Here is a 230,686-nt window from a genome sequence, read left to right on the forward strand (position 1 = left end):
AACAAGGTGAAATATTTTGTAGTAATACACTGCAAGGCGAGGTTGAGTACTTAACACATACTCAACATCAATATTGTGTGTCTCTCAAGCACACAGTCCGGCGTCCGGGCCAGTTTTTGACTGAGTCTGGATGTTCAAATCGTTAGTAGTCGTTTGTGTTGTATGGTCAAGCGACTAAGCGTATACGGTGGATGCCTTGGCAGCTGGAGGCGATGAAGGACGTAGGAGCCTGCGATAAGCCCTGGGGAGTCGGCACACAGACTTTGATCCAGGGATTTCCGAATGGGGAAACCCACCTGTTTACAGGTATCCCTAACTGAATACATAGGTTAGGGAGGCGAACCCGGGGAACTGAAACATCTAAGTACCCGGAGGAAAAGAAATCAACCGAGATTCCCTGAGTAGCGGCGAGCGAAAGGGGATTAGCCCTTAAGCTCTTTATGTCTTAGTGGAAGGATCTGGAAAGTTCCGCGATACAGGGTGATAGCCCCGTACACGAAAAGGCACATTGAGTGAAATCGAGTAGGTCGGGACACGTGATATCTTGACTGAACATGGGGGGACCATCCTCCAAGGCTAAATACTCCCAGCTGACCGATAGTGAACCAGTACCGTGAGGGAAAGGCGAAAAGAACCCCGGAGAGGGGAGTGAAATAGAACCTGAAACCGTATACGTACAAGCAGTAGGAGCCCTTCGGGGTGACTGCGTACCTTTTGTATAATGGGTCAGCGACTTATTGTCTGTAGCAAGGTTAACCGTTTAGGGGAGCCGTAGAGAAATCGAGTCTTAATAGGGCGTTCAGTTGCAGGCAATAGACCCGAAACCCGGCGATCTATCCATGGGCAGGTTGAAGATTGAGTAACATCAATTGGAGGACCGAACTCACTAATGTTGAAAAATTAGGAGATGACCTGTGGATCGGAGTGAAAGGCTAATCAAGCCGGGAGATAGCTGGTTCTCCTCGAAAGCTATTTAGGTAGCGCCTCGCGTCTCACCCTCGGGGGTAGAGCACTGTTTGGGCTAGGGGGTCATCCCGACTTACCAACCCCATGCAAACTCCGAATACCGAGGAGTGCAATCGCGGGAGACACACGGCGGGTGCTAACGTCCGTCGTGGAAAGGGAAACAACCCAGACCGCCAGCTAAGGTCCCAAATACCAGTTAAGTGGGAAACGATGTGGGAAGGCCCAGACAGCTAGGAGGTTGGCTTAGAAGCAGCCATCCTTTAAAGAAAGCGTAATAGCTCACTAGTCGAGTCGGCCCGCGCGGAAGATATACCGGGGCTCAAACTGGTAACCGAAGCTGCGGATGCACTATGTGCATGGTAGAGGAGCGTTGTGTAAGCCGTTGAAGGTGAACCGGGAGGTTTGCTGGAGGTATCACAAGTGCGAATGCTGACATGAGTAACGATAAGGGAGGTGAAAAACCTCCCCGCCGGAAGACCAAGGGTTCCTGTCCAACGCTAATCGGGACAGGGTTAGTCGGCCCCTAAGGCGAGGGCGAAAGCCGTAGTCGATGGGAAACAGGTTAACATTCCTGTACTTGCAATTGCTGCGATGGAGTGACGGAGAAGGCTAGGCCAGCATGGCGATTGGTTGTCCATGTTTAAGGCTGTAGGCTGGGGGTTTAGGCAAATCCGGACCCCTAAGGCTGAGAGCTGACGACGAAGCCTACTTAGGTAGGTGAAGTGGTTGATGCCCTGCTTCCAGGAAAAACTTCTAAGCTTCAGGCAATTGCGAACCGTACTCTAAACCGACACAGGTGGTCAGGTAGAGAATACCAAGGCGCTTGAGAGAACTCTGGTGAAGGAACTAGGCAAAATGGTACCGTAACTTCGGGAGAAGGTACGCCGGCTTTGGTGATGGGACTTGCTCCCTAAGCTGAGGTCGGTCGAAGTGACCAGGTGGCTGCGACTGTTTATTAAAAACATAGCACTCTGCAAACACGTAAGTGGACGTATAGGGTGTGACGCCTGCCCGGTGCCGGAAGGTTAATTGATGGGGTTAGCTTCGGCGAAGCCCTTGATCGAAGCCCCGGTAAACGGCGGCCGTAACTATAACGGTCCTAAGGTAGCGAAATTCCTTGTCGGGTAAGTTCCGACCTGCACGAATGGCGTAACGATGGCCACGCTGTCTCCACCAGAGACTCAGTGAAATTGAAATCGCTGTTAAGATGCAGTGTACCCGCGGCTAGACGGAAAGACCCCGTGAACCTTTACTACAGCTTTGCACTGAACTTTGAGCCTACTTGTGTAGGATAGGTGGGAGGCTTTGAAACTGTGACGCTAGTTGCAGTGGAGCCGTCCTTGAAATACCACCCTGGTATGTTTGAGGTTCTAACCCAGGTCCATTATCTGGATCGGGGACAGTGTATGGTGGGTAGTTTGACTGGGGCGGTCTCCTCCCAAAGAGTAACGGAGGAGTACGAAGGTGCACTCAGCATGGTCGGAAATCATGCAATGAGCATAATGGTATAAGTGCGCTTGACTGCGAGACAGACATGTCGAGCAGGTACGAAAGTAGGTCATAGTGATCCGGCGATTCTGTATGGAAGGGTCGTCGCTCAACGGATAAAAGGTACTCCGGGGATAACAGGCTGATACCGCCCAAGAGTTCACATCGACGGCGGTGTTTGGCACCTCGATGTCGGCTCATCACATCCTGGGGCTGAAGCCGGTCCCAAGGGTATGGCTGTTCGCCATTTAAAGTGGTACGCGAGCTGGGTTTAGAACGTCGTGAGACAGTTCGGTCCCTATCTGCCGTGGGCGTTGGAGATTTGAGAAGAGTTGCTCCTAGTACGAGAGGACCGGAGTGAACGAACCTCTGGTGTTCGGGTTGTCACGCCAGTGGCATTGCCCGGTAGCTATGTTCGGACGGGATAACCGCTGAAAGCATCTAAGCGGGAAGCCTCCTTCAAGATGAGATCTCCCTGGGACTTCGAGTCCCCTAAAGGGCCCTGGAAGACTACCAGGTTGATAGGCTGGGTGTGGAAGCGTTGTGAGGCGTTGAGCTAACCAGTACTAATTGCCCGTGAGGCTTGACCATACAACAGAGATGGTTACTGACGATTGGCGCAAGCCGATGGACTGTGAGCAAGAGACATACGACTTGCGGTGTATTACTACAGAATGTTTCACCGACTTATTTGGGGTTACCGTTGATCGGAAGATCATGCAAACGGCGGTAACAGGTAGCGCAGGGCACAGAAACAGCCCGTAAGACCGACACCAACCCAAGCCAGTTTGCCTGACGACCATAGAGTTGTGGAACCACCTGATCCCTTGCCGAACTCAGAAGTGAAACGCAACATCGCCGATGGTAGTGTGGTGATTCGCCATGTGAGAGTAGGTCATCGTCAGGCTTCTAAATAAAAGAAAAGGCCACCCAATTGGGTGGCCTTTTTTTTATTTAAAAACTCCGACGGTGAATTAGTGCCGAGCATCTATGAGAGTAGGGCTAAACCGCGCGCAGACGAAGCACAGCTTCGTGCACGGTTTAGCGACCGGCCATGGATGGCCGGGCCGGGGCCAGATCGAACAATCTGCAGCTGCGCCAGGGATGGCGACTCAACAGCCCATCGCCCCTGCATGCAGGCTTCAATTGCAAAAGCCCTGATCGCTAACGCGGTCAGGGCTTTTTTTATGCCTTCAGATGACCGGTTCCTGTTTCGCAGAAAGCTGATGATGACTCGGGCCTGTCCGAACAAACAGCTGCCGCGCCATGGACGGCGACCAAGAGGCCCTGCGCCTCTGCATGAAGGCTTCTATCCCAAAAGCCCTGATTGCTTAGGCGGTCAGGGCTTTTTTATTGCCGGCGTCTACTTACCGCCCCTTCCGGAAACCGGCGCATTTTTACCCTATTAGCCCAGGCGGACGGGATAGGGCGTGTCGGGATCCATACCCATAGGTTATTCACAGGTCTATCCAAACCTTCTGTTGGTAACCTGGACCGGGGTAATTTTGCGGTGAATCCCGGCGGGGGCTGTGGACTAATTCAGCCCGCCTGGGTTTGTTCAGGGTTTACATGTAAAAGTGCAGGCTAACCGGGGCTGGCGCGCCGGACGTAACAGCTAGCAGCCCTAAATCGTGTTCGACGTGAGGACCGGGTGGGTAGAGGCTGGCTGGGACGAAGTGCTCAAACGGCCTCGCACTGGAACTCAATCATGCCAGCACTGATATTGTCCTTCCCGCCCATCCTGTTGGCTTCATCGATAAACCGGCGCGTGCATGTCAGTGCCGGGCGATGCGAGTTCAGGATTCTTTCCAGGCTGTTGTCATCCAGGTAGTCCGTCAGGCCGTCGCTGCAGAGCAGCAACAGGTTGTAGCCGGTCAACCGACGACTGTTAATGGATGGAGTGACTTCTGGGGTTACTCCCAGCGCGCGGGTAATCTGGTTGCGCAGTGTGGAGCGTCGCCCTTCCTCTTCGGTCAACTGGCCGCGGTCGATCAGCTCCTGCACATAACTATCATCCCGGGTCAGGCGTTGTATGCCCTGCTCAGACCAGAGGTAGGCACGGGAGTCCCCGACATGGGCGACCACCAGGAAGTCGCGCCAGATTGCCGCTGCGACAATGGTCGTGCCCATCTGGGCATGATCGGGTGTTGCCTGTTTCGCGTCGAGGATAAGCTGGTTGGCGGAGCATACGGCGGTAAGGAGGTTGCTGCGAATGGCCTCTTCCTGCTGGCGCGTTGGGGTAGCGAGGAAGTCACCGCTTATCAGCCGGGCAAGGCATTTCCTGATAGTTTCGGTGGCGATGGCACTTGCCCGCGCGCCGCCGCGGTGCCCGCCCATGCCATCAGCCAGAATCACAAAAGCAAAAGGGTGATCAGGGTCTTCCCAGTGGCATATGCAGTCTTCGTTCTCTTCCCTGAATAATCCAATATCAGTCTGTCCATCGACAGCCAACCGTACAGACGCCATCGCAGCGCGGCTCCTTTATACCTGGTTGTTACTTCTCCATTAGCAGTCGCGGGATCACTACCTGGCCGAAAGCGGCCGAAAGCCCCAACTCACTGCAAGATACGTTATTTGGGGCACGAGCTTAACCGGGTGTAAGAGCATGTAATAACTGTGCTGAATAATGGTGCAGATCCCTGGTAACAGGCGGACACGGGCTGCTTCGCCGTCCGTTATTGACGGGTTTTACAGGAGAGAGCAGCGTCCCCCGGCTGTATTTCCCCAACCGGTTTTTCCCGCGCACCGATCCCGCGCACCGTCAGGTGACGAGTCCTGGCGACCGCCGTGGGGAGACCAGGGTGGCAATACAACAGCTGCCCGGATGCCGCATTCTTGAAAATTCAGTTGTAAGCAATTAGATTGTGCACAATTGAATGCGGTAAATTGCCGTATCGAGTACAAAAGCAGCCAAATCAGGAGGTGATGCAATGAGCGATCTGTTCAGTATTCCGGTGAAGGCCCAGGACGGCAGCGAAACCTCGCTGGCCGAGCACAAGGGCAAAGTGCTGCTTGTGGTCAACACGGCCAGCAAGTGTGGATTTACTCCGCAGTACAAGGGCCTGCAGTCCCTGTATGAAAAGTACCGTGATCGCGGGCTGGAGGTGCTGGGTTTCCCCTGCAACCAGTTCGGTGGCCAGGAGCCGGGTGGGGATGATGAGATCCAGGAGTTCTGCGAACTTAACTTCGGTGTTTCCTTCCCGCTGTACTCCAAGCTGGAGGTGAATGGCCCGGGGGCGCACCCGCTCTTCAGCGAACTCAAGCAGCAGGCACCTGGCATCCTGGGTACCGAGCGGATCAAGTGGAACTTCACCAAGTTCCTGGTAAACCGCGAAGGACAGGTGGTGAAGCGCTTTGCGCCCAAGGACAAGCCGGAAGCGCTGGAGGACGAAATCGAGGCGCTGCTGTGAGCGACGCCGGCAGGCCGGCGTTTCCCTGCGATAGCGGGGATCCGCTGGCGCTGGACGGCCAGTTGTGTTTTGCCCTTTATGCCGCCTCCCGGGCAATGACCCGTGCCTACCAGCCGATGTTGCGGGACCTGGAGCTGACCTACCCCCAGTACCTGGTTCTACTGGTCCTCTGGGAGTGGGATGCCGCTGCGGCGCGCGGTGAATCGCCGGATGTCGGGGTCGGGGCCCTGGGCCGACGCCTGATGCTGGATTCCGGCACCATCACGCCCCTGCTCAAGCGCATGGAACAGCGCGGCCTGGTGAGCCGGTGGCGGGCTTCCCGCGACGAGAGGGTCACCCTGGTCGCCGTCACCGATAGCGGCCGTGCCCTGAAGCCGCGTGCCCAGGAGTGGGTTGAGCGACAGCTCGCTTCCTCGGCAGTCACCCGTGAGGAAGTGGAGTCGTTGCGGGGCCAGCTGTGGCAGTTCCTGGAAAAACTGGGGAGCTCCGGTTGAGTCTCCCCACCTCTCGCCCCAGGCGTCTCCCGAGTCTGTGAGTCGTACCCTTTCGCCTAATATTCCTGAAAAAATAGGACTGGCATCCTTTAAATTGCTCTTCACCTTTCATTATTAGGATGAGTGTTGACGCCTGATTGAGGGGCGGCGCATAATGCGGGCAGTTAACACAACGTCCAGATGGTCATGTTTACCAATCACTTCAAATCCTGGCATCTCTACCGCGCCCTAGCTTTCTCGCTACGACTGCCCGGCGGCGGCAGATAATTTTATTCCTTCCCCGTCACACAGAATTCCACACTTATTGTTGGTCAATGCGTAGACAGCCTGTGAGCGGCTGTTTAGCCTCGAGCCATAGCTTGGAGAGAGCCAGATGAACACTAAAAAAGATAAATTAGTCATTTTCGATACCACCCTGCGTGACGGCGAGCAGAGCCCCGGCGCGTCCATGACCAAAGACGAGAAAATCCGCATTGCCAAGATGCTGGAGCGGATGCGGGTCGACGTTATCGAGGCCGGATTCGCCATCGCCAGTCAGGGTGACTTCGATGCCGTGCAGGCGGTTGCGGAAGCCGTCAAGGACTCCCGCGTGTGCAGCCTGGCACGTGCGGTGGGGCCGGATATCATCCGCGCCGGCGAGGCCCTGAAGAAAGCCAACGCCTCGCGTATCCATACGTTTATCGCCACCTCGCCAATCCACATGAAATACAAGCTCCAGATGGAGCCGGAAAAAGTGCTGGAGCAGGCGGTGGCAGCGGTGAAGCACGCGCGCCAGTTTACCGATGATGTGGAGTTTTCCCTCGAGGACGGCAGCCGTTCCGAGCCGGATTTCATGTACCGCATCATCGAGGCGGTGATTGCCGCCGGTGCCGGCACCATCAATATCCCCGATACCGTGGGTTACGGTGAGCCCGGTGAGTACGGTGCCATGTTCCGGCGCGTGATCGAGAACGTGCCCAATTCCGACCAGGCTATTTTCTCCACCCACTGCCACAACGACCTGGGCCTGGCCGTGGCCAACTCCCTGTCCGCGGTGATGAACGGCGTGCGCCAGGTGGAGTGCACCATCAACGGCCTGGGCGAGCGGGCCGGTAACGCCTCGCTGGAGGAAATCGTAATGGCGGTGCAGACCCGCCATGACCTCTACCCGGTGGAAACCCGTATCGATCCCAGCCATATCGTGCCCACCTCGCGCATGGTTTCCTCCATCACCGGTTTCCCGGTGCAGCCCAACAAGGCAATTGTGGGGGCCAATGCTTTTGCCCATGAGTCCGGTATCCACCAGGACGGCGTGCTCAAGCACCGCGAGACCTACGAGATCATGCGGGCCGAGGACGTTGGCTGGGGTAATAACCGCCTGGTGCTGGGCAAGCATTCCGGCCGCGCCGCGGTAAAGGCCCGCTACGAGGAGCTGGGCCACAGCTTTGACGACCCGGCCGAGTTCCAGCTGGTGTTCCAGCGTTTCAAGGACCTGGCTGACAAGAAACACGAGATCTTCGATGAGGACCTGCAGTCCATCATGGCCGGGGCCCAGGAGCCGGTGGAGCGCTACCGTCTCGGGTCCATCGATGTGCACAGTCGCAGCGGCAACCGCCCGCGGGCGCAAATGCAGATCCTGATCGATGGCGCCGAGGTGAATGCGGAAGCGGACGGCAGCGGCCCGGTGGATGCCACCTTCAAGGCCATCGAGTCAGTGGTGAAGAGCGCCGCCGACCTGAAACTGTACTCGGTCAATGCCGTTACCCAGGGTACCGACTCCCAGGGCAGTGTGACCGTGCGGCTGGAACGCGACGGCCGGCTGGTCAACGGTGTCGGTGCCGATACCGATATCCTGGTTGCCTCTGCACAGGCCTACCTGGATGCCTTAAACTTGCTCGCCAGTGGAGAAAGCAAGAGAAAGGGCGTCTGATGCACGAACGACATCGCGCGGAATACCTGCAGGCGCTGGGCGTCACCAGCTATATGCCGCGCTTTGTAATGCCGCTGGCACCGGAGCCGCGCCAGGCGCAGCTGCCGCCAGCGGAGCCGGAAGAGGGCGCGGGGCAGGCCGGCAGCCCGCTGCCACGCTCGGCCGCCCAGCTGGTTGAGGCGCCCCCCGAGCCGGTGCCCACCCCGGTTGCGGATGCCGGCACCGCTCCCCCGCCGCCATCGCCATCCGCGCCACAGCCGGAAGTGCTGCGTGAGGTAGGCGCTATCACGCGCGAGACCCGGGCTGAGCCCGCACCCGCGCGCCCCACCGAGCTGGCGCCTCCGCGCCAGGAAGTGGAGCCCTTTGTCCTCAGCTGCTGGTGGCTCGGCGATGAGCTGCTGGCAGTGGACAGCCGCGAGCCCGGTGCAGCGCTGCCGGTGGACGCGCTGTTCAACAATATGGTTCGGGCCCTGGGCTGGCATGAACTGCCGCGGGAGCAGGATCGCCTGCGCTGGCCGCTGGCGGAAAACCGCTTTGCCGGCCCGGCCGCTGCCAGCGACGCCCGCGATACCTGTTCCAGCTGGCTGGAGGCCGCCAGCGCGCGCCGCCCGGTCAAGTCCATCTGGCTGATGGGGTCCCAGGCACACCAGTTCTGTTCCCCGATCCCCCTCGATGGCACCGGGCAGCAGACCAGTGACTGGAATGGCATCCGCCTGCTGGCCATGCCCAGTCTCAGTGAACTGCTGCGTGAGCCCGGTGGCAAGCGCGACGTCTGGCAACTGCTGCGGCAGAGCTATCCCGAGCAGACCCGCAGCCGGTGATCCCCCCCGCCAATTCTACCGCCGCCGATTTCCCGGTCGCCGGTGCGCGACTGCGCGCGGCGGGCGCCGCCGACAGTGTTGCGCTGGCGCAACTGGCACATAGTGCTCACAGCCATCCCTGGAGCGAGCGCCAATACCTCGACAGCCTGGAAGCCGGCCATGCAACCTGGTTGCTGGAGAGCGCGGCGGGCGAGCTGATAGCCTGTTGTGTGGTTTCACAACTTTTTGATGAGGCCGAGATCCTGGATGTGGCGGTCGCCCCCCGCTGGCGCCGGCGTGGCATTGCACGGGCCCTGCTGCAACAGGTTATCGACCGGCTTCCGGAGGGCACCAGCCGCCTGCTGCTGGACGTACGTGCCTCCAACGAGGCCGCCCGCGGCCTCTATGCGGGACTGGGCTTCGTCGAGGACGGGGTGCGCCGCAACTACTATCCCGCTACCGGCGGCGGTCGCGAGGATGCCATCCTGATGAGTTGTGCGCTCTAGCCTCAGGGCCTGGCAGTAATCTCTCCGTCGGGGCATCTCGCCGAGAGTCGCCGGACCCCGCTGGCAAGACACTGGTAGAATACCGGCATTCATCGCAAACCAATGTAGCCGCGGCGGCCTGCCCGCTGCGCCCAGGGTATTTCATGGCGTTATCCGGCAAAAATCCCTCACTGCTCGAAGGCCCCGTTGCGGGACACCTGCAACGCCTGGCGCTCCCCATGGTGTGGGGCATCCTCGCCACCATGTCCTTCAATGTGGTGGATACCTATTTCGTGGCACAGCTGGGCAACGCCCAGCTGGCGGCGATGAGTTTCACCTTCCCGGTGGTGATGGTGATCAACGCCTTTGCCATCGGCCTGGGGGCGGGGACCTCCTCGGCGGTGGCACGGGCCTACGGTGCCGGTGACCTGGAACGGGTGCGCCGCCTGGTAACCGACGCCGCCATGCTGGCATTCCTGGTGGCGCTGGCGATCAGTGTGGTGGGGCTCGCCACCATCAAGCCGCTGTTCCGGCTGCTGGGGGCGGAAGAGGCGATGCTGCCGCTGATCGCCGACTATATGGTGCCCTGGTACCTGGGCGCGACCTTCGCGGTCGTGCCCATGGTGTGCCTGTCGGCCCTGCGCGCCATCGGCAACAGCTGGGTCACCGGGCGGATCATGGTGGCGGTTGCCCTGTTCAACCTGGTACTGGACCCGCTGTTGATCTTCGGGCTGCTGGGCTTCCCCCGACTCGAATTGCAGGGCGCCGCCCTGTCCACTGTGATCGCCCGCGGTGTCAGCTTTGTCGCCGCCCTCTATTTCCTGATCCGCAAGGAGCACCTGCTGGCCGCACCGCAGCTGCGCCCGGCGGCCCTGCTGCAGTCCTGGCGCACGGTCCTCAAGGTGGGGCTGCCGGCCATTGCGACCAATGTGATTATCCCCATGGCCGGCGGTGTGGTGGTGGCGCTGGTAGCCGTGCACGGCGCAGAGGCGGTGGCCGGCCTCGGTGTGGCCCTGCGGATCGAGCCGCTGGCGCTGATCGTGTTCTACGCCCTGTCGTCCGTGGTCGGGCCATTTATGGGGCAGAACGCCGGTGCCGGCAAGGTGGACCGCATGCGGGAGACCGTGAGTGTGCTGGCCCGTTTCTGCGTGGGCTTCGGCCTGCTGCTGGCGGCGGTGCTGTATGTTGCCGGGGAACCCCTGGTGCGCCTGTTCAGTGACTCGGGCGAGGTGATCGCGGTGGCGGTGGCCTACCTCACACTGGTGCCGTTCAGTTATGCCGGGTATGGTTTCGTGATGTCCGCCAACGCGTCCTTCAATGGCCTGGGCCGGCCGCTGCCGGCGACCCTGATTTCCTTCCTGCGGGTACTGGGTATCTACTTGCCGCTGGCGTGGGTCGGCAACCAGGTGTGGGGAATCACCGGCCTGTTCGCAGCCACGGCGGCTTCCAACCTGCTGTTGGGGGTTCTGGCCTGGTGGTGGTTGCGTCGTACCGTGAGCGGACATGAATACAGTGAGGCACACTTGCAGGCCCAGTGACGGTAGCCACCGCTGCCGCCGCAGAAACAATAACAAGAATGCGGAGTTGCACCATGCACAAGTTGAACCTTTTCCTCGGCGCGCTGTTGCTCAGTGTCGCCGCTGGCGCTGCCCCGGCTGACCCTGGCAAGGGTGCTGCCGCAAAAAGCGCCCCCAATCCCTTCGACAGCCACCCGATCCACTTTGCGGCCGTGAATGAGGTGTCCATTGCCTACCAGGATATGGGCCCCCGTGATGCCGAGCCGGTATTGCTGGTGATGGGGCTGGGCGCGCAGATGCTGCACTGGGGCGACACCCTGGTGCAGGGATTGCTGGATGCCGGGTTCCGGGTGGTGCTATTTGATAACCGCGATGCCGGCCTGTCACAGAAGTTCTACGACCTCTCTGCACCTCCGGTGTGGTGGACCATGGTCAAGGACAAGGTCGGCCTGGACCCCGACCCGGCTTATACACTGGAAGACATGGCCGCGGATGCCATCGGCCTACAGGACGTGCTGGGTATCGAGCGCGCCCATGTAGTGGGCGCTTCCATGGGTGGCATGATTGCCCAGGTGATCGCAGCCCGGTACCCGCAGCGCCTGCGCAGCCTGACTTCCATTATGTCCAGCTCCGGTGCGGCGGGATTGCCGGAGGCGCAGCCGCAGGCCCTCGAGGCCCTGGCCAGCGCCGCGGAGCGCGCGCCCAACCGGGCGGAGGGTATCGAAAAGGGAGTGGCTATCTCCCGGGCACTGGGGTCCCCGGAATACTTCGATGAGGCCGATGCCCGGCAGCGGGTCGAGCGTGTCGCCAACCGCGGTGGCTTTGGCCCGGGCATGGTGCGGCAGTTCGAGGCGATTGTCGCCAGCGGTGATCGCTCGGCGCTCCTACAGGAAATTGACGTCCCCACACTGGTGATCCACGGCGCGGCGGACCCGCTGCTGCCGGTGGCCCACGGCCGTGACACGGCGGAGAAAATTCCCGGTGCAGACTTTGTCGCCATCCCCGGCATGGGCCACACCTTTGGGCCGGTCGCCAGTGAGCGTGTGCTCGGAAAACTGGTGCCCTTCCTGGAGAACCACTGAGAAAAGGCTGTAAAACAACCTGGTTCAGGGCAGGGAGCATAACGATGAAGATGGAACTCGGCGCATTCTCGATCAGCCTCGCGGTAAAGGACCTGGAGAAGTCCAGGGCCTTTTATGAAAAGCTGGGGTTCGAGTCTCTGGGCGGAGACCCCGCGCAGAAATGGCTGATCCTGAAGAATGGCGATCACGTGATCGGGCTTTTTGAGGGGATGTTTGAGAAAAACATCCTGACCTTCAACCCGGGCTGGGACCAGGGCGCGAACAGGTTGCCCGCGTTTACGGACGTGCGGCAGTTGCAGAAAGCGCTCAGGGGGCAGGGCGCGACGTTCAGCGAGGAAGCTGATGAGTCATCTTCCGGGCCAGCGTATTTCGTGATGGAAGACCCGGACGGCAACCCGATACTGGTAGACCAGCATGTATAGGTATTGTTCGCCTCGCCCTTCCCGGGAGGGACGGGCCAACGGTTGATCAGGAGCCAGTTCCGGCCAGTCCACCGTGACCGGAAGAAAATCCACACAAGGCCAGCGAAGGGTAGAAATAGTATGAGGGCGAAAACGGCAACATTCTGCTGTATCGGGGTGTCGGTACTCTTTGCCCTGTCAATTGTCCTTTGCGCCCACTTTCTCCAGGGGAGCGACAATACAGGCCTGGTGACCTATTTCCTGGTGGCGGCCTGGTTTGTGCCTTTCTCTTATTTCAGTCGCCTAGCGGCAAGGGCCATAAATAGCTGAACCGCCACACTGGCCAGCCATTGGTGCGGCCGGTGTGAGGTTTTTCGCTGTCAGTGGAGCGGCTGTGTGGCCTCTTTCAGCCAGGCCCGGGTCTTCTTGTTGACCAGCGGCAGCAACGTCTCGCACACACGCTGGTGATAGTTGTTCAACCAGGCCAGCTCCTGCTCGGTGAGCAGCTCGCGTTTGACCAGGCGCTGGTCGATCGGCGCCAGGGTCAGTTCGCTGAATTCAAGGAAGCCGGGGTGCTGCTCGCTCTCCTTCACATAGACCAGGTTCTCGATACGGATACCGTACTGGCCGGTGAGGTAGAAGCCGGGCTCGTTGGACAGGATCATGCCCGCCCGCAGCGCCACACCGCTGCTCGCCTTGCCGATCCGCTGTGGCCCCTCATGTACGCTCAGGAAGCTGCCGACCCCATGGCCGGTGCCGTGGGCGTAATCCAGCCCGGCGTCCCACAGTGACTTGCGCGCAAAGGCATCGATCTGCTCGCCACAGGTTCCGGCAGGGAAGCGCAGGGCAGCGATGGCGATGTGGCCCTTGAGTACGCGGGTGAAATGCTCGCGGGCGTGTTCGGGAAAGTCGCCGAGCGCCACCGTGCGGGTGACATCGGTGGTGCCGTCCGGGTACTGGCCGCCGGAGTCGATCAGGTAGAGGCCCTCGGGCTTCATGGTGAGGCTCGACTCGGGGCTGACCCGGTAGTGCACGATGGCGCCGTTGGGGCCATAGCCGGAGATGGAGTCGAAGCTGTCGTCGGTAAAGCCCTCGCGCTGCTCCCGTTTCTCCCGCAGCAGCCGTACCGCCTCCAGCTCACCAAAACTCCCGGCAGCCACTTTTTCTGGCAGCTCTGCCAGGAATTCGCACAGGGCGGCGCCGTCGCGCTCGTGGGCGGCCTGCGAGCCCGCCAACTCGGCCGGGTTCTTGAGCGCCTTGGCGGCGGTAATGGGGTCGCGTTCCAGCAGCAGTTCCATCTCCCGGGCGCGCAGCTGCTGCAGGGTCCAGCGGTTGGCCAGCCCCGGGTCCACCCAGATCTTTGCCACATGCTGGCGCCGGGCGGCGTCGAACAGTGATTCCTTGTCGTGCACCAGGCTCACATCGTTGCCCAGGTGCCGGCGCAGTGCCTCGCCGGTGGCGGCCTCCGCCAGGTAAAGGGTGGCGCTGCCATCGCGGTAGAGAATGGCGCAGGACAGGGCGACTGGAAGATGCGGGATGTCGTCACCGCGAATATTGAACAGCCAGGCGCACACCTCCGGGTTTGCCAGCCACAGGGCGTCGGCGGGCTTGTCCGCCAGCAGCTCGGCGATGCGTTTGCGCTTGCTGGCCGAGTCCTCGCCGGTGAAGGTCTCGGGGTGGGGACGCGCGGCGCCACTGGGGCTGGTTGGCCGGTCGGCCCAGATCGCATCGATGGGGTTGGTCTCCAGCGGGCGCAGCTCGATCCCCCGTTCAGTCAGGCGTTTGGCCAGTGGCGCCAGGCCCGGTTCGGTGTGCAGGCGCGGGTCGTAGCCCAGCGCATCGCCGGCCCTGAGGTTGTCACACAGCCAGCGGGCAATAGCCTCGGCGTTCAGGTCCTGCTGCTCGATGGGCTGGTCGCCGATCTGCTGCTGGGCCTGGATGGTATAGCGCCCATCCACAAACAGGGCGGCCCGGTCGCCTGCCAGCGCTGCCAGGCCGGCGGAACCGTCAAAGCCGGTCAGCCAGGCCAGTCGCTCGTCGGAGGCGGGCACATACTCGTTCTGGTACTCGTCACCGCGGGGGACCAGGAACCCCTGCACCTGCTGACCCGCCAGTTCCTCGCGCAGCGCCTGTAAGCGTTCACTACTCATGCAGCCTCCGAAACCTCTTGCCTTTAGTGGACCGAACGGCTCGCGCGGTCGCTAATCTCTGGAAACGCGCAGTGTAGCGGACTGGTCTCTTTCATGCCCGCTGCCGTGTATAATGCGCGCCTTCTTTTTGTACAGACGTCGAGTCGATTTTCTAGATTATGGGCCAGAGTTCCTCCCTGGCGGGCATTGGCGGCCGCCGTACCTTCGCCATCATTTCTCACCCGGACGCCGGTAAGACGACCGTGACCGAAAAGCTGCTGCTGTTCGGGAACGCCATCCAGCTGGCGGGCTCGGTCAAGGGCAAGAAGGGCCCGCACGCCCGCTCGGACTGGATGACCATGGAGCAGGAGCGGGGCATTTCCGTGACCTCGTCGGTCATGCAGTTCCCGTACCGGGACCGCACGGTCAACCTGCTGGATACCCCGGGCCACGAAGATTTCTCGGAGGATACCTACCGGGTACTGACCGCCGTGGACTCGGCGCTGATGGTGATCGATGGCGCCAAGGGCGTCGAGGACCGCACCATCAAACTGATGAACGTGTGCCGCCTGCGCACCACGCCGATCCTGTCGTTTATCAACAAACTCGACCGCGATATCCGCGACCCAATCGAGGTGATGGACGAGATCGAGGAAGTGCTGGATATCCAGGCCGCACCCATCAACTGGCCGCTGGGCTCCGGCCAGCACTTCAAGGGTGTGTACAACCTCTATACCGACACCATCCATGTGTTCAAGCAGGGCCAGGGCCACACCATTCCCGAGGATATCCAGATCCAGGGGCTGGACAGTGACGAGGCCACCGAGCTGCTGGGCGAGTACGCCGACGAGATCCGCGAGGAGATCGAGCTGGTCCGGGGCGCCACCCACGAATTCGACCTGGAGGCCTACCTGGCGGGCAAGCTGACCCCGGTATTCTTCGGTACTGCACTGGGCAACTTCGGCGTGCGCGAGATGCTCGATGGCTTTGTCGAGTGGGCCCCGGGCCCCCAGCCGCGCGAGACCAACGAGCGCACTGTGACCCCGGATGAGAAAAAGTTCTCCGGTTTCGTGTTCAAGATCCAGGCAAACATGGACCCCAAGCACCGGGACCGCATTGCCTTTATGCGCGTCTGTTCCGGCACCTATCATCGCGGCATGAAGATGAAGCATGTACGCATCGGCAAGGATGTGAAGATCGCCGATGCGGTGACCTTCATGGCCGGCGACCGTACCCACGTGGAAGAGGCCATTGCCGGCGATATCATCGGCCTGCACAACCACGGCACCATCCAGATTGGCGATACCTTTACCGAGGGCGAGCAGCTCAAGTTTACCGGTATCCCCAACTTTGCCCCGGAGCTGTTCCGCCGCATCCGCCTGAAGGACCCGCTGAAGCTCAAGCAGCTGCAGAAGGGCCTGCAGCAGCTGTCCGAGGAGGGTTCCACCCAGGTATTCTTCCCGCTGGACACCAATGACATCATCGTTGGCGCCGTGGGGGTGCTGCAGTTCGAGGTGGTGGCCTACCGCCTGAAGGACGAGTACAAGGTGGAAGCCATTTACGAAAACGTGAATGTACACACGGCCCGCTGGGTGGACAGCGAGAGCGGCAAGGAGCTGGATAACTTCAAACGCAAGGCCAGCACCAACCTGGCGCTGGACGGGTCTGGCCACCTGACCTACCTGGCGCCCACACGGGTGAATCTGCAGCTGGCGGAAGAGCGCTACCCGGAGATCCGCTTCTACGCCACCCGCGAGCACTGATTATTCCCGCTCCCCTTGTCCCGGGGGGCGGAGAAACAAACTTGTAGCAGCCTGCCCGCAGGCGAGAGCAGTCACGAGAGAACAATAAAGTGAGCACGATTCCAGAAAATATACCCGAAGAGGTGCCGCGCATTGGTAACGGGTTCACCAGCGGCGTGGGCCTGTTGTTTATCAAGATGCTGGGCTGGCGCTTCGAGGGCAACCTGCCCGCGGAAAAGAAGGTGATGGTGGCCCTGGCCCCGCACACTTCCAACTGGGATTTTGTGGTGGCCATGCCGATGATCCTGGCGCTGAGGGTGAAGATCTCTTTCATGATGAAGAAAGAGGCCTTCTTCTTCCCGTTCAAGCGACTGTTCATGTGGCTGGGCGGCCTGCCCACCGACCGCAGCTCTCCCCGTGGCCTGGCCCAGCAGATGTCCAGGGCCTACCGCAGCAACGACAAGATGTGGATGGCAATCACTCCCGAGGGAACGCGCAAAAGGGTGAGCAAGTGGAAAACGGGCTTCCTGCGCATCGCCTACGCGGCGGACGTCCCGATCCTGTTGATCGCCTGGGACTTCCCCAACAAGCGGATCTGCGTGGACTCCCTGTACCAGCCTACCGGCAACCTGGATGAGGACATGGCCGAGATCCAGCGCCGCTTCGCCAGCTACCGCGGGCGCAAGCCGGAAAACCAGACCCCGGTCACCGGGGATAACTGATCCCGGAGCACTGTGGAAGCGATCGCCGGCGAGCTGTCACTGTTTACCTACCTGATACTGTCCGCAGTGGCCTTTGCCGCGGGCTTTATCAGTGCAATCGCCGGCGCCGGCGGCATGATTACCCTGCCGGCACTGCTGTGGGCGGGCATCCCGCCGCTGGACGCCCTGGGCACCAACAAGTTCCAGAGCGTGTTCGGCACCCTGTCTTCGGCGATCAACTACTTCCAGAAGGGCCACCTGGACCTGCGGCCGCTGTGGCCGGGCCTGTTCGCCGCCATCGGCGGCGCGGCGCTGGGTACCTGGAGCGTTACCCGGCTGGGTGGTGAACAACTGCAGGTACTGCTGCCGATCCTGCTGATTGCCATCGCGGTGTATTTCGCCTTCTCACCGCGTATTGCCGACGTGGATTCCCAGCCGCGGATGCGCAACGGCACCTTCAACCTGTTTGTGGGTGGGGGCATCGGCTTTTACGGCGGCTTTTTCGGGCCCGGCATGGGCTCGTTCTACGCGCTGGCCTTCGCCGCGCTGCTGGGATACAACATGCGCAGGGCAACCGCCCACACCAAGCCGCTGGTGCTGGCCACCAATGCCACCTCCATGGTGATCTTTATGGCCGGCGGGCACCTGTTCCTGTGGCTGGCACTGTGCATGTCCGCCGCCCAGGCGGTGGGGGCCCGGCTGGGCTCCAACCTGGTGGTGGCCCGCGGCGCGCAGCTGGTGCGCCCGGTGATCATCCTGGCCACCATCGCGGTGGCGGCGCGGCTACTGGTCGATAACCTGGGATAAGCGGAGAGAGCGCCATATGACGGTGGTACTGACCCTGCTGATTTCATTTGCAACCTTTGCCCTGATAGTCTGGGCACTGATGCATATGCGCACCCCGCGTTTCCGCATGGAAAGGGAACAGTTTGTGCAGGGGCTGGAGGACGTGATTACCGGGCAGGCGGATGACAACGAGTGGCGGGTGCTGACCGGCTACCCGATGCGCCACGACCCGGAACTGGAAGAGGTCCGCCTGCAATGCCTCGAGATCGAGGAAAAGGAATATACCGGGCAGATGCCCTACCTGTTTACGGAGGCCGGCCTGGATCGCCTGCGCGAAGTACGTGAGCAGTTACTGACAACCGAACCTGACAAGAACCTGAAGAAGTAATCAAGGATAACCACATGCTGAAACCATTGCTGTCCCTGACCGGGGGCCTGGTCGCGGCCCTCGCGGTCAGCGCACTGCACGCCAAGCCGCTCTCTGATGAAGACCTGTCGGTGGCCGAGGTCCTGCGTGACCGTGCCCTGGAAACCTCCGATGCCTACAGCATTGTCGAGTCCCTGACCGTGGAAGTGGGTCCGCGCCCCGCCGGTTCCGCCGGCGACCGCCGCGCCGTGGCCTGGGCCCAGGAAAAAATGAAGGAACTGGGCTTTGACCGCGTCTACACCGAGCAGATCGAGGTCCCGCGCTGGAACCGTGGCCACGCCCACGCGCGCGTCACCGCGCCTTTCCCGCAACCGCTGGTAGTGACCTCCCTGGGTTACTCCGTGGGTACCCCGGAAGGCGGCATCACCGCCGAGATCGTGGAACTCCCGGACGTCGAGGCCCTGATGAAGGCCCCGGCCAGCAAAGTGAAGGGCAAGATCGTATTTATCAACAAGCGCATGGAGCGCACCCGCACCGGTGAGGGCTACGGCCCGGTCGTGGGTGGCCGCAGCCAGGGGATGCGCAACGCCGCCGAGAAAGGCGCCGCTGCCCTGATGATCCGTTCCGTGGGCACCGATTCCGACCGCTTCGCCCACACCGGCATGATGTCTGTCGAGGGCGTCGACAACCCGGTGCCGGCGCTGGCCCTGTCCGCCCCGGACGCCAACCTGCTGGAGGCCATGCTGGAGCGCGGCAAGCCGGTGGAAGTAAAACTGGATGTACACAACCAGCGCCTGGAAGACGGCCCATCGTTCAATGTGATCGGCGAAATCACCGGCCGTGAGAACCCGGAAGAGGTGATGGTCATCGGTGCCCACCTGGACTCCTGGGATGAAGGCACCGGCGCCCTGGATGATGGCGCCGGCGTGGCCGTGGTAATGGAAACCGCGCGCCTGATCGCCGAGCTGCCGCAGCGCCCGCGCCGTACCCTGCGGGTGATCCTGTACGGTGCCGAGGAGATCGGCCTGGTGGGTTCCAAGCAGTACGTCGAGGCCCACCAGGACGAGCTGGACAACATCATTGCCGTGTCCGAATCTGATTTCGGTGCCGGCAAGATCTGGCGCTTCGACACCCGCCTGCCGGAGACCAAGTTCGACATCGCCGACCAGATGATGCAGCTGCTGGCCCCGCTGGGCATCGAGCGCGGCAACAACAAGTCCTACGGCGGTCCGGACAGCAGCGTCTTCGTGGCCCAGGGCGTACCGGCCTTCGGCCTGTACCAGGACGGTACAGACTACTTCGACTACCACCACACGCCCAACGACACACTGGACAAGGTGGACCCGGAGAACCTGAAGCAGAACGTAGCGGCCTGGGTGGTAATGTCCTTCCTGGCCACAGAAATGGAAGGCGACCTGGGACGCGTGCCGACCGAGCACTGATTCCCCATGTCTGGACATCAGTACCAGTTGCGCCAAAACCCCGCCCTGTGCGGGGTTTTTTGTGCCCGTTTGCCTGAATAAGTGCCGTGTTCAGAAGCCACAGGCTTATGAACAAGGTGTCGGGCCACCTAACTCGCTGATTTAAAGGGACTTTCCAGAAAAGACTTCGTGTTCAAGAGCCAGCCCGGCTGCAGTTCTAACAGGTTGGGGGCTCATTAATGCAAGTGGAATATATTTGAAGAAAGTCTATCAGATTGATTTTATAGGGGATTTGGATTTGCCATTGTGCTCCACCTGCGAGATAAAGAGCCAAATGGATATAGAGCCACTGGCTTCTGAATAAAACTGTTATATATCATGAATAGCCAAGCAGAAAAAACGCGTAAATTTGTAAGTTCACTGACTAGCATACTGTTCGCAGTATCGGCGTTAGGTGCTCCTCTGTTAATTGTATTCGCGATATTCAATGGCTATTTTGAAGAAGTCATCCTCTTTCTTTTATTGCTCTTGTTTGTTGTTTCAACTTTCGCGTTGTTTATGATATTTCGGCTAAGAACGAAGGCAGTTACGGCATCGCCTGTAAAGAAGTTCGGATACATCATCCTTGGTGTGTTTGCTCTAGCTATCGCAAGTTACTCCGCATTGGTTTCATTTAGTGCGGCGTATAGGCTGGTGGTAGGGTGATATATAACAAACGCAAGCAGGATGCTCCGGCCCTTCGGGCCTACGCGGGGCGTTATGACTCAAGGAGACCCATGGCACATTTAAATAAATCGCTAATTCTGTTACTTCTAACTATCTTCATGGCTGGATGTAATTTTCAAGCCAAGGATATGCAATTAATAGAAATAAAGGCCTTGCCTGATGACGAGCAAAATGATCAAGTTGCTCAGGCACTAATGTACTATTCCCCAGCCTATTTTATGCACCACATTCCAAGTATTACCAAAGAAAACGGCTCTGCGGTTCAACCTGGTTATGTTCGACCTTCAGACGAAAATATATCTTATTTTAGAGTGTTCTATGTTTTATCTAACAGCAATTTGAAGTTATCCGCAGTTAACTCAATTAAAAAAGAATTTGAAAGCCACATTCCTATAATGGCTAAAAACCATGCCTCGGTATGGGAGTTACAAGAAAAGGAATCTGCTAAAAAAGCAGAATGGCTCAAAAAATTTTTGAATAGTAGTGACACTGAAGTTTTCAGAGAGGATCTTTCTCAACAGCTCCCAATCGATTACCAAGATCACTTTTTGAAAACCCCGAAAAACACTCAAGAGAAGCTGGGGCTTATAGAGACCACTACCTATCTAAGGTATCAATATTATAAACCTTTTGGTGAATTCAAAGAGCAACTAGTTCTAAATTACAAAGTAACCTTTGATAAAGGGCGTAGCGCTTTGGTAAATGTTTCTCTTGATAAAGAGAAAAAGGTTTCGCTAATTGAAATTGTGCCACTAAAGGCATAACAAAGCCGTTAAGAAAGGACGCAAAAAGCTTGGCTTGCACTCATTCTTCGCTAATTATAGCCAAGCATTTTCCGCCTCTTGCGGCGGCGTTATATAAAAGACTTACCCACGATTAGTAGACACCCTGTATAGTTAGGTTTCGGCCTAACACGGAGGTGTACCATGGGTAAGAAGAGAGCTCAGGCGTATACGGAAGAGTTTCGCAGGGAGGCAGTAAAGCGGGCGGAGAGGCCCGGGGCGCCCACGGCTTCAGTGGCGAGGGAGCTCGGTGTCAGCGCGCAGCAGATTTATAACTGGCGAAGGCAGTTCAATCGGCTGTCAGAGAAGCAATTCAATAGCCGGGATGGCGTAGATTATTCGAAGCAAGAGAGCGCCGAGGTGCGCCGCCTTGGGAAGGAGCTGCATGAAGCGCGCCAGGAGGTCGAGTTTCTAAAAAAGGCAGCTGCGTACTTTGCGAACCACCAAGAGTAAAGTACGCACTGATACGCGAGCATGCAGGGTTGTACCCGATCCGCTTGATGTGTCGGTGCCTGGAAGTGTCGGCTTCGGGCTATTACCGTTGGATCGGCCGAGAGGAAAGCCCTCAGGCGATCCGCAGGAAGTGGATTACCGAGCGAGTGAAGGGCACGTTTGAGACCTTAAAGGCTCGTTATGGTGCTCCCAGAATCGCCCGTGAGCTTCTCGAGGCAGGGATCGCTTGCTCTACCAACTATATCGCTGGAATCATGCATAAAGAGCATATCCGGGCGAGGAACGGGAAAGGATTTCCCTGCAGCAGGCCCGTCGAAGGTAGAGTCAACGTTGCTGCCAACTTGCTGAAGCGATGCTTCCAGGTGGATAGCCCTAATTGTCGCTGGACTAGCGACATCACCTACATCTGGGTGAAGGACCGATGGCTGTATCTCGCTGTGGTGATGGACCTGTATTCGCGTCGCATCGTCGGATGGGCACTGGATACCCAGATGACCGAAGAGCTTACGCAGCGAGCATTGAAGATGGCCCTGCAGCAAAGGAATTCAAAGCCGGGCTTGATCGTGCATTCAGACCGGGGCATTCAGTATCGAGCGCAGGGGTAGCAGGACCTGCTGATGAAGAATGGCTGCCGATCCAGCATGAGCCGCCAGGGAAACTGCTGGGACAATGCAGCGATGGAGTCATTCTTCAGTCGCCTAAAAGTGGAGCTGGTTTACGCAGCGAACTTTGGAAGTATCAATGATGCGAAATCTGGGGGGTTTGAATACATCGAGATTTTCTACAACAGGGTACGTAGACACTTTACACTAGGTTAAATAAGTCCAGCTAAGTATGAGCGCAAATTCGCGGAGTTATAGTGTCTACTTTTTGTGGGTAAGACCAGTTTCTAAACTAGAATGGTGCAATTAAATGTTTCATAAAGTTTTTCCAGTATTCTTTACTGTAATTTTTATTTCTTTTGGGGCTAGCGCATCAACTGATGGCAATAAAGAGCTTGTGACGAATTTTTACAACGAAGTTATTCTCCGTGCTGGGCATGAGGCAATTGACAAATATATTGGGGATCAATATATCCAGCATAACCCTAATCTTTCTGATGGCAAGGAAGCGTTAAGAAGCTTCATAAAGAGTGTCAACCCGGGTTCAACTCAAACAGAACCATCTGGTGAAATTGTACGAGCCATAGCAGAAGGCGACTTGGTCGTACTTCATGTTAAACACTATCGCTGGCCAGGAAAAAACGGTGGCGCAATAGTAGATATTTTTAGAGTGGCCGATGGTAAGATTGTTGAGCACTGGGATGTAATTCAAGCTGTTCCAGAAAAATCAGCCAATGAAAATACAATGTTCTGATGTTTATTGCTTATCACTAAAAACATAACAATCCACTGTATCCGACATCTCACACTCTGATCTGTAACCACTTTTGTGGACGTTATGTGTGAAAAGTAGAACGGAGAAACAGATGAAATCCATTAAGACCTCACTCATGTTTGTAGGGGAGCAGGCTGGAAAAGCCGAGGAGGCGATCAAGTTTTATACCTCTCTATTTCCTGGTTCAGAGATCATTGATCTTCAGCGCTACGAAGCTGGCGAGAATGAACCAGAAGGTTCTACCAAGATGGCTAGGTTTACGATAAACGGCACTGAGTTTATGGCGTTGGACAGCCATCTTGACCACCAATTTACCTTTACACCCTCGATGTCATTGTACGTTGAGTGTGAATCAATGAGCGAAATAAAGAAGGTATTTCGGGCCCTCGCCGAAGGTGGCTCAGAGCTAATGCCTTTGGATGACTACGGTTTTAGCCAAATGTTTGGATGGTTGAATGATAGGTTTGGCGTTTCCTGGCAGCTCAATCTGTCGAGCTAGGTTGATGACAGCATCAACACATAACCATGCGCAGCCTCCGGTTGCCGGACGCTCGCAAGTTCGCGCCAGTGTGCGCGGCGTTATGAGCAGCAATCGGTACAAGAAATGAGAAAAGCAATATCATTTGTGACGATCCTATCGCTAAGCTTCGTAAGTCATGCAAATAGCGGAATAGAAGGAAGTTGGGAGTTGGAAGGGAACAGTGATAGATATTTTTTTGGAATAAATATTGCAAAAAGTGGCGATCACTTTACAGGCACTTATTGTGCAGTAGCACAGGGAGGCCTAAAAATGGATTGTGGAATTGATGAAGAAAAGGAATTTCTGATAAAGGAAGTATCATGCGCTAAGTATGAGCTTGAGTTTGAATCTCATTTCTCCGAAAGTAAAGGGAGAGCTTCCCTATCATTGCAAGAAGGAATTCTAACCTGGAGCTTGCTATCCGCACCTAAAGGCGAGCATTACGTCCCTACGGAGGCAAGGCTACATGCCAGTAGCGGCACATAACAAGCGCCTGTTGCCGTCCCTGCGGGGCTGGGACGTCCTATCCAATACTTCTCAGCTCCAAGTCCGCCCCAAAGCCGGGCGTTAACTGTAAGTATGAGAAAAGTACTTCTATTTATTTTGGTTCCTTTGACATTTTTGGCCTACCTTACAGCTTTTGGAGTGTTCGAAAGCTATGGTGGAATAGAGAAATTAAGCAAGAAAACTGGGTGGTTGTCACGAATAGTATTTTATCCACTGACATATGATGTTCCTGAAGGCTGGACACAAGATATTTCACGAGTTCTCGTCATCCCCGCAGCTATTCTATTCTTTGCAATGTCTATTGTTAGATACGCTCAAATGCTTTGTTCTAATACAGTATCAAAGGCTGTATCAACATTATTTGCCATGATGTGTAGCGGATGCATTTATTTGGCATTAGCTCAGTGAATTTATTGCAGTTAACAAGGCTGGCAAGGAGACATACGCTCCGGTGTTTAAATTTATGCCGATTGCCACGCTGGCATAAATTTAAATACCTACCCTGCGAACACTTCTAATGGAGTAGCAGGTAGGTCATGGCAAGGAAAGGTGTTACTGCAGCTGATTTTATGAAGCAGCTGGAGGCGGACACTCAATGTACCGCGCGCCGCCAAGAAAAAGAGGCATAAATTGAAAAGCTGGCGGCGGAATGCAAAGCTGATGAAAAAGGGATCTTGGCTGAATTAGACGAAATTGGTACAAACGTCAATTATGTTTGGGATCTGGTGAACAATGGGCCTAATCCGCCGTTGAAAACCAGTTTCATAGGGAGTTACGAAATCGCGTATCCGATTCTGGCTCGGCACCAGGGTATCTCGCACCACAAGCGCATTCGTGAGGGCCTCATAAGAGCCCTATCTGAACCTGATGCTTGTGAAGTGGCTGCACAACCGCTCATTGAGCAGCGTTGGGTTGAATCAAAGAAATCACTCCGTTGGGTCATAGTGAAAGGGCTTGAGGTGATGCTACCCCGAGTGGAGTTGCAGCGTTGCCCTGAAATTCAAGAGGCGTTTGATGTTGGGTATCTTTAACCAGTTGGTGAAGCCTACCGGTAATTCGCTGCGTCCCGACGGCTTAACCAAGGCATTATTTGCAGCATGAAAAGGAAGATAAGATGAATAAAGTATTTTTGTTTATAGTTGCGGTACTGTTGTCAGCTGTGTCTTCGGCAAAAGAGCCAGAATTTGACGCTGAAAAATTTGCAAATGAATACTTTCAGGCTTTTGTAGCCACTCAAGCGCCAGATGCTAAACCAGAAGATATTGAAAACTATCTATCTTTGCTAAAGGATGATGTAGGGAGCCAACATATACCTTTTGATACTGATGACTCTCGAAAGCCAGATGGAAAAGTTAGGATGCGCAAAGGCATGACGTACTATTTAGGCTCCCATGACAAGTATAAAGCTGAGCTTCTTGATGTAGTCACATTTGGCAAGAATGGTATGGCAATCCGCTACACGCAGGAGGCCAGCGGTGTGCATCCCGATAACGGTAAATACAACAGTTACAGCAATCAGTTGTTAGTCGTCCTGGAGGTAGAGGAGGGCAAAGTTGGTGTCATACGTATTTACAATGTCCAGTAGACCGCACATAACAGGTGCAGGCAGTCTGCTTCGGCCCTTCAGCCCTCCGTGGGGTGGCCTACGCTACGCTTCGGCCGCCTCTTTTGCGAACGTTAGGTGTAAGGAGCAAGAATGAACGCTGATGAAATGTTCCCTGTCTTCTTTGGTATATGGGGTGTCTTGGGTCTTATTGGCTTCGTCATATTCTTTTTGGGAAAGGATGCTCAGCTCAAGCGTAAGTTGTGGAAGCCCTTTGTAATAGCTACTGGTGCTCTGTTTATCGGTTTTGTTTGCTTTATGGGCTTCGGAGGTGAAACTCTATATATAATGGTGCCAGCCACGGTATTGATTACCTTCCTTAATATTAGGTCAACAAAGTTCTGTGATGCATGCGGCAAAACTATTATCAACCAAAATTTTTTAGTCGAACCGGAGTTTTGCTCAAAGTGTGGAGAAAAATTGCAGTGAGACATTGGGAAAGCGCCAGTACGGTTGCGTACTGGTCTCGTTGCGCACGCAACAATTTTCCCGCCTAGGCTGGTTCTCAAGTGATGGAGAGTCGGAGATGGGTATTGCTATTTTGGGGTGCCTGGTTTTGGTTGTTAGCGTTCTACAGATACGATTTCCGGGGTTGGCCAGGACATTGAAAAATTCGGAGCCTGAAATATGGGAGAAATTGGGTTCACCTTCTGGCTATTCCTTCTCGGACCTGGGAAATACTTTTTCTCTATATGCCTGGGTCCTTTCAAAAAAATTCCTGGATTCCGAAAAGTCAATAATTATTGAGGAAGGCGAGAGGGCTCTTAAAAAGGCGCGTCTAGTAAGATGTGGAATTATTGTCGGCGTTGCACTAATTGTTTCAGGTTTCGCTCTAGTCCTGGTGCAGTCTATTGCTTAGCAAAGGCTGGTGGTTAGGCTTGAAGTCTTAGGTCCTCTGCGGGATAGTTTGCATTGCGCAGCTTTTTGCGCTACCCATGCGCTTCCAGCATCACGTATAAAGTGCACAAAATAAGCTGCCCCTGCAGGTGGCGTAATGCGAGAATCAATTTGAGAAAATTAACAGTTTTCCTGGTTTTCAACTTCCCGCTTTCTGGATTGGCGGTTGATGTGACTTCAGTCGAGGTTAATCTTTTCTATAACGAAAGTGGTTCTTTCCCGGAGAATATACTGGAGGCTGAGAACTTCTTCCTGTGGAATACTGTTATCGGGGAGGGGAGTGCTTCGGAGCCAGTGACCGGTTCTTGGTTAAAGTGCAATTCGAAGCCCGAGTGAAAAGTATGTAACAGATAGTGTTGATCTGAAAGTGCTGGCAAAGGATTCTGTGAAATCCTGTACCCTGAAGTTTACTCTGGAGTTCTATTCAATGAGGCCGGCTCAGCTTATCGAGCTTCAATCGTCGCTGGCCATAATTGCCAGCCGCTTGTAATTGAGGTTGGCAGTGTTGAAAAGGTTGTTGAGTTCTCTTGTGGTGAGTAAGCGCAGAATCAGGGAAAACAGACGAGGGCTAACTATGTACACATTACGCGCTATCCCTGTGCTCCATTATCGCGATCGCGGGTACCGTGCACATACCTGGTTGTAATTTAAGCATTGGTCACTTTAGTGATCTCAAAATGCATAACAAGGAAAGAAGGATTTTAACAGTATGAAGGAATATCTTTTCATGGCCCTGCTGGCTATGTCATCCACGGCCAGCGCTATTATCATCAGAGACGACATTGACGATGAGAGGTATCAAATCCCTGCCTCTGCACTACCAGCATTGGCCGATTTCCCGGGTGAAGGGCATGGTGCCCTGATATCCCCTGAATGGGTTGTTACCGCCGCGCATGTGGTTTGCATGCAGGATATCGAAGAGATCACCATTAACGACCTGCCGCGTAAAGTTGAATCCGTAGTCGTTCACTCTGGACACAAGATGCCACCTGACACACTGGTCAAAGAGGCGTTGGCCTCTGGTGACGGCACTGAGCTGCGGGCATTTCTCGCGTCATCCGACGACATTGCACTTGTTAAGTTGAGGGCAGCTGTGACCGATGTGAAGCCAATTTCTCTCTATCGTGGCAGCGAGGAAATGGGCAGGCGTGTCCAGCTAATCGGCAAGGGCGCCACGGGCAATGGCAAAGAAGGTTCGGAGCCCGACGCCGCACATCGCACCACTTTGCGCAGGGCCTTTAACGTGATCTCCAGTGTTGATACACGCTGGATTTCCTACACGTTTGATTCGCCAAATTCTGGCGTTCCACTCGAGGGGATGGCGGGTAATGGCGATAGCGGAGGGCCGGTCCTTGTCAAGGAAGGGGGCCAATGGCAACTTGCCGGGCTTGTCTCCTGGGACTCCAGTCAAAGGGACTTACGTACGTATCGTGGCGCGCGCTACGGTGATGGCGGAAACAATGTTCGCATCTCTCATTACATAGCTTGGATAGAAAGCAAAATATCTCCGGACAACCAAGTGCAGAGGCCGGATCGGTAAGAGGCTAACTATTGGCTGCAGGCGGATAATCCAAGCCATGGTTGGGCGCGGCATAGATTGCAATCTTAATGTTCAGGGCGCTCAAGGAGGAGTTATGAAAAAGGACCTGTTCATTGCGGATTCACTTGTCACTCTATTCTGCTTTTACCATCTGGCCAGAGTTTTTGGCGCAATTGTGGCTGGCGAGAATTTGAGCGTAAATTCCTACATTTATATGCTGCTCGGGTTGTTTAGCTTATCGGTTTTGAAGCTATATGCCGCATTCAAGGAAACCGGAGCGCTGGAGAACGGAAATCTCATCGCGCTTTATCTGCAGAGAAAGGCTTTAGAAGAGCAAAAGAAGATCGATGATCTCAGGCGTGGAAGCTCTTTAAGTTGGATAAACCATCCCGCCATAGGTAACCCGGTATGAGAGCAATAGGCACGGGCCAAATAAACGCCGGCAGCAATGCTCACGGCCTTTGTGCCCCTGCGGCCCAGCTTAGCATTTGAGTGCTCTGCGGGGACTATTTACTGCTATTTTGCCTATCGAGGGGCCAAAGTGGGCCGTCACTGTTCATGCCTCTGAGCTCACACTCAAGTCAGTTGTGTTTGGGGAGGGGAAGACATGCCAGAGAAAACCGTTAGTCGAGGGGCAGCTAAAGCTGCAACCGCTCGCCAGTGGATCAGGTTGGTTGCGGTATATCTCCTTATCCCGCTGATTTTGTTGATATCTGGTGGCGACCTTGGTTGGTGGCAGGCATGGCTCTATTCCCTGTTGCTCATAGCGGCCGGTTTGGGCGGGCGCATGTGGGCTGAAATGCGGCACCCTGGACTGATGGCCGAACGGCAGAATATTGAAAACTTCCAGAACGCAAAAGCCTGGGACAAGGTGCTTGCTCCACTGATGGCAGTGAGTATCGGGCTACCTATGGTCATCGTCGCAGGGCTGGACCATCGGTATCACTGGTCTCCAGGCTTCCCCCTATGGCTTAACCTGACGGGCTTCGTGCTGGTCTGCCTCGGATATGCCTTCGCTGCCTGGGCATTGGTGGAGAATCGCTTTTTCTTTAGCGTGGTGTGTATTCGGGCCGATCTTGGGCATATGGTCTGTGACAGTGGCCCCTACCGGCTTGTCCGGCACCCGGGCTATGCGGGAAATATTCTTGCACTGTTCGGTATTGCTGCTGCCCTGGGCTCGGTATGGACGCTGATTCCTGCGGCGGTGGCTTCAATCATCGCGGTGATTAGAACCGTGCTTGAAGACCGGGCCCTACAGAAAGAGTTGCCGGGCTATCGGGACTATGCGTGGCGCGTGCGTTATCGATTGCTTCCGGGGATATACTGAGAGTTCTGTGTGCTGATCCCCCCGGCCAGGGGTTGCGGACACTCAAGTGAGTTAGCCAACTGATGCCGGACGCCGAGCAGCTGCGCTGGTTAGTGCGGGGCTGTATGTAAATTGTACGGCATGTCGCCTGGTTATGCATACTGTTGGGGCGATTAATAGCTGTATAGATGAACAGTGTTTGTGTAGAGTGGTGGACTATAATCCCAATGCCCAGTACACAAAGGTGATTTATGATCAAGGGAAGCTGTTGTTGTGGGGTGGTCCAGTTCGAGTTAGCCGAGCAGCCAGTTATGATGGGGACATGTCATTGCAGCCGATGCCGGAAAGTGGGTGCAAGCAACCTGGTGTTTGTAAAATCGGAATATTTTCGGCTTGTGAGTGGGCGAGACCAGATATCAGTCTTTAAGGCCATACCTCCCTATAAATATGACCGTTGCTTTTGCTCGGCCTGCGGCACTGCGCTTGGTGAGATTTTATCGGAGGAAGAGTCATTTCCCCTGGCGGCTAACTGTATAGACGGGGATATTGGGCTTGAGAATCAATTCCATGAGTTTGTCTCGGAAAAGCCGGCCTGGCTGGAAATCGGCGATACAGCAAGGCAGTTTGATGAGCACCCCATCGAGCCATAGGCGAAGGCCTGGCCGGGAACTGAAAATCGGTTACCGGTGTGTGGGCGTAATGGCTTTGGCCTGGATATTTAGATGCTCAGGGTTTTAGGATATGTCGAGCTGCTATTGTCAATCCTGGCCTTATCATTAGCCTTATGGCCTGTATCCGGGCTTTGTGTGGACCGGGTTTACGGTTTTGATTGTGAGAGTTGGTTCATATTTGGCGTGAATATATTTGCGCCTGTTGGGCTGATACTGCTTCTCTGTTCTCTCTTGACATTAAAGCTGAACTCGCTGGCTCCCCAATACGCACTGGCTTCAGGTTCTTTGATTGTTATGGGGTATTGGCTTGCGCATGCTGTATAGAAAAATGCTTAACAGGTGCAGGGACCGTGCCGCCAGGAGCGCTGGAGGCTGTCCTGTACGACGAGTGTTGAATGCCAGGATGAGGCGCTATTGAAAATGAAGCGAGCTGTTCACCTGCCTCTGCTGGTTGCCGGTTTGTCGACCGCAGCTGGAGGTATCGCATTTGTATATAACTGGCAGTGCTACGACGGCGGCTGGCCTTACTTCGGCATTGTTCTTTTGCCCGGTAACCTTGTGCTGTCGTTGTTTACCGAGGAGATCGACTTCTGGCCCAAGCTGGCCCTGCAGATGAGTGGGCAGTTCCTGGTTACGTTCACTGTTGCCGTCTGTGGCGTCAGGATGATCGGGTGGCTGAAGGGATGCCTGGGTGGCAGTCGGCCGTAGATTATCAGGCCGCCCGACCGGTGCCATCCGGCAGGCATCCGGAATGCTCGTCATAGCAAGCGTTATACGATTGACTTGATCAGCCCGCCTTCTGCCTTGATGCTGGCGCCATTGATGGCTGAGCTCAGGGGGGAGGCAATAAAGGCAACGATACTGGCGATTTCTTCCGGCTTGATAAAGCGCTGAATCAGCGAGTCGGGCTCGGTCTCGCGGAAGAACTCGGACACAAACTGTTCTTCGGACTTACCCTGTACCCTGGCGCTCTCTGTCAGCCAGCTGCTGACGCCTTCGGTCAGGGTAGGCCCTGGCAGGACTGAGTTTACGGTGATGTCGGCGCCGCATCCCTGGGTCAGGTTGGCCAGGCCGCGGCCGATTACGATCTGCGCGCCCTTGGTCATGGAATAGTGCACCATGCTCTCCAGGCCCCGCATACCCGCCTCGCTGGCAATATTGATCACCCTGCCAAAATCCCTCTTCAGCATCCCGGGGAAATAGTGACGGGACAGGCGCACGGTGCTCATCACGTTTGCGCTGAAGAAGGCCTGCCATTCATCGTCGTTGATTTCCTCGAAGGGCTTCGGATTGAAGATGCCCATGTTGTTGATGAGGATATCGATCCCGCCGGTGGCATCAATTTCTCTGCAGATGTTGTCGCAGTCGTCAGTGTCAGCCAGGTCGCCTTCCACTGCCAGTACGTCACCGTGGGAAGAAAGTTCGCTTACTACCTTTCCTGTATCACTGCGGCCGTTGATGATGACGCGTGCGCCCTCATCTAGCAGGGCAGTGGCTATGGCCCTGCCAATCCCCTTGGTGGAGCCGCTGACAAAGGCCGTCTTTCCCTTGAGTTGTAAATCCATTTTCCGGGGCTCCCCTGGCTTCCATCTCTTTGTGCGGATATCCGCGGTCGCCCGATCAATCGATAAGCCTACGCGGTTCAGAACCAGAGTATAGGCGGCCCGTATGCGACCGCGCCCCAGGCAATGATGAGCCCGATCTGTGGATCTCGCGCAGAAGCTGCCCTACGCATTGTGGGGGCGCAAAACACACACCTGGTCGCCGTAGTAGTTGTCCTCATAGTTGCACTCGGTCTCTTGGGACTGTGTGCGGATACCCGTTCCGGTCAATCTACTTAAGATGGTCATCTGTCGCTCCTTTCCTGCTTCAGGGGTGGGGGGGGAATTACCCCCTGGTGTTTCAGTGTGGCCAGATTAGCTTCCGCGGCCTTGCGCGTGAAATGGCTTTTCTCACTCAGCTTGATAAGTGGAGGCTATTAGTTGGCGCTCTTTCATTGTTGGCCACTGGACTCCGTCGACGCCAGCGGGGAGGTTCAGCACAGGTTAAGTCCGGGCCCGGCAGGGTATTGGCAGGGAGCCCCGGCAAGCGGGCTCATCTGTCCGGGAGTAGAGCCTATGTTCAGGCAAGTTGTTGTAGCACTGCTGTTGTCCGCTTTGGCTGCACAGGCCAGCGCCCTGCGCTGCGGCAACCGAGTGGTGCAGGAGGGGGATCTCAAGATCGGGGTGCTGGAGAAATGCGGCGAGCCCATCCTGCACGAGCAGATCGGTTACGTGGATGCGCTCAAGACCGAGCGGCGGGTGACGGTGCTGAAGATCGACGAGTTGGTCTACCGGATCAATGGCGATCTGCTGAGCCTGGTCTTTGAGGGCAACCGGCTGGTGAAGATCCGCAGGGGGGAATAGACCGGGTCCGGCTGTCAGGCCGGCGCTGGTTCGGGGGCCGGCTCGCGGTAATCGGCAACCCGGTTGCGACCCTCCTGTTTGGCCTGGTAGAGCGCCCTGTCGGCCTCGACCAGCAGGGTTTCCAGGTTGTTGCAATTGTCCTTGTGGGCGAGACCGATACTTGTGGTGAACGTCAGTATCCCGGCGGGAGACGGGACCGTGATGGTGGTAACGGCAGCGCGGAGCCTTTCGGCGGTCTGCTGTGCATTCTGCCTGCTGCCGGTGACCAGCAGCCCGAATTCCTCACCACCAAGGCGTCCGAAGACGTCGGTTTCGCGAATATTGTCCAGCATGCAGCGGGTGAACCGGCGCAGGGCCTCGTCCCCGACGGCGTGGCCGTGGCTGTCGTTGATTGCCTTGAAGTGATCCAGGTCAAACATCAGCAGGCTGCAGCCCCGTCCGTTGTGTCTCGCCAGGTGGATTTGCCGCTGTGCTTCATCAATAAAGCTGCGCCGGTTGCAGATGCCGGTCAGGGGGTCGGTGCGTGCTTCCAGCTCGGCGCGCTGTCGGGCCGCCTCCAGTTCGTGGGTTCGTTCGCACACCATGGCTTCCAGTTCTGCCTTGGAGCGCTCCAGCTGCTGCCGGTACTGCTGTTCTGCGGTCCGCTTTTCCTGGCCCAGGCTGCGCACCCGGATTCCCATGGCCGCCATGATGGTGAGCATTTCTGTAAACGAGGCAATGGGCGGCCAGTAGTAGTTGAACAGGTTGTGCCCTACAACACCCAGATCCCGCAGGGCCTGCGTAAACAGGCCGGTAACCAGCAGGCCCCAGGCCAGTGCAAACACAGCCGCCGCCCCCGAGCCCTGTCGCCAGCGGGCGATTGCCACCAGCGTTACCACCGGGTAGAGCAACAGGGCCACAGTAATCGTGACCAGGGCCACTACTTTTAATTGCAGTGTGGCGCCGATCAGGAGCAGGGCGGCATTGGCCATCATCAGCACCAGCACCCGGTCGAGTCGCGGTGTATACCGGCGGCTCTGCAGGAACAGGCGTGCGAATGCGAGCCCGCACAGGATGCTGACTGCCCCAGTAATGGACATGTAGTGCCACTGGAACTGTTCGCGAAGCAGGTACTGGTGTGTGAATCCCAGAATGGTGCCCCAGGCCGCGACCTTGGACAGGGCATAAACCGAATAGAAATAGAAAGTACGCTCGCCGGTGGAAACACCGCATACCAGCGAGAAGACCGCCATCAGGAAGAAACCACCAAACAGGAACGCGATAACACTGTTCTCGAGTAGCTGGGTCTTGCGCAGATTATCGGGAGTCCAGATGCGCATCGACGGGAAGACAAACCCGGCTTCCGCGGAGCTGAACCGCACCAGTAGCTCCCTGTGCTGGCCCGGCTGCAATTCCAGCGGCAGGATGAAACGGTGATGGTCAATCGGCCGCTGGTCGAAGGGAGCCTGCATCGACAGCCGGGCCAGCCCGTGATACTGGCCGGTTCCCGGTGTCGGGCGCTGGTAGGCGGCCAGCTCGATCAGCTGGTGATCGACATATTCCAGGTTGAGGGTTACGGGGCGGGGCGAGGGGTTGTGCAGGACAAAGTGCGACCAGAAAGCCCCCCTCTTCAAGCCCGTGGAGCCGGCCGACTTTAGTGGCTTGAATGCACCTTCCGCATGGGCCCGGGCGGCCTCCTCGACACCACTGCTGTCGGTGTGGTCGTGCCAGGTCTCCAACTGGCCCGTGCGCCTGCTGCCGTTTTCTTCCCCTGTCACCACGATCAACTCGCTGGCGAGCAGGGGCGCTGGCAGGGCACCCAGTAATACGGCCAGGAGGAAAAACAGCCCCCGCGAGAACGGATAGGCTGTAAAAATGCGCTTTTTGTCGTTCATTATTGTGTTTATTTTGCAGTGGGGCATGTGAACACGGGCGGTCGAAATCACAAAGGTTGCGGACCTGCTTCACACTTTTGGTAGATTACTACAGTCTGCCGCTGAGGATAAGGTGGTTCGCTGTGGATAAAGTACCGGCATAAAACCGGTCTTGTGGCTCGTTAAAAAAACAGGAAATATCGTTCAGTCAGCCAGCCTGATCCCCGGATGCTCAATCAGTCGAATCCTGGCGCCGGGTGCGGATAATTGATGCTGAAGTGGTTATTGTTGAAGCGAACGTTCGGTAAGTTTTCCGCAGAGGATTATGGAAGGAAACAGGAATGATACTGAGCCATGTCTCCCTAGGCGTGGACGATGTCACCGCGTCTGTACAGTTCTACGATGCGGTGCTCGCGCCCCTCTCGACCGTCGCTCACACTATGAAGCGGGCGTGGCTGCGTCCTATGGTGATGGCCTGGAGTTCTGGGTGGGCATCCCTTGTGAGGGGCGGCCCAGCGCCGGCAATGGTGTCCATGTCGCATTCAACGCGCCCAACCGCGACTCGGTCGATGCTTTTTACCGGATCGGACTCGAGCAGGGTGGGCGGTGTGCCGGCAGGCCGGGACTGCGCCCGGAATACAGCGACTCGTATTATGCTGCTTTTATACTCGACCTGGACGGCAATAAAATCGAGGCAGTAGCAACCTGAGGCCCAACCTGGGGCAGTAACGGCCGCTACCGCCCCGTCGTTCAGCGCTGCTCGCCCCTCAGCCCCAGAACTACCTCCTGTAGATTTTCTGCCCGCGCAGAGGCCGCATCCAGCGGCTTACCGGCCACCACGCTGACCCGCGACCAGAATCGCTTTGGCAGCCTGGTAAAGGCGTTGCCGCCCTTGTGACTGAAAAAGCTGCCCCAGAGGCCGCGCAGGGCCATGGGAATCACCGGTACCGGATTCTTCTGCAGTATTTTCTCAATGCCTGCCCGGAAGGGAGCCAGCTCGCCATCTTTGGTCAGCTGGCCCTCGGGGAAGATGCACAGCAGGTCGCCGTTCTCAAGGGCCTGCTCAATTTCCACAAAAGCCTGTTCGTAGCCTTCCGGGTCTTTCTGCCGGGAGCAGATGGGAATCGCGCGGCCGGTGCGGAAAATAAAGTGCAGCACCGGGATCTCGTAGATGGGCTTGTACATGATAAAGCGGATGGGGCGGCGCACCGCGCCGGCCAGCAGCAGCGCATCCACGTAGCTCACATGGTTGCAAGCGATGATGGCCGGCCCTTCGGCGGGGATCTGCTCCAGCCCCTCGTGCTTCACCCGGTACATGGTGTGGGACAGCAGCCATACCAGCAGGCGCATGGCGAATTCCGGAACCCGGTTGAACACGAATACTGCAACCGCCGCGTTCATCAGCGCCATTACCATAAAGAACTGCGGAATGGTGAAGTCCAGTACGCTCAGGAAGACAATCCCCAGTATCGCGGAAATCACCATAAACAGGGCGTTCATGATGTTGGTCACCGCAATAACGCGGGCCCGCACGGCTTTGTCTGTACGGTCCTGGATCATGGCGTACAGCGGCACGATATAGAGCCCGCCGAACACGCCGATCAGCGCCAGGTGTAGTAGGAAGCCCTTGGCGCCCGCGCTGGCCCAGAAGGCTGCCAGGGAGGTCTCGGCCAGCGGTGACAGGCCGCCGCCGATCACCGACAGCATGATGCCACCATAAGTCAGGCCGGCGGCCCCCAGGGGCACCAGGCCCAGTTCAATACGGCCGCCGGAAAGGCGCGAGCAGAGCAGGGAGCCGATGGCCACACCCACGGTGAAACTGCACAGCAGCAGGGCCACCAGCGGTTCGTCACCACCAAGCACGTTTTTGCCGAAGCTGGGGATCTGGGTCAGGTAGGCGGCGCCCAGCAGCCAGAACCAGGAGATGCCGATAATCGAGTAGAAGATGGCCGGTGTTTTGGTGATTTCCCGCAGCAGGCGCGCGGTCTGGGTGACCGGGTTGAGCTCGATCTTCAGGTCCGGTACCGGTGCCGGGGCGCTGGGGATGGCGCGGCACACCAGGTAGCCGGCCACCGCGATGCTGATAATCAGCACGCCGATCCACTGGCTGCTGCTGCCCGCATCGCTGGCGCCACTCAGCACCGTACCGACAATGGTGCCGCCGAGGATGGCGACGAAGGTCGCCATCTCCACAAACGCGTTGCCGCCCACCAGCTCCGAGCGGCGCAGGTGCTGGGGCAGGATGGCGTACTTGATGGGCCCGAAAAATGCCGACTGTACGCCCAGCAGGAACAGTACCAGAAGGCACAACGCGTTGTTGCCCAGTACCAGCGCAGTGACGCCCAGGATACTGATGCCGATTTCCGCCAGCTTGATACGCCGGATCAGCAGGCGCTTGTCGTACTTGTCCGCCAGTTGGCCGGCGGTGGCGGAGAACAGGAAGAACGGCAGGATAAACAGGCCCGCGGCCAGGTTGTTGAGCGCGTTGGCCTGGTCCGCCGCCAGCCGGAAGGCAATCATCACCATCAGCGCGCTCTTGAACACATTGTCATTGAAGGCGCCGAGGAACTGGGTGAGGAAGAAGGGCAGGAAGCGCCGGGTACCCAGCAGGCGGAATTGACCGGGGTTAGCCATGGGCGGGTCTCTTGTTTCCATTTTTCCCTATGGTACGCAAATTCAGGCGCAATGAAATCTGCGCGGGGAAGATGCATTCACCAATGTAAAGCCTCCTTGACATAAGTCGGTGGTGCCCCTAGGGTAGGTAAAGCACGCTTTACATACAGGGGAAGGCATAATCACAACAACATGGAGAAGAAGATTGATGCGTCACGATAAACTGCCCTCTGAAACCCGGAGTCACCATATTTTACGCAGCAATGGGAGGCTCGCTCTCTGGACCGGCGCCTGGTTGCTGACCACTGCCCTGATGACGTTTGGCGCCCGCCTGTTCTGGGCCGGTAACGGGATCCTTACCCTGCTGGCGATTGCGCTGAACCTGCTGGCCGGGGCATCTATGATCCTGGCCACGATCCGGCACCTGCAGGTCCAGGATGAACTGGAACGCAAACTGTTCCTGGATTCGGCCGCCATCACCCTGGGTGTGGGGCTGGTGGGTGGGATCGCGTGGGAATTCTACGGTAACCAGCCCGGCTCGCCCTTTGCCCCGCAGATTTCGCACCTGGTCCTGTTGATGGGAGTCACCTTCCTGGTGAGCCTGGTGACAGCCTCCCGGAGGCTGCGGTGAAAAATCATCTCAAGTCCCTGCGGGCCGAGCGCGGATGGACCCAGGCCCACCTGGCGGAGAAGCTGGGGGTGTCACGGCAGACAGTGGTGGCGATCGAGAAGGGCAAGTATGACCCCAGCCTGCCGCTGGCTTTCAGCATTGCGCGGGTTTTCGGCCTCGCGATTGAGCAGGTCTTTATCGACGAATCCCGGCAATAGCACTGTCGGCCCCGGTCTGTCCGGGACTCAGCCGATTCCCTGGGCGTAAACGGCGCTGGCCACACGCCGGAATGCGGCCAGGTTGGCCCCGCGATGGTAGTTGATGTAGCCGTCATCACCCTCGACGTCGGCAATACACTGGCGGTGGATATCCTGCATGATTTCCAGTAGTTGCTGGTTCAGTCGTTCCTGGTCCCAGCGGGTGAAAGAGGCATTCTGCGCCATTTCCAGCCCGGACAGCGCCACGCCCCCGGCGTTGGAGGCCTTGCCTGGCGCATGGGGAACACAGGCCTTGTGAAAGGCCTCCACGGCTTCTGCGGTACAGGGCATATTGGCGCCCTCTGCCACCAGCGTGACACCGTTTTCAATCAGCGCCCGCGCATCGTCGCCATCCAGTTCATTCTGGGTGGCGCAGGGCAGCGCGATATCGCAGGGAAAGTGCCAGGGCCTTGCGCCCTGGTGCCACTCGCCGCCGCCGGCATCCGCCATCCGGGTAAGTAATTTTGTCGAACCGGCCCGGTGGTCCATGGCCTCCTCTATGAGCTCCTGGGGAATACCATTCTTGCAGTAGAGAGCACCCTTGCTGGAGCTGAGCGACACCACTGTGGCACCCAGGTGCCCCGCCTTCAGTGCGGCGTGCAGGGCCACATTGCCGGCACCGGATATCGCGATTACCTGCCCGTCCACCTCCTCGTCCCGCTTCGCCAGCATGCAGCGCAGGAAATAGACCAGACCGTAGCCGGTGGCTTCCATGCGAACATGACTGCCGCCGAACTCGATGTCCTTGCCGGTCAGGGCGCCGCTAAAGGTATTTGCCAGCCGGCGGTACTGGCCGAACATATAGCCGATCTCACGCCGTCCCACGTTGATATCGCCGGCCGGCACGTCGGTGTTTTCGCCGATATGGCGATAAAGCTCGTCCATAAACGCCTGGCAGAAACGCATGATCTCCCGGTCTGAGCGTCCGCGCGGTTCGAAATCGGCGCCACCCTTGCCGCCACCAATGGGCAGGCCGGTCAATGCATTCTTGAAGGTCTGTTCGAAAGCCAGGAACTTGAGGATCGATTCATTGACTGTCGGATGGAAGCGGATGCCGCCCTTATAGGGACCGATGGCGCCACAATACTGCACGCGCCAGCCGCGATTTACATGTATATCGCCGTTGTCATCTTCCCAGCAAACACGGAATGAGATGATCCGGTCGGCCTCGCACAGGCGGGGCAGGACACAGGCGTCATACCATTCACTTTTCTCCCGGTAGAGGGAAAATACATCCCCGGCCACATCGTCGATGGCCTGCAGGAACTCCTCCTCGCCCGGATTGCGTTGCTTTACCCACTGCCTGAACTGCTCCAGGCTTTCGTCGTTTTTCACAGGTGCTCCCCATCAACAGGTGAGTTTTCCGGATGTGGCTATCCCAGCCAATTATGGTCCCCAGGGTCGGTTACTTTACGAAAGCAGTTTAATCCCACGACAGTATCCATTCCATCGTAAGCAGACCTACGATAGGGTGGTGGCAGAGGTTCACATTATTCATGGTGACACCTGCGGTCCGGGCTGTTGTGCCGCTGCACGGTTTTGCTGCAAAACCCGCGAGATGGAGACCGACATGGGAAATTTCGACAGGAATAAAGGTTACGTGGCCATTCTGGGCTGGAGCCTGAATGCAATTGACGCAATCGACCGGTTCGACCGGCGTTACGTGATTGTTGCACCGTCCTGGGCCGAAGAGTACGCCAATAAGCACGATATTCCGTTTATTTCCTGGAACTTCGAGCGGCTCAATGAACGTTCGATGGAAATCGCCAAGAGACTGAAAGACGAGGGGGTGGATGTAGCCATCCCGCTGTTTGAAGAGACGGTGGAGTGGGCCGGGGCGATCAACGCTGTGTTGCTGGATAACCCGCGCCTGATGGGGCAGTCATTGCTGTTCCGCGACAAGGCACTGATGAAACGCAGGGCACAGCTGGGCGGTATTCGCGTGGGTATTTTCGAGGAGGCCCAGGACAAGGGGGATGTTATCCGCTTCCTGACGCGCGTGAACCAGGCACTGCTCAAGCTGGACGGCGACCCCAACGACCCGATCCACCTGAAGGCTTTCGATAAGGCCGGTTGCCTGGGCCACAGGGTGGTCCGCACTGCCGAGGATGTCGACAATATTCCCGACGAGGAATTCCCTTTCCTGATGGAGAGCCACCTGGATGGCTGGGAATTTGCGGTGGAGGCCTTTATCAAGAATGGCAAAATCCATTTCATGAACATTTCCGAGTATGTGACCCTCGGCTACTCGGTGTTTGTTCCGGCGACACCGGACCTGGAGAAATGGCGCCCGCGGGTGGAGGAGGAAATCCAGAAGCTGATCGATACCTTCGAGATCGATTTCGGCTTTATCCACCCGGAGTATTTTGTCACCAGCGACGGCAAGATGTATTTCGGCGAGGTGGCCTATCGCCCGCCGGGTTTCAATGCGTTTGAGCTGATTGAGCGGGCCTACGGTTTTAATGCCTACCAGGCCATGGTGATGATGTTCGACCCGAAAACCACCGATGAGGAAATCGAGGCATTCTTCCCGAAGGAGGTGGTGGATGCTAAAGGCCATGCGGGCTGTTTCGGGGTCTATCCGCGCCGGCGGGTAGTCAATGAACTGAAGATCCCCGATGCCACTGAGAACCATGCCTATTTTGAGTTTCACGAACTCCAGTCACCGATGCAAAACAAGGTGCCCAAGCGCAGTGCCTTCGGCACCCACTGGGGCCTGGTGTATTTCTTTGGTGACGATCCCTACCAGCTGCGCGACCTGCTCAAGGCCCAGGAAGAACTGGATTACTACCTCTAGAGCCTTGGGCGGTCACGGGAGCAGGGCGCCGGCAATGCCCGGCCCTGTCCGGGCGCGGCACAGGTCCGGGTACCGCGCCCGGTGCGCTGTGCCCGGTAATTTACAGGCAGGTGGGCTAAACTCGCCTGTCTGATGAAGCTGAGCAGGTTGGTGAAGTGGAAAGCCGGCAACTGATCGACAAACTGGAATATGCCATTGAGCAGCTGGAGCAGGCGCGCCCGTTCAACAAGGTGCGCTTTCGCTCTGCGGTACTGGACGTGGGCGGGCGCCTCGCCGGCGAGCCGGGTGGCGTCGACGCGCTGTACCAGCTGGCGGCGCGGTGTGACCGGGCGGGGATTTTTGCCGATACCCCCTGGGACCAGCCCGCGACCCTGCTGCCTGGGCTGGTGCGCAATACCCTGGAGCAGGGTGACCGGCAGACAGTGCTGATAGAACTTCTCAGCCAGTTGCGGCTGCTGGCCGTCAGCAATGGGGTTTACACCCATGCGGGAATTCCCGCGGAACAGGCACGTCATTTCCTTGCCCAGGTGATGGCCCTCAACCTGGATCACCTGCTAGCCGGCCCCGGTGAGGCGATGCGCGCGCGACTGGGGCGTACCAGTACCGCAGTTTCCGGGGTGTTCCGCTACCTGCTCGAAAACATCGGTTTTGCGGATATCCTTGGCAGCCTCGTGCACGAGGTACGCCGCATCATGTCGCAGCGCCCATTGCAGGTGGACAGTGTCAAGTCGATGATTACCCAGATCGCCCTGGCCCGTAGCCGCGGGGAGGGCGGCAATGGCGCTGCGGCGGCGGATGCTGATCGCCTGGTCAGCAACCTGTTTGGCCCCACGGCAACCTGCGCCGATGATCCGGGCGTCCAGCTTTACCTGGAACGGGTTGTCCGGCTGTCCGCCGGGGAACTGGAGTCGGAGGCAAGCGCATTCGCCCGGGCCATGCATGAGAACGGACTGGTCTCGGACTACCATGCGGTCTTCCTGCGTTGGCTGGCACTTGCTGATGTGGACCTTCCGATAGCGCGCGAATCACTGCAGGCCCTGGCCCTGGGGCTCAGCAGCACCGGTCTCGATGCGCTGCGGACCTTTCATGACCTGGTGGGGCGCTTGATCGAGGGGGCAGTGCACATAGGCACCGCCCAGAGTGTTTATGGCCTGGCCCTGATACTCGAGAGCGGCATGCTCTACTCGGCGCCGGTGGCACCGGCCCTCTGGCGCCAGATTGACCTGCGATTATCGCCAGTGTGCGCAGAGATACAGTCGACAGTGTTCGGCACCCAGGTCACACCGGCAACGCGCCTGCTGGCCGGTACTATCCAGGTACTGGGGCAGCCGCTGGGTATCGGCCAGGGGAATAACCCTACCTGCCAGGCGGCGCGGGCCATTTCCATGTGGGCCTCCAATGACCCGGACTACCTGCTGCACCTGATTTCCCGTGCCGCGCATTTTGATGAGATCGTGCTGCATTTCGAGGGGGAGCCGATTTCCTCGGCCGGGGCCGCAGGGGCAATGATCCCGTTGGATACCGACCCGGTTTCGGTATTGCTGGTGCCGCACCTGGACCTTATCTACCGCCTTATGGGAGAGTTGTGTGCGGGCCGCGGTGATGACCCGCACCGCTGGATCAATCCCGAACTGCACGGCTGGTGGGTGGGGCGCGAGTGTTTTCTCGCCGTGGACATCCAGACCGGTGGCCTGCGTGACTATGATGCATTCCTGCACCGGTTCTATTGCAGTTATCACCCATTTTACAACGGCAACCAGCCTATCATTCATCCACAGCCCGCCGGACTGGCGGTGACCGACAGCACCGGCATCTTTGTCGGCTGGCATGCGATCACATTAATCCGTGTGGCGCTCGACGGCGACAACGTCATGCGGCTGTATTTCTTCAATCCCAACAATGACAGCGGCCAGGACTGGGGCGCCGGGGTCAAGGTGTCGACACATGGGAACGGCGAGCGCCATGGCGAGGCGTCGCTGCCGTTTGCCGAGCTTGCCTCCCGTCTCTACCTGTTCCACGACGACACCGAGGCCCTGGTGCCCACCACCGCGCCGGACGCGGCGGAACTGCAGGAAGTAAAGCAGATGGCCCTGTCCAGCTGGGCTGCAGGCCGCGATGCCACCGCGCAAGCCCCTACGGTTGCCGGCAGTAGCGCGCAGGGTTAGTGCCGGGCCAGCCCCTGGATATACCGCTTAGAAAGGGTTCAGTGTGTAGCCCTGTTGTTGCAGGAGCGCATGGGCCGTCATGGCGGAGAGGGCCATTTCCACACCAGGTAACAGCTGGGCTTTGCCGATTCCCAGATGGGCGGCGGACTGGCCGCAGATCATCACCCGGACTCCCTGCTCCTGCAGTGCCGCCAGCAGTTTTGCATTGGGGTTGGCTTGTCCGTACTTTTCCCGGTGGGCACTGTCATTGAGCAGGTCAAATCCGGCCTTGCCATGGACCACCAGCGCCAACTGGATGTTATCCGGGTCTACACCTGCCCGGGCATGCATATTCAGGAAACGGGCCAGGCTGTTGAATTTCCTGTTTAGCTCTCCTTTACCTGACTTGTCCACTGCATCGAAGGCCACCTTGAATTGCTGGTTTGGCTGCAGTGGGTGGTCCTGAATCACCGGCGCAGTTTTACCGTATTCCTTTATCACTGGACCGGGTGTGAATTCAGCGGCAGCTATGGTGGGAATCCACATTGATGCAGAAACGGCAACAAGGTACTGACGGATTTTCATTGAAATTTCTCGCTGTTATTGTTGTTGCGTCTTTTTCAGTAAACCGGCCTTTTCAGAAGCTGCCGGGGCTCTCCCACCCGGTGAGCCAGTTGCATCAAGGAAGGCGCGCACCTGGTCCGGGTGGTCGGTAAAGAGCCCGTCGATGCCGATATCCTCGATAAACAGGGCGAGTAACCTGTCAAACTCCCCCAGCACTGGCGGGACTTCCTCGCTGTCGGCACGGAAAGTATAGGGGTGCACCCGCAGACCGAGGGCCTGGGCTCTCCGGGATATGCCGTTGTCGTTGATGGCGTTTTCCGCTGGAGTCACCAGCATCATTGCCCAGGGGCCGATACCGTCGGCATACCCGGCGATCTTTTCCAGCCCTTTGGGGGTCAACATCCAGTCGTAGCTGTAGTTGACCCAGTGACCTCCCTGCTGGACCTTTTTCTCGCCCCAGCTGGTGGCGGCAACCAGTTGTACCAGCGGCAGGTCCATGTCCATTGCCGGCATCAGTTCCCCGTCGATGCGCTGTAGCTCCTCGGCATCGAAACTCTGCAGGAAGATTTTACTGGTTTTGTCGGTATACCCGTACTGCTTCAGTGTCTCAAGGGTGCGCCGTGCAATGTCGCGGCCCTCCCGGTGGTGGAACCAGGGTTGCTTGATCTCCGGGTATATGCCGACCTCGTATCCAAGGCTCTTGTTCAGGCCCTGGATCAGCTCTATCTCTTCTTCAAGGGTGGAAAGCTGGAAGCTGGATTTCCAGAGCGGGAATCGCCCGGGATATTTTGGCTTTCGCTCCTCGATATCACCTTCGAAAGTCTCGGTTACCCGTAAACGCTTCAGTTCGGGGAGAGTGAAGTCGATGGTGTAAAAGTGGCCATCTTCGCGGGCGCGACCCGGGAATACACGGGCAACGTCCGTTACCTGGTCGAGGTGGATGTCATGCATCACGATCAGGTGCCCATCCCGGCTCAGGACCAGGTCCTGTTCGATATAGTCCGGGCGCATTCCGTAGGCCAGGGCCTTGGATTCAAGTGTGTGTTCGGGGAGGTAGCCGGACGCCCCCCGGTGGGCGATCACCAGTGGGTCATCCCGGTCGGAGGCGGTAGCGGTATTGGCATATGGCACCAGCAGCTGGGTGCAGAGAGCAATGGCGGTGAAAAAGCTTGCGGTAACTGGTGTTATTTTCATGAATGATACCTGCCGGGGCTATACGGTCAGAATCAGTTTGCCATAGTCATTGTCACATTGTTGTGACGGTTGCTGGTGGGGAAGCGATGCGGGCGGTGGGGAAACAGCGCGGCCCGGTATCAAGCCGCGCTGTTCCGGTGGATGGTGGGCGTATCAGGCTGGCTGTTCTTCCGGCCAGCGATAGTTGGCGAACTGTTCCCGCAGGTCTTTCTTGCTGATCTTGCCGGTGGCTGTATGGGGCAGTTCTTCCGCAACGACACAATCGTCGGGAATCCACCACTTGGCCACATTGCCCTCAAAGGCGGCGAGTACCTTCTGTGGGTCCGGCTCGGCCCCGGGCGCGGGCACAATCACCAGCAGCGGCCTTTCGGCCCACTTCTCGTGGGAGATGCCGATTACGGCGGCCTCGGCCACCTCGTCCAGTGCCATGGCACAGTTCTCCAGCTCGATGGAGGAGATCCACTCACCGCCGGACTTGATCACATCCTTGGTGCGGTCGGTGATGCCCAGGTAACCCTGGGGATCGATGGTGGCCACGTCGCCGGTATCGAACCAGCCGTCGTCAGTGAGTGCTGACTCCGCCGCGCGGTAATAGCGCTCGCAGATCCAGGGGCCGCGAACCTGCAGGGCACCGAAGGCGATACCGTCGTGGGGTTGCGGCTGGCCCTGCTCGTCCACGATACGCATCTCCACGCCGAAGGCGGCGGGGCCCTGCTTCAGGCGCAGTGCTTTGGCCTGGTCCCCTGGCAAATCTTCCGGTACCCGCGGGTTGTAAGTGCCCAGCGGGCTCATTTCGGTCATGCCCCAGGCGTGGTGGGTGTAGACCCCGTGCTGTTGCTCGAACTCCTCCATAATGCTCCAGGGGCAGGCGGAGCCGCCCACCACCACACGGTTGAGGCTCGGCAGGGTGCTGTCGGTTTCCCGCAGGTATTTGAGCAGCGCCAGCCACACGGTGGGGACGCCAGCGGCGATGGTTACGCCCTCTTCGCGGATCAGCCGGCTCAGGGTTTCACCGCAGGCCATCTTGGGCCCGGGGAATACCAGCTTGGCCCCCACGGCGGGCACCGCGTAGGGAATCGACCAGGCGTTGACGTGGAACATGGGGACAACCGGCAATACTGCCTCACTGCCCTTCAGGGCAAACACATCCGGCATCAGCACGCCGTAGGTATGCAGCACCATGGCGCGGTGGGAATAGAGTACGCCCTTCGGGTTGCCCGTGGTGCCGGAGGTATAGCAGAGGGCGGCCGCAGTATTCTCGTCCAGTGACGGCCAGTCGAATCCTGTCGGCTGTGATTCAAGCAGCTCCTCGTAGCAGACCAGGTTGGGCAGCGTGCTGTCGGGCATATGGGCACGGTCGGTCAGGACCACGAAGCCCTCAACCGACGAGAGTTTCGGGGCCAGCGCCTCCAGTAGGGGGACAAACATCGGGTCGATAAACAGCCAGCGGTCCTCGGCGTGCCCGACAATATAGGCGATCTGTTCCGGGAACAGGCGCGGGTTAATGGTGTGGCAGACCAGGCCGCTGCAGGAGGTGCCATAGTAGAGTTCGAAGTGCCTGTAGTCATTCCAGGCCAGGGTGCCGACCCGGTCGCCGGGCCTGGCACCCAGGGCCTGGAGAGCATTGGCCAGCTGTGCACTGCGCGCAAAGGCGTCGGCATAGGTATAGCGGTGGGTGGGGTTGTCGGCAGTAAAGGAAACAATCTCACTGCCGGGGAAGTTAGCCTGCGCGTGGCGCATGACGGCGGTCAGGGTGAGTTGGGACGGCATCATCAAACCGTTCATTGTTGGCTCCTCATTATCGTTATTGTCTGCTTGTCGCTGTCGTTATTAAGGTAACGGCTCCGGTCAGTGTGGGAAAGGGATTTCGGCCCACACAATCCGTCTGGTGGGTCACATTCCGGGCAGTGCCTGGGGCGGTGCCCGGGCCGGATTACTGGACTATCTTGATCCACTCGCCCGGCTGGGGTTCGCCGCGGGGATAGTAGCCGTTCAACAGTCGCAGTTGCTCCTCGGCGTACTCGCCGATATCCATGTGCCGTGCCAGTGAAGCAAAGGTGGTTTTGTCGTTGGCCTGCACATAGCGCAAACGCCTGATGTTGGGCTGGATGATGTCGCTTTTACGCAGGGGACGGAAGCTGCGAATGCTGGTGAGGAACAGGTTGTCGTACTTGTTGCGGTTGTCTGCATCCCGCAGCGAAGGGTCGTTAATCTTGCCCTCGAGGATATACTGGCGGCTGCCGTAAAAGACCACCGCTACCCGTTCGGGGCTGTCGGGTGAAGACACCGGGAGCTTGCCGGTGTGCCCAACCAGGCGATACTGGTTGAGTTTCTCATCCTGCTCCAGGTTACGCACGTCGTAGACTTCACGCAGCGCCATATCGGCGGGCTGGTTGCCATTGCGGTTGTCCACCTTGATAGTGATGGTGGCCTTGCCCTCGGGATGGGTGCCGACAATGGACGAACGCTCGTTTTTTACTTCCCAGCCATCGGGGAACAGCAGTGAGAAGCCAAGACGGCGGTGATTGTAGCGATTGCGATCTGACTGCTGCGCATTCTGTCCGTAGACGATGCCCTCGGTTTTCTCTCGGAAGTTCTCCACTTTCACTTCCTTCTTGTCCTTGGGCAACTCACCGGCGGCGGCCACCACTTCCTGCAGGCGGATATCATTGCGCGGGTGGGTGGAGAACACACCGTGGTAAGTCTGGGGCTTCTTGCCTTCGACCCGCGCCTTGCGGCGGGCAAAGGTCTCCTGGTCTTTCAGCAGCCCAATCACGTTGATCATGGCCTGGGGGTCGTAGCCGGCATTGAACATATACTGGGCCCCAAAACGGTCGGCCTCCAGCTCCATATCCCGCCCGTAACCCTTCACCGCGGCAGTGGTCCACAGGTTGGCGACATCGCCCACCACGCCGCTGCCGGTAACCAGTACCGACAGCACCGAGGCGACCCCGGCGCCGGTGGCGGCGGTTTTCTGCCGAACTGCGTGCCGGGCGGTGATATGCCCGACCTCATGCGCGAGCACTGCCGCCATCTCTGCCTCGGAGTGCAGGTAGGTGAGCAGGCCGCGATTGATGTAGATATAGCCGCCGGGCAGGGCGAATGCGTTGATGTCCTGGCTGTCGATGATGGTGAAATTGTATTTCAGGTCAGGGCGATCACTGGCCTTGACGATCTTCTGCCCTACGTAGTCGACATAGGCGGTCAGCACCGGATCCCGGTAAATGGGGGTGCTCTCCACCAGCTTCGCATGCATTTCCTGCCCGATACTGATTTCCTTTTCCTCGGACATCAGCACCAGGTCGGGCCGGTTGGTGGCCGGATTGAAAGCACAGCCGGCGATGGCCGCCAACACTGCGCCGATCAGGATCTTATTAGTATGTTGCATCGCTCCGTCTCCCTCCCTCAGTTAACTTTTGGTAGCCTGGCTCGGCACCAGGAACTGCTGCAGTTGGGCTGCCATGCCCTTACAGGCATTGTTCTGCACCCGCGCGATTAATGGAATGGGAATAACAATGGCGGGCATATAGGAGGTGCCCTTGGCATCGGCGTTCAACTTTCCCGAGAGCTCCTGGTCGCGAAAATCCCATACTGAAGCTTCGTAATCCGACTCCTTGTCCCAGGTGCCGAAGCCAAAGCAGCCGGCACCGCCGGTGCCGATAGAGCAGCCGATGGATCCGGCGCTGGCCGTGGTCTCGGTTGAACCGTCTATCCAGACGATATACTTCACCCCGAAAGCCTCAAGCCGCTTACGCACCTCACTATTTTCCATCAGGCGGTCCAGGGATTTCAGGTGAAGCGGTGCGGTACGTGGCTCGAACCAGGGGTACATGGCGTCGACAAAATGCTGTTCCGAAATTACCGTGACGCCGCCGTCGGGGTTGTGTAGCGTACGGCCCACGCAGTCAATCAGGTCCGGCTCTGTCTCGTAGTCGCTGGAATGTCGCCGACCGAGAATAACCACCGAATCACCGTCGGCCAGCTCGCCATCGCTGCGCCGGTACTCATCAATGACAACCGTGGTACAACCGGTGACCGCGGCCACCAGAATTACAAAAAATACCTTGACCACAACAACCTCCTGTTAGTCCGTGGTTTCCGCTTCCCCGTCAGGCTGGTCTTTCATAGAGAGGGCCCGTTGCTTACTGGCTACCAGTGCCTGCAGTTCCGGCACCCGCTCAAAACCGGTATACAGCGTAGCGCCGGCATCCCGCAGGGCCACATTGATAGCCTGGCCCAGTGCTGCCTCCCGGGATTTCAGGAAGGCAGTCGGGGTTTTGCCGTACGCGGTGATAACCCAGTTGGCAACCTGTTCGCCATTTTTGTCGTAGGCATACATGTCGTACTTGATCCACACCTCGAAAATATTTACCCGGGTTTCCCGCGGCATGGTGAACTGGAGCTCCCGTACCTCCGGTACGATTACCAGCTCGATGTTGTCAGGGAGCTCCTGTGGATAGCTCGACAGTGGAATGGACTCGGTGAACATGGCGCCCAGTACTGTCTGGAACAGGTTCTGCTGTGCACGGCCGGTATTTATGTTCCACTCATCGCGGTCTTCGCTGTCTTCGTGGTAAGTGAATTCCCGGAAACCCTCGCTCAGGTAGTAGCCGACATTAAGTGGGTACTGTTCCCCCACCGGTTCCGGGTATTCCCCGTCCACCTGTACAGTGTGTGCACAGGCTGTAACCAGCAGGACTGTTGCAGTTAGCGCCAATCTGGCTGCAGCGGAAAATCCATTTCTCTTCAAGGCCATGGGTCGCTCCTGTCAGTGCGCGATTGCGCTACCGAAAATCGTTGAGTCCAACAAAAGTTCCCCCGTTGCGATAGGTCAGCTCGCGCATCAGCGCCGCAAATCTCAGGCCGGTTGTCTGCAGGTGGGGTGGCCGGGAGAACTGGATGGGGAAGCCAATGGCGTGAATGCGTACATTGCGCTTGCCCTCGCCATGCTGGGCGTTGACCCGGTCGACCGCCAGCATCACCCGCCGGATTGACTTGCCGGTGAATTCGTCGCCAAGAACGTAAATGCTGATTTTCTTGTCAGCATCGTAGAAGCTGCGTACGGCCTTCTGGATGCCCTCCACCGGGCTCGAATTACTGAACGGGTTCCAGGATCGCAGGCGCTTGAGGATTGCCTGCCGGCGTCCGGGTGTATCGGGGATCCATTTATTGCGGTAGTTGGAGAACATGTAGTCCCCCATATCATTCATTACCTGGATGCCCTTGACGTTGGGGTACAGGTCAAGCGTATTGACCATTTCATTCATCATGCGGTCCCAGCCGTAATTGAACATACTGCCGGACGTGTCGATGATGAACAGGATGTACTCGCTGTCGACCGGGATACCGCCAATGACGTTGTTCTTGCGCTGGTAGTTTTCCCCCAGCAGGCGCCGCATTTCATCCGTCATGCTCTGCAGGGCGATGGTGAGTTCGCCCTTGAGCTTGCCTTCCTCGGTTTCACCCTCGGTCTTGCTTGCATACTGTGCCTGCAGGACCGACAGGCGGCCGCGCAGGTTGGCAATTTTCTCACGCTCGATATCCAGTTGCTCGCGCTTGGCATTCAGGTCCCGGTTGAGCACCGTGGTTTCGCCGCGGATTTGTGCCAGTTGCTCCTGCAGTTGCCTGACCTGGCCATCCAGGTCGAGCTCTGCCTCTTCCAGAACAATGGGCTCGACGGTCTTGGCGATCATTAACAACAGTACAATGGCGCCGAACCCGCAGCAGATGACATCCAGGAAGGAAATGCTGAACTCTTCCTGCTGGCGCTTCAGGCGGTTGCGTCTCATGGCCAGTCCCTCGACGGTGCCAGGAAGGAGCCATCGGTCTCCATGGCCAACTTCCAGAATTCACTGGCGGCAAACGGATCGCCGTCCATCGGCGCCAGGATTACATTCACCGGGATGCCCCCGGGGAGGGCTTTTACCGCCCGGTCAAATAGTTTGCGGCGCTCCTTGCCGGTGACGACATTGCGTCGTGGTCTCTTCATGCCCTGGGTGGGGAGCCCGTCGGTAATCAGGATAATATTATCCGGCAGCGGGGACATGGCGCTGACTGCATTAAACACCCGCTCAAGGCTGGTGCCGCCATCGGGCACCACTTCATCCAGGGCCTTGAAGGCGTCGTCAAGCTGGTCGCGGTCGTCAACGTTCAGCCAGCGGTCCTCGGTACCGGCAATAGCGGCCTGGAACCCGGTGTTGAAAGTGTAGATCTGGTACTGGCTGTCCTGGGGGAACTGCGCGGTGAGCCACGACACGGTATTGATCGCACGGCGCCATTTTCCCGCTTCACGCTTGGTGCGGGATGACATGTTGCGGGTGCGGATCACCTTGATCAGTTCGTCCCCCAGCATACTGGCCGAGGAATCCAGCAGGATCAGGATGCGATTGCCACCCAGGCGCAGGCCTGTGAGGTACTGTCGATCGCCATCGCCGACGAACTTGCGCACATTGTCGCCAAGCTTCTTGTTTTCCGCCTCGAGTTGTTTCTTGGCGTCCTGAAGCTTCTTGAGCTTGTCCTGCAGACGCTTGATGTCGTCTTCTTCGGTGTTGCTGTCGATTTCGGCGATATTGCCCTTTACTTCCTCGATCTGTTCGATAATACGGCGCGCCAGGCCCTGCGCGTCGGCCAGTTCATCGCTGGTGGCATCGAGTGTGTTGCGGGCGAGCACCAGGTGTTCACGCCCGAACTGGACTTCCTCCTTCAGCAGCTCAACCTCGGCCGAGAGATCCTGGTTTTTCACCTCGATATCGTGATCGGAACCGTGTTTAATGATCAGGAAGATCAATGCCACAGCACCGAATCCACAGGACATGATGTCGAGGAACGACAGGCTGAAAGTGGTAAACCGCCGATTCTTACGCGCCATATTGCTCCACACTGATTGCGGTAATGACTTCGTCAAAATCTGCCGCGCCGATCCTGTCACCGGCCGTGAGGTTTACCGGCGCCGCGATCTCCTCACCATTCAGCATCAACTGCGCGCCGGCGTCGACTCGCAGTGCCAGGCGACCGGCGTGGTTGGTGATAGTGGCAGCGGGGTGTTCGGGTGGGGTGGGCGTGATTTTGAGTGCGCCTTCCTGCCAGCTGACAAAAAGTGGTTGCTGCGCCGCCAGGGCACGGTGCCCGAACAGCAGGTGGGTGGCAGCCGCCTCGGCGGCCGCATTGACCTGTACGGCGACTTCGTTGGCGGGTGCCGCGGACATGGCGGTGACAAGGCGCAGTGCAGCGGTCTCGCTGTGTACTTCATGCCAGCGCTTTTCCACCGCCTGCGCAATGCTGTTGTGTGGCAGGAGGTGGATTCGCTCTGCCAGTTGCGCGCCGGCGGGTACATCGGCCCAGCGGTGCGATACGAATACCACGCTGGAGGGGTCGGCGAGGTTGTCGAGCAGTGCACGGATGCGGGACAGGATCGGTGTGCTGGCATCCTGCAGCTGGCGCAGGCTGACTTTGGCCGTGCGATCCTCGAGTTCCGCCATGACTTCACCCTGGCGCATGGCGCGGCCGACCCATTGCGGCATCAGGTCGTACAGTTGCTGCTCCGCCTCGGCGGAGTGCTGTGGGTCGAAACGGCATTGCATGACAAAGGCATCGGTAAATACCCTTGCCCAGGAATCCTGGAAGTGTTGCAGGCCCGCGTCGCTGACAGTTTCGACATGGTCGAGCTGGGCCTGTTCATGTACGGCCACGCGGCTTACCAGTGTCTGGTGACGCTGTAATTCAACGTGCAGGTGTACCCCGCGGGGTGCGCAGTTGCCGACACAGGCAGTGGCCGCATCCACCAGGCCCACGGCGTTGACCGGACTCTCATTGACAATACCGAGTAGCAGGGCCAGTTGTTCACGGGTGAAATTGCCCGGTACAGCGAGAATCAACTCGTCGGGCATGTCGCAGTGTTCCGCCATGTCCTGCAGCTGACTGTAGGCCAGGTCCGCGTGGTGGCGGCAGCGAGCGTTGTCGGAGTTGAGTGACTCAAGGCTCAGCCGGCGCCAGAATTGGGTGTTGACCCGCGTCGGGTTGCTGCGGGCACGCATCAGTGCCGCGGTGCCCAGCAGAATCTTGTGGCTGTCCACCACTGCCACGCCAGGGCTGTCGAGTATTTCGTCGGTGCCACTGAAGACCCGCAGGCCGCAGTCGTTGATTTCCAGTACGCCTTGTTGCGCCATTGGCTAGCTCCTTCTTCCCGTGCCCCGTCCCGGTGGGGCGGTGGCAGGCGGCTTACCTGTTATCGGCGGTCACTCGCCACAGTTTTGTGCATGCATCTTTGGCCGTGTTTCCAGGTCAGCTGACCTTGAGGAATCGCAGCAGGTTGTTGTCACAGTAATTCTGGGTATCCAGTACCAGTCGCTCCTGCATCAATTGCAGCTGGTGGGTGAAGAACATGATCACGATACTGATCACCAGGGCGATGAAGGTGGAGTTGAAAGCCACGCCCAGGCTGACGGTGACGCCGGCAATGTCTCCCTCCACGGCCCGGTGTGCCTGGGATAGTGCTTCACCGATACCGCGGACCGTACCGATAAAGCCAATCGAGGGGATGGCCCAGGTGATATAACGCACCATGGCCAGCTCGGAGTCGAGCCGGTCGCCCTCGGTATCGCAGACCTCCTTTACCGAGTTGGAGACGGCGGCCACATTCCTGGTGGAACTGAATCGCTGCAAGGCTGTGAGCAGGGCGCGCGGCAACAGGTAGTTGCGTTCTTCCTCGGGCAGGGCCTGGATCGGTCGCGACAGGTCCCGCGCATCCTCGGGCAGGATCGGGGTGCCCTCACGTACGTTGAGGAGGGCGCGGTCAAGCAGTTTGCGCTCGCGCATGCTGCGTTGTGCCTTGAGTCCCATGATGGCCATGGCCCATAGCATCAGTACAAAGCAGGCTTCCTGTTCATAGTCGCGCATGACGATATAAAGCGACCGCTGCTGGATGTAGGTTTCACCGGCGGCTTCCCGTGCGAGCTGTTCCTCAATAAGGGCATCCGCATTGGGACGGATCACCGATACGTAAATAGCGTGCACCAGGATGATTGCGCCCAGCAGCGCAAACAGCTGGAATATAAAATCGGAGGATTTGAATTTCATAATGGTTCTCGCTCTGCTCCGCAACCTTTTCCCGGCAGTTTGATGGTTTCTCAGATATCAATCGGGTAGGAGACTGACAGGTCCTCGGAAATTTCTTCCGATGCCTCGTAATTGTCGACGCCACCTTCGTTGTCGTTACTCTCAGGAGCCCGCGCCTGCACATTGCCGGCATCCTGCTCCTGGCTTACCTCCTCTTTCTCCTCTTCACCCTGTGTTTCCTGTTGCTGGGCGAGCGCTGCCAGTGGCAACAGGGCAAGAGTCAGGACCAGGCATAAACTTTTCATTGCTTCTCTCCGTTTGCCAGCACCGATTGCCAGCTCCAGGGGTATCGTCAGTCAATCCAGCGGGCTACACGGAAGCCCACGTCACTGCGCGGTTCTGCGCCATAATCCCGGAATGAAAGGCGCAATTCGGTGAGTCCAGCGTGGCGCCAGCTGGAGCCGCGGATTACGTGATAATCACCATCCTGGGGGCCCACGGGGTTTTCTTCCCGCCGCATGGAGAGCCCGGTGCCGATGGTGTACAGGTCATGAATCCATTCGGATACGTTGCCGCCCAGGTCATACAGCCCGTGCGGGTTGGCGCTATAGCTGGCAACCGGTGCGGTGGCAGCGTAACGGTCGGTATAGGAGCGGAGCACTGCGGGTACGAGCTGTGCCGCATTGTTGTCGGCAAAGTTGCCGGAGTTCTTTCCTACCGGTAATTCATTACCCCAGGGGAACTTCAGCATGCCACCGTTGCGGAAGCGGGCGGCCCAGGCCCACTCGGCCTCTGTAGGCAGGCGATAGCCATTGGCACTGGCATCGAAACCTGTGACACGACTGCCCTCGGTGCGGTAAACCTGTTTAAGCCCGTCCCGCTGGCTGAGCCAGTTGCAGAACAGGGCGGCATCGCTCCAGCTGACATTCACCACCGGCAGGTTGTCGTTGTCCAGGCTGACCCCGTTCACATGGCTGGAACTGTGCATACGCTTGAAGCGCCGGAACTGGCGATTGGTGACCTCGGTGGCACCGAGGTAAAAGGGGCGCGTCAGGGCAATCTTGCGCATAACCTCATTGGCGCGGCGGCCCTGTTCACGGCGTGAAGAGCCCATGGTGAATTCTGCGTTGGGACGCATCAGTAGCATGCGGCCGCCGGCACCGTGGGTTATCTCGGCGGGGATATTGCTCCAGCGTGCCTGTTCCTGGGTGAGTAGCACGGCGCGAACTGTCTGTTCCAGTTTGGCACTGGGCGTGACGCTCGTCTGGTAATCCTCATAGCCTTCCTTGCGCACCAGGATGCTGTGGCTGCGGGCGGGCAGGGTGAAAATCTCGCCGGTATTGCCGGCCAGCTCACCGTCGATAAAGACTCGCGCGTTTTCCGGGCTGCTGGTGACTTTGACCCGTCCGAACACCGCGGACAAATCCACCTTGATTTCCCGCTCACTGCCAGACGCGATTTCCACGCGCCGCTCCACCGAGCCGAAGCCATCCTTGAAGAAGCGGATCTGGTGCACGCTGTCGGGCGCCAGGTCCAGCTCCAGCGGTGTCTGCCCTCGAAACTCCCCATTGACGGTTACGCTGGCACCGGACGGGCTGCTGGCAAGGCGCAGCAGGCCATCGGCTGCGGCCAGTTCCACCGGAGCCAGGGCCTGGTCGACACCGGCGGTGACAGCCACGGGGACTTCCGCGGTCTTGTGGTCGGGGAGGGATATCTCGACTATGCGGTCCCCCTGGATCAGCTGCGCCGTGAGGGGCGTAGTCCCGATTACCTCGCCCTCGACTGTTACCGTGGCGCCGGGCGGGTGGCTGCTGATCTGCACATCGGCCCATGCGGGGCGCAGGCGGGCCTGCAGCTGCTGGGTATTGTCCAGGCCCTCGATATCGATTTCACGGGTAAAGGGCAGGTAGCGCTCGGTCTCGATGGTGATGCGCTTGGTGCCTGCCGGGATATTCCTGGCCAGGCCCTCCTCGCTCGCCACTTCCTCTCCGTTGACCAGGATTCGCACCGGCACGGGGGGATCGGTGACTACCTGCAGGTGGCCGGGCAGGCGCTCGAGCTTGATTGCGCGGCGGCTGTTCTGGTCACTACTGACGTCTACTGAGCCACTCTGGGGCAGGTACCCGGTGGCGGTAATTTCGTAGCGATAGGTGCCCGGCAGTACCAGGTGACCATCGCCCAGGGGCAGGGCAAGCCCGCTGACACTGACATTGGCATCGGCGGGCTGGGTTTCAAAAATCAATGAGCGCGCCACCAGCAGGTAGACCAGTACCAGCATTCCCAGCAGCAGGGCAAAGGCAACGATCAGGGCGCGAGGGGAAAACAACAGTTTGCGGCTGCCAGCCTCCTCTGCCACCGGGGTAAACCCGGCGGGCTGGATGATTGAGAAGTCTTCATCTGCGCGATCGTTATCGCGAACGGGTACCGCTTCCTTCGCTGTCATTAGTGAATCCCTGTTACTGCGTAATTATCGCTTTATCGCAATTGGGCAGCGGCCGTTGCCCGTGCACCGAGGGGAATTGGTCGATTCCCGCGCTTCTCGCTGCCTGTTTTCTCCGGTGACATAAAGCTTAGCTTGCCCGCGCTTGCGCCATGTCCCTCGTGCCACTGTTTGTCGCGATATTCCTTTTATCGCCAGCACCCGGCAGGCGATCCTGTCCGGCTTTTTCAAGCCGGAGCCGTAACGTATTGGATCGGCAGAGCGAGGGGCGGTTCAGCCGTTGGTAGCTGTCTCAGCTATTATTGGCACCGTTTATTTTTTCTGCGCACTGGATGACAACTGTCGGTGTTTCGGCGCCGGGCTCGACGGTAAATTCTCGGCGGACATCGCGATAGCCATCCCGCCGGCCCACCGCCGTGTAGCGGCCGGGTTTCAGTGTGATCTGGCGCTCGGTAAAGTTGCCCAGGGTGCCTACCCGGTATATCGATACCCGTGTGCTGCTGTCCGACTGGAATCGCACCGGTACGGGGATCAGCGCCTGGGTCAGGGCAGTTTCCAGTTCCTCGATCTGCGACTGCAGTCGTGGTCCGTCTGCATCTATCTGGCGTGCATCCGCGAGTACTCTGCGGGCGTGTGTATTGCGTTTACTGCCACCCAGGGACAGCGGGTCCTCCAGTAACTCCTGTAACTGGTCGTCAAGCGTAGCGCGTGCCTGGGCGCGGGCTTTGCCGGTGATTGCGGACACCAGGCTGCTATCTGTTTTCAACAGTGCACTGTAGCTCTCTACGGCCGCATGCCACTGCTCGGATGCTTCCTGCTGGTGTGCCTGGCTGAACAGCCGCTCGACGCGTGTTTGCTCGAGCCCGTTGGCAGCCTGCTGCAGGCCCACCGCCGGGTCGCGGGCTTCCGGTTTGAGCTTTTGTGCCCGCTCGAAAGCTGACCTGGCAGTGGCGTAGTCGTTTGCGGCGATGGCGGCATAGCCAGCCGACATGGCCTCGCTATAGTCGCGCTCGGTAATTGCCGTGACCACTTCCGGCAGTAACTCCTGCGCGGGCCGGGTCTCGCTGTCGAGCGCCAGGGCCTGCTGCAGGGCCGCTTTTGCAGTGTCCAGGTCGTTGGCGGTAAATGCGTCGCGGCCCCGGGTCACCTCTTCCCAGACCTCGGGCAGTTTTTCCGCCCGGGCCTTGCCGCGTGTGCCTCGCGGATGCTCTTCGGAAATGGTCAGCACCAGGTCAAAGGCGCTGTGGGCGGCCTCGGCATCACCGCGATTCAGTGCGTCATTACCCTCGGCGAGGTGCTGTTCGATACGCTCAGGTACACTGTCCCGGATCGACTGCATCGCAGCCAGGGCCTGCTCATACTGATCGAGCGCCTGCTTGAACTGGCGCTGGCGATATATCGCATCCGCTTCCTCGGCCAGGCCGCGTGCTGCGGAAAAATCCTCGGGCGCCCAGATTTCGACCCGGCGTTCCTGCAATTCTTCCTGTAAAACGAAGATTTCCTGGAGGATCTCCTGGACACGACGGCGCTGGCGCGCGATTTCGGCGTCGGTATAGGGGGATGCCTGGACTTTCGCGGGCCGTTGCATCGCACTGTCTTTGGCGGAGGCAGGGCCCTGGCCTGCAGCGATTTTGACTTCCGGCCTTTCCACGGTTTGCGGCAGGATCCAGAAGACCCCGATAACGCCTATCACCAGTGCCGAGCCCACCAGGATGGCGGGCAGGTTGCCGCGGCGGGGGGGATTTTCACCCTGCGGTACTTCACGGGTGGCAGCCCCGTCATCCGGCTGCGGGGAGTCAGCGCCGAAGCGAAAATCAGCGGGTTCGATATAGCCGTTATCTTCCGGGGACTGGTCGCGGTGTTGCATAGTCATTCCGCATAGCTGGGATTATTTTCCGGCGCCCGCCATGCTCGGTACATGCGGGCGCGCCGTTATCAGATATTGGTTTCCAGGGCGCCGGTTTCCGCCTCGTAAATCTCCTTGAGGATTTCACGCCACTGGCGGTACTGGTTTTCCACGCTGCCGGAGAGGGTGACGGTACGGTCTTCCAGCTCCACAATCTGCGGCTCTACCTCTGCCTGCATGGAGTCGCCCAGTTCCTGCAATGCCTCGATATGCATTTTCGCTTCGCTGCGGCGGTCGAACCCGCTTTTCACCAGGTAGCCCCCGCCGGCAACGGCAACGTGGCCCGCCTGTCGCGCGGCACCACCGCCGGCGCCGGCGGCGGCAATGCCGCCGATAATCGCAGCCGCACCCATGATTGTGTGGTTGCGCGCCTTGCGTTTGAGTTCACGCATCTGCTGCACTTCCTCAAAGCTGAGGGAGCGCCACTCCTGGTAGGGGGTTTCCATGGATTTGACGAAAGTGCCGTAGTAACCCTGCAGGGTGTCAACAAACAGATAATCACGCTCGCGGATACGTCTTACCCGCTGGAGCATTGGATCGTCCTGCGCCGGCAGTGCCTTCAGTTCGTAAATTCCGTCCTCATTCTGGGCCAGGTAGCGGGAAAAGGCGTCAGGTGAAAAGCTGCGGGCGAAGCGCATTTCGGAAATCGTGCGAAGTTCCGCGATATATTCATCAGACAGGCCCTGGCGGTATTTGAGCATGTCGTTGGCGATCTGGTTATAAATGCCCTGGAATGCATCGCCACTGGTGGGGTGCTTACGGTCGTAGGCATACTGCGAGGCGCGCTCGGAATATTCCCTGGTGAACCACTGTTGGCCACGCGAGTCGGTAACCCACACTTCCACTGTAAGCGTTTCGCCATCTGACTGGACTATCCGTCCCTGCACGGTTACATCGATATTGGTGCGCGTGCTGGGGATTACCCGCACCGGGCCCCAGCCCTGGCTCTGCTGGAGTGACTCTGCCAGGGTCACGGCAATGTAGCGGGATTCCGCCTGGCGCAATTCGGGGAACACCAGTTCCTCTTCGTCCACTTCCGCCGTGGCGAGGCCGGGGTCAAACTGCACTACACCCACATCCAGCAGGCGATCCTCAGGAATGGTGGCGTCCTCCACTGTCAGCGGGGTAAACGCGGTAGTGCGCACCTCGGTGGTGGCACAGGCACCCAGTAGCAACAGGCTGCCAAGCAGCAGGCCACGGCCGATAACAGGTGTGGCGGACAACAGTCTGGGCAAATGCATGGTAATTCCCTCCGCTGTTACTTCTTCGCGTTTTTATATTTCCGGTATTCTTCCCAAAGCCGCTCGCGCAGCTCGGGATCCTTTTCGCGCGTGGCGGCCTCACGAATCTGGCGGGCCACCACGTCGTCGTCATCCCCTTCGGGGATATCGGCAGGTACCACGCTGCCGCTGCCGCTGTGGTCATATTCCCCTTTGCGACCGGCGGTGGGCATGCCGGGGCCGGTAGCCTGTCCACTGGAGTTGTTCTGCTCCGGGCCACTGCCTTCCTCGCTGCCGGCACCACCGCCCCCGGGGGGAGCGGGTATTTCGGCCTCTGCGGACTCGATCAGGTCCTCGAGGGACTCACCGGGCGGTGGTTCGTCCATGGACTCCTCACTCTCATCCTCGGAGGCAGGGCGATTGCGCACGTAATCCCGCTCGCGCAGGATCATGCCGTCATAGCTCGCCATGGTGGAGTCGAACTCTCCCTCCAGTTCCGATACCCGCTCGGCTGCGGTGGCGGGTGCCTCGTTCGGTGCACTGCTACCGCTGGACGGGCTTCCGGCACTTGCCGAGGCACTGGGGCTGCTGGACGATGCGCTGCTGGACTGGTTGCTCGCCGATGCTTCGCTCGCAGAGCTGCTGGCGCTCGCGGCACTGCTACTGGAAGAGCTGGAGGATGATGAACTGCTGCTGGACGACGATGCGCTCTGTTCCTCTTCGGAAAAATCGATTTCCTCAGGGGGCTGGCCCTCGCTGTTACTTGAGGGATCGGGGGGCATGCGCCGTTCTTCCGGTTGCGCTTCGGATTCGCTGTATACCGGGCTGGAGGGTGAGTCCCGTCGCGCGGTCGGATCTGGCATGCTGTCCCCGGCGGAACTGCGTCGCCGGGCTTCCTCGCTGCCCGAATCAGAGGCGGTACTGGCCTGCTGGCTGGACCGCTCACCCGACTCGATGCTTGGCATCGAAGTGTTGGGCTGGGCAGAGCTGCTACTGGGCATAGAGGAGGAGCTGCTACGACTGCTCGGCGGGCTGCTCTGGGGCATGTTGCTGGCTGTCTGCGGGCTCGACTGGCTCTGGGAGCGGCTCGATGAGCTGCTTGACGACTGCGATGATGAGCTGCTGGATGACGGTTGGGACTGGGATTGCGACTGTGAGGGCTGTGCCGGGGGTTGCTGCTGGGTCTGTTGGCTCTTGCAGCCGGCAATAACCGCACTCAGCACCACAATCGAGGCGAGGGTGTGCCAGCCAGGGGGGTTGCTCTGCTGTGAAAATACCGCTTTCCGTAGTGTCATTTTCTCTCTCCTGGTACGCCGATCGGCGCCTTTCGGACTCGAGCGATCTGTGCGGTGAAAGCCGGGTCATCCAGCTTTCCATTGCGGCTCCGGTGTAATTCCACACCCGGAACTCTGGTTTTTGTCGTTGATTTTTCCTTTACTGCCCGCCTGTCGCGATGGTCTGCTGCATTGGACCCCTGGCGACGCCCCGGGTTTGGTTGTCTGTGTTCCCGGGGCGGGACTCTCTGCCTGAATTAACCTGGCCGTCGTGTAAAGCTTTTTGCAGATTAGTCAAAGACAAACCGCTGCACGATGCCCACAGTATCCACTGGTTCTCCATTTTCGAACCGGGGACGGAATTTGGCGCGTTTGAGAACATTGCGCACCCGGGAGCGAATAACGACGCTGTCATCCGCGCTGGAGTTCAGGATCTCTATATTGCGCGCCTTGCCGTAGGCGGTGACATCGTAGGAAACGGTGACATAAGACTGGGCCAGGCCGCCGCGGTCCTCGTCCAGCATCGGCAGGTCGGGCAGGGCGGCCGGGCGCCCGAAGATATCGTCTATCTCCCGGTTGGTGGCGCCGTTGTCCCAGAGCGCATGATAAGCCTCACCATAGGTTTCCCTGGCCGAATGCCATTTGTTGAACATCATGTACCAGTCTCCCAGCTCTACCTTGGCCTTGGCCGAGGCGGCGGGGGGGGATTGGGGGTTTTTCTGGTAGACATCGACAATCCGCGCGATCGCTTTCTTGCCGGTGCTGAAGCTGTTCATGCGAAAATGATCAAGCTGCGCCTGGCGATGATTGTTGTCGAACCCCCCGCCGGCGAAATTGGTGTTCACCACCACAGCCTGCTGCGGTTCCCCGGCATAAGTGGCGAGGTAGTAATTGGTGGCCTTCAGGCCACGCAACGCCTCGACCAGGCGCAGGTCATTGGCACCAAAGTTTTGCGTGATGATATCGACAGCCAACTGGTAGAGGTTGGTGGCACTGATCAGGTGCTCGAACAGGGTTTCGCCTTTTTCCTCGACGTAGGCCCGCAGGTGCCAGCTGCTCAGGCGCTCTATAACGGGCAACATGCGCGGGTCGCTGTTGCCGTAATTCTGCTCGTGTAACCAGTAGAGATACTCCTGGTTGTCGTTCGCCTCGTCCCACTGGTTGAGCGCAATCTGGCTGTCGATCATGCGCTCGATCATCGGTATCTGGTTCAGAGAATAGAGACCCTCGTTGACACGGTTGATCAGCATTGCCCGGCGAAACTCCTTGATTGCCTCCTCGTGGGCACCGGAATTTTGCAGGGCGGTTGCCAGGCCAACCAGCTGTTCATCGATGCCAGTGCCGTAGGCTCCGTATTCAGCCTCCATTTCCTCGATGCGGTGGCGATAACGCCGCGCAGCCTCGGAAGGGCGCAATTGCCGGCGGGTAGGCTCGGCCTCAAGTGGCTGGGAAGCCGCCTCGATAAAAGCGGGCGGTGGGGCGCCGGTATCCTCCGGCACGGGCTCAACTTCCGCCCACGCGTTGCTGCACAGCAGAGCTGTGGCTGTAAACATCAAGCCGGTAGCAAACGAACTGCTGAAATCTGTCTGTGTCACGGTTGAACCACTTCTATTCCATGTTTTGCCTCACCCGGCCGCAAGCCGGGGCTCGCGATTGGTCGGGCACGATTTCCGCGCGGTACATGCCGGCGGAATTTCTCTCCCTGAAGTGTGGTTCGATTCTCAGTCCCTGACTGTGCCCGGAGGTTTTCAGTTCCGGTCGGCGCGATTTTTTGGCGGTGCAGTAAACCACAGCGCTGTTCGCGCAAGGCCCCTGCCACCTGTTGGCCGGTGTCACCGGGGCGTACTGATGAGTATAGTCAAGCGTCTCAAATCACCCGGTGAGGATGGTAGAAGAAACTGCCGAGTCCTTTTACAGGCTATTACGCACAGTAGCACCGGGCCGGTTCAGTCGTCGTCGTATGGGATTTGCTGTGCGCCACAATTTCAAGTTGATACCGGCGTCACTTCTGCAGCGAAGTGACCGCGGTTCTCAGCGTGGTCAGCTTGCGATGGTCGATCCTTTCCGGAAGACAGCTCTCCTATTAAATGACCGTTAACGCTCAAAGTTTTGCGCAGGTTGCTTGTTGGCAGCAAAGAGGGTTTGGATTCAATCTCGGCAGGGGCCATAATCGGCACAGCATTGATACAGGAGGTCTCCCAGTGAGCATTTATATTGACCCGGCAGTGGCCAGCAGTCTGCGGGGGTTTGAAATGCCCGAGCGGCTCGGGTTTGGCACGGTGATGGCGCCGGTAATGTTTCGTGCCGTCTGCCAGGACGGGTGCTGGAGCAGCGGTGAGCTGGTGCCCTATGCGCCGCTGGCGCTGGATCCGGCGGCCAAGGTGCTGCACTACGCCCAGTCCTGTTTTGAAGGGATGAAAGCCTATCGCACCGGCAACGGCGGGGTGAGCCTCTTCCGCCCCGGGCGCAATGCTGAGCGGATGGCGCACTCAGCGGAACGACTGTGCATGCCGCCGGTACCGGAGGCCCTTTTCATGGATGGTGTCCGTACTGTTGCCGCCTACTGCGCGAACCTGGTGCCGGCCAATAGCGGCGAGTCGCTGTACCTGCGCCCCTTCCTGATCGGTACGCAGCCCGACCTGAGCGTGTCGGCGAGCACCTCCTATGAATTTTATGTGATTGCCAGTCCCTCGGCGGCCTATCATGCCGGCCATATGCGCCTGTGGGTTGAGCGGGAGGATTCCCGCGCTGCCGTGGGTGGCACCGGCGATGCCAAGGTCGGGGGCAATTACGCCGCATCGCTACTGAGTATCTCGCGGCTGAAAGCCCGCGGGTACGACCAGTCCCTGTGGCTCAACCCGGGCAACCGCCATACGGTGGACGAGCTGTCAGGCATGAACTTCTTTGCCGTCATGGAGGGAGAGCTGCACACACCGAAGCTCAATGGCTCGATTCTCGAGGGTGTTACCCGGGACTCCCTGATTGACCTGGCGCGATCCCAGGGCTACACCGTGCACGAGCGCGACATCGATATCGACGACCTGCTGGCGCTGGTCAGGTCCGGTACCTGCAGTGAGGCCTTCGCCTGTGGCACTGCAGCCATTATCAGCCCCATCAGCGTCTTCGGCGACGGTGACCAGCAGTATGAACTGGCGCAGGTACCGGGGCCTGTGTCCGAGCACCTGCGCCAGGCTTTGCTGGATATCCAGGAGGGCAGGGCGGATGACCGCTTTGGCTGGATGCAGCCGGTGTCCCCGGTTGAAGCCTGAAGCACGCGGCTGTCACCGCTGACAGTCCGCCCCCCCATGGCATGGCCCCGGTGGTGGAAGCTCCGGGGCTTCTCCTTCCTGCGCCAGTTTCCCTGTCGGCCCCCTGCCACATTCCACTACCGACGGGGCCGGGTTGATTGGTAGCACAGTTGTCCGGGGCTGTTTCCTGAAGAAACGTCATCACAGCCGATTGCGCTTAATCCAGCACAGCCGTTGACTTGTATGCCGGTAGTGATACAACTGGACGTGAGAATAAAAACAAGCTGGAACTTAGGGAATGACCGCTGGTGGTATTCCTCACTTTGACAAGACGTATCCAGAGCAAATTGAGATCGGTCATCCCCGGCCGTCTTGTGTCCCGCGAAGCGGTCCCCCGGGGACCGCTGGCGGGGCGGCGCAATATGCCTTAAACACGCATAGATCAGAGGAAGTAAAAGCAGTACTGAAGCAGTAGCGCCTTGGCGGACAGTTCCTTACGTTGAGTGAGGAGAAACGGGATGTTGAGCTACATGTTCGGAATGCTGGTACACCCCCGGCAACAGTGGCAGCAAATCGGGAGCCTGTCTGAGAAAGGCCTGCGCCGGCATATTCCCTATGCCATTGTCCTGGCGCTGTTGCCGGCCCTGGCCTGGTTTTACGGCACCACCGAGATCGGCTGGAGTGTGGGCGGTGGCGAGCCGGTGCGGGTCACCAGCCAGAGCGCCCTGTCACTGGTAGGCGCCTTCTACCTGGCCATGGTACTGGGAGTGATCGGCGTCGGTTACTTCATTCACTGGATGGCCAAAACCTACGGTGCTGACACCTACCCCATGAAAGGGATGGTCATTGCCGGGTTTACTGCCACACCCATCTTCATTGCCGGCCTGGCAGGTTTTTACCCCGTGCTGTGGCTGGATATCCTGATTGCGATGCTCGCGGTTGCCTATGCCGTGTACCTGCTCTATACCGGTCTCCCGATTGTCCTGGGGTTATCTGAAGAGCGCGGTTTCCTGTTTGCCAGCGCGGTGGTTACCGTATCGCTGGTGATGGCGGTGGTAGTGATGGTGGGGACGGTGCTGTTCTGGAGTTTCGTTTCCGCGCCGGTATTCCACTGAGTGGGACTGGCCCGGCTCCAAGTCGGGGGAGAAAAAGAAAACGGCGCCCCAGGGCGCCGTTTTTGGTTACTCGACTGCGTCCGGCAGATAGCTGTACTCGATACGGTAGCCGTTGGGCAGCAGCAGTTCCCGGGCTTCGGCGCTGTAGCGGTCCAGCTGGATTTCAACGAGGGACTTGATCACCGCGCGGGGTTCTGTATCCCGGCAGTGGATTTTCATAGCCTCGATATTGCGGTTCTCGCTGACCACCCCGTGCTCCACGATCCGCAACAGGATCGTGTCCCGCCCCAGCTCCAGTTGGTAGCCGGGGCCGCTGGGCAGGGCCATGCGGTACCTGACTGCCCCCCAGGGGCCATCGCACTTGATTGCCTGGTATTCCCGTACGGGGGCTTCCCGATCCAGAATTCCCGAAGCAAACTCCTGCTCCTTGCCGGTAACTTCCTGCTCAACCTCGAACGCATCCCCGGTTTCGGTCAGCAGCTTCAGTTGCAGTGTGCCGCTGGCATGGGCCTGGGTGCAGAGCAGCGTGAGAAGCAGGGTCAGGCGAATGGGGAAAGGGCTGTGCCCCACAGGGCTCACGGGACCGGGATCTGGTGGTGCGCCTGAAAGTAGTCGCAGTTTCATGGTGGCCGGCTCTTTCCGAGTGACTGTGCAGACGATACACAGCCCTTGATTGGGCGGCAAGGTCAGGGCCCGGACCTTATTGCCGTGATGTCCGCGAATGGGCTAGGATTGGCCTGTTTGTAGCCCCGCCAGTTACTGCGGTTGTTAGTTGGTACACGTGTACCAATTGCAGTGTGGCCGGGCTGGGGCCAGGCAGGAGCGCGGGCCCGGCATGCAGATAACTCGAATAACAGAAGAACCTGAATAAAAGGAAATTCACATGAAGACCACTGCCTACATGGGGCTGGCGCTGGCCGCAGTGCTGGCTGCTGCCTGTTCCCAGGACAAGAATCCCGCCGGGAATAACCCGGAAACAGCCGCGGCGTCAGCGAGCGCGGACTTCCAGAAGCAATTACTGAAACAACTGATCTCAGCCAAGCCGGGGGATGTGATCGAGCTTCCGGCCGGGAACTTCGCCCTGAATCGCAGCCTGTCCCTGAATGTGGATGGCGTGACCATCCGTGGCGCCGGTATGGAGAAAACCGTCCTTTCCTTCAAGGACCAGATCCAGGGCGCCGAGGGCCTGCTGGTGAATGCCAGTGATTTCACCATCGAGGACCTGGCGATCGAGGACACCATCGGTGACGCACTGAAGGTCAATGAGGGTGAGAATATCGTTATCCGCAATGTCCGGGTGGAGTGGACCAATGGCCCCGCGACGGAAAACGGTGCCTATGGTATTTACCCGGTGCAGACTGAAAATACCCTGCTCGAGGGCAATGTGGCTATTGGTGCATCGGACGCTGGAATCTATGTGGGCCAGTCGCGCAATGTGATCGTGCGTAACAACCGCGCCGAGTTCAATGTTGCCGGAATCGAAATTGAAAACACCATCGGTGCCGATGTCTACGACAATATCGCCACCAACAATACCGGCGGCATCCTGGTGTTCAACATGCCCAACCTGCCGCAGCCGGGACACAGCACCCGTGTCTACGACAACCGTGTGTTTGAGAACAATACCGGAAACTTCGGCCACGAGGGCACCCCGGTAGCGGCAGTGCCGGCCGGATCCGGTATCGTGATCAACTCCAATGACAATGTGGAGATCTTCAACAACGAGATCGCGGATAACGATACGGCGAATATTATCGTCAGCAGCTATTACACAGCCGGTTACTACTCCGATAAATCCACCCAGGAAGCGTTTGATCCCTATCCCGAGGGTATCTTTATTTATGACAACCAGTTTACCGGTGGTGGCACCTCGCCTGACCACATCGAGCTGAAGGCCCTGAAGCTGGCCAAGTTCGGCCTGGGTGGCAGCCTGCCGGATATCCTCTGGGATGGCGTGGTGAACAGTGACAAGCTGGTGGATGGCACATTGCCGGAATCCCTGAAGCTATGCATTGACAACGGTGATGCCGGCATTATCAATATCGATGCCTCCAACGACTTTAAAAATATCTCCACTGATATTGCGCCGCACAAGTGTGCCCTGCAGAAGCTGCCCCAGGTGGTCCTGGAATTTGACCAGGCCGAGCCGGAAAAAACCGATATGGCAAAACTAGAGGCGGAAGATGCGTAAGCTGTTGTGGGGCGCGGTGCTGGCCCCGATTTTTGCAGCCGCCCTGGGCGGCTGTGAAGCACCGAGAGAGCCGGTGGCGGTTTTCGAGCGCGATGCAGTTCCGGACAAGCTCAGTGACTGGCATATTGTGGAAGCCATCGACGGTGAGTTACTGCCGAACGATGGCGTGCTTCCCTATGACCTGAATACTGCGCTCTTCACCGACTATGCCCACAAATTGCGTACGGTCTGGATGCCCCCGGGCAGCTCGGCGGAGTACGCGGACGAGCGTTTCGAATACCCGGTGGGGACGGTTCTGAGCAAGACCTTTTACTACCCACGGGATACCAGCGGCATCCAGGACGCTGTGCTGCGCACCGATGACTACAGCCGTGATTACGTCGCCGGCCGGACCGGTGAGGCCCTGAACCTGGACAATGTGCGGCTGATGGAAACCCGCCTGCTGGTAAAGCGCGCGGACGGCTGGCAGGCGCTGCCCTACGTATGGAACGCAGAGCAGACCGAAGCGGTGCTGGAAATAGCCGGAGACGCCAGTCGCCTGCAGCTGGTAAGCGGGGAAATCGAGGATGCGGGTTTTACTTATGTGGTGCCGGATGCGAACCAGTGTGCCGGCTGCCATGCGGACAACCATACCGACAAGGCCATCATGCCGCTGGGGCCGCGCGCGCGTCACCTGAACAAGGACTACGCCTACGCGGACGGCGCGCGCAACCAGCTGCTGCACTGGCAGCAGGTGGGTTACCTTAGTGGTTTGCCGGAGATTACCGCGGTACCGCGCAACGTGGATTTCACGGATAGCAGCGAGCCGCTCGAGGCACGCGCCCGTTCCTACCTGGATATCAACTGTGGCCACTGCCACAACCCGGCGGGCGCCGCCGATACATCGGGGCTGATGCTGGATCACCAGGAGTCCGACCGGCGCAAGCTGGGCCTGTGCAAACCACCGGTGGCGGCGGGCACCGGCAGTGGCAACCGCCGGTTTGCCATCGTCCCGGGTGAGCCGGAGGAATCCATCCTCAACTTCCGGGTGGAGACCACCAACCCCGGTGCCATGATGCCGGAACTGGGTCGAAGCCTGGAGCACGAGGAAGGTACGGCATTGCTGCGGGAGTGGGTGGCCTCGATGGGGGGCAGCTGCAGCTGACAACCCCTGCCGGACCCATGTCGGGTGCCAACAATGAAGCCGGCGGTCATTCCGCCGGCTTTTTTACTGGGCGGGAACCTGTGCCACGCCTTCGCCTTTCGGCTCGCGACATTCGGCGATATGTGCCAGCCCGCCCAGGTGCGTGGTTAGCCAGAGTGGGAGAGCAGTGCAGCTAAGGGCCCCCACCTGCTGCTGCCGCTCGAATGCCTCCAGCAGGGCGGCATAGGTCCGGAATCGGGCGGCAATCTTGCGCACATAATCATAGGGTTCCCGGCCCCGGGCATAGCCATATCGCGCCTTCTTGTAATACTTCTCCTGCGAGAGGAGCAGCATGGCTTTCTCGACGTTGTTGAACCACTCCTTGCGCTCCCAGCCTTTTTCCTCAGCCAGGTCCTGGGCATCATAGACATGGCCCAGGCCGGCGTTATAGGAGGCCAGGGTAAACCACATCTTGTTCTCGGGACTGATACCCTTGCCCTCGAACTTGCGGTACAGCCACTGCAGGTATTTCAGGCCCGCACGCACACTGGTTTCCGGATCGAACAGTTTGGTCTCGCCTACCTGCTTGCCGGTATCCGGCATCACCTGCATCAGGCCGCGCGCGCCTACCCAGGACTTGGCCCCGGGGTTGAAACTACTTTCCTGGAACATCTGTGCGACCACCAGGCGCCAGTCAAAGTCATACTCCTTGGCGTACCTCTTGACGATATTGTCGAACGGGGAGATTTCGCCCTTCTCGCTCAGCCCCTTGATTTCGTCACGGGTGCGCTTGGGCTCGTCGAAGTACTTGTGAAACAGGGTTTTTCGCAGCTTGGTAATTTCTTCATCGTTAAAGAACTGGTGTATCGTCTCCAGCAATTGCGGGTTGCTCTCCCGTACCGCCCAGGCGTAAACATTATCCTCCACGCGCAAGTCGATCAGGTTGTCCACATCGTCGCGCCAGTGGTGTTCCAGGCGCACGGTTATATCATCAGCAATTGTGAGGTCGTAATCGCCCTCGGCAACCCGGTCGAGAATCTGGGGGATGGTGAGCTCCTCCGGGACCAGCTCCACCTCGATGTCCGGGTACTGGTCCAGGATTTCCACCAGGACTTCATACTGGCTGCTGGATTCCAGAACATGGATAGTGCGCCCCTCCAGTTCACTAATATCCTCGATGGTTTCCCCTGACCGGCCGACGACACTGACTTTCTCTTCCATATAGGCGGGGCCAAAATCAACCCCGCTCTGCCGGCGTGCATCGGTAGCAGTCAGCAGGCTGGCTGTTAGATCGGCTTTACCTTCTTTCAGGTAATCCAGCAGGTCACTGTGCTTCGGCGCCACGATAATCTCGAGGCGCACGTCGAGATCCTTGGCAAATCTCTGCAGCATCTCGTATTCATAACCCATCACCCGGCCTTTCCACATAAAGTAGGTGCCGGGATGGTTGCGGGTGACAGCCCGCAGTACACCGCGCTCCCTGATCTGGTCCAGGTCACCGACAAAGCGCTGGTCGGGGGTGGTCAGTTTGATATTACGGATGGCATCGTTGATAAACTTTTTAAGCTGCGGGGAGTTCTTGCGGATGCCCGCTGCCAGCTGGTCTTCCCGCTCGAAGACAATATTTTTCTTGAGGTTGTCACGGAACTGGCTTACCAGGCCAAATATCAATTCGTCGATAATGGTGAAATCGATATGCCCCATGGACACCTCCAGGGCCAGTTCGACGTAGTTGGTGTCGACAACTTCAACCTTGAGACCGGGATGCTTCTTTGCCAGTTCCCGGGCCCGCTGCTCAAATACTGTGCCCCTGGTTACCTGTAGGGTTTTGCCTTTTAGTGACTCACCTGCCTTGATATCAGGCATATCGGTCCGGGAGACCAGGGTGTCATGGGTGGACGCTATTGGAATGCTGAAATCAATCAGCTCGCGACGCTCGGAGGTTGGAACCATGTTGTTGGCGATAATGTCCCCCTTGCCCTCTATCAGCATGGGTATCAGCTGGTCGAAGCTTTCCGCGTAAAGCACAACCGGCTCCAGGCCCAGTATTTCCGCCTTTCGCTTGGCTCGCTCGATCTCAATGTCTTGTGGTGTGGCCGCCCGGTGGAGGGAGTCGGTATTGGTGATATCAACAAGGATACGCAGCTTGCCGCGCTTCCTGATGGCATCCAGGTCCCCGGTCTCTATGTAGTTGTCATAGGCGCCGATGGGGTATTCGCCGGTAGTCTCGGGTGACCAGGCGGCTTCCGGCCGCAGGTCGCCCTTGCCGGCCACCCGCTTTGCAAAGCGGTCCCACAGGCCTGCGACTTTCCCCTTTTTGCCGGCTTTTTTTTCACTCTCGCCAGATACAGCGTTTTCTGCAGGCTCTGGTGACTCCTGTACTGGTGGCGCCGTTCCCCCTTCCGCTTCGTCTGCTGTCGCCAACTCGCTCCCACTTTCCGCGGACTCCTGTCCGGTAGCCGGTTCTGTGGCTTCACCGGGCTGAGAGTGCTCGCGGTCGCCTCCACAGCCAACGGCGAGCAGGAATGTTATGAAAAGAACACTGAACGAGAACCAGGGAAGAGTGAACCGCATTAAGTTTTATACCGGTCGATGCTTGCTTCGTTGATTACAGTCTAGTCAGGGGCAGCGCCGGGGCATTGTTGGCGCGATAGCGGACCCGGCTGGTGAAGAGGTATGTCCGTGGGTTTAACCGGGTGCCCTGTTTATTGCGGCGCTCCTGTGCCTCAAGGAGGGCGACGAATGAGCGAAAGCGCGCCTCGATCTTGCGCACGTAATCCACCGGCTCCTGTCCCCGGGCATAACCGTAACGAGCTTGTTTGAAATATTTTTCTTCCGACAACAGCAACATGGCGTTTTCCACACTGTCGAACCAGACCCTGCGATCCCAGCCTTTCTGCTCGGCCAGGTCCTGGGCGTCGTAGACATGACCCAGGCCGGCGTTGTAGGAGGCGAGGGTGAACCAGACCTGGTTCTCCTGGTTGATGCCCTTGTCGTCAAACTTGTCATGGAGCCAGCGCATATACCTGGTGCCGGCCCGGATACTGTTTTCAGGGGTGAAAAGGTCGGTCACGCCCACCTGCTTGCCGGTATTCGGCATCACCTGCATCAACCCCCTGGCACCCACCCAGGATCTGGCGTCGGGGTCGAAATTGCTTTCCTGGTACATCTGCGCGACGATCAGTCGCCAGTCGAAGTCGAACTGCTCCGCGTAGCGGCGCACAATATCGTCAAAAGGGGATATCTGGCCGCTGCGATTGAATTCCTCGATTTCTACCCGCGTGCGCTTGGGGGAATTGAAGTAGCGCTCATAGAGTTCCGGGATCCTGTCATCGGTGCTGGGCTCGGCGAAAAACTCGTTAATGGCCCGAAGTAACTGGGGGTTGGACTCCCGCACCATCCAGGCGTAGCGGTTTTCTTCCCGCGGCAGCCGCAGGGCGAATACGATATCCTCCCGCCAGGCCTGCTCGAGCCGTACGGAGATTTCATCCGCGATAGCCAGGTCGCATTCCCGGTCGACCACCTTGTCGATGACCTGCTGGATATCCAGCTCACCAGGGACCTCCTCGACTTTCATGTCCGGCACCTGCTGCTTGAGCTCTTCTGCCACCTGGTACTGGCTGCTGGCCCGGCGCACACACACCGTCTGACCGGCGAGGTCCTTGACTGCGGCCAGCTTTGCGCCGCTGCGGGCAGCGATACCGGTGGGGCTTGTCAGGTAGGGGTCGGAAAATGCCATGCCCTCCGCTTGCCGGCGCCTGGTGATGGCAAGCAGGCTGGCCGAGATATCCACATCGCCATTACGGAGCAGGCGCACAAAATCCTCGTGGTTCTCGGCCACGGTAATATCCAGCCGCACGCCGAGCGTTTTGGCGAAGTTCTCCAGCAGGCTGAATTCAAAACCCAGGATCTGCCCTTTCCACATAAAGTAAGTGCCCGGGTGGTTGCGGGTGACGGCACGAATCACCCCGCGCTCCCGGATCGCCTCCAGGTCACCGACAGAGCGCTCGCCGGGCCGGGTCAGGCGCACCAGCCGCACCTGCTCATTGATGGCCTCCAGCAGTCGCGGGGAGTCCTTGCGAATGGCCCAGGCAAGCTGGCGCTGGCCGGGAAATACACGATTGGCTTTCAGGTTATCGCGAAACTGTTGCACCAGGCCCAGCGCCTGGCGGTCGACAATGGTGAAGTCCGCGTCGCCGCTGGCCACCTCCACCAGCAGGTCGATGTAATTGTCATCGCGTACCTGTACTTCCACCCGGGGGTGCTGTTGCGCGAAATCCTGCGCCTGGCGCTCGAATTCGGTGCCGGCGGTGACGACCAGGACTTTGCCCCTGAGGCTGCTCTGCCCATCAACATCCGCCGTGTCTGTTGCCGACACCAGGACGACCTCGGTCTCGGCGGTGGGGCTGGAAAAGTCGACTTGCTCTTGTCGGGCATCGGTGACCAGCAGGTTGTTGGCGATCAGGTCACCCTTGCCGGCATTGAGCATGGGGATCAGGTCACTGAACTGTGGCACCTCGAGAATCACCAGTTCCAGGCCCAGTCGACGTGCCATCAGGCGGGCCTGCTCGATTTCCACATCCTGTTGCGTCGCCTCCCGGTGCAGCGCGGCGGAACGACTGGGATCCACCAGCAGGCGGAGCTGGCCGCGCTTCTCAATCGCGGCCAGGTCGCCGGTCTCGGTGTAGTTGTCGTACAGGTCGATGGGGATGGTATCGAGATTGCCGGGCACAGGCGCCGCGGGGCCGCTGCCGGACCCGGGAGGCTGGTCAGTGTCCTGGCCGCTGCGCTCACAGCCGCTGTTCAGCAGCAGGGCGATGGCTATTGCGATCAGTAAGCGCCAGCTGGGTGTCATGGCTAAATGGCACGTTTACAGAGTGTTACCTTGAGCCTAGCCGGCTGCGACGGTGGTGGGGGGAAGTCAGGTGAGCGGCCCCGCCGGGGCGGGGCGCCTTCAGGAAACTGGCTGGTCAGGTGGCCGCGGGGTGCTCAGTCGAGGGCGACCGGCTGGCTGGCGGTGGCCATGGCCGGGATCAGTCCCTTGATCATCATGGTGACGGTACGCTCGAGCAGTGGCGACTCGATATCCACCGCGCCGCAGAGGATCTGGTATTCCAGGTTGAGGATAGTGCCCATGGTGATCTGGGCTGCGGCCTCGGAGTCGGCAACGTCGAGCAGCTGGAAGAACTCCTCGATCAGTGCCTGGTTGGCCTGGTTGGCCATGCGGATGGCCCGTGTCAGCTGCTCATTGCGCAGGGCCTCGTTGCGGAATGCCAGCTCGATCAGGCGGAAGTCGCGCTGGCTGGCCTGGGAGCGCACGTGGGTGAGGATAAAGCGGGTGAGCTGTTGGGTCAGCAGTTTTCGCCCGCCAGCAGAGGCGCGCTCCTCTTCCGACAGGGCCCGGGCGGCGGCGAAGCTGTCTTCCTGCAGCTGGCGCGTGTGCTCCAGCCCCTGTTCCACGAAATAGGTAAAGGCGTCGCTGATCAGGTCATTGAGGTCTTTGAAGTAGTAGGTGGTGGCGGCGAGCGGCACGGAGGCCTCGCGGGCAACGGCGCGGTGGCGGATACCGCGGATGCCCTCTTTGACGATCAGGCGCAGGGTCGCTTCCAGAATCGCCTTGCGACGCTGGCGGCTGTCGGCGCGCTGGGCGCGGCGGCCGTGATATACGAGTTCAGACTTTCCACTGTCCATTGTCATGGCTGTAATCCCTTTTTATTGTGTACATATCCGATCATTCCCCTGATCGGGCGTACCATTCTAGCCAAATTGGGCCCCGTGACTAGCGCCATTTGGACGAATGTGGTGCCAACCAGCTTACAGTGTCTTACACCCCATGTGGCCGATGCTCGCTGCTGGTGCATCTCAGGAAATCTTGCCGGTAACGCGCACCCGTTTGGCTCCGGGGACGATCCTTACCTGCTGGCTGCGGCGGCGCTCGATGCCCGCGTCGATGGCATTCTTCGCCGCGATCAGCAGCCCGGCCACCAGGAAAGCGCCCGGCGGCAGTACCGCCACCAGGAAGCCCGGGTAGTCACTGCCCAGTACCGGGATGGCCCAGTCCCTGGCGACCGGTCCCAGTAACAGGTCCATGTCCGCGAACAGGGTACCCTGGCCCAGTATTTCGCGGATGGCCCCAATCGCAATCAGCACCGCCATAAAGCCCAGCCCCATCATGAAGCCGTCCACCACCGACGGCAGGACCGGGTTCTTGCTGGCGAAAGCATCGGCGCGGCCGAGAATTGCGCAGTTGGTGACAATCAGCGGGATAAAAATGCCCAGCACCAGGTAGAGCTCATAAGTGAACGCCTTCATCAGCAGTTCAGCACAGGTCACAAAGGTGGCAATGATCATCACCGACACTGGCAGCCGCACGGTCTCCGGCATCTGCCGGCGCACGATGGACACTGCCAGGTTGGAGCAGGTCAGTACACCGATGGTGGCCAGGCCCAGGCCGATCGCATTGACCACCGTACCGGTAACCGCCAGCAGCGGGCACAGGCCCAGCAGTTGTACCAGGGCCGGGTTATTGTTCCACAGGCCGTTGCGGCTGATCTCGCTATAGCCGGGTGTTGCCATCTTACTGCTCCTCCTGGCCGGACTCGGTGGGCTGCTCAACTTCCACCGCACGCTCGGAAACGGGCGCGGAGAAAATTTCCTTGCGGTGTTCGGCGACGAAATCCAGCACCTCGCGCACCTGTGTCACCACGGCCCGCGGGGTGATGGTGGCGCCGGAGAACTGGTCGAAGGCTCCGCCGTCCTTCTGTACCTTCCACTGGCCCCGCGGTGGGTTACCCAGCGACTTGCCATTGAAGCCCAGGATCCAGTCGCTTTTCTTGACCTCGATCTTGTCGCCCAGGCCCGGGGTTTCACTGTGGCTGGTTACCCGTACCCCTGCAACAGTACCGTCCCGGTTGACGCCCACCAGCAGGTTGATGGGGCCGCCGTAACCATCCGGCGCGACTGTGGGAATAATGACTGCACTGATACGGCCTTCCTCGCGCGCCAGGTTGATATCGCCACCGTCCTTCAGGCCCAGGCGCGACCAGTACTGGCGCGGGATGGGATAGGTGTCCACCAGCATGTCGTTGCTGTGACGGTCCAGCGGGATGATTTCCAGCAGTGCCTTGGCCGAGGCTTCGCGAATGGCCCGCTCGATGGGCTCGCGGGTGGTGATCTGGGTTATTGCCAGGGTGCCCGCGGTCACCAGGGCGAACAGCGCCAGGATAACCGCATTGCTGGCCATGGAGCGTTTCAGCATTACTGCTCCTCCTCGCCTTCGGTGGCCTTGCGTGGAGCCTTGTGGCCGTAGGTGCGTGGCAGCGTGTAGTTGTCGATGGTGGGCGCGGCAAAGTTCATCAGTAGCACGGCAAATGCCACGGCGTCGGGGTAACTGCCCCAGGCCCGGATGATAAAGGTTATCAGGCCCACGCCCGCGCCGAACACCAGCCGGCCCTTGTTGCTGGTGGCGCCGCTCACGGGATCGGTGATGATGAAGAAAGCGCCCAGCATGGTGGCACCAGAGAACAGGTGCAGCGCGGGGGAGCCCTCGCTCAGCGAGCTGCCGCTGTCATAGAACAGCAGCGACAGCAGGGTCAGGGTGGCCAGCATCGCCACCGGGGCGTGCCAGGTAATCACGCCGCGGTAAAGCAGGAACAGGCCCCCGAGCAGGAATCCCAGGTTGACGGTTTCCCAGCCAAGACCGGCCACCGTGCCCAGGTTCAGCATGGGCTCCATCTGGTAGAGCTGCTCGAGAAGGATCGAGTCGTTCAGCCGCACGATTTCCAGTGGGGTCGCACGGGTGAAGCCGTCGACATTGTAATTGCCGAACACCAGTGAAAAGGCCTCGCCGAGACCGGGGGTGCCCTGGATCAGCTCACCCGGCGCCACCCAGCGGGTCATCGCCAGCGGGAAGCTGATCAGCAGCACCACATAACCCACCATTGCCGGGTTAAACGGGTTGTAGCCCATGCCGCCATAGAGTTGTTTCGACAGCACGATCGCTACGGCACTGCCCACCACCGGCAGCCACCAGGCGCAGTAGGGTGGCAGGGCAATGCCCAGCAGCAGCGCGGTGACAAACGCGGTGTAATCCTTGAGGTAAAAGGCCACCGGGCGATTGCGCAGTTTCATGATCGCCGCCTCGCACGCGAGAGCCGTGACGGTGCACAGGGCGATATTAATCAGTACGCCGATACCGAAATACAGCACCAGGGCCAGCACGCCGGGGATGGTGGCTGCGGCGACCTGCAGCATCACACCGGCGGTACGGTCACCGGAGCGGGCATGGGGTGAGGACATGCGCATCAGTGACATTATTGATCCCCGCCCTGTTCCTGTTGTTGGCGCATTTTCTGGTCCAGTTTGTCCTGTAGTTTCTCCAGTGCGGTAGCAAAGGCATCGACGTTCTGGTCGTCTTCTTCCCGCGCCTTCTGTAATCGCGCCTCGGCTTTGGCCACGCGGGCCTTCAGGGCCTCGACCTCTGCGGCAAGCTTCTCTGCCGGATCCATGTTGGCCCGCGCCGCGGCGGCTGCCCTGGCCTTTTCAATTGCTTCCTGTGCCCTGGACCTTTCTCCCGGGGACGCATCCTTGTCGCTGTCACCGCTGCCCTTTGTCCCCGCCGCGGCGCTGCCGGCCTGCGCCTCTGCAGCGTCGGTGGCCGCCGAGGGGCTGGACTTGGCCTGGGCTTCGGCAAACTTGCGCCGGGCTTCCTGCAACTTGAGCTGTGCTTCCTTCAGCTGCGCCGCCAGCTGGTCGCGCTGGCCCTCGTCGGCGGCGTCGAGCTTTTTCTGCATGCGCTCGACACGGCTTTCGGCACTGGTCAGTGAGCGCCTGGCCCGGGCCAGCTGTTGCTCCGGCGACGATTGTTTCGCCTTCACCCGGGCCAGCGCCGCGGCCACCACATCGGCCTCCTCGTCGGCGGCCTTGTCCCCGCTGGATGCCGCTTCCTGCTCGCGCTGCTTGCGCGCCAGTTCTGCGGCTTCCCGGCGGGCCTTGCGCTTGGCTTCCTTTTCCCTCTCGGCTTTTTCCAGTCGCAGTTTGCGGAACTCGAAGCGCTCGCGGGCGCGATCGGACTTTTCCTTTTCCTCTTCGGCGATGCGGATATCGCCCTTGGCGGCGCGGTAATACTGCACCAGCGGTATCGTGCTGGGGCAGACATAGGAACAGGCGCCGCACTCGATGCAGTCGAACAGGTTATATGCCTGCAGTTTTTCGCGATCGTCCGCGCGCGCGTACCAGTACAGCTGCTGTGGCAGCAGAGAGGCCGGGCAGGCCTCGGCACAGAAGCCGCAGCGAATGCAGGCCTGGGCCGGAGGGGGGGGCGGCAATTCACTGTCGGTGGGTACCAGCAGGCAGGTGGTGGTCTTGATCACCGGCGTGCTGTCGTCCTCGATGGTGAAGCCCATCATGGGGCCGCCGTGGATGATCCGCTGCATCAGGCCGCGGTGCACACCGTGGTGCTTGAGAATATGGCGGATGGGGGTGCCCAGCGGCACCTCGATATTGCGGCTGCGCTCCAGGGCTTCGCCCACCACCGTCGTGACACGACTGACCATGGGTTCGCCGAAGCGCACCGCGCGGTAGACGGCCCTGGCAGTTCCGGTGTTCTGGCAGATGACCCCCACGTTGGCCGGCAGGCCCCGGTTGGGGACCTCGCGGCCGGTAAGTATCTGGATCAGCTGTTTCTCGCCACCGGAGGGATACTTGGTGGGATAGACGACGATATCGAAACGGGTGCCCTCGGCAGCCGCGCGCATGGCCTCGATTGCCTCGGGCTTGTTGTCCTCGATGCCGATCAGGACCTGGTCCGGCTCGTCGAGGATATACGCCATCATCTCCACGCCGGCGATGATCTCCCCGGCGCGTTCGCGCATCTGCATGTCATCGGCGGTAATGTAGGGCTCGCACTCGGTGCCGTTGATGATCAGGGTGTCGATCCCGGTGCCGCCGTGGGGATCCAGCTTTACCGCGGTGGGAAAGCCCGCACCGCCGAGGCCGGCAACGCCGCAGTCGCGAATTTTCTCCAGCAGTTCCACCGGTGCCAGCTTGCGGAAATCCTCGCAGGGATGCAGCTCGCACCAGCGGTCCTCGCCATCGGTGCGGATGGTAATCGTATCCACCGTCATCCCGGATGGGTGCGGCATGGGGCCGGGCTCGATGGCCTCTACGGTGCCGGAGCTGGGGGCGTGGATATTGCCGCTGATCAGTCCGTCGGCCTCGGCGATCAGCTGGCCCTTCAGTACCCTGTCGCCCAGTTTCACCAGGGGGATGGCGGCGGCGCCGGTATGCTGGATCAGTGGGACCACCAGCTTTTCTGCCAGCGGAATCGTGCCGATGGGCTCGCCGGTGGACTGGTGCTTGTTCTCCGGCGGGTGGATGCCGCCGGGAAAGTCGTTTGGTTCCAGCGCGCGCTTTTCCTCGCGCGCGATCAGGCGTGCCTCGCGGGCGGCGCGACGTTCGTCGGCGGATTCGCGTGATGACTTCAACTGCTCTGGGCTCACGCCACATCCCTCCTGTCGCTGGCAATCAGCTCCACACCATCAGCCGGCTTGGGCGGGTGCCAGTCCTGCAACGGGGTTTCCACCGGCACCATATCGATACAATCCACAGGGCACGGCTCGACGCACAGGTCGCAGCCGGTGCACTCATCCTCGATAACGGTGTGCATGTACTTGGCCGCGCCGACAATGGCATCTACCGGACAGGCCTGGATGCACTTGGTGCAACCGATGCACTCCGCTTCGCGGATAAACGCCACTTTCTTGACGTCCTCAACGCCGTGCTCGGCGTCCAGGGGCAGAGGCTCCACATCCAGCAGGTTGGCCAGTTCGTTGATGGTGCCCTGGCCACCCGGCGGGCACTTGTTGATGCTGTCGCCGTGGACGATGGCCTCGGCATAGGGCCGGCAGCCAGGGTAGCCGCACTGGCCACACTGGGTCTGTGGCAACAGGGCGTCCACCTGCTCCACCAGCGGGTCGCCCTCGACCCGGAAGCGCACGGCGGCGAAGCCCAGCAGGGCGCCGAATACCAGCGACATGCCGCCAAGCACGAGCAGGGGAGTGGAAATTTCGGGTAACCAGTCCAGCATGCTGCCCCCCTATACCAGGCCGCTGAAGCCCATAAAGGCCAGCGACATAAGCCCGGCGGTGATCATGCCAATGGCAGCACCGCGGAACGGGGTGGGGACGTCCGCCGCGAACAGGCGTTCGCGCATGGCGGAAAATAGGATCAGTACCAGCGAGAAGCCCACCGCGGCACCGAAGCCATAAAGGGTGGACTGCACGAAGTTGTGCGCTTTCATGGTGTTCTGCAGTGCCACGCCGAGCACTGCGCAGTTGGTGGTGATCAGGGGCAGGAAGACCCCCAGCACCCGGTGCATCAGCGGGCTGGTTTTCTCGATAAACATGCGCGCGAACTGCACCACCACCGCGATAACCAGGATAAAGGAGATGGTACGCAGGTAGCCGATATCAAACGGCTCCAGCAGGTAGGTATTGACCAGGTAGGAGCAGATGGACGCCAGCGTAAGCACAAAGGTGGTGGCGCCCGCCATGCCTACGGCGGTCTCCAGCTTGTTGGAGACGCCCATAAAAGGACACAGGCCGAGAAACTGCACCAACACGTAGTTGTTGACCAGAATGGTGCTCAGCAGGATGACAGCAAATTCGGTCATGGTTCTCCGGGATTGGCCTGGTGCTGGTTGTCGAAGCCCGGTGGTCCAATCGGAAAGTTCGGTAACAAAGGAGCATAGCCAAAGCGTCCAGGTCAAGGCGAGGAAGCGCAGGAATAGTGGTTCTATTTCAGGCTTTCTCAACGCAGAGCCGGGCGTTCTGGCGAAGCGAACTGTTACATGACGTTCCGCCTGGGCCACTCGCACTGGTTTACCCCACTCCCGCGCACGGGGCCGCGTCGCGACGAGGGCCGGGGGAGAGGGGTGCGGTGGCATACCGCGCAGGGGCGGTATTATGGGTGAGTCCTATGGGGGGTTCAACACGGGCTTGTCGACAGGCCCCGCGGCTGCTGGCTTTTGTCTCCACCACTGGCTTATTCTCACTCTGTATAACAATAACCTGCAAGGAGCACCCCATGGATTTCCTCTCGCGCCGGTCCCCCGCCGGTGAGGTACTCGAAAGTCTTGGCCTGGATAAAGAGGTGGAGTTGCTGTTGGCCCTGGATGGCCTGCAACGCCACTGGCCGGACCTGCAGAGCGGCACTGCCGCCAGCTCCCCCCTGGATTACCTGTTTACCCTGGAGGATGAGCTGGACTCCCAGCGCCCGCGGCTGGAACAGCTGGATATCGATCCGGCGCCCCTGGCGCAGCTGGCTGCCAGCCTGCGGGGCGCCTATGCCGACAGTGTGCCGGCACCGCTGCGCCGGCTATTGCGGCGGGTGGACAGTTTTGCCGATAGCGCAGGTGATGATCCGGGCCTGGTGCAACTGCAGCTGTTGGATAGCTCTGCCGCCACAGAAGCCGCGTTGCCGGCCGGAAGCCCAACACTGGCCGTGGGTGGAGAGGGCGGGGCGCAACTCGAGCTCGAGGCCTGCGACCGGCCGGAATTCATGCCGGTAGCTGCTGTCGGCGCGGGCGCCGGCCTGGAACCACTGCGGATCGGCCTGGCGGGCCAGTTGCACGCTCGGGGGCAGTTGGGCGGTGATGTGTCGGGTGGCGGTCCGACGGGCGGCATCGTGGCCCATGCCGACGGTGAAGCCCATGGCCGGCTCGATTACTGGTTCCATGTGCCCGCGGGCGCGCGCTTCGCTGCCGCCGCCGCCACCAGCCTGCGGCAGCTGCCATCCCCCTTCGATATAGAAGCAATTGCCGCCGCCGACGACCTGGCCGCACTGCACTGGCAGTCCGCCGGCCGCCTGGACGCCGGGCTGGAGCTGGAGTACAGCCTGCTGTCGGCCACCGGGGCGGTTGTGGCGGATGCGGGCCTGACTCTGTCTGCCAGTTACCGGGCAGAGCGGGAATTGCAACTTACCGCCTGGCCGGAAGGTGGGCGACTGGCGCTGCGGATCCGGCGCATCCGCGGCAGTGAAAGGAGTGGCAGTGCCGGGCTGGGTATCCAACTGGATATTTCCGGGCTGGTGGACCAGGTACGTGAGCGCCTGGTAGAGCCCTGTCTTCGCGACTACGAGTCGCTCTACCAGCGCTTTGGTGCGTACCTGAAGCCGGGCGACCTGCTGCAGACAGAGTACCGCGAGCTGCTGGATGCTGTGGTGGCCAACGTGACGACGGACCCGGACCTGCAGACCCTGTTGCGCCTGGCCGGCGGTGCCGAAACGGACCAGGATAGCCTGCGGCAATCGGTGGCGGAGCAACTGGTGCGCTGGCTGGACAGTGGCCCGGGGGTTTTCAGTCGCGCCACGGAACCGGCGCTGGCCCGCGAGGGGGCGGCCGCCGTTATCGAGGCCCTGCCTGCCGGGGTACCCCCGCAGTTGCGCGGGCGTATTGCCGACGAGGTTCATGGATTGCTGGATTCGCTGCAGGGCAAGCTGGCGGAAACGGTTGAGGAGCAGGCGGCGGATGCCGCCGGGGCCCTGGTGGATGAGCTGGCCGGACTGGGCGGCAGTGTCGCCAGCGCAGTAGAGTCCGCCTCCGGTCAGCTGGACGCGGCACTGGCCGGTGTCCGCGCGGCACTGGAGAAAATCGACGCGCGTATTCGCGCACTGGCCGCGAAGATCGAGGCCGTGGCACGGCGCAGGATCGAATTAACAGTCCTCGGGCGGGAACAGCGATTGCGCCGGCAGGAAGCGGAAATCGAGCTGCGCCTGGAACCGGGCTCTGCAGCCGGTTCCGAGCTCTATCGCCGGCTGCTCTCTGGTGACCTGGAGGCGCTGGCCGCGCTGGTGGACGGGACTGCGGAGTCCCTGCCGGGCCTGGAACTGGTTGCCGGCAGTGCCAGCGACCTGCTGGAGCGCCGGGAAACCCGCGGCAGTGAGATGGCGTTGCTGGGGTTGTCCCTCGGTAGCCTGTCGATCGTCGACAGTCGTGTGCAGGTGGAGCAGGACCTGGCGGGTAATGTTGCCATCCAGTCGCGGCTGGAAGTGCAGCGGGCACTGGACGGTATCCGTGAACAGCAATCAGCGGGCTTCCTGTCCCTGCTCAATATACGTCGCGGTGGGCAGCGCAGCCTGCCCCTTAATCTCACCGTCACCCAGCGTGATGAGCGACTGCAGCTCGATGAGCTGGAAATGTTTGTCGATACCCTGGTAACGAGCGGCCTGCTGTCGCCGGAAGCGGGCCGGCTTGCCGTACAGGGCTACTGCCAGTGGCAGGAACGTGCGGGTAGCGGGTTTATCAATGCACGGATTGAGGCCCGGCTTGCGCTGGAGGGAGAGGCGCTGGAATCCCTGCTGAACTATGCGGATCCGGGAAATACCTCTGATACCCAGCTGCTATCTGATGTATTACAGGCGCTGCGGGACTTTGACGTGATCAGTGAAAACCGCCAGGCAATTGCCTGCCGGGCAGTGCGGCAATTGCACCGACGCTATCGCCATTATGAGGGGGCCATCGGCCTCTTCACTGAATTCAATGCCGGCCCGCGGAGTGAGGACCGGCCCCTGGCGGGCCGCGATGATTTCTTTGCGGCGCCGTTTGCCAATTGCCTGGAAAACCCCCAGGTGCGGAGCCTGGACTCCCGTGGCCTGCGGGATGCCCGCCGCATGCATCTGTTTGCCAAGAGCTGGGCATTGATACTGCGCAAACTGCACCAGCACTACCACGCTGGTAATGGCATCGGGGACGGGACGGGGCTTGACCGGGACAACCGCCTGCTGGCGTTCTGCCTGCACCGCTGGTTGCGGGTAAAACAGCATTTCCTGTTCCACCCTGCCGACAGTATGTCAAAACAGACCATGGCATTTGTCGGCCTGCTGGCGCGGGCTGCGGGAATGGATGGCGATCCACCCCTCGCGATTGTGATGGAACTGGAGGGAGAGCCACAGTCCCTGCGGCTCTATAGCTGAACATTGCCCGATTGGCTGGGAGCGGAATTGCCGGTGATTAAGCGGTAGTTCCGGCTCAGTCCTCGGTCTCGCTTTCAGTCTCCTTACTTCGCGCCGGTTGCTTGCGCGGTGCCGGCGACTTGCCGGAGGTTGCAGTCCTGCGTTTACGCGTGGTTGTGGCCTTCTTCGCCGGTGCCTTGCCTGCGGTGGTCTTTTTCCGGGCGCTGTCCGCCGGGCCAGAATCTACCGGGGCGGCGGTTTCCCGGGTGGCTTCCTCCACCGGCACGGTTTCCGGTGAACTTGTGGGCACGGCTGCGGACCGCAGCAGGTTGAGGTTGCGGCGCAGCATATGGGCCTGCAGCATATCGCTGTAAAGCCGGATGGAGTGGAAACCGGCCACACCCTTTACGTCGGGCAGGGTGCTGAGCCAGGCGCGCCAGATACTCTGCATGCGCCAGAAGATATTCGCCGAGAAATCCACACGCATTTTGCGGAAACCGAAATTGTTCTCATCGGGATCGTTGGGCGCATGCTTGATAAACACCCGGAATCCCGTGTGGTAATAGCCCAGCACCTTCTGGCGCAGCCAGCGGGCCAGGTGCAAGGTACCGTTCAGTGGGATAAGGCGCAGCAGGGCGAGCACAGCACCAAACCCGTAACCGAACGGAACCATCGGCACAGGGTCGCCGCCCATCTCGAGTCGGTAGATGGGTGTTTTCACCCGGCGAAAGTAAGGCTGGTCACCGGTGCGGGGGCAGCCGTAGACATAGGTGGCACCGTCACCGTCCGGGTTCAGCTCCCTGGTGCAGATAAGCGCCAGCGCGCCGCCGAGGCTGTGGCCGAAAATGTACAGGGGCAACTGCGCCCTTTTCAGCAGGTCATTTTCAATCTGGGCGCGGACATTCTCGAAAGCCCGCTTGAAACCGGTATGAACCCGCCCCTGGTTGCCGGCCGGCATCAGTGGGAAACGCAGGTCGGTGATGATGTCCCAGGCATTCAATTCTGTGCCGCGGAAGCACAGCACCAGTACTTTATGGCCTCCGCCGCCATCCATTTGTGCCAGCAGTGCCTGGGTCTCTGACACATCATAAAAATTGATCGGCTCAAAGTTGTTGTCCTGCAGAATATGGCGGATATCCGGTTCGAGCCCACAGCTATTGCTGTGCAGGTGGCTGCTCCAGGCGGCCAGGACTTCCCGGCGCTCGGTATCATTGCTGCATTTGCCCAGCTTGTGCAGCAGGCCAGTCAGGTCAGCATCGGGTGTAAAAGGCTCGTAGACCAGCCTGGACAGCTCGGCACCGATATAGGCCATGCGATCGCTGTAGGCGGCGCGGCCCATGGGCAGGCCCGGCAGGCGTTTCATTCCCTCGAAGTAATCCACGGCTATTCTCCTTGATTATCATCTGCTCCCGGCACGGGGGCTGCAGTGGCAGCACGTATTATTGTGGCAGTGGCCAGCAGGTTAGCTGAGTTTAACCGGTTTACGTCGTGGTTAAAGTGCCGCCTGGCTGGTTATCGCCACAGAACATTATCCAGCCCTTCAGGAAAGCAGGGTAAGTTGTTGAATTCTTTTAGGCATGCATACTTGCCAGGCTGGAAAAAATTATTGAATGGCCTGCCGCTTACAGGGACAGCAATCCATGATCCGAAACGTCGATAATGCCGATGCCCGGCCAATTGCAGATATCTATAACCACTACATCTCCAGTAGCTTTGCCACATTCGAAGAGAAGCCAGTTTCGGAGCAGGCGATGCGGGAGCGGTTCGCCGGCATCGCCGCACAGGACCTCCCCTGGCTGGTGGCCGAGAACGACAGTGATGATTTGGTTGGCTACGCCTATGCCACCGGCTGGAGAGCCCGTTCCGCCTACCGCCACTCGGTGGAGATTACCGTTTATGTTGCGCACACCGAGCTGTCCTGTGGCTGGGGCAGGCGCCTCTACGATGCCCTGTTCAGGAGGCTGGAGATTCTCCAGGTACATTGTGTAATCGCTGGCATCACGCTGCCCAATCCGGCCAGTGTGTCCCTGCATGAGCACTTTGGTATGAAAAAGGTGGCCCACTTCGAGCAGGTGGGCAGGAAATTCGGCCAGTGGGTCGATGTGGGATACTGGCAGCGGTTACTGGATATCGCTGGAATCGAGAGCCTGCAGCCTTCGCATGGGTTGCCAGATCCTGCTGGTTGATTGCGGGTTTCCGTAAAGAAGCGTCATTTCGGTTGCCCGCTTGCCGTTGGCCCTTGAAGGTCTGTTTGCCGACCCGCACCGTAGATATCCCGGCCAGCTTTCGACAACCGGCGAGGCGGCCAACCGGACTGTCGAATCCGTCCGCAATCCATTCACAGGAGTAAAGAGTATGTCCGACACCACCTACACCCCGCCCAGAGTCTGGAAATGGGATGCCGGTAGCGGGGGCAGGTTTGCCAATATCAATCGCCCCGTGGCCGGCCCCACGCACGAGCGCGAGTTGCCGGTGGGTGAGCATCCCCTGCAGCTCTATTCACTTGCGACACCAAACGGCGTCAAGGTAACCGTGATGCTGGAGGAACTGCTGGCCGCGGGTTTCGAGGGGGCCGAGTACGACGCCCACCTGGTCAATATCCTTGAGGGCGACCAGTTCGGCAGCGGCTTCGTGGACATCAACCCGAACTCCAAGATCCCCGCCCTGGTGGATCACAGCAGCGACCCGGCAATCCGGGTATTCGAGTCCGGCTCTATCCTTCTCTACCTGGCGGAGAAGTTCGATGCTTTCCTGCCCGCGGACGCAGCGGGACGCACGGAGACCCTCAACTGGTTGTTCTGGCAGATGGGCACCGCCCCGCTGTTGGGCGGCGGCTTCGGGCACTTCTACGCGTATGCGCCGGAAAAGTATGAGTACCCGATCAATCGCTACACCATGGAAGTGAAGCGGCAGTTGGATGTGCTCGACCGGCGCCTGGCCGATCACCGCTATGTGGCCGGTAGTGGCTACACCATTGCCGATATGGCCATCTGGCCGTGGTTTGCAGCGGTGGTGCGCAACGAGGCCTACGACGCTGCTGAGTTCCTCGAGGCGCACACCTATAGCAACGTAAATCGCTGGGTAGATGAGATTGGCGAGCGCCCGGCAGTGCAGCGGGGCAAGATGGTCAACCGCACCTGGGGCGAACCCAGTGGGCAATTGCGGGAACGGCACGATGCCGCTGATTTTGCCACCCGCACCCAGGACAAGCTGGCCGAAGAAGAGGCCTGATTCCTGCCCCAACCGGCGGCGCGGCCACCCCGGCCCGCCGCCTTTGCCAGGGCAAGCTCCTACCGCTTTTTCCTGGTCCCAATTCTGCCCCGGCCTCGATGGCCGCTTTATTCTCCCGCCGGCGAGACTACAGTTAGGACACAAGTAACCGGACATTGAACTGGCTGGAGAGGGGCTTGTGAGCGACTTTACAATCCGCAATATGCACCCGTCAGAACTCTGCCTCGCACTGGACTGGGCCCAGCGGGAGGGCTGGAACCCGGGGCTACATGACGCTGCCTGTTTTTATGCGGCCGACCCGCGCGGCTTCTTTATCGGCCTTGAGGACGACAAGCCGGTGGGCTGCATCTCAGCGGTGCGCTATGGCGAGGACTTCGGTTTTCTCGGGCTGTATATCGTTGATCCGGCGCGCCGCGGCTGCGGCTACGGCGAGCGCCTGGCTGCGGCCGGGATGGACTACCTTGCGGGTCGTACCATGGGCCTGGACGGCGTGGTGGCCCAGCAGGAAAACTATCGCCAGGCCGGGTTTGGCCTGGCCCACCGCAATATGCGCTACCTGGGCCTGACCGGACAGGGGACCGCTGGAGCGCAGGATACTCACGCCGTGGTGCCTCTCTCCTGGGTCCCGTTCGCGGAGGTCGCCACCTATGACCACCAGTTATTCCCCGCCCCGCATGAGCATTTCCTGCATGCCTGGATCTCCCAGCCGGACTCGGTGGCACTGGGAGCGGTGGAAAATGACGAATTACACGGATACGGCGTGATGCGGACCTGTCGCGAGGGCTACAAGATAGGCCCGTTATTCGCCGACGACGCGGACCTGGCCGAACGCCTTTTTTTGGCCCTGACGGCCAGTGTGCCCACCGGGCGCCCCGTCTACCTGGATATTCCCGAGGTGAACCCCCAGGCGCAGAAACTGGTAGAGCGTCACAGGATGGAGATGGTGTTTGAGACTGCCCGTATGTACTCCGGGCCACCGCCGCAGTTGCCCCTGGAGCGGGTTTTCGGAATAACCTCCTTTGAACTGGGATAGACCGCCCGGGCTGGCTGGCCGGCGCCATTTCCGACGTCAATGCCGCGTGAGCCCCACTTTAGTGGTCTTTGCTGGCAGTGCGGCATTGCAATACCCGCGGCACCTGTGATGTTATCAGTTAATCAAAATTATTAAGTTTCTGCGGGTGCGTGGGCCTACGTTGCGTACTTACCCCGCTGACATAAATCATAAAACGATAAGAACTATGCCCCGCAGTCAGGGGCCTTGTGTCCCGACCATCCTCTTGCACACGGCAGTATCAGCCAGCGTAAAACGCTGCAAATCGTTGCAATAAGAGAGTATTGCCAGGAGGCATGATTAATGAAATTTCCCAGAGTCCCCTTGTTTGTAATTTTTCTGGCATTCGTTGCCGTCGGCTGCGAAGCACCTGAGGAAAACGATAATGGCACTGTCCGTGCCGGCATTGAGGCCGCCAACGCAAAATGGATGCATGCCCTTGAACAGGGCGATGCCGAAGAGCTGGCAGCCATCTATACCACGGACACCCAGCTGTTGCCGCCCAATAGCGGGATGCTGAGTGGTCGCGACGCCGTCCGTAAAGTATTCCAGGGCATGATGGATGCCGGCATCCAGATAAAGCTGCAGACCGTCGAGGTGGAAAGCCTCGGGGGCACGGCAGTAGAGATTGGCAATGCGACGGTGATCGGGCCAGACGGCCAGACCCTGGACAGTGGTAAGTACCTGGTAACCTGGAAGAAGGTCGGGAAAGACTGGAAAATGCACCGGGACATCTGGAACAGTAGCCTGCCACAGCCGGGAGCAGGCAGTTAAGGGCGACTGACGGCCGCGGTCGCGATTCGGGATCTGCACACTATCCTTCCTGCAGAATGCAGCCCTGTTAACCAAGTGCCGGGCCTGTCTTATCGCCGCACGGCATAAGCCGTGAATCCGGGGCCAGCTGCCGATCATAATAAGATTGGGGTGGTCCTGTTTCGCAGTCCCTGTGGCGCTTTTTCCCGACAGGCTCCGGCGGGAGTCGCACAGATGGCCGACGATACCTACACCCCGCCGAAGGTCTGGAAATGGGATCAGGACAGCGGCGGCAAGTTTTCCAATATCAACCGTCCCGTCGCCGGTCCCACCCACGAGAAAGCCCTGCCCCGGGGCGAGCATCCCCTGCAGCTGTACTCGCTGGCCACACCCAATGGAGTCAAGGTCACTATCATGCTGGAGGAACTGCTGGCGCTGGGCTTTGATGGGGCGGAATACGATGCCTTCCTGATCGATATAACCGAGGGCGACCAGTTCAGCAGTGGTTTTGTCGACGTAAATCCCAACTCCAAGATACCGGCCCTGCTTGACCAGAGCATGCATCCACCGATCCGGGTATTCGAGAGCGGATCCATCCTGCTCTACCTGGCGGAAAAATTCAGTGCCTTCCTGCCGCATACCCCGGCGCAGCGCACCGAGGCCCTGAACTGGCTGTTCTGGCAGATGGGTGCCGGCCCGCTGCTGGGGGGGGGCTTCGGGCACTTCTATGCCTACGCGCCCGAGCCCTACGAATACCCGATCAACCGCTACACGATGGAAGTGAAACGCCAGCTGGATGTGCTCGACCGCCAGCTGGCGGAACACCCGTATATCGCCGGAAGTGAATACACCATTGCCGACATGGCGATCTGGCCCTGGTATGGCGCGCTGGTGAAGGGCAGGGTATACGATGCCGCGGAATTCCTGCAGGCGCACACCTATCGCAATGTGCTCCGCTGGACCGATGAAATTGCCCGGCGGCCCGCGGTGCAGCGAGGACGTATGGTTAACCGCACCTGGGGCGAGCCGGAGGAACAGCTGCACGAGCGGCATGATGCAAGCGATTTCGAAAACCGGACCCAGGACAAGATCGGTGATGGTAACGGCGACGAGTGACGGCTCGGGAGGTTGCAGATGTTCAGGGCAGGCGTGCTAGCGGCTTTTCTTATCGCGTTGTCAGTTTCCAGCGGCAGCCTGGCGCAGGATTTTACCTGTGTACTCGGGGATCGTGAGCGCCGGATCGATGTGGTTTTTGCCGATCCGCCACGCAAGGTGCCCTGTGAGGTGCGTTACACCAAGGCGGGTCAGGTGCAGTCCCTGTGGAGCGCGCAGCACCGCGCCGGCTATTGCGAGTCCCGGGCGCGGGAATTTGCCGACCGCCATCGCAGCTGGGGCTGGGAATGCCGCGAGGACACCGCTGATGGCGCTGACGCGGGCGGGAAGCTGGACAACCCTGTGCAATGACAGTGCCGGTTTTCAGAGCTGTGCCAGCGTGGCATCCAGGGTTTCGCCGATACGCGCACTGAGTTTGAGGTCGATGATATCGTCTGCCCGGGTGCGGCCCAGGTTCAGGGAGGCGATGGGCTTGTTCCACTCCCGCGCATAGCGGCAGAAGCGGAACCCGGAATACACCATCAGTGACGAGCCCACCACCAGCAACCCGTCGCTGGCCTGCAGGGCATCCAGTGCAGACCGGACCCGGTTACGCGGCACATTATCCCCAAAAAACACCACGTCCGGCTTGAGGATGCCACCGCAGTCCGGGCAGTCGGCAATGCGAAAGCCACTGAAATCCACCTCCAGGTCCGCATCGCCATCCGGCGCGGTGTTGGCCTGGTACTGGTGGAATCCCGGATTGAGCGCAAAGCAGCGATCGTGCACCAGCTGCCGGTCACAGCGGTAGCCGCAGTCCATGCAGATGATCTGGTCGGCCCGCCCGTGCAGGTCGATTACATTCCGGCTACCCGCCCGCTGGTGCAGCCGGTCCACATTCTGCGTAACCAGTAGCTCACTGCAGTTCCGCAGCTCCAGCTCCGCCAGGTGCCGGTGGGCGGGATTTGGCTGCGACTGCCGGATGACCGGCCAGCCGATCAGGCTGCGGCCCCAGTAGCGCTGGCGGGTCTCGAAACTGCGCATGAAATCCTGGTGCTGCACCGGCTGCTTGCGCTTCCAGGCGCCGTCTTCATCGCGGTAGTCGGGAATGCCGGAATCCGTGCTGACGCCGGCACCGGTAAGGACCAGCAGGCGCGGGTTGCGACGGATAAAAGCTGCCAGTTTACGGCCGGCTTCTTCAACCTCGATCGGAGGGATGGGCGTTACTGGCCGCGGATCTGGGGGCACTGTCTGCTTGGTCGTAGTCATTTTATATCTGGGTAAAAACTTCCTCAGTTAACTCTAATTGAATGGCCCCGCAGCGGGAAGGATAGAAAGACAATTCTGCCAACATGCGGATAGTAGAGAGGAGCGCTTTTGAATTGGTGCGCCGGGCAAGCCCGTGAGCTGGCGGCGGGCCGCCGCTGCCGGGTGCCCCCCTCGAACCGGGCCTGGCTGCTCCCGAGGATGTCGCTCCCCGGGCTGGAAAGCCGGCACCCTGCGAGATTTCACAATACTCGAAATTATTTGTATAACGTTTTGGCATAAAAAAAGAGGTCCAGGCGTCATTTATTACAGGACCTTACATCAGGTTTCCCGCGGGTGGTTTGGCCTATTTATGCCCTGTAGCATCGGGTATCGAGAAGTGCTCACACTTATCAAATTACAGGGAGTTGTGATGACTATGATCAGGAAAATGGGTTTTTCCCTTGCGCTTATCGCAAGCACTGCAGTGTTCGCCGGGGAAAAAAACGATGAAAAATCCTTCCCCGACAGCCTTTTCGAGCCCATGGAGCCGTTCACCGGTGAGGAAATAATTGGTGACTGGTTTTACGATGCGTCTGTCGCTGACGTGTTCGAAATAACCGGAAAGGTCGACGAGGAAAAGATCATCATTCGGTCCGGGGATGCTACACCCGGCGACGTTGGACTGATGAAGAAAAAGATTGAAGCGGCCCCCTATCATGACAAGCGCATCATGCTTGTGGTTGATTACAAGCCGACAGGTGTCGAGGAATCGGTAGCCATTTATTTTGGGGCCGTCGATCAGCAGGATGACCAGGCGAAGTACCTCACCTGGGATAGCACGTTTTATTCACCAATCCGTGGAAGCAGTGACTGGAAGGCCAAAAAAATGGTCCTGCAAATCCCGGATGAGGCTGATTATATTGCCTATGGTGTCGGTATTGCGGGCAAGGGAATGGTCGAGGTCGGCGAGGTGAGGATTGAGGAGGTCGATGCCTCGGTGGCGGTGACGGATACCGAGGATATGATCCGCCTGTTCCGTGAGAGGAAATTTGAGGAATTCCTGGCCGAGCAGGGAAAGATCGATTTCGGCGGCAAGGAATCCCCTCGCTTCGTCAGCCTCAGCCTGACAAGGTATAAAGCACTTAAAGAGCTTGACCGGGATGAGGAAGCCGGTGAACTCCTGGCACAGCTGGTGTCACTGGTGGAGTCTGGCAGCTGGCAGGACGCCAATAGTTCGCTGTGGGCGGAGTTGCTGACCGCGGATGTACAATATCTTGCCGACCGGATCACCAAAAAATCCTACCTGGAAAAGATGCGCTCGACGGAGTTCCCCAAAGAAGACGGTCACAAGGAGAATATGAAGTCAACTTACACAAATATCGGTTTCAAGGAGCGGGTAAACGGTAACTATGTCGCAGCCAGGGATGCCTACGAAAAGGCAGCTTCACGGGAGTGGGGCACCGATCGGGACTATCAACTGGTTGACCGTTACGTGAAAGAAATGAAGCAGGCTGTGCTGGCAATGGATGATTGAGATTCTCACCTGTCCAGGCAGCTGCAAGGGGCCGTTATCCGGCCCCTTTTTTATTGTCCCGGGGGTGCGGCGGTTGTTCCCCTGGCTGCTATCCGGCGTCCGCTGGCCTGCAGTACCAGGCCAGGCTGCGCCTAAAAGGCCCGCCAGGTCAGGTAAAGCCGCAGAAGCTGGTTGGAGGTGGGGGAATGAAAGAACCGCTGGGCAATAAAGCCCGCTACAGCTGCCGCGCCCATTGCCAGTGGCAAGGGAATGCGTCTGGCCCGTTGGTCAATAGCGCCTTTTTGGGCGTCAACCAGGGATACAATGGCGTCACGCTGGCGATCCATTTCCCGGCAGCATTCCGCAACGCGGTTATTTAAGTGTTTCAAGGACATTGTCCATAGCCTCCCGGGCCTGCTTGCGCGTCTCGCTGAAGCCGAGCAGGGCGCGGAGTTTTTTCATGTACAGCATCATTGCCGTGAGCAGTACCAGCTGGGCCAGCACAAAAGCGGTGAAGCCGATATACACCGACTGTGAGAAGTAATAGGCAAGTAGGCCGACGCCGGCACAGAGACTCAGTAGGAAGGCGATGCCCAGTGGCAGCAGTACGAGCTGTATGGCCAGCATGCGCCGACCGGCCTCTATCGTACGGTCAAGTTCCAGCCTGAACAGTGTCTGCAGATTGTTGAGCCACGCGGACACCAGTGTCATTGTTGCTTCAACCTGTGCCAGCGGGCTGGGCTCCCGGGGCTCCGGCTTCTCCTGTGATGAATCAAAAGAAGTCCGGCCGCGTTCCTGCGCGGCCGGTTCGGAATCTCTGTTGTCCGGTGCTGGATCTTGATCTTTCTGCATCAGTATCGGGTTCCCGGAACCTTGTATCAGTTGCCTGGAAAGAGTGAACGGGCGAGCGGGGCTCGCGCGGTATCACTTCAGTAGTTTTGCAATAACCCAGCCGACGGCGAATGCACAACCCACGCTGGCAACCGGATGCTTCCTGATTGAGGACTCGAAGCGCTGCTCCAGGTCGGTGGCGCGGCGCTTGCTGTTCTCGACCGAGGAGCGTGCGCGTTCACGCAGGTGTGCAGCCTGGTCAGAAGCTGCCTCACCGGCAAGGTGGTAGGCCTGCCTCAGTTTTTCCTGGCTGGAACTGTTGGGGGCTTTTGCAGTAGCCATAAGAAATTTCCTCACGTCAGGGTTCTGTCTATGAATCGTAGAGTCGCCATCGGAAATTGGTATGCGGGACCGCGAATTAGGCTGACCGCTAATCCACAGCTTTGCAGCGCTGTTACTGCACCGGCCCTCCGGGACGCACGGCAGCGGGAAGGCGGTCCGGTAACCGGATGCCGGAATCTGGCACTGAGTGAGGTGACTGTGTGCAGGCCCCTGGTCGCAGTGGGCCACGCCGCCTGTGCGGCAGGCGATGGTCAGCGGGAAGTGATCGCCGGGCGCGTGCCGCCCGGGTGGTGACTCAGGCGGATCGGCGCCATTCCCCAATGTTGGCTACCACACCATCCAGCAGCCGCTGGCGGCTCTCGCGGCTGATCCAGGCGTTGTGCGGGGTGATGATGAGGTTGGGGATATCGCCCGCCAGCAGCGGGTGATCGGCCGGTGGTGGTTCCACGCTCAGCACATCCAGTGCTGCGCCGCCGAGATGGCCGTTCTCAAGGGCTTCTGCCAGCGCCGCTTCGTCCACCAGCCCGCCGCGGGCGGTGTTTACCAGCAGGGCGCCGGCCTTCATGGCGGCAAGGAATTCCCTGTCGACCAGTTTGTCGGTCTCGTCTGTCAGCGGGCAGTGCAGGCTGATGACATCGGCCTCCGCCAGCAGTTGCCCGAGAGGAGTGCGTCCGGCCTTCTTTTCGCCGGTAAAGGACTCGGCCACCAGGATTTCCATACCCAGCGCGCGACCCAGTTCGGCGGTTTTCCGGCCGAGGTCACCGTAGCCGATGATGCCCAGTTTCTTGCCGGCCAGTTCCATCACCGGGTAATCCAGCATGGTGAACACGGGGGATTCACTCCAGCGCCCGGCCACAACGTCACTGTGGTATTGATGCCAGCGAGTGGCGAGGGCCAGGATCAAGGCCAGGGCATGCTGTGGTACTGATGCCTGGGCATAGCCGGCCACATTGCGCACCGGGATGCCCCGTTCTTCCGCAGCTTCGTGGTCGATATTGTTGGTGCCGGTGGCACAGACACAGATCAGTTTCAGGCGGGCGGCGTTTTCGATCAGCTCGCGATCCAGTACCACCTTGTTGGTGATGACCACGTCGGCGCCGGCGATGCGATCCGCTACCTGTTCGGGGGCGGTGGATTCATACAGGTCCCAGTGCTCGAGGCTCGCTTCCAGGCCGGAGGTGTCCAGCTCTTCGAGTTTCATGGTGAGGGTGTCGAGGAAGACGCCGCGCATTCTGGCCATCCCTGTAAGTTGAAGAGTTTTCGTAGGAGCGGCCGCTGGCCGCGATCGAGGGCGAAATATAATCTCAACCCGGATCGCGGCCAGCGGCCGCTCCTACAGGGTTTACATCACACGCATGCCCGGCTGGGCGCCCGCGTGGGGCTCGAGGATCCACAGGTCCTTGCCGCCGGGCCCGGCGGCCAGCACCATGCCCTCGCTCACACCGAAGCGCATCTTGCGCGGGGCCAGGTTGGCTACCATCACGGTGTGCTTGCCCACCAGGTCCTCGGGCTTGTAGGCGCTCTTGATGCCGGCGAACACCTGCCGGGTCTCGCCGCCCAGGTCCAGGGTCAGCTTGAGCAGTTTGCCCGCGCCTTCCACATGCTCGGCATTGGCAATCAGGGCAATGCGCAGGTCCACTTTGGCGAAGTCATCGAACTGGATCTCGTCGGCGATGGGATCGTCCGCCAGCGGGCCGCTGAGCGGTTTTGTTTCCGCCTGTAGCTGGGCCAGGGACTCCTTCGCCGCTTCCAGTACCGCATCCACCTGCTTCTGCTCGATCCGCTGCATCAGCGGCTTGAACTTGTTGATGGTATGACCGGACAGCGGTGTGGTGGCGGCGTGCCAGTCCAGCTCCGCGCCCAGGAAAGCCTCGGCCTTTTTCGCGGTTTCCGGCAGCACTGGCGCCAGCCAGGTGATCAGTGCGCGGAACATGTTGACGCCCTGGGAGCAGATGGCCAGTACCTCGGCTTCCCTGTCTTCCTCTTTCGCCAGTGACCAGGGCGCCTTGTCGGCAATCCAGGCATTGGCGGCATCCGCCAGCGCCATGATCTCGCGCATGGCGCGGGCGTATTCACGGCTTTCGTAAAATTCGGCGATACGGGGCGCCGCCTCCACAAACTGGTTCCAGAGCGCCTCGTCCGCCAGCTGGTCGGCCAGCACGCCGCCGGACTTGCTCACAAACTTGGCGGTGCGCGAGGCAATGTTGACCACCTTGCCCACCAGGTCGGAATTCACCCGGGCAATAAAGTCTTCCAGGTTCAGGTCCAGGTCGTCGACACCGCCAGTCAGCTTGGCGGCAAAGTAGTACCGCAGGTATTCCGGGTGCAGGTGGTCCAGGTAATTGCGCGCATTGATAAAGGTGCCGCGGGACTTGGACATCTTCTTGCCGTTTACGGTCAGGAAACCGTGTACGCAGACCTTGGTCGGGGTGCGGAAATCGGCGGAGTCGAGCATGGAGGGCCAGAACAGCGCGTGGAAATTGACGATATCCTTGCCGATAAAATGGTACACCTCGGCATCGCTGTCTTTTTTCCAGTAGTCCTGCCAGTCCAGGCCCTTTGTGTCGCAATAGTTTTTCAGGCTGGCCATGTAGCCGATGGGGGCGTCGAGCCAGACATAAAAATACTTGCCGGGGGCGTCGGGGATCTCGAAGCCGAAGTAGGGTGCGTCGCGGGAGATATCCCATTGCTGCAGGCCTTCATCGAGCCACTCGGACAGTTTGTTGGCCACCTCGTCCTGCAGGGTGCCGGAGCGGGTCCACTGCTTCAGGAAGTCGGTGAACTCCGGCAGGGTGAAGAAGAAGTGCTCGGACTCCTTCTCCACCGGCGTTGCGCCTGAAATGGCGGATACCGGGTCGATCAGTTCGGTGGGGCTGTAGGTGGCACCACAGGCCTCGCAGTTGTCACCATACTGGTCCGGCGTCTTGCAGCGCGGGCAGGTGCCCTTGATGTAGCGGTCGGCCAGGAACAGGTTTTTTTCCGGGTCGAACGCCTGGGTAATGGTGCGGGTAGCGATATGGCCGTTGTCGCGCAGCCGCTTGTAGATCATCGCTGACAGCTCGCGGTTCTCGTCCGAGTGGGTGGAATGGTAGTTGTCCACGCCGATCAGGAAGTCGGCGAAATCCCTCTCGTGCTCCGCCTGCATATTGGCGATGTGCTGTTCCGGGGTCAGGCCAAGTTGCTCGGCTTTCAGCATGATGGCGGTGCCGTGGGCATCGTCGGCGCACATGTACAGGCAGTCGTGGCCACGCGCGCGCTGGAAACGCGCCCAGATGTCGGTCTGGATGTATTCCAGGATATGGCCCAGGTGCAGGGAGCCATTGGCGTAGGGCAGGGCGCTGGTAACAAGGATGTTGCGCTTGTCGGACATCGGTTCTTCCATCTGCTGGTTCGCTGATTCGCGCCGATTCCCTGGTGAAATCGGCGGATTCCGGCCACAGGGTTGCGGCCACGGTAAAAAGACCGGCGAATATAGCAGATCTGCGGCCTTGCTGGGAGGGCGGCGGGGCCTGCTGCCCCCGGGGCGGCTAGAATTGGGCGGACCCATCGGACACAATGCACGCACCGAACGATACCCACCGGAAAGAGGGATGATGGTGAGCGAACACGACCACGAACACGAAGACCTGCCGGCCGATGTACAGGCAGAGCTGGAGCGGCTGGCGGAGTGCCTGGGCAGCCTGCATGATCCGGGCACCGGGCGGATACTGGATGAGCTGGAGGCGGATATCGAGGTGGGCTACGAGGACGGTACCGTCTTTGTGGGCATTACCCTGGGATACCCCTGCTCCAGCCAGGAAGGCGAGTGGCGTGAGCGGATCCGGGAGGCCTGTATGCCCTCGCTGCGTGGCGGGCCGCTGGGGGACGCGGGGCTGCAGTTCGAGCTGTTCACCGATATCCCCACCACCGATGCCGGGGAGGTGCCCGTGCACATGCGTGGTGTGAAGAACATTATCGCCGTGGCCTCCGGCAAGGGCGGGGTGGGCAAGTCCACCACTGCCGTCAACCTGGCGCTGGCACTGGTGGCAGAAGGCGCCAGCGTGGGCCTGCTGGATGCCGATATCTACGGCCCCAGCCTGCCTACCATGCTGGGCACCGAGGACGCCCGGCCGGAAGTGCGGGAACAGAAGTTCTTCCTGCCGGTGGAGGCCCTGGGCCTCAAGACCATGTCTATCGGCTACCTCCTGACCGAGGATACCCCGGCCGTCTGGCGCGGACCCATGGCCAGCGGTGCCCTCAACCAGATCCTGACCCAGACCCTCTGGTGCCAGGGGGATGAGGAACTCGACTACCTGGTGGTCGATATGCCCCCGGGCACCGGCGACATCCAGCTGACCCTGGCCCAGAAAGCCACCCTGGCGGGCGCGGTGATCGTTACCACGCCCCAGGACCTGGCCCTCAAGGATGCCATCAAGGGGGTGGAGATGTTCCGCAAGGTCGATGTGCCGGTGCTCGGGATAGTCGAGAACATGTCACTGCACACCTGCTCCAACTGCGGCCATACCGAACCGGTATTCGGTGCCGGTGGCGGCGAGCGCATCGCGGCCGACTACGACACCGGCCTGCTGGGCAAGCTGCCACTGGCCATGTCGATCCGCGAGGGCACCGACAGCGGCCGGCCCAGTGTGGTGGCGGAGCCGGACGGCGAGGTGGCGCGCCACTACCGCGAGATCGCCCGGCGTGCGGGAGCGGAGCTGTGGTTGCGCAGTGGCGAGGGGGAAGGAATGCCGGAGATAGAAATCGACTGACGATCCTGCGGGGTGGTTAACCAAAAAGGCCGGCCCGGATGCACCGGGCCGGCCTTTTTTGTCCCGGCGGAACATGGGAGCTTCCCGCTCAGGCGCGCTGGCTGCGCAGTTCTTCCTGCTTTGCCTGCTCCGCCTGCTGCCGGCGCAATGCCTGCTTGCGGCGGCGGCGCTCGGCGGTGGTCTCGCGGGCATCGTGGCCGATATGCTCCTCGCCGCGCTGTTTGGCCAGCTGGATTTGCTTCTCCCGTTCGCGGAAACGCGCGCGATCGGCGTCCGAGACCTTGTCAAAACAGTGCGGGCAGCTGACGCCCTGCTCAAACTGCGGTGACTGCATTTCCTCTTCTGTGACCGGCATGCGGCAGGCATTGCACTGCTGGTACTCGCCGCGCTCGAGGTCGTGGTTCACGGTCACGCGGTCATCGAAGACGAAGCACTCGCCATGCCACTTGGTTTCTTCCTTGGGGACTTCCTCCAGGTACTTCAGGATGCCCCCCTGCAGGTGGTACACCTCCTCGAAACCCTGCTCCTTCAGGTACGCAGTGGACTTCTCACAGCGGATACCGCCGGTGCAGAACATGGCCACTTTCTTGTGCTTCTGTGGGTCCAGGTTGTCTTTCACATACTGGGGGAATTCCCGGAAGCTTTCGGTATTGGGGTTGACCGCCTTCTCGAAGGTGCCCACCTGGTACTCGTAGTCGTTGCGGGTATCGATCAGCACCACCTCGGGGTCGCTGATCAGCGCATTCCAGTCTGCCGGCTTTACATAGGTGCCCACGGTCTGGCGCGGGTCGATACCCTCGACGCCCATGGTGACAATCTCGCGCTTGAGCTTCACCTTGCTGCGCCGGAAGGGGGCGGAATCGGTGTAGGACTCCTTGTAATCCAGTTCCGCCAGCCGCGGGTCGCTTTTCAGGTAGGCGAGCAGGGTGTCGATGGCCTCGCGGGAGCCGGCGACAGTGCCATTGATGCCCTCCCGGGCGAGCAGCAGGGTGCCGCGCACGCGGTGTTCCAGCATGACTTCAAGGAGGGGCTCGCGGAGGGATTCGAAGTCGTCCAGGGTGACGAACTTGTAGAGCGCACAGACTACGTACTGGTGGGACATGGGTTTTCCTCGTTGCGGGCCGGAGCGTAAATCCGGGGCAAAACATTCCCGGCCTGGACCTGGCCAGGGCGGGGCTAAAAATCGCCGCGCATTTTAACGCACACCGGGACGTTTGTCGTACATTTAATGGGCAGTTTCGCAGCCCTGGCTCGCGATCCCGCGACAGATTTTGATTGACCGGCCGGCCGCATCTTGTCACAGTGCTGCGACCCCAGTGACCGGCCCGAAGTGAGGCACCCCATGGAAGATGAATTTGAACCCCGCGAATCCGAGCTGAGCCAGGCCTACAGCGAGGATGGGCTGAACGTCCATATCGATATTTACGAGGATGGCGAGGGTGGCTGGTTGCTGGAAATTGTCGACGAGAATGACAATTCCACCGTCTGGGAGGATGCCTTCGAAACGGAGCGTGAGGCCCTCGAGGAGGCCCTGGATGCCCTGCGCGAGGAGGGTATAGCCACCTTTGTCGGACCGGTGGAAGAACAGGAGAGCTGAAACCAGCCTTTCCTCCCGCCCGCTCCCCAACCACCACTTCCCGAATTCCCTGCTATCGTTTTAATTGGCAGGGATTCGCGACAGTGTGACAGCGCACTACCCAATCACGGGGCACCGCGAAGCTCTACGGAAAGAATGCTTCCGGTGACCCACCCGGTGACTGAGAGCGGTGCCCCTGTCGATGTCCGCAATAAAACCCCTGCTTGTATTGCTTTCCCCCCTCCTGTTGTCCCTGGCTTGCGGGTCAGTGTATGCAGTGGACGTGCGCCTGCCCGGTGACCGCCTGCTTGAGACTCACCTGGCGGAGGCCCGGCTGGTAGCCGAGCTCGATGGTTATGCGGTGATTGCGGGACGCAGCTGTATCGACTGCGATGAAAACACCTCAATCTATATCCAGCGGGTACCCCGCGGCAGGCCGGGAGAGGGCCACGGCGACAACCGTGAAACAGAGGTATCGATTTCCAGTGACCGCTTTACTTACCCGGGTCAGTACCGCGATTACCTCAGTAAGGAACTGGTGGAGAGAACCCGGCTTTTTTACGGTCGCTGCTACGAGGGCGAGCAGGCACTGCTCTGGCTGACCGAGTTCCGCACAGGTGGTCAGTGGAAAAAGGAGGAGTACCTGATTGTGTTCCGTGAGGATGGCCCACGATTCCGCTATAACCGGGATCGCCAGCCGGGTCGCTTCCATACCAGCCACGAAAAATGCCGAGAGCTCCCGGGAATCGACGCGGAAACCGAACCCTGAAATCCGGGTTCCGGGTTCCGGGTTCCGGGTTCCGGGTTGAAGTGCCGGCTATTTTTTCGCAGGCAAAAAAAAGCCCCGCGGGGCGGGGCGTTTGAGGCCGCGGTGATAGCCGCGGTCAGTTACTGTTGTTAGTTAGTGTGAATTGTTGGCTTACTTGACCGGTTGATACACGATCTTCAGCTTTTTCTTGCCCCACTTGCGGGCTTTCTTGATGTCTTTCTCCATCCACACATCGATACGGTTCTTGAAGCGCTTGTTCATCCGGTCGCGCACGGTATAGGTGCCGGGCAGGCCCTCGATCTTCACCTTGGCGCCGTTGGTCAGTCCATGCTTTTCGAGGTCACGGGACACTGCGATCACTTTCTGGCCGGGACGCAGGCGGTTGTTCCACGCCGCTACCCAGGGATCGTCGTCCGTCTGGCCGGGCACCGAGTTGTAAGCGGTGGCGTCTACAACCATGGTTTTTTCTTTCTTAACGGCGGCAGATGCATTCAGGCTCACAGAGGCCGCAAGGACGGCGGTCATAAGAAATACAAAATTGCGCAGAGTCTGTTTCAGCATTTTCCCGTTACCTCCAGGAATCAGTTGGTCACCGGCCCGGGGGCCCAGTGACATTTCCAAGTTAGTTTGGAAATAACTGATTAATAATTAATCAGTGGTGGCTATATTACGGGTTGGGTCCGGTTAATCAAATCCTTCTGTGCATTTTTTAAACAGCGCCCGCCGGTATCAATGTCAGCGCTGCCATTGATGCATTAATTCCAGAAATCATGTTTTTTGAGAACTTCATTCTTTCAAATGAATTTCTGGTGAATATGTGACTGAAAAAAATAGTTTGTACTAGCACATGGTTGCAGTGCTTTGTCGGCGCGGTGACAGCGATGTCATCTTCGGGTGTGGTTAAAAACCGAACGAAACACTCCTCCTAATCGGGAATCCGCCGGAGAAAATTCTGCAGTAAATTATTTGTGACCGCTGGTCCGAAGCGGCCGAAAACCGTCGGATTGGCGGGGCGGTGGGGTGTTGATGGGTGCTGGCCGCCTGGTCACAGGGCGGTTGCGCTGGCCCGGGCCGGGGGGTTGACCTGCTCACGCAGGGCATAGAGGTAGGCGCGGTCCTCTTCCAGGTCCGGGAATCCGTGGCGTGCGTCCAGCGCCACGGCCTTTTCCAGCCACTCGATGGCTTCCTCCAGGTTGCCCTGCCATTCGCATACCTGGCCCAGGTTGAAGTAGGTAATGGCCAGATTGTGCCACTCCTGTTCCCGGGCCAGGCCCGAAGCCGCGTCGTTGTACAGGAGGTAGGCCCGGCGCAGCATCTGCGACTGGTGCAGGGGGCTGCGGGCATAGGGGGCCTGCTGGTGGAGGGTGTGCGCCAGGGCAGAGCTGACGCGGGCCGCCGAATGCTCCAGCTCACCGCCCTCACCAAGGTAGTCGAGTACGGCGGAGAACTGGGCCCGCGCCAGTGGATAAAAGGTATCGGGATCCTCCCGTGCCCCCAGGGCATTGAGCACGATGCCGTAGCGATAGCGCAACGCGTGCTGCCGGGCCGGTTCATCGCCCAGGCCTGCAATGGCGCGCTCATACAGGGGCAGGGCGGCGTCGAAGTCCCCTTCCAGCGCCCGGGCCTCGGCGGATTCCACCAGGCTGGTGACCGGCGGGGTGGCCTCCGCCAGGGCATTGCCTGCCAACAGGCCGGCCAGCAACAGGGGTGTCAGCAGTCGATACATCGCGGTCGCTTCCCGGTTCTTGGAGTAACTGGGCCCGATTCCCGGGCTCATCTCCCCCCTAGTAAACGCTTAATTTTGTAATTGTGCCAGCAGTCCCTGCAGTGGGTGGCGCAGGCTTACTCCCGCAAAGCGCTTGGCCTGGCAGCGGCAGGAATAGCCACTGGCCAGCAGCTGGCCGGTCTCGCCGGTCAGGCGCGGCGCCCAGGACTGCTGGAAAATTACCCGCGAAGTCTCCTTGTGGGCGGTTTCGTGGCCATAGGTACCGGCCATCCCACAGCAGCCCAGGCTTTCGCTCTCCAGCTGCAGGCCCAGTGCAGCAAATACATCCTTCCAGTCCTGCAGTGAAGCGGCTGCATTGGTCTGCTCGCTGCAGTGGGGCAGCAGCTGGAAAGTGGCAGGGCGGAGGCGGGAGCGCTGCTGCTCCAGGTGTTCGCGCTGGCTCGCCATCCACTCCTGCAGCAACTTTACCTGCGGCGCACGATCCCCCAGCAGTTTGCGGTATTCGGCGCGGTAGGTCAGGGTCATGGACGGGTCCACACCCACCAGCGGCACGCCGCTATCCGCCAGTTCTTCGAGCATCTCGCTGTTGGCCACCGCCACCCGGCGGAACTGGCGCAGGAAACCATGTACATGCATGGGCTTGCCATTGGCCCTGAACGGCGCCACCAGCGGGAAGAAATCCAGCTGGCGCAGCAGCCGCAGCGCATCGGCCACCATATCGGCGTCGAAGTAGCTGGTGAAGGCGTCTTGCACAATGATCACGGCGCGCTTGCGCTGGGCCGGCCCCAGCGCCTCCAGGGTGGCGCGGCTGGCGTAGGGCACGCCCAGTTCCGCCATGGATTTCTCCAGGCCCTTGCGGGACAGCGCGGGGCTGTCGGACAGGCCCAGGCCCCGTTCCAGCAGCCAGCGCACCGGTGCCAGTTGCAGCGGCCGGTTGTACAGTCCCGGTACCCGGGCCAGGTGCGGCATCACGAACTCAAGGCTGCCGACAAAATAGTCTTTCAGCGGCCGCAGGTAGCGGCTGTAATAGAGCTCCAGGAACTTGGAGCGGAACTCCGGCACATCCACCTTGATCGGACACTGGCCCACGCAGGATTTGCACCCCAGGCATCCCTGCATGGCCTCGTTGACCTCGTGGTTGAAGTCATACTCTCCCCGGGCCCTGGCCAGGCTGTTCTTGATCCGCCCCGGCAGCCCGACAAAAAAGGACTGTTCGCGGAATTTCTGCGCCGCTTCCACCGCATCCACATCCCGTGCACTGAGCAGCCGCAGCCATTCCCGCATCAGCGATGCGCGGCCCTTGGGGGAGTGAATACGCTCGCGGGTGGCCTTGTAAGACGGGCACATGGCGGAGTCCGGGTCCCAGTTGAAGCAGGCCCCATTGCCGTTGCAGTGGACGCCCTCGCTGTAGCCCTCCCATACCTGCACCGGGATCTGCCGGTCGCGCTCGCCGCGGGTTTGCACCGCATCGATTTTCAGCAGGCCTGACGCGCGGCTGGGGGTGGCAATCTTGCCCGGGTTGAGCTGGTTGCGGGGGTCGAACGCGGCCTTGATATGTTGCAGTTCGCCGTAGAGTTCACCGAAGAACTCCGGTGCGTATTCGGAGCGCACCCCCTTGCCGTGCTCGCCCCACAGCAGGCCGTGGTACTTCTGCGTCAGTGCCACCACCCGGTCGGTGATGGGGCGGATCTGCGCGGCCTGCTGCGGGTCTTTCATATCGATGGCCGGGCGCACGTGCAGTACCCCGGCATCCACGTGGCCGAACATGCCGTAATCCAGGCCGGCCTCATCCAGCACGGCGCGGAACTCGGCGATAAAGTCCGCCAGGTGTTCCGGCGGCACGCAGGTGTCCTCCACAAACGGGATGGGCCGTTTTTCCCCGCTGACATTGCCCAGCAGGCCCACGGCCCGCTTGCGCATGGCCCAGATCCGGTTGACCTCGCTGTGTCCGCGGGCAATGGAGTAGCCAAAACTCTTGCCGGTCTCACCGATGGCGTTGTCTACCTGGGCGGTAAAGCGCGCCAGGGCCCGCTCCAGTTCCTCTTCCGAGTCGGCGGTGTACTCCACCAGGTTGATGCCCTGCACCGGGCGATCATCGCTGGGGAAAAACTCGCTGACGCTGTGCCAGACAATATCCTCCATCGCCAGCTGCAGTACCTTGCTGTCCACGGTCTCGATCGAGGTGGGGCCGGCGCCCATCAGGTCGCCGGCATCGCGCAGGGCGTCCTGGAAGTTGTCGTACTTGAGGTTGACCAGTGCCACACAGCGGGGGATTGGCAGGACATTGAGCTTTGCCTCGGCGATAAAGCCCAGGGTGCCCTCGGAACCACAGAGGACGCTGTTGATATTGAAGTCGCCGCTGTCACCGTCGCGCAGGTGGGCCAGGTCATAGCCGGTAAGGCAGCGGTTGAGCCGGGGAAACTTTTCCTCGATCAGCGCGGCCTTGTCCCGGGCGATATCGTCGCAGGTGCGGTGCACCGTCCCGATGCGGTCGTCCCGCTCGCGCAGTTGTCCCAGCCCGTCGCTGTCCACCGGCGCGGAGTGCAGCAACTCGCCGCCCATCAAAACGGTCGACAGTTCCAGCACATGGTCGCGGGTCTTGCCGTACACGCAGGAGCCCTGGCCGGATGCGTCGGTATTGATCATGCCGCCGATAGTGGCGCGGTTGCTGGTGGAGAGTTCCGGGGCAAAGAACAGGCCGTGGGGGGCCAGGGCGGCGTTGAGCTGGTCCTTGACCACGCCGGCCTGCACCCGCACCCAGCCCTCGTCCGGGTTGATCTCCAGGATGCGGTTCATATGCCGCGAAATATCCACCACGATGCCGTCAGTGAGTGACTGGCCATTGGTACCGGTACCGCCGCCACGGGGTGACAGCACCACCTGGTGGAACTCTTCGCGGTCCGCCAGCCGGGCCAGCAATTGCAGGTCGTGGGTGTCGCGGGGATACACCACTGCCTGTGGCAGCACCTGGTAAATGGAGTTATCGGTGGCCAGTACCGTGCGGCTGGCATAACTGGGGCTGGAATCGCCGCGGAAGCCGGCCTCCGCCAGTGCTTGCAGGAATTGCAGGTAGAGCGACTGTACCTCGTCGATTTCGCGCAGTGCTGGGATCATCACTTCATCCGTGGCTCTCGGCAGGGTCTGGCATTGTAGCTGTGACACCTGACAGCGCAAGCGTCTGCCGGACCCTGTTGTACAAAAAATATTGTTGTACAGGCTGGGTTTTCACGCTATAAACCTTGTACACATTTAAAAAGTGTATAGGTAGATATGAATATCCAGCTGCTGACCCAGAAGATTCCCGTTGGCATCAGCCAGTGCGTGATGGGTGACCCGGTGCGGTATAACGCCGGGCACAAGCACAGCCGAGTCTGCACCCAGTTGCTGGGGCACTGTTTCGACTATGTGCCCCTGTGTCCCGAGGTGGCCATTGGGCTGGGGGTGCCGCGGGACCCCATCCGCCTGGTCAAGAGCGATCCCGCGCCGGATGCCGAAGTCCGCGTTATCGGGGTAGTGGACCCGGACCTGGATGTGACACAGCCCCTGCGGGACTATGCGGACAGTGTGGCGCCGGAGCTGCAGCGGGTGCGCGGCTATATCTTTATGCAGAACTCACCCAGCTGTGGCCTGAAAGGGGTGCGCCGCTACCTGCCCAACGGCCACGGGCACGATAGTGACGGCGTGGGGATGTTTGCCGCGCGAATACGCGAGCACTTCCCGCACCTGCCGATGGAGGAGACCGGGCGCCTCAACAACAGCGAGATACGCGAGAACTTCCTGACCCGGGTGTTCGCCTATGACGCCTGGTTCCGCTATGTGGAGGAAGACCCGCGGCCCGCCCGGATCATCGAGTTCTATACCGCCTACAAATACCTGCTGCTCGCCCACCACCAGGTGAAGACCCGCGAGCTGGGGCGCTTCATCGCCGACGCCAGGTCCCATGACGCCGAAACCTTTGCCTTCGAGGTGCGCGGCCGATTGATGGAAATCCTCGCCCACATGGCTACCCGCAAGGACCGCACCAACGCCCTGATGCACGTGCAGGGGCACCTGAAGGAATTCCTCAGCAGGGAAGAGAAGGCCGAGCTGACCCAGTTGATCGAGGATTACCGGCTGGGCCTGAAGCCGGTGTCGGCGGTGCTGACCCTGCTGCGCCACTACCTGCCGCGCAGCCCGCACCACTTTATCCACAGCCAGCTGCTGCTGGCGACCGAACCGGCCGAGATGGGCCTGTGTGATTTTCACTGAGGGCCCGGGCCCCAATGACCGAGAGCGGTACCAAGCCGATGAGTGTGACTGACGCCAATAAAACAGAAGTCCCCGGGACTGAATCCGGCGCACCGGCCGGCCAGCACGCGATGCTACCGATCCGCGATATCGCCCAGCGCACCGGGGTCAACCCGGTCACCCTGCGCGCCTGGGAGCGGCGCTACGGCCTGCTGGTACCCGCGCGCACCGGCAAGGGCCACAGGTTATACAGCGAGGCGGACGTGCAGCGGGTGCGGGAAATCCAGGCGTGGCTGGCACGCGGTGTTCCCATCGGCAAGGTGCGGCCATTACTGGAGCGGGGCGATGACGGCGAGCGAACCGCTGGCGAACAGGAACAGGGGGATACCTGGGCGCGTTCGGTGCAGGAAACTATCGATGTGGCATTGCGGTTCCAGCCCGCCGCCCTGCAGCAGCACCTGGAGCAGCTGCTGTCGGCTTATCCTCCGGCACTTTTACTGGATTGCTGGCTGGCGCCACTGCACCGCGACCTGAGCCGCCGTACCCGGTTCGGCAGCAGCGTGCTGCGGTCTTATTTCTGGGAGCAATTGAACGGGCAGCTTGCGTTGATGCTGCGCAGCGGCCAGCGCAACCTGTCCGGCCAGGCGGGGAGCGGGCGGCTGTTGCTGGTGAGTTTTCCCGGTGCCGAGCAGCAGGCTTTTGCCGCCCTGTTCGGGGCCGGCCTGCTGGCGGCGGGCATCGACATATTACACCTGGGGCCGGTAGACGAGATGCCGGAATTGCCTTACGCCGTGGAGAAGTTACAGGCGCGGGGCGTGATCTGTTTCAGCCATAACGCCCTGCCCATGGCGGCGTTTGGCAGTGGCGCGGAGCGCGCCCTGCGCAACATGCGCGCGCCGGTATGGTTTGCCGGCGGGATCGTCGAATTACAGAAGCGCGACCTCGTGCGGCTGGCGGAGGCGGGCAGGGGGCGCCTGTTGCCCGCCAGCGGCGCGCAGGCTATCGAAGAACTCCGGGAGGACCTGTCATGAGTGGCAAGGCAGCCTTCGAACGCGGCCTGGTGTGGCTGCGCAACGATCTCCGCGTGCACGACAATACCGCCCTGCATCGCGCGGCCGGGAGTTGCAGCGAAGTTGCGGCGATTTTTATCGCCTGCCCGAAAACCTGGCAGGGCCAGGATGAGGGCGATCCACTGGTTTCGTTTCGCATGGCCTGCCTGCGGGAAGTGCAGGAGGGCCTGGCCCAGCGCAATATACCGCTGTACTTCCTCGAGTTGCGGGAGTTTGGGCAGGTGCCGGCGGCATTGTCCCAGGTAGTGGAAAAACTGGGTGCCGATGCCCTGTTCGCCAATGCAGAGTACCCGCTCAACGAGCAGCGGCGTGACAATGCAGTGCGGGAGGCACTGAAGAAAATTAATGTGCCAGTGGAATACTGCACCGACCGCACCCTGGTGCCGCCGGGCTCGGTAACCACTGGCAGCGGCGAGGCCTACAAGGTCTTTACGCCGTTCAAGCGGGCGTTTATCAGCCAGTTCGGCGGCGACAGCTACCAGCCCCTGCCGGCGCCCCGCAAGCGCAGTGCGGATGTGGACTGGCCCGCCTGGCTCGAAGTGGAGGGCAGTAACAACCTGGTGCAGACGATTCCCGGGTCCCTGGAGGGATACCCGCTGGAAGTGGATAAACGCGGTACCGTAAAGGGCTGGCAACCGGGGGAGAAGGCGGCGATGCGCCGCCTGAAGTCGTTCAGTGAGATCATTGACGGCTATGAGGACGAGCGGGATTTCCCCGCGATTGACGCCACGTCGCGACTGTCCCCTTACCTGAACAGTGGTGCCATCTCGGTGCGCCAGTGTGCGCACATGGCGCTGGAGTGCAACAGGGATCGCTGGAGCGGCGGCAGCGATGGCATCGCCTGCTGGCTGGGGGAGTTGATCTGGCGCGAGTTCTACACCCACCTGGTGGCGGCCCATCCCCGCCTGTGCAAGCACAAGCCGTTCAAGCCCGAGACCGAGGGAGTCGAGTGGTCCGGGGATGAAGTGTCGTTCCGCCGCTGGACCCTCGGCAAGACCGGTGTGCCGATTGTGGATGCGGCCATGCGCCAGCTGGAGCAGACCGGCTGGATGCACAATCGCCTGCGCATGGTGGTGGCGTCCTTCCTGACCAAGAACCTGCTGATCGACTGGCGCTGGGGCGAGCGCTATTTCATGAACAAGCTGGTGGATGCGGATTTTGCCTCGAATAACGGGGGCTGGCAGTGGGCGGCCTCCACGGGTACCGACGCCGCTCCTTACTTCCGTGTGTTCAATCCATATAGCCAGTCAAAGAAATTTGATCGGGACGGGGACTTTATCCGCCGTTTTGTGCCGGAATTGCAGAGTGTGCGCGGCGATGAAATCCATTGCCCGCCACGTATGTCGGACTACCCGCCGCCGATCTGCGATGTAAAGGAAACCCGCAAGCGGGCGATCGAGGCCTTTGCAGACCTGAAATGAACCACCGGCGGCGAACGGCCGGCAAACTGCCGTGGATTAACAGGAATTGATCGCGCCGTCCCGGGATTGTGGCGAGGCGTGTCTATACTTGGCCCATCGCGACCACCGCCAACATAACAGCGCAAAGGCGTGCGGCACATGTAAGCCCGCGTACAAGCAAAGGAGTGCGACATGGGATTCACCGCGAAATCCATCAGCCTGGCCGTGGCACTGGCAGCAGCATCGGCCAGCTTTGCCGACGAGAATGTCACCGAGGACCTCTACAGTAATTTTTATGTCTTCGGTGACAGCCTGTCCGACAGCGGCAATGCCGGCATATTTACCAGCCCCGACCCGGGTGGGGAAACTCCGCGCCAGCCGGCCATCAGCTTTACCGCCCAGCGCTTCGGCCTCCCCATGCTGACGCCGTCCTGTTTCGGCCTGGGGCCGGATTTCGGTGGCGCCATTCCCTGTGCGCCGGCCCCGGGCACGCCGGCAGAGCAGGTGGCACAGATCTCGCAATCTCTGCTGGCCAACGGTAATAACTGGGCAGTGGGCGGTAACCGGGCCGCCGATGTGTTGCTCGACGTGGTGGGTCCGCAGCGCTTTCTCGAGCTGTTTCCCGATACCACCGTCGCCGACCACAACAGCCTGACTACCATCCTGCCGGATTCCACCCGCTGCGGCCCCGACGGCATCTGCGATCCTGCCGCCGGTGAGAGCCCCTACCTGCCTCCGGCGGAGGTGGCAGCCGCCGTGGCCGCGTTTGGTGACCCGGTGGCACTACAGGCGCTGGTAAACGATCCCGGCAATGGTATCGGGCTGACCGGTGTACCCAACGCCAGTGGGCAGGGGTTCCTGCAGCGCAACAGTATCGATTCCCATGCGCTCTATTACCTGAACGGGGGTGGCAACGACATCATTGCCGGCACCCTGGCCGGAACCATCAGCCCGGAAAGTATGGAGCGGGCGGCCGGGTTTCTCACTTTCGCGGTCGCCGAGCTGAGCACGGCGGGAGCGGACTATGTGGTGGTATCGAACGTACCGCGGGTGGGTAATACGCCGCTGATGAATGATATCGGCCCGGGTGCGGTGAGTACTGCCAATATCGGCACGTCGCTGTATAACGAGGCGCTGCGTTCGCAGTTGGTGCTGCTGGGGGCCAATGTGCTGATCCTCGATTCTGCTGGGCTTGCCGCGCTGGCACTGGACAGGCCGGGATTGTTTGGCTTTGCCGATATCGACCAGGCTGCCACCTGTTATATGGCGGGTGCCTGTGCCAACCCGGACCCGGTGTTCAGTGAAAACGGCAGTGCGCCCAATGCGGACCGCCTGTATTTCAACGATGGCGTGCACCCGACCCTGGCAGCGCAGGAAGTGCTCGGTGATTATTATTATTCGGTACTGAGCGCACCGGTGGGCTTCGGCTTACTGCCCGACCTGGGTTACCAGAATTACCGCACGCACCAGACCAATATCGACCATCACCTGGTGGCCCAGCGTTTCCGCGAGCCCACCACCACCATTTTCTTCGGCGGTGCGTGGCAGCGGACCGAGCTGGGCGGCGGACCGGCCCAGTATTACGACGACAGCGCCTGGAATGGCCTGTTTGGCTTCAGCTTCAATGCCGCCGAGAATTTCGAGTGGTCCCTGTCGCTTTCCTATGGCAGCACCGAGTACACGCCGGACAACCTGTGGCTGGAGGCGGACAACCTGAATTTCAGCTGGTTTGCCCGCTGGAACGACGAGCGCTGGTTTGTTGATGGTGGCTTTACCTACAGTGATATCGATTATGACGAAGTGGATCGCCGTATCCACCTGGGCCAGTCGTTCCGGACCCGGGTCCAGGCGGGCACCGAGGGTGATGCCTCCGGTGTGTTCCTGCGCGGCGGTTACGATACCGCTCCGGCACTGCCCTGCCAGCTGGGCCCGTTCGTATCGGTGGAGTGGACCGAGGTAGAGGTCGACCGCTTCCGCGAGCGCACCGATCCAGATCTCCGCTATGTCAGCAGTGTCACCGGCGAGACCCTCGACCCGATCGGGCTCAAGGTGAAGGGCCAGGACCGGGAATACCTGCGCTACCGTGCTGGCTTTTTCTACAACGCGCCGGAAAATGCCGAATGGCGCTGGTTCGGGGAAGTCTGGGTGGAAGGCAATGACGGTGACGATACCGCCGATGTCCGCGTCGGTCTCAAGTCGATTCGTGGCAACAGTGCGTACCTGAGGGCCTATGACAGCGACGGGCGCGGTTTCTTCCAGAACGGCGCCGGTGCCATGGTGGGGCTGAATGTCACCGAAAAACTGCAGGTGAGCGGCAATATCATGCTGCGCCCGGAGGATGAGATCGGTGGCCTGAACATCAATTACCGCTTCTGAGGCTGCAGTCAGAGGGTGGGTATCCGCTTGACCAGGAACGGAGTACGGTCACCGAATTTTCTGCGGCAAAGGCGCCCAAAATGGCGCGGGAATGCGAAAAGCACCGCGCTTTAGCGCCATCGATTACCCGCCCGGTTGTTAACGTAGAAGTATCGATAACAACCGGACAGGAACGATGTACAAGCCACATTTCAGTAACGCCAGCGAGCGACTCAACCAGGCGGATGCCAATGTCTGGGCGGTCAGTGACCGGGCCCACGAACTGGCCGACAAAGGCGAGGACGTGATATTCCTGTGTGTGGGCGACCCCAACTTCGATACCCCGGAGCCGATCCTCGATTACACCCGCGCGCGCCTGGGTGTCGGCCGTACCCACTATTCCCCCGATGCCGGCGAGCCGATGCTGCGAAGTGCCATCGCCGCGATCGAGAGCAAGGTGTCGCCGCACCCGTGCAGCCCGGACGATGTAGTGGTGTTCCCCGGTGGTACCAACGCCATTTACGCCGTGCTCGCCTGCCTGCTGAACCCCGGCGAGAAAGTGCTGATCCCGGAGCCGATGTATATCGGCTATGTGCCCATCTGCAACGCACTGGGCCTGGAGATGCAGAAAGTCGCCTGCCCGGCGGAGGACAACTTCGCCTTTGACGTGGAGGCGATCAAGGCGGCGATCACCGACGACATCCGCGTGGTGATGATCAATACCCCGGTGAATCCCACCGGCGCCATGGCCACCCCGGAGCAGCTGCGCGAGCTGGCCGCCTACTGCCGCGAGCGCGATATCTGGCTGATCAGCGACGAGATGTACTCGATGATCACCTTTGCCCGCCGTCATACCTCCCTGCGCACCGCCGCCGAGGAGCTGGACAACGTGGTAGTGATTGACGGCCTGAGCAAGTCCCACGCCATGAGTGGCTGGCGCCTGGGCTGGGCGGTGGCCAGGGGCGAGCTGACCGAGCGGCTGGCCCAGTTCGCCGGCGCCACCATCTTCGGTTGCCCCCAGTTTATCCAGGAGGCGGCGGCCTTTGCGCTGGAGTTCGACTCCTATTTCGTCAGCCAGATGCGCGATGCCTACCAGCAGCGCCGTGACCTGATTGTCGAGCGGATTGCCGGGATCCCGGGGCTCAGCTGTGCCACGCCGGACGCCGGCATGTTCGTGATGGTGGATGTGTCGAAGGTGGCGGAATCCGGCGAGGCCTTTGCCGAGGCGCTGCTGGACGCGGAGCACGTGTCGGTCCTGCCGGGTGCGCCGTTCGGCGCCAGTGCGGTGAACCACGTGCGCCTGACCCTGGCCGCCGATGACGGGGACCTGCGCCGCGCGCTGGACCGTATCGAGCGCTTCGTCACCAGTGGTAACCGCCAGGCGGGTTGATTGAGGCGGCGGGCCAGTGGCCCGCCCGACCCGATGTTTCGGCCCGGCACGAATGCCGGTATCCTTGGCCCCTCCGTGGTAGAAGATCAACAACACCGTGAAAATCGACCGGCATAACCTGAAAATCCTGCAGGCACTGCAGACCAACGCGCGTATCAGCAACCTGAACCTGAGTGAAGAGATCGGCCTGTCCGAGAGCGCCTGCCTGGCGCGGGTCAAGCGGCTCACCAGTGAGCGCTACATCCGCGAGTTCCTCGCGGAGGTCAACCTGGACAAGGTCCGCCACGCAGAGTTCTACGTCAATGTGGCCCTGAAACGCCAGGATGCCCGCACCAGCGAGAGCTTCCGGCGCGCCATCAACGATATCCCGCAGATCGTTTCCTGCGTGAAGATGTCGGGAGAGTTCGATTACATGCTGCGCTTTATCTGCCCGGACGCGGCGGACTTCAACCGGGTGTCCGAGCAGTTGCTGGCCAACGAGGATGCGGCCATTTCGCGCATGACCTCGCACCTGGTGATCGAGAAGACCAAGCCGTTCAAGGGTTACCCCCTGGAACTGTTGTTCCAGGACTGATCTGTCCCTTTCCGGGCCGGCGATGGCCGGCCCCCGCCCCGGTTCAGACCAGCATCATTGCCAGGGTGCGATCCACCAGCCACCAGGCTGCCAGGCCGCCCACCACATAGGAAACCGGGGTCGCCACCAGTGCGCTGGCGGGCGCACTGGTCCGGGCCTCCCACAGTTGCACCGATGGCAACCGCCGGCCCAGCCAGTACAACGCGGCCAGCGCGCCAATAAAGGCCAGTTGTCCCGCCTCCACGCCGATATTGAACACTGCCAGCGACAGCGGGATCGCGTGCCCGGGTACGCCAATTTCCGCCAGCGCCCCGGCGAATCCCAGCCCGTGTAGCAGCCCGAAGGCAAAAGCCACCAGCCAGGGTCGCTGGATCGCGATGGTCGAGCGGCCGCGCTGTTTCTGCAGAATCTCGCTGGCGACAAACACGATGCTGAGGGCAATGATCGCCTCCACCGGCGCCTGCGGCACGGCGACCCAGCCGAGCACTGCGGCGGCCAGGGTCAGGCTGTGGGCAAGGGTGAAAGCTGTGATGGTGATCACCAGTTGCCGCCAGCCACTGACCAGCAGCACCAGTGCCAGCACAAACAGCAGGTGGTCGATACCCAGCAGGATATGCTCCACACCCAGCACGAAATAGGTCGCGGCAACCTGGGCGCCACTGGCCCTGGTATCCACCACCATTCCGGTTTTGTCCGGTAACAGGCGCGCCACCTGTTCGCGCCCGTCCTGCCACTGGATGCGCACCAGTGCGTCGGTCATGGTCTGGCTCAGCCCATCAATGGATACCTGTGCACCGGCCAGTTTTTCCGGGTGGCGGATATCCCAGGACTCGGTGTAGAAGCCATTGGCGAAGCTGGCGCGCGGTGTGCCGGTGGGCACCACGCTGTCGTCGAAGCGCGCGTTGATGGCCAGCCGCAGGTCGCCGCGGGCCGGTACCCGCCAGGTTACCCTGAAGGACTCTTCCGCGGTCTGCCGGACCTGCAGGTAGGCCGGGCGCAGTTCGTGGGAGCTGGCCTGGAATGACAGCAGCAGGGCCAGGAGGGCAAAGATCATTGTAATCTGGAGCAGCGACAGGCGATTCATTGCATGGCCACCCCGTCAGTTTCGCGCCCCGGGAATTCGTCGATACGCACCCTGTAGGCCGTGCGATAATTTTCGTACTGCGCTTCGAGTACCTGTTGCTTTTCGCTGCGCTGCCAGTCGCGCAGAACCTCTGCACGCACCTCGTCAAAACCTGCCACCCGCCGGGGCTGGCGGGCCTCGATAAAAACCAGGTGCAGCCCGTACGCTGACTCCACCGGACCGCTCCACTGCCCCCGGGGCAGGTCGAGCAGCTTCGCGGCAAATCCCCCGCCGAAAACCCGCTCCAGCCGCTCGCTGCTCTCGTCACGGTAGTGGGCCTGCAGCAGGCTGCTGTCACCCAGCTCCGCCTCCGGTACCCCTTCCCCGAGCAGTGCCCGGGCGGTCTCGACAGCCGATTCCGGGTTTTCGTGGGCCGCGCGGTCGAAATAGACCTGCCGGAAACTCATGCGTGCCGGCCTCCGGTATTGTTCGGCATTGGCGGCGTGGAAATCCCGCAGGGTTTTTTCGCCGGGATCGACGGCATCGACCAGGTCCCGGGCCAGGAACTCCATCTTCATGCGCAGGCGCCGCCTGATGACCGTGTCATCCCTGTCCAGGCCCAGGTTCATTGCCTCGCGGTAAAGCACTTCCTCGCGGATAAAGTTTTCCACGAGGTCATGTAGTTCCTGCTCAGAGGGCGGGCGCTGCCAGCGCCGCTCGAACACGGCGGCGAGATGATCGATACGGTCGCGGCTTACGACGATTTCATCCAAACTTTCATCTCTATCCGTAAATACAGCGTTGATGCCGAACAGCAGCGCCCCGATCAGGGCAAAGTGCACCAGCGGTTCACGCAAGTACGAATTACGCATACTGACGTCCTTTCCATTATTGTTGGGCCTGTAGTTCCCGGGGCTGTTAGAGCCGGGGTCATGCCAGTCGGGGGGAGGAGATGCGGGGCGCCTGCCACGGCTCCCCCACGGCGATTGCAATGACGCTCGATCGGATAGTAGTCCGGAGTGCTTCCGGTCGTGGCCGCCTGGCAGGTAAAACCGCATCCGGTACGCAAATTTCATCGACAGGGGCGGAAAGCTGGCCCGTCGGGGAGTGTGGGGCCAGACTTCAAGGGTCTTATGGGCGAACCGCTTGTAAAGGAGGCAGGCTGTGAGAAACAGCGGAACGATTTACCTGATTCTGAATGCGTTGGTGTTCGCGATCATCGGTGTGATGGCCTTTGCCAATCCAGCGGCTTTCGCCAAGACGATCGACTTTGCGTTGCTGGCACCCTCGGCCATGCCGGAGTTCCTGGCCACATTTGGCGGGTTGATGCTGGCGATCGCCGCAGCGATCGCGTTGGCCCTGGTGTTCCGGCGCCATCGACCCACCGCATTCCTCCTGCTGGCAATGGCCTATGCCGGGTTTGGTGGCGGGCGCCTGGTGGGCATGCTGGCCCACAGTGGTTTTGACTGGCGCAATGGGTTGTTCTTTGCCACCGAGGTGCTGCTAATACTGTGGGGCGTTGCCTGTTACCTTCACGGGCGTGACAAGCGCCCCCAGGCTTCCTGAAACAAAAATGCGTGGCACCGGACGCCCTGTAACGGGTGCCGGGCCACGCGAGCTTGCGGACTTCATTGCCGATCAGCCGCAATCCGGTGTCAGGCGGTCACCTGCAAATCTTCTCTCCCGTCGTCATCGCCGTTATTCCCGGCAGCGGCACGGCGGAACTCGTCCTTGTAGTTCTTAAACTCGGTGCCCATCCAGCGGTCCCACCAGGTGAAGTAGAAGCCGTAGTTGCCCTGGAATTTCTGGTGATGCAGGTCGTGATGCGTAGTGGTGGTCATAAAGTCCAGCGGGCCATCGACCCAGCTGCGCGGATGGAATTCGCAGCCGGCGTGCAGCATCGCGTTGCGAAAGATCATTACGAAAATAAACGCCAGCCACACCAGCACATGCAGGGGCATCAGGGTCAGGATCAGGGGGGAGAAGACCGCCATCAGCACACCCTCGCCCACCGAAAAACTGTAGGCCGCCCATGGCGTGGGGGTGCGGGACAGGTGGTGTACCCGATGGAAGTGCCGGAACAGGCGGGGATGATGCATGGCCCGGTGGGTCCAGTAGAAGTAGGCATCGTGGACCAGGATGACCACCGGCAGGCTCAGGACAGCCCACCACAATGGATAGTCCCCCCACTCCCAGTAGAGCTTCACCAGCCCCCAGTCGCGCAGCACGCTGGTGATGATGCCCACGGTGGCAAAAATCCCCAGGGTCAGCATGGAGAAGCTGACTTCCCGGCGGATATCCCGCCAGCGGGCACGGCGCTTCTGGATCCGCCGGCGCTCCATCCAGCCCCGGAACAGCCAGCTGACGGACAGGCTCACTGCGGTAGCAGCCATCAGGTAGCGAAACAGGTCAGTCCTGAAATGCGACAGCCATGCCTGGGCCATCTCCGCGAGAAACGCCACTTCCATAGGTTCACCTGCTTATTCTTCTTCCGATGTTTTTTATGGTGGCCGCAGGGCCGGACACAAGGTCCGCCCCCACAGTGAATCAGGGAAGAGTCTGGCGGAAAGTGCGGGTGGACGCTTACGGAAAACGAAAAAACAGCTGACGGATTCCGGAATTATGCCGATTCAGGCGGGCAGCCTTTCGCGTCGGTACTCGGTGGGTGTCTGCTGGTGGCGGCGCTTGAAAGCGGCATTGAAGGGGCTCAGGGAGCGATAGCCAATATCCAGCGCGATGGTCAGCACCGGCAGGTGGGCCTGCCCCGGATCCGCCAGCCGGGTGCTGGCCTCGTCGATACGGTACTGGTTCAGGAATTCGTTGAAGTTGCGGTAGCCCAGGTGGCGGTTGATCAGGGCGCGCAGGATATGTTCGCGGGCCCCCAGTTCCTCCGCCAGTTCGCGGATGGTGAGGCCGGTGCGGCGGTAGCCGCCGGCCTGCATGTGGGCCTCGAGCTTTCCTGCCAGTTGCCGCTGGCTGTCATCCATGGGCGACGGGGGGCGGGGCGTGGCCTCGGTGGTAACCGCTTCCTCATTGTCCCTGGGCAGGGATTCCGCCAGTGCACCGGGGGCCGGGGCCAGCAGCCAGAGGCATGCTGACAGCGACAGCAGGCTGGCCAGCACTGCATGCAGGGCCGGGATGCCGGCGGGGGCGGGCCGGTAGGTGAACAGGAATTCGGCCATGACAACCAGCAGCATATAGCCGCCGACAGCGATCATCAGGACCAGCCGCAGGTTGCGGCGGGCTTCCACCAGATCCGACTGGTAGTGGCGCAGCAGCGTAATCACCCCGGCGGACAGCAGCCCCAGCTTGAGCGGCTGGGCAAGGATATAGGTGGCATTATCCAGCGCCTGCCAGTTGTCGCGGAGCAGGCTGCTACTGGACAGGCTGTTGATCACCACGTCGAGGCCGATGAGCGCCCAGCCCCAGCGCGGGAAAGGGTCACAGTCGTGGCAGAGGGTGTGGGCGAACAGCCAGAAAGCACCGGGTACCAGGATCGACGGGAATACCACCAGGAAATCCAGTGGCGGCGGTGCTTCGGGAAGGGCGTGGCGCAGCAGGTAGAAAAATACGCCGGTGATCACCAGCAGCAGCCAGCGTGCGGCGTCGAGTCCCCGGTAATGGGTTGCCAGCTTGGCGGCGGCCAGTAGCAGCAGGCTGCAGGCGGCGCCGGTGAAGAAGATGAACGCGGTACTCACTGCCTGTCCCCTGTACCCGTGCCGCAGACTGCCATCAGCGCCAGCGCTCCGCCCAGGCGTCCAGTACCTTGCTGCTGTAGGTGTGTCGGCCGTAACTGCCGTTGTAGTAGGCCAGGGCGTTGGCCAGGTTGCCCCTGGCCTTGCCGATATAGTGCTTGAGGATGGTACAGCCGTAGCGCAGGTTGGTGTCCATATCGATCAGGTTGTCCGTGGGGCTGCCGATTTCGTTCTTCCAGAACGGCATCACCTGCATCATGCCCTGGGCACCCACGCGGGACACCGCGTAGGGGTTGAAGGCGCTCTCGATCTGGATCACCGCCAGGACGATCTCGGGGCTGAGCCCGGCCAGGGTGGCTTCCCGGTGGATCGCCTTGAGCACGTGCATACGTTCATCCGGGTCCTTGATGTAGCGCGCCAGCGGCTGGGACTTGGCCATCAGCCATACCTCCGCGTCAAAGCGGTCGGCAAAGCTGTCGGCCTGCCCGATGGCATTGCGCAGCGCTGCACGCTCCTCCGGCGCCAGCTCGGGGATGCGCACCTGGGCATTGGCGCCGGCGGTAAACAGCATGAGCAGCAGTGCAATAAGGCTTGTTCTTATCATGGCAACCGATTTTACGAGAAGGTGCGGGGAAAGGGCAGGGGGTAGTTCATGGTGACACGGCCGGGGCCGGTTGTGGGGGCGCGCGATCGGGAGCCAGCCGGCTCCCGACCCCTATCGTAGAGCGGTTAACCGCCCAGTTTTTCCAGCAGGACTTCGACCAGCTGGGACTCGGCGAAGTCCTGGCTCTCCGCGTCGCGGCGGCCCTTGTATTCCACTACGCCTTTCTCCAGGCCGCGGTCACCCACCACAATGCGGTGCGGAATGCCCATCAGTTCGACGTCGGCCAGCATGGCCCCCAGGCGCGCCTTGGGTTCGTCCATCAGCAGTACATCGACGCCGGCCTCGCGCAGGGTCTCGTAGAGGTGGTCGCACTTCTCCCGTACCAGCTCGCTCTTGTGCATGTTGATGGGCACGATGGCCAGCTGGAAGGGTGCGATGGCCTCCGGCCAGATGATGCCGGCATCATCGTGGTTCTGCTCGATGGCGGCAGCGACGATGCGCGAAACGCCGATACCGTAACAGCCCATGGCCATGGTCTGCTCCTTGCCGTTCTCATCCAGCACGGTGGCGTTCATTGCACGGCTGTACTTGTCGCCCAGCTGGAAGATGTGGCCAACCTCGATACCACGCTTGATTTCCAGGGTGCCCTTACCATCAGGGCTGGCATCGCCGGCCACCACGTTGCGCAGGTCCTCGACCCGCGCCAGCTGCACATCCCGTTCCCAGTTGACGCCGGTCAGGTGGTAATCGTCGCGGTTGGCGCCGCAGGTGAAGTCGGCCAGGTGCGCGGCGGCGCGGTCCACGATAACCTCGATTCCCAGGCCCACCGGTCCCAGTGAGCCGATACCGCAGCCCAGCTCGGCGCTGATGCGCTCCTCGGGCGCGAATTGCAGCGGGCTGGCGACTCCGGCCAGCTTTTCCGCCTTGAGCTCGTTCAGTTCGTGGTCGCCGCGCAGTACCAGGGCCACCAGGGGGGCGGTTTCGCCCTCTTCTGCCTCCCCCAGTACGATCAGGGTCTTGACCGATTGGGACGGCTCGCTACCCAGGAACTGGCTCACCGCGTCGATGGTTTTCTGGCCCGGGGTGTGTACCTCGGCCATGTCGGCCGCGGGTGCCGGGCGCTCGCCAGCCGGGGCCACGGCTTCGGCCAGCTCCACGTTGGCGGCGTAGCGACTGTCGGTGGCGAAGGCAATGTCGTCTTCTCCGCTCTCGGCCAGTACGTGGAACTCATGCGAGCTGGAGCCGCCGATGGCGCCGGTGTCCGCCAGTACCGGGCGGTAGTCCAGGCCGATGCGATCAAAGATGCGGCAGTAGGCGCCGTGCATGATGTCGTAGGTCTCCTGCAGCGAGTCGGCACCCAGGTGGAAGGAGTAGGCATCCTTCATGGTGAACTCGCGCGCCCGCATCACGCCGAAGCGCGGGCGGATTTCGTCGCGGAACTTGGTCTGTACCTGGTAGAAATTGGCCGGCAGCTGCTTGTAGCTGCTGATCTCGTTGCGGATCAGGTCGGTGATCACTTCCTCGTGGGTGGGACCCAGGCAGAAGGGGTTGTGATGGCGGTCCTCGACCCGCAGCAGTTCCGGCCCGTACTGTTGCCAGCGACCGGATTCCTCCCACAGTTCGGCCGGCTGGACCACTGGCATCAGCACCTCCAGGGCGCCGGCGCGGTCCATTTCCTCGCGCACAATACGCTCCACCTTGCGCAGCACGCGCAGTCCGGTGGGCAGCCAGGTATACAGTCCCGAGGACAGGCGACGGATCATGCCCGCGCGCAGCATCAGCTGGTGGCTGATGACCACAGCGTCATTCGGGGTTTCTTTCTGGGTGGCGATCAGGTAGCGGGATGCGCGCATAAATCGAGTCTTGTCCGGTTGGTTTTACTGGTAATTGGGTCTGGCTTTCTGGGCGGGTATTTTACGCCGGGGCGGGCTGGGGATGGTAGGGGCGCGCGGGGGCAGTTTTCCCTGCCGGGCCGGGGCCCCAGACAGAAAACCCCGCCGGGGGCGGGGTCTGGCGTCCGGAATCGGCGGGTATTCTTACTCGGCCATTTCCTTCAGCTTCTTCAGCGGGCGTACCTTGACGGTAGTGCTGGCGGGCTTGGCCTTGAATACGGTCTCTTCGCCTGTGAACGGGTTGATACCCTTGCGGGCCTTCTTGGCCGGCTTCTTCACGGTGGTGATCTTCATCAGGCCGGGCAGGGCGAATTCACCCACCGCGCGCTTCTTGATGTGACCCTCGATGATGTCGGACAACTCGTCCAGTACAGACTGGACCTGCTTGCGGGTCAGCTCGGTGTTCTCGGAGATCTGGTTCAGGATCTGGGTCTTGGTGTACTTTTCCTTGATCGCAGTAACCTTCTTGGCCTTCGGGGCGGCTTTCTTGGCCGGAGCCTTCTTAGCCGCGGTTTTCTTCGCTGCGGTCTTCTTAGCGGGTGCTTTCTTGGCTGATGCTTTGCGTGCGGCCATGAGTAGCTTCCTTTTGAGTTGTGTTTTTCCGATAAAAATGTGTTCGTACAGCGTGGTACTGCCCCGAAGTATATATAGTTTTTTTTCACGCGCACGGGGTTGAGCGGGAAAAATAGTGCTTTTTTTCACGATTTTGGCCCCCGGACTGCTGCGCCGTGCTCATTTTGGTGGGCATTGCACCCTGCGGGGGCGGCTGCGGTGGAGCGGCCTCTGCCTGCTTCTTCCCTCGCGGGGCGTCATGTATAATCTGCGCCCCTTAATGTATCGGGTACTGAATCCATGCCGATCTATGAATATCAGTGCAGTGCCTGCGGTCACCAGATGGAGGCCCTGCAGCGTATCAGTGATGCGCCCCTGACCGACTGCCCCGAGTGCAAACAGGCCGAGCTTCGCAAGAAGATCTCGGCCGCCGGCTTCCGTCTCAAGGGCGGCGGCTGGTACGAGACCGACTTCAAGACCGGGAACAAGAAGAACCTGGCCGGGGATGCGGCCAAGCCCAGGGCGGACAAGCCCGCCGGGGACAAGGCCAAGGCCAGCTGACCGGGGCCTGGCCGGAGCCAATCGGGCGGCACCTGCCGCCCAGCCAATCACTATCGACAACGGGAATTGTATTCATGCGCAGCGACTACTGTGGCGCCCTTCGTTCTGCGGACATCGACCGCGAAGTTACCCTGTGCGGCTGGGTGGACCGCCGCCGCGATCACGGCGGTGTGATCTTCATCGACCTGCGCGACCGCGACGGTATCGCGCAGGTGGTGTTTGACCCGGACGCGGCGGAGTACTTCGAGCTGGCCGACCGGGTGCGCAGTGAGTACGTCCTCAAGGTTACCGGACGTGTTCGCGCCCGTGCGCCCGAGGCGGTTAACCCGAATATGGCCACCGGCGAGATCGAGGTCTACGGCACTGCCCTGGAGATCCTCAATACGGCGGAGACTGTCCCGTTCCAGCTCGACGAGCACACCGATGTCGGTGAAGACGTGCGTCTCAAGTACCGCTACCTGGACCTGCGTCGCCGCGAGATGCAGCACAACCTGCGCTTCCGCTCCAGGCTGACCACGGCCATCCGCAATTACCTCGATGGCGAGGGCTTCTTGGATATCGAGACCCCGATCCTGACCCGCGCGACGCCGGAGGGGGCTCGTGACTACCTGGTGCCGAGCCGCACCCACGACGGCAAGTTCTTCGCCCTGCCGCAGTCGCCGCAGCTGTTCAAGCAGCTGCTGATGGTGTCCGGCTTCGATCGCTATTACCAGATTGCGAAGTGTTTCCGCGATGAAGACCTGCGGGCGGATCGCCAGCCGGAATTTACCCAGATCGATATCGAGACCGCCTTCCTCGACGAAGACGCCATCATGGCGATTACCGAGGCCATGGTGCGCAGCCTGTTCAGCGAACTGAAAGGTGTCGAGCTGGGTGACTTCCCGCGCATGAGCTATTACGAGGCCATGCTGCGCTTCGGTTCCGACAAGCCGGACCTGCGTATCCCGCTGGAGATGGTGGAGATCAAGGACCTGATGACCGAGGTGGAGTTCAAGGTCTTCTCCGGCCCGGCCAATGACCCCAAGGGTCGCGTGGCGGCGCTGAAGGTTCCGGGCGGCAACGACAAGCTGACCCGTAAGCAGATCGATGATTACGGCAAGTTTGTGGGTATTTACGGGGCCAAGGGCCTGGCCTACATCAAGGTCAACGACAAGGATGACCTCGAGGGCGGCCTCCAGTCACCGATTACCAAGTTCCTGCCCATCGAGACCCGCGCGGCGATCCTGGAGCGCATGCAGGCCGAAAACGGCGACCTGATTTTCTTTGGTGCCGACAAGGCCAAGATCGTCTCCGAGGCACTGGGCGCCCTGCGCTGCAAGCTGGGCGAGGACCTGGACCTGTACACCGCCGAGTGGGCACCGCTCTGGGTAGTGGACTTCCCCATGTTCGAGGAGGAGGACGACGGCAGCCTGACCTCGCTGCACCACCCGTTTACCGCTCCCTCCTGTTCACCGGAAGAGCTGGAAAAGAACCCGCTGGAAGCGCTGTCGCGGGCCTACGACATGGTCCTGAACGGCACCGAGCTGGGTGGTGGCTCGATCCGCATCCACAACCAGGACATGCAGCAGGCGGTGTTCCGCACGCTGGGGATCGACGAGCGCGAGCAGCGCGAGAAGTTCGGCTTCCTGCTCGACGCGCTCAAGTACGGCGCGCCGCCCCACGGTGGCCTGGCCTTCGGCCTCGATCGCCTGGTGATGCTGATGACCGACAGCGACTCAATCCGCGATGTGATCGCCTTCCCGAAAACCCAGAGCGCGGCCTGTGTCATGACCGATGCCCCGGGCACCGTGGATTCGCGGCAGCTGCGCGAGCTGAATATCCGCCTGCGCCAGAAGAAGGAAGAGCAGGTCAGTTAACAGTTGCGTCCCCTGCCGGCGCTGGCCGGCAACCAGTGCCATCCGGGTCCCGGCTGGCACCGGGGTGACGACAGGTTTGCAAAAGCCACGACGGAGAATTACCGGAGAGAGTAATGGCTGGACACAGTAAATGGGCCAATATCAAGCACCGCAAGGCGGCCCAGGATGCCAAGCGCGGCAAAGTTTTCACCAAGATCATTCGCGAGCTGACCGTCGCTGCGAAGAGCGGTCCCAACCCGGATGACAACCCGGCCCTGCGCGCTGCTGTCGACAAGGCGCTGGGTGCCAACATGAAAAAGGACACCATCGACAAGGCGATTGCGCGCGGCGCGGGCAATGCCGAGGGTGATAACTACGAGGCGGTGACCTACGAGGGCTACGGTGTCGGCGGTGTTGCGGTCCTGGTGGAGTGCCTGACCGATAACCGCAACCGCACCGTTGCCGAGGTTCGCCATGCCTTTACCAAGCGCGGCGGTAACCTGGGAACCGATGGCTCGGTAGCCTATCTCTTCACCCGCAAGGGCCAGATGTATTACGAGCCCGGCACCGATGAGGATGCCCTGATGGAGGCGGCCCTGGAGGCCGGGGCCGAGGACATCGAGACCAACGATGACGGCAGTATCGAGCTCACCACCGAGTTCCAGGACTACATGCCGGTAAAAGACGCACTGACTGAGGCGGGCTTCAAGCCGGACGGTGCCGAAATAGCCATGATCCCGTCCACCACCATCCCGCTGGAAAAGGATGGTGCGGAAAAGGTGCTGGCACTGGTGGATATGCTGGAAGACCTGGATGACGTGCAGAACGTCTATACCAATGCCGATATCCCCGAAGAGGTCATGGCCGAGCTCGGCTGACCCGGGAGGGTGGGCCGCCCGGCCCGCCCTGCCTCCCTTGACGCCTCCCGCCCGCCTTGGGACACTTCTTACCTTTCGCCATTACTATATAAACATACAGGAAGGCGCCCTTTGACCCGAATCCTGGGGATCGATCCCGGCTCGCGCAAGACCGGATACGGCCTGATCGACGTGGAGCGCGGCAAGGCCCGCTATGTGGCCAGTGGTGTGATCCGCCTGCCCGACGCGGAGCTGCCCGAGCGCCTCAAGCTGATCTTCGATGCCGTGAGCCAGATCGCCGGCCAATACCAGCCGGCGCAGATGGCGATCGAGAACGTATTCATGTCCAAGAGCGCAGGCTCCGCGCTGAAGCTGGGCCAGGCCCGCGGCGCCGCCATCGTGGCGGCCACCCACGCCGACCTGCCGGTGGCGGAATACGAGGCGCGCAAGGTCAAGCAGGCCATCGTCGGCAGTGGCGCGGCGGACAAGCTGCAGGTGCAGCATATGGTGAAGACCCTGTTATCCCTGCCGGCCGCGCCGCAGGAGGACGCCGCCGATGCCCTGGCCGTGGCGCTGTGCCATATGCACACCATGCAGACCCTGGTGCATACCGCGGGCAGTGGCCGGGGCCGCTTCCGACGCGGTCGTCTCACGGTTTCCTAGCGGGCGGTGGCAGCCGGGAAGGTTGCACGGGAACATATATAAAGAAGTAAAACCACACAGAGAACCGGATAACGATGATCGGAAGACTGAGCGGCAGCCTCGCCGCAGTACAGCCGCCGCACCTGCTGGTGGATGTGCAGGGGGTGGGCTATGAAGTGCTGGCCCCGATGACCACCATTTTTGAACTGCCGCCGGCAGGGCAGCCGGTGGTGCTGCATACCCACCTGGCGGTGTCCGAGACTGCGCAGCAGCTGTACGGCTTTATCCGTGAGGCGGACCGCGCACTGTTCCGTACCCTGATCAAGGTCAATGGCGTCGGCCCCAAGATGGCGCTGGCGATCCTGTCCGGCCTCGACGGCGCTGCGCTGTCGCGCTGCGTGTCGGAGGATAACGTGGCGGCGCTGGTGAAGGTGCCCGGGGTGGGCAAGAAAACCGCCGAGCGCCTGATCATCGAGCTGCGCGACAAACTCGCGCCGCAGTTCGGTGACAGCAACGATATCCCGCTGATGGCCACTGCGGCGGAGCCGAAAGTCGACCATGCCGGGGAGGCGGAAAGCGCCCTGGCGGCACTGGGTTACAAGCCCACCGAGGCCACGAAGATGGTGGCGCGGGCGACGAAGGAGCAGCCCGATGCAGACAGTGCCACCCTGATTCGTCTGGCACTCAAGAGCATGGTGCCGGCATGAACGGTGTCTGGCCAGCTAATGGTGTCGTAGGGGCGGGCATCGTGGCCGCCCGTCCGGAATTGGGCGAACACGAGGTTCGCCCTTGCGGTTGTGATTATGCTGGCGGAGGAAGCCATGATCGAAGCTGACCGACTGATTGCGCCCGAGCCCATTGGCCCCTCCGGCCAGGAAGATCAGCACGATCGCGCCGTGCGGCCCAAGAGTCTCGCCGATTATGTGGGCCAGCCGGTGGTGCGCGAGCAGATGGAGATCTTTATCCAGGCTGCCCGCCTGCGCGGCGATGCCCTGGACCACACGCTGGTGTTCGGCCCGCCGGGGCTGGGCAAGACCACGCTGGCCAATATCATCGCCACGGAAATGGGTGTCGCCATCAAGACCACCTCGGGACCGGTGCTGGAGAAGGCCGGCGACCTGGCAGCACTGATGACCAATCTGGAGCCGGGTGACGTCCTCTTTATCGATGAAATCCACCGCCTCAGCCCGCACGTGGAGGAGGTGCTATACCCGGCTATGGAGGACTACCAGCTCGATATCATGATCGGTGAGGGGCCGGCCGCGCGCTCCATCAAGCTGGACCTGCCTCCATTTACCCTGGTCGGCGCGACCACCCGTGCGGGCCTGCTGACCTCGCCGCTGCGCGACCGTTTCGGCATTGTGCAGCGGCTGGAGTTCTACAGCGTCGAGGACCTCACCCGCATTGTCAGCCGCTCCGCCCGCCTGATGGGCGTGGAGATGGACGAGGGCGGGGCGCTAGAGGTGGCGCGGCGCGCCCGCGGCACCCCGAGGATTGCCAATCGCCTGCTGCGGCGGGTGCGGGATTTTGCCGAGGTGAAGGGCGATGGTGTGGTGGATGCGGATATTGCCGACCGGGCGCTGAATATGCTCAACGTGGATGTGCGCGGTTTTGACCAGCTGGACCGGCGCGTGCTGCTCACCATGATGGAGAAGTTCGACGGTGGCCCGGTGGGTGTCGACAGTCTCGCCGCGGCTGTCAGCGAGGAGCGTGATACCATCGAGGATGTGCTGGAGCCGTACCTGATCCAGCAGGGGTACCTAACCCGCACCCCGCGCGGCCGGATGGTCACGGCCCTGGCCTACGAGCATTTCGGCATACCCAAACCGGACCGGATGGGCTGACCGGCGGCCGCGGGCCGCCAGCAGAGATAATAAGGACCCACGTGGCAGAAGTTTTCAGCATCCCCCTGCGTGTCTATATCGAGGACACCGACGCGGGTGGAATCGTGTATTACGTCAATTATCTGAAGTATATGGAGCGCGCGCGCACAGAATTCGTGCGTTCGCTCGGTTATGATAAGCCCGCCATGCCGCAGCAGGGGCTCCTGCTGGTGGTGCATTCGGCGGAAATCCAGTACCGGCGCTCGGCGCGGCTGGACGATGCATTGCGGGCAACGGCGGCGATTGGCAAACTTGGGCGCGCGGCAGTGACATTTGAACAAAAAATCTGGCGCGACGATGAAATTATCTGCGAGGGCGTGGTCAAAGTCGCCTGTGTCGCAGATGACAGCCGCAGACCCTGCGCGCTTCCCGAATCTATCTATAAAGCATTGAAGGCAGTGAACTAAGACATGAACGCCGGTGAACAACTTTCCCTGTGGGGGCTGATACAGAACGCCAGTCTGCTGGTGCAGTTGGTGATGTTGCTACTGCTGCTGGCCTCGGTGATTTCCTGGGTGATGATCATCCAGCGCGGCCTCTACCTGACCCGCGCCAAGAAAGGGCTGACCAACTTCGAGCGCCGCTTCTGGTCCGGGGCCGACCTGAACCAGCTGTTCCGCGAGGGCAATGTGCGTGCCGAGAAGGGCAAGGTCGACGGCGTCGAGTCCCTGTTCCGTGCCGGTTTCACCGAATTCACCCGCCTGCGTCAGCAGGGCCGCAGCAGCCCCGAGGCCGTCATGGAGGGCACCGAGCGGGCCATGCGCGTGGCCATGTCCCGTGAGCAGGAGAAAGTGGAGATGAACCTGCCATTCCTGGCATCGGTGGGTTCCGTAAGCCCCTATATCGGCCTGTTCGGTACCGTGTGGGGCATCATGAACTCTTTCCGCGGCCTGGCCACCATGCACCAGGCCACCATCGCCACGGTGGCGCCGGGTATCAGTGAGGCGCTGGTGGCCACCGCCATGGGGCTGTTTGCCGCCATCCCCGCGGTGATGGCCTACAACCGCTACTCTGCCAAGGCGGAATGGCTGCTGTCCAGCTATGAGACTTTCGCCGAAGAGTTCTCCTCGATCCTGCACCGCAAAGTGCACTCCAGCTAACGCGACCGGACGATTGTCATGAGTGTTTTTCGCAAGGGCGGCAAGCGCAAACTGGTGTCTGAAATCAACGTCGTACCCTATATCGACGTGATGCTGGTGCTGCTGATCGTCTTTATGGTCACGGCGCCACTGCTGATGCAGGGCGTCAAGGTTGACCTGCCGGACGCGCCCTCGGCGCCGATCGACGATACCGATGATGAGCCCCTGATTGTTTCCGTGCGCGCCGATGGTACCTATTACCTCAACCTGGGCGACGACGAGAAAGTTGCCAAGCCGATGGACGAGATCCGGGAAACTGTCGGCAAGGTTTTGCGTCAAAAGCCCAAGACGCCGGTACTGGTCTGGGGAGATACCGATGCCAAGTATGGCCTGATTGTCGGCGCCATGACCCAGCTGCAGGCCGCCGGTGCGCCGAGCGTGGGCCTGGTTACCGAGCCTCCGGCAGAGTAGGGGTGGCGTGAGCGAGCATTATGAATAACGCCAGCTCCTATATCTTGCCGGTGGTCGCCAGCCTGGCGTTCCACGGCCTGCTGATTGCCGTGCTGACGCTGGGCTGGGAGGCCTCGAACGAGCCCCAGAAGCGGCAGATGCCCAAGTTCGTGCAGGCCAAACTGGTTACCGTAGAGGCGACGGTCAAGCAGAAGAAGGCCCCGCCCAAGGTGGATATGCGCGAAAAGCGCCGCCAGCAGGAGCTGCAGCGCCAGCGCGAGGCGGAGGCCGAGCGCGAGCGCCGGGCCGCCCTGGAGCGCAAGAAGAAGCAGGAGGCCGAGAAAAAACGCAAGGCCGAGGCCGAGAAGAAGCGCAAGGCCGCTGAGGAAAAGGCCCGCAAGGAAAAAGAGCGCAAGGAGCGTGAGCGCAAGGAGCGGCTCGAGCAGGAGCGCAAGAGCGCGTTCGAGGAGGCGCTCGAAGAAGAAGAGGAGTTACTGGACGCGCGCGAGGACGCCCAGGCGGTGATGTCCGTGGCGCAGGCGATCCAGCAGCGGATCGAGTCCGTCTGGAGTCGTCCGCCCAGTGCCCGCAACGGCATGCTGACGGTGGTCAAGATCAACTTTGTCCCCACCGGCCGCGTCGTCGCGGCGAACATTGTAGAAGGTAGTGGTAATGCCGCGCTGGACCGCTCAGTGCTCACCGCCATTCGCCGGGTCGAGACTTTCCCGGAAGTGGCAGAGCTGGCCCGGGAGGAGCCGACGGTCTTTGAGCGCGAGGTACGAACAACCCTGTTGAATTTCCGAGTCGAAGATCTGCGCCAATGATAAAGAACCTATTCAAGCTCGTCGCCGTACTCGTCGTCGCCTCGCTCAGCCTGAGCGCCAGGGCACAGCTGGTGGTGGATATCACCAGCGGCATCGACGATCCCACACCCATCGCCGTGGCTCCCTTCAGTTTCTCCGGTACCGGGGTGCTGTCGGAGGATGTTTCCGACATCATTTCAGCCGACCTGCGCCGCAGCGGCCTGTTCGCCCCGGTCCCCAAGGAAGACATGCTGTCTTTCCCCAAGGCCCCGGACGAAGTTATTTTCAGGGATTGGCGAATCCTGGGAACTGAATACGTCGTTACCGGTCGTATAGAGCCCCAGGCAAGCGGCTACCTGCTGACCTTCGACCTGGTGAACATCTTCGGCCAACAGACTATGTTCACCAAGCAGGTCAGCGGCGGCAGTCGCCAGCTGCGGGATATTGCCCATCGCGCGGCAGACGAGATCTATGAGGCGATCACCGGTATCCGGGGCGCCTTCTCTACAGAGATGATCTACGTGCAGGAGGAACGGCGCGGTGGCCGGCCCAGCTATTCGCTGGTCAGGTCGGATATCGACGGCGCGCGCCCGAAAGTGATTCGTCGCTTCAGTGAGCCGGTGATGTCGCCGATGTGGTCACCGGATGGCCAGGAAGTGGCCTATGTATCGTTCGAAACCGGGCGGCCGGCGATTTTCCGTGAGAACCTGCGTACCGGTGCGCGCCAGCAGTTGACCAACTTCAAGGGGATCAACAGCTCGCCCACCTGGTCGCCGGACGGGAGCAAGCTGGCAATGGTGCTATCCAAGGACGGCAACCCGGAGATATACGTACTGGATCTGCGCAGTGGCAAGTTCACCCGCATGACCCGGCACTTCTCCATTGACACCGAGCCGAACTGGATGCCGGACGGTAAATCGCTGGTTTTCACCTCTGATAGGGGAGGTAAGCCACAAATTTACCAATTGACTCTTGCCACCGGTCAAGTAGACCGCTTAACCTTCGATGGCGACTACAACGCGAGGCCGCGGGTCTCTCCCGACGGTAAAACGCTGGTGATGGTCCATCGGAGCAGGGGGGTGTTCACTATTGCCACGATGGATATCGTCTCCGGCAGGATGCGGGTCCTCACGGAAACGCGTCTGGACGAGTCCCCCAGCATCGCGCCCAATGGTGCCATGCTGATGTACGCCACCAAGCGTGGGGACAAAGGTATTCTGGCTGCGGTTTCGCTGGATGCCGGGGTGAAGTACAGGCTGCCCTCTCGTAGCGGGGATGTACGTGAACCGGCCTGGTCGCCCTATTTCGACTGATTGGGACCTGCCCGATACGCTGTTTGTGACTGGCGTATCGGTCGCAGTTGTAAAAAATAGACAAAATCTGAACCTTGTGGATTTCTCGATAACACTTAAAAGCGGAGTTGCTTATGTTTAAATCAGTAAAAACTGGTCTTGGCCTGGCGTGTGTACTGGCTGTCATGGCTGGTTGTTCCAGCACCGACACCGACGACACTGCCCAGCAGCAGATGGTAGAACAGCCCACCGAGCCGGTTGTCGACACCGCGCCGGAGCCGGAAACTGCCGTGCCCCTGGACAACGTTGTCTACTTCGACTTTGACGAGTCCCTGCTGAAGCCGGAGACCCGCGAGCTGCTGATTGCCCACGCGGACCGCCTGCGTGGCAGCGCCCAGGCAGTACGCCTGGAAGGCCACGCCGACGAGCTGGGTACCCGCGAGTACAACCTGGCACTGGGTGAGCGTCGTGCCAACGCCGTTCGTGACTTCCTGGTGCTGCAGGGCGTAGACGCTGCCAGCCTGGAAGTGATCAGCTACGGTGAAGAGCGTCCGGCTCAGGCTGGCTCCAGCGAGAGCGCCCGTGCCATGAACCGTCGCGTTGTAATCGTTAAGTAATTGCCTGTAGCGATGAACTTATCGATTCGATTTTCTCCCAAGCCTTTGCTTGGGAGAGTCGCGCTAGCCGCAGCCACTATGGTTGCGGCTTCGCCCGTATTTTCGCAGGCGCCGATTGTCGAGCTGGGTAATGACAGCGGCAACGCGGCGCCCGCCTATGAGCAGGATTCCACCTACGCAGACGCGCGTACCGCGCGCGCGCCGGTTTCCGCTCGTCCCCGCGCCCAGGGTAATCCGCAGGCCGATGCCTACTACCAGATGCAGGTATTGCAGCAGGAAGTCTCCGAGCTGCGCGGCGCTGTGGAGGAGTTGCGCCACGAGGTAAAGCGTCTCAAGCAGCAGCGCACCGAGGACTATATGGACCTGGATCGGCGCATTGCACGCCTGTCTGGCGCCGCGCCGGCGGAGCAGCCTCCGGCAGCAGGCGATGACGCTAAGTCCGGTGGTGATGCCAGCCGCCCGGCGGATACCGGTAGTCCGGCCGCCAGTGACGATGAGCGGGAGCGCTACCAGTCCAGTTTCGGTCTCGCCCGTGAGGGTAAGTTCGACGCCGCCAGTGTCGAATTCGAGAAGCTGCTGGAGGATTACCCCAACGGCAAGTACGCCCCCAATGCCAACTACTGGCTGGGTGAAATCGCGTTGGTCCAGGGTAACCTGGAGAAGGCGCGGGAATGGTTTACCGCGCTGCTGGATGGCTACCCCGAGTCCAACAAGGTATGGGATGGCCGTTACAAGCTGGGTACGGTGTACCACCAGTTGGGTGATGACCAGCAGGCCAGGGAGTTGCTTGAGCAGGTTGCTGCCAGCGATGCCCGTGCTGCCAAGCTGGCGAAGAAGTACCTGCAAGAAAATCTCTGATAGCTCTTCCGGGCCGCCTGCAAGGCCGGGCCCGGGGGTTGTGGTCGCTGGTTTTTTGACCACAAAAGTTCTATGATTCCGCGCCCGGACGGTTCGCCGCCCGGGCGTTTCTTATTTCAGGGGTGGGTAAATGACAGCCTGCCGGTTGCTGGCAGCCCGCGGGTGGCCGGCTGGTCGAAAGACGAGAGTGTATGACTGATCTTTCCAACGAGTCACTGCGGATCAGTGAGATCTTTTACTCCCTGCAGGGCGAGGCCCGTGACGCGGGGTTGCCGACCGTATTCGTGCGGTTAACCGGCTGTCCGCTGCGCTGTACCTACTGTGATTCGGAATACGCCTTTTATGGCGGTGAGCGCATGAGCCTGGCAGAGATCCTGCAGCGGGTTCAGGACCATCCGGCGCGGCATGTGTGTGTCACCGGTGGTGAACCCCTGGCGCAGCCCAACTGCCTGCCCCTGCTGACTGCACTGTGTGATGCCGGCTACCGGGTCTCGCTGGAAACCAGCGGTGCGATGCCGGTAGAGGACGTGGACTCGCGGGTGTCGCGGGTGGTGGACCTCAAGACACCCGCTTCCGGAGAGCAGCATCGAAACCGCATGGCCAATATCGATGTCCTCACCGGCAATGACCAGGTCAAGTTTGTCATCTGTGACCGGACGGATTACGACTGGGCAAAATTTACCCTGGACCAGTACCGTTTGCCGGAGCGGGTGGGAGAAGTGCTTTTCTCCCCGAGCTACGAGCAGTTGCCGGCGCGGCAGTTGGCGGAATGGATCCTGGAGGACGGCCTGCCGGTGCGCATGCAGGTACAGCTGCACAAGATCCTGTGGGGCGATATCCCGGGCGTCTGAGTTGTAGGCGGGGGCCAGTGTGCCGGGACTCCCGCGTGGAAGAGAGGAAGAGATGACAGCAAAGAAAGCGGTGGTCTTGCTATCCGGCGGCCTGGATTCTGCCACAGTGCTGGCCATGGCCCGCGAAGAGGGCTACGAATGTTATGCGCTGGGCTTTGACTATGGCCAGCGCCACCAGGCCGAGCTGCAGGCGGCGCAGCGTGTGGCCGCCGACCTGGGTGCCCGTGAACACAAGGTGGTGGCCCTGGACCTGAGGACGATCGGTGGTTCCGCGCTGACCGATGAGGGGATCGATGTGCCGGAGGAAGAGACCGGCGGTATTCCCGTGACCTATGTGCCGGCCCGTAATACCGTGTTCCTGTCGATCGCCCTGGGCTGGGCGGAGGTCCTGGGGGCGCAGGATATCTTTGTCGGCGTCAATGCGGTGGATTACTCGGGCTATCCCGATTGCCGGCCTGAATATATCGAGGCCTTCGAGAAAATGGCCAACCTGGCGACCCGGGCCGGTGTCGAGGGTCACAGGCTGCACATCCACGCGCCCCTGATGCAAATGACCAAGGCAGATATCGTCCGGGTCGGAACCGGGCTGGGGGTTGACTACAGTTTGACTGTATCCTGCTACCAGGCGCAGCCTGATGGCGGTGCCTGTGGCAAGTGTGACAGCTGTCGCCTGCGGGCCGCCGGGTTTGCGGAGGCGGGTCTGGACGACCCGACAGTCTACGCGAGCCACTGAGCGCTGATCCCCACTGGTGGCGTGGAGTGCGTAAGCTGTTCAATTCCCTACAATTTTTTTCTGTCGGGTCTTGTGTTTCGGAAATAGATCAGTAAGATACGCAGCTCCTCACATCGAGGCATCGCTCGGTAAGGGAAATTAAGGGTCGTTAGCTCAGTTGGTAGAGCAGTTGGCTTTTAACCAATTGGTCGCTGGTTCGAATCCAGCACGACCCACCATATTGCGAAGGGCCGCCGACAGGCGGCCCTTTTTTATTGCCCTTCGAGCACGCCATCCACGGCAGCCGGCGCGGCGATAAAGATTTGTTTTTTTGCAACAGATCAGTAAGATACGCACCACTTTCGGGGTCGTTAGCTCAGTTGGTAGAGCAGTTGGCTTTTAACCAATTGGTCGCTGGTTCGAATCCAGCACGACCCACCATACAAAAGCGGCACCCCGACGGGGTGCCGCGTTGTTGGTTCTGCTGGATGAGAACTCCGGTTCGACTGGCGCGCGCGAAGGGGCGCCAGCAACGAGGAGCGCAGCGACGAAGCCCGCAAGGCGGGCCGTTAAGGCCTTTGAGGCCGCAACGGTTAATCCAGCACGACCCACCATCTTGACAGGGGGCTGCCGCACGGCGGCCCTTTGTGTATCTGCCCCCCCTTGCCCCGGCCGGGCTGGACGCGGCGCAGGATACGTTAAAATGGACTTGCGCGGTCGGAAGGCCCGGTCGCGGACCGCTATAATGCGCGGTTTATCGCCGCTCGAAGGTGTCTATGAGTCAGAAACCCCTCTCCACCCAGACTATCGATTCCCGTTCCGTGGTGCAGGCGCACCTGGCCGAACCGGCTGTGCACCAGTACAGCGAGGAGGAGCTGGAGTTGTGGCGCGAGCGCATCAAGCGCCTGCTGAAGGAGCAGAATGCCGTGCTGGTGGCGCATTACTACACTGATCCGCTGATCCAGGCCCTGGCGGAAGAGACCGGTGGCTGTGTCTCCGATTCACTGGAAATGGCCCGGTTCGGCGCCGAGCACCAGGCGGATACGCTGATCGTCGCCGGGGTAAAGTTCATGGGGGAAACGGCCAAGATCCTCACGCCCAACAAGCGGGTGCTGATGCCGACCCTGGAGGCCACCTGCTCGCTCGACCTGGGCTGCCCGCCAGAAGAATTCTCCGCATTCTGTGATGCCCACCCCGACCGGACCGTGGTGGTCTATGCCAATACCTCCGCTGCCGTGAAGGCCCGCGCGGACTGGGTGGTGACTTCCAGTATCGCCCTGGATGTGGTCGAGCACCTGGACGAGCAGGGCGAGAAGATCCTGTGGGCCCCGGACAAGCACCTGGGCAGTTACGTCCAGCGCGAGACCGGTGCCGATGTCCTGTTGTGGAATGGCTCCTGTATCGTGCACGAGGAGTTCAAGGCCAAGGGTGTGGCCGACCTGAAAGCACTGTACCCCGACGCGGTAGTGCTGGTGCACCCGGAATCACCCGCGGCAGTGGTGGAGCTGGCAGATGTGGTGGGCTCCACCTCACAGATCATCAACGCGGCCAGGACCCGCCCCGAGAAGCGTTTTATCGTCGCCACCGACCAGGGCATTTTCTACAAGATGCAGAAAGAGTGCCCGGGCAAGGAGCTGATCGTGGCTCCCACTGCGGGTGCTGGCGCCACCTGCCGCAGCTGCGCCAATTGCCCGTGGATGGCGATGAATTCGCTGGAAAACCTGTGCGGGGTGCTGGAGCGTGGCGATAACGAGATCCTGGTGGATCCCGAGCTGGGCAAGCGCGCGATGAAACCCCTGCAGCGCATGCTGGATTTCCGCAAACCCCTCGACTGAGCCCGTCTCCTGGCACGGGGCAATCCCGTGCCTTATCTGGCCCCGGCCTGTGCCCCCTGTAATCGATGGACTCCGATAGGTGCCTGCCTGTGCCACATCAGCGCAGGGGATGAAGATGCGCGGATACAATGCGGGGCGCACACAAGGTGCGCCCCTACGGGATCTGGGGCCGGGTGGGGCGATAAAACAAGTCTGACAGGGGCGCACCTTGTGTGCGCCCGGAAGGTCTATCTGCGCCGCGCGCCCTGCCGAAGCAGCGGAGAGAGGCGGGCCCTAGAGTTCCTTGGCTTTCTGCTGCATGCCCACCACATCCTTGAAGCGCTGCTCCAGGATCGCGTGGGTCTGGTAGTTGTTCTTGGCCAGGCGCATGCCGTGGCGGAGGTGCTGCAGTGCCTTGTCGAAAACGCCATTGAGGATGTAGTACTCGGCGCGCGCCTCGTGCACGCCGACGATATCCCCGGCAAGGCCGTGGGTTTCCGCCAGCAGGTACCAGACTGACGGGTCCTTCTTGCGGGTGCGGCTGTGCTTCTCGAGGATCCGCTCGGCCGCCAGGTAGTTGCCGGCCTTGAAGTGTGCGTTGGCCAGGCCCATGGTCAGGGCGTGGTCACCGGGGTTGCGCCGCAGGGCGCTCTCCAGTCGGCGGGTGGCACTATCGTAGGCCTGGCGGGCCATATCGATATCGGCCCGGGCGAGAACGAACGCCGCCTTGTCCGGCTCCCGGTCCAGCAGCGGTTGCAGGGTCTCGAGGGCGTTGTCCGGCTTGCCTGCGGCAGTCTGGGCCAGTGCCAGGCCGTAGCGTGCGGCGTCCTCGTTGTCGTTGATACCGCGCAGTTCCGCCTGGAAGCGCTTCACCGCCTGTTGCGGTGTGGGCTCGGCGGCCACGCGGATGCGGGCGCGCATCAGGTGGTATTCGCGGCTGTCACCGCTGCGCACATCCGGCATGCGACTGGCGCGCAACTTGGCGTCGGCGATCCGCTTTTCCGTGACCGGGTGGGTGAGCAGGAATTCGGGTGGGCGGCGGTAGTAACGGGTGGCCTTGAGCATCTGCTCGAACATTTCCCCGGCCGCTTCGGGGTCCATACCCGCCTTGGCCAGGGTCTCGATGCCCACACGGTCCGCTTCCTGTTCATTCTGGCGTGAGAAGCGCAGCTGGCTGTCCAGTGCGGCCGCCTGGGTGGCGGTCATGGCAGCCAGGCCGGCATCGCCACCGGCGGTGGCTGCGAGTACCAGCGCGCCCAGCATTCCGGCGAGGGTGGGCAGCGTACTGTTGCGCTTGGCCTCGAGTGTACGGGCATAGTGGCGCTGGCTCAGGTGGGCAAGCTCGTGCGCCAGCACCGAGGCGAACTGGTCTTCGTTTTCTGCGAACAGGAACAGGCCGGTATGCACGCCGACCACGCCGCCCGGAACTGCAAAGGCATTCATGGTCTCGTTTCTGACTACTACCACGTCCAGCGACTTGTCTTCCAGGGGGGCATGCTCTGCCAGGCCCTGCAGCGTATTTTCCACATACTGCTGCAGGAGTGCGTCATTGGAGGTGCGGACCTGACTGCGGAACATGCGCAGCCACATTTGCCCGAGCTCCTTCTCCCGCCCCCGTGATACCACCCCGCTGCTGGCATCGCCCAGCTGGGGCAGGCGGATCTGGTCGTCCTGTGCGGTGGCGGCCAGCGGCGCGCTACCCAGCACGAGACCCAGGCCCAGCGGTGCCGCCAGGGCGCACAGGCGCTGCCACAGCGAGCGCGGCCTGGCCCGGTGTTGGCATGGCGGTCGGGATCGATACTGGGGGAGGGAGAACTCGGTCATGGATGAATACTGCCCGCTTGATTGCGCCTCATACTGGTCCAACTCTATACGTAACTTGGTTGAACTGTCGAGGTTTTGACCAGTCAGACGACGAATGGTTCTCGTTTCCACTATAAATGACCGATGGGTTATTCACAGACTGCAGGGTCCAGCGTCCGGCGGGGGTGATCGCGCACGGATTTCGGCAGCTAAACCGCGTTATACTGCGCCCCGCTGAAATTGGTGGCCAGAGAGCAGATGAGCACAGACCGCGCGCGGGACAATGCCCTGCAGGGCGAGCCGGCAGTGACCGTGGATGCCCGCGGTCTGCCGTGTCCGCAGCCCTTGCTGGCCATGCGCCGGGCCCTGCGGGAGCAGCCGGCGGGCACGCTGTTGTGCGTGCTGGCGACAGATCCCGGCTCCTGGCGCGATTTCCACAGTTTTGCCGAGCTGAGCGGTCGCCCTCTCCTGAAAGCCGAGCGCGGGCATGGGGAGTTCCATTACTGGCTGCGGGCCGGTGCGCTGGGCCACGGGGAGCCGAACGCTGACTGAAGAGATTCTATGCTGACCATCGTACGCAATTGGGTAAACCGCTATTTCAGCCAGGAGGAAGTGGTCCTGCTGGTTTTGCTGCTCCTGGGCGCCCTGGTCCTGCTGGCGACCCTGGGCCAGGTGCTGGCACCGGTGCTGGCGGCGCTGATCATCGCTTTCCTGATGCAGGGCATGGTGCAGCGTCTCAAGTCGTGGGGCGCACCCCACTGGGCGGCGGTGACTACCGCCTGTACGGTGCTGGTGGGAATCATCGCGGCGCTGGGGTTTATCGTCCTGCCGATTATCTGGCGCCAGCTGGTGCGCCTGTTTGCCGAGCTGCCCAATATGGTGGAGCAGGGACAGCAGCTATTGCTGCTGTTGCCGGAGCGTTTTCCCACCCTGGTATCTGCAGCGCAGATCCAGGAGGTCTTCAATACGCTTGGCAGTGAGCTGGGCACCCTTGGCCAGACCCTGCTGACCTTCTCCATCGCCAACCTGCCGATTCTTGCCGGTATCCTGATCTACGCGGTGGTGGTGCCGATCCTGGTGTTCTTTTTCCTCAAGGACTCCGATCGGCTGGTCAACTGGTGCGCCTCATTCCTGCCCAGTCGCCGGCCGATGTTGCGCCAGATCTGGTACGAGATGAATGAGCAGGTGGCCAACTATGTCCGCGGCAAGGTGATCGAGATCGGTATTGTTGCCGTGGTCAGCTATATCGCCTTCCTGATCCTGGGGGTCAACTATGCGCTGTTGCTGGCAGTGGCCGTGGGCCTGAGTGTACTGATCCCATACATCGGTGCCGCAGTGGTCACCATCCCGGTGGCGGCGATCGGCCTGTTCCAGTGGGGGCTCAGTAGCGAGTTCCTCTACCTCATGCTGGCTTACGGCATTATCCAGTTACTGGATGGCAACGTGCTGGTGCCCCTGCTTTTTTCCGAGGCGGTCAACCTGCACCCGGTGGCCATTATCATGGCGGTGCTGGTATTCGGTGGTATCTGGGGTTTCTGGGGTGTTTTCTTTGCCATCCCGCTCGCGACCCTGGCCAAGGCGATTATGAATGCCTGGCCCACTTCGGAACACCAGGCCGAGTGGCAGGCGAGGGAAGAGGCTGAAGAGGAAGAGACTGCCGACACCACGAATTAACCCTATGTTTAGCAGGGAGTTACGGGCCGGTTCGCTCTCTATCATTCAAATCAGGAAGAAGGTCCCGCGCACAGGGGAGCTGTGCGCGGCGCGGACTTTTGTTAGAATCCCGCGCTTTATTTTTGCCCACCCGCACAGGTAATAGGAAAGATCCATGAGCCTTGCTGATAAAGTACTGGCGGTCAATGATGATCTGCCGATCCGCACCGACAAACCCATCCACAGCGGCAAGGTCCGCTCGGTTTACTGGCTGACTGAAGAGGACAGCCGCCGCCTGATCGAGGAGAAAGGCTACCCGGTAGCCCCGGATGCTCCGCTGGCGGTCATGGTGATCTCCGACCGTATCTCCGCCTTCGACTGCATCTGGAAAGGAGAGGGTGGCATGCGCGGTGTGCCGGGCAAGGGTGCGGCGCTGAACGCGATTTCCAACCACTGGTTCCGGTTGTTCCGCGAGAACGGCCTGGCAGACAGCCATATCCTGGATATCCCGCATCCGCTGGTGTGGATCGTGCAAAAGGCGCGCCCGGTCATGATCGAGGCCATCGCCCGGCAGTACATCACCGGTTCCATGTGGCGTGCCTACGCCAAGGGCGAGCGTGAGTTCTGTGGTATCGAAATTCCGGATGGCCTGCAGAAGGACCAGAAACTGCCGGAGCTGTTGATCACCCCGTCCACCAAGGGCGTGCTCAAGGGCATTCCGGGGGTACCGGAAGCGGACGATGTGAACATCACCCGCAAGAATATCGAGGACAATGTCGAGGCATTCAATTTCCGCAGCGAAGAGGATATCGACCTCTACGAGAAACTGCTGAAAGAAGGCTTTGACATGATCTCTGCCGAGCTGGCCAAGCTCGACCAGATCTTTGTCGACACCAAGTTCGAGTTCGGTTACGTGACCGATGCCGACGGCAAGGAAAAACTGATCTACATGGACGAGGTGGGCACGCCCGATTCCTCGCGCATCTGGGACGGTGAGCAGTATCGCCAGGGCAAGATCGTCGAGAACTCCAAGGAGGGCTTCCGCCAGGCCCTGCTGGATTACTTCCCGGACCCGGATATCCTGCTGAACAAGGAGCGCATGGACGAGCGCCAGGCGCTGGCTCGTGACAACGAGCTGCCGGAGTCCATGCTGATGGATGTGTCTGCCACCTACGTGGGAATTGCCGAGAAAATCATCGGCAAGAAGCTGGAGCTGTCCGACAATCCGCGGGCGGAGCTGATCGATATCCTCCGCGACCAGTACGGCCTGGTCGACTGAGCCGAAAGGATCCTGGCAGTAAAAAACCGGCGCTTGCGCCGGTTTTTTTATGGCGGGAATCACGTAACTTGCCGCCTGCCACAATTCGCCATAATTCTCCCCCTCTCCGCCATATGGCGGCCCCCTGATTGCCCGGTTGCCCCGTTGTAATGACCTCCATAGAGAAAATGAAATGGAGGGATGGCCGTGGACAGGACAATTTTTTCCGGACAGCGGATACCGCGCGAACTGGTGGTGTTGCCCACAGAGGAGTATTACCGGCGCCGCTACCGCAGTGACCGGCGTGGCCGCTGGCTGCTGTTACTGGTTACCGCCCTGGCGGTGGTGGTGGGCGCAGCCGGGAGTCGGGCGAATGTGCCCGGGGACACAGTCACCCGGGAGGTGTCCCTGGAGCAGGCCGGCAGTGGCGACCTGCTGTTCAAGGCCACCGGGCAGGGTAGATACCAGCCCGCACTGCACCTGAACAGCCGCGCAGAGTTGCGGGTGCGCGGCCTGCTGGCGGAGGTGGAGCTGGAACAGATGTTCGAGAACGCCACAGGCCGTTGGCAGGAGGCGGTTTATGTTTTCCCGCTGCCACCGCAGGCAGCTGTCAACGGACTGGAAATCCGTGTGGGCGAGCGCCGGATTGTGGGCAGGGTCAGGGAGCGCCAGCAGGCGGAGCGAATCTACCGGGAGGCCCGGGCGGCGGGAAAGCGGGCGGCGCTGCTGGAGCAGCAGCGCCCGAACCTGTTTACCAACCGGGTGGCCAATATTGCTCCCGGGGAAAAAGTCCGTGTGAGCGTGCGGTTCCTGATGCCGGTGGGTTTCGACAGTGGCAGCTTCAGCCTGCGGCTGCCCACGACCCTGACGCCGCGTTATATTCCGGGCCGGGCCGATGCCCCGGACGAGGCAGTGAAGGAGTTGCAGCTGGATGGCAATGGCTGGGCGCTGCCCACCGACCAGGTGCCGGATGCGCACAAGATCAGCCCATTTATGCAGCCGGCGGCAGTACTGACGGACAGCGGCAGTCATCGAATCGCCATCGAGATGGATCTGGAGGCTGGCCTGCCCCTGGCGGATATCCACAGCCCCTACCACGATATCGATTTTAAGCAGGTTGGCGGTGGCGCCTATTCCGTATCGCTGCGCGGCGGGGATGCGGTGATGGACCGGGATTTCGTGTTGCGCTGGCGCCCGCGCCAGTCGGCCCTGCCCCGGGCCGCACTTTTTACCAGTGTGGTCGCGGATGACGCCGGCGCGCCGGAGGAAGGTGCGGTCGGCGAGGGCGGTGCGGACCGTGCGGGCACTTACCTGCAATTGCTGTTGTTGCCGCCGGACCTGTCCGGTAAAACCCGTCGGCTGCCCCGGGAAGTGGTTTACGTAATCGATACTTCCGGCTCCATGGGTGGCTCTTCCATTCGCCAGGCGCGCGATAGCCTGTTGCTGGCGCTGTCCCGCCTGCAGCCCGGGGACCGCTTCAATATCATCGAATTCAACAGCATCACCCGCCCGGTGTTCCCCCGGCCGGTAGCTGCCACTACCGATAACCTGCGCCTGGCGCGGTCACAGGTGGAAGCATTGCAGGCACGTGGCGGCACGGAAATGGCGCCGGCCCTGCGCAAGGCGTTCGGCCAGCAGCTGCCCGGGGACGAGACCCTCGTGCGGCAGGTGGTTTTTATTACCGACGGCGCGGTGGGCAATGAGGCTGCCCTGGTCGAGCTGGTGCGCCAATCGCTGGGGGATGCCCGCCTGTTTACCGTCGGTATCGGCTCGGCCCCCAACAGTTATTTCATGCGCAAGGCGGCGCAGATTGGCCGGGGGGCGTCGATCACCATCGGGGATATCGGTGAGGTCAGCGCACGGATGCAGTCGCTGTTCGCCAAGTTGGAGAATCCGCTGGTTACCGACCTGCAGGTTACCTGGCCGCAAGGCCTGCACGTGGATGCCTATCCCAAGAAGATGCCCGACCTGTACCGGGGCGAGCCGCTGCGGCTGGTGGCCCGGGTGCGGGGATCGGCCCTGCGGGGCAAGCTGATGGTGAGCGGCCGCCTCGCGGGCCGGCAGTTCCATCGTGAGTTGGCGCTTACCCCCGGCAGGGATGCGGAAGGGCTGGGCAGCCTCTGGGCGCGCAGCCGGATCGAGGCGCTGCGGGACCGACAGCGCGCCGTGGGGAAAAGCAGCGCTGCAGGGAAGGCACTGCGCAGTGAAATCCTCGAACTGGCGCTGGCGTTCCAGTTGGTCAGTCCTTACACCAGTTTCGTCGCGGTCGAGGAGGCGCCCGTGCGCCCGGAAGGTGAGGAGCTGGCCGAGAGCCCGGTGCCCAATGCCGTGGCGCGCGGGCAGGTGCTGCAGCGCCAGAGCTATCCACCCACGGCTACCGGGGTCTATGCCCAGCTGCTGGCGGCACTGGGTCTGCTCGGCCTGGGCGCAGGCCTGGGATGGGGGGGCCGGCCGCGGCGCAGTACCTGGCGGCGTTCGCGCGCCGCGACTGGCCGGTGGTTGCGGCGCTGGTTGCGCCGGCGCCTGCCCGACCCGCGGCGCGCGCGCCTGTCACTGGAGCGGCAGTTGGTGAGGGCCGGCTGATGCTGCGGGCCCTGCTGGTGATGTCGTTACTGCTTGCCGGTGCCTGGCAGCTGGGAGACGCCGCCTGGCTGCTGGCCAAGGCCCGGCTGGCCCACCACCTGATCGACGATGCCTGGGAGGAGCAGCTGCGGCAGGGTGAGCCCGTCCGGCCCTGGCCCTGGGCGGATACCTGGCCGGTGGCGCGCCTGCGCCTGGGCGAGGCGCGTGCCCTGCCGGTAATGGCGGGAAGCAGCGGCCAGGCACTGGCTTTCGGTCCCGGGCTGGTGGAGGGCTCCGGGGAGCCGGGCGATCCCGGGCGCACCACGGTCATAGCGGCGCACCGGGATACCCATTTCCGGTCCCTGCAGTCGCTGCGGGCCGGCACCGGGGTGTCCCTGCAGGGCCGGCACGGACGCTGGCACCGCTACCGGGTTACTGAAACCCGGGTGGTGGACAGTCGGCGGGAGCTGATGCCGGTTTTCGCGGGCCCCGGCCTGTTGCTGGTAACCTGTTACCCGTTCAATGCGCTGGCCGCCGGCGGGCCCCTGCGTTTCGTGGTCTATGCGGAATATCTCGGCGCCGGCAGGGCGCCGGAGGTGTGACTCAAATGACAAATTTGGACTGCATTTTGTAATTGATTTCCGCTTTTTTGCCGCAATATCCTCCGCTAATGCGCCAATTTAGAGCAGAATTGTTTTAGAAATTGGTTTTAATTGTTACTAAATGTCCTATCTGGAAAAATTCTTGTAGTAATACTACAATCCCCCGCGCTCCGGCTCCCGATTGACCGGCTGGCCACAGAAAGCCGCCGCCCGGGGAGCCGCTTCACAATCGAAAAAAGACATGTTTGCCGGCAGGCTGGCGCAGGATCATCCTCGATTGCCGCTGCAGAAGTGGATAATACTGGGGAAGCTCTGCACAAGTTCATAACCTCTCTGCGGTCCCTGAAGGATGCAGATGCGAGGCGCAGTGCGCAGTGAATGGCAGGGTCCTTTACAAGCGCTGCAACGCAGCAGGTGTATTCTTCAGGGACCGCCCTTTGGGGCATTCAGGCATGCACGCCCCCGGCGTTGCAGTCCCTTGACGGGCAACCAGCCCGCCATCGTGACCGCGCCCTGATTGCGAACATGCCTGAAAGCCAGAGAGATCATGGACTTGTTTAGAGACTCCCAAGACTCTGCATTTCCGCCAGCGTTGGCGGTGAATTGGCGCAATTGCTGAAAAAAGGAAGCAATTTTCTTCCCGCAAGGTACTTTGCCCGATTGCGCCTGATTGCCAGGAAATTACCTGAGAAAGAACAGATACCGACTCGACGTCGCATAAATCGCCGAGGAGCACTTGATGCACGAAGAAAACGACAACCAGGAAACGCAGGAATGGCTGGATGCGCTGCAGGCGGTAATCCGCTACAGCGGCAAGGAGCGCGCAGCGTTCATCCTGAAGCAGCTCTCCGATCGCGCCACCGATGTGGGGGTGAAACTGCCGGCGGCCATCACCACGCCGTACCGCAACACCATCCCGCCCAGCGCCGAGAAGCGTATGCCGGGCGACCTGTTCATGGAGCGCCGGATCCGCTCGCTGATCCGCTGGAACGCGCTGGCGATGGTGGTTCGCGCCAACTCCAACAGCGACAGCCTGGGCGGCCATATCGCGAGCTTCTCCTCTGCCGCGACACTGTATGACGTCGGCTTCAATTACTTCTTCCGCGGTAATGAGGGCGAGGAACGCGGCGACCTGATTTTCTTCCAGGGCCACAGTGCCCCGGGTATCTATGCCCGTTCTTACCTGGAAGGCCGCTTCGACGAGGAGCAGCTGGACAATTTCCGTCGCGAAGTGAACGGCAACGGCCTGTCCTCCTACCCGCATCCGTGGCTGATGCCGGAGTACTGGCAGTTCCCCACCGTCTCCATGGGCCTGGGCCCGATCCAGGCAATCTACCAGGCGCACATCATGCGTTACCTGTCCGCGCGCGGCCTGTCGCCGCGCGGTGATCGCAAGGTCTGGGCATTCCTGGGCGATGGCGAGTGCGATGAGCCGGAAACCCTGGGCGCCATTTCCATGGCCGGCCGCGAGAACCTGGAAAACCTGGTGTTCGTGGTCAACTGTAACCTGCAGCGCCTTGACGGCCCGGTGCGCGGTAACGGCAAGATCGTGCAGGAACTCGAGGGTGTCTTCCGCGGTGCCGGCTGGAATGTAATCAAGGTGCTGTGGGGCCGCCTGTGGGATCCGCTGCTGGAGAAAGACGACAAGGGCCTGCTGCAGAAAGTCATGGACGAGACCGTCGACGGCGAAATGCAGAACTTCAAGGCCAACGGCGGTGCTTACACTCGCGAGCACTTCTTCGGCAAGTACCCCGAGCTGCTGGAGATGGTCAAGGATCTCTCCGACGACGAGATCATGAAGCTGAACCGCGGTGGCCATGACCCCTACAAGGTCTACGCAGCCTACGCGGAAGCCATGGCCAGCAAGGGCAAGCCCACCGTGATCCTGGCGCAGACCGTGAAGGGCTATGGCCTGGGTGCCGCCGGTGAAGCGGCGATGGATACCCACAACGTCAAGAAGATGGACACCGAGGCGCTCAAGCGCTTCCGCGACCGCTTCGCGATCCCGATCACCGACAAGGAAATCGAGGAAGTTCCGTACTACCGTCCGTCTCCGGACAGTCCGGAAATGAAGTATATGGCCGAGCGTCGCAAGTCGCTGGGTGGGCCGGTTCCGTCTCGTAGTACTGAGGTGGCGAAGCTGGAAATTCCTGAACTGGATGTCTTCAGCGCGCTGACCAAGGGCTCCGGGGATCGCGAGATTTCCACCACCATGGCGTTCGTGCGCGCGCTGTCGGCGCTGGTGAAAGACAAGAAGATGGGGCAGAACGTGGCTCCCATCGTGCCGGACGAGGCGCGTACCTTCGGTATGGAGGGCCTGTTCCGGCAGCTGGGTATCTACTCCTCCCAGGGGCAGAAATACACCCCGGTGGACCATGGCCAGATCATGTATTACAAGGAAGACAAGAAGGGCCAGGTGCTGGAAGAGGGCATCAACGAGGCCGGTGCCATGTCCGCGTGGATGGCCCTGGCCACTGCCTACAGCAACCACGGCGTGCCGATGGTGCCCTTCTACATCTACTACTCGATGTTCGGTTTCCAGCGTATCGGCGACCTGGCCTGGGCTGCCGGCGATATGCAGGCGCGCGGCTTCCTGATCGGCGCCACCGCCGGCCGCACCACCCTGAACGGTGAGGGCCTGCAGCACCAGGACGGCCACAGCCACGTGCTGTCCGCCACCATCCCGAATTGCAAGAGCTATGACCCGGCCTACGGTTACGACCTGGCTGTGATCCTGCGCCATGGCCTGAAAGAGATGTATGAAGAGCAGAAGAACCTCTTCTACTACGTCACCATCGAGAACGAAAACTACCTGCAGCCGGAAATGCCGCAGGATGTCGAGGAAGGCATCATCCGCGGTATCTACAAGCTGGAAGGCAATTCCCGCAAGGCCGGCAAAGGCAAGGCGGCCAAGAAGCACGTACAGCTGGTGGGTGCTGGTTCTATCCTGCGTGAGGTGTTGGCCGCGGCCGATATCCTCGCCGACCAGTTTGGCGTTACGTCTGACGTATGGAACCTGACTTCTGCCACTGAAGCGGCCCGTGAGGGACAGGATGTGGCGCGCTGGAACATGCTGCACCCGACCGAGGAACCGCGCAAAGCGTGGGTCAGTGAGCAGTTCGAAGGCAACAAGACGCCGGTGGTCATTTCCACCGACTACATCCGCGCCTACGTCGAGCCCCTGCGCGAGTTTATCGACGGCGACATGGTTGCCCTGGGCACAGATGGCTTTGGTCGCAGTGATAGCCGCGAGCAGCTGCGCCGCTTCTTCGAAGTCGACCGTAACTATGTGACCATCGCCGCGCTGACGGCGCTCGCCAAGCAGGGTGTGATTGAGGCCAGTGAGGTTGCTGATGCGATCAAGAAACTGAATGTCGACGCGGAAAAAGTAAACCCGCGTCTCGTCTAAGGCTCGCTGGATAAGGAAGGCAGAAACATGGCAAAACAAGTCATTAAAGTGCCTGATCTCGGCGGTGCCGATCAGGTAGACGTGATTGAAATTTCCGTAGCAGTGGGGGACACCGTTGCGGAAGAGGATTCACTGATTGTGGTGGAGGGCGACAAGGCCTCCATGGATGTGCCGGCGCCCTACGCCGGCAAGATCACCAGCATCTCTGTGTCCGAGGGCGACAAGGTCTCCGAGGGCGATGTGATCGGTGAAATGGAAACCGAGGCCGAAGGCGAGAGTGGCGAGGAGGACGCGGAACCGTCTGAAGAAGCCACCGAAGAATCGCCCTCCGAAGCGGATGAGGAAGCCGGTGAAGAGCCCGGTGAAGCGTCAGCAGGGGCCGGAGAAGAGAAGGAAGAAACCGTCACGGTTCCAGACCTTGGTGGCGCCGATGCCGTGGACGTGATTGAAATCACAGCCCAGGCCGGTGACGAGGTGGAAGAGGGCGATTCCCTGATCGTGGTGGAGGGTGACAAGGCCTCCATGGACGTGCCGGCTCCCTTCGCCGGCACCGTAGTCTCCATCGACGTCAAGGAAGGCGACAAGGTTTCTACCGGCGATAAGCTGGGTGTGATGAAGGTGGTTTCCGGCGGCGCGCCGTCCGGCGCCAAGCCTGAAAAGAAGGTGGAGAAGAAAGCCCCGGCCAAAGAGTCCGCCCCTGCTGCGCCGGCGGAAGAATCTGGTGCTACCTCCGAGCCGCCTGCAGCACCGCAGAAAGACCACGCCCTGCACCGGGACCTGACTGTTTCGGCGGAAGTGTACGCCGGTCCGGCGGTGCGCAAGCTGGCGCGCGAGCTGGGTGTTACCCTGACCAAGGTAAAACCGAGCGGACCCCGCAACCGTGTTACCAAGGATGACCTGAATGCCTATATCAAGGAGCAGGTGAAAAAGGCCGAGAGCGGTGCCGTGGGTGTTGGCGGTGGCCTGGGCGTGGCCAAGATGCCGGAGATCGACTTCTCCCAGTTTGGCCCGGTTACCACCGAGCCGATGAGCAAGATCCACAAGCTCACTGCGGCGAACATGTCCCGTAACTGGCTCAATGTGCCGCACGTAACGCAGTTCGACGATGCCGATATCACCGAGCTGGAGGACTTCCGCAAGTCCATGAAGGCGGAGGCCGAAAAGCGCGGGGTGAAGCTCACGCCGGTGCCGTTCCTCCTGAAAGCGGCGGCAGCCGCGTTGCGTGCCGAGCCGAGTTTCAACGTGTCGCTGCATAATGATGGCGAACATATTGTGCGCAAGGACTATGTGCATATCGGTATGGCTGTTGATACGCCGAAAGGCCTGATGGTGCCGGTCATCCGCGATGTGGACAAAAAGGGACTGTATGAGCTGGCGGAAGAGGCCAGTGCCATGGCCGCTGCGGCACGCGACGGCAAGCTCAAGCCGAAGGATATGCAGGGCGCCTGCTTCACGATTTCCAGCCTGGGCGCAATTGGTGGCAGTGGTTTCACCCCGATCGTCAACTCTCCGGAAGTGGGGATCCTGGGTGTTTCCAAGCTGAGTGTGAAACCGGTCTGGAATGGCTCGGAGTTTGTCCCGCGCAAGATGCTGCCAGTGGCGCTGTCGTATGACCACCGTGCGGTAAACGGCGGTGACGCCGGTCGCTTCCTCACCTATATGGTCAGCGTCCTCGCGGACGTGCGGCGCCTGCTGCTGTAACGGCGTCGTTTTCCACTACTGCCCGAGGCCGGGCAACCGGCCTCGGGCAACCGGCACATGTCGTGCCGGTTGCCTTTGTCCCTGCTTTCTATTTTCTCTCCTCTCCATTCCTCCCCTCTACTGCACGTTCAACCTGTTGGCCATTGTCCGTAACTTGCGTTGACTGCCAGCGTTGTATACCTCCTTACGTTGAATCCCGCGCAAATCTTGCCCCCTGTGGCGCGAGCCCAAACATACGCCAGCTAAACTGAGGGTGTAACAGCGGAAAGCGCCGTTCGAAAATCAGAGGTATTCGGAAATGAAGCGCATAGGGATGTACGCTCTGTCTGTGACACTGGCAGCGGCCCTGCAGGGTTGTATCTTTGTTCCGGTCGAATCCGGTGATCGCGATGACCCCTTTTACTTCAACCCGGACGATGTCCGGCCCAGTGCAAATTTCGTCGAGGTGGGGCACTACATGCCCAATACTTACCTGCCTCCCGCCAGCAGCCGGCAGTGCTCGACCGAGTCGGAGCTGCGGAAAGTAGGGTCGCCCTGTTGGTTTTTCCCGATAATGCGGGTTTACTGAGCGCAGGGATATACCTGGCAACTTTTTGCCTGGCGGGACGCAATTGCCCGGAAGCCGGCTCGGGACAGCCGCGAAATACATGCATGGACGATGTTCAGGAAAATCACAGCGGGACTGTGCAGGCGTCGTTGCCCGTCAGTGGTCCTGCTGCAATGTTGGAGGTTCAGGTTCATGCAGGTTAGAACGCTAGCTGTATCCGTATTTGCTGCTGCGCTACTGGGCGGTTGTGGTAGTACCGACCCCCGTGACGACGTTGTCTATCCCTATAGCCAGCCGGTTCCCCGTGCGGCCGAGTATCGTGCGCCGGCACCGACCAATGCCGAGCCACGCAGCAACTATGGTTCATGCCCCGGTGATGCCGAAGAGCTGGCCCAGGGGTCCATCTGTCCGCCAACGGCACAGTGTTTCGATATTTCCGGTGGCAAACGGTGCATTGTCTATGAGAAATAAAATTCCCGGTATCGTCGCGCTCAGCCTGGTGCTTCCGGGTTGTGCCGGTACCAGTTTCGACGGTTTCTGGGGTGACCTGCGCGGTACACCGCAGGTTTATGGTTACCGCTCGGTGCCGGTAGAGGAGATGCCCGCGTTCCCGCGCTATTGCCTGGCCAGTGATCCGCTGGTGGGGCCGCTGGGCCAGTGCCTGGAGGCTGCCCCGCACTGTTACCAGCTGGATACCGGCGACTGGTGCGCGGGTCCCTATTCCCCATTCGTGCTGGAGCCCTCTTACCACGCGCATCTATACCAGTCCAAATAGGTACTTTGAGTCGTTCGCGCGGTATAACTGGTACTGGAGGCTGGAGCGATTGAATCTTCTTGCCCGTGCTCTTTCGGGGGCTGCCGGTTTATTGGACCCCCGCCGGGTCGTGGGCGAGAGATTGTTTCGCCGGGGTAAATTTGTCAATTGCCCGGTGATAGTGGAAACCGTGACGTCTGGCAGGGCGTTTTGGGGCCTCAGTCCGATATGCTATCTCCAAAGCAGACCATTTCGCTTGGAGGTGCAAAATGTTATCCGCCCATGAGGCCCTGCGTCGCCTGCAGGAAGGGAACCGGCGTTATGTCGAGGGTGCCCCGCAGAGTTCACTGGAGGTAGACGAAGGCCGCCGCAATGAACTGCTGGAAGGTCAGGCGCCCCATACCATTGTCCTCGGGTGTTCGGACTCGCGCGTGCCGGCCGAGCTGGTCTTCGACCAGGGGCTGGGGGACCTTTTCGTTATCAGGGTCGCCGGGAATGTGGTTGCACCGTCGCAGGTCGGCAGTATTGAATTCGCGGCGGAAGCCTTCGGCACGCGTCTGGTAGTCGTGCTGGGGCACTCCAACTGCGGTGCGGTGGCGGCGACCATCGACCAGCTGCACCAGCCCAGTGAAACCCGCTCGCCCAACCTGTATTCCATTGTCGATCGTATCCGCCCGGCGGTGGAGCCGTTGCTGGAGAGTCATGTTGCGCCCGATGAGCTCGCCGCACGGGCGGTGCGCGCCAATATTCGTGCCTCGGCGAACCAGTTGCGCCACGGTTCTGCGATCCTGGAGCGCCTGGTGGAGCAGGATGGGCTGCTGATTGTAGGCGCCGAATATTCACTGGAAACCGGCTGCGTTGAGTTCTTCGAGGGAATGCCGGCCAGTGGCACCTGATGTCCCCGGTCCGGAAGAACCGCGGTCACGAAACCCGAGCTGGATCGGTGGGGTACTGGTAGCGATCGACCAGCTCGGCAACGCGATTGCCGGCGGTAACCCCGATGCGACCATCTCTGCCCGGGTCGGCTATTTCGCCAGCCACCACAAGCGGCCGTTGTGGCCCTACTGGCGGTTGCTGGAAAGGGTCATCGATTTCACTTTCCTGCCCATCGACGGTCCTCGCCACTGTTACTTCGCTTACCTGAAAGACCGACAGGAAATGCGCGAGGGCAGTGACCTGATGCGCCTGGTTCTCAGTCTGTTGATCATCGTAACCTGTATCCCGCTTTCGGCAATTACCCGCCTGTACGTGCTGGTATTTCCCCGCGCAAAACCCGATCGGGAGGGGCGGGGCTGACGTATAGCCGGCCCCGCTTGTGCCCGGGCGTTTTCCTGCCAGTTATTGTCCCCGCCCTTGCGCGTAGTGTGCCGCGGGCGCCGGCGCCCCCGCCAGGGCCCGGTACACGTTGACCATCGATATCACTTCCTCTGTGCGTCCGCGGACTTCCGCGTCGCGTGCCGTATTGGCCTGGCGCTGGGCGTCGAGGACTTCAAAGTAACTGTTGAAGCCCTCCTCGTAGCGTTTCCGGGCCAGTTGTTCTGCCTTTTGTGCCGCCGACCGGGCTTCACGCAACTGCACCGTGCGTTCCCGGTTGCGCCGATGCTGCACCAGGCTGTTCTCCGTTTCCTCCAGGGCGTTGAGCACGGCCTGGCGGTAATCGGCCAGCGCTGCCTGGGCGTCCGCGCCGGCAGCATCGATACGGGCGCGTACCCGGCCGGTATTCAGGAACGTCCAGTCGATACCGAGGGCGACGTTGCGGGATTCCGCCGGGCCCGAGAACAGTTCACCCGTGTCGCCGGCGACCGAGCCCAGCAGGGCGCCGAGGGTAAAGCGGGGGAACAGGTCGGCGGTGACGATACCCACGCCGGCAGTGGCCGCCGCCAGGCGTCGCTCTGCCGCGCGCACGTCCGGGCGCCGGCGCAGCAGGTCGGAGGGGCTTCCGGCGGGGATAGCGGGTTGTGACCGCGGCAGGTCTGCAGCCGGTTGCAGCTTTTCCACGAGCGCGTCGGGCTGCTGGCCACTCAGCACGGCGATGCGGTGCATACGTATGCGGATTGCGCCCTGCAGTTCGGGGATGGTGGCACGGGTCTGTGCCAGTTGTGCCTGTGCACGGGTCCGGTCGAGCTCGGTACCCTGACCTGCCGCCAGCCGCGCCTCGACAATATCGAGCGAGTCACGCAGGTTGTCCACGTTCCCCTGGGCTACCAGTAACTGCTGTTGCAGGCCGCGCAGCTCGAAATAACTGGCAGCCAGCTGGCCGATCAAGCTCACCTGCAATGCGCCCAGGTCGGCTTCGGCTGCCTGCAGCCGGGCGCGGCGGGCCTCGCTGGCTCGCTCGAGCCGGCCGAACAGGTCCAGCTCCCAGTCGAGCGCGATACCGGCTTCATAGCGTTCGCTGCGGAGTCCTCCCGGGGCTTCTGCCAGCGCGGGTTGCGATTCGCCCGCCGACGCAGCCGCGGTCACTCCCGGCAACTGTTCTCGCCGGGCCAGTCGCAGCAGGGCGGCCGCCCGCTGGTAGCGCGAGACCGCTGCCTGGATATCCTGGTTGGCATCCAGGCCCTGGCGTACCAGGTCTGCCAGCATCGGGTCACCGAAGCCGCGCCAGAATTGTTGCTCCTGGCTCGCGTTAAATGATTGCCGGCCCTGCCCGGCTGCAAAAGTCTCGCCGACATCGGGGACCGGGGCACGATAATCAGGCCCAACCGCACAGCCGGCGATAAAGCCGGTGGCAATCAGGCCGCTGACCGCAAGACCGGATTTACGCATGGGTTTCCTCCTGTGCCTGCTCCCGGGTACGTTGGGGCAGGGGGGCGTCCCTTTTGCTGGGGGGTGGCGTGCCGTTGCCGCCACGGTCACTGAGCCGGCGCAGAGCCACATAGAAAACCGGTGTGAGGAACAGGCCGAACAGGGTCACGCCAATCATGCCGGTAAATACGGTGATTCCCATGGCGTTGCGCACCTCGGCACCGGCGCCACCGGCCAGTACCAGGGGGACGACACCTGCAATAAAGGCCACGGAAGTCATGATGATCGGGCGCAACCGCAGGCGGCAGGCTTCCAGTGCGGCGCTGACGGTATCGCGGCCCTGCTGCTCCAGCTCGCGGGCAAATTCCACAATCAGGATGGCGTTCTTGCAGGCCAGCCCCATCAACACCACCAGCCCCACCTGGACAAAGATATTGTTGTCACCACCGGTGAGCCATACACCGAACAATGCGGCAAGCAGGCACATGGGCACGATCAGGATCACAGCCAGTGGCATGATCCAGCTCTCGTAAAGTGCCGCCAGCACCAGGAATACCAGCAGCACGGCGAGCGGGAACACCACCGTGGCGGCGTTGCCCTGGTTGACCTGCTGGAAGCTCAGGTCGGTCCATTCGACCTGCATGCCCGGCGGCAATACCCCGGCCGCGACCTGTTCCACTGCGGCCAGTGCCTCTCCTGAAGAGAGCTGGGTTGGATCGGACTGGCCCATCAGGTCTGCAGCCGGGTAGCCGTTGTAGCGGATCACCGGATCGGGACCGTAGCTCTCCTTCAGCTCGACCATGGTGCTGAGGGGCACCATCTCCCCGTCGCGGTTGCGCGTGTAAAGGTGGTCCAGGTCCCCGGCCTCATCGCGGAAGGGGGCATCCGCCTGGGCCAGTACCTGGTAAGTGCGGCCGAACAGGTTGAAGTCATTGATGTACATCGAACCGAAGTACAGCTGCAGGGTGCCGAACAGGTCGTCCAGCCGGACCCCCTGCGCCTTGGCCTGCAGGCGATCCACTTCTGCATCCATTTGCGGGACGTTGGCCTGGTAGGAGCTGAACGGGTAGCTCAGCCCCGGTGCCTGGCTCAGTGCGCCGGCCAGCTGGTTGGTTGCCACCTGTAGTTCACCGTAACCGGCACCGGCACGGTCCTGGACATAGAGTGAGTAGCCGGATCCCGCACCCAGCCCGAAGATCGGCGGCGGCATAAAGGAAACGGCGAAGCCTTCCTTGATCTGTGCCAGCTTGCCGTTCAGCTCCGCGGCAATCTCCGGCGCGCTGCGATCGCGTATGGCAAAATCGTCGAACAACACGAACACGGTACCCACGTTTGGGGTATTGGTGTTCTGCAATGCATTGAATCCCACAAAAGCGGCCGCGTGGGAAACCCCCTCGGTATCCAGCGCAATCTCGCTTACCCGGCGCGCAACGTCCTCGGTGCGGTCCAGTGAAGCACCCTCCGGCAGGCGGATGCTGCCCACCAGGTAGGTCTTGTCCTGGGTGGGAATAAAACCGCCCGGGACCTGGTTGAACATAAAGACAGTACCCGCCAGCAGCAGCGCGTACACGGAGAAAACCACACCGCGACGCTTCAGGCTGCGGCCGACGACCCGTTCGTAACCCTCCGAGCTGCGCTGGAAGAAACGGTTGAACGGGCGGAAGATCCAGCCGAACAACCTTTCGATCAGGCGCGCCGGGGCATCGGGCGTGGCGCCGTGGGGTTTGAGCAGCGCTGCCGCCAGCGCCGGCGACAGGGTCAGTGAGTTGATTGCGGAAATAATCGTGGCAATGGCGATGGTTACGGCAAACTGCCGGTAGAACTGGCCGGTAATGCCGTCCAGGAATGCCATCGGCACAAATACGGCACACAGCACCAGGCTGATGGCAACAATGGGACCACTGACTTCACGCATGGCCTGGTGTGCTGCCGCAAGCGGTTTGAGTCCCTCCTCGATATTCCGCTCGACGTTTTCCACCACCACAATGGCATCATCCACCACGATGCCGATAGCCAGCACCATGGCAAACAGGGTCAGGGTGTTGATGGTAAAGCCGAGCATCAGCAGCATGGCAAAGGTGCCGACAATGGAAACCGGCACTGCCAGCAGGGGAATCAATGACGCACGCCAGGTCTGCAGGAACAGGATCACCACCAGCACCACCAGCAACACGGCCTCCAGCAAGGTCTGGATAACCGCCTGGATCGAAGTGCTGACGAACACGGTGGGATCGTAGGCGACCTCCCATTCAAGTCCTTCCGGGAAGCGGTCATCCAGCTCGGCCATGGTCGCGCGCACGGCGCTGGAAACTTCCAGCGAGTTGGAGCCTGGCGCCTGGAAAATGGGAATGGCCACCGCCTGCTGGCCGTTGAGCAATGCGCGCAGGGAGTCCTGGGAAGACGCCAGCTCGATACGCGCGACGTCGCTTAACAGGGTCATCTGGCCATCGTCGCCGGTCTTCAGCACTACATTGCCGAATTCCGCAGCGCTCTCGAGCCGGCCCTGCGCATTGATGGAGATGAGGAAGTCGGAATCCATGGGCATGGGCGGGGCACCGAGCTGGCCTGCGGATACCTGCACGTTCTGCTCCCGCACTGCAGCGACGATATCCGCTGCAGTGACGCCGACGGACGCGGCTTTCTGTGGGTCTACCCAGATACGCATGGCGTAGTCACCAGAGCCGAATACCCCGGCCTGGCCGACACCCGGGATACGGGCGAGCTCGTCGCGGATGTTGAGCACCGCATAGTTGCGGATATAGGTGGCATCCAGGCTGTTGTCCGGTGAGATCAGGTGCACCGCCATCATCAGGTTGGGCGATTGCTTCTGCGTGGTGACGCCCTGGCGACGCACATCCTCCGGCAGCCTGGGCAGGGCCTGGGATACGCGATTCTGCACCTGCACCTGGGCCTGGTCCGGGTCGGTGCCCAGCGAGAAAGTCACGTTGAGAGTCAGGCTGCCGTCACTGCTGGCTACTGACTTCATGTAAATCATGCTCTCCACGCCGTTGATGGCTTCCTCCAGCGGCGTGGCGACAGTCTCGGAAATGGTTTTGGGGTTGGCGCCCGGGTAGCGGGCTGTTACCTGCACGCTGGGCGGTACCACTTCCGGGTATTCGGTAACCGGCAGGATCGGGATACTGATCAGGCCGACGACAAAAATAATGATCGACAGCACCGAGGCGAAAATCGGTCGATCGACAAAAAATCGGGAAAAATTCATGCGGTCTCTCTCGGGCTCATCGGGTGTCAATACGGCATTCCCGCCGACAAGCTGGCACCTTGTGGGAATGATGGGAATGCCACCGGCAGGCTCTGCGCCGGTGGCTCATCCGGTCAGTGCAGGGCGACCTGCTGTTCCGCCGACTGGCTGCGCATGGCGACCAGTTGCGGCTCTACCGGCATACCCGGCGCGAATATTTTCTGCAGTCCATTGATCACCACTTGCTCGCGATCCTTCAGTCCGTCGCGGATCAATACCAGCTCTCCCTGCTGCGGTCCCAGCTCCACATCGCGGCGTGCGACAGTGTTGTCCTCGCCAATCACGTAAACGTAGCGTCGGTCCTGGTCAGTCATCACGGCCTTACGATTGACCAGGATGGCCCGCCGGACCTGTTCCACTGGCATCTGCACCCGGGCAAATTGCCCGGGTCGCAGTGCGCCGTCTGGATTGGCTACCTGCGCGCGGAACTGCACAGTGCCCGTATTACTGTTGAGGCGGTTGTCGACAAAGTTGAGCTTACCGCTGAGGGAAAAATCCCCGGAGTGCCCCAGTGCGATGCGCACGGGTGTTTCATTCCCGGGCCGGGCCAGGGCCAGGTTGCTATCGAGGGCCTCCTGGTTGCCCTCGAAATAAACGTACATCGGATCCACGGATACCAGCGTGGTGAGCAGGCTCTGGTCGGCGCTGGCCAGGTTTCCGCGGGTGATGAAAGCACGGCTCACACGGCCGCTGATCGGTGCGGTGACCCTGGTGTATTCCAGGTCAAGCTTTGCATTTTCCAGTTCGGCGCGGGCAGCATTGACGGCGGCCCGGGCGGATGCCGCGGCTGACTTGCGCCGGTCGTGCTCCTCCCGCGAGATGGCGCGGCTCTGTAGCAGCTGTGAGGCACGCCCGGCCTGGCTGTCAGCCAGTTCCAGCTCGCTGCTGGCACGTGCCAGCTGCGCCTCGGCAGCGCGAACCCGGGCGCGATAGGGGCGCGGATCGATCCGGAACAGCAGGTCACCTTTCAGCACCAGGTCGCCCTCGGTAAATGCAACCTCTTCGATATAGCCGCTGACCCGGGGGCGGAGCTCCACAGTTTGCGGCGCTGCCACGCGGCCGGTGAAGTCGCCCCAGATGGTGGTGGTTTCCTCGAGTACCTCGGCCACTTCCACGGCCGGGGGCGGCGCCTGCTGGCCGCCAGGTTCACCTGTACCGCAGGCGGCAAGTACCACCGCCGGCAGGAGCGCGGAAGCAAGTTTCAGGAGCTTGGTCATATCGGGTTTCCATCCTCGAAGTCATGGTCAGTAGGGGAATTTGTTCCCATGGCTGGTCGGGGCTTTCCCGTGCATGGGGGCACTTCCGGAGGCTGTGAACCTTAGGGGAGGGTGGCTTTGCGGCGGTATCCGGTTACTGGCCGGTGATTGCCTGATTCTGTTTTCGGGATATTGTGAAACTACTGGGTTGCATCGGGCTTCGTGGGTATGTGATACCCAGAGTCGCACTGTAATAAGGAATTTTTCAGCCTTTTTTCTGCAGGATTAACGACACCGTTGCTTATTCCTGTTCCGTGCTTGCCTAATTCTGCATTGTTCTAAGCCGGTTGCTCAAAACTACGTATACTGGGCGTCCCTGAAATTACGGGCTGTCGTCGTCCGCGGAGGAGTATCAATGGGAGCCATGCAAAAACAGTTTCCGCAGTCGAATGTCATCGACGCGGGCATTGAGCCGGCGCGCAGGCAGCTGGCGTCCACTATGCTGCGGCTGATGCCCACAGAAGGCATGCTGGAGGCCTCCCTCGATGGCCTGGCCATGTTCCGTGCCGATACTGACCACTCTTTTACCTCATCGGTTTATGAGCCGAGCATGTGCTTTGTTGTGCAGGGCAGCAAGTCGGTCCAGTTCGGCGACCGCGAGATCAAGTATGGACCGCTCAATTTTGTCGCCTGCTCGGTACATATTCCGGTAACTGGCAAGGCCATAGTCGATTCACCCGAGTCCCCTCACCTCGGTATCAGGCTGAATGTGGATCCCAATGAAGTGAGTGACCTGGTGCTTGAACTCGGTGAACGTGCTCCTGCCCTGGAACCGGGCTTTCAGTGTGAGGAGAGCTCCTGCGGTATGCGGGCTGTGACCATGAATCGGGGTATTCTCGACGCCCTCGGCCGCCTGGTGGCCCTCGCGGAATCACCGGAGGATGCACCGATCCTCGCGCCACTGGCGCGCCGGGAACTGCTGTATCGTGTGCTGATGAGCGAGATGGGCCCGCACCTGCGCAAGCTCTCGGTGGCAGACAGCCAGTCGAGCCGGGTCTCGCGGGTGATCGGGATATTGCAGGAGCGCTATGCCGAGCCGCTGCGGATCCGCGAGCTCGCGGATCATGCGAATATGAGCGAGTCCTCCCTGTACCACAGCTTCAAGCAGGTGACCCGTATGTCACCATTGCAGTTCCAGAAGAAGCTCCGCCTGCATGAGGCGCGTCGCCTGATGCTGGCGGAGGGGCTGGAAGCCGCCTCGGCCAGCTACCGGGTGGGGTACGAGAGCCCGTCACACTTCAGTCGCGAATACAGCCGCATGTTTGGTGCACCGCCGCGGGCCGATGTGAACAAGCTCCGGGGTGAGACACCGATCCCGGCCTGAGGGCCGGGATCGCGCCCGCCTACTGCTTCTTGACGTAGAGGTTGCACCAGCCTTCGGGGCTGATTTCGCCTTCGACTACCTGGCAAGCGTTGGGATCGGTCCAGAACTGGCAGTCCTTGCACTTCTGGCCGTCCTTGGGACTATCCTGGTATTTCACCGCTTCTTTGCTCGCCTTGCCCTGGGCAACGGTGCGGTCGGTGGCGATGATTGCCGCCGGCAGCAGGATGGCGGCGCAGCCCGAGAGCTTGAGGAATTTCCGGCGCGAGATATCCCGCTTTTCATTACTCATGATCGAATAACCTCTTCGGAAAAACGACGTAAAAGTGGAGTTCCGGTTTTAGGTTAGTTCATGTTGGGGGTAACAAGTAATCAGCGTGCACTGGTTGCGAAACTCGGTGCAATTGCAAATCGCTCGCGTTTATTTTTCTTCAAGGGGAAAGGTGGGGCGGCACAGGTCGTGCCGCCCCGGAAGGGCTTCTGCGAAGCTTTACCGGTACAGTAAAACCTGGCCCACGGACTTGTCGTCACTCTGGGAGGTGACGCGGACCTTGAGCCCATAGGTGCTGATCGCGCGACCTGCATCGGGGATGGGGCTGTTACTGTAATCCTTGCTGTCGTCAAACAGTGGATTACGCGCGGTGAAGTTATCCCGCAGCAGCAGGTTGTAGCCCGACAGCAGATCCAGGGTTTCTTTTGCGGCCTTGTCGATACTGAATGCGGCATCGTGTACCTGGTAACGGGTCGAGGCCACCTGGCGGTCATTCCAGGTATTCACGTGCTGGTCTGCGTCCACTACACCGAGGAAGCCATTGCCCGGATGGATCCCGACCCAGTTGTCCGCGTAGCTGGTATCCGCATACCAGATCAGCAGTCCCTCGTTGAACTCCAGCAGTTCCCCGGCCACATTCACGTGCTTCAGGCCCTGGTCCACACCTCGGTGCGTGCGCCACTCGAGCAGGTAGTAGTGGTCGTGCAGGCTGTAGCCCGGGTCGCGGGTAAAGCCGGCCAGGTTGAAGGCGCCGGTGGACTCGGCATCGTCGAGCAACAGTGTCGTGTCATCAGCGCTAACCCGGATGTCATCAGCGAAGAAGCCCGGGTTGGCGACGTAGCCGTCTGTCCAGTAATTCAGCAGCAGATATACCTGCTTGCCGGCATACGCACTCAGGTCAAACTCGGCATCGACCCAGCCGCCGGAGGCGCCGGTGATACCGTGGCCCGGGTTCTGTCCGTAGGGGCTGCTGTCAGTGGTGATATTACCCGCCAGTGGGACAGGGATTTCGGTGCTGCCATCGAACACTGAAACATAGGCGTAATCCCAGTCCTTCTCGATGTCGTACCATGCCTTGAAGGCGAGACTGGCACTGCTGGCGTTGCTCAGGTCGAGCGGTACCAGCATATAGTTGGACAGTCCGTTACCGCTGCCACTGAAGTAGGCATATTCACCGCTCGTGGGAGTAGTAATAATCTTCTTTTTCTGTGGCAGGTCGATGCGGACGGCATCGTTGTTGCTGCCCTTGCTGACCGCCTCATCCAGCAGTGCCTGCACGCCCTCAGCGGGGATGTCGGCGAGATCGATGGTGGCACCGTGCAGCCAGTTGCCCCCCATGCTGTTTTGCAGGAACTCCTTCGACCAGGCGGAGAAGCCCGTAGGCTCGGAGCCGGGAATGACACCGGCCCAGCTGCCATTCGACATCACAGACCAGGAGGACACCGGCTCACCGCGGCCTGTGTACTGGGTATCGTACTCATCCGGCAGTCCCAGGTCGTGGCCATACTCATGGCTCACCACCCCGGCCGCGGCATCGGCCGGCTGGATGGTGTAGTCGTAAGCCGCCATCGGCATGTCCTCGCCCCAGTAATCCACCGTGGCACTGGTGCCGGGGATCGGGAAGGGGGCCGCTCCCAGCGTCCAGCGGTGGGCCCAGATGGCGTCCTCGCCCAGCTGGCCGCCGCCGGCTTCCTCGCCAACGGAAGAGTGGAAGATCATTACATGGTCGACAAGGCCGTCGGCCTCCCAGTAATTACCATCGCCGTCGAGGTCGTAGCGATCCTCGTTGTCAAATTCCGACAGGTTAACGGTCGGGTCTGCCGCCGCCGCCAGCAGAGCCTCGCGTACGAGGGCCCTGGCATCGCCGTCAGCATTGTTGCCGTAAAACGCGGCGGGCTGGCTGGCCATGTACCAGCCGGCGACTGAGCCCTCAACGCTGTAGCTGTTGCCGGATTGCTGCCAGTAGAACTGTTGCATCGAGAGGAGCTTTTCGCCGGCGGGCCCGGTGAAACCGCTTTCTGAGAAGAGCAGGTCCGCATAGTGGTCCGGAGTGTAATCCGGGTAGTACATGTCTGACTCCCCGGGCTGGATGCTGTTGTGGGGGAAGTCCGGGAATTCCATCAGGATGGCCAGCACGCGGGCGTTGTTGGCCTCGCCATGATAGGTATCCGGGCGCAGCGGGGACGGTTTTTTCTGTTTTGCGCGGCCGAGCTTGTTGCCGTTGCCGTTCTGCAGTGCTTGCGCGAAGCTGTGTTCGCTGTGGTTCGCGAGTACACTGGAGTTATTGCCGGCGAGGCCAGCGCCACGCTGCTCGGTGGCCTGTTGGGCACGCTCCCTGAGGTATTCCCGCAAGGCCTGTTCGGCTTGGGGCAGGTTCGCATTCGCATCGATTCGCCCGGATTTTTTCAGCATCTCAATCAATTTGGATTCATTGGCGATGGCGAGATCCAGGGGACCACCGTGGGCCGGCCGGTCAGCGGCCTGGGCGGTGGCAATCAGCCCAAGGGCCAGGGCCCCGGCAGAAAATAGCTGGTGGGTTTTGGACATAAATTCCTCATTATCTTTAGTGCTATTGGGAATTCGGGCGGGAAAACCTCATCGGAAGCTGACTGCATGCATTGCGCAGGGCGAAATCCGTGAGCCATCCATGGCCCCGGCGGTCAATTCTTTTGACCGCTGGAGTTTATGACGAACGGGATGCGAAAGGACGCAATAAAAATCGTGACCAGGTTGTGGTAATCGTCAGATAAATGGTAAGGCGGGATGGTGCGGGGAAAGAGCACCGGCTTTCTACCTTGGTAAAAAGTACTAACCATGCAGTGTTATCAAGCCCAGGGTGGGGGTGATGAACCTTACTAGGTACAAAATTACTTGTTGCCGCATTTTTTATGAACGTTAGTACCGACGTAAAATTAAATTCTAGTAAGGTGCGTCGATATTATCTGGCCAGGGCAGGAAAAGGTTTACCTGCAGGCCACCGCCGGTGCGGTTATGCAGCTGAATAGTGCCATCGTGCGCTTCGACAATCTCGCGACACAGGGCCAGGCCCAGGCCCATGCCGCCGGGCTTGGTGGAATAGAAAGGCAGCAGTGCCTGCTGCAGTACTTTGTCTCCCATGCCTGTGCCTCGATCACGAACGGTGATCCTCTGCCCCTGGCTATCCGTGCGCACCTCAATTTCCGTTTCCCCTGGCGGGCTGCCGGCATCGCCTGCGTTTTTCAGGAGGTTGAGCAGGGCCTGCTCCATCTGTACCGGGTCGAAATACCCCGGCCGGCTGGGCAGCGTGCCGCAGAGTAAAAATGGTTGCAGGGGTTCCACTCTTTCCATGAGCTGTTGCCAGTTCACCTCTTCCCGGCTCGGGGCAGGAAGTTTTGCGAAGCGCGCATAGCCCTGGGTGAATTCGGTCAGGTGCTGGCAACGTTCCGCAATGGTATCGAACACCCGAACAAGCTTTTCTGTCTGACCCTCCTGGGTGGCCAGTAGCTTGCCGCTGTGTGCCATGGAGGAAATGGGTGCGAGGGAGTTGTTCAGCTCGTGACTGATCAGGCGAATGACTTTTTTCCACACCTGCACCTCGGCGCGGGTGAGTTCCCGCGTCATCTCGCGAATCAATACCAGTCGGTGTTTCTGCGCATTCAGGACAAACACGCTGTTGCTGACATGCTGGGAGTGACCGCCCTCGTCATCGCTGTAACTATACAGGCCATCCTCACCGCTCTCGATGGCTGTCGCCAGCTCTGCAGGGCACTCCTGCAACAGGTCGGCCAGTTTCATGCCATTGATCGGCCTGCCAGAGTGAAGCAGGTGGCGGGCACTGGTGTTGGCGTAAATGATACGACCGGTCTGGTCCACCAGCAGCAGCGTGTGGGGCGAGCTCTGGATCACTGTATCCAGCAGCAGTTCGCGCTGGTAGATATGGGTACGTTCCCGCCGCAGGATTTCACTTACATCGTTGTAGAGTCTTGCGATCTGGCCCAGCTGGTCGTTGCGCTTGAGGGCGAGGGATATGGAAAAATCCCCGTCGCGAAAATTCAATAGTCCTCCCTCAAGCGCTACCAGGTCGCGCTCCAGGGGGCCGGTCACCAGCCGCACCAGTGCAATTACGGCGACCACTCCCAGAAGCAGGCCGCCAGCCCAGGCGAGCCCGGGGTCGAGTTCAAAGGCACTCAACAATACAAAGGGAACGGTCGTGGCGACGAGTACCGCCAGCAGGCAGCTGGCAACTATCCGTCCCTCCAGCGAAATTCTCAGCGCCATCAGTAGGGAATCCCATATTTATCGAGCCGCCGGTAGAGCGCCTGGCGGCTCAGGCCCAGCTCCCGCGCAGCCTGGGCAATGACACCATTGCAGCTGGCGAGGGTCTGCTCGAGCAGTTCGCGGCTGGGTTCGAAACCCAGGTCCACGCGACTGGCAGTATCGGGCTCGGGCAGGTTGAGGGTTTCCACCTCGACACTGTTTCCGCGGGTGAGGACTGCGGCGCGCTGCATGGTGTTCTGCAGTTCACGTACATTGCCTGGCCAGTCGTAACGAACCAGTGCCTGCTGCGCCGGGGCCGATAATTGCCTGGCATTGCCGGGGGCCTCCTGCAGGAAGCGGCGCGCGAGCGGCAGTATGTCTTCCGGCCGCTCGCGCAGGGGAGGCAGCTTCAGCTCAATAACATTCAGGCGGTAAAAGAGATCCTGGCGGAAATTGCCGGTCGCGATCTGCTGTGGCAGGTCACTGTTGGTGGCGCTGATTACCCGCACGTTTACCCGGCGGGTCTGGCTGCTACCCAGGCGCTGGAATTCGCCGGTCTGCAGTACTCGCAGCAGTTTTACCTGGCCACTGGCGGAGAGTTCACCGATTTCATCCAGAAATAGCGTGCCGCCGTCTGCGGCCTCGAAGCGGCCCTGCCGCACCTTGTTGCCGGCACCGGTGTAGGCGCCGGCCTCTGCCCCGAACAATTCGGCTTCCATCAGTTCCTCGGGCAGGGCGCCCACATTGACCTTGATGTAGGGGCCGTCGCGCAGGGAGGAGTTGGCCTGCAGAATATCGGCGATTTTCTCCTTGCCGGCGCCGTTGGGACCGGTGATCAGCACCGGGATGTCGGCGGCTGCGACCTGGGCGGCCATCTCCAGCAGCTTCTGCATGGCATCGCTGCGATACACGATACCCTGCAGGTCGTAATCCTGTTCGAGCTGGGCGCGAGCCCTGAGAGCTCGCTGGCTGGCACGCTGTTGTTGTTGCTGCAGCTCGTTCAGCTCCAGCAGGTTCTTGACCGTGGCCACCAGCTTGTTGTCGTCCCAGGGTTTGCCGAGATAATCGGCGGCCCCGGCCTTGACCAGCTCCACGGCCATCTCCAGCTGGGTCCAGGCCGTCAGCAGGATCACCGGCAGGTCGGGTGCGATCTCGCGAATGGCAAAGAAAAGCTCCCGCCCCTCCTCACCGGAGGTAGTGTCCGCGGTAAAGTTCATGTCCTGGATCACCAGGCTGATATCCCCGTGTTCACGTAACAGCTGCAGGCCCGCCTGCGGGGTAACCGCGCTGGCGGTCTCGATATTGTGCAGTGACAGCAACAGCTCCAGGGCGGAGATGATGCCCGGGTTGTCATCGATAACGAGAACTTTATCCATGTTTTCAGTCGTATCCGCAAATGGAAAACGGGCGCGAGCGCCCGTTCCGGGGAGGATAGTTTACCGCAGTTTACACACTGCGAGTGGCGGTTGCCGGTGAGATATTGGCGGCCCGCAGGGCCGGTACCAGGGCCGCTCCCAGGCTGACACCCAGTAGTAACAGGGCACAGGCGAGTGTCACCATCGGCGGCAGCGCCGGCTGGTTGAATTCCCGGGCCAGGAACCCGTTGAAGACCTGTGCCGCCGCCGCCCCCAGCAGGATACCGGCGACTGCAATGATCAGGTTTTCCAGCAGGAAGTAGCGACTGATGGCACTGCGGGTTGCGCCCAGGGCGCGGCGTACGCCGATCTGTTTCTGCCGCTGGGTTATCCAGAAAACCGTGAGGCCAACGATCCCCAGGGCCACGATAAACGTCAGCAGGATAATAACACTGGTCAGGACCTTGACCATTGTATTATCACCGGCATAGTACTCGTCCTTGTCTTCTTCCATGGTGCCCGAATTGATTACCCGGTTGGGGTCGCGTTCGGCCAGTTTCTCCTCCACCAATTTGAGTACCGCGTCCCGCTGGCCCGGCTCGGCCCGCACGATATAGTAGAACCACTGATCCAGGATTGCGGGGTAGAAGACACCGCGGCCGGCGAGGGACGAGTTCGGCCAGGGACCCAGGTTGCGTTCCACGATACCGACGATCTCGATGGGATGGTCTTCACCGCCAAGGAAGAACGCCTTGCCGAGGGCATTGCCCTCCGGAAATACGTCGTCGGCAAATTTCTGCGTGACCACCGCAACCTTGGGACGCTCGCTACTGCTGGCGCCCAGCTGCTTGACCTCTTCCGGTGAGAAACCGCGGCCGGCAACCAGTTTCATACCCATGGCATCGATAAAGTGCTCGTCCACGGTGTAGTAGTTGGCACTGGTGCCCCCGGTCTCCTTGTTGGGCTCGGTATAGAAACCGCTTGCGGAGCCACTGCCGGACAGGGGGACATGGTTGCTGATGGTGGCACTGGCTACTCCTGGCAGTGCTCGGATCATGTCCAGGTCGAGCCGGAACGCCTCGAACATGTCGTAGTCTTCCGGGATGGCCATAAAGTGAAACTTGTTGATGTCTTCAACGGCCAGGCCGGTCGGGCGGGAGATACGCTCGGTGCGCTCGTCGATCACCACCAGCGCATTGCTGACAATGGCCAGGGTCAGGCCCAGCTGCAGGGCAATCAGCAGGGCGGAGATCTTGTGGCGCCACAGCGCCGATAAAATGGGTCTCAGTTCCAGCATGGTTCTTTCCTTTTTGCGCTTGCGGGCTTCACTGGGTCTTCAGGTAGATCGACGGGTTGGTACGGCTGATACGCCACGCCGGATACAGGCCCGCCAGCAGGCTGGACAGGATGGCCAGGCCGATGGCAGCGAGCATCATAGCCCAGTCCATCGACGCGACACGGTCCATATAGCCCATCTGCAGCTGGCGTATCAGGCCCAGGCCGGCCAGGGTCAGCAGGATGCCCACCAGCCCACCGGCCAGGCCGACACAGCCGCTCTCCACCAGGTGCTGGCTGAATACGGCCTTGCGGCTTGCACCCAGCGCACGGCGCACACCAGCTTCGGGCGCCTTGCGCAGGAACTTGGCCAGCAGAAGTGCCACCGCGTTCACCAGGCACACCAGCAGGAAGGCCAGTGACAGCCAGCTGAGCATGCGGTCATCGCCATCGACCACCTCATTCAACTCCAGCCACTCGGAAGGGCTACTGAGACCGTATTTCACTGGCCGGGGGAAGCGCCCCTGCTCTTTTTGCTCGCGGATATAACCGGTGAGGAAATCCCCGTAACGCTCTACATCCTCCGCGGTGTCCAGCTGTACCCAGTACTGGATCCAGACCATGTCGCTGTTGAGTCGGTCCTCGTAACTGTTGATTTCCTCGGATTTCCAGCCATTGGTGTTGCCCCAGGGGTAGATCTCGAACTGGCGATGCAGCCCAAATGGCAGAAACGCCTCGGCTGAGTCATTGAAGTGGCCGTTGTTCAGGTCGTGCACTTTGGGGCTGGGTTGCCAGTGCTCGGTTACACCCACGACTGTAAAGGGGGTACCGTTGAAATTTACGCTGCGGCCCACGCTGTTTTCACCGCCGAACAACTTGTTATTGGTTTCCTCGGACAGCACGATCTGCTGGGTGTGGTTTTTATCCGCTTCGCTGTTCCAGGTGCCGCCGTAAATAAACTGCACATCAAAGAGGCTGAAAAAGTCCCGGCTTGTAACCCTGGCATCGGCGATAAACGGCCGAATTTTTGAATTCTCCAGCGTGATGGGGCCACCCCAGCGATGCATGGCAACCTGTTTGCTGGGGATGTCGGAGCGGAGCAGGGCGACGGCGTCCTGGTAGGTGACCTGCCAGGGCATTTCGCTGGGATTTTCTACGGTGTCGGTACTGCTCCAGCTGTCCAGCTGCACTGCGTAGAGAACATCGTTTTTTTCTGCCAGCGCATTGCGGGACATCATGTAGTTGAGAGTCAGTGTGGTCATGGCTGCGCCTACACCGACGGCAATGGCAGCTACCATCAGCGCACTCAGGATAGGAGTGCGTCGCAGGCTGCGAACGGCGAGGGAAATGTAGTATCCGATCATGGCTGCAATCCCCTTATGCGATGTCCGCGGCTGCCGGTACCATGGCCCGTTGCAGGTCGGAAACCTGGCCATCGACAATCTGGATGTTGCGGTGGGCGCGGCGGGCAAGGTCCGGGTCGTGGGTCACCATCACGATGGTGGTGCCCCACTCGTTGATAAATTCCAGCAGCTCCATCACCTGGCGGGCCATCAGGGAATCCAGGTTGCCGGTAGGTTCGTCCGCGAGCAGGAAGCGCGGCTCACCGGCCAGGGCGCGGGCAATGGCCACACGCTGCTGCTGGCCGCCGGAGAGTTGGGACGGCAGGTGTTTGGCGCGGGCGGACAGGCCTACCTGTTCCAGCACTTTTTCAATACGGCGGCGGCGTTCCTTGCCGTCGAATCCGCGATAGCGCAGCGGCACATCAATATTGTCAAAAAGGTTCAGGTCGGGAATCAGGTTGAAGCCCTGGAAGATAAAACCGATTTTTTCATTGCGCAGGCGTGAGCGCTGGCGATCGTTCAGGTGACTGACATTATCCCCGTCCAGCAGGTACTCGCCCCCGGTGGGGGTTTCCAGCATGCCGGCGATGTTCAGGAAGGTGGTCTTGCCGGAGCCGCTGGGGCCGGTTACCGAGACAAACTCCCCCTCGTTGACCTCGAGGCTGAAGTCGCGCAGGGCGTGGGTCTCGATGGTATCGGTGCGATAGCTTTTGCGGATGTTGTGCATCTTGAGCATCGTGGGATTCCCTTTGTCATTATTTATCGATTGTCAAAAACTTCTGTGTTTACTGTTTCAGTGCTACCAGCTGTGCATTGTCGAGCTCTTCCGTGGCGGAGGTGATGATCTGGTCACCTTCCTGCAGTCCCGAGATGATCTCCACCTGGTTCAGGCCCAGGGCGCCGATCTGGATCGGAACCCGAACGGCCTGGTTGTCATCGGTGAGTTTCCATGCGTAACGCCCACCGGTCTGGTCGAGGAAGGCACCGCGCTTGACCAGGATCACGTCATTGCGGTTTTCCAGCAGGATCCGCGCAGTGAGGCGCAGGTTCTGGCGCAGCTTTTCCGGCTGGCCGTCAGTAAAGCGCACCCGGGCTACCACCTGGTTGTTAATGACTTCCGGGGAGATTGCGGTGATTTCACCGGGCACTTCGCGGCCGCCCAGGTTGATGGCCACGGACATGGACAGGCCCAGGTCATCGGCATAGTTTTCCGGCACGGCGGCCTCCAGCTCGAAGCTGCGCAGGTCCACCACGGTCATCAGCGGGGCGTTGGGGGGAATGGCACTGCGCTGTGCCACGGCCAGGCTGCCGACGGTGCCGGCGACCGGTGAGGTGATCCGCAGGTCTCCGACGCGGCGCTTGAGCTCTTCGACCTTCAGCTTCTGCTGCGATACCTGCAGCTCCAGGGTGCGGGTCTCAAAGGCCAGTGCCTCTTTCTCCAGCCCGCTATTCTGTACCGCCTGTTTGTACTCCAGCTCGGCGCGGGCCAGGTCGTCCATGGCTTTTTCAAAGTCGAGGCGGGAGATGATCTGCTTCTCAATGGAGAGTTCTGCGCGGCGTACCTCGCGCTTGGCTGCCGCGAGGTTGACACTTGCCAGGTCTGCCTTCTGCTGGTTCTCCAGGCGTTGGCGCTTGGCCTGGATCTTCTGCCGCTCAAGCTCAACGGTCAGCTTGTTCAGCAGGGCCTCCTCCTGGGCCAGCTGGTTGGAAAGCTCGGGGCTGTCCACCTGGGCCAGTAGCTGGCCCTCCTCGACGATATCGCCGGCCTTGACCGTAAACCTGACGATGCCCTGGGCCGGGCTGAACAGGGTAGGGCTGTTGGCGGCCACCACCTTACCCTGGACCACAAGGTCCCGGACCAGGTCCCCGCGCTGAACCTCTGCCACGTTGACCTGTGACAGGGACACGATGCCGTCCACGCTGCCGGTGTCGTGCCAGGACTTGATTCCCCAGCCCACCAGGGCCATGGCCAGCAGGGTGATGCCGGCGGCCTTCAGGGCCTTGGGTTGTTTCCAGAGGGGGGCGGCGTCCAGCTGGATATCCTGTCCCGAGGTATCTCTTATCATTGTTCTGTTCTGGTCCTTTATCGCTGCTTGCTAGGTTTTTGTCAGTTGGCGCCGGTGCCTGCAGGCCTTTGACGCAATGAATTCCCGTTGTGGATGCAGTCGGTGTTATCGGTATCCGCTGGTGCAGATGACTGTCACAAGCCATTAGAGCAAGGGCTGTGCCATGTCTGAACATTTTTGTAACTTATTGAAATGAAAGGATTATTTTGATTTTCCTGGTGGGTCGTCGGGGCGCCAGGTGTCCGCTGCAAGTGTCCGCTGTCCGGCCGGAGAGTGGCCCGGACAGGTGTGCCGTGGGGCGCCGCGCCTTTATGTGGAATCTGGCCCGTGGTAGAGTGCGCGGCCTTTTTTTGACCAGTTTTTAACCCGACTGATTACCCGATTCCGCCCTGGAACCCGACTGCTATGCTGCTCTCCTCGACCAAGGCCGACTGGTTCGGCAATATCCGCCGCGATGTACTCGCGGGCCTGGTGGTGGCCCTCGCCCTGATCCCCGAGGCCATTGCTTTCTCCATCATCGCCGGGGTGGACCCGCGCGTGGGGCTCTACGCCTCCTTCTGTATTGCCGTGGTGATTGCGTTTGTGGGCGGACGCCCGGGGATGATCTCGGCAGCCACCGGTGCAATGGCGCTGCTGATGGTGACCCTGGTGAAAGAGCACGGGCTGCAATACCTGCTGGCGGCCACGTTGCTGACCGGGGTGCTGCAGATCATCGCCGGCTACCTGAAACTGGGCAGCCTGATGAGTTTTGTCTCCAGGGCCGTGGTGACGGGGTTCGTGAATGCGCTGGCGATCCTTATCTTTATGGCGCAGTTGCCGGAGCTGACCAATGTCACCTGGCACGTGTATGCGATGACCGCGGCTGGCCTGGGTATCATTTACCTGTTCCCGCGTATCCCGGTAATTGGCAAGGTGGTGCCGTCGCCGCTGGTCTGTATTCTCACCCTCACGGCGGTGGCGGTGTATATGGGCCTCGATATCCGTACCGTGGGTGACATGGGTGACCTGCCGGATACGCTGCCGGTGTTCCTGTGGCCGGAAGTACCGCTCAATTTCGAGACCCTGCAGATCATCTTCCCGTATTCCGCCGCGCTGGCAGTGGTAGGCCTGCTTGAGTCCCTGATGACCGCCACCATTGTGGATGACCTGACCGACACGCCCAGTGACAAGAACCGGGAGTGCAAGGGCCAGGGTGTCGCCAATATCGCCACCGGCATGATGGGTGGCATGGCCGGTTGCGCGATGATCGGCCAGTCGGTGATCAACGTGAAATCCGGTGGTCGCGGGCGGCTGTCTACACTGGTGGCGGGTGTCGGCCTGCTGACCCTGGTGGTGTTCCTGAGTGACCTGGTGGCGGTGATTCCCATGGCGGCACTGGTGGCGGTGATGATCATGGTGTCCATCGGTACCTTTAACTGGGACTCCATCCGCAACCTGAAGGAGCACCCCCTTTCCACCAACCTGGTCATGCTGGCGACCGTGATTGTGGTAGTGTGGACGCACAACCTGGCATATGGTGTATTTGTCGGTGTACTGCTGGCATCCCTGTTTTTTGCCAACAAGGTCGGCCACTTCATGTACGTGGCCTCAGAGCTGGATGAAGAGTCCTCCACCCGCACGTACCGTGTGGTAGGACAGGTATTCTTCAACTCTGCTGACAAGTTTGTCGCTGCCTTTGACTTCAGGGAGGTGGTGGACAAGGTGGTCATTGACCTGAGCCGGGCGCATTTCTGGGATGTTTCGGCGGTATACGCACTGGACAAGACCGTGGTGAAGTTCCGCCGGGAGGGCTCCCTGGTAGAGCTGGTGGGACTGAATGCAGCCAGTGAGACTATCGTCGACCGCTTTGGTGTGCACGACAAGCCGGAAGAAATCGAGAGGGTCCTGGGAGGACACTGATGACCGAGAGTCCAGAAAACAATAACGAAAAACAGGTTAACGGAAAGAAGCGCGAGCCGGTGGTGCTGTCCTGCATCGATGGTTCCCGCCATACCAGTGCCGTATGCGATTACGCTGCCTGGATTGCGTCGCGCACCGGGGCGCCACTGAAGCTCCTGCACAATATCGAGCGCGGCAATGTGCCGGCAGTGGCTGACCTGACCGGCAGTATTGGCCTGGGGAGCCAGGAGGAGCTGCTGGAAGAACTCACCGCGCTGGAGCAGCAGCGCGCACGCCTGATGGTCCAGCAGGGCAAGCTGATGCTGCAGGCGGCGCGTGAGCGCGCCGCCATGGCCGGCGTGCAGCAGGTGGAAACCTGCCAGCGCCACGACAGCCTGGCGGAATCACTGATCGAGCTGGAAGAGTCCATCCGGGTGCTGGTCCTCGGCATCCGCGGTGAGGAGCATGGCGATTCCGAGCAGGGTCTGGGTTCGCAGCTCGAAAACGTGGTGCGTTCCCTGCACCGGCCGATCCTGGTGGTCAACCGGGAGTTCGCCGAGCCACAGCGCATCATGCTGGCCTACGACGGTAGCGAGGCTGCCGGCAAGGCGCTGCAGATGGTCGCCGAGAGCCCGGTGTTCCGTGGTGTATCCTGCCACCTGGTGTTCGTGGGCGAGCCCGAAAAAGCGGAGGCGTTGCTGGCCGAAGCCAGTGCACAGCTGGACGCTGCGGGCCTGGCAGTAACCGCCAGTAACCTGAAGGGGAACATTGTCGAGGCCCTGACCGCCTACCAGCAGGAAAACGACATCGACCTGACCGTGATGGGCGCGTTCAGCCACAATCGCCTGCGCGACCTGTTGATGGGCAGTGTCACGGCGAAGATGCTGCTCAAAACCCGGCAGCCGGTATTGTTGCTTCGCTGATTACCTGACATTACCCGCCGCGCTGTAGTTGATGCGCAGACCCCGCCCGCCCGGTGCCGTTGCCCGGGCCGGCATGCAAAATGGAGCCGAGGGTCGCCATGAGCCAGTTTTATTCCCCCCACCGATCAGGGCCAGCCAACCCCCCCGTGCCGGCCAGGGTCCGCTCCTTTCGCCACCGCTATCGACAACGCCATATCGGCCGCCTCTACAGCGGCTGGCTGCACCTGGCATTTACCGTTTGTGCCACGGTGGCCGTCTGTATCCTGTGCCTGCTGCAGCTGCGGGCTCCGGCCTGGTATGCCTGGCTGGCAGTGCCCCTGACGTTTGTGTATGTGAACCTGATGGAATACTGGGGCCATCGGGGACCCATGCACCACCCGCCCCGGGGCTGGCGCCGGAAACTGTTGTCCGGCGTCTACCGTCGCCACACGCTGCGCCATCACCGCTTCTTCCACAGTGACGCCATGGCCTTCGACGGCAGCCGGGATTTCCATGCGGTACTCTTTCCGCCGGTGCTGGTGGTGTTTTTCCTGCTGGTGACGGTGGTGCCGTCGGGCATCCTGGTGGCGTGGCTGGGAGGCGCCAATGTGGGCTGGCTGTATGCGGCGACGGTGTTGGCCTACTTCCTGAATTACGAGTTACTGCACTTCGCCTACCACACCCGTGAAGATGCGTGGATCGGGCGCCTGCCGGGAATGGCGCGACTGCGTCGCCTGCATACCTGGCACCACGACCCGCGCCTGATGGGGCAGTACAACTTCAATATCACTTATCCGATCGGGGACCTGCTGTTTGGTACCCTGTACCCGGGCGACGGGGTACGGCAGGGCAAGCCCGTGGGGGGACCCGCGCGCTGACCGGCACGGGCCCGGGGCCTGGTCAGCTCGCCAGCCGCTGCTCGCGCTCCGTGGCCTGCCGGGCCTGCTCCACGGTCATGCCGGCTTTCCGGTGCGGGGTGGGCCTGCCCTCGGCGTCCAGTGCGACGAAGACGATACGGTCCACCTGAAGGATCAGTTCCCGGTCCTGTTTCCTGCGCACCTCGCAGTGGATGGTCAGCGAAGTGCGGCCGATGCCTACCACCTCAAAGCCGAATTCCACCACGTCGCCACAGGATGCCGAGCTGACAAAATTGATTTCCGACATCAGCTTGGTAACCACCATCGGGGTGCCCATCTGGCAGCCGGCAAAAATGGCCGCTTCCTCGTCGATCCAGGCCAGCAGCTGGCCGCCAAACAGGCGCTGTGCGGGATTGAGATCTCCGGGTTTTACGAAGTGGCGGGAATAGTATTTCATGATTACCTCTCTTTACCTCTCGGTGCTGCCAGTGGGTCCCACTGCGCCTGGTGTAGGGCGATGGGGCCCGTGAAATCCTGGTCGGTGACGGTGGTGCCAGTGCAGGGGCCACGGACCATTTACCCCGGATGGTGCACAGAGTGTGCCAATGGCAGATGACAGCAGTAGCGACGCTGCCGGGGAACCGGGTGACAGCTGGCGCGGCCCGATGCATCCCCTGGTGGCAGCCGGCCGGACGGTTGCACCATGAGCCGGCAGGGGCCAGGGGTGTGGGAAGGGCAGCGAGGCGCCGGGACGCCGCTGCCACAGGAGGTGGACGGCTTGGCCAGTTTGGCCTGCTATCGGGATATTCTGGACAGGTTGTTGCGGTGGCAGAGCTGGTTGCTATGGACTGGGACCGCAAGGCCGATAGAATGACTCGCCTCCGTGACCCGGGCGTCGTAGCGCCCGACCGGTAACTACCGGAACAGAATAACCGGCGTGCGGCAGCCACAGGGCCCGCCGCCCCCGCATCCCAGAGCTGAAGGGAGAGACTCAGGCATGATTATCCAGCCCAAAGTACGTGGCTTTATTTGCACCAACGCCCACCCGCAGGGCTGTGCCGCCAACGTGCGTGAACAGATCGACTATATCAAGTCACAGCCAGCCATCGAGGGTGGTCCCAAAAACGTGCTGGTGGTGGGCGCCTCCACCGGCTACGGCCTGGCCTCGCGCATCACCGCCGCATTCGGCTGCAAGGCCGGCACCCTGGGCGTGTTCTTCGAGAAACCGCCGACCGAAAAGCGCACCGCCTCTGCCGGCTACTACAACTCCGCCGCCTTCGAGGAAGAGGCCCACAAGGCGGGGCTGTATGCCAAAAGCATCAATGGCGACGCCTTCTCCGATGAAGTAAAGGCCCAGGCGATTGACATGATCAAGGCGGACATGGGCAAGGTCGACCTGGTGATCTACAGCCTGGCCTCGCCGCGCCGCAAGGACCCGAAAACCGGTGAGCTGCACTCCTCGGTACTGAAGCCGGTGGGTAAGTCCTACACCGCCCGCAACCTGAATACCGACAAGCTGGAAATTTCCGACATCACCCTGGAACCCGCCAACCAGGAAGAGATCGATGCGACGGTCAAGGTCATGGGCGGCGAGGACTGGGAACTGTGGCTGCAGGCCCTGGGGGACGCAGGCGTACTGGCCGACGATTGCAAGACCGTGGCCTACACCTATATCGGCGAAAAGCTCACCTGGCCGATCTACGGCCACGCCACCATCGGCAAGGCCAAGGAAGACCTGGATCGCGCGGCCAAAGAGATCAGTGGCAAGGGGCAGGCCGACGCCCACGTGGCGGTGCTCAAGGCCCTGGTGACCCAGTCCAGCTCCGCAATCCCGGTGATGCCGCTCTACATCTCGCTGGTCTACCAGGTGATGAAGGAAGAGGGGACCCATGAAGGCTGTATCGAGCAGCTTTACCGCCTGTACACCGAGGGGCTGTACAGCGACAGCCCGCGCCTCGACAGCGACAACCGCTATCGCATGGATGACAAGGAGCTGCGCCCGGAGACCCAGGCCCGCATCGAGGAGCTGTGGCCCGAGGTTACCGAAGAGAACCTGTTCGACCTGACCGACTATAAAGGCTACCAGGCGGACTTCCTGAAACTGTTCGGCTTCGGCGTCAAGGGTGTCGATTACGATTCCGAGACCAGCCCGGTTGTGGAAGCGGATTTCAAATAATCCCCCCTCCCGGCCTGTAGGGGCGAACCTTGTGTTCGCCCTGGTCCCAGGCGGCGCTGGAGCATCAGGACAATTCCCTGATCCTGGCTCTGGCCGCGATTAACGCTACCGCTTTTCCCTGGCTGTAATCGCGGCCATGGGCCGCTCCTACATTTACCCTCCCCGAACCTGCATAATTACTCCTTTGGAGAAACTGCAGGAGCACTCCCATGGAATACCGCCAGCTCGGCACCACCGATATCCAGGTCAGTGAAATCTGCCTGGGTACCATGACATTTGGTGAGCAGAATACCGAAGCCGAGGCCCACGGACAGCTGGACTACGCACTCGCCAACGGGGTGAATTTTATCGACTGCGCCGAGATGTACCCGGTGCCGCCGCGCGCCGAAACCTGCGGGCGCACGGAGGAATATATCGGCAGCTGGATCGCGGCGCGCGGCAACCGCGACAGCTTTGTCCTGGCGAGTAAGGTCACCGGGCGCGGCGCGTCGAACTCCGGCGTGGGGCATGTGCGCGGCGGGCCGCGCCTCAGTCGCGAGCAGGTGCTCGCCGCCTGTGACGAGTCCCTGCGGCGCCTGCGCACCGACTATATCGACCTGTACCAGGTGCACTGGCCCGAGCGCCAGGCGAACTTTTTTGGGCGCCTGGGCTACGAGCACGGCAATGACGACGGCATTGCAATTGCGGAGACCCTGGATACCCTGGAAGAACTGGTAAAGGCCGGCAAGGTGCGCCATATCGGAATTTCCAACGAGACCCCATGGGGAATGATGGAGTACCTGAAGTTGTCCGCTGCAGCGGGCAAACCCCGCATCGCCAGTATCCAGAACCCCTACAACCTGCTCAACCGTACCTTTGAGGTGGGTTGCGCGGAGATGGCGATCCGTGAAAAGTGCGGGCTGCTGGCCTATTCACCGCTGGCTTTCGGCGCCCTGTCCGGCAAGTATCTTGGTGGCCGCAAGCCGGACGGCGCACGACTGGCGCTGTTCGAGCGCTTCCAGCGCTATACCGGGCCCCGCGCCGTGGCAGCGACGGAAAAATATGTGGCGCTGGCGCAGGAAGCGGGGCTGGACCCGGCACAGATGGCGCTGGCATTTGTTAACCGGCAGCCGTTTGTTACCTCGAATATTATCGGCGCAACCACCATGGCGCAGCTGCGAAGCGATATCGAGAGTGCAGAACTGGTGCTCGCTGAGGACCTGCTGGAACAGATAGAGGCGGTCCACGCCGACAACCCAAATCCCGCACCCTGATACAGTTCTGTCCGGTTTCCACGGGGTGAAGCCAACAAAAAAATCCCGCCACTGCCTCAGGGCAGGGCGGGATTTTTCTTTTGCCCGGTATTCAGGCCGGGCCAGGTTCCGGTCTAGAAGGTATAGGTGGACGAGAGGTAGGCAAAGCGCCCCTGGCCACTGTGTACGCTGGGCGTGAAGCCCATAAAGTCCGAATAGTCCATGGGCGGTTCCTCATCCAGAAGGTTGGTGACGCCCAGGGTCACGGTAATGCTGTCAAAGCCGAAATAGTTCACGGTGGTATCCACGGTGGTCATGGAGTCCACGTCCCCCATCCCGGGCTGCTGAACCGACGCATCCTGGGCGAAGCTGTCGATAAAGTTTACTGCAACACGGGCTGACATGGTGTCGCGGCTCCAGTCCACTGCTGTGGTCCAGCGCATTTCCGGCAGCTCGTAGTCGCCCGCCTCACGGTTGATGCGGGTGCCGCCATCGGCAGCCGGACGCAGTTCCTCGTATTCCAGCATATAGTTCAGGACATAGGAGAAGCCGAAGCTGCCGTAGTCTGTGTCCAGGTTATAGCGCAGGTCCAGGTCGATACCGTTGGTGGTCAGGTCACCGAGATTCTGGAAAGAATCATTGATGTTCACCACCTCGCCGGGATCCCCGGGTATGCCGGTGGGGCGGCGCACTACCACGCCGGGATCATTACCGAAATTGCTGAAGACATATTGGGTATCGGAATCGATGATGTTCTCGATATCGTAGTTGTAGTAATCCAGGGTCATTACCAGCTTTTCGTCCAGGTTGACGATCATGCCCAGGTTATAGCTCTCCGACTCTTCCGGACCCAGGTCCGGGTTGCCGGAAAATACCGCGGTATATTCCTGCGGTTCACAGGCCTTGTTGATATTGCCCACCGCCTCACAGCGGCTGCTGTCCACCAGGTTGGGGGACTCATCGGTACGGCCCAGCCCCAGCTGTGACAGCGACGGTGCACGGAAGGCGGTGCCCCAGGAGCCGCGGAAGGACATGGTGTCCATTGGCGACCACAGGAAGGAGACCTTGGGATCGGTAGTGGTGCCAAAGTCACTGTAGTCCTCGTGGCGCGCTGCCACTTGCACTTCGAGCGTATCCAGTACCGGCACTGCCAGTTCGGCGAAAACAGCGGTGTTGTCCCGGCTGCCGTTGGCCTGGGTGGCCTCGGTACCGAAGATGTCGCCGCGCAGGAACTGGTCATCCGGGTTGTCACTGATGGAGTCCTGGCGGTGCTCGGCCCCCAGTGCCAGCATCAGGTCGCCGCTGGGCATGGCGAGGATGGGACCGGACACCTGGCCGTCATATGAGCGGGTGGTGGATTTACCTACCCGGGTAGTGGTGGTCTCGATATAGGCGAGCGCCTCGGCGGAGTTGGAGGAGGGCTCAAATGGATCCCACAGGCCGCTGTCGATGGCTTCCTGGGTTCGGCGCGCATTCGGGTAGCCGTCCACGCCGCGCTCCACGGCGTCACTCTTGATATAGCTGTAGGCCGCCTCCCAGGTCCAGTCTCCCAGGTCTCCCTCCAGCCCGACAACACTGCGGAAGTAATCCGATTCAACCTCCTTGAGGCGATTGCCGATATCCACCGTGCGCCGGCGCATGGTCAGGTCCTGCTGGTAGAACTGGCTGGTGGGCATATCGGCAAAGGGATGGTTGGGGTTGTCCCCTGCCATGAACAGCTCCTCAAAGCTCGGGCTGCCTGCACCCTGTACGGTGGTCTTCGAGTTCTGGCCATTGATTTCTGCAAAGGCCTCGACACTATCGGAGATATCATAGCGGCCCAGGTAATTGAAGCTCACGCGTTCGGTGGAAGGGATCATGCTCATAAACGGCGCGTAATCGTAACGGCACAGGTTGTTGGCCGCGTCGATATCCTCGGGGGCGCAGACGTCGTTTCCGAAGGTGTCCGGCACGCGCACCGTGGGGTCAGAGGCCAGCTCGATGGTGCCGGGAATGCCCGAGGAACTGCGGAAGTCGGTGGCGAAAGGGTCGTTCGGGCGCAGCGCCGACTGGTTGGCGGAGCGGGAGTAATCCCGGTCGGCGTAGAGGGTTTCCTCACGGTTGAAATAATCCACGATAAAGGTGTGGCTGCTGTTCTCGGTGACGTTACCCCATACCATGCTCAGGTTGCTCTCACTGCCGCCGCCGGCGGAGGTTCCCCCCACCTTGCCGGACAGTTCCACACCGTCGAAATCATCGCGCAGGATAATATTGATTACGCCGGCGATAGCATCGGAGCCATAAGTGGCCGAGGCACCGTCCTTGAGCACATCGACGCGCTCGATGGCGGCAAGCGGAATATTGTTGATATCCACAAACGCGGTATCGATATTCTTGGCAAACGGGCTCACCGATACCCGGCGGCCGTTAACGAGGATCAGGGTGGAGTCGGCACCCAGCCCACGCAGTGAGACACTGGAGCCTCCGTTGGCGGTATCGTCACTGCTGTTGGCCTGGGTAGAGAAGGTCCCCTGGCCAGAGATGGGCAGCTTGCTAAAAAGGCCGATCAGGTCGGTGACACCGGTGGCGGCAATATCCTCGGCATTGAGGCTGGCTACGGGGGATGGCCCGTCCAGTTGCGCCCGCTTGATATGGGAGCCGGTGACCTCCACCAGCTCCATTTCCCGCTCAGCGATATCGGCGTCGCCGCTGGTCGGGTTCGATTGCGCCAGTGTCGGTGCGCTGAACACAAGTGCCGACAGGCAGAGTGCGATTGGGGTTTTCTTGAATTGGTACCTTTCCATAGGTCTGTCCTCTTTATGCATTTTTATTGAGAAAACTATTTTTATTATTACAGCGCTTCGAGACTATCAGTCTACTCCCCTGTCGGGGAGATGCCGAGCGTCAAAGTGAGACCAGTGGGCGACCAAATTTGTGAGCTGGGTCAAGACTGGCGCAATCAATGGGGCGGTAATTCAAAAAGTATTGAAAAATAAACTGTCCGTACCCAAGTCAACGTGAGTACCAGTTTTGATGGCACACTGTGTCAGCCTGCCGGTGCCCGGCGCGGAGATGACCAGTAGTTACACCGTGCTGCGCCGGGCTTCGCGGGCCTGACGGCACTATACTCAGGGAACTTCCCGATGCTGGGATCGCTAGTGGCGTTTTCTTTGGCGCCCGCGAACTTCAACAGACGGAGCAACAACGACGGAGCAACAATGGATACTTCGACTCATCACAACCTCAATGACCTGTTCGCACAGTTGGGACTCGCGTCCGAGGATGCGGCTATCGATGAATTCCTGGCGCGCCATCATCTTTCCGGGGATGAAAAACTCGCCAGGGCGCCGTTCTGGTCTGACAACCAGCGCCGTTTCCTGGAGCAGGCGATTGAGGACGATTCCGACTGGTGTGAAGTGGTGGACGAGCTGGATACGCTGCTGCGTCACTGACGAAGAAAGGCCCGGGCATGATTCAGTGGCATCCGCTGGGCCTGCCGCCCCTGCCCGGGCGACGCATTGCCGGCCAGTAATGTCGCCGGGCAGCACGCCCGTGATTCACTCTTTTCCGCAACCGTTGTTGCCGTGAATTTTTCAGGCACGGGCATAGACCTCAGAACGCGATCCTGAATCGCAGGCCCATTGTCCACAGGCTGTCTTCAGCCGGGTTCAGGGAGGGATCGAAAATTACCTGGGCATTGGGCGTGATCGCAAACTGAGGTGTCACATGATAACGGTAAAAAACCTCGGCAGTGGTCTGGCTGTCGAGGAATTCATTGTCAGGGCGCGCCCAGCCCACACCGATGCCGAACAGGTCTGAATATTCGGCACAGGGCCGCCAGCCCACGCCGGCGGTCAGGTTGCGATCGACAAACCAGCCGTTTGACCAGCCACCGCGCAGAAATGGCATCAGGTTCCCATTAATCAGCATGTTCCAGTTGAACGCCATTCCATAGGCGCGGGGGCTGCCGTCCTCCAGGGAATTGCGGTACCAGAAGTCAATGCTGAGGTTGTCGGTATCCATGGGCCCGCGGGCCTGGATAGGGGTGCCGCTACCGGCCAGTGCACTGCGGCCGACCTGGATATGGTAAAAGCGCTCATTCTCACTGAAGAAATCATCGGCGGTAAAACCGGTGTCATCACTGCGGGCTGTGTAAACCCCGCCCAGGAAGTACAGGTTGTCATAGCCATAGGGGTAGGCGGCGGCAACCGCACCGAACCCCCGCAAAGGCGATGCAATAGTGGGGCTGGTAGAAAACGTCTGGCTGAGGAACTGCCGGTTGTCATCAAAGAACGGGTAGGCATTGATGTAGTTCGGTGCAAACACCTTTCCAACAGTCCACTGGAAACGGTTGTCGGCGAGGTCCTGGCGCAGGTATGCCTGGGTAATGCCCAGGTCGAATTCGCCCCAGGTGGCGGCGGTGGGGACAATCGAACCGGCGGCAATACCCGCCTGCAACGGCGGCAGTTCCGTTTCCAGGGGGCGTCGGTCCTCGATGGCCATATCGAATTCCAGTGAATTCGGCTGGCCCCGGTTGGCCAGCTCCAGGCCCAGGTTCAGGGTGAATTTCTGGCCGACGGAGTTCTCTTCATCAACCAGGCTGTCCGAGTAGCGCTGCCCCAGAACCTGGTAGGAGCCGCCAATGGAAAACCCGTATTCCTCGCGCCAGCGTTCCTTGCGCTGCAGCCAGTTCTGCAGGCCGCTGGGAAAGCGAAAACGCCCGCCCCTGGGGCGATCGATCTCCTCCAGGTCACCGCCGGCTGACAGGGTCCCGTCGAGGAGATCTGGCACCTCCTCTGTATAGGTACCGGTGGTGCTGTCCTGGTAATAGCCGGTGTCGGGACCTGGCGGCGGGGGAGTGCCCTGGGCACTGGCAAAGGCCGGCAGCAGCCATATCCACAAGGCAATTCGGCGGGCCGGAGCAGGCACTGTCACTCCTGCCACCGGGGCAGGTCGCTGCCGCGGACGCTCACCAGCGGCTCGCGCCACCGCCCCGGTGTTTTTGAAAACTTCACCTGCGGCGCGAGCCGGTATACCTCGCCGTAAGACGAGGCAGCGGTTAACGTTTCCGGTGCCTGCATACGGTGCTCCGGCGCGCTGGCATCGAATTCCTTGTCCGGGAACATGCCCAGGCTCTGGTACCACATGGCGGCCCGGGACAGACTGACGCGCACGTGGTAACTGCCACCGGATTCGGCGCGGCGTCGCAGCGCTTCGGTGACACCGGCGGCGCCCAGGTAGCCCGCGATATAATCGTTCAGCACCAGGGTAGGGGGGAACTGTGGCGCTTTCCCGCCCCCTTCGGCCATGGTGTAGCCGGTGACGGTCACCGCCTCCATGTCGAAAGCGGCCCTATCTTTCCAGGGGCCGTCCCAGCTGTACCCGCGCAGCGACAGGTAGATGATGCCCGGGCGCTTCTCCGCCACTTTCTCGACGCTGAAACCCAGGTTGGCGATGGAGCGCCCGCGGAATCCCTCGATAAAGACATCGGCACCGGGGACCAGCCCCGTCAAGGTTGCGTTCTGTTCCCGGTTCCGCAGGTCGAGCCAGGCAGAGCGCATGCCGACGTTAACGTCGGTAATCAGTATTTCATGCTCGAAAGATTGATCGCGGGCAATATGCAATACCTCTGCCCCCTGTTCGGCCAGTGTGCGGGCGGCACAGGTCCCCGCGATCACGTGGGTGAGAGACAGGCAGCGGACGCCGGAGAGGGGTTGTGCCGGGTTTTCACGGAAAGGTTCCGGTTCCGATTCACCGACCTTAACAATTTCGATCAGAGGCCGCCCGGCCAGGTATTTGCCCTCGGGATGCGCAAGCCACTCCCCGGTAGTGCGGTGCATTGCACCTACCGCGCCGCCGTCTGCCAGGGCCTGCTCCAGCTCCTCCCCGTCGCGCCGCTTTACAGCCCCGGCAATAGACTTCCGGTTTGGTTCTGCCCCGAGCAGATTGAGGGCGCGATGGTAGAGGTGCGGGTAGACGCCGGTGATATTCATAAAGCGACCGTCTCGGGTCTCGAACGGCACAAATGACATCGGGTTGCCGGGGCCAAGAGGCGCCTGGTACCAGAGCCCGTTCACGGTCGGCACGAAGGAAAAACCATTGGCAACTGGGTCATCGGCAGCCAGGTCACCATTCTTCTGGCGCTGGCGCATCACCAGCGTCATGATGGGGTTGATGTTGTAGATGGATTCCCGCAGGTCCACTTTCAGGTCCTGGCCCTCACCGGTGCGTTGTTTCCAGATGGCTGCGGCCCCCACTGCCGCGGCCATGGCCGGCAGGGCCATACAGGTGCCGATACGGAAATGGCTGCGCAGAATCGGGTCGCGGCCGGTAAAGGTCACCTCGCCGCCGCCGTCAGCAGGACTGCGACCCAGTTCCTGCATAAAGCGGGAGAATGCCTCGTCGATATCAAATGGGGAGCTGCCCGGGCCCTGGGCTCTCCTGATGGATGCGGCCAGGCCCTGTTCCGGGAACATGCTGCCGAGTGCCGGGAAGAGTAGGGCGGCGCCACCGGTGCGAAGAAAGTCCCTGCGACTGACAGGCATGACAACCCTTCCTCTAGAATTATGAAGCATCGGGCCGAGCGGCCTTCAGGCTAAAATCTGGCACAAACATTCCGGTTTTCCTGAACCCCAGCGTGATTATGTCGCCCTAAGTTCCACGTCATGAATGGATTCGGATTTGCAAAGTTCCGCGCGCCAACATTATTCCGAAGTTGGACGGCTGGTAACGGTGGGCGTAACCGGCCAGCTGGTGATTTTCGCGCTGTCCGTTGCGATGGCACGCAACCTGTCTGTCGCGGACTTCGAAGCCTATGTGGTGGCGGCGGCCCTGTTCCTGTTGATGGTGGCCATTGCCGCGCAGGGGCTGGACAAGTATGCATTGCGATTGCTGCCCGGTAAGTTCGATCGGGGTGACTGGCAGCTGGCGGCGGATTACGTTGTCTTTGCGCTTAGGCGGGTTCTCGTCGGTGCGCTGGTGGTGGGCCTCGCCGGGGCGCTCTGGGCGCGGTATGTGCGCGAATTCCCGCCGGGCACCCTGTATGCGGTTTACCTGGCCTGCGCGGGGGTGCCGCTGGGGGTGCTGGTCTGTTTCCTGGGCGCGGTACTGAGCGCCACCGGCGATTGTGCGCGGGCGGCCTTCCTGACCCTGCTCTTGCCCCCGGCGGTGGCGCTGCTGGCCCTCGGCGGTGCAATTTTGCTCCGGCTGCCCCTGAGCGGCGCGGTGGGCATTGCCTGCTGGGGCGTGGGATGGCTGGTGGCACTGCTGGCTGTGGTGGCCCGGGTGCAGCGTGCCTGGTCCGGGCCGCGCCGGGCCCTGGCCCGGGGTGTGCCGCGGCCCGGGTGGCGCGCTGCGGCCATGCCCTTCTGGCTCTATCGCCTGGCCATGGGGGCGGTGGCGCATATGGCGGTGATACTGCTGGACTGGCTGCAGCCCTCTGCCGCGGCAACGGGGGCATACGCCGCGGCCATGTCGATGGCCGGCGTGGCGGCGGTGCTGGCAGTGGCCACCAACCGGGTTTACGCGCGGGAACTCTCAGTCCTGATGGAGCGGGGCGATTACACCGGGGTCGACCGCTGCCGGCGCCAGCGGCTGCTGTGGCTGGTGCCGGTGCTGGTGGTATTCCTGCTGGGCGCCTTCCTGTTTACCGATGACCTGTTGCGCCTGTTCCGCCCGCAGTTCGTGGAGGAGGGAAGGGCCGCCTTCCGCCTGCTGGCGCTGAGTACTGCCGCCACGGTCTGGCTGGGGGTGGCCCCGACCTACCTCAAGTACCAGCGCCACCACCGCATTACCTTCGCGGCCCTCACTGCCTGTGCGGTAATCCAGTTGCTGTTGCTGGTGATACTGGTCCCGGGGCTGGAGGCCAGCGGTGCCGCTATCGCCTATATGGTTTCGATGATGGGCATGTACGGCTTTCTCGCCCTGTATGCCCTGCGCCAGCTGCGCGCCAGGCGGCACCAGGAGCAGCCCCCGCAATCCGGGTGAATTCCCGGCACCCGGCGGCGCAACAGTCGCCGGTTATCCGCTATAATGCGCCGCTTTCTACCACCTGGCGGCGAGTACACTCCCTGACCCATGGAAAAACCGCATTTTCGCGCGGCCCTGTTGCACCCGCGTTACTGGCCTACCTGGCTGCTGTTCGGACTCTGGTTCCTGGTGGCGCAGCTGCCCTATCGCTGGCAGCTGGCCTGCGGCCGCGTGCTGGGCCGCGCGATGCTGCGACTCGCGCCCAGCCGGCGCCTGATTGCCGAGCGCAACCTGGCATTGTGTTTCCCGGAATTGTCGGCTGAAGAACGGGCTTCCCTGCTGAGGCGCAACTTTGAGTCCAACGGTATCGCGCTGATGGAAACCGGCATGGCCTGGTTCCGCAGCAGCGACTGGCTGCGCCGGCGTTTTACCATCGAGGGGCTGGAGCACCTGCAGGGACCCGCGCAGCGGGGGCAGGGTGTGGTGATGCTGGCCATGCACTTCACCACCCTGGAGATCGGTGCCCAGTTCATGTCCCTGTGCCACCCGGTGGATGGCATGTACCGGCCGCACAAGAACCCGGTGTACGACTATATGCAGCGCAAGGGGCGCGAGCGCCATGGTGCGGATTCCGAGGTGTTCCAGCGCAAGGATGTGCGCGGCATGCTGCGGGCACTGAAGCGCGGAAGGGCAGTCTGGTATGCACCGGACCAGGATTACGGCATCAAGCAGGGCGTGTTTGCCCCGCTGTTCGGCCAGCCGGCCGCCACCGTCACGGGCACTTCGCGCTTTGCGCGGGTGGGACGGGCCCAGGTAGTGCCCTATATTGTCCGGCGGCTGGATAATGGCGCCGGCTACGCGGTCAAAGTGTATCCGCCGATTGCAGAAATCCCCTCCGGCGACGAACTGCGGGACGCGACACTGGTCAATCAGTTCGTGGAAGCGCGCATGCGCGAGCTGCCGGAGCAGTACATGTGGGTACACCGGCGGTTCAAGACACGCCCGCCGGGAGAGCCCGGCATCTATGACGGGGTTCGCAGGCGCAAGAAGAAGCGGCGCCGCGAGCGCCGTTAATCCCCGGTCGCCCGGCTCTGGCATCCGCCGGGCGCCATCAGTAACATACCGGTTTCTTTGCGGTGCCCTTCCCGCGCGCAAACGGGGCAGAATTTAAGGAGTTAGGATGTTTTCCGGCAGTATGGTGGCCCTGGCCACCCCGATGTATGCAGACGGTGGCCTGGACTGGGACAGTCTGCACAACCTGGTGGAGTGGCATATAGAGCAGGGCACCCGCGCGATCGTCGCTGTGGGCACCACCGGTGAGTCAGCCACCCTGAGTGTCAATGAGCACCTGGAGGTCATCCGCCGCGTGGTGGACCAGGTGGCGGGCCGTATTCCGGTGATTGCCGGTACTGGCGCCAATTCGGTGACCGAGGCCATTGAGCTGACCGAGAATGCCGCCAAGTGCGGTGCCGATGCCTGCCTGCTGGTGACCCCTTACTACAACAAGCCCACCCAGGAGGGCCTGGTCCTGCATTACAAGGCCATTGCCAAGGCCGTGGCGATTCCACAGATTCTCTACAATGTGCCGGGCCGTACGGCGGTGGATATGAAGCCGGAAACCGTGCGCCGGCTGGCCTCGATCAGTAATATCGTGGGTATCAAGGAGGCCACGGGCGACATCGACCGCGCCCGCGAGCTGCTGGAGATACTGCCGGAGGATTTCGCCATCTATTCCGGGGACGATGCCACGGCGCTCGACCTGATGCTGGCTGGCGGTCATGGCAATGTGAGTGTGACTGCGAACGTGGCCCCGGCCGCGGTGTCCCAGGTGTGCGAGGCGGCACTGCAGGGCGATGCCGAGAAGGCCCGAGCCATCGACCAGCGCATCCAGGTGCTGCACAAGGCGCTGTTCCTGGAGTCGAACCCGATCCCGGTGAAATGGGCCCTGCGGGAAATGGGGCGGATCGACAGCGGCATTCGCCTGCCCCTGACGCCGCTCTCACCGGAACACCACGCCGCTGTGCGCGAGGCCCTGCGCAGTGCCGGGGTACTCTGAGCCTGGGGCCCGGACAATCTCCGGTGGCCACCGGGCGGCCGGCGTAACAAGCTTTAATGCATAGGAACCAATAATGACAAGACTGACTGCCGGAGCTGCGCTGTGTATCGCCAGCGTGGCGCTTTCGGGTTGCGGGATTTTCGGCGACGACGGTTACTTCCGCGATCGCAGCGATGACTATCAGATGGCTGACAGCCTGCCGCCCCTGCGCATGCCCGAGGGTGTGGCGCCGAAGCAGCAGGAGGAACTGTACGAGGTTCCGCAGATCAGCAGCAGTGATGTGGAGGTGGACGAGTTCGAGGTGCCACGACCGCAGGCGCTGTCGGTCAATGTCGGCCTGGACCGGGTCAAGATCCAGAAACTGGGTAGCCGGCGCTGGGTCCTGGTGTCCCAGCCCCCGGAAGAGGTCTGGCCCCAACTGCACTACTTCTTGCGTACTTCTGGCCTGCAGCTGGCCAGTTCCGATGCCAACGCCGGGATCATGGAGACCACCTGGCTCAGTTTCCGCGAAAGCCCGGAAACCAAGGACAAGTACCGCCTGCGGGTGGAATCCGGTGTGCAGCCGGATACCACTGAGATCCATGTACGGCATTACTCCCTGCCCAGGGATGACCCGCGCAACGAAATTGCCTGGCCGGAGCAGTCCACCAGCCCCGAGCGCGAGGGCTGGATGATCGACGAGATGTCCACGGCTCTCGCCGCAGAGGCTTCCGGTGCCGCGGCATCGCTGGTGGCACAGGCCATCGGTGGCGGCAGCGTCAAGGTACAGCTGCGCGAGCCGGCCCGACGCGATCCCTTCCTGTCCCTGGACCTGTCGATGGACCGGGCCTGGGCCACTGTCGCCCATGCCCTGAACTCCGGTGCTTACCGCCTGCATCTCGAAGATGAGGATCGCCGGATTTTCTATGTGACTTTCGATCAGGATCGCGAGCTCACTGAGGAGGAAGACGGCGGCTGGTTCTCCTGGGGCTCTTCCGACGACGAGGACAAGCTTGCGCAGTCAGCGTCCAAGGTCACCCTGCCGCAGGTGCTGGGCAATGTAGACCCGACCACTGACCCGGCCCTGTTCGGCGGAATGTCTGGCCTGGGCGGCGCCACCGGTGCGGATATTCCGGGCTATATCGTCGTCGTGCGCAGCACGCCGGATGCGGTGGAAGTGCGGGTACGGGACACCAGTGGCAAGCCCCTCAAGCGTGGGCGGGCGTCTGACCTGTTGATGGCAATTCGCCAGAACCTGATTTAGGGCCCGGCTTATGTCAGCCGGTCCGTCTCTTCGTTTTGCCTCCCTGGGGAGCGGCAGCAAGGGCAACGGCACGCTGGTCGCCAGTGGCGACCACTGCCTGTTGGTGGACTGTGGTTTTACCATCAAGGAAACCGAGCGACGCATGGCGCGGCTCGGCATGTCCCCGGCAGACCTGTCGGCGATTCTCGTCACCCATGAGCACAGCGACCACCTCTCCGGGGTGGCACCGCTGGCCCGTAAATACAAGCTCCCCGTCTACCTGACGCCGGGCACCCTGCGGGCCAGGGATATTGGCAAGCTGCCACAGGTGCACCTGATAGAGGGGCACAAGCCATTCGCGGTGGCCGATATCCAGGTCACCCCGGTGGCTGTGCCACACGATGCCCGGGAGGCGGCACAGTTCGTGTTCCGCCGCGACGGCCGCAGCCTGGGCCTGCTTACCGACCTGGGCACCGTCACCCCGCATGTCGAGGAGCACTACAGTGGCTGCGATGCCCTGGTGCTGGAAGCCAACCACGACCCCCTGATGCTGGCCCAGGGTCCCTATCCGCCCTCGCTGAAGCGGCGTGTCGGCGGAGCCTACGGCCACCTCAGCAACCAGCAGGCGGCCGGGTTCCTGCAGCGCGTCGGCCACGAGCAACTACAGCACCTGGTGGTGGCCCATATCAGTGAAAAGAACAATACCGTCGAGCTGGCGCGGACTGCGCTGTCGGGGCCCGCGGAGCAGGTCGACAACTGTATTTTCGCCTGCCAGCAACAGGGCTTCGACTGGCTGGAAATCAACCGCTAGGTACCTGGTTGCCGTTTCTGGTAACCACGACCGGTGGCTGTAGGGGCGAACCTGGTGCTCGCCCGCATTGCCTGGATCCAGGCACCCGGGCAAGTCTATTATTCGCTCGCCGTGACTGGCTGCTGCCGCCAGCCGGGGGACAAGGAATTCAAGGGGGAGAGCAGTAATGGAAACACTCCTGGTATATCTCGCCGTGGGCGCGGTGGCCGGCACCATTGCGGGCCTGTTCGGCGTCGGTGGTGGACTTATCATTGTCCCGGCCCTGGTGCTGGTATTTACGGCACAGGAACTCTCCCCGGAAATCCTTACCCATATGGCAGTGGCCACCTCCCTGGCCACTATCGTCATCACCTCTGTCAGCTCGATCCGCACGCACCACCTGAAGGGGGCGGTGGACTGGCGGGTTTTCCGGTTGATGGCGCCGGGCATCCTGCTGGGGTCCTGGCTCGGCGGTGTGACAGCTCACCTCTTGCCGGGCGCCTGGCTGCAGATGCTGATCGGCGTGTTTGCCGTGGCCATCGCCTGCAAAATGTGGCTGGATGGCCTGCGCTCGGTGCCTTTGCCGGAGGACGGCGGGAAGTTGCCGGGGGCCGTGGCACTCAGTGGGGCAGGGGGTGTGATTGGCTGGGCGTCGGCGATCTTCGGCATTGGTGGTGGCTCACTCACCGTGCCGTTCCTGTCCCGCTGCCATGTGCAGATCCAGCGCGCCGTGGCTACCTCTGCGGCCTGCGGGCTGCCTATCGCGGTGGCGGGTGCAATCAGTTTTGCCGTCCAGGGATGGTCGGACCCGCTGCTGCCGGACTGGAGCACCGGCTATATCTACTGGCCGGCCTTCCTGGGTATCGTTATGGCCAGCGCAATTTTCGCTCGCTTCGGTGCGCTGCTGGCCCACCGGCTATCCCCGCCCCTGCTCAAGAACTGCTTCGGTGGCCTGCTGTTCGTGATCGGGCTGCGGTTTATCTGGCTCAACCGGTCCCTTTTGCTGGGGTGATAATAGTCTCCCCTCAATCTTAGGTAGGAGCGGCCGCTGGCCGCGACCGTCGCGCCACAAGGTGCCCCAGGCGGCGCAATCCGCTGTGCTTATTGCGCCCTATTCGCCACGCTTGATCTCAGTCTTCCTCGTTGTTGGCGCATCTCGACCGCCTCCCCGCTACATTGTCGAAAGGGGCCCGAACCGGCTTCCCGCTTCCCAATACCACGAAGCCTGGCTGGGCTGGGACTGGATGGGGATGCCGTTCCGGGGGGCATCGTCGTAGGCCGGCCATAAAAAAGGGCCGCTGTTTCCAGCGGCCCTTGATAGTGTGGAGCGAGCGAATGTCGCCCTTGCCCGGAATCCGGGTCAGGAAGTGGTTCTGGCGGCGGTCTCGGCCGGCTCGACCGGCTGGGATACCTCGCTGTGTCCCTCCCACTTCTTGGACTTCAGGCTGATCAGTGCGATCACGGCACCGATGCCGATGCTGAATACTGCGATCTGCAGGTACAGGTTAGGCAGTTCGGAGACGTTGTTGGGGTCGAAATTACCCGCGAGCAGGCCGGCGATGATGTTACCGATAGAGTAGGTGAGTACGAACACACCCATCATCTGGCCGGCGAAGCGGCGCGGTGACAGCTTGCTGACGGCGCTCAGGGCTACCGGGCTCAGGCACAGCTCACCGACCGTATGCAGGAAGTAAGTGGTTACCAGCCAGTAAGGCGCCACTTTCAGGCCCTCGGCCGCATACTGGGCGGCAAAGAACATAACGATAAAGCCGCTGGCCATGATCATCAGGCCGATGGCGCACTTCATGCCGTAGGACGGTGTGATCATGCGCTTGCCCAGGTTGATCCACAGGGCGGCGAAGAAGGGCGACAGGATGATGATGAACATCGGGTTGACGTTCTGGAACCAGGACGCCGGGATCTCGAAGGCGCCGATCATGCGGTCGGTGTAGTCACGGCCAAACAGGTTCAGGGAAGAGCCCGCCTGCTCAAAGCCGGACCAGAAGCAGGCCGAGGCTACACACACCAGGAACAGGGCCCACATGCGCTTCTTCTCGGTCTCGCTCAGGCCACCACCGAAGTAAATGTAGGCATAGTAGGCGAAGAAGATCAGGGTGAAGGCCACAGCCACGTACTGGGCCACGGCTACCGGGTTGATGGTGATGGCGCCGGTCATGGTCAGGGCTGTGACGACCACTACCGCGGCGACAACCGCCCAGATGGTGCTCCAGGCCTTCTTGGCACCCTCGGTAGTCATGGGATGCTCAGGCTTCAGGCTCGCATCACCCAGGTTGCCGATAGTCTTGCGGTATTGGATCAGGCCTACAGCCATACCCACAGCGGCAGCACCGAAGCCCCAGTGCCAGCCCACTTTTTCACCGAAGTAGCCGCAGATCATGTAGCCCAGCACGGAACCGATATTGATACCCATGTAGTAGAGGGCATAGCCGCTGTCGCGACGGACATCATCGGAGGCGTACAGGTGACCGACCAGGGCGCTGATGTTGGGCTTCAGCAGGCCGGTGCCGGAGGCCACCAGGATCAGGCCAATAAAGAAAGTGCTGTCGCTGGGGATGGCCAGCACGATATGGCCACACATAATGATGATGCCGCCATACCAGACCGTTCTCTGTCCGCCCAGCAGGCGGTCGGCGATCCAGCCTCCCGGAAGACCCAGGAAGTAAACCGCGCCGGTGTACAGGCCGTAGATGGCGGTTGCGGCTGCCACGGTGAAGGCAAGGCCCTCTTCCTGCAGGCTCGCGGTCATGAACAGTACGAGCAGGGCGCGCATACCGTAATAACTCATGCGCTCCCACATTTCGGTAAAGAACAGGGTCGAGAGCCCTTTCGGATGGCCGAAAAAGCCATCGCTGTTCTGGTGTGTGTTGGACGACATAACCTGAAATTCCAGTTGTTATAGCTTTAGGCGTGAGACCCGGGGCCGGTGTCAAACCGGGCCGGTTGCCAGTTATCGAGTGGCAGGATCCGGGAGCTGGCCAATGCGGACCGCCGGTAGTAGCCGACTGTCTCGTCAGCACCGGTCGCGTTTGCGACAGCTACTGGTGAATGCATGGTACTCCTCAGTCTGCAGTGGTTATCGGCAGCCCCGCGGGACCAATGGCTATCCTGTGGCGCCGGCGGCGTGGACAGCGAGTGTCACGGGGACTTCCAAAACAAGCCATCGCAGTTTAACAGCAGTCTGTTAGGCAGGCGACTCGTTGCAATTGAAACCGCCCATTTTGGTATTCGGGTATTCAAACAGGGGAAATTTGGTGTTAAATGCTGTGTGACAGCTTTTTGACAGGGGAAAATGACAATGAGAACCCCACTGATCCTCCTGGCGCTGGTGACTCTCGCGGGCTGTGCCAGCCTGCCAGAGCCCGAGCCGCCTGCAAATATCACCGGAATCCTCTCCGGAGAGAGCATCCTTGGCCGGCCGGTCAGCACGAGCCGGCTGCCAGACCAGGACCTGCTGGCACTGTCCCCTGAAATGCATGATTACCTGTCCGGAATCGCCCCGGGGGCGCGTCCGGACAGTCGCCTGGCGGCGCTGATCCGCGCCTTCGAGCAGCAGGAGTTCGCCGTACAGTACGACGCGAACAGCACCCTGACGGCAAGCGATACCTACCACCAGCAGCGTGGTAATTGCCTCGCCTTTACCCTGATGATGGTGGCGATGAGCCGGGAGCTGGGGGCCGATGCCTACTTCAACGAGGTGGATGTGCCGCCGGTCTGGGACAGCGCGGAAGACCAGACCTTCGTGGTCTACCGCCATATCAACATGGTTTCGGAAAGCCGGCGTGGTCGGCGGGTCGTGGATTTCAACCTGGAGGCCTATGACCCGGTTTACGACCAGCGCCGCCTGACTGACCGCGAAGCCTTCGCCCAGTATTACAGCAACCGTGGCATTGAGCTGATGCAGCAGGGCAACATCGAACTCGCTTTCCTGCACCTGCGCAAGGCAATCGACCTGCAGCCGGGAAGTGGTGACCTGTGGTCGAACATGGGGGCGCTGTATAGCCGCGCGGGGCAGAGGACCGAGGCGGAGAACAGCTATCGCCAGGCGTTGGTGCTGGATGCAGGGCACCTGGTGGCCATCAGTAACCTGGAACGCCTTTACCGTGCTGGCGGGCGCACGCAGCTGGCCGACGCCTATGCCCGTAGTGCCCGCTACCACCGGGAGCGCAATCCCTATTATCTCTACCAGAAGGCTCGCTCAGCTTATGAAGAGGGAGAGTATGAGCAGGCGCATCACCAGCTTAAAAGAGCCCTCTGGAAGCATGAGGAAGATCACCGTTTCCACTTTCTCATGGCCCTGACCAGTCTGCGCCTGGGGGATGTTAACGGTTCCCGGGAGCACTTTACCCAGGCATTCCTGTTGGCGGAAAACCCTGGTGCAGAAAAGGCCTATGCGCGGAAGTTGCGCGCTATTTCCGGGGGTAAAGCGCAATTCGAGTTTCGTGGGGGAGGGGAAGCCACACAGCGCGATTCCTGGTGGCAGAGAGTCAGCCCCGAGAACGCATTGCCTTTCTTTTAGAAAGTAACAGGGCTGTCAGCTCACAGCAGGTGATCGAACCTGGGGAAGCCGGCCCGGTTTTTCATTACGTCCATCGCACGGCTGAATACGGCTTCCCCGGCAATCCGGTCCAGTTCGTTGACCAGCCCTTCCATATCGTGCGCCTTGGTCCGGCAGCATGCCAGGTACTCCCGCAGGATCGCCTGCAGGGATTCGCCATTGCTTTGCAGCTCCCGATCCACGGCAAGAAAATAAACCGCACCTCCCCAGTACATCGTCGGGTATTGCCTTGCTTTGCGCAGCCTGGGTGCAGCACGGGCAAATGGTTCGCCGGAAACAAATCCACTGCGCTGGTATGCCTGCGATGCGCGCTCAATCCTGGACTGGTAGCGCTGCTGCATTTCCTCCGGGGAAATCAGCTTCATGCTTGCCATCACCTGATACTGCATATAACTGGCAAAACCCTCAGCAAACCAGGCATGTTCACGCCCCAGGTAAGGGATTAACAGGTGACTGAGCTCGTGCGGGGCTGTCCAGTCGTCCAGGAAGTCTTCCAGTGAAAACGCAGGGTCAACATGGAAGTCTATTCCCTGAATACCGTGTCTTCTGGTGTTGGCCCAGGGGACTGGCTCGCGCTGTTGGTCGCGGCGATAAAAAGATACATGAATATCAAAAGGGTAGGTCGTGACATGTTGCTCTATACCGGACACTGTCCGGGCTACCCATTGCCGGAGCTTGCGCTTTTCTCCGTTACTGAACTGGTCTTCCCAGCTCCATATGATTTCGGCATTGGCTGACTGACCGAAAATTAAAAGGATGAATATTGCGCCATAGCAGAGTCGTGCCAGTCTGGAGTAAACGGTGAATTTCATTGACGCCTCCTGGATTGGTTCTGCTGGGGTATGCGGTAAGTATTGCATATGAAAACCAAATAAATTTGGTTTGCAGGAGGGAATATCTAACTGGTTCTTGGGTCCCAATTCTGGGCTATATCAGGTTTGTCAGCGCTCGTTTATGAATAAATAATGACACTTTATTATTCGAGACAAAAAAATATCCTGACAAGTATAAAAAAATTGAGGGCCAGCCTGTTTCATTCGTCCTCTCAATGCAAACGGCCGTTTTACTGTGCCCGCCATGAAGGCGGGGCTTGTAATAGAGGTTGGCCGCATAACAAAAAATGAAACAGGAAGGTTGAATCCATGCATAAGAAAATACTCGCGAGCGCAATCAGGACTGCCATCGGGTTTACTGCGGCTACGATGATGCTGCCAGTCATGGCCCAGGACGATGCAAGCAATAAGGAGATTGACGCGAAGAAAACCGGGGAAAGCGAGCTGATTGAAGAGGTTTACGTAACGGGCTCACGTATCGCTCGTGCCGGTTACGACACTATGCAGCCAGCTTCCAGCCTCGATAAGGATTTCTTTGACGCCAACGGTTATACCAATGTGGCTGATGCCCTGAACAGCCTGCCCATGATGGTGCCGTCCGGCACCAGCCTGGCTGAGTCAGACCCGAATAACGTGGGCCAGAGCTTCGCTGACTTTTATGGCCTGGGCTCCCAGCGCACACTCACCCTGGTAAACGGTCGTCGGGTGGTGGCTGCCAATGCGCCCACCGCATTTGGTGCGACTGGCGGCCTGCAGGTGGATCTCAACTCCCTGCCGACGGCGTTGATTGAACGCGTTGACGTAGTCTCAGTAGGCGGCGCCCCCATTTATGGTTCTGATGCCATTGCGGGCACGATTAACGTGATTCTCCGCGACGATTTTGAAGGCGTGGAGACCGAGTTCTCCAGTGGTTTCGCCCAGGGCGAAAATGACGCAGGTGACCACAAGGCCTCCATTACCTTCGGCCAGAACTTTGCAGAAGGTCGTGGTAACGTGGTGGCAAGTTACGAGTACAACAAGGCTGATGCCGTACTCATGAACGACCGTGCTTTTACCGGTGACTACTACTACTTCTTTGAGAACCCGGAAAGTGAGGGGCCTGACGACGGCATCGTCGACAAGATTTTCGATAAAGGCCGTTCCATTGCCGTTCTGACCGAGGAGGGTATCCCGACTGCCACCGGCGGACTGCCCCTGTTCGCCTTTGGCCTTAACATGACGGATGAAGACGGTAACCCGATTGGCTTTGGTGCCGATGGTCACCTGACGCAGATCAATATCGGTGAGCCATCCGGTAATATCATCAACTTTATTGGTGGTGATGGCCTGCTGCTGCAGAACTACGATTCAGTTCGTGCGCCGATTGAGCGTAACCTTTTTAACACCATGGGCCACTACGACCTGACTGACCGGGTCCAGGCCTATGCGGAAATAAACTACTACACTGCTGAATCCAGCGACCCCAACGCCCAGCCGTTCTACCAGTCCGGTATTTTCGGTGGTGATTCAGCAGCCTTGCCTCTGTCCATTGACAACCCCTACCTGAATGCTCGCGACCGTGAGCTGCTAACCGCTAACGGCATTCCTGCCGGTGGTACCTTCTACCTGCACAAGGGGATGAATGATCTCTCCCAGAGTGGCCGGACCGGTGGCGAGAACGAAATGTTCCGCTATGTGCTGGGCCTCAAGGGTGACCTGGACCTGGCGGGAAGGGACTGGACCTGGGACTTTACCTATAACAAGGGTGAAACCTCTTCCACCACCAGCAGAACCCAGCTGGTGCAGGCGAACTACGAAAAGGCAATCGATGTAACCACCGATGCCAACGGTAATATCGTCTGTGTTTCGGCTGATCCTGACTGTGTGCCGTTGAATGTTATGGGTACCGTCACTGACCAGGCCGCGATCAGCTATGTGACTACCCAGGGCGTAACCTGGGGGGATCTCGAGCAGGAGATCATCAGCCTGAATACCAGCGGTGATGTGATCGACCTCCCGGCGGGTCCATTGTCCATGGGCTTTGGTTATGAAATGCGGGATGAGTTTTCTGCTTTCCGTCCCGATGACTTCATGCGCCAGGGGCTGGGCCGGAGCGCTGCGCTGTCCCCGCTTTCCGGTGGCTTCGATACCAAGGAGTTCTATACCGAAGCGTTGATCCCGGTTCTCCCGGCAGACCTGATTCCCACCCTGGAAGGTATGGAAATCGAGGGTGCTTGGCGGAACGTGGATCATTCCCAGGCCGGGGATGATGACACCTGGAGCGTCGGTACCCGGATTATGTTCGATATCCCGGTTGTCGGCGCGCTGACTCTGCGTGGTAACGTAACCGAGTCGATCCGTGCCCCCGCTGTTACCGAGGCGCTGCTGCCGCTGTCCGAAACTTTCTCCTCGGCTAACGACCCCTGTGACGAGCGTTATGTGGGCCAGGGTGAGAATCCCGCCCAGCGTCGTGCGAACTGTGAAGCCGAAGCGGCGGCAGCCGGTTATACCTACGATCCCAACTCTTACCAGTCCGAGATTGTCAATGCCACCAAAGAAGGTTTTACTGGCGGCAACCCGGATCTGCTGAATGAGCGCGCCGATGCATCAACCTGGGGCTTTGTATGGGCACCGGGCTTTACCGAGGGGCTCGAGTTGACTGTGGATTGGGTCAATATTGATATCGAGGATGCGATTGAACAGCTATCCCTGACGGTATTGATGGAAGCCTGTTATGACGGTGACCAGGGTAATGTGGCGTGTGATAACTTCACCCGCGATGAGAATTTCCAGATCAATGGTTTCACCACTGGCTTCCGCAATGCGGGCTTTTACAATTTCCGTGGTGTCCAGTCTGACCTGACCTATAACTTCGACCTGGCAAACTGGAGTGTTCCGGGTTCCTTTGATGTGAGCATGAAGGCATTCCATATCAAGGAGCAGCAGTTCTCTGTAACTGGTAAGGACCTTGAAGTGGATGCCGGTGAGATTGGTTATTCTGATTGGCAAGGGCAGTTCAGCCTGGCCTACAACCTGGATAACCTGACGGCCAGCTGGCAGACGCAGTATATCGGTGAGGCGAATGTCGATAATGACGATACCGCTGAATCCCGCGATATCCCGGTCGTTCCTGAGTACTGGCTGAACAACGCCTACGTGGGGTACCAGTTCAATGACAACCTGCGGGCCAGCCTGTCTGTGCGTAATGTCTTTGATGAAGAGCCGCCGACAGGAGTGAACTCATTTACTGCCATTGGTCTCTACGACATCCTGGGACGTTATGTAACAGCCGGGGTCAGCTATAACTTCTAACTCTTGATCTAAGAAACAAAACTATAGGTAGTTAGGACTTTGAGCCCCCTTGCTTTGGCAAGGGGGCTTTTTTAATTGTCCGGAAGAAGTTTCTGCAGTGAGAGAAGGCGCTGCTTTTTCAAGTTGCTTGCAAAAAAAAAGGGCCAACAACGTTGGCCCTTTCCTTTCTCGAGTTACCTCAAGAATAGTGCAGCTTTCTTAGAACGCTACGGTGTACTCGGCGTAAACCATGCGACCGGTGTTGTCGTACAGGTTGTAGTGCTCGCGAGCAAACTTGCCATCCTTGTCCAGTACCGGATCTTCGTTGGTCAGGTTGCGTGCGCCAACCTTGACGGAGCCAAGTGACTCGGTGTCCAGGCGATAGGACAGGTTCAGGGTAGTCCAGTCGTCCAGGTCGTCGCCGCTCTTGACCAGGGTACCGGCGTCGGTGACATCGGTGAACTCGTCGTGAGCCGCTACGTAATCAACGGTCAGGTCAACCGCGTGCATGCCCATGCTCCAGCCCAGGATAAACTGGCCGCGCAGGTCCGGGTACAGGTTGAAAGTTGCAATGTCCTGTACCGGGCCCTGGTAGTAGGCGTCGGTCTCGTAGGACATCTGGTGGCTCACCAGGCCGCCTAGGGAGATCAGGCCGAACTCGGTGTCAAAGCCACCGTCAACCTTGATGTCTACACCGGTAACATCCAGGATGCCCGCGTTGGTGGTCTGGGAGAAGAACTCGCGCTGGGCGCCAGTGCCGGTGGTGTAAATACCGGTAGACGGATCCAGCTCAACACCGGAAGCCAGGGCGTAGAAGATGCTCTGGGCGGAAGGCTGGATGATCACGTCTTCGACTTCCACGTTCCAGAAACCTACGTCCAGGTTCCAGCCGTCCACGAATTCCCAGTTACCGCCCACGGACAGGGAGGTGGAGGTTTCCGCGTCCAGGTCTTCGCTGGTGGAGTAGTAGGTGTTGTACTGACGGGACAGGCCGGTTTCGGGATTGGTAGCGTCTTCCGCGGAGAACGCAGACGGGCCGTATAGCTCATCCAGGGCCGGGGCGCGGAAGCCTTTACCGGCGCGGGCGCGCAGGCTCAGGGTATCAGTCACCATGTAGGTGGCGGACAGGGACGGCGCGACGTTGGATCCGAAATCGCTGTAGTCATCGTAACGAACAGCAGCGTTCATCTCGATCTGGTCGGTAACCGGGATGATGGCCTCGGCGAATACCGCGGCCACGTCGCGCTCACCAGCGGCGGAGTTGCCGGAGCTACCGCCTACCAGGCCGGCCTCGGAGGCGGCGTCGTACTGGTTGGCATATTCGATGGTGTATGCCTCGGCACCACTCAGGACAATGGTCTCGCCTGCGCCGAACCAGTCACCAGCGTCAAACTGCAGGTGGCCGTAGACCTTTGACAGGTCGGTGAAGTTGTCCTGGGAAGTAGTGGCGCGCATAGCGGCGGCACCTTCCGGGGTGAACGGGTCGATATCGTTGGCCAGGACGTAATCCAGTCCCGGGTAGGACAGGTAATACTGACCACTTTCCTTGGACTCGTAGCGGCCTTTCTGGGCATAGGTCTCGTAGCTCATGCCGTTGGGCAGGTCGCCGCGGAAGCCGGCGGTGAAGTCGTACTGGGTGTCGGTCACGAAGTTATCGCGCGGGCCGATGTTGGTCCAGCGGTAGTAACCGGTGATTTCGTAGTCTTCAGTGATATCGCCGTTGGCCAGCAGTGAGTCCACGTCGAACGGTACATCGCTGTAATCAGCGGGCATATCGTTCCAGGCTGCTGCCGGCGGGGCGTAACGGCCGAAAGAGTCAACCTTGGAGAACAGGATGTTGGAGAAGAACTCGACGTTCTCGGAAAGATCGTAGCTGGCGCTCAGGAAGGTATTGACGCGGCTCAGCTCGGCCTTGTTGGCGGAAACCGCTGCGTAGTTGTAGTTGCACAGGGTGCCGTCGGGCTCATTGAACGCGCCCGCACCGGTCTCGAGGAATGCATCACCACCGCAGCTGTTGGCGGCCTGGATGTCGTAGTACTCGGTGTTCGGGTCGTAGATCTCGATGGACTTACCGAAGTAGGAATAGCCGTCGGTGTCCAGGTAGGAGTCGAGGCGGCCGTCGCCGTTGTCGCGGATCCAGGCAGCGGTGTAGTCGCGGTCGGCGTCGAAGATCGGGTCGCGACGGTTGTACTCGGCGGAGAAGGTCACATTACCGCGATCACTGGTGATACCGGAAACGAAGCCAAAGGATTCCTCGATGCCGTCGTCGTTGGAGCGCTCACCGCGGCGGGCAGTAAACTCCAGGCCCTCGAAGTTTTCGCGCATGACCAGGTTGACCACGCCGGCAACAGCGTCGGAGCCGTATACCGCGGAGGCGCCATCGGCCAGGATATCGATGCGCTCAACGGCAGTCATCGGGATCATGTTCAGGTTGACGGAAGCGGCGCCCAGGTTGGGGGAACCCGGCAGGCGGCGACCGTTGACCATGACCAGGCTGCGCTGGGAGCCCAGGCCACGCAGGTCAACGGTAGCGTTGGACTGTGCGGAGCTGCCGGAGCGCTCATTGAAAGAACCCAGGGAGTTCAGCGGGGTGGCGCGCAGGGTGTCGGAGATCATCAGGCTGCCGGATGCTTCGATATCGGCGCGGTCCATGCTGACAACCTGGGCGGACTGGTCAAAGTTTGTGCGCTTGATGCGCGAGCCAGTCACAACAAGCTCTTCGACCAGGGTGGCGTCTCCACTCTGGGCAAAGGCGGGCATAACGGGAACCATTACTGCGGCTGCAGTGAAGCCGATGGCTCCCTTTACAGCGACGGACAGGAGGTTCTTTTTCATTGTAAATCCTCTTTTGAATCGTTGGATTTATAGTGATTCAGCCTCATGAGGCGATTGATCAAAACGGCACCCCGTACAGTGAGGACTGCTTGCCGTTATTGCCGCCGCGCTCGGAGGCGGCTTTTATTGCGCTACAAGGTAAGAAGTGCACCTTGCGCGGTTCGTGCCTTAAATGCGCGAGCTGACTTTAATGTATCAAAATGATTAATGGAACTTACCTGACTAAGAGCGAAGGGGGCGGAACAAGGTCGGGTTGATTGCAAGTTAACCAGAAAGGTTGAAAAATAAACTTCTCAGAGGGATGTGTATATTACAAAATCTACACAATTGTTATTTTTATCTAGGAAATATTATTTTATTAGGATGTTCAATTCGTTTTTTCGGGGAAGAAATCGGTTTGTCGAATCGACTAAAAAGTGAGCTTTCGGGTGGGCCAGAGTTGCCGTTTCCGACAACCCTGGGAAATGTGTGGGCAAAGTAGCCGTTTGTTTGCGTTTTCAGTGGTCACGCAAGGCTTTGCTTCATCCCATCGAGGAATAACTGCACGGCGAGCATAACCAGTACCATGCCCATCAACCGCTCCACTGCAATCAACCCCCGGCCGCCAAGGAGTTTTGCCAGTGGTGCGGAGGCCAGCAGAATAACTGCTGATACACCCCAGGCCCCGAGTAATGCCAGTGTCCAGCCCATCAGCCGTTCGCCTTCACTGTTGGTCATCAGCATCAGGATTGCCATTGTAGAGGGGCCGGCTACCAGCGGGACCGCCAGGGGTACAAAGAAGGGCTCCCCCTCGAGACGCTCGCCCATGATGCCGCCCTCTATGGGGAACACCATGCGAATTGCGATCAGGAAGAGAATGATCGCGCCTGCAATACGGATTGCCTCCTGGGAGAGACCGAGCCAGGCGAGGATAAACCGACCGCCATACAGGAATACCAGCAGTACAATCAGAGCGAAGATGAGTTCGCGCATTATCACGTAAAGCTGCCGTCGCTGGGGTACGTTCTTGAGCGCTGCCAGGAACACCGGGATATTCCCCAGGGGGTCCATGACGAACAGCAGGGTCAGGAAAGCGGTAAAAGTATCCATAACATCTCTTCATCGATGGTTGCGTGCAGTTGGGTGAGTTACGCACGATTGAATGGTCCGGCACCCGACTGGCAGAAGAGGCGCGGCACTTCGTGAAGCGGCGCATTGTAGACAAGTATTGGCCATTCTGCAGGGCTTCGCCGCCAGGGATCGCAGAATAGTGCGGTCGAAGGCGTGGCTTCCTTGAAAGCGCGCCGCATTAACCCCGACAGTTCACAGGTCCGTAGCAGTCGGGCGTTCAGTTGTGCTTCCGGTCATGGAACCAGCCGCTGATTGCCAGGCGCACTCTGGGCGCGAATGGTGCGACCGTGGTTACGGAGTGCACATGCTTGACGTCAAACAGGCACAGGCTGTTGAACTCTGGTGACCATGCTTCCCGCGTGGCGCCACTATCCTCAAAAAACTGTAGCAAGCCGCCCCAGTCAGGATGCCAGTGCTCAGTCAGGTTCAGGACGAATGCCACCCGTCGGCCCTCGCTGGTGACGTCATCCCGGTGCCGGGTGAGGAAATCACCGGGAGAAAAAGACGTCGCTTGTGCGGAGGTGGAGGCCAGTTCCTGGATGCCGGTTATTTCCCGCACCTGCTCCAGTAGGGGCTCGCTGTTTAGCCAGGAGACAAGCTTGTCCAGGGGTGCAGCAGTATTACTGTCGAGCCCATGGCGTCCATACCAGAAGCCCACGCCACGGCTAGCCATGTCATACACTTCCCGCACCAGCTGTTGTCGCGCAGCTGGAGGAAGTGCGGAAAACTCCTCCCGGGAAATTTCACGGTATTCCCCGTTGGCGATGTGGGCCTGGCGAAACCTGGCATGATGGGTGAGTGACTGCGCAATGTCAGCTGCTGCCGGAGGGGCCAGTAAGTCTTTCACGCGACAGCGCAGGTCGTGACGGTATTCTGCCGCCCAGTGCCCGGTGTCCAGGTTTGTATTGAGCTGATAGGCCATTTTTTCAGTTGTCCCCTCTTACCTGTTACTGGTTTCCGCCGCTGGAATTGACGGACTCGTCTTCCAGTGCCTGCACCAGGTCACTGGCAACCTCCCGGTATGGCTGCCACTTGCTGGTCCCGGACTTGCTGATTGGCTTGCGGACCTGTAGCTCACTGAAAGTGAAAGCCTGGGATGAAACTGGCCTGGCCTGAAGGTAATCGTTATCCCACGCATACCCTAGAAACCCGAAAAGACTTCGCGCGAAATTTTCGGGGTGTTCCAGGAAGCGATCAAAGTCCAGGTCGTATACCTGCTGCGGAAAGGTCTGCGACCAGAAGTCCATTAATTTTTGTGAGTGATGGTAAAAGTGGGCAAGGTCACGGACATTGCAGGCATAGCTGTGGCCCTCCGGGAATGGTTTGGCCAGGATGGACATGCAGACGTCGAAGGGGTTTCGCCGTAACTGCACGATGCGTGCGCGGGGAAACATCGACAGGATCATACCCACATACAGGAAGTTATGGGGCATCTTGTCGACCACGTCCCTGTCGCCCGCACCCGCCCGTTGCAGGTAATTCGAAGCCAGTTGGTCCCAGTCCGCCTCACCCAGCTCTGGAGCCAGCGCTTCCGGAATTTGGCCCAGCCGTTGCTGCAGTTGTGCATACACGAAGGGCAGGGCCTCGCTTTCGCCAAGACACTGTAGTTCACCGCAGGCGTCAAGCAAGCGGTGGATGACCGTTGTGCCGGAGCGCGGCATGCCAACAATGAAAATGGGGCTGCATTGGCTGCTTGACACTTTCGGGACCCGTGTCCCGGAAAAGCTCCGCCGGGCGATTCCTAACAGAGCCTCGGTGGACTCCCGGCTATAGGTCATGCCGGTATCCCGCAATAACTTTTCCTTGGTGTTATTAGCGCATTGGATCTGGCCGTAGGCGGCTTCGAAATCGCCGCTTTTGGCCTGGAGCTCGGCCAGTGCGAACTGCGCCAGCTCGAGGTCGTGGGGCGCCATTCCGGTACCTGTTATGGCACCGGCTAGTCTATTGGTCAGGGCAGTGTCAATATTGGTTCGCTCGCTAAGCTCGGCGATAATACTCCAGGCAGTACCAGAGGCAGGATCCAGCTCGACGGCAGCCTTTGCCCGTTCCAGTGCGCCGTTATAGTCTGCGGTCAGCCTTGCGATCTTTGCTTCCAGTAGCCGGCTATCCGCAGAGTCCTCTCCCCGGGTGATCGCCTCGCCGAGTAGTTCGCGGCTGGCTGTCACATTGTGATTCATCAGCTGCAGGTCTGCGAACTTTACAAAATCGCTGGCACCGGGCTCGATCAGATTCATATAGCGGGTAAATGCTTCAACCGCTGTGCTGTACTCACGGAAAGCGGCCGCAACGAGGGACAGCTCCCGGGCAATGGCTGGGTTGTCCGGGATGCTGGCGAATAGCCGTCGGTAAATTGGCAGGGCCTTGCCGATGTTCCCGAGCCTGAAGTGGGACAAGCCCAGGTGATAAAAGCTCTGTGCATCCATTGGCTCCACCCGCTGCAGGGTTTGTATCACCTGCTGATAGGCGCCAAGGCCAACAAATTCCGCGGCGATGAACCTGAGCTGGGCCTGGCTGGCCTCCACAGCACTGGCGAGTGGTGTCAGCAGGCGGTTCGCCTCTCTGGCATGGCCCTCGAGTCGTGCGATATGGGCTGCCAGCATCCGGCCCGGCAAGTGGCCCGGGACCAGTTTATCCAGCTCCCGGAGCTGGTCCCTGGCTGCGTCGAACTGCCGCCGCTCAATATAGAGTTCCGCCAACATCTGCCGTGCCTCAGCCATGCGTCCCGCCGGGACCAGGCCGTCGTTGATGCCAGACTCGAGGATCTTGCAGGCCCGGCTCTGTTCACCGTTGTGGACAGCCTGGCTGGCGATGGTAAACGGGTCGGGTTGATTCATGCCGTTAGGGCTTCTCTGCTACAATGGACGACGTTTTCAGCTACTGTTTCGCCGGACAGATCCGTTTCCGGGAAAGGTTTTTCTGGTTTTTGATCCCGGTAATTATTTTCATACGGGGCCTAGCAATGTATCACATCTCAACATCCCTGGACATTGAGCCATACCGGTCTGCATTTGCCACCGAGGGTGTTGTACAGGTGCCGGATTTCCTACAGGGATCATCCGCTGAAGCCCTGTACAGACTGCTGGCCGACCAGCCCGAATGGAACCTGGCCTTCAACAAGGGTGGGGAGCATGTGGACCTCAGTTACCGCGACTACGCCGGTTGGACGTCACAGCAGAAGGAGACGCTTTCGGAGGTCGTCTGGGCCCAGGCTGAGGTGGGTTTCCAGTATTTCTACAAGACGATCCCCGTATACGATATCTATACACAAAACTTATTACCGGGTAACGCACTGAACAGTATTTATGAGCTGGTGAACAGCAGTGCCTTCCTGGGCTCCATGCGCCGGCTGGTGGGGGATGATTCGATCAGCTTTGCCGATGTCCAGGCCACCAGCTATGAGCGGGGCCACTTCCTCCGCGAACATGATGACAATGTACAGGGCAAGAATCGCGTGGCGGCCTACGTGATTAACCTGACCAGGAACTGGCAGTCGGACTGGGGTGGGATTTTCCATATCTTCAATGAGGATGACTCTGTTGCACACAGCCTGGTACCGGCTTTCAATGCCATCAACGTTTTCCGGGTGCCACGTAAGCATTCAGTCTCCTATGTGACACCATTTGCCGGGGGCAGCCGCTTCTCTATCACCGGGTGGCTAAGGCGCGGTAGCCCCAGTGCCCGATAAAACGAATGGAGCTACTCTGCCGGGCCGCGATGGAGCAACGGATGCCGCTGCATTCAGGCGGGGACAGCGTCGAACGGCGCCGTAAGCCGTTCCCCCTTTTCCGTTGCTGGCAGTGGCACAGTGCCGTGCCAGGTGAAAGATGGGAAGAGCACCAGCATACCCGCTTCCGGAGTGATTCGCTCCTCAACCATGTCGGCATCACCAAGTTCGTAAGGAGACTGCCCGAAGACAATATCCCCTCCCTGGAGGGCGCTGCCTCTATTTTCGGAAGCGGACGGCACGCTGACGTAAAAGGCCGAACTGATCCAGCCCTGCGGATGCACATGGCTGACATGGTGGCCGCTGCCCCTGAGGAGCACTGACCATGAGCCCGAGAACCGGAATTGCGATGATCTGCGCCGCATTAGCGGGTGGTCGTCCTCTGCGGGCATTCCCGCAATATAGCTACTGACCACTTCGGTAAGGCTGTTTCGAAGAGCCTGGATCACCGGGTCGTGTTTGTGCAGCAGGCGACCGGGTGTCTGGATGCCAGCGCGCACTGACTGGTTCAGCGGTTGTGCCCGCAAATTGTGCATGCTTAGCAGGGTTTCCCGCAGTTGGGCAAGAAACTCGGTACGGCTGCTAAACCCCCTGGGTGTTGGGATTTCGAAGGGCTGGATGAAGGCATTATCCCGGGTCAGCCAACGGTAACGATCGTCGCCGAGCATCTTCCAGCAGGTGCCGCGCAGGGCCCATAGCAGTTGATCGTCGGGCGACTGCTGCAGGTAGCGGCCGATTTCTGATTCGGCCCGCTCAAACTGGCAGGCGCGTATGAGAGAAATAAAAAACTGTTTGGCGACGCTGATTTCCGGAAAGCCCGTATAAGCGCGTTCGAAAAACGGCAAGGCGTCACTGCTGTTACCCTGTGCCTCGGTGATGCGTCCGCGCAGGAAAACGATGCGTGGGTCATCAGAGCTTTTCCAGCCGGCCTCCAGCTGTTGCTCCGCTTCTCCCACTCGTCCAGCTGCCAGGAGGTCCTCAACCTGCGCCATGGCGACGCGGATATCCGACCGCAGTTGAGTGGGAATTTTTCGGTAGCTCTGGCCAAATTCCGAGTGCTTGCCCTGTTGCCAGAAAATTTCGTTCAGGGTGCGGTGTGCATCAAGGTACAGGGGGGTGTCGGTGAGAAGCTCGGACAGCGCTTCCTCTGCCCGGGAGTATTGGTTCTGGCTGAGCAGAGCCATTGCCCGGCTGTACCGAATCTCCGGGGAGCGTGGTTGTAGCTGCAGAGCCTTTTCCAGTAGCGGCAGGGCGCGTTCACCCTGTTCGAGTGCTGAATAGACCTGGGCCTTGCCGTACAGCGCGGTCAGGTGTTCCGGCTTCACTGACAGGGCGCTGTCAAAGTAACCCAGTGCCGCGTCGTGGTGTTCACGTTTGCGCTCGATATTACCCAGTAGTGTCAGGGTGGCCGGTCGCTTTGGCGCCAGTTCATCGGCTTTACGGGCGAGCCGCTGGGCATCCTCGAGGTTGCCCTGTTCGTACTCGAGAACAGCGAGATTGCGCCAGCCGTCCTCAAAGCGCGGGGCTGATTCGGTGGCATGCTGGTAATGCTGCCGGGCCCTCGCTATATCCCCGGTACTTTTCAGGAAGTTGGCAAAGTTGTTGTGCACTTCAGGTTGGCGAAAATCAATCTCCAGGGCTCGCTCAAAGCTCGCAATGGCCCGTTGGTGATCTGCCATTGCCGCATGTGCCAGGGCTGTCAAGTGCAGGACGTTGGTATCACGCGGGTTCCGTATCGCCAGCTGGTCCAGGAGGGGCAGGGCGCGTGCGGCCTGGTTGCTGTTGATCAGCTGGTAGAGCTGGCTGAGGGTCTGGGGATTGGCTTTGATCGTCTTCATGGCGTACATCAATACCATATGGGGCGTAAAAGAGAAACGGCGGGCAAAGCCCGCCGTTTCCTTACCTCTAGAGCTTACAAGCCTGACTTAGTCAAACTTGTAGCTGGCGCTCAGGAAGTAGCGAGGTCCCATCATGTCGTAAGTCGACGGGAAGGTATTCGCCTGTTCCTGGGCATCGCCGAGAGCATTGGGCTCGGTGTCCAGGGCATTCTTGATGCCGAGGTTCAAGTCCAGGTTCTCGTTGAATGCATAGCCGACAGTGAGGTCGAGGTAGTACTGCTCGTCCAGGGACTCCACTACCAGCTGGTTGCGTGCATCGAACGGGTTGGTAACGACGTCGCCAACAGCGATGTTGTTGAAGGCAGAGCCTGCGTCCATCAGGTCGTCAATGTTGCCGTTGGTCACGGTAACAGTGCGCGGTCCCTCGATGGCCTGCAGGGTGTCGTCGTCAGTTGCGCCGATGTAGCGAACCAGGGCAGACAGGGTCAGCGGGCCGCTGGACCAGGTAATGCGGCTGTTCCAGTTGAAGTCCTGACGCGGTGAGCCGCAGATGGTGCCGAAGTAGCCGGCGCAGTTATCTACGCGGTCTTCCAGCTCTGCGATCGGGGTTACGTCAAAGTCCATCAGGTAGGTGCTGTTGAACGCTACGGTGAGGTAGGAACCACCGTCGATACCGAAGGCCAGGTCAGTGCCGTAGTTCACGTTGAAGTCAACACCGCGGGTTTCGATCTTACCGATGTTTTCGTTCAGTACGTTAACAACGTCGACGTTACCGTCGCCGCGGCGGCTGATCGCCTGACAGAACGGGGAGTTGATGTCCTTTACAACGTTGTAGCACAGGTCCAGAACGTTGCTTACACCACCGCCCAGTACGTCAATGGCGTCTTCGATCTCGATATCGTAGTAGTCGATAGCGACGTCGAGGCCGTCCATCGGCTGGATAACAGCACCGAAGGTAACGGTGTTAGAGGTTTCTTCCTGCAGGTCCGGGTTACCACCGAAAACACCCTCGATCTGGCTGTTGGCCTGGTTGAAGGAGCCGGCAGAAGCACCAGTGGCGCTACACAGGCTGGTGTCAGTTGCCGGAGTCACATTGCCTGCGGCACAGGGGTCGTCAGCCGGCGGGAAGCCGTTGGACTGGCCCAGGAACAGCTCGGATACGTTCGGCGCACGTACAGCCTGCTGGAAGCCGGCACGGAACTTGACCATCTCGATCGGAGCATAGTTCAGCGCGGTTGCGAAGGAATCCACAGCACCGATATTGGAGTAATCGGAGTAACGGAATGCACCCCACAGGTTCAGGCTCTCTACGCCAGGCTGGCCGGCCAGGAGCGGTACGTTAATTTCAGAGAAAACCTCGGAAGCGCTGTAGCCACCAACGGTTGCCTTACCGGCGTTAAAGCCCAGTACGTCACCGGAGGACAGGAAGGAGTCCGGACGATAAGTGGACTCATCATCACGGTGCTCCAGGCCGAACACAACAGCGACGGGCTCGTCGGCAGTCGGGATGGTTGCCAGGGTGCCTGACAGGCTCGCGGACATTACTTCCTGGGTGATGCTGGTGACGTTGGAAGCGCCGACGTTGATGAAGTCGATGGCTTCCTGGGAAATATTACCCGGCCCCCAGATGTTCAGCGGTACACACCCGCCGGAAGTATCCTGACACGCATTGCCGGCATCGTTCACCAGCAGCGCCTGACGGAAACGGGAGGCAGCCACGTCGTTGTTCAGCAGGTTGGTGTTTTCCAGGTTGCTGAGGCTGTAGTACGTGTCGAATGACCAGTCTTCGTTGATGTCGCCACGGAAGCCGGCCAGTATGCGGAAGGCATCGCGGGTATCCAGGGACTGGCGAGAACCATTCTCAACCATGCGGCGACCGATGAACAGGTCAACCGGATCGTTGGGGTCCAGGCCCGCATCGATGTTCATCTGCTGCAGGGTCTGCTGGTAAGCAGCGTCGAAGAACGGGGTGTTCGGGTTGACGGAAATGGTGGTGAACGCCGGGGTCGGGGCCAGTTCCTGCGGCACTTCGTTGTGTGAGAATGCCATCTCACCGTAGGCGGTGACATTGTCGCTCACATCATAGTGCGCAAATGAGGAGATCAGGAAACGTTCCTGCGGCAGCTGCAGGTAGTTGTCCGGCGCATAGTTAAAGCGATCAGCCGGGTCCTGGAAGCCACGGGAAGTGCCGTCGGCATTAAAGGTCGTGCCGGTATCGAATACCAGGGTTCCGGGGATGCCGGAAGAACCGCCTGGTACCAGGGTGTCGGCAAAGCCGTCACCGTCAGTGTCGCTCTCACCAAGCGCAACATTGGTAAAGTCGCGGTCGCCCTGGAAAACAGCTTCACGCTCAGACCAGGAAGCGTAAACGGTGGCATTACCACGACCGTCGGCAAAGTTGCCGCCCATGGTCAGGTCGATGTTGTTCTTGGCGCCATCGCCATCAGCGGTGACGTCGTGCAGGGAGGTGATCTGTACGCCTTCAAAGTCGTCAACCATCTGGAAGTTAACAACACCGGCCAGGGCGTCAGAACCGTATACGGCGGAAGCACCACCGGTCACCACGTCAACACTTTTGATCAGCGTGCCCGGGATGGTGTTCAGGTCGACCACACCGGTCTGGGTGGCGGGGATATAACGGCGACCGTTAACCAGCACTACAGTGCGGTAGGAACCGAGACCGCGCAGGTCGACACGGGCAGTACCGTCACCCGGGTTGTTGGAGCTGGGACCGAAGCTGGGCAGGGTCTGCGGCAGTTCAGCGAGCTTCTGCTCTACGTTCAGGTTACCGGAGATCTTGAATTCCTCGGCGCCGATGGAAGTCAGCGGCGTTACGGACTCGAGATCCGAGCGCTTGATCCGCGAACCGGTGACGACAACTTCTTCTACGACAGTTGCGTCTTCCTGCGCAAAGGCAGGCATCGCGGGAACCATGACTGCGGCTGCAGTGAAGCCAATGGCTCCCTTTACAGCGACGGACAGGAGGTTCTTTTTCATTGTAAATCCTCTCTTGATCGTTGGATTTATTGGTGTTTTGCCAGAAATGGCGATGCAGAAGCGGCTACCCCCAAGCGGCCGCTTCCCTCCCAACAAGAGTATGACGTGCAGGAATTACGTAGCCTCAAAGAGAATTGACTGTAAAGTGCTGTTAAATATGCATTAACGACAGGTTAAAAATAATTGACCGGTATTTGCTGGCAGGTGGGGGAGTTTGCAGTGTCAGGATTGAGTGAATCGAAATGACAGAAAGAAGTTTTTTACGCCATCCTGACTTTTACCGAATTACTATTCGGTTTGCGCCGGTATGGGTACAGCCACCCGTCTGCATGAGTGGTGACTGTTAAGGGGCGGGGTTGCCTTCTGTTTTGGCTGCCAGGAAGTGGGTATATATCATCCCTTTCCTGTCTTTCGTGCCGATAAATTATTTTGTCTCATTTAAGATTTTGTCCCGCGGATTCGCCGGTACCGGTTTTTCGTCGGGGCGCAATCTGTATCCTCCCTGTCGAAGCCTTAGCGGGTGAGGTGCAGGTGGGTTCCGAGCTTTTTTCCCTGTTGGAAAATTTGCTGTTCTTCAAACGAGGAAAAGCCGGCGTTGTAGGCGAGGTCTTTTATGATATCGAAATCCGTTTCAGCCAGGGCCGCCGACTCCATGTCCATGAGCCGTCGCAATGCTGAATTATATTCACTTTTCCTGGCTCCAAGCTCGTCGGTGATCTTTTGCGCGGGTGCGGTTTTCAGTTGTCTCAGGTGGTTTGAAATATCAGCAATCAGAATACTGCCGAGCTCGTCACCGCCATGGACCTCCCGAAACCCGTTGATGACCCGGTTCAGCTCTTGTGATCGGTCAGCCGCTTGTTTGGGGGCACTGTGCGAAAAGTTTTTACAGAATTCCATGGCCGCGTCGAAAATCTGGTACTGCTGAAGCGCAGACTTGTAGATGCCAATTTCACGCCTGGAGTTTTCCAGTAGTGAGGAATCTGTCGTATGGCAGACGAAGTGAGCACTCATGCCAGGTTTCAATACTCGGTACACCTCGGGCAGGGAGTACTGCCAGTCGCTGTATTCGATACCGTACTGGGAGGTCACCAGGTCAAAGCTGGCGTCGGCGAATGCCAGTTGTTCGCAGGGCATATTGCTGTGAAAGGAAACGCACTCGCGCAGGGCCAGGATCGGCCTGGGCGCGCTGATCTGTGCAGGGATCACGGCCTTGTCGGCAGCGACCACCCGGGCATCGATGCCCTTATCCCGGAATGTCTCCACCGCGATGCATGCCAGTGCCCCATTGCCTGTGGCGAGATCCAGTACCTGGCTGCCCGGCTTCATGGTCGCAAACAGCGATTCCCACAGCTGGCGCAGCTCACCGATATAGTTGCTTTCCATGGCGCCACCAAATGTGGTGATAAAGCCCTGGCGCCAGAATTGATCCCATTGATCAGCCATTGATTACCTCTTAACCAAAAAAAAGGGCCAACAGAGTTGGCCCTTTCCTTTTCTCGAGTTACCTCAAGAATTTTGTCGCTTCTTAGAAGCTCATGGTGTACTCGGCGTAAACCATGCGACCGGTGCCATCATACAGGTTGTAGTGGTCACGCGCGTACTTGCCATCTTTATCCAGTACCGGATCTTCGTTGGTCAGGTTACGTGCGCCAACCTTGATGGAGCCGAGAGACTCGGTGTCCAGACGGTAGGACAGGTTCAGGGTAGTCCAGTCGTCCAGGTCCTCGCCGCTCTTGACCAGGGTGCCAGCGTCGGTCACGTCAGTGAACTCGTCGTGGGCCGCGATGTAGTCCATGGTCAGGTCAACAGCGTGCATACCCATGCTCCAGCCCAGCATGAACTGGCCGCGCAGGTTCGGGTACAGGTTGAAGGTGGATACGTCCTGTACCGGGCCCTGGTAGTAGGCGTCGCTCTCGTAAGAGATCTGGTGGCTCACCAGGCCGCCCAGGGTGATCATGCCGAATTCGGTGTCAAAGCCACCGTCGACCTTCACGTCCACACCGGTAACATCCAGGATGCCCGCGTTGGTGGTCTGGGAGAAGAACTCGGTCTGCGCGCCAGTACCAGTGGTGTAGATGCCGGTGGACGGATCCAGGGTTACACCGGAGGCCAGGGCGTAGAAGATGCTCTGGGCGGAAGGCTGGATGATCACGTCTTCCACTTCCACGTTCCAGAAGCCAACGTCCAGGTTCCAGCCGCTTACGAACTCCCAGTTACCGCCGAAGGACAGGGAAGTGGAGGTTTCCGCATCCAGTTCTTCGTTGGTGGAGTAGTAGGTGTCCCACTGACGGGACAGGCCGCTACGCGGATCGGTAGCGTCTTCCGCAGAGAAGGCAGACGGGCCGTACAGCTCGTCCAGGGCCGGTGCGCGGAAGCCTTTACCGGCGCGGGCACGCAGGCTCAGGGTGTCGGTGACGTTGTAGGTGGCGGACAGTGACGGCGCCACATTGGAACCGAAGTCGCTGTAGTCATCGTAACGAACGGCAGCGTTCATCTCGATCTGGTCGGTAACCGGGATGATGGCCTCGGCGAATACCGCGGCTACGTCACGCTCACCGGCAGCGGAGTTGCCGGAGCTACCGCCCACCAGGCCGGCCTCGGAGGCGGCATCGTACTGGTTGGCGTACTCGATTTTGTAGGCTTCGGCACCACTCAGGACGATGGTCTCGCCTGCGCCGAACCAGTCACCAGCGTCAAACTGCAGGTGGCCGTAGACCTTGGACAGGGCAGTGAAGTTGTCCTGGGAGGTGGTGGCCTTCATGGCGGCCGCACCTTCCGGGGAGAACGGGTCGATGCCGTTGTTCAGGACGTAGTCCAGGCCCGGGTAAGACAGGTAGTACTTACCATTTTCCTTGGACTCGTAGCGGCCTTTCTGTGCGTAGGTCTCGTAGCTCATGCCGTTGGGCAGGTCGCCACGGAAGCCGGCAGTGAAGTCGTACTGGGTGTCGGTCACGTAGTTGTCGCGCGGGCCGATGTTGGTCCAGCGGTAGTAACCGTTCACTTCGTAGTCTTCGGTGATTGAGCCGTCGGCCAGCAGGCTGTCGACGTCGAACGGTACGTCGGCGTAGTCAGCCGGCATGTCGTTCCACGGGGCAGCCGGCGGCGCGTAGCGGCCGAAGGAATCTACCTTGGAGAACAGGATATTGGAGAAGAACTCAACGTTCTCGGAAATATCGTAGTTGGCGCTCAGGAAGGTGTTGACGCGGCTCAGCTCGGCCTTGTTGGCGGAGATGTTGGCGTACGGGTAGGTACACAGGGTGCCGTCAGCTTCACCGAAGGCGGCCGCACCGGTCTCCATGAAAGTGGAGTCGCTGGAGCAGCTGGTCGCAGCCTGGATGTCGTAGTACTCGGTGTTCGGATCGTAGATCTCGATGGTCTTGCCGTAGTAGGAGTAGCCATCGGTATCCAGGTAGGCGTCCAGGCGGCCGTCGCCATTGTCGCGGATCCAGGCAGCGGTGTACTCGCGGTCGGCGTCGAAGATCGGGTCACGACGGTTGTACTCGGCAGCGAAAGTCACGTTACCGCGATCGCTGGTGATGCCGGAGATAAAGCCGAAGGATTCCTCGATGCCGTCATCATTGGAACGCTCACCGCGGCGGGTGGTGAATTCCAGGCCTTCGAAGTTTTCACGCATTACCATGTTGACAACGCCGGCAACGGCGTCGGAACCGTATACAGCGGAGGCGCCGTCGGCCAGGATATCGATGCGCTCAACGGCGGTCATCGGAATCATGTTCAGGTTAACGGAAGCAGCGCCCAGGTTCGGGGAACCCGGCATGCGGCGGCCGTTGATCATTACCAGGCTGCGCTGGGAACCCAGGCCGCGCAGGTCAACGGTAGCGTTGGACTGTGCGGAGCTACCGGAGCGCTCGTTGAAAGAACCCAGGGAGTTCAGCGGAGTTGCGCGCAGGGTATCGGAAATCATCAGGCTGCCAGTGGCCTCGATGTCAGTGCGATCCATGCTGACAACCTGGGCGGACTGGTCAAAATTTGTGCGCTTGATGCGTGAGCCAGTTACTACAACCTCTTCTACCAGGGCGGCGTCGCCACTCTGGGCAAAGGCGGGCATTACAGGAACCATAACTGCGGCTGCGGTCAGGCCAATGGCCCCTTTCACAGCGGCGGACAGGAGGTTCTTTTTCATTGTACATCCTCTCTTAAATCGTTGGATTTATGTGTACTTCTGCCTGTGAAGGCGATTTGTAGAAGTGGCTACCCCCAAGTGGCCACCTCTCTCCCAACGTTGATTAAGACGATCCATACGCCAGACCCCTCAAAAAAAATTCATTTTTTTCCCGAAAAAGCTTAATGACAGCTTGGGGACGTAGGGTCGCGAACAACAAATAGACATGATGATCAAATTATGATCATAGATATCGTTAGGACAGGTAAGGGGGGTTGTGGCGAAGGGAGGAAGGCTGCCCCGCCCTTTTGGGCGGGGCAGGAGGGGCATGTCAGAAGGAGAAAGCTACGCGGCCATAGAAGAAGCGGCCCACGGTGTCGTAGTTGAGCGGCAGCGTGTTCATGTCATCGTAGTTGGTGACATAGGGCGGCTGCTGGTTCCAGACATTGCGGATACCGCCGGACAGGGTCACGTTCTCCCAGCGGAAGTAACGGAAGTTGAAGTCGGTATACCAGGTTTCGTCCACCCGGGTGGCCAGGTCAACGTCCCGCGGGTCGATATCATCGACCGCACCTTCCATGCGTACGATCACATTGGTGGACCAACAGTCATACTCGTAACCGAAGCTGGTGTACAACTTCCATTCCGGGAAGGCTGCGATCCGGGTGGTGACCGGGTCAACCCCGTAGTAACCCGCCAGGTCTACCTCCGGCTCAAACTCACTGGCCTGGAACTTCCACTCGTCCAGCCAGGTGGCATTACCGGTAAAGGTAAAGACACCCGGGCCCAGGTCCTGGCTGTACTCAGCACCCAAATCGACACCCGAGGTCTCGAAGGTCGAGATGTTCTGGGCATTCAACAGCTGGCCGGCAATGGTGCCGCTCTGGTCGCGACGGGGGCTGGTGGGTAGCGAGGACAGGCCCACGGCACCGGCGCCGGTGATCAGGTCACAGGAGGGCGAGCTGAAGTTCGGGCTGGTGTAGCAGTTGCTGACGATGGTATTGGTGTTGAACGTGCCGATAGCGTTGTCCACCGAGATATCGAAGTAGTCGACGGAGAAACTCAGATCCTCGACGAAGGTCGGCGTCCATACGATACCCAGGGTCCAGCTCTCAGATTCCTCCGCTTTCAGGTCCTCATTACCACCAAAGAGACCGGTTGCCTGGGAGTTGCCCAGCTCGAAAGTGGGGGGCAAACCATCGGCGGCGCAGTTCGCCCGCACGTTGGCGTTATTGCTGCCGCCCCAGTTCACACAGGGGTCGGTATAGGTTTCTGCCGACTGCGTCGGAGGGAGGAACAGGTCATCGAGGCCCGGCGCGCGGAAGCCCTCGGCATAGGTGCCGCGGAAGCGGAGCTGCTCTATGGGCGCATATTCGAGTACACCGGCCCAGGTGGTGTCGCTGCCGATGGTGTCATAATCGGAGTAGCGGAACGACAGTTCGGCCGCCAGCAGGTCTACCCAGTCACGGCCGTCCATAATGGGCAGGCGCACCTCACCGTAGAATTCATCCACGTCATATGCGCCGCCCCAGTCCACACCACTGACAAAGTAGATCTGTCCCAGTGACGCGGCGCCGTCGACGGTGACTTCGGTGCGCTCCCGGCGCCGCTCATAGCCCACGGCCCAGGCGGGGGCCTCGCTGGCCCAGGGGATCGACCAGTCATAGAAGTCGCCGACCAGGTTGGCCTGCAGGCTGTTGAGGGTGGCTTTTTCCACCGGCGAATTGACCACCAGTGCGTAGTCCTGCAGCGGTTGGGTAAAGGTGCCCGGCCGGAAGGGGTCCCAGGCGGTTACCCCGGCTTCGTCCACCGCCGCAGCGCAGTCCTCGTCGGCCGCACAGAGGGCCGGATCCAGAAGGGTGGTAAAGCGTCCCGGGTTAGAGCGGCCGCGATCGATCTGCGAGTCGACCCAGCGGGCGTAGTTGTAGGAAATATCCCAGGTCCACTCATTGCAGATTTCGCCGTCGAAACCAACCACGCCCCGCCACATGCTCAGGTCCTGGTTGAAAGAGCGTCCGCCGGTTTCCACCAGCCGGCGGAGGATGATGGCGTCCTCTCCGGTTGGGTTGCCGGGGTTGGTGGCCGGCGCCGTGGGCTGGAAGAAGGTGCCTTCCGGGGCCAGTAGCTGGTCAGATTGCCGGTTCGCATAGAGGAGCTCGCCGAAGGTGCCAAACGTTGTGAAGTTTTCCCAGTCCCACAGTTCCTTGTCACCGAAACCGTAGAAGGTAACCACTTCCTGCGGGGTAATCAGGTAACTGACTTCCGCGTAGTTGAACGCGTCCCCGGCCGGGTTAAAGGGCCGGATCTGTCCGGTATTGGCATCGAGGATGGGGCCGCCGGGGAAGCTCTCACTGAAGAACCGGGGGGGCACGGTATAGCTGCTGCCACCGCAAAGCACTGAGCCGCCGCTCTCAAACAGCGGGCAATCGGAGAACTTGCGGTCGCCCTGGAAAATATCATGGCGCCGCGTGTACTGGATGTTCAGCATTACGTTGCCATCGCCGTCTTCCGAGGCCGCGCCAAACGTCCAGGCGGCAAGGTATTCCTGGCCATCGTTTTCCTGGGAGGTGCCCGCATCAAAAAACGCTTCTGCGCCCTCGAAATTCTTTTTGGTGATGATGTTGACCACGCCGGCGATGGCGTCAGAACCGTAGATGGTGGATGCACCATCCCGCAGGATTTCCACGCGTTCGATCGCAGTGGTGGGGATGGTATTCAGGTCCACCACGCCGGTGGAGGGGCCGGATGAGCTGAGGCGCCGACCGTTCAGCAGGATCAGTGTCCGGGAAGAGCCCAGGCCGCGCAATGAAACAGTGGCGAGGCCGGGGTTGCCGTTGTTGACCGAGGAGCCCAGCTGGCCGCCGGTCATTGATGGAACTTCCTGCAGGAAATCCTCCAGCGTTGTCTGGCCGGATGCTTCCAGTGCCGCGGCGTCGAAAACGCTGATTGGGGTGGCGCTGGTGGCATCGGTGGCACGCTGGATGCGTGTACCGGTAACGACAACTTCCTCCACTTCCTGAGCAAACGACAAAGTGGCAAAAAAGCTTGTAGATACGGCGGTGGCTGCGATTGCGCCCTTGATTGCCCGGGATAGACGGGATCTGTCCATGGTATACCTCTCCTGATACCGGTTCTAAACGCCGAATTCGGCAGTGCCCTCCATGACAACTGCAAACTTCTATCAACAGAGGCTTGCTAAAACACTAGAACATTTTTTCTACATGGAAAGTTTGCTTCGAACATTCGTACGCCGAAGGCGCGGCAGATCGATAAATAAAATGCCACAGGCAGGATTTAAGGCCGCAGGTTCATCATTTGAGGATGACCCGGTTGGGTGCCATTACAGGCTGTAGGAGAGGGTGGTATACCAGTAACGACCGCTCAGGTCGTAGGTGCGACCGTCGTGATTATCGTTGAAGGCGGTGGCGGCAAAAGGCGGGGCGCGGTCGAAAAGGTTGTCAATTCCCAGCGCCACGCGGAAACCGCGCGGCACCGCATAGGCCACCTGCATGTCGTGGCTGGTCCAGCTGTCGATCTTTCGCGTTACAGCAGTGGTACCGCGGGTAAAGGTTTCCTCCAGCGCATCCACGTAATGGATGGTGTAGCCGCCTTCCCAGCGCTTGCGTTTCCAGTAGATGCCGGTGTTGGCTTTCCATTCTGGAAGGGAGCCGGCGCCACCGCTGGCGGGATCCACGAAAGTCCCGGTGAGGTCCTCGGTTTCCGCCCCGGGGGCGGCCTGGTTCAGGTACCGTTGCAGGTGGCTGGCGTTGAATGACCAGCGCAACTGGCCGAGTTTCTCGGAGGACTTTTCATAACGCAGGGCCAGGTCGAGTCCGCGGACCTCGCGCGCCCCGATATTGAGGCGGGTGGCGATGATCTTGGTGATATCCCCCTGCGCGTCGCGCAGCACCCGGTTCGTGAACAGGCCCCGATTGGCGTTCTGGTCGATCAGGTACTGCGGGCTGGTATCGATAACATCATTCTGGCGGATGTCGAACAGGTCGAGTGTCGCAGCGAAGCCCTCCACGACTTCCGGTGTCCAGACGATACCGATGGTGCGGTTGTCGGAGGTCTCAGGCTGCAGCTCACTGTTGCCGCCGAACTCGGTCAGGAACTGGATGCGCGAACTGTCAGACACGCCGGTACAGCCGGGCAGGGTGTCTGCGTCCGCCCGGCTGCAGGGATCGAAAAGGAACTCCTGGCTCTGGTAACCGGTCTGGTTCATATCCACAAGATTGGGCGCGCGAAAACCGGTGGCATAGGTGCCGCGGATCATCAGGGATGGAATGGCCTTCCAGCGCAGCGCCATTTTAGGGTTGGCAGTGCTGCCAAAATCGTTGTAATCAGATACCCGCAGGGCAGCATCAAACCAGAGTTGCTCGTGCAGCAGCGGAACCGATATTTCGGTAAATGCCTCGGCCACCAAGCGGCTGCCCTCGGCGGCACCGGCGGCGATGCCGCCAATTTTTGACAGCCCGCCGGCATCGCTGGAGCGGAAATCAATGGCTTCGCTGCGAAGTTCTATACCCGCGGCGGCAGGGATGTCGCCCTGGTTGTAACTGGCGAGGATGCCGTCGGTGATGTAGGTCAGCGACATCATTTCGGTTTCACCGGTAACGCGGCTTTGCGCGCGGATGAAGTCCAGTTGGCTGCCGTCGATGCTGCCGCTGGGGCCCAGGAGGTTGACCGGAACACAATCCTGGTTGTCAGTGCAGCTCGCCCCCTTGAGTCCGGCGGACAGGCGCTGGGGGTCAATCAGGTTGCTGAGGGATTCCTCGGCCCTGGTGTAGTGAAGCCCTACGGCCAGTTCCCACTGCCAGCTGTCCCAGGAGCCCTTGAGGCCGGTGTTCGCCCGCCAGGTGTCGGTGCGGTTCTCCTGCTCGCGCGGGCCCAGCTCCAGTACCCGTTTGCGCACATCGGTAAGAGGTTCACCGAACGGGTTGTAAATATTGTCGGCGCTGATTTCCAGGTCGCCATTATCGAAGCGGGTGAAAACGGGCGTCGGGGCAAAAACCGTTTCGGCCTGGGTCTGTACGCCCATGATTTCGGCGAACAGGGTGCTGTTGTCCTGCAGGACCAGCTCCCCTGCGGTATAAGCGGACCAGCGCTCAGATGGCACTACTGCGGTGGTGAACTCACTGTAATCGTAGCGATCTTCCTGGGTCCACTGGCGATATTCACCATCACTGGTGGTGGTGACGATATTCCCACCAGCGAGGCCGATAAAACCGTTGGGCGAGGCTGCCGAGCGCAAGTCTGTGCCGCCCCGGTCACGGTTGTCCGCAGTGGCGGACAGTATACGATCACGGCTTTTCAGTTCGCCCTGCTGGTAATGGGCGAGGCTGAACATCAGGTGGCCGTTCTCGAATGCCTGGCCCCAGGTCAGGTGGTTCGATGTGGTCTCCTGGTCGCCCTGCTCGGCGGCGCCGTAATAGGTGTTGAGCGACAGGCCCTCGAAGTCGCGGCGCAGGATGATATTGACTACGCCGGCGATGGCGTCTGAGCCATAAACAGCGGAGGCGCCATCTTTCAGGATTTCAATCCGGTCCACGGCAGAGAGGGGGATGGTGTTCAGGTCGGCGGTCTCACCGCCAAAGCCGTTGCTCACAATCCGCCGGCCATTGATCAGCACCAGCGTGTTGCTGGCGGGCAGTCCGCGCAGGGTTACATTGGCGGTGCCATCGCCGCCGTTACTGACCGAGGTGCTGGTGGAGTTGCCGGAAACCGCCGGCAGGAATTTCAGCAGTTCTGAAATCGTCTGTGCGCCGGTGATCTCGAGCTCCGGCTGCGCAAGGATATCGATGGGGGCGTAGCTGCTCAGCCGCTTGTGCCGCAAGTGGGTGCCGGTGAGGCTGCGACCGGTTACCGTAATCTCCTCCGTGGGCGATGGTGGCTGGTCGCCGGAGGACTGCTCGACCGGCGCTGCCCGTGCCACCACGGCCACGGCCGCCGGGCCGATACGGCGGTAATCGAAGGGGGAGCCGCCCAGTAGCTGCTCCAGTGCCGCGACGAAATCCCCATCTTTCGCAGGGAGCTCCTGCTTCGGCACCGTATAGCCGTTTACTGCAGAAGCGTGCACCAGCACGGAAATCTTACATTGCTGGCCCAGGGTGATCAGGGCACTGGAGAGCTTGCCGGCGGGTAGCTGGATCCCGGAAGTCGGGCAGGCAGCACCAGCAGACGCTGGAAGCGCTGCAAGAGTCGCCAGTGACAGTGTGGCCCAGAGCCGTCTAATCAATCTGCTTGCCCGTTTCGCACCAACGGCGGCCGGCCTGGCCGGATATGCCGCTGTTTCTTATCTGGATTTATCGGTGAACGGCGGGACTCAGCGGGGAGGCTGTTTAATATTTGTCCGCCCGGGCAGTTTTATAACTTAGTTAGGCTTGGGAGACAAGAGAGTCAGGTCTGGATTGCTGCGATCCTCCTGGAGGTCCAGGGCCGCGGCTATGGCTTTCAGGGTGTTATCGGGGTCGGACAGCTCGAAAGTGCCGGATAGCTTGCGCTCACGCACGCTGGCGTCGGCCGCAGCGGGTATTGGCAGGTAACGATTCAGCTCCTCGAGAGCCTCTTCCAGGGGGGTTCGGTCAAACACCAGCACGCCGCGGGTCCAGTCCAGGGCCTCGTCGGCGGAAGTTGCGCTTACCTGGCCCAGGCCGCTGCCCGAAACACTGACTTTCTGGTTTTTTACCAGTTTGACGGACTCGGGACGCAGGCCGCTGGCGCTGCTGGACTCGCTCACCGAGACCACCCCGCCGGTGACGGAAACCCGGGTATTGTCCGGGTTGCGCTCAACATTGAATTCTGTGCCCAGTACGCGGATCTTCGCCTTGCCGGCTGCCACGGTAAACGGGCGTGCGGTCTGGCGCTCTACATCGAAGAACGCCTCGCCGCGCAACAGGGTGGTGCGGCGCTCTTCGCGGCTGTAGCTTACCTGGAGTTCAGAGTTGGTATTCAGTTGCACCCGGGTGCCGTCAGTCAGGGTTACGGTTCGGGTTTCGCCAACCACAGTGGTGTACACCTGCTGGTTCACGGCGTCCTCGGCCAGCCACTGGTTGCCGACCCAGAGGGTCACCACCAGGCAGGCCGCGACCAGGCCACCACCGCTGAGCCACTGCGCCCATCCCCAGCCACCGTTGTCCGCGCTGGCTTTGCGGCGACCTTCCGGGGCCGGGCGGGTCGATACCGTGGGCAGGCTTTCCGGAAACAGCTGGTCGATCGGCATATGGCCGAGAGCACCAAGGTCGCCCCAGAGACCGGACATTTCATCGAAGGCTCGGCGATTAGCCGCAGAGCCGCCGATCCAGCTGGCAAACTCGCGCCGGTCGGCCGCGGAAACGGCGTCCGAGCGCAGGCGCGCGATCCAGGCACATGCCTGGTCGAGCTGCTCTTCGCTGGGATTGATCTGTCCGCCCGCTGAGTTCACCACTGTTTAACCTGTTTAAGTCCAAATCCTGTTATGCCTGTTGGCGGTTTGCGTCGCTGAAGCCGGGCGCCTTGCCGGGCGCCCCAAAACGGCGCATTCTATCGATAATGTGCACTGTTGGCGCGTTTTTCCGCGCCTGGGCGCTGCTTCGCGCAATAACTGTTAGCAGTTGCGCTCAATATTAGCGTTTTCTGTGCTGCTGGGCCTGTTTTTTGTGTTCAGATGACCAGCTCTTGAGATGAGACGACCGACCAGGGGGATCCCTCAAGAGTTTTTGTAAAAAAATTAGCGCACTGCGCACAAACGTTGTGCGCCAGGTCTCGGCTAGCCCCTCCGGGGCAGCGTGGAGAGAACTTTTTCTCGTGAACGCCCTCCACTGTTGCCGGTCAAATCCCCGCAAATCTGCTGGCTGGCGCATGTTAACGGTGGATCGTGAAGGTTCCCTGACAGTTTCCCGGATGTACTGTTGCAGGGGCGGGGAAAAGTGTAGTCGCCCGGGTGCAGGCTGCTGTCAGGGTGGGGTGACTTTGCGACGGCAGGCCTTGAGTGCCTGGAGGATGTACTTTTCGACGCTGCTCACCGAGGTATTCATTTCCCTGGCAATCTCGTTATAAGAGAGTCCGCGCGTGCGGTGCAGCAGGAACGCCTGCCGGCATTTCAGTGGCAGGCTGTCCATTGCCTCGTAGATGGACTGCAGTTGCTGTCGGGCGGCAAGGACCCGTTCCGGGGACTGGTGATCGGCGTGGTCGTCAGGCAGTGCTTCCCCCTCGGCCGGAGTCTGCTGGCTGACATAGTCCATGTGCAGGCGGCCACGGCGCAGCTGGTCTACAGCCAGGTTGTTGGCGATCTGGTAGAGGTACGCCCGGGGGTTATCCAGCTCTTTCTCGTCGCTGAGCTTTTGCAGGCGCAGGTAGGCGTGCTGGGCAATGTCCTCGGCATCCTCAGTATTCCTGACGATCCTAGTCACAAAGCGCACCAGCGCCTGGCCGTGTTCGGCAAACAGCTTTTCGAGAAGCGTTTTCCGACTTTTATTCATCGATAAGTGGGATTCCTGACTGCGCTCGTTGTGATTTTGTTGTGTTGCGAGCTGGCGCACAGTTATATCACAGGCCTCTCCCCGGCGACGAGGGGGCCGGGGGAAATCCCTGCCCCTGCCCGGGACATCCGGTTGGCCACGGCGTGGCGACGCTATTACTTGGCGGTGATCCCGTTATAATGGGGCCCGCGCCGTGGGCGCGTAGACCGAATGAATTCACAGGGCGCCGGGAGCGCTGGAGAGCGGATGAGTTATCAAGTACTGGCTCGCAAGTGGCGGCCGCGGTTGTTCCGGGAGATGGTGGGGCAGGAGCACGTGCTGCAGGCCCTGATCAACGCCCTGGATAACGGTCGGCTGCACCATGCCTACCTGTTCGCCGGTACCCGGGGGGTGGGCAAGACCACCATTGCCCGCATCCTGGCCAAGTGCCTGAACTGTGAAAGCGGGGTCAGCTCCGAGCCCTGCGGCCAGTGCGCGGCCTGTACGGAAATCGCCGAGGGCCGCTTTGTCGACCTGATTGAAGTGGATGCGGCCTCGCGCACCAAGGTGGAGGACACCCGCGAGCTGCTGGAGAATGTGCAGTACGCTCCCACCCGGGGCCGCTACAAGGTGTACCTGATCGACGAGGTACATATGCTTTCCAACAGCTCATTCAACGCCCTGTTGAAGACGCTGGAGGAGCCCCCGCCCCACGTCAAATTCCTGCTGGCTACCACCGATCCGCAGAAACTGCCGGTGACTGTCCTGTCGCGCTGTTTGCAGTTTAACCTCAAGAACATGAGCCCCGAGCGGGTGGTGGAGCACCTCCGTTTCGTGCTTGAGCAGGAAATGGTGCCGTTCGAGCAGGGGGCCCTGTGGCACCTCGGGCGTGCTGCGGATGGTAGTATGCGCGATGCCATGAGCCTGACCGATCAGGCAATCGCCTTTGGCGGCGGCAAGGTGGCCGAGGCCGAGGTCCGCGCCATGCTGGGCAGCATCGATACCGGGCTGGTATGGAAGCTGCTGGAAGCCCTGGCCGATGAGAGTGCCCCGGCCCTGTTCGCGGCGGTAGAGGAACTCGCCGGACAGGCGCCTGACTACAGCGCCGCCCTGGCTGAACTGGCCAACAACCTGCATCGTATCGCTGTGGCCCAGGTCCTGCCGCAGTCGGTGGACAACACCCTGGGGGACGGGGAGCGCCTGCAGCAGCATGCCGCGCGACTGGCCCCTGAAAACGTACAGCTGTATTACCAGATGGCCCTGCTTGCCCGGCGGGACCTGCCGCTGGCGCCAGACCCGCGCAGTGGATTCGAGATGGCCCTACTGCGGATGCTGGCTTTCCGGCCCCAGGGCGTGGCGGATATTCCCAGCGCCCGGCTGGAAGCGGATGCCGGCAACCAGCCCGCAGCGGGAGATCCCGGCGTAAAAAAGCCGCAACAGGACCCGGCGCCGGCTGAAGCCGGCACTTCTCCCGTACAAACGCAACCCGAAACCGCGGCTCCCGGAACAGCGTCCATGCCCGCTGGTGCGCCCGATCATGCAGGGCCCACCTGGGCGGAAGAGCCTTCCAGCCCGGCTGCTCCTGCGCAGCAGGCCAGCAGCGGCCCGCAGCCGGCTGGCGCTTTCCCTCAAGCGGCGAGCACTCCACCCGCGCCTGTACCTGAAGCGGCCGCCGCTACTGACAGCACACCGCCCTGGGAGGAAGTCCCGCAGCCCGGGCCGGTAGAGAGCCCTCAGCGCGTAGCCACGCAGGGTCCCCAGCCTGCGGCTATGCAGAGCCAGCAGCCTGTGGGCGTAGAGAGCCATCAGCCCGAGGGTATGCAGAGCCATCAGCCCATGGGTGCGGAGAGCCATCAGCCCCAGGAGATGGAGAGCCATCAGCCCGGGAGTGTGGGGAATCCCCAGCGAGGCAATATAAACAGTACCCAGCGGGCGGATAATCATCAGCCGGTCGAGAGCCCTCAGCCGGTTGAGAGCCCTCAGCGGGTAGGGAGCCCTCAGCGGGCAGAGCCCCCCGGGCCAGCCGGAAATCCCCAGCCAGCCCCGGCGGCGGGACAGGCCGGCCCTGGTGGGCCCGTCCAGGATGGCCACGATTCAGGGGCCGCAGCGGCGGGCGGCGCGACGGAGCAGCGCGCGGCGTTGCGCGAGCAGTTGCGCCAGCAGGTAGCCGCGGTGGAATCCACCCCGGTGGCCGGGGTTGAGGCGCAGCCGGCGGCACCGGAACCGGAGCCCGCACCGGCCGCGCCGCGGGCCCGCCTGGAAGCCCTGACTCCGGGTAACTGGCCGGCGCTGTACCCGCAGCTGGGGATTACCGGCATACTGCATTCAATTGCCATGCACCTGGAACTGGTGGGGCGGCAGGACAATATACTGTCTTTTACCCTCGATGAGTCCTACAGCAGTCTGTATGACGAGGTGCACCAGCGTCGCCTGGCGGATGTCATCGGTGACTTTGTTCAGCAGCCGGTCAATGTGCATATCCAGGTGGGCCAGGTACATGGCACCACCCCTGCGCGACTGGTGCAGGCCACTCGCGAGGCGCGCGCGGCAGCGGCCCGCGACGCCCTGGCGCAGGACCCGCTGGTGCGGGAACTGCAGGAAGAACTCGGCGCCGAACTGGTGGCCGAGTCGGTCGAATATCTGAAAGAGAGTGAGTGAGACAATGAAAGGTTTGGGCGATTTGATGCAGCAGGCCCAGAAAATGCAGGCCGACATGCAGGAGAAAATGCAGAAGATGCAGGAGCAGCTCAACGAGCTGCGCGTGGTCGGCGAGGCCGGAGCCGGGATGGTGAAAGTCACCATGAACGGTCGTCACGACTGCACCGGGGTCGAGATCGATCCCGACCTGATGGGTGAAGACAAAGAGATGCTCGAGGACCTGCTGGCAGCGGCCGTGAACGACGCGGTGCGCCGGGCGGAAGAGCAGGCGCAGAAACTGCAGAAAGAGCAGCTGGGTGGCCTGGCCTCTGGCATGAACCTGCCGGAAGGCTTCAAGTTCCCCTTTTGATGGCCTGCGGCACTTATGTTTAGTCCCCTGATTGAAGAGCTGATCCGCGCACTGCGTTGCCTGCCCGGTGTCGGCCCCAAGTCTGCCCAGCGCATGGCCATGTACCTGCTGGAGCGTGACCGGGATGCGGCCGGCCTGTTGGCGCGGACCCTGGAACAGGCGGTGGAGAAGGTCGGGCGCTGCACGCAGTGCCGTACCCTCACCGAGCAGGAACGCTGTGCCCTCTGTGCCAGCACCCGGCGCGATGACAGTTCGCTGTGCGTGGTGGAGACCCCGGCCGATGTGCTCGCAATCGAGCAGGCGGGCAACTACCACGGGCGCTACTTCGTCCTGCACGGCCACCTCTCCCCCATCGATGGCGTGGGCCCGGCGGACCTGGGCATCGACCTGCTGGAGCAGCGGCTCGACCGCGAGCCGGTGCAGGAGCTGATCGTTGCCACCAACCCTACCGTCGAGGGCGAGGCCACGGCCCAGTTTATTGCCGAGCGGGCACGGGACCGGGGAATAGCGGTCACCCGCATTGCCCACGGTGTACCTATCGGCGGTGAGCTGGAATACATCGATGGCGGCACCCTCGCACACGCTTTCAACAGCCGTACGGCGTTTTTCTCCGGTAACTGAGGTCCCGATGCTGAATGTGGACACCACACCCGTCTGGGTGGATGACAGCGCGCAGCTGGCGCAGCTGTGTGAAAAGTGGCGCGGGCAGAAAGCCCTGGCACTCGACACCGAATTTATGCGCAGCCGCACCTTCTATCCACAGCCGGCACTGGTCCAGGTGGGGGATGGTGAGCATGCCTACCTGATCGACAACCTGGCGATCGATGACCTGGAACCGCTGCGCGAGCTGGTGCTGGATAGCCGTGTCACGAAGATCATGCACTCCTGCAGTGAAGACCTGGAAACCCTCGAGCGGTTACTGGGGGCGATACCCGAGCCGATATTCGATACCCAGGTTGCTGCGGCCATGACCGGTATGGCCGCGGGGCTGGGCTATGCCGCTACGGTCAACGAGCTCCTGAACGTGGAGCTGCCCAAGAGTGAAACCCGTTCCGACTGGCTGCAGCGCCCCCTGAGCGAGGCGCAAAAGAACTATGCCGCCCTGGATGTTGCCTGGCTGCCGCCGGTTTACGCGCTGTTGCGGAAACGCCTGCAGGAGCAGGGGCGGCTAGAGTGGTTGCAGGAGGACTGCGCGGCGCTGGTCCGCGCGGCGCGCAACCCGCAGCCGCCGGAACTCTATTACCAGCGCGTGAAGGGTGCCTGGCGCCTGCGCGGCTCGCAGCTGGCCGCCCTGCAGGATCTCTGCGCCTGGCGCGAGCGCGAGGCCCGCCTGCGGGATATGCCGCGCAACCACCTGCTGAAAGAGAGCATTTGCATGAACCTGGCCGAGCAGCTGCCGGCGCATGCCGCCGCCATGGCGCAGCCGGGGCTCGAGGGCAAGACGTTGCGGGAATATGGCGATATCCTGCTGCAGGTCATCGAGCGCGCAGCCGGGCGTGATGACGTCCCGCCGGCATTGCCCCGCCCGCTGGACCGGCGCGAGGGTGAATGCCTCAAGCAGTTGCGTCGCCGGGTGCGGGAGGTGGCCGAGGAGTACCACCTGCCGGCAGAGATCCTGGTGCGCAAGAAAGAACTGGAAACGCTGGTGCAGGCTGACAGGCCCTCTCTCGAGGGACGCCTGGAAGGTTGGCGCAGCGATGTCATTGGCCAGCCCCTGTTGCAGGAGTTGCGGGCGCTGCGTGGCGAGAAAGTAGGGTAAGTACCAGAGTGAAGACAGTTTGTGATATTTACCGCAGCCCGCGGGAAGAGGAAATGTATCTTTACGTGGAGAAGCGTGAGGGGATCGCGCGGGTGCCGGAAAAGCTGCTGCAGCTGTTCGGCAAGCCCGAGCATGTGGTGACCCTGCTGCTCACGCCGGAAAAGCCACTGGCGCGGGCCGACGCGGCGCGGGTGCTGGAAGAGATCCGCGAGCGCGGTTTCTACCTGCAGATGCCGCCGGTGGTCGATGATGAGATGCGTGCGATCTCGGCGCAGAACAGCAAGTTGCAGCGCTGAGCCGTGAGCGGGCAACCCTTCTGGCAGCGCAAGTCGCTCGAGCAGATGAGCGACAGCGAGTGGGAGTCGCTCTGCGATGGCTGCGGGCGCTGCTGCCTGCACCGGCTCGAGGACGAGGACACCGGCGAGATTTACAGCACCAGCATCGCCTGCCGCCTGCTGGATACGCACAGTTGCCAGTGTGGCGACTACCCGAATCGCAAGCAGCGGGTGCCGGACTGTATCCAGTTGCGCGCCAGCGACCTGGCGGATTTCCACTGGCTGCCGCGCACCTGTGCCTACCGCGCCCTGTCGGAGGGGCGCCCGCTGGAAGACTGGCATCCCCTGGTATCGGGCCGTGCCGAATCGGTGCACGAGGCCGGTATCTCGGTGCGCGGCTGTGTAATCAGCGAGGAGCTGGTGCACCCGGATGACTTCGAGGAACATATCGTCACCTGGGTGGGTGACGATCCCGTTTAGAACAACATAACCAAGAACTGGACACTATGGCGGAAGAGTTTCGAATTGCCTGGATGATTTACGCAGGCGGGACCCTGGTACTGTTACTGGCGGGCTGGTGGTTTATGCGCAATTGGCGCTGGTCCTGGCCGCGGCGGGCCCTGCTGCTGGTGGCGGCTGCCGCGCTGCTGGTTCCCACCGTCGGCCGCACGCCGGACTCGGCGCCGCTGCCGGTACTGCCAATGTTTGCCTACCAGCTGCTGTTCGAGGAGGAGGGGCCGGCCCCGGAAGTGACCGCCAACCTGGTGTTCGCCACCGGCGGAGCGCTGGCACTGGTGTCCCTGTGGGGGCTGGTGACGTTGATCCTGCGCCACCGCCGGGAAAAGCGCCGCGAGTTTGAGGACGATCCCTACTACAGCAACCAGTGACAGTACCGCCTGGCTGCGCCCGGTCGAGCAAAGGCGCGTAATACGTCTTGGTGCTGTCCGCGCCCGGCGGACAGCTGCTATATCTATAGGGCTGGCCCCGCAGCGAAGCGGGGCCCGGTGACTACAAGAATGTGGCCTGGTACCCGGGAATCCACCCCCTTCCATACAGCCTCCCGGGCCTGCGGGAGTACAGGGGTTTCCGGCCCTGCCCGGCAGAGGAACCCGGATGCTCGATCATCTGCTAATTCTGAGTGCTGTCATGCTGGTCTCCGGTATTCTCGGTGGCCTGGTGAATTACTACCAGATGCTGTTCACCGAGGAGGACCCGGCCGGCCTGGCGCGCTGCCTGATCATGGGCCTGTGCGGCGCATTGATGGTGCCCATCTTCCTCAAGTTTACCCAGAGCGACCTGCTGATCGAGATCCAGGGGGATCCGTCGCGCCTGTTGCTGTTTACCGGCTACTGCCTGCTTGCGGCCATCGCCTCACGCATGTTCGTGTTCAACGCCGCGCGCCGCCAGCTGCGGGACGCCAGTATCGCCCGGGCCCGGGTGGAGAACCTCGAGCAGGAATTGCGCGCCATGCAGCTGGAGATGATGCCGCTGCTGGAGCATGAGATCGAGGGCGACCCCGACCAGGGGCCGACCCTGGATTTCAACGAGATCCGCAAGCTAGACGAGAACGCCCTGCATGTGCTGAAACTGCTCAACACCGGCGAGTGCGTGTTCCGCTCCCTGGGCGGCATGGTGCAGGAGGGGGGCATGGAGACCAACTCCGCTGCCCGGGCCCTGAACAGCCTGCTGGTGCTGGAGATGGTGGGCAAGATCCACAGCCACCTGGGTATCCGCTGGTATATCACCGACAAGGGCCGCCAGGTGGTACGCCGGCGCAGTGCCCAGGCCGTTGCCGATGAGCGTGTGGGCGAGTGACCGTCCATTCCTGAACCCACCGCCCGGATACTGCGAAGTCCGGGCAAGCGATCCATGCTGAATTGTCATTGATCTCCCGTTGCCATCCCTTACCATGCTGCCCATCTCTGTTTTTTCGCGATGGGAGTCACCATGAAATTTACCGGCACCGACAATTACGTCGCCACCGACGACCTGCAACTGGCGGTGAACGCAGCGGTCACCCTGCAGCGCCCCCTGCTGATCAAGGGCGAGCCGGGTACCGGCAAGACCCTGCTGGCAGAGGAGGTGGCGCAGAGCCTGGGCCTGAAACTGATCCAGTGGCATATCAAATCGACCACCAAGGCCCAGCAGGGCCTGTACGAGTACGATGCTGTGTCGCGGCTGCGGGACTCCCAGCTGGGGGTGGACCGGGTGCACGACATCGCCAACTACATCAAGCGCGGCAAACTTTGGGAGGCATTCGACTCCGACGAGCGCGTGGTGCTGCTGATCGACGAAATCGACAAGGCCGATATCGAGTTTCCCAATGACCTGCTGGTGGAACTGGATCGTATGGAGTTCTTTGTCTACGAGACCGGCGAAACTGTCCGCGCGAAACAGCGCCCGATCGTGATTATCACTTCCAACAATGAAAAAGAGCTGCCCGACGCTTTCCTGCGCCGCTGTTTCTTCCACTACATCAGCTTCCCGGACCGGGATACCATGCACCGGATCGTCGATGTGCATTACCCGGACATCAAGCAGCAGCTGGTGAAAGAGGCAATGGATATCTTTTTCCAGCTGCGTGAGGTCCCGGGCCTGAAGAAAAAGCCCTCCACTTCCGAGCTGATCGACTGGCTGAAGCTATTGATGGCCGACGACATCCCCGAGGAAGTACTCAAGAACCGCGACAGCACCAGCGCCATCCCGCCGCTTTATGGCGCACTGCTGAAGAACGAGCAGGATGTGCATATGCTCGAGCGCCTCGCCTTTATGGCGCGCCGCGAAAACCGCTGAGTTGACGCTTTCCCATGCTGATTGGATTTTTCCTCAACCTGCGCCGCTATAAACTGCCGGCGTCCATCACCGAGCTGCTGGCCCTGCTGGAAGCGCTCCAGCAGCGGCTGGTGTTTGCCGACCTGGAGGAATTCTATTTCCTCGCGCGCACCTGCCTGGTGAAAGACGAAAAGCATTTCGACAAGTTCGACCGGGCCTTCGATGCCTATTTCCAGGACCTGGAAACCCTGGATGACCTGCTGGAACAGATGATTCCGGAAGAGTGGGTGCGGGCCGAGTTCCTCAAGCAGCTGAGCGAGGAAGAAAAGGCAAAAATCGAGAGCCTGGGTGGGTTGGAAAAGCTGCTGGAAGAGTTCCAGAAGCGCCTCGAGGAACAGAAAGAGCGCCACAGTGGTGGCAACAAATGGATCGGTACCGGCGGTACCAGCCCGTTTGGCAACAGTGGTTATAATCCCGAGGGTGTCCGGGTGGGCGGCAACAGCCGCAACCGGTCGGCGGCCAAGGTGTGGCAGAAGCGCCAGTTCCGCAACCTGGATGACAGCGTGTCCCTGGGCACCCGCAACATCCAGGTGGCTTTGCGCAAGCTGCGCAAGTTCGCCCGTACCGGCGCCGCCGAGGAGCTGGACCTGGATGACACCATTTCCTCCACGGCCCGCAATGCCGGCCTGCTGGACATCAAGATGGTGCCGGAGCGCCACAACGCCATCAAGGTGCTGATCTTCTTTGATGTGGGCGGCTCCATGGATCCTTACGTGAAATCCTGCGAGGAGCTGTTCTCGGCCTGTCGCTCGGAGTTCAAGCACCTGGAGTATTTCTATTTCCACAACTTCATTTACGAGCATGTGTGGAAGGACAACCAGCGCCGCTACCAGGAGACCACACCGCTGCTCGAGGTGCTGCGCACCTACGGCAATGACTATAAGGTGATCTTTGTCGGCGATGCCTCCATGGCGCCGTATGAGATCACCCACCGCTACGGCAGTGTCGAGCACATGAACGAGGAGCCCGGTGCTGCCTGGATGGAGCGGGTGACGGATACCTGGAGCAACCTGGTATGGCTTAACCCGGTGGGTGAGGAATACTGGCAATACACACCCAGTATCGGCATGACCCGGCAGCTGGTGGAAGGGCGCATGTTTCCCATGACCCTGGAGGGCCTGGACCGTGCTATCGGGCGCCTGGTCAAGGGGCGTTGAACCCGGGCCCGTACAGTCCATCGCGGCCATGGGACGCTCCTGCAGGGGAGCGGCCCGGCAATCCCCTCAAATCATTCCTTGAAGTGCCGCCGAGGCGCCCCCTCGTGGTCGGCGGTGATGCCGATCTCTTCCTGGGTGGTGGGGCCAATTTTCGTGTGCTCCTCCTCGGCGCCGTGCATCCAGTCCACCAGTCGGTTGCGGATCAGGAACAGGATGATCCCCGCTGCAATCGCGGCAATGGCGACGCCGCCGAAGGTGGCCAGTGGGCCCGATTCCCCCACCAGCTTACCGATTTCAGCGGCGCCCTTGTTGGCCACGCCAATAAAGGCGAACCACAGCCCCATCATCAGTGACAGGTAGCGCAGTGGTGATAGTTTGGTGACCATGGAGAGGCCGATCGGTGACAGGCTCAGCTCACCGATGGTGTGGAAGATATAGGC

The 230,686-nt window shown here is 60.6% G+C and carries 194 protein-coding genes, 2 tRNA genes and 2 rRNA genes (1 of these 198 cut by a window edge); 118 read left to right on the forward strand and 80 right to left on the reverse strand.

The annotated features are described in order from the left end of the window. Positions 1-164: 164 nt before the first annotated feature. Together LVE68_RS13795 and rrf are read left to right on the forward strand one after the other, a co-directional pair. Positions 165-3,045: ribosomal RNA gene (locus LVE68_RS13795) — 23S ribosomal RNA — on the forward strand. A 200-nt stretch (positions 3,046-3,245) separates the two neighbouring features. Beyond that, positions 3,246-3,361 (forward strand): 5S ribosomal RNA (rrf, locus tag LVE68_RS13800). Between the two features lie 773 nt (positions 3,362-4,134). Here the strand turns inward: rrf and LVE68_RS13805 are convergent. Further along, a complete protein-coding gene (locus tag LVE68_RS13805) occupies positions 4,135-4,920 on the reverse strand; it encodes a Stp1/IreP family PP2C-type Ser/Thr phosphatase (protein ID WP_232940960.1) in 786 nt (261 codons plus the stop codon). A gap of 464 nt (positions 4,921-5,384) precedes the next feature. Here LVE68_RS13805 and LVE68_RS13810 point away from each other — a divergent pair, with 464 nt between their 5' ends. The 8 genes from LVE68_RS13810 to LVE68_RS13845 all read left to right on the forward strand — a co-directional run bounded on the left by LVE68_RS13810 (position 5,385) and on the right by LVE68_RS13845 (position 12,573). Next, a complete protein-coding gene (locus LVE68_RS13810) occupies positions 5,385-5,864 on the forward strand; it encodes a glutathione peroxidase (protein WP_232940961.1) in 480 nt (159 codons plus the stop codon). Next, positions 5,861-6,358: a MarR family winged helix-turn-helix transcriptional regulator gene (locus LVE68_RS13815; protein ID WP_305080384.1), complete on the forward strand. Its 498-nt coding sequence runs from the start codon at positions 5,861-5,863 to the stop codon at positions 6,356-6,358. The genes LVE68_RS13810 and LVE68_RS13815 overlap by 4 nt, the downstream gene beginning before the upstream one ends. A gap of 373 nt (positions 6,359-6,731) precedes the next feature. Then, positions 6,732-8,267, forward strand: a complete 1,536-nt coding sequence (locus LVE68_RS13820; RefSeq protein WP_232940962.1) for a 2-isopropylmalate synthase — start codon at positions 6,732-6,734, stop codon at positions 8,265-8,267. Next, positions 8,267-9,088, forward strand: a complete 822-nt coding sequence (locus tag LVE68_RS13825; protein ID WP_232940963.1) for a hypothetical protein — start codon at positions 8,267-8,269, stop codon at positions 9,086-9,088. Before LVE68_RS13820 ends, LVE68_RS13825 begins: the two co-directional genes overlap by 1 nt. Next, complete coding sequence (gene rimI / locus LVE68_RS13830; protein ID WP_232940964.1) at positions 9,085-9,573, forward strand: ribosomal protein S18-alanine N-acetyltransferase; 489 nt, start codon at positions 9,085-9,087, stop codon at positions 9,571-9,573. The genes LVE68_RS13825 and rimI overlap by 4 nt, the downstream gene beginning before the upstream one ends. A gap of 143 nt (positions 9,574-9,716) precedes the next feature. After that, positions 9,717-11,090: an MATE family efflux transporter gene (locus LVE68_RS13835; RefSeq protein WP_232940965.1), complete on the forward strand. Its 1,374-nt coding sequence runs from the start codon at positions 9,717-9,719 to the stop codon at positions 11,088-11,090. Between the two features lie 53 nt (positions 11,091-11,143). After that, on the forward strand, positions 11,144-12,151 hold the full coding sequence (locus LVE68_RS13840; RefSeq protein ID WP_232940966.1) for an alpha/beta fold hydrolase: 1,008 nt from the start codon (positions 11,144-11,146) through the stop codon (positions 12,149-12,151). A 44-nt stretch (positions 12,152-12,195) separates the two neighbouring features. Continuing rightward, positions 12,196-12,573 (forward strand): VOC family protein, encoded by a 378-nt coding sequence (locus tag LVE68_RS13845; protein ID WP_232940967.1) that lies wholly within the window; start codon positions 12,196-12,198, stop codon positions 12,571-12,573. A 359-nt stretch (positions 12,574-12,932) separates the two neighbouring features. On the opposite strand, the gene LVE68_RS13850 is transcribed toward LVE68_RS13845, so the two are convergent. Next, positions 12,933-14,702 (reverse strand): aminopeptidase P family protein, encoded by a 1,770-nt coding sequence (locus LVE68_RS13850; protein WP_232940968.1) that lies wholly within the window; start codon positions 14,700-14,702, stop codon positions 12,933-12,935. Between the two features lie 158 nt (positions 14,703-14,860). Here LVE68_RS13850 and LVE68_RS13855 point away from each other — a divergent pair, with 158 nt between their 5' ends. The 22 genes from LVE68_RS13855 to LVE68_RS13955 all read left to right on the forward strand — a co-directional run bounded on the left by LVE68_RS13855 (position 14,861) and on the right by LVE68_RS13955 (position 30,788). Beyond that, a complete protein-coding gene (locus tag LVE68_RS13855) occupies positions 14,861-16,444 on the forward strand; it encodes a peptide chain release factor 3 (RefSeq protein ID WP_232940969.1) in 1,584 nt (527 codons plus the stop codon). Positions 16,445-16,533: 89 nt separating this feature from the next. Beyond that, positions 16,534-17,145 carry a lysophospholipid acyltransferase family protein gene (locus LVE68_RS13860; protein WP_232940970.1) on the forward strand — a complete coding sequence of 204 codons (612 nt, stop codon included), beginning with the start codon at positions 16,534-16,536 and terminating at the stop codon, positions 17,143-17,145. Between the two features lie 12 nt (positions 17,146-17,157). Beyond that, positions 17,158-17,931, forward strand: a complete 774-nt coding sequence (locus LVE68_RS13865; RefSeq protein ID WP_232940971.1) for a TSUP family transporter — start codon at positions 17,158-17,160, stop codon at positions 17,929-17,931. A 16-nt stretch (positions 17,932-17,947) separates the two neighbouring features. Next, positions 17,948-18,298, forward strand: a complete 351-nt coding sequence (locus tag LVE68_RS13870; RefSeq protein ID WP_232940972.1) for a hypothetical protein — start codon at positions 17,948-17,950, stop codon at positions 18,296-18,298. Between the two features lie 14 nt (positions 18,299-18,312). Then, positions 18,313-19,719 (forward strand): M20/M25/M40 family metallo-hydrolase, encoded by a 1,407-nt coding sequence (locus LVE68_RS13875; RefSeq protein ID WP_232940973.1) that lies wholly within the window; start codon positions 18,313-18,315, stop codon positions 19,717-19,719. Between the two features lie 755 nt (positions 19,720-20,474). After that, complete coding sequence (locus tag LVE68_RS13880) at positions 20,475-21,188, forward strand: hypothetical protein (RefSeq protein WP_232940974.1); 714 nt, start codon at positions 20,475-20,477, stop codon at positions 21,186-21,188. A 162-nt stretch (positions 21,189-21,350) separates the two neighbouring features. Next, positions 21,351-21,659: a transposase gene (locus tag LVE68_RS13885; protein WP_232940975.1), complete on the forward strand. Its 309-nt coding sequence runs from the start codon at positions 21,351-21,353 to the stop codon at positions 21,657-21,659. A gap of 11 nt (positions 21,660-21,670) precedes the next feature. Beyond that, on the forward strand, positions 21,671-22,264 hold the full coding sequence (locus LVE68_RS13890; protein WP_233006725.1) for an IS3 family transposase: 594 nt from the start codon (positions 21,671-21,673) through the stop codon (positions 22,262-22,264). A 12-nt stretch (positions 22,265-22,276) separates the two neighbouring features. Continuing rightward, positions 22,277-22,477 (forward strand): integrase core domain-containing protein, encoded by a 201-nt coding sequence (locus LVE68_RS18225; RefSeq protein ID WP_370636662.1) that lies wholly within the window; start codon positions 22,277-22,279, stop codon positions 22,475-22,477. Between the two features lie 94 nt (positions 22,478-22,571). Then, on the forward strand, positions 22,572-23,015 hold the full coding sequence (locus LVE68_RS13895; protein ID WP_232940976.1) for a nuclear transport factor 2 family protein: 444 nt from the start codon (positions 22,572-22,574) through the stop codon (positions 23,013-23,015). Between the two features lie 112 nt (positions 23,016-23,127). Continuing rightward, entirely contained in the window at positions 23,128-23,535 is a 408-nt protein-coding gene (locus LVE68_RS13900) for a VOC family protein (protein WP_232940977.1), read from the forward strand. Between the two features lie 105 nt (positions 23,536-23,640). Continuing rightward, on the forward strand, positions 23,641-24,042 hold the full coding sequence (locus LVE68_RS13905) for a hypothetical protein (RefSeq protein WP_232940978.1): 402 nt from the start codon (positions 23,641-23,643) through the stop codon (positions 24,040-24,042). A gap of 93 nt (positions 24,043-24,135) precedes the next feature. Then, complete coding sequence (locus LVE68_RS13910) at positions 24,136-24,471, forward strand: hypothetical protein (protein ID WP_232940979.1); 336 nt, start codon at positions 24,136-24,138, stop codon at positions 24,469-24,471. A 266-nt stretch (positions 24,472-24,737) separates the two neighbouring features. Then, positions 24,738-25,094: a hypothetical protein gene (locus LVE68_RS13915; protein ID WP_232940980.1), complete on the forward strand. Its 357-nt coding sequence runs from the start codon at positions 24,738-24,740 to the stop codon at positions 25,092-25,094. 83 nt (positions 25,095-25,177) lie between these two features. Further along, positions 25,178-25,648 carry a nuclear transport factor 2 family protein gene (locus LVE68_RS13920; RefSeq protein WP_232940981.1) on the forward strand — a complete coding sequence of 157 codons (471 nt, stop codon included), beginning with the start codon at positions 25,178-25,180 and terminating at the stop codon, positions 25,646-25,648. A gap of 111 nt (positions 25,649-25,759) precedes the next feature. Then, the gene (locus LVE68_RS13925) at positions 25,760-26,095 is read left to right on the forward strand and encodes a hypothetical protein (protein ID WP_232940982.1); all 336 of its coding nucleotides are present in this window, start codon (positions 25,760-25,762) and stop codon (positions 26,093-26,095) included. 97 nt (positions 26,096-26,192) lie between these two features. Beyond that, positions 26,193-26,525 carry a hypothetical protein gene (locus LVE68_RS13930; protein ID WP_232940983.1) on the forward strand — a complete coding sequence of 111 codons (333 nt, stop codon included), beginning with the start codon at positions 26,193-26,195 and terminating at the stop codon, positions 26,523-26,525. Positions 26,526-27,272: 747 nt separating this feature from the next. Continuing rightward, positions 27,273-28,103 (forward strand): S1 family peptidase, encoded by an 831-nt coding sequence (locus LVE68_RS13935; protein ID WP_232940984.1) that lies wholly within the window; start codon positions 27,273-27,275, stop codon positions 28,101-28,103. A 94-nt stretch (positions 28,104-28,197) separates the two neighbouring features. Beyond that, the gene (locus LVE68_RS13940) at positions 28,198-28,515 is read left to right on the forward strand and encodes a hypothetical protein (RefSeq protein WP_232940985.1); all 318 of its coding nucleotides are present in this window, start codon (positions 28,198-28,200) and stop codon (positions 28,513-28,515) included. A 195-nt stretch (positions 28,516-28,710) separates the two neighbouring features. Continuing rightward, positions 28,711-29,430 carry a methyltransferase family protein gene (locus LVE68_RS13945; RefSeq protein WP_232940986.1) on the forward strand — a complete coding sequence of 240 codons (720 nt, stop codon included), beginning with the start codon at positions 28,711-28,713 and terminating at the stop codon, positions 29,428-29,430. A gap of 230 nt (positions 29,431-29,660) precedes the next feature. Further along, on the forward strand, positions 29,661-30,059 hold the full coding sequence (locus LVE68_RS13950) for a GFA family protein (protein WP_232940987.1): 399 nt from the start codon (positions 29,661-29,663) through the stop codon (positions 30,057-30,059). Positions 30,060-30,500: 441 nt separating this feature from the next. Beyond that, positions 30,501-30,788, forward strand: coding sequence for a hypothetical protein (locus LVE68_RS13955; RefSeq protein ID WP_232940988.1), 288 nt, complete (start codon positions 30,501-30,503; stop codon positions 30,786-30,788). Between the two features lie 62 nt (positions 30,789-30,850). Here the strand turns inward: LVE68_RS13955 and LVE68_RS13960 are convergent, their stop codons facing one another. Next, positions 30,851-31,645 (reverse strand): SDR family NAD(P)-dependent oxidoreductase, encoded by a 795-nt coding sequence (locus tag LVE68_RS13960; protein ID WP_232940989.1) that lies wholly within the window; start codon positions 31,643-31,645, stop codon positions 30,851-30,853. Positions 31,646-32,197: 552 nt separating this feature from the next. On the opposite strand from LVE68_RS13960, the gene LVE68_RS13965 reads away from it, so the two are divergent. Then, entirely contained in the window at positions 32,198-32,485 is a 288-nt protein-coding gene (locus LVE68_RS13965) for a DUF2845 domain-containing protein (RefSeq protein WP_232940990.1), read from the forward strand. 14 nt (positions 32,486-32,499) lie between these two features. Here the strand turns inward: LVE68_RS13965 and LVE68_RS13970 are convergent, their stop codons facing one another. Then, positions 32,500-34,359: a sensor domain-containing diguanylate cyclase gene (locus tag LVE68_RS13970; RefSeq protein WP_232940991.1), complete on the reverse strand. Its 1,860-nt coding sequence runs from the start codon at positions 34,357-34,359 to the stop codon at positions 32,500-32,502. 430 nt (positions 34,360-34,789) lie between these two features. Here LVE68_RS13970 and LVE68_RS13975 point away from each other — a divergent pair, with 430 nt between their 5' ends. Continuing rightward, entirely contained in the window at positions 34,790-35,047 is a 258-nt protein-coding gene (locus LVE68_RS13975) for a VOC family protein (RefSeq protein WP_232940992.1), read from the forward strand. Between the two features lie 41 nt (positions 35,048-35,088). Here the strand turns inward: LVE68_RS13975 and LVE68_RS13980 are convergent, their stop codons facing one another. Then, entirely contained in the window at positions 35,089-36,972 is a 1,884-nt protein-coding gene (locus LVE68_RS13980) for an MFS transporter (protein WP_232940993.1), read from the reverse strand. A 187-nt stretch (positions 36,973-37,159) separates the two neighbouring features. Between LVE68_RS13980 and LVE68_RS13985 the strand changes: the two genes are divergently transcribed. Together LVE68_RS13985 and LVE68_RS13990 are read left to right on the forward strand one after the other, a co-directional pair. Then, complete coding sequence (locus tag LVE68_RS13985) at positions 37,160-37,582, forward strand: hypothetical protein (protein ID WP_232940994.1); 423 nt, start codon at positions 37,160-37,162, stop codon at positions 37,580-37,582. Beyond that, positions 37,579-37,779 carry a helix-turn-helix transcriptional regulator gene (locus tag LVE68_RS13990; RefSeq protein ID WP_232940995.1) on the forward strand — a complete coding sequence of 67 codons (201 nt, stop codon included), beginning with the start codon at positions 37,579-37,581 and terminating at the stop codon, positions 37,777-37,779. The genes LVE68_RS13985 and LVE68_RS13990 overlap by 4 nt, the downstream gene beginning before the upstream one ends. 27 nt (positions 37,780-37,806) lie before the next feature. Here LVE68_RS13990 and gdhA read toward each other — a convergent pair whose 3' ends face one another. Then, the gene (gdhA, locus tag LVE68_RS13995) at positions 37,807-39,153 is read right to left on the reverse strand and encodes an NADP-specific glutamate dehydrogenase (protein WP_232940996.1); all 1,347 of its coding nucleotides are present in this window, start codon (positions 39,151-39,153) and stop codon (positions 37,807-37,809) included. Positions 39,154-39,388: 235 nt separating this feature from the next. Between gdhA and LVE68_RS14000 the strand changes: the two genes are divergently transcribed. Together LVE68_RS14000 and LVE68_RS14005 are read left to right on the forward strand one after the other, a co-directional pair. After that, positions 39,389-40,615: an ATP-grasp domain-containing protein gene (locus tag LVE68_RS14000; protein ID WP_232940997.1), complete on the forward strand. Its 1,227-nt coding sequence runs from the start codon at positions 39,389-39,391 to the stop codon at positions 40,613-40,615. A 155-nt stretch (positions 40,616-40,770) separates the two neighbouring features. Beyond that, entirely contained in the window at positions 40,771-42,780 is a 2,010-nt protein-coding gene (locus LVE68_RS14005; RefSeq protein ID WP_232940998.1) for a hypothetical protein, read from the forward strand. A 27-nt stretch (positions 42,781-42,807) separates the two neighbouring features. Here LVE68_RS14005 and LVE68_RS14010 read toward each other — a convergent pair whose 3' ends face one another. The 15 genes from LVE68_RS14010 to LVE68_RS14080 all read right to left on the reverse strand — a co-directional run bounded on the left by LVE68_RS14010 (position 42,808) and on the right by LVE68_RS14080 (position 59,607). After that, positions 42,808-43,344 (reverse strand): DsrE family protein, encoded by a 537-nt coding sequence (locus LVE68_RS14010; protein WP_232940999.1) that lies wholly within the window; start codon positions 43,342-43,344, stop codon positions 42,808-42,810. 15 nt (positions 43,345-43,359) lie between these two features. Next, positions 43,360-44,517: a glycerophosphodiester phosphodiesterase gene (gene glpQ, locus LVE68_RS14015; RefSeq protein WP_232941000.1), complete on the reverse strand. Its 1,158-nt coding sequence runs from the start codon at positions 44,515-44,517 to the stop codon at positions 43,360-43,362. A 153-nt stretch (positions 44,518-44,670) separates the two neighbouring features. Beyond that, the gene (locus LVE68_RS14020; RefSeq protein WP_232941001.1) at positions 44,671-46,302 is read right to left on the reverse strand and encodes a long-chain-fatty-acid--CoA ligase; all 1,632 of its coding nucleotides are present in this window, start codon (positions 46,300-46,302) and stop codon (positions 44,671-44,673) included. 148 nt (positions 46,303-46,450) lie between these two features. Then, positions 46,451-47,905 (reverse strand): M48 family metalloprotease, encoded by a 1,455-nt coding sequence (locus tag LVE68_RS14025; RefSeq protein WP_232941002.1) that lies wholly within the window; start codon positions 47,903-47,905, stop codon positions 46,451-46,453. Positions 47,906-47,926: 21 nt separating this feature from the next. Continuing rightward, positions 47,927-48,589: a hypothetical protein gene (locus LVE68_RS14030; RefSeq protein WP_232941003.1), complete on the reverse strand. Its 663-nt coding sequence runs from the start codon at positions 48,587-48,589 to the stop codon at positions 47,927-47,929. A 12-nt stretch (positions 48,590-48,601) separates the two neighbouring features. Further along, on the reverse strand, positions 48,602-49,273 hold the full coding sequence (locus LVE68_RS14035) for a hypothetical protein (RefSeq protein ID WP_232941004.1): 672 nt from the start codon (positions 49,271-49,273) through the stop codon (positions 48,602-48,604). Between the two features lie 28 nt (positions 49,274-49,301). Continuing rightward, positions 49,302-50,306, reverse strand: coding sequence for a vWA domain-containing protein (locus LVE68_RS14040; protein ID WP_232941005.1), 1,005 nt, complete (start codon positions 50,304-50,306; stop codon positions 49,302-49,304). After that, complete coding sequence (locus tag LVE68_RS14045) at positions 50,303-51,385, reverse strand: vWA domain-containing protein (RefSeq protein ID WP_232941006.1); 1,083 nt, start codon at positions 51,383-51,385, stop codon at positions 50,303-50,305. Before LVE68_RS14045 ends, LVE68_RS14040 begins: the two co-directional genes overlap by 4 nt. Beyond that, on the reverse strand, positions 51,375-52,682 hold the full coding sequence (locus LVE68_RS14050) for a hypothetical protein (protein ID WP_232941007.1): 1,308 nt from the start codon (positions 52,680-52,682) through the stop codon (positions 51,375-51,377). The genes LVE68_RS14045 and LVE68_RS14050 overlap by 11 nt, the downstream gene beginning before the upstream one ends. A gap of 115 nt (positions 52,683-52,797) precedes the next feature. Then, complete coding sequence (locus LVE68_RS14055) at positions 52,798-53,592, reverse strand: MotA/TolQ/ExbB proton channel family protein (RefSeq protein WP_232941008.1); 795 nt, start codon at positions 53,590-53,592, stop codon at positions 52,798-52,800. 50 nt (positions 53,593-53,642) lie between these two features. Continuing rightward, a complete protein-coding gene (locus LVE68_RS14060; protein ID WP_232941009.1) occupies positions 53,643-53,876 on the reverse strand; it encodes a hypothetical protein in 234 nt (77 codons plus the stop codon). A gap of 47 nt (positions 53,877-53,923) precedes the next feature. Further along, the gene (locus LVE68_RS14065; protein WP_232941010.1) at positions 53,924-56,014 is read right to left on the reverse strand and encodes an SUMF1/EgtB/PvdO family nonheme iron enzyme; all 2,091 of its coding nucleotides are present in this window, start codon (positions 56,012-56,014) and stop codon (positions 53,924-53,926) included. 289 nt (positions 56,015-56,303) lie between these two features. Then, the gene (locus LVE68_RS14070) at positions 56,304-57,878 is read right to left on the reverse strand and encodes a tetratricopeptide repeat protein (protein ID WP_232941011.1); all 1,575 of its coding nucleotides are present in this window, start codon (positions 57,876-57,878) and stop codon (positions 56,304-56,306) included. 68 nt (positions 57,879-57,946) lie between these two features. Then, positions 57,947-59,158 carry a hypothetical protein gene (locus LVE68_RS14075; RefSeq protein WP_232941012.1) on the reverse strand — a complete coding sequence of 404 codons (1,212 nt, stop codon included), beginning with the start codon at positions 59,156-59,158 and terminating at the stop codon, positions 57,947-57,949. A 17-nt stretch (positions 59,159-59,175) separates the two neighbouring features. Beyond that, positions 59,176-59,607, reverse strand: a complete 432-nt coding sequence (locus tag LVE68_RS14080) for a hypothetical protein (protein WP_232941013.1) — start codon at positions 59,605-59,607, stop codon at positions 59,176-59,178. Here LVE68_RS14080 and LVE68_RS14085 point away from each other — a divergent pair. Next, positions 59,606-60,490 (forward strand): hypothetical protein, encoded by an 885-nt coding sequence (locus LVE68_RS14085; RefSeq protein ID WP_232941014.1) that lies wholly within the window; start codon positions 59,606-59,608, stop codon positions 60,488-60,490. The genes LVE68_RS14080 and LVE68_RS14085 overlap by 2 nt on opposite strands. A 211-nt stretch (positions 60,491-60,701) precedes the next feature. Here LVE68_RS14085 and LVE68_RS14090 read toward each other — a convergent pair whose 3' ends face one another. Further along, complete coding sequence (locus tag LVE68_RS14090) at positions 60,702-61,910, reverse strand: energy transducer TonB (protein ID WP_232941015.1); 1,209 nt, start codon at positions 61,908-61,910, stop codon at positions 60,702-60,704. A gap of 702 nt (positions 61,911-62,612) precedes the next feature. Here LVE68_RS14090 and LVE68_RS14095 point away from each other — a divergent pair. Both LVE68_RS14095 and LVE68_RS14100 read left to right on the forward strand, forming a co-directional pair. Beyond that, on the forward strand, positions 62,613-63,680 hold the full coding sequence (locus LVE68_RS14095; RefSeq protein WP_232941016.1) for a branched-chain amino acid aminotransferase: 1,068 nt from the start codon (positions 62,613-62,615) through the stop codon (positions 63,678-63,680). A gap of 497 nt (positions 63,681-64,177) precedes the next feature. Then, positions 64,178-64,774: a Yip1 family protein gene (locus LVE68_RS14100; RefSeq protein WP_232941017.1), complete on the forward strand. Its 597-nt coding sequence runs from the start codon at positions 64,178-64,180 to the stop codon at positions 64,772-64,774. Between the two features lie 66 nt (positions 64,775-64,840). Here LVE68_RS14100 and LVE68_RS14105 read toward each other — a convergent pair whose 3' ends face one another. Further along, positions 64,841-65,398, reverse strand: a complete 558-nt coding sequence (locus LVE68_RS14105) for a hypothetical protein (RefSeq protein ID WP_232941018.1) — start codon at positions 65,396-65,398, stop codon at positions 64,841-64,843. A gap of 259 nt (positions 65,399-65,657) precedes the next feature. On the opposite strand from LVE68_RS14105, the gene LVE68_RS14110 reads away from it, so the two are divergent. Together LVE68_RS14110 and LVE68_RS14115 are read left to right on the forward strand one after the other, a co-directional pair. Beyond that, positions 65,658-66,965, forward strand: coding sequence for a parallel beta-helix domain-containing protein (locus tag LVE68_RS14110; RefSeq protein ID WP_232941019.1), 1,308 nt, complete (start codon positions 65,658-65,660; stop codon positions 66,963-66,965). Next, the gene (locus LVE68_RS14115) at positions 66,958-68,109 is read left to right on the forward strand and encodes an SO2930 family diheme c-type cytochrome (protein WP_232941020.1); all 1,152 of its coding nucleotides are present in this window, start codon (positions 66,958-66,960) and stop codon (positions 68,107-68,109) included. Before LVE68_RS14110 ends, LVE68_RS14115 begins: the two co-directional genes overlap by 8 nt. Before the next feature lie 63 nt (positions 68,110-68,172). On the opposite strand, the gene LVE68_RS14120 is transcribed toward LVE68_RS14115, so the two are convergent. From LVE68_RS14120 to rsxA, 9 genes are all read right to left on the reverse strand, one after another. Next, on the reverse strand, positions 68,173-70,512 hold the full coding sequence (locus tag LVE68_RS14120; protein WP_232941021.1) for a transporter substrate-binding domain-containing protein: 2,340 nt from the start codon (positions 70,510-70,512) through the stop codon (positions 68,173-68,175). 184 nt (positions 70,513-70,696) lie between these two features. Further along, positions 70,697-72,943: a transporter substrate-binding domain-containing protein gene (locus LVE68_RS14125; protein WP_232941022.1), complete on the reverse strand. Its 2,247-nt coding sequence runs from the start codon at positions 72,941-72,943 to the stop codon at positions 70,697-70,699. A 134-nt stretch (positions 72,944-73,077) separates the two neighbouring features. After that, entirely contained in the window at positions 73,078-73,785 is a 708-nt protein-coding gene (locus tag LVE68_RS14130; RefSeq protein ID WP_232941024.1) for a TetR/AcrR family transcriptional regulator, read from the reverse strand. A 165-nt stretch (positions 73,786-73,950) separates the two neighbouring features. Continuing rightward, positions 73,951-74,664, reverse strand: a complete 714-nt coding sequence (locus tag LVE68_RS14135; protein WP_232941025.1) for an electron transport complex subunit E — start codon at positions 74,662-74,664, stop codon at positions 73,951-73,953. Position 74,665: 1 nt separating this feature from the next. Further along, entirely contained in the window at positions 74,666-75,346 is a 681-nt protein-coding gene (gene rsxG, locus LVE68_RS14140; protein WP_232941027.1) for an electron transport complex subunit RsxG, read from the reverse strand. Beyond that, a complete protein-coding gene (rsxD, locus tag LVE68_RS14145; protein ID WP_232941029.1) occupies positions 75,346-76,401 on the reverse strand; it encodes an electron transport complex subunit RsxD in 1,056 nt (351 codons plus the stop codon). Before rsxD ends, rsxG begins: the two co-directional genes overlap by 1 nt. After that, on the reverse strand, positions 76,401-78,515 hold the full coding sequence (rsxC, locus tag LVE68_RS14150) for an electron transport complex subunit RsxC (protein WP_233006726.1): 2,115 nt from the start codon (positions 78,513-78,515) through the stop codon (positions 76,401-76,403). Before rsxC ends, rsxD begins: the two co-directional genes overlap by 1 nt. A gap of 68 nt (positions 78,516-78,583) precedes the next feature. Continuing rightward, the gene (gene rsxB, locus LVE68_RS14155) at positions 78,584-79,174 is read right to left on the reverse strand and encodes an electron transport complex subunit RsxB (RefSeq protein WP_232941030.1); all 591 of its coding nucleotides are present in this window, start codon (positions 79,172-79,174) and stop codon (positions 78,584-78,586) included. Positions 79,175-79,183: 9 nt separating this feature from the next. Next, positions 79,184-79,759 (reverse strand): electron transport complex subunit RsxA, encoded by a 576-nt coding sequence (gene rsxA, locus LVE68_RS14160; RefSeq protein WP_232941032.1) that lies wholly within the window; start codon positions 79,757-79,759, stop codon positions 79,184-79,186. 413 nt (positions 79,760-80,172) lie between these two features. Between rsxA and LVE68_RS14165 the strand changes: the two genes are divergently transcribed. Next, positions 80,173-83,058 carry a hypothetical protein gene (locus tag LVE68_RS14165; RefSeq protein WP_232941034.1) on the forward strand — a complete coding sequence of 962 codons (2,886 nt, stop codon included), beginning with the start codon at positions 80,173-80,175 and terminating at the stop codon, positions 83,056-83,058. 55 nt (positions 83,059-83,113) lie between these two features. Here LVE68_RS14165 and LVE68_RS14170 read toward each other — a convergent pair whose 3' ends face one another. Then, positions 83,114-84,418 (reverse strand): lipase family protein, encoded by a 1,305-nt coding sequence (locus LVE68_RS14170; protein ID WP_232941036.1) that lies wholly within the window; start codon positions 84,416-84,418, stop codon positions 83,114-83,116. Positions 84,419-84,677: 259 nt separating this feature from the next. Here LVE68_RS14170 and LVE68_RS14175 point away from each other — a divergent pair, with 259 nt between their 5' ends. From LVE68_RS14175 to LVE68_RS14200, 6 genes are all read left to right on the forward strand, one after another. Next, positions 84,678-85,223 (forward strand): GNAT family N-acetyltransferase, encoded by a 546-nt coding sequence (locus LVE68_RS14175; RefSeq protein ID WP_232941038.1) that lies wholly within the window; start codon positions 84,678-84,680, stop codon positions 85,221-85,223. Between the two features lie 169 nt (positions 85,224-85,392). Further along, on the forward strand, positions 85,393-86,268 hold the full coding sequence (gene yghU / locus LVE68_RS14180; RefSeq protein WP_232941040.1) for a glutathione-dependent disulfide-bond oxidoreductase: 876 nt from the start codon (positions 85,393-85,395) through the stop codon (positions 86,266-86,268). A gap of 178 nt (positions 86,269-86,446) precedes the next feature. After that, positions 86,447-87,301 carry a GNAT family N-acetyltransferase gene (locus tag LVE68_RS14185; protein WP_232941044.1) on the forward strand — a complete coding sequence of 285 codons (855 nt, stop codon included), beginning with the start codon at positions 86,447-86,449 and terminating at the stop codon, positions 87,299-87,301. Between the two features lie 342 nt (positions 87,302-87,643). Next, positions 87,644-88,093: a YybH family protein gene (locus LVE68_RS14190; protein ID WP_232941045.1), complete on the forward strand. Its 450-nt coding sequence runs from the start codon at positions 87,644-87,646 to the stop codon at positions 88,091-88,093. A 213-nt stretch (positions 88,094-88,306) separates the two neighbouring features. Beyond that, a complete protein-coding gene (gene yghU, locus LVE68_RS14195) occupies positions 88,307-89,188 on the forward strand; it encodes a glutathione-dependent disulfide-bond oxidoreductase (RefSeq protein WP_232941046.1) in 882 nt (293 codons plus the stop codon). 18 nt (positions 89,189-89,206) lie between these two features. Then, complete coding sequence (locus LVE68_RS14200) at positions 89,207-89,536, forward strand: hypothetical protein (RefSeq protein ID WP_232941047.1); 330 nt, start codon at positions 89,207-89,209, stop codon at positions 89,534-89,536. 12 nt (positions 89,537-89,548) lie between these two features. On the opposite strand, the gene LVE68_RS14205 is transcribed toward LVE68_RS14200, so the two are convergent. After that, positions 89,549-90,433, reverse strand: a complete 885-nt coding sequence (locus LVE68_RS14205; protein WP_232941048.1) for an NAD-dependent protein deacetylase — start codon at positions 90,431-90,433, stop codon at positions 89,549-89,551. A 415-nt stretch (positions 90,434-90,848) separates the two neighbouring features. Between LVE68_RS14205 and LVE68_RS14210 the strand changes: the two genes are divergently transcribed. Further along, entirely contained in the window at positions 90,849-91,946 is a 1,098-nt protein-coding gene (locus tag LVE68_RS14210; protein WP_232941049.1) for a hypothetical protein, read from the forward strand. Between the two features lie 185 nt (positions 91,947-92,131). Continuing rightward, on the forward strand, positions 92,132-92,305 hold the full coding sequence (locus LVE68_RS14215; protein WP_232941050.1) for a hypothetical protein: 174 nt from the start codon (positions 92,132-92,134) through the stop codon (positions 92,303-92,305). Here the strand turns inward: LVE68_RS14215 and LVE68_RS14220 are convergent. The 4 genes from LVE68_RS14220 to metG all read right to left on the reverse strand — a co-directional run bounded on the left by LVE68_RS14220 (position 92,298) and on the right by metG (position 96,468). Continuing rightward, positions 92,298-92,777: a hypothetical protein gene (locus LVE68_RS14220; RefSeq protein ID WP_232941052.1), complete on the reverse strand. Its 480-nt coding sequence runs from the start codon at positions 92,775-92,777 to the stop codon at positions 92,298-92,300. The two genes, LVE68_RS14215 and LVE68_RS14220, sit on opposite strands and share 8 nt — an antisense overlap. Before the next feature lie 72 nt (positions 92,778-92,849). After that, positions 92,850-93,098 carry a hypothetical protein gene (locus tag LVE68_RS14225; RefSeq protein ID WP_232941053.1) on the reverse strand — a complete coding sequence of 83 codons (249 nt, stop codon included), beginning with the start codon at positions 93,096-93,098 and terminating at the stop codon, positions 92,850-92,852. Positions 93,099-93,393: 295 nt separating this feature from the next. Then, positions 93,394-94,329 (reverse strand): D-2-hydroxyacid dehydrogenase, encoded by a 936-nt coding sequence (locus LVE68_RS14230; RefSeq protein WP_232941055.1) that lies wholly within the window; start codon positions 94,327-94,329, stop codon positions 93,394-93,396. 111 nt (positions 94,330-94,440) lie between these two features. Then, entirely contained in the window at positions 94,441-96,468 is a 2,028-nt protein-coding gene (gene metG, locus LVE68_RS14235) for a methionine--tRNA ligase (protein ID WP_232941058.1), read from the reverse strand. A 223-nt stretch (positions 96,469-96,691) separates the two neighbouring features. Here metG and apbC point away from each other — a divergent pair, with 223 nt between their 5' ends. Continuing rightward, a complete protein-coding gene (apbC, locus tag LVE68_RS14240; protein WP_233006727.1) occupies positions 96,692-97,846 on the forward strand; it encodes an iron-sulfur cluster carrier protein ApbC in 1,155 nt (384 codons plus the stop codon). An 88-nt stretch (positions 97,847-97,934) separates the two neighbouring features. Here apbC and trhO read toward each other — a convergent pair whose 3' ends face one another. Beyond that, positions 97,935-98,948, reverse strand: coding sequence for an oxygen-dependent tRNA uridine(34) hydroxylase TrhO (gene trhO / locus LVE68_RS14245; RefSeq protein WP_232941060.1), 1,014 nt, complete (start codon positions 98,946-98,948; stop codon positions 97,935-97,937). A 240-nt stretch (positions 98,949-99,188) separates the two neighbouring features. On the opposite strand from trhO, the gene LVE68_RS14250 reads away from it, so the two are divergent. Both LVE68_RS14250 and LVE68_RS14255 read left to right on the forward strand, forming a co-directional pair. Further along, positions 99,189-99,443 (forward strand): baseplate wedge protein 53, encoded by a 255-nt coding sequence (locus LVE68_RS14250; protein ID WP_232941062.1) that lies wholly within the window; start codon positions 99,189-99,191, stop codon positions 99,441-99,443. Positions 99,444-99,624: 181 nt separating this feature from the next. Further along, positions 99,625-100,191, forward strand: coding sequence for a hypothetical protein (locus LVE68_RS14255; RefSeq protein ID WP_232941067.1), 567 nt, complete (start codon positions 99,625-99,627; stop codon positions 100,189-100,191). A 150-nt stretch (positions 100,192-100,341) separates the two neighbouring features. Here the strand turns inward: LVE68_RS14255 and LVE68_RS14260 are convergent, their stop codons facing one another. The 3 genes from LVE68_RS14260 to ydiJ form a co-directional block, all read right to left on the reverse strand. Next, a complete protein-coding gene (locus tag LVE68_RS14260) occupies positions 100,342-100,752 on the reverse strand; it encodes a 3D domain-containing protein (protein WP_232941069.1) in 411 nt (136 codons plus the stop codon). 484 nt (positions 100,753-101,236) lie between these two features. After that, positions 101,237-101,917, reverse strand: a complete 681-nt coding sequence (locus LVE68_RS14265; RefSeq protein ID WP_232941071.1) for a tetratricopeptide repeat protein — start codon at positions 101,915-101,917, stop codon at positions 101,237-101,239. 69 nt (positions 101,918-101,986) lie between these two features. Next, positions 101,987-105,031 carry a D-2-hydroxyglutarate dehydrogenase YdiJ gene (gene ydiJ, locus LVE68_RS14270; RefSeq protein ID WP_232941076.1) on the reverse strand — a complete coding sequence of 1,015 codons (3,045 nt, stop codon included), beginning with the start codon at positions 105,029-105,031 and terminating at the stop codon, positions 101,987-101,989. 156 nt (positions 105,032-105,187) lie between these two features. Here ydiJ and LVE68_RS14275 point away from each other — a divergent pair, with 156 nt between their 5' ends. The 6 genes from LVE68_RS14275 to LVE68_RS14300 all read left to right on the forward strand — a co-directional run bounded on the left by LVE68_RS14275 (position 105,188) and on the right by LVE68_RS14300 (position 112,933). Next, positions 105,188-106,165, forward strand: coding sequence for a YbgA family protein (locus tag LVE68_RS14275; RefSeq protein WP_232941078.1), 978 nt, complete (start codon positions 105,188-105,190; stop codon positions 106,163-106,165). A gap of 14 nt (positions 106,166-106,179) precedes the next feature. Then, positions 106,180-107,175: a MerR family transcriptional regulator gene (locus tag LVE68_RS18200; protein WP_305080385.1), complete on the forward strand. Its 996-nt coding sequence runs from the start codon at positions 106,180-106,182 to the stop codon at positions 107,173-107,175. After that, a complete protein-coding gene (gene phrB / locus LVE68_RS14285; protein ID WP_232941080.1) occupies positions 107,172-108,635 on the forward strand; it encodes a deoxyribodipyrimidine photo-lyase in 1,464 nt (487 codons plus the stop codon). Before LVE68_RS18200 ends, phrB begins: the two co-directional genes overlap by 4 nt. A 171-nt stretch (positions 108,636-108,806) precedes the next feature. After that, the gene (locus LVE68_RS14290; RefSeq protein ID WP_232941081.1) at positions 108,807-110,990 is read left to right on the forward strand and encodes an autotransporter outer membrane beta-barrel domain-containing protein; all 2,184 of its coding nucleotides are present in this window, start codon (positions 108,807-108,809) and stop codon (positions 110,988-110,990) included. Between the two features lie 175 nt (positions 110,991-111,165). Next, complete coding sequence (locus tag LVE68_RS14295) at positions 111,166-112,359, forward strand: pyridoxal phosphate-dependent aminotransferase (protein ID WP_232941082.1); 1,194 nt, start codon at positions 111,166-111,168, stop codon at positions 112,357-112,359. Between the two features lie 97 nt (positions 112,360-112,456). Continuing rightward, the gene (locus LVE68_RS14300; RefSeq protein WP_232941083.1) at positions 112,457-112,933 is read left to right on the forward strand and encodes an Lrp/AsnC family transcriptional regulator; all 477 of its coding nucleotides are present in this window, start codon (positions 112,457-112,459) and stop codon (positions 112,931-112,933) included. 43 nt (positions 112,934-112,976) lie between these two features. Here LVE68_RS14300 and LVE68_RS14305 read toward each other — a convergent pair whose 3' ends face one another. Continuing rightward, entirely contained in the window at positions 112,977-114,017 is a 1,041-nt protein-coding gene (locus tag LVE68_RS14305) for a HupE/UreJ family protein (RefSeq protein WP_232941084.1), read from the reverse strand. Then, positions 114,014-114,868 (reverse strand): peptidyl-prolyl cis-trans isomerase, encoded by an 855-nt coding sequence (locus LVE68_RS14310; protein WP_232941086.1) that lies wholly within the window; start codon positions 114,866-114,868, stop codon positions 114,014-114,016. Before LVE68_RS14310 ends, LVE68_RS14305 begins: the two co-directional genes overlap by 4 nt. Positions 114,869-115,160: 292 nt before the next feature. Here LVE68_RS14310 and LVE68_RS14315 point away from each other — a divergent pair, with 292 nt between their 5' ends. After that, entirely contained in the window at positions 115,161-115,562 is a 402-nt protein-coding gene (locus tag LVE68_RS14315) for a DUF4345 family protein (RefSeq protein ID WP_232941088.1), read from the forward strand. An 89-nt stretch (positions 115,563-115,651) separates the two neighbouring features. On the opposite strand, the gene LVE68_RS14320 is transcribed toward LVE68_RS14315, so the two are convergent. The 5 genes from LVE68_RS14320 to LVE68_RS14340 form a co-directional block, all read right to left on the reverse strand. Continuing rightward, on the reverse strand, positions 115,652-116,464 hold the full coding sequence (locus LVE68_RS14320) for a sterol desaturase family protein (RefSeq protein ID WP_232941089.1): 813 nt from the start codon (positions 116,462-116,464) through the stop codon (positions 115,652-115,654). A 162-nt stretch (positions 116,465-116,626) separates the two neighbouring features. Further along, a complete protein-coding gene (locus LVE68_RS14325) occupies positions 116,627-117,694 on the reverse strand; it encodes a helix-turn-helix transcriptional regulator (RefSeq protein ID WP_232941090.1) in 1,068 nt (355 codons plus the stop codon). Between the two features lie 34 nt (positions 117,695-117,728). Further along, positions 117,729-118,295, reverse strand: coding sequence for a lytic transglycosylase domain-containing protein (locus LVE68_RS14330; RefSeq protein WP_232941091.1), 567 nt, complete (start codon positions 118,293-118,295; stop codon positions 117,729-117,731). Between the two features lie 125 nt (positions 118,296-118,420). Next, the gene (locus LVE68_RS14335) at positions 118,421-120,148 is read right to left on the reverse strand and encodes a proline--tRNA ligase (RefSeq protein ID WP_232941093.1); all 1,728 of its coding nucleotides are present in this window, start codon (positions 120,146-120,148) and stop codon (positions 118,421-118,423) included. Between the two features lie 183 nt (positions 120,149-120,331). Beyond that, positions 120,332-120,760, reverse strand: a complete 429-nt coding sequence (locus LVE68_RS14340) for an HU family DNA-binding protein (RefSeq protein ID WP_232941094.1) — start codon at positions 120,758-120,760, stop codon at positions 120,332-120,334. A gap of 279 nt (positions 120,761-121,039) precedes the next feature. On the opposite strand from LVE68_RS14340, the gene LVE68_RS14345 reads away from it, so the two are divergent. From LVE68_RS14345 to nadA, 18 genes are all read left to right on the forward strand, one after another. Continuing rightward, positions 121,040-121,300: an FmdB family zinc ribbon protein gene (locus LVE68_RS14345; protein WP_232941095.1), complete on the forward strand. Its 261-nt coding sequence runs from the start codon at positions 121,040-121,042 to the stop codon at positions 121,298-121,300. A 74-nt stretch (positions 121,301-121,374) separates the two neighbouring features. After that, entirely contained in the window at positions 121,375-123,156 is a 1,782-nt protein-coding gene (gene aspS, locus LVE68_RS14350; protein ID WP_232941096.1) for an aspartate--tRNA ligase, read from the forward strand. A gap of 113 nt (positions 123,157-123,269) precedes the next feature. Next, a complete protein-coding gene (locus LVE68_RS14355; protein ID WP_232941098.1) occupies positions 123,270-124,013 on the forward strand; it encodes a YebC/PmpR family DNA-binding transcriptional regulator in 744 nt (247 codons plus the stop codon). A gap of 111 nt (positions 124,014-124,124) precedes the next feature. After that, positions 124,125-124,655, forward strand: coding sequence for a crossover junction endodeoxyribonuclease RuvC (gene ruvC / locus LVE68_RS14360; RefSeq protein ID WP_232941100.1), 531 nt, complete (start codon positions 124,125-124,127; stop codon positions 124,653-124,655). Between the two features lie 74 nt (positions 124,656-124,729). Further along, the gene (gene ruvA / locus LVE68_RS14365) at positions 124,730-125,341 is read left to right on the forward strand and encodes a Holliday junction branch migration protein RuvA (RefSeq protein ID WP_232941102.1); all 612 of its coding nucleotides are present in this window, start codon (positions 124,730-124,732) and stop codon (positions 125,339-125,341) included. Between the two features lie 114 nt (positions 125,342-125,455). Further along, positions 125,456-126,478 (forward strand): Holliday junction branch migration DNA helicase RuvB, encoded by a 1,023-nt coding sequence (ruvB, locus tag LVE68_RS14370; protein WP_232941103.1) that lies wholly within the window; start codon positions 125,456-125,458, stop codon positions 126,476-126,478. Between the two features lie 41 nt (positions 126,479-126,519). Next, on the forward strand, positions 126,520-126,924 hold the full coding sequence (gene ybgC / locus LVE68_RS14375; RefSeq protein ID WP_232941104.1) for a tol-pal system-associated acyl-CoA thioesterase: 405 nt from the start codon (positions 126,520-126,522) through the stop codon (positions 126,922-126,924). Positions 126,925-126,927: 3 nt separating this feature from the next. Then, positions 126,928-127,617: a protein TolQ gene (gene tolQ / locus LVE68_RS14380; protein WP_232941106.1), complete on the forward strand. Its 690-nt coding sequence runs from the start codon at positions 126,928-126,930 to the stop codon at positions 127,615-127,617. An 18-nt stretch (positions 127,618-127,635) separates the two neighbouring features. Next, positions 127,636-128,067, forward strand: a complete 432-nt coding sequence (tolR, locus tag LVE68_RS14385) for a protein TolR (RefSeq protein WP_232941107.1) — start codon at positions 127,636-127,638, stop codon at positions 128,065-128,067. Between the two features lie 20 nt (positions 128,068-128,087). Then, a complete protein-coding gene (gene tolA / locus LVE68_RS14390) occupies positions 128,088-128,870 on the forward strand; it encodes a cell envelope integrity protein TolA (protein ID WP_232941109.1) in 783 nt (260 codons plus the stop codon). Further along, positions 128,867-130,162, forward strand: a complete 1,296-nt coding sequence (gene tolB, locus LVE68_RS14395; protein ID WP_232941110.1) for a Tol-Pal system beta propeller repeat protein TolB — start codon at positions 128,867-128,869, stop codon at positions 130,160-130,162. Before tolA ends, tolB begins: the two co-directional genes overlap by 4 nt. 113 nt (positions 130,163-130,275) lie before the next feature. Further along, positions 130,276-130,758, forward strand: a complete 483-nt coding sequence (locus tag LVE68_RS14400; RefSeq protein ID WP_232941111.1) for an OmpA family protein — start codon at positions 130,276-130,278, stop codon at positions 130,756-130,758. Between the two features lie 78 nt (positions 130,759-130,836). Then, a complete protein-coding gene (locus tag LVE68_RS14405) occupies positions 130,837-131,616 on the forward strand; it encodes a YbgF trimerization domain-containing protein (protein WP_232941113.1) in 780 nt (259 codons plus the stop codon). 191 nt (positions 131,617-131,807) lie between these two features. Continuing rightward, entirely contained in the window at positions 131,808-132,467 is a 660-nt protein-coding gene (gene queE / locus LVE68_RS14410) for a 7-carboxy-7-deazaguanine synthase QueE (protein WP_232941115.1), read from the forward strand. A 52-nt stretch (positions 132,468-132,519) separates the two neighbouring features. Continuing rightward, a complete protein-coding gene (gene queC / locus LVE68_RS14415) occupies positions 132,520-133,200 on the forward strand; it encodes a 7-cyano-7-deazaguanine synthase QueC (protein WP_232941117.1) in 681 nt (226 codons plus the stop codon). Positions 133,201-133,342: 142 nt separating this feature from the next. Next, positions 133,343-133,418: transfer RNA gene (locus LVE68_RS14420), tRNA-Lys, on the forward strand. Between the two features lie 126 nt (positions 133,419-133,544). Then, positions 133,545-133,620 (forward strand) — tRNA-Lys (locus tag LVE68_RS14425). 335 nt (positions 133,621-133,955) lie between these two features. Then, positions 133,956-135,014 carry a quinolinate synthase NadA gene (gene nadA / locus LVE68_RS14430; RefSeq protein WP_232941118.1) on the forward strand — a complete coding sequence of 353 codons (1,059 nt, stop codon included), beginning with the start codon at positions 133,956-133,958 and terminating at the stop codon, positions 135,012-135,014. Positions 135,015-135,287: 273 nt separating this feature from the next. On the opposite strand, the gene LVE68_RS14435 is transcribed toward nadA, so the two are convergent. Continuing rightward, entirely contained in the window at positions 135,288-136,817 is a 1,530-nt protein-coding gene (locus LVE68_RS14435) for a M48 family metalloprotease (RefSeq protein ID WP_232941119.1), read from the reverse strand. A gap of 237 nt (positions 136,818-137,054) precedes the next feature. Between LVE68_RS14435 and LVE68_RS14440 the strand changes: the two genes are divergently transcribed. The 12 genes from LVE68_RS14440 (at position 137,055) to LVE68_RS14495 (ending at position 150,578) form a co-directional block, all read left to right on the forward strand. Next, a complete protein-coding gene (locus tag LVE68_RS14440) occupies positions 137,055-137,348 on the forward strand; it encodes a sulfurtransferase TusA family protein (protein ID WP_232941120.1) in 294 nt (97 codons plus the stop codon). 9 nt (positions 137,349-137,357) lie between these two features. Beyond that, complete coding sequence (locus LVE68_RS14445; RefSeq protein WP_232941122.1) at positions 137,358-138,470, forward strand: AI-2E family transporter; 1,113 nt, start codon at positions 137,358-137,360, stop codon at positions 138,468-138,470. A 154-nt stretch (positions 138,471-138,624) separates the two neighbouring features. Then, positions 138,625-139,728, forward strand: coding sequence for a phosphoribosylaminoimidazolesuccinocarboxamide synthase (locus LVE68_RS14450; RefSeq protein WP_232941123.1), 1,104 nt, complete (start codon positions 138,625-138,627; stop codon positions 139,726-139,728). 186 nt (positions 139,729-139,914) lie between these two features. Then, the gene (locus tag LVE68_RS14455) at positions 139,915-142,290 is read left to right on the forward strand and encodes a marine proteobacterial sortase target protein (RefSeq protein WP_232941124.1); all 2,376 of its coding nucleotides are present in this window, start codon (positions 139,915-139,917) and stop codon (positions 142,288-142,290) included. Continuing rightward, positions 142,290-142,871 (forward strand): class GN sortase, encoded by a 582-nt coding sequence (locus tag LVE68_RS14460; RefSeq protein ID WP_232941125.1) that lies wholly within the window; start codon positions 142,290-142,292, stop codon positions 142,869-142,871. The genes LVE68_RS14455 and LVE68_RS14460 overlap by 1 nt, the downstream gene beginning before the upstream one ends. 739 nt (positions 142,872-143,610) lie before the next feature. Continuing rightward, a complete protein-coding gene (gene aceE, locus LVE68_RS14465; protein WP_232941127.1) occupies positions 143,611-146,280 on the forward strand; it encodes a pyruvate dehydrogenase (acetyl-transferring), homodimeric type in 2,670 nt (889 codons plus the stop codon). 27 nt (positions 146,281-146,307) lie between these two features. Next, positions 146,308-147,981, forward strand: coding sequence for a dihydrolipoyllysine-residue acetyltransferase (aceF, locus tag LVE68_RS14470; protein WP_232941128.1), 1,674 nt, complete (start codon positions 146,308-146,310; stop codon positions 147,979-147,981). Between the two features lie 298 nt (positions 147,982-148,279). Continuing rightward, the gene (locus LVE68_RS14475) at positions 148,280-148,549 is read left to right on the forward strand and encodes a hypothetical protein (RefSeq protein WP_232941130.1); all 270 of its coding nucleotides are present in this window, start codon (positions 148,280-148,282) and stop codon (positions 148,547-148,549) included. A 171-nt stretch (positions 148,550-148,720) separates the two neighbouring features. Further along, positions 148,721-148,999 carry a hypothetical protein gene (locus LVE68_RS14480; protein ID WP_232941132.1) on the forward strand — a complete coding sequence of 93 codons (279 nt, stop codon included), beginning with the start codon at positions 148,721-148,723 and terminating at the stop codon, positions 148,997-148,999. Beyond that, positions 148,989-149,303, forward strand: a complete 315-nt coding sequence (locus tag LVE68_RS14485; RefSeq protein ID WP_232941133.1) for a hypothetical protein — start codon at positions 148,989-148,991, stop codon at positions 149,301-149,303. Before LVE68_RS14480 ends, LVE68_RS14485 begins: the two co-directional genes overlap by 11 nt. Positions 149,304-149,551: 248 nt before the next feature. Then, positions 149,552-150,178: a carbonic anhydrase gene (locus LVE68_RS14490; protein WP_232941134.1), complete on the forward strand. Its 627-nt coding sequence runs from the start codon at positions 149,552-149,554 to the stop codon at positions 150,176-150,178. Beyond that, a complete protein-coding gene (locus LVE68_RS14495; protein ID WP_232941138.1) occupies positions 150,168-150,578 on the forward strand; it encodes a hypothetical protein in 411 nt (136 codons plus the stop codon). The genes LVE68_RS14490 and LVE68_RS14495 overlap by 11 nt, the downstream gene beginning before the upstream one ends. A gap of 42 nt (positions 150,579-150,620) precedes the next feature. Here LVE68_RS14495 and LVE68_RS14500 read toward each other — a convergent pair whose 3' ends face one another. The 3 genes from LVE68_RS14500 to LVE68_RS14510 form a co-directional block, all read right to left on the reverse strand. Further along, entirely contained in the window at positions 150,621-152,048 is a 1,428-nt protein-coding gene (locus tag LVE68_RS14500; RefSeq protein WP_232941139.1) for an efflux transporter outer membrane subunit, read from the reverse strand. After that, complete coding sequence (locus tag LVE68_RS14505) at positions 152,041-155,250, reverse strand: efflux RND transporter permease subunit (protein WP_232941141.1); 3,210 nt, start codon at positions 155,248-155,250, stop codon at positions 152,041-152,043. The genes LVE68_RS14500 and LVE68_RS14505 overlap by 8 nt, the downstream gene beginning before the upstream one ends. Positions 155,251-155,363: 113 nt before the next feature. Beyond that, positions 155,364-156,506 (reverse strand): efflux RND transporter periplasmic adaptor subunit, encoded by a 1,143-nt coding sequence (locus LVE68_RS14510; protein ID WP_232941143.1) that lies wholly within the window; start codon positions 156,504-156,506, stop codon positions 155,364-155,366. 403 nt (positions 156,507-156,909) lie between these two features. Between LVE68_RS14510 and LVE68_RS14515 the strand changes: the two genes are divergently transcribed. Continuing rightward, positions 156,910-157,869 carry an AraC family transcriptional regulator gene (locus tag LVE68_RS14515; RefSeq protein WP_232941146.1) on the forward strand — a complete coding sequence of 320 codons (960 nt, stop codon included), beginning with the start codon at positions 156,910-156,912 and terminating at the stop codon, positions 157,867-157,869. A 19-nt stretch (positions 157,870-157,888) separates the two neighbouring features. Here the strand turns inward: LVE68_RS14515 and LVE68_RS14520 are convergent, their stop codons facing one another. The 8 genes from LVE68_RS14520 to LVE68_RS14555 all read right to left on the reverse strand — a co-directional run bounded on the left by LVE68_RS14520 (position 157,889) and on the right by LVE68_RS14555 (position 168,412). After that, positions 157,889-158,158: a high-potential iron-sulfur protein gene (locus LVE68_RS14520; protein WP_232941148.1), complete on the reverse strand. Its 270-nt coding sequence runs from the start codon at positions 158,156-158,158 to the stop codon at positions 157,889-157,891. 198 nt (positions 158,159-158,356) lie between these two features. Continuing rightward, positions 158,357-160,684: an immune inhibitor A domain-containing protein gene (locus LVE68_RS14525; RefSeq protein ID WP_232941149.1), complete on the reverse strand. Its 2,328-nt coding sequence runs from the start codon at positions 160,682-160,684 to the stop codon at positions 158,357-158,359. A gap of 372 nt (positions 160,685-161,056) precedes the next feature. After that, entirely contained in the window at positions 161,057-162,394 is a 1,338-nt protein-coding gene (locus tag LVE68_RS14530) for a sensor histidine kinase (protein ID WP_232941151.1), read from the reverse strand. Beyond that, positions 162,394-163,749, reverse strand: coding sequence for a sigma-54-dependent transcriptional regulator (locus LVE68_RS14535; protein WP_232941152.1), 1,356 nt, complete (start codon positions 163,747-163,749; stop codon positions 162,394-162,396). The genes LVE68_RS14530 and LVE68_RS14535 overlap by 1 nt, the downstream gene beginning before the upstream one ends. 70 nt (positions 163,750-163,819) lie before the next feature. Then, positions 163,820-165,025, reverse strand: a complete 1,206-nt coding sequence (locus LVE68_RS14540) for an ABC transporter permease (protein ID WP_232941153.1) — start codon at positions 165,023-165,025, stop codon at positions 163,820-163,822. A gap of 28 nt (positions 165,026-165,053) precedes the next feature. Further along, complete coding sequence (locus LVE68_RS14545) at positions 165,054-166,367, reverse strand: ABC transporter permease (protein WP_232941155.1); 1,314 nt, start codon at positions 166,365-166,367, stop codon at positions 165,054-165,056. Positions 166,368-166,380: 13 nt separating this feature from the next. Further along, entirely contained in the window at positions 166,381-167,082 is a 702-nt protein-coding gene (locus LVE68_RS14550) for an ABC transporter ATP-binding protein (protein ID WP_232941156.1), read from the reverse strand. Positions 167,083-167,131: 49 nt separating this feature from the next. Further along, on the reverse strand, positions 167,132-168,412 hold the full coding sequence (locus tag LVE68_RS14555) for an efflux RND transporter periplasmic adaptor subunit (RefSeq protein WP_232941158.1): 1,281 nt from the start codon (positions 168,410-168,412) through the stop codon (positions 167,132-167,134). 405 nt (positions 168,413-168,817) lie between these two features. Between LVE68_RS14555 and LVE68_RS14560 the strand changes: the two genes are divergently transcribed. The 3 genes from LVE68_RS14560 (at position 168,818) to LVE68_RS14570 (ending at position 172,070) form a co-directional block, all read left to right on the forward strand. Continuing rightward, positions 168,818-170,311 carry a SulP family inorganic anion transporter gene (locus LVE68_RS14560; RefSeq protein WP_370636671.1) on the forward strand — a complete coding sequence of 498 codons (1,494 nt, stop codon included), beginning with the start codon at positions 168,818-168,820 and terminating at the stop codon, positions 170,309-170,311. After that, positions 170,311-171,213: a universal stress protein gene (locus tag LVE68_RS14565; RefSeq protein ID WP_232941160.1), complete on the forward strand. Its 903-nt coding sequence runs from the start codon at positions 170,311-170,313 to the stop codon at positions 171,211-171,213. Before LVE68_RS14560 ends, LVE68_RS14565 begins: the two co-directional genes overlap by 1 nt. Positions 171,214-171,311: 98 nt before the next feature. Further along, the gene (locus LVE68_RS14570) at positions 171,312-172,070 is read left to right on the forward strand and encodes a sterol desaturase family protein (RefSeq protein ID WP_232941162.1); all 759 of its coding nucleotides are present in this window, start codon (positions 171,312-171,314) and stop codon (positions 172,068-172,070) included. Between the two features lie 22 nt (positions 172,071-172,092). On the opposite strand, the gene LVE68_RS14575 is transcribed toward LVE68_RS14570, so the two are convergent. Then, positions 172,093-172,506: an acyl-CoA thioesterase gene (locus tag LVE68_RS14575; protein ID WP_232941164.1), complete on the reverse strand. Its 414-nt coding sequence runs from the start codon at positions 172,504-172,506 to the stop codon at positions 172,093-172,095. 540 nt (positions 172,507-173,046) lie between these two features. On the opposite strand from LVE68_RS14575, the gene fabV reads away from it, so the two are divergent. Both fabV and LVE68_RS14585 read left to right on the forward strand, forming a co-directional pair. Continuing rightward, positions 173,047-174,225: an enoyl-ACP reductase FabV gene (gene fabV, locus LVE68_RS14580; protein ID WP_232941165.1), complete on the forward strand. Its 1,179-nt coding sequence runs from the start codon at positions 173,047-173,049 to the stop codon at positions 174,223-174,225. Positions 174,226-174,434: 209 nt separating this feature from the next. After that, positions 174,435-175,478 carry an NADP(H)-dependent aldo-keto reductase gene (locus tag LVE68_RS14585; RefSeq protein WP_232941166.1) on the forward strand — a complete coding sequence of 348 codons (1,044 nt, stop codon included), beginning with the start codon at positions 174,435-174,437 and terminating at the stop codon, positions 175,476-175,478. Between the two features lie 113 nt (positions 175,479-175,591). On the opposite strand, the gene LVE68_RS14590 is transcribed toward LVE68_RS14585, so the two are convergent. Further along, the gene (locus LVE68_RS14590) at positions 175,592-178,240 is read right to left on the reverse strand and encodes a TonB-dependent receptor plug domain-containing protein (protein WP_232941167.1); all 2,649 of its coding nucleotides are present in this window, start codon (positions 178,238-178,240) and stop codon (positions 175,592-175,594) included. A 414-nt stretch (positions 178,241-178,654) separates the two neighbouring features. Here LVE68_RS14590 and LVE68_RS14595 point away from each other — a divergent pair, with 414 nt between their 5' ends. After that, positions 178,655-178,888, forward strand: coding sequence for a DUF2789 domain-containing protein (locus tag LVE68_RS14595; protein ID WP_232941168.1), 234 nt, complete (start codon positions 178,655-178,657; stop codon positions 178,886-178,888). Positions 178,889-179,048: 160 nt separating this feature from the next. On the opposite strand, the gene LVE68_RS14600 is transcribed toward LVE68_RS14595, so the two are convergent. Both LVE68_RS14600 and LVE68_RS14605 read right to left on the reverse strand, forming a co-directional pair. Beyond that, positions 179,049-180,338 carry a carbohydrate porin gene (locus tag LVE68_RS14600; protein WP_232941169.1) on the reverse strand — a complete coding sequence of 430 codons (1,290 nt, stop codon included), beginning with the start codon at positions 180,336-180,338 and terminating at the stop codon, positions 179,049-179,051. Between the two features lie 29 nt (positions 180,339-180,367). After that, positions 180,368-181,981 carry a CoA transferase gene (locus LVE68_RS14605; protein ID WP_232941170.1) on the reverse strand — a complete coding sequence of 538 codons (1,614 nt, stop codon included), beginning with the start codon at positions 181,979-181,981 and terminating at the stop codon, positions 180,368-180,370. 136 nt (positions 181,982-182,117) lie between these two features. Here LVE68_RS14605 and LVE68_RS14610 point away from each other — a divergent pair, with 136 nt between their 5' ends. From LVE68_RS14610 to LVE68_RS14635, 6 genes are all read left to right on the forward strand, one after another. After that, entirely contained in the window at positions 182,118-183,422 is a 1,305-nt protein-coding gene (locus LVE68_RS14610) for a polysaccharide biosynthesis C-terminal domain-containing protein (RefSeq protein WP_232941171.1), read from the forward strand. 90 nt (positions 183,423-183,512) lie between these two features. Next, positions 183,513-184,478: an LpxL/LpxP family Kdo(2)-lipid IV(A) lauroyl/palmitoleoyl acyltransferase gene (lpxL, locus tag LVE68_RS14615; RefSeq protein WP_232941172.1), complete on the forward strand. Its 966-nt coding sequence runs from the start codon at positions 183,513-183,515 to the stop codon at positions 184,476-184,478. A gap of 106 nt (positions 184,479-184,584) precedes the next feature. Further along, positions 184,585-185,460, forward strand: a complete 876-nt coding sequence (gene dapA / locus LVE68_RS14620) for a 4-hydroxy-tetrahydrodipicolinate synthase (protein WP_232941173.1) — start codon at positions 184,585-184,587, stop codon at positions 185,458-185,460. A gap of 73 nt (positions 185,461-185,533) precedes the next feature. Continuing rightward, a complete protein-coding gene (gene bamC / locus LVE68_RS14625) occupies positions 185,534-186,703 on the forward strand; it encodes an outer membrane protein assembly factor BamC (protein ID WP_232941174.1) in 1,170 nt (389 codons plus the stop codon). A 10-nt stretch (positions 186,704-186,713) separates the two neighbouring features. Continuing rightward, positions 186,714-187,493, forward strand: coding sequence for an MBL fold metallo-hydrolase (locus LVE68_RS14630; protein WP_232941175.1), 780 nt, complete (start codon positions 186,714-186,716; stop codon positions 187,491-187,493). Between the two features lie 166 nt (positions 187,494-187,659). Beyond that, positions 187,660-188,484: a sulfite exporter TauE/SafE family protein gene (locus tag LVE68_RS14635; RefSeq protein ID WP_232941176.1), complete on the forward strand. Its 825-nt coding sequence runs from the start codon at positions 187,660-187,662 to the stop codon at positions 188,482-188,484. Positions 188,485-188,832: 348 nt separating this feature from the next. Here LVE68_RS14635 and LVE68_RS14640 read toward each other — a convergent pair whose 3' ends face one another. Next, positions 188,833-190,368: a peptide MFS transporter gene (locus LVE68_RS14640; protein ID WP_232941177.1), complete on the reverse strand. Its 1,536-nt coding sequence runs from the start codon at positions 190,366-190,368 to the stop codon at positions 188,833-188,835. A 420-nt stretch (positions 190,369-190,788) separates the two neighbouring features. On the opposite strand from LVE68_RS14640, the gene LVE68_RS14645 reads away from it, so the two are divergent. Next, the gene (locus tag LVE68_RS14645; RefSeq protein ID WP_232941178.1) at positions 190,789-192,009 is read left to right on the forward strand and encodes a CDC27 family protein; all 1,221 of its coding nucleotides are present in this window, start codon (positions 190,789-190,791) and stop codon (positions 192,007-192,009) included. 20 nt (positions 192,010-192,029) lie between these two features. Here LVE68_RS14645 and LVE68_RS14650 read toward each other — a convergent pair whose 3' ends face one another. Beyond that, complete coding sequence (locus LVE68_RS14650) at positions 192,030-192,860, reverse strand: M61 family metallopeptidase (RefSeq protein WP_232941179.1); 831 nt, start codon at positions 192,858-192,860, stop codon at positions 192,030-192,032. 330 nt (positions 192,861-193,190) lie between these two features. Between LVE68_RS14650 and LVE68_RS14655 the strand changes: the two genes are divergently transcribed. Next, on the forward strand, positions 193,191-196,172 hold the full coding sequence (locus LVE68_RS14655; RefSeq protein WP_232941180.1) for a TonB-dependent receptor domain-containing protein: 2,982 nt from the start codon (positions 193,191-193,193) through the stop codon (positions 196,170-196,172). Positions 196,173-196,370: 198 nt separating this feature from the next. Here LVE68_RS14655 and LVE68_RS14660 read toward each other — a convergent pair whose 3' ends face one another. From LVE68_RS14660 to LVE68_RS14675, 4 genes are all read right to left on the reverse strand, one after another. Continuing rightward, positions 196,371-198,986, reverse strand: coding sequence for a TonB-dependent receptor plug domain-containing protein (locus LVE68_RS14660; protein ID WP_232941181.1), 2,616 nt, complete (start codon positions 198,984-198,986; stop codon positions 196,371-196,373). A gap of 504 nt (positions 198,987-199,490) precedes the next feature. Further along, positions 199,491-200,075: a MarC family protein gene (locus LVE68_RS14665; RefSeq protein WP_232941182.1), complete on the reverse strand. Its 585-nt coding sequence runs from the start codon at positions 200,073-200,075 to the stop codon at positions 199,491-199,493. 238 nt (positions 200,076-200,313) lie between these two features. After that, positions 200,314-201,018, reverse strand: a complete 705-nt coding sequence (locus LVE68_RS14670) for a 2OG-Fe(II) oxygenase family protein (protein ID WP_232941183.1) — start codon at positions 201,016-201,018, stop codon at positions 200,314-200,316. 25 nt (positions 201,019-201,043) lie between these two features. Beyond that, a complete protein-coding gene (locus LVE68_RS14675) occupies positions 201,044-202,930 on the reverse strand; it encodes a tetratricopeptide repeat-containing sulfotransferase family protein (protein ID WP_232941184.1) in 1,887 nt (628 codons plus the stop codon). Positions 202,931-203,055: 125 nt separating this feature from the next. Between LVE68_RS14675 and LVE68_RS14680 the strand changes: the two genes are divergently transcribed. Then, the gene (locus tag LVE68_RS14680) at positions 203,056-203,781 is read left to right on the forward strand and encodes a 2OG-Fe(II) oxygenase (RefSeq protein ID WP_232941185.1); all 726 of its coding nucleotides are present in this window, start codon (positions 203,056-203,058) and stop codon (positions 203,779-203,781) included. Between the two features lie 53 nt (positions 203,782-203,834). Here LVE68_RS14680 and LVE68_RS14685 read toward each other — a convergent pair whose 3' ends face one another. The 8 genes from LVE68_RS14685 to LVE68_RS14720 all read right to left on the reverse strand — a co-directional run bounded on the left by LVE68_RS14685 (position 203,835) and on the right by LVE68_RS14720 (position 221,237). After that, the gene (locus LVE68_RS14685; protein ID WP_232941186.1) at positions 203,835-205,658 is read right to left on the reverse strand and encodes a tetratricopeptide repeat protein; all 1,824 of its coding nucleotides are present in this window, start codon (positions 205,656-205,658) and stop codon (positions 203,835-203,837) included. An 87-nt stretch (positions 205,659-205,745) separates the two neighbouring features. Next, positions 205,746-208,655, reverse strand: a complete 2,910-nt coding sequence (locus LVE68_RS14690) for a TonB-dependent receptor domain-containing protein (RefSeq protein ID WP_232941187.1) — start codon at positions 208,653-208,655, stop codon at positions 205,746-205,748. Between the two features lie 513 nt (positions 208,656-209,168). Continuing rightward, positions 209,169-210,038, reverse strand: a complete 870-nt coding sequence (locus tag LVE68_RS14695) for a class I SAM-dependent methyltransferase (protein ID WP_232941188.1) — start codon at positions 210,036-210,038, stop codon at positions 209,169-209,171. Positions 210,039-210,180: 142 nt separating this feature from the next. Further along, a complete protein-coding gene (locus LVE68_RS14700) occupies positions 210,181-212,799 on the reverse strand; it encodes a TonB-dependent receptor plug domain-containing protein (protein ID WP_232941189.1) in 2,619 nt (872 codons plus the stop codon). Positions 212,800-213,109: 310 nt separating this feature from the next. Further along, positions 213,110-215,887, reverse strand: a complete 2,778-nt coding sequence (locus LVE68_RS14705; RefSeq protein ID WP_232941190.1) for a TonB-dependent receptor plug domain-containing protein — start codon at positions 215,885-215,887, stop codon at positions 213,110-213,112. 231 nt (positions 215,888-216,118) lie between these two features. Further along, positions 216,119-219,016 carry a TonB-dependent receptor gene (locus LVE68_RS14710; RefSeq protein WP_232941191.1) on the reverse strand — a complete coding sequence of 966 codons (2,898 nt, stop codon included), beginning with the start codon at positions 219,014-219,016 and terminating at the stop codon, positions 216,119-216,121. A 135-nt stretch (positions 219,017-219,151) separates the two neighbouring features. Beyond that, positions 219,152-220,201 carry a FecR family protein gene (locus tag LVE68_RS14715; RefSeq protein WP_232941192.1) on the reverse strand — a complete coding sequence of 350 codons (1,050 nt, stop codon included), beginning with the start codon at positions 220,199-220,201 and terminating at the stop codon, positions 219,152-219,154. 511 nt (positions 220,202-220,712) lie between these two features. Beyond that, positions 220,713-221,237, reverse strand: coding sequence for an RNA polymerase sigma factor (locus LVE68_RS14720; protein WP_232941193.1), 525 nt, complete (start codon positions 221,235-221,237; stop codon positions 220,713-220,715). A 246-nt stretch (positions 221,238-221,483) separates the two neighbouring features. Between LVE68_RS14720 and dnaX the strand changes: the two genes are divergently transcribed. The 10 genes from dnaX (at position 221,484) to LVE68_RS14770 (ending at position 230,246) form a co-directional block, all read left to right on the forward strand. Further along, the gene (gene dnaX / locus LVE68_RS14725; protein ID WP_232941194.1) at positions 221,484-223,874 is read left to right on the forward strand and encodes a DNA polymerase III subunit gamma/tau; all 2,391 of its coding nucleotides are present in this window, start codon (positions 221,484-221,486) and stop codon (positions 223,872-223,874) included. Positions 223,875-223,878: 4 nt separating this feature from the next. After that, positions 223,879-224,223, forward strand: a complete 345-nt coding sequence (locus LVE68_RS14730) for a YbaB/EbfC family nucleoid-associated protein (protein WP_232941195.1) — start codon at positions 223,879-223,881, stop codon at positions 224,221-224,223. A gap of 15 nt (positions 224,224-224,238) precedes the next feature. Continuing rightward, positions 224,239-224,844 carry a recombination mediator RecR gene (gene recR, locus LVE68_RS14735; protein WP_232941196.1) on the forward strand — a complete coding sequence of 202 codons (606 nt, stop codon included), beginning with the start codon at positions 224,239-224,241 and terminating at the stop codon, positions 224,842-224,844. Positions 224,845-224,851: 7 nt separating this feature from the next. Next, the gene (gene rnd, locus LVE68_RS14740) at positions 224,852-225,982 is read left to right on the forward strand and encodes a ribonuclease D (RefSeq protein ID WP_232941197.1); all 1,131 of its coding nucleotides are present in this window, start codon (positions 224,852-224,854) and stop codon (positions 225,980-225,982) included. 8 nt (positions 225,983-225,990) lie between these two features. Further along, the gene (locus tag LVE68_RS14745; protein ID WP_232941198.1) at positions 225,991-226,278 is read left to right on the forward strand and encodes a YcgL domain-containing protein; all 288 of its coding nucleotides are present in this window, start codon (positions 225,991-225,993) and stop codon (positions 226,276-226,278) included. Between the two features lie 3 nt (positions 226,279-226,281). Next, positions 226,282-226,737 (forward strand): YcgN family cysteine cluster protein, encoded by a 456-nt coding sequence (locus LVE68_RS14750; RefSeq protein ID WP_232941199.1) that lies wholly within the window; start codon positions 226,282-226,284, stop codon positions 226,735-226,737. Between the two features lie 26 nt (positions 226,738-226,763). Further along, positions 226,764-227,144 carry a hypothetical protein gene (locus LVE68_RS14755; RefSeq protein ID WP_232941200.1) on the forward strand — a complete coding sequence of 127 codons (381 nt, stop codon included), beginning with the start codon at positions 226,764-226,766 and terminating at the stop codon, positions 227,142-227,144. Between the two features lie 226 nt (positions 227,145-227,370). Continuing rightward, on the forward strand, positions 227,371-228,072 hold the full coding sequence (locus tag LVE68_RS14760) for a YEATS-associated helix-containing protein (RefSeq protein WP_232941201.1): 702 nt from the start codon (positions 227,371-227,373) through the stop codon (positions 228,070-228,072). 132 nt (positions 228,073-228,204) lie between these two features. Next, positions 228,205-229,050, forward strand: a complete 846-nt coding sequence (locus LVE68_RS14765) for an AAA family ATPase (RefSeq protein WP_232941202.1) — start codon at positions 228,205-228,207, stop codon at positions 229,048-229,050. A 14-nt stretch (positions 229,051-229,064) separates the two neighbouring features. Then, on the forward strand, positions 229,065-230,246 hold the full coding sequence (locus LVE68_RS14770) for a vWA domain-containing protein (protein WP_232941203.1): 1,182 nt from the start codon (positions 229,065-229,067) through the stop codon (positions 230,244-230,246). Between the two features lie 71 nt (positions 230,247-230,317). On the opposite strand, the gene LVE68_RS14775 is transcribed toward LVE68_RS14770, so the two are convergent. Then, positions 230,318-230,686 carry the 3' end of a peptide MFS transporter gene (locus tag LVE68_RS14775; protein WP_232941204.1) on the reverse strand. The gene runs 1,107 nt beyond the window's last position, so the window shows 369 of its 1,476 coding nt (coding positions 1,108-1,476); its start codon lies off the right edge, out of view — the gene reads right to left on this strand; its stop codon occupies positions 230,318-230,320.

The sequence above is a fragment of the Microbulbifer sp. YPW16 genome (assembly GCF_021290385.1).
Taxonomy (GTDB): domain Bacteria; phylum Pseudomonadota; class Gammaproteobacteria; order Pseudomonadales; family Cellvibrionaceae; genus Microbulbifer; species Microbulbifer zhoushanensis.

What these genes read in the sequence shown, in the direction of transcription:
- LVE68_RS13805 (WP_232940960.1), bottom strand. Translation starts at nt 4,920, where the DNA reads ATGGCGTCTGTACGGTTGGCTGTCGATGGACAGACTGATATTGGATTA.
- LVE68_RS13810 (WP_232940961.1), top strand. Translation starts at nt 5,385, where the DNA reads ATGAGCGATCTGTTCAGTATTCCGGTGAAGGCCCAGGACGGCAGCGAA.
- LVE68_RS13820 (WP_232940962.1), top strand. Translation starts at nt 6,732, where the DNA reads ATGAACACTAAAAAAGATAAATTAGTCATTTTCGATACCACCCTGCGT.
- LVE68_RS13825 (WP_232940963.1), top strand. Translation starts at nt 8,267, where the DNA reads ATGCACGAACGACATCGCGCGGAATACCTGCAGGCGCTGGGCGTCACC.
- LVE68_RS13835 (WP_232940965.1), top strand. Translation starts at nt 9,717, where the DNA reads ATGGCGTTATCCGGCAAAAATCCCTCACTGCTCGAAGGCCCCGTTGCG.
- LVE68_RS13840 (WP_232940966.1), top strand. Translation starts at nt 11,144, where the DNA reads ATGCACAAGTTGAACCTTTTCCTCGGCGCGCTGTTGCTCAGTGTCGCC.
- LVE68_RS13845 (WP_232940967.1), top strand. Translation starts at nt 12,196, where the DNA reads ATGAAGATGGAACTCGGCGCATTCTCGATCAGCCTCGCGGTAAAGGAC.
- LVE68_RS13850 (WP_232940968.1), bottom strand. Translation starts at nt 14,702, where the DNA reads ATGAGTAGTGAACGCTTACAGGCGCTGCGCGAGGAACTGGCGGGTCAG.
- LVE68_RS13855 (WP_232940969.1), top strand. Translation starts at nt 14,861, where the DNA reads ATGGGCCAGAGTTCCTCCCTGGCGGGCATTGGCGGCCGCCGTACCTTC.
- LVE68_RS13870 (WP_232940972.1), top strand. Translation starts at nt 17,948, where the DNA reads ATGACGGTGGTACTGACCCTGCTGATTTCATTTGCAACCTTTGCCCTG.
- LVE68_RS13875 (WP_232940973.1), top strand. Translation starts at nt 18,313, where the DNA reads ATGCTGAAACCATTGCTGTCCCTGACCGGGGGCCTGGTCGCGGCCCTC.
- LVE68_RS13880 (WP_232940974.1), top strand. Translation starts at nt 20,475, where the DNA reads ATGGCACATTTAAATAAATCGCTAATTCTGTTACTTCTAACTATCTTC.
- LVE68_RS13885 (WP_232940975.1), top strand. Translation starts at nt 21,351, where the DNA reads ATGGGTAAGAAGAGAGCTCAGGCGTATACGGAAGAGTTTCGCAGGGAG.
- LVE68_RS18225 (WP_370636662.1), top strand. Translation starts at nt 22,277, where the DNA reads ATGAAGAATGGCTGCCGATCCAGCATGAGCCGCCAGGGAAACTGCTGG.
- LVE68_RS13895 (WP_232940976.1), top strand. Translation starts at nt 22,572, where the DNA reads ATGTTTCATAAAGTTTTTCCAGTATTCTTTACTGTAATTTTTATTTCT.
- LVE68_RS13900 (WP_232940977.1), top strand. Translation starts at nt 23,128, where the DNA reads ATGAAATCCATTAAGACCTCACTCATGTTTGTAGGGGAGCAGGCTGGA.
- LVE68_RS13905 (WP_232940978.1), top strand. Translation starts at nt 23,641, where the DNA reads ATGAGAAAAGCAATATCATTTGTGACGATCCTATCGCTAAGCTTCGTA.
- LVE68_RS13910 (WP_232940979.1), top strand. Translation starts at nt 24,136, where the DNA reads ATGAGAAAAGTACTTCTATTTATTTTGGTTCCTTTGACATTTTTGGCC.
- LVE68_RS13920 (WP_232940981.1), top strand. Translation starts at nt 25,178, where the DNA reads ATGAATAAAGTATTTTTGTTTATAGTTGCGGTACTGTTGTCAGCTGTG.
- LVE68_RS13925 (WP_232940982.1), top strand. Translation starts at nt 25,760, where the DNA reads ATGAACGCTGATGAAATGTTCCCTGTCTTCTTTGGTATATGGGGTGTC.
- LVE68_RS13930 (WP_232940983.1), top strand. Translation starts at nt 26,193, where the DNA reads ATGGGTATTGCTATTTTGGGGTGCCTGGTTTTGGTTGTTAGCGTTCTA.
- LVE68_RS13935 (WP_232940984.1), top strand. Translation starts at nt 27,273, where the DNA reads ATGAAGGAATATCTTTTCATGGCCCTGCTGGCTATGTCATCCACGGCC.
- LVE68_RS13940 (WP_232940985.1), top strand. Translation starts at nt 28,198, where the DNA reads ATGAAAAAGGACCTGTTCATTGCGGATTCACTTGTCACTCTATTCTGC.
- LVE68_RS13945 (WP_232940986.1), top strand. Translation starts at nt 28,711, where the DNA reads ATGCCAGAGAAAACCGTTAGTCGAGGGGCAGCTAAAGCTGCAACCGCT.
- LVE68_RS13950 (WP_232940987.1), top strand. Translation starts at nt 29,661, where the DNA reads ATGATCAAGGGAAGCTGTTGTTGTGGGGTGGTCCAGTTCGAGTTAGCC.
- LVE68_RS13955 (WP_232940988.1), top strand. Translation starts at nt 30,501, where the DNA reads ATGAAGCGAGCTGTTCACCTGCCTCTGCTGGTTGCCGGTTTGTCGACC.
- LVE68_RS13960 (WP_232940989.1), bottom strand. Translation starts at nt 31,645, where the DNA reads ATGGATTTACAACTCAAGGGAAAGACGGCCTTTGTCAGCGGCTCCACC.
- LVE68_RS13965 (WP_232940990.1), top strand. Translation starts at nt 32,198, where the DNA reads ATGTTCAGGCAAGTTGTTGTAGCACTGCTGTTGTCCGCTTTGGCTGCA.
- LVE68_RS13970 (WP_232940991.1), bottom strand. Translation starts at nt 34,359, where the DNA reads ATGAACGACAAAAAGCGCATTTTTACAGCCTATCCGTTCTCGCGGGGG.
- LVE68_RS13980 (WP_232940993.1), bottom strand. Translation starts at nt 36,972, where the DNA reads ATGGCTAACCCCGGTCAATTCCGCCTGCTGGGTACCCGGCGCTTCCTG.
- LVE68_RS13985 (WP_232940994.1), top strand. Translation starts at nt 37,160, where the DNA reads ATGCGTCACGATAAACTGCCCTCTGAAACCCGGAGTCACCATATTTTA.
- LVE68_RS14000 (WP_232940997.1), top strand. Translation starts at nt 39,389, where the DNA reads ATGGGAAATTTCGACAGGAATAAAGGTTACGTGGCCATTCTGGGCTGG.
- LVE68_RS14010 (WP_232940999.1), bottom strand. Translation starts at nt 43,344, where the DNA reads ATGAAAATCCGTCAGTACCTTGTTGCCGTTTCTGCATCAATGTGGATT.
- glpQ (WP_232941000.1), bottom strand. Translation starts at nt 44,517, where the DNA reads ATGAAAATAACACCAGTTACCGCAAGCTTTTTCACCGCCATTGCTCTC.
- LVE68_RS14020 (WP_232941001.1), bottom strand. Translation starts at nt 46,302, where the DNA reads ATGAACGGTTTGATGATGCCGTCCCAACTCACCCTGACCGCCGTCATG.
- LVE68_RS14025 (WP_232941002.1), bottom strand. Translation starts at nt 47,905, where the DNA reads ATGCAACATACTAATAAGATCCTGATCGGCGCAGTGTTGGCGGCCATC.
- LVE68_RS14035 (WP_232941004.1), bottom strand. Translation starts at nt 49,273, where the DNA reads ATGGCCTTGAAGAGAAATGGATTTTCCGCTGCAGCCAGATTGGCGCTA.
- LVE68_RS14040 (WP_232941005.1), bottom strand. Translation starts at nt 50,306, where the DNA reads ATGAGACGCAACCGCCTGAAGCGCCAGCAGGAAGAGTTCAGCATTTCC.
- LVE68_RS14045 (WP_232941006.1), bottom strand. Translation starts at nt 51,385, where the DNA reads ATGGCGCGTAAGAATCGGCGGTTTACCACTTTCAGCCTGTCGTTCCTC.
- LVE68_RS14050 (WP_232941007.1), bottom strand. Translation starts at nt 52,682, where the DNA reads ATGGCGCAACAAGGCGTACTGGAAATCAACGACTGCGGCCTGCGGGTC.
- LVE68_RS14055 (WP_232941008.1), bottom strand. Translation starts at nt 53,592, where the DNA reads ATGAAATTCAAATCCTCCGATTTTATATTCCAGCTGTTTGCGCTGCTG.
- LVE68_RS14060 (WP_232941009.1), bottom strand. Translation starts at nt 53,876, where the DNA reads ATGAAAAGTTTATGCCTGGTCCTGACTCTTGCCCTGTTGCCACTGGCA.
- LVE68_RS14065 (WP_232941010.1), bottom strand. Translation starts at nt 56,014, where the DNA reads ATGACAGCGAAGGAAGCGGTACCCGTTCGCGATAACGATCGCGCAGAT.
- LVE68_RS14070 (WP_232941011.1), bottom strand. Translation starts at nt 57,878, where the DNA reads ATGCAACACCGCGACCAGTCCCCGGAAGATAACGGCTATATCGAACCC.
- LVE68_RS14075 (WP_232941012.1), bottom strand. Translation starts at nt 59,158, where the DNA reads ATGCATTTGCCCAGACTGTTGTCCGCCACACCTGTTATCGGCCGTGGC.
- LVE68_RS14085 (WP_232941014.1), top strand. Translation starts at nt 59,606, where the DNA reads ATGGTGGAGTCGAACTCTCCCTCCAGTTCCGATACCCGCTCGGCTGCG.
- LVE68_RS14080 (WP_232941013.1), bottom strand. Translation starts at nt 59,607, where the DNA reads ATGGCGAGCTATGACGGCATGATCCTGCGCGAGCGGGATTACGTGCGC.
- LVE68_RS14100 (WP_232941017.1), top strand. Translation starts at nt 64,178, where the DNA reads ATGTTGAGCTACATGTTCGGAATGCTGGTACACCCCCGGCAACAGTGG.
- LVE68_RS14105 (WP_232941018.1), bottom strand. Translation starts at nt 65,398, where the DNA reads ATGAAACTGCGACTACTTTCAGGCGCACCACCAGATCCCGGTCCCGTG.
- LVE68_RS14110 (WP_232941019.1), top strand. Translation starts at nt 65,658, where the DNA reads ATGAAGACCACTGCCTACATGGGGCTGGCGCTGGCCGCAGTGCTGGCT.
- LVE68_RS14115 (WP_232941020.1), top strand. Translation starts at nt 66,958, where the DNA reads ATGCGTAAGCTGTTGTGGGGCGCGGTGCTGGCCCCGATTTTTGCAGCC.
- LVE68_RS14125 (WP_232941022.1), bottom strand. Translation starts at nt 72,943, where the DNA reads ATGACACCCAGCTGGCGCTTACTGATCGCAATAGCCATCGCCCTGCTG.
- LVE68_RS14130 (WP_232941024.1), bottom strand. Translation starts at nt 73,785, where the DNA reads ATGACAATGGACAGTGGAAAGTCTGAACTCGTATATCACGGCCGCCGC.
- LVE68_RS14135 (WP_232941025.1), bottom strand. Translation starts at nt 74,664, where the DNA reads ATGGCAACACCCGGCTATAGCGAGATCAGCCGCAACGGCCTGTGGAAC.
- rsxG (WP_232941027.1), bottom strand. Translation starts at nt 75,346, where the DNA reads ATGCTGAAACGCTCCATGGCCAGCAATGCGGTTATCCTGGCGCTGTTC.
- rsxD (WP_232941029.1), bottom strand. Translation starts at nt 76,401, where the DNA reads ATGTCACTGATGCGCATGTCCTCACCCCATGCCCGCTCCGGTGACCGT.
- rsxB (WP_232941030.1), bottom strand. Translation starts at nt 79,174, where the DNA reads ATGCTGGACTGGTTACCCGAAATTTCCACTCCCCTGCTCGTGCTTGGC.
- rsxA (WP_232941032.1), bottom strand. Translation starts at nt 79,759, where the DNA reads ATGACCGAATTTGCTGTCATCCTGCTGAGCACCATTCTGGTCAACAAC.
- LVE68_RS14165 (WP_232941034.1), top strand. Translation starts at nt 80,173, where the DNA reads ATGGATTTCCTCTCGCGCCGGTCCCCCGCCGGTGAGGTACTCGAAAGT.
- LVE68_RS14175 (WP_232941038.1), top strand. Translation starts at nt 84,678, where the DNA reads ATGATCCGAAACGTCGATAATGCCGATGCCCGGCCAATTGCAGATATC.
- yghU (WP_232941040.1), top strand. Translation starts at nt 85,393, where the DNA reads ATGTCCGACACCACCTACACCCCGCCCAGAGTCTGGAAATGGGATGCC.
- yghU (WP_232941046.1), top strand. Translation starts at nt 88,307, where the DNA reads ATGGCCGACGATACCTACACCCCGCCGAAGGTCTGGAAATGGGATCAG.
- LVE68_RS14200 (WP_232941047.1), top strand. Translation starts at nt 89,207, where the DNA reads ATGTTCAGGGCAGGCGTGCTAGCGGCTTTTCTTATCGCGTTGTCAGTT.
- LVE68_RS14205 (WP_232941048.1), bottom strand. Translation starts at nt 90,433, where the DNA reads ATGACTACGACCAAGCAGACAGTGCCCCCAGATCCGCGGCCAGTAACG.
- LVE68_RS14210 (WP_232941049.1), top strand. Translation starts at nt 90,849, where the DNA reads ATGATCAGGAAAATGGGTTTTTCCCTTGCGCTTATCGCAAGCACTGCA.
- LVE68_RS14215 (WP_232941050.1), top strand. Translation starts at nt 92,132, where the DNA reads ATGAAAGAACCGCTGGGCAATAAAGCCCGCTACAGCTGCCGCGCCCAT.
- LVE68_RS14220 (WP_232941052.1), bottom strand. Translation starts at nt 92,777, where the DNA reads ATGCAGAAAGATCAAGATCCAGCACCGGACAACAGAGATTCCGAACCG.
- LVE68_RS14225 (WP_232941053.1), bottom strand. Translation starts at nt 93,098, where the DNA reads ATGGCTACTGCAAAAGCCCCCAACAGTTCCAGCCAGGAAAAACTGAGG.
- LVE68_RS14230 (WP_232941055.1), bottom strand. Translation starts at nt 94,329, where the DNA reads ATGCGCGGCGTCTTCCTCGACACCCTCACCATGAAACTCGAAGAGCTG.
- metG (WP_232941058.1), bottom strand. Translation starts at nt 96,468, where the DNA reads ATGTCCGACAAGCGCAACATCCTTGTTACCAGCGCCCTGCCCTACGCC.
- apbC (WP_233006727.1), top strand. Translation starts at nt 96,692, where the DNA reads ATGGTGAGCGAACACGACCACGAACACGAAGACCTGCCGGCCGATGTA.
- trhO (WP_232941060.1), bottom strand. Translation starts at nt 98,948, where the DNA reads ATGTCCCACCAGTACGTAGTCTGTGCGCTCTACAAGTTCGTCACCCTG.
- LVE68_RS14250 (WP_232941062.1), top strand. Translation starts at nt 99,189, where the DNA reads ATGGAAGATGAATTTGAACCCCGCGAATCCGAGCTGAGCCAGGCCTAC.
- LVE68_RS14255 (WP_232941067.1), top strand. Translation starts at nt 99,625, where the DNA reads ATGTCCGCAATAAAACCCCTGCTTGTATTGCTTTCCCCCCTCCTGTTG.
- LVE68_RS14260 (WP_232941069.1), bottom strand. Translation starts at nt 100,752, where the DNA reads ATGCTGAAACAGACTCTGCGCAATTTTGTATTTCTTATGACCGCCGTC.
- LVE68_RS14265 (WP_232941071.1), bottom strand. Translation starts at nt 101,917, where the DNA reads ATGTATCGACTGCTGACACCCCTGTTGCTGGCCGGCCTGTTGGCAGGC.
- ydiJ (WP_232941076.1), bottom strand. Translation starts at nt 105,031, where the DNA reads ATGATCCCAGCACTGCGCGAAATCGACGAGGTACAGTCGCTCTACCTG.
- LVE68_RS14275 (WP_232941078.1), top strand. Translation starts at nt 105,188, where the DNA reads ATGAATATCCAGCTGCTGACCCAGAAGATTCCCGTTGGCATCAGCCAG.
- LVE68_RS18200 (WP_305080385.1), top strand. Translation starts at nt 106,180, where the DNA reads ATGACCGAGAGCGGTACCAAGCCGATGAGTGTGACTGACGCCAATAAA.
- phrB (WP_232941080.1), top strand. Translation starts at nt 107,172, where the DNA reads ATGAGTGGCAAGGCAGCCTTCGAACGCGGCCTGGTGTGGCTGCGCAAC.
- LVE68_RS14290 (WP_232941081.1), top strand. Translation starts at nt 108,807, where the DNA reads ATGGGATTCACCGCGAAATCCATCAGCCTGGCCGTGGCACTGGCAGCA.
- LVE68_RS14295 (WP_232941082.1), top strand. Translation starts at nt 111,166, where the DNA reads ATGTACAAGCCACATTTCAGTAACGCCAGCGAGCGACTCAACCAGGCG.
- LVE68_RS14305 (WP_232941084.1), bottom strand. Translation starts at nt 114,017, where the DNA reads ATGAATCGCCTGTCGCTGCTCCAGATTACAATGATCTTTGCCCTCCTG.
- LVE68_RS14310 (WP_232941086.1), bottom strand. Translation starts at nt 114,868, where the DNA reads ATGCGTAATTCGTACTTGCGTGAACCGCTGGTGCACTTTGCCCTGATC.
- LVE68_RS14320 (WP_232941089.1), bottom strand. Translation starts at nt 116,464, where the DNA reads ATGGAAGTGGCGTTTCTCGCGGAGATGGCCCAGGCATGGCTGTCGCAT.
- LVE68_RS14330 (WP_232941091.1), bottom strand. Translation starts at nt 118,295, where the DNA reads ATGATAAGAACAAGCCTTATTGCACTGCTGCTCATGCTGTTTACCGCC.
- LVE68_RS14335 (WP_232941093.1), bottom strand. Translation starts at nt 120,148, where the DNA reads ATGCGCGCATCCCGCTACCTGATCGCCACCCAGAAAGAAACCCCGAAT.
- LVE68_RS14340 (WP_232941094.1), bottom strand. Translation starts at nt 120,760, where the DNA reads ATGGCCGCACGCAAAGCATCAGCCAAGAAAGCACCCGCTAAGAAGACC.
- LVE68_RS14345 (WP_232941095.1), top strand. Translation starts at nt 121,040, where the DNA reads ATGCCGATCTATGAATATCAGTGCAGTGCCTGCGGTCACCAGATGGAG.
- aspS (WP_232941096.1), top strand. Translation starts at nt 121,375, where the DNA reads ATGCGCAGCGACTACTGTGGCGCCCTTCGTTCTGCGGACATCGACCGC.
- LVE68_RS14355 (WP_232941098.1), top strand. Translation starts at nt 123,270, where the DNA reads ATGGCTGGACACAGTAAATGGGCCAATATCAAGCACCGCAAGGCGGCC.
- ruvA (WP_232941102.1), top strand. Translation starts at nt 124,730, where the DNA reads ATGATCGGAAGACTGAGCGGCAGCCTCGCCGCAGTACAGCCGCCGCAC.
- ruvB (WP_232941103.1), top strand. Translation starts at nt 125,456, where the DNA reads ATGATCGAAGCTGACCGACTGATTGCGCCCGAGCCCATTGGCCCCTCC.
- tolQ (WP_232941106.1), top strand. Translation starts at nt 126,928, where the DNA reads ATGAACGCCGGTGAACAACTTTCCCTGTGGGGGCTGATACAGAACGCC.
- tolR (WP_232941107.1), top strand. Translation starts at nt 127,636, where the DNA reads ATGAGTGTTTTTCGCAAGGGCGGCAAGCGCAAACTGGTGTCTGAAATC.
- tolA (WP_232941109.1), top strand. Translation starts at nt 128,088, where the DNA reads ATGAATAACGCCAGCTCCTATATCTTGCCGGTGGTCGCCAGCCTGGCG.
- tolB (WP_232941110.1), top strand. Translation starts at nt 128,867, where the DNA reads ATGATAAAGAACCTATTCAAGCTCGTCGCCGTACTCGTCGTCGCCTCG.
- LVE68_RS14400 (WP_232941111.1), top strand. Translation starts at nt 130,276, where the DNA reads ATGTTTAAATCAGTAAAAACTGGTCTTGGCCTGGCGTGTGTACTGGCT.
- LVE68_RS14405 (WP_232941113.1), top strand. Translation starts at nt 130,837, where the DNA reads ATGGTTGCGGCTTCGCCCGTATTTTCGCAGGCGCCGATTGTCGAGCTG.
- queE (WP_232941115.1), top strand. Translation starts at nt 131,808, where the DNA reads ATGACTGATCTTTCCAACGAGTCACTGCGGATCAGTGAGATCTTTTAC.
- queC (WP_232941117.1), top strand. Translation starts at nt 132,520, where the DNA reads ATGACAGCAAAGAAAGCGGTGGTCTTGCTATCCGGCGGCCTGGATTCT.
- nadA (WP_232941118.1), top strand. Translation starts at nt 133,956, where the DNA reads ATGAGTCAGAAACCCCTCTCCACCCAGACTATCGATTCCCGTTCCGTG.
- LVE68_RS14435 (WP_232941119.1), bottom strand. Translation starts at nt 136,817, where the DNA reads ATGACCGAGTTCTCCCTCCCCCAGTATCGATCCCGACCGCCATGCCAA.
- LVE68_RS14440 (WP_232941120.1), top strand. Translation starts at nt 137,055, where the DNA reads ATGAGCACAGACCGCGCGCGGGACAATGCCCTGCAGGGCGAGCCGGCA.
- LVE68_RS14445 (WP_232941122.1), top strand. Translation starts at nt 137,358, where the DNA reads ATGCTGACCATCGTACGCAATTGGGTAAACCGCTATTTCAGCCAGGAG.
- LVE68_RS14450 (WP_232941123.1), top strand. Translation starts at nt 138,625, where the DNA reads ATGAGCCTTGCTGATAAAGTACTGGCGGTCAATGATGATCTGCCGATC.
- LVE68_RS14460 (WP_232941125.1), top strand. Translation starts at nt 142,290, where the DNA reads ATGCTGCGGGCCCTGCTGGTGATGTCGTTACTGCTTGCCGGTGCCTGG.
- aceE (WP_232941127.1), top strand. Translation starts at nt 143,611, where the DNA reads ATGCACGAAGAAAACGACAACCAGGAAACGCAGGAATGGCTGGATGCG.
- aceF (WP_232941128.1), top strand. Translation starts at nt 146,308, where the DNA reads ATGGCAAAACAAGTCATTAAAGTGCCTGATCTCGGCGGTGCCGATCAG.
- LVE68_RS14475 (WP_232941130.1), top strand. Translation starts at nt 148,280, where the DNA reads ATGAAGCGCATAGGGATGTACGCTCTGTCTGTGACACTGGCAGCGGCC.
- LVE68_RS14480 (WP_232941132.1), top strand. Translation starts at nt 148,721, where the DNA reads ATGCAGGTTAGAACGCTAGCTGTATCCGTATTTGCTGCTGCGCTACTG.
- LVE68_RS14485 (WP_232941133.1), top strand. Translation starts at nt 148,989, where the DNA reads ATGAGAAATAAAATTCCCGGTATCGTCGCGCTCAGCCTGGTGCTTCCG.
- LVE68_RS14490 (WP_232941134.1), top strand. Translation starts at nt 149,552, where the DNA reads ATGTTATCCGCCCATGAGGCCCTGCGTCGCCTGCAGGAAGGGAACCGG.
- LVE68_RS14500 (WP_232941139.1), bottom strand. Translation starts at nt 152,048, where the DNA reads ATGCGTAAATCCGGTCTTGCGGTCAGCGGCCTGATTGCCACCGGCTTT.
- LVE68_RS14505 (WP_232941141.1), bottom strand. Translation starts at nt 155,250, where the DNA reads ATGAATTTTTCCCGATTTTTTGTCGATCGACCGATTTTCGCCTCGGTG.
- LVE68_RS14510 (WP_232941143.1), bottom strand. Translation starts at nt 156,506, where the DNA reads ATGACCAAGCTCCTGAAACTTGCTTCCGCGCTCCTGCCGGCGGTGGTA.
- LVE68_RS14515 (WP_232941146.1), top strand. Translation starts at nt 156,910, where the DNA reads ATGCAAAAACAGTTTCCGCAGTCGAATGTCATCGACGCGGGCATTGAG.
- LVE68_RS14520 (WP_232941148.1), bottom strand. Translation starts at nt 158,158, where the DNA reads ATGAGTAATGAAAAGCGGGATATCTCGCGCCGGAAATTCCTCAAGCTC.
- LVE68_RS14525 (WP_232941149.1), bottom strand. Translation starts at nt 160,684, where the DNA reads ATGTCCAAAACCCACCAGCTATTTTCTGCCGGGGCCCTGGCCCTTGGG.
- LVE68_RS14530 (WP_232941151.1), bottom strand. Translation starts at nt 162,394, where the DNA reads ATGGCGCTGAGAATTTCGCTGGAGGGACGGATAGTTGCCAGCTGCCTG.
- LVE68_RS14535 (WP_232941152.1), bottom strand. Translation starts at nt 163,749, where the DNA reads ATGGATAAAGTTCTCGTTATCGATGACAACCCGGGCATCATCTCCGCC.
- LVE68_RS14540 (WP_232941153.1), bottom strand. Translation starts at nt 165,025, where the DNA reads ATGCTGGAACTGAGACCCATTTTATCGGCGCTGTGGCGCCACAAGATC.
- LVE68_RS14545 (WP_232941155.1), bottom strand. Translation starts at nt 166,367, where the DNA reads ATGATCGGATACTACATTTCCCTCGCCGTTCGCAGCCTGCGACGCACT.
- LVE68_RS14550 (WP_232941156.1), bottom strand. Translation starts at nt 167,082, where the DNA reads ATGCTCAAGATGCACAACATCCGCAAAAGCTATCGCACCGATACCATC.
- LVE68_RS14555 (WP_232941158.1), bottom strand. Translation starts at nt 168,412, where the DNA reads ATGATAAGAGATACCTCGGGACAGGATATCCAGCTGGACGCCGCCCCC.
- LVE68_RS14560 (WP_370636671.1), top strand. Translation starts at nt 168,818, where the DNA reads ATGCTGCTCTCCTCGACCAAGGCCGACTGGTTCGGCAATATCCGCCGC.
- LVE68_RS14565 (WP_232941160.1), top strand. Translation starts at nt 170,311, where the DNA reads ATGACCGAGAGTCCAGAAAACAATAACGAAAAACAGGTTAACGGAAAG.
- LVE68_RS14570 (WP_232941162.1), top strand. Translation starts at nt 171,312, where the DNA reads ATGAGCCAGTTTTATTCCCCCCACCGATCAGGGCCAGCCAACCCCCCC.
- LVE68_RS14575 (WP_232941164.1), bottom strand. Translation starts at nt 172,506, where the DNA reads ATGAAATACTATTCCCGCCACTTCGTAAAACCCGGAGATCTCAATCCC.
- fabV (WP_232941165.1), top strand. Translation starts at nt 173,047, where the DNA reads ATGATTATCCAGCCCAAAGTACGTGGCTTTATTTGCACCAACGCCCAC.
- LVE68_RS14585 (WP_232941166.1), top strand. Translation starts at nt 174,435, where the DNA reads ATGGAATACCGCCAGCTCGGCACCACCGATATCCAGGTCAGTGAAATC.
- LVE68_RS14590 (WP_232941167.1), bottom strand. Translation starts at nt 178,240, where the DNA reads ATGGAAAGGTACCAATTCAAGAAAACCCCAATCGCACTCTGCCTGTCG.
- LVE68_RS14595 (WP_232941168.1), top strand. Translation starts at nt 178,655, where the DNA reads ATGGATACTTCGACTCATCACAACCTCAATGACCTGTTCGCACAGTTG.
- LVE68_RS14605 (WP_232941170.1), bottom strand. Translation starts at nt 181,981, where the DNA reads ATGCCTGTCAGTCGCAGGGACTTTCTTCGCACCGGTGGCGCCGCCCTA.
- lpxL (WP_232941172.1), top strand. Translation starts at nt 183,513, where the DNA reads ATGGAAAAACCGCATTTTCGCGCGGCCCTGTTGCACCCGCGTTACTGG.
- dapA (WP_232941173.1), top strand. Translation starts at nt 184,585, where the DNA reads ATGTTTTCCGGCAGTATGGTGGCCCTGGCCACCCCGATGTATGCAGAC.
- bamC (WP_232941174.1), top strand. Translation starts at nt 185,534, where the DNA reads ATGACAAGACTGACTGCCGGAGCTGCGCTGTGTATCGCCAGCGTGGCG.
- LVE68_RS14630 (WP_232941175.1), top strand. Translation starts at nt 186,714, where the DNA reads ATGTCAGCCGGTCCGTCTCTTCGTTTTGCCTCCCTGGGGAGCGGCAGC.
- LVE68_RS14635 (WP_232941176.1), top strand. Translation starts at nt 187,660, where the DNA reads ATGGAAACACTCCTGGTATATCTCGCCGTGGGCGCGGTGGCCGGCACC.
- LVE68_RS14640 (WP_232941177.1), bottom strand. Translation starts at nt 190,368, where the DNA reads ATGTCGTCCAACACACACCAGAACAGCGATGGCTTTTTCGGCCATCCG.
- LVE68_RS14645 (WP_232941178.1), top strand. Translation starts at nt 190,789, where the DNA reads ATGAGAACCCCACTGATCCTCCTGGCGCTGGTGACTCTCGCGGGCTGT.
- LVE68_RS14650 (WP_232941179.1), bottom strand. Translation starts at nt 192,860, where the DNA reads ATGAAATTCACCGTTTACTCCAGACTGGCACGACTCTGCTATGGCGCA.
- LVE68_RS14655 (WP_232941180.1), top strand. Translation starts at nt 193,191, where the DNA reads ATGCATAAGAAAATACTCGCGAGCGCAATCAGGACTGCCATCGGGTTT.
- LVE68_RS14660 (WP_232941181.1), bottom strand. Translation starts at nt 198,986, where the DNA reads ATGAAAAAGAACCTCCTGTCCGTCGCTGTAAAGGGAGCCATCGGCTTC.
- LVE68_RS14665 (WP_232941182.1), bottom strand. Translation starts at nt 200,075, where the DNA reads ATGGATACTTTTACCGCTTTCCTGACCCTGCTGTTCGTCATGGACCCC.
- LVE68_RS14670 (WP_232941183.1), bottom strand. Translation starts at nt 201,018, where the DNA reads ATGGCCTATCAGCTCAATACAAACCTGGACACCGGGCACTGGGCGGCA.
- LVE68_RS14675 (WP_232941184.1), bottom strand. Translation starts at nt 202,930, where the DNA reads ATGAATCAACCCGACCCGTTTACCATCGCCAGCCAGGCTGTCCACAAC.
- LVE68_RS14680 (WP_232941185.1), top strand. Translation starts at nt 203,056, where the DNA reads ATGTATCACATCTCAACATCCCTGGACATTGAGCCATACCGGTCTGCA.
- LVE68_RS14685 (WP_232941186.1), bottom strand. Translation starts at nt 205,658, where the DNA reads ATGAAGACGATCAAAGCCAATCCCCAGACCCTCAGCCAGCTCTACCAG.
- LVE68_RS14690 (WP_232941187.1), bottom strand. Translation starts at nt 208,655, where the DNA reads ATGAAAAAGAACCTCCTGTCCGTCGCTGTAAAGGGAGCCATTGGCTTC.
- LVE68_RS14695 (WP_232941188.1), bottom strand. Translation starts at nt 210,038, where the DNA reads ATGGAAAGCAACTATATCGGTGAGCTGCGCCAGCTGTGGGAATCGCTG.
- LVE68_RS14700 (WP_232941189.1), bottom strand. Translation starts at nt 212,799, where the DNA reads ATGAAAAAGAACCTCCTGTCCGCCGCTGTGAAAGGGGCCATTGGCCTG.
- LVE68_RS14705 (WP_232941190.1), bottom strand. Translation starts at nt 215,887, where the DNA reads ATGGACAGATCCCGTCTATCCCGGGCAATCAAGGGCGCAATCGCAGCC.
- LVE68_RS14720 (WP_232941193.1), bottom strand. Translation starts at nt 221,237, where the DNA reads ATGAATAAAAGTCGGAAAACGCTTCTCGAAAAGCTGTTTGCCGAACAC.
- dnaX (WP_232941194.1), top strand. Translation starts at nt 221,484, where the DNA reads ATGAGTTATCAAGTACTGGCTCGCAAGTGGCGGCCGCGGTTGTTCCGG.
- LVE68_RS14730 (WP_232941195.1), top strand. Translation starts at nt 223,879, where the DNA reads ATGAAAGGTTTGGGCGATTTGATGCAGCAGGCCCAGAAAATGCAGGCC.
- recR (WP_232941196.1), top strand. Translation starts at nt 224,239, where the DNA reads ATGTTTAGTCCCCTGATTGAAGAGCTGATCCGCGCACTGCGTTGCCTG.
- rnd (WP_232941197.1), top strand. Translation starts at nt 224,852, where the DNA reads ATGCTGAATGTGGACACCACACCCGTCTGGGTGGATGACAGCGCGCAG.
- LVE68_RS14755 (WP_232941200.1), top strand. Translation starts at nt 226,764, where the DNA reads ATGGCGGAAGAGTTTCGAATTGCCTGGATGATTTACGCAGGCGGGACC.
- LVE68_RS14760 (WP_232941201.1), top strand. Translation starts at nt 227,371, where the DNA reads ATGCTCGATCATCTGCTAATTCTGAGTGCTGTCATGCTGGTCTCCGGT.
- LVE68_RS14765 (WP_232941202.1), top strand. Translation starts at nt 228,205, where the DNA reads ATGAAATTTACCGGCACCGACAATTACGTCGCCACCGACGACCTGCAA.
- LVE68_RS14770 (WP_232941203.1), top strand. Translation starts at nt 229,065, where the DNA reads ATGCTGATTGGATTTTTCCTCAACCTGCGCCGCTATAAACTGCCGGCG.